Below are 230,686 nucleotides of genomic sequence, written 5' to 3' on the forward strand. Positions count from 1 at the left end.
ATCGGAGGCTGCCTCCCGCGCAGTGGCGGTATGGCGTCGGAGTTCGTCGACAACCGAGGTAGCATCCCCCGGACGGTTTTGGAGGATGCTTTCCTTGAGCTTAGGCACCAGCTGGGTTGAAGCCTCAAGCTCTGTCTTGATAGTGGAGGCTTTTGCATCGAGCCACAGCATCGCAACTCCGGCGATCACAGCGAGGGCGGCAATACATATTCCGGCAGTCAGCAGGCGACGGCGTCGATTGCCTAGGTGGTTTTCCCGGCCGGTTAGGCGCGACTCTGATTCTTGCGGGATGATCTTGGATTGTTGGGTGTGTTTCACGCTTAGGGCCTTCCGAGTCCGCGGTACTGCCAACCGGCGGCACGCCATTTGGCAGCGTCAAGGACGTTTCGTCCGTCCAAGATCCGGAGCCCGGAAACACCGCTGCTTACTTCAAAGGGGTCGAGCTCTTTGTATTGCTGCCATTCGGTGAGCAGGAGTAGTGTGTCCGCTCCGGCCATTGCCGTATCCAGGTCCGCCTCATACCGCAGTTCAGGGAATCGCCTGGCCGCGTTTTCCAAGGCCTTCGGGTCGGTGACTGTCACAACGGCCCCCTGAAGTTGAAGCTGGACGGCGATGCTGAGCGCAGGCGAGTCTCGAACGTCGTCGCTTTCGGGTTTGAATGCGGCACCGAGCACCGTGATGCGGTGTCCCAGCAAGCTTCCCCCGCAAAGTTCGCGGCAGAGCTCCACAACCCGGGTGCGGCGCCGCATATTGATCGAGTCCACTTCCCGCAGGAAAGTCAAGGCTTGATCCGCTCCGAGTTCCCCCGCCCTGGCCATAAATGCCCGGATGTCCTTGGGGAGGCATCCACCGCCAAAACCGATTCCGGCATCGAGGAATTTGCGTCCGATTCTGTCGTCCATTCCGATGGCATCGGCCAGTCGGGTGACGTCTGCACCTGCCGCCTCGCACACCTCGGCCATGGCATTGATGAAGGAGATCTTGGTAGCCAGGAACGAGTTGGCTGCGGCTTTGACCAGTTCGGCAGTCGGATGATCGGTGACCAAACGGGGGGTGCCCGCGGAGAGGGGGGCAGCGTAGACCTCGTCCAAAACCGACACCGCGGTGTGATCCTCCGAACCGTCCGCGACGCCATAGACCAAACGGTCTGGGGAAAGGGTGTCTGTGACGGCGTGGCCTTCGCGCAGGAACTCAGGATTCCATACGAGGTGGGCTTCGGGTTCATGTTGGGCGAGGATTCTGAGCAGACGGGTGGCAGTTCCGACCGGGACGGTGGACTTTCCGACCACTACATCGCCTGGGGCAATGTAGGGAAGGAGCGCATTCATAGCGGCATCCACATGGCTGAGGTCCGCACCATTTTCGCCAACCTTCTGGGGCGTCCCCACGCAAATGAAGTGGACGCTGCTTCCCGCAGACTCGGCCATGTCAAGAGTGAATGACAGTCGGCCTGTTTCTTGGACGTCTTGGAGGAGTTCGTCCAAACCGGGCTCAAAGAACGGGGCACGGGCTGCGGAAAGTGCGATGACCTTCTGCTCGTTCACGTCGATCCCAACCACCTCATGGCCAAGCTTGGCCATGCAGGCAGCATGTACAGCCCCGAGGTAGCCGCAGCCGATTACTGAAATGCGCATTGTGGTGCCTTCCCCCAGAGGGTCGTTCCTGCATCACAGGTGATTAGTAAGCTCCATGGCCGTCGAGGACGGCCCTGGCGGTGCGAAGCAGAATGATGAGATCCCCTGCCAATGACCAATTTTCCACGTAGTAGAGGTCCAAACGGACGGAGTCTTGCCAAGAGAGATTGGATCGTCCGCTGACCTGCCACAGACCGGTCACACCTGGCTTCACCAAAAGCCGCCGCCGTACATCCCGTTCGTAGGCCTCAACCTCCCGGGGCAGGGGAGGCCTCGGGCCTACCAGGCTCATGGAACCAAACAGAACATTGAACAGCTGTGGAAGCTCGTCCAGGCTATACCTGCGAAGGAAACCCCCTGTGCGAGTTACGCGTGGATCGTTCCTGATTTTGAAGAGAACTCCGTTCCCTTCATTCCGGTGAGCAAGCTCAGCGAGCCTTGCCTCTGCGTCAGCCACCATGGTGCGGAATTTGAGCATCTTGAAGGGTGCGCCCTCGAACCCGACGCGTTCTTGCCGGAAGAGGATCGGACCAGGACTGTCGAGCTTCACCATTAGCGCCAGCATTGTCAACAGTGGTGAAGACAGAACAATCAGGCCAGCCGAGACTGCCACATCGAACAACCGTTTCGCGACGCGTTGACCGGCCTCAAGACTAGGCGTGGTGACGTGGATCAGCGGAAGTCCGGCCACCTGTTGTGTGTGGATGCGTGGTCCGGCAACGTCGGTGAGGGCGGGTGCCAGAATGAGCGCGATGTTGCGGTCGGCCAATTCCCAACCAAGCTGGCGTAGTGTTCTCGGATTGAGTTGCATCCCAACTGTGACGGCGACGGCATCAGCCGCGCACCGTTCGATCGCGTTAAGGATCGCGTGGGTCGTGGGCTCATGCCCAAGTACCGGAAGCCCGATGTTGGCAAGCTCTTGAGAGAGGGAGGAGTCGCCTGTGGTGTAAGCGCCGATGGGAGTGTAACCGGCGTGCTTCTCGCGGACCAGGGTCTCAGCGAGGTGGACGACTGCCCCAGGACTGCCCAGTAGCAGAAGTCGCGACATGCGCCGGCCTTTCTGCCTGTGGATGCTGAGGTGCTGCCGAAGTAGCCAACGCGCTAGAAGGAGACCTCCAAGGCCTGCAGGCAGGGCAATCCCGACGTATCCGCGGGCGGTGTCTACCCGGAAGACGTAGGAGAAGATGGCAACGAGACCAAATAGCCAAAGGGAAGCAGCTGCTACCCGCTTGTACTCGTCAGGTCCGGAGCCCAGGATGCGGCTCTGTCTGGTGTTCCAAGCCCCAAGCATGAGCCACCACGTAACGGCCAGGATTATCGACAATGAAACATAATCTTGTCCAGAAATTGAAACGCCCGAGTCCAGTCCGAACCGGATGCTGTAGGCCCCAGCAACAGCCCAGACGATCACCAAGGCGTCAACTATTCGGAGGGTACGCGAAGTCCGCGCCCTCCAGTTTGCCTCTTGACTCAAAGAGTCCCCCATTTCAACTTGAGCGCCGCTTGGACTTCTCAGTTACGGATTTCAGCCAGATTTGACCTGTACCAGTCCACCGTGGCCTTGATTCCATCTTCTAGACCAATGGAAGCAGACCATCCAGCTTTGGAGAGCTTGGAAACGTCCAGTAGTTTTCGTGGCGTGCCGTCAGGCTTTGAAGTGTCCCATTCGATGGCGCCGGAGAAACCGACGGACTTTGCCACAATCTCGGCCAGTTCCTTGATAGTCACGTCGGTCCCGGTTCCGACATTCACCTGTTCAGGGGCGTCGTAATTCTCCAGTAGATGAAGGCAAGCGGCGGCCATGTCGTCAACGTGTAGGAATTCACGCCTTGGCGACCCGGTGCCCCAGTTTGTGACCACGGGGGTATTGAACCTGGCCGCCTCGTCGTAGCGACGAATCAGCGCAGGCAGAACGTGTGAACCTTCAGGCGAGAAATTGTCGCCAGGCCCATAGAGGTTGGTGGGCATAGCTGATATCCATGGGAGTCCATACTGCCGGCGAACCGCCTGCACCTGCATGATGCCTGCGATTTTCGCGATCGCGTAGGCGTCATTGGTCGGTTCAAGGTGGCCCGTGAGTAGGGAATCTTCGCGAATTGGTTGTTCTGCGAATTTCGGATAGATACAGGATGACCCAAGGAAGAGGAGCCGTTCGACGTTGTGCTCGCGGGCCGCGTCCAGAACATTCACCTGGATCCGCAAATTGTCGCTGAGGAAGTCCACCGGATAGGTGTTGTTGGCGAGAATACCGCCCACTTTCGCTGCAGCCAAGATAACGTAGCGGGGCTCGTTCCTCGCAAAGAATTCGAAGACTGCGTCCCGGTCCTTGAGGTCCAGCTCAGCTGACGACTTGCCCACTAGCTGGTTGAAACCTTCGGTTTCCAGCTTGCGCCAAATAGCAGATCCCACCAAGCCGCGATGCCCAGCTACATAGAAGGTCGAGTCACGGTCGAGGTTGCCCGGCGTGAATGAGATGGGCTCGGACATCAGTTCTTCCAACTGTCGAGGTCGACTCCGTCGATCCAATCGTTGCCCGCGTGTTTCAAAGCCTCGATATCGGCGTCCACCATGATTCGAGCCAGTTCTGGGGTGTGGACCTTTGCCTTCCAACCAAGTTTCTCCTGTGCCTTCGAAGCATCACCCACCAGTGCGTCGACTTCGGTTGGGCGCAGATAGCGCTCGTCAAATCGCACGTGGTCTTCCCAATTCAGGCCAACGTGTTCAAATGAGATTTGGAGGAAGTCACGGACGGTGTAGTTACCTCCCGTTGCCAGAACAAAGTCGTCGGGTTCGTCAACTTGGAGCATGCGCCACATTCCCTCCACATACTCGGCTGCGTATCCCCAGTCGCGTACGGCGTCAAGGTTGCCCATGAAGAGGGTATCCTGTTTGCCAGCCTTGATGGCTGCCACAGCCCTGGTGATCTTCCGGGTTACGAAGGTTTCTCCGCGGCGGGGCGATTCGTGGTTGAAAAGAATGCCGTTGACGGCAAACATCCCATAGGCCTCACGGTAGTTCTTTGTCACCCAGTAGCTGTACACTTTTGCCGCGCCGTAAGGGGAACGAGGATAAAACGGAGTCTCTTCGTTCTGCGGAGGGGGCGTGGCGCCGAACATTTCCGAGGAAGACGCCTGGTAGAACTTCGTTTCGATACCAGACATTCGGACCGCCTCGAGCAGGCGAATGGTGCCGATACCGGTCGTGTCTCCAGTGTGTTCAGGCTCGTCGAAGGAGACCCGGACGTGCGACTGCGCAGCGAGGTTATAGACCTCGTCGGGTCGGATTTGGGCAAGCAGGGTCACAAGGCGTGCGCCATCGCTGAGGTCACCATAGTGGAGAAAGAGTTTCGCTTTGGCGTCGTGCGGGTCCACATACAAGTGGTCTATCCGTGCCGTATTGAAGGTTGATGCTCGCCGGATAAGGCCATGTACTTCGTAGCCCTTAGCCAACAAGAGTTCGGCAAGATAAGACCCATCCTGACCTGTTATCCCAGTGATAAGCGCGCGCTTGGTCATAATGCCCCCATGATGTGAAGTTAAGAGTCGTCTGTTGCTGGCTGCCACCGGTGCAGACCGGATTGCGTTGCCAAGCTAGGTTCGACAACATGGTAGCGCTGATATCTATTCGGGGCGGCATTGTTTCACCGTGGGCGTCGTGTCGTCCAGGGGTCTTAGCAGAGGCCTATACTCGGTGGTGCGATTGAGTTGCGGTAGGCCAGTTGTGCTCTGTCAACACGGCATACCTTCGCTGGAGCCGGCCTGAAAGCCGGGGTCCGGTCTTCTTCTCTTTGAATCCACAATCGCGCTTTTGACGGATGGCTCCAAGAGTCAACGAATGGGGATAGTCATGAGTAGGTACAAGCAAGAACACGAAGAGGAACTGAACGGTGAGCGCCGAACTGTCGGCTCCTTGAGCTTCATGGTCATGGGTCCAGCTGAGGCGGCTTTGTTTGTTTCGAAACTTGCGAAATCCGTTCATGGGTTAGGACGCGGATTTCATATCCACTTGGCGAACGCATACACCGTTTCATTAGCGGAAAACGATGCCTACTTCCAGTCCGTTTTGAGTGGAGATGCGATAAATTTTGCTGATGGCAAGCCAATTTCCGTGGTATCCAACGCGTTGGGTCATGACCCTGCCCTTCAACAGGTTCGCGGACCGGATCTATTTGAAAATGTAATGGGCGAGGGGCTGGTATACGGTGTCAAGCATTTTCTACTCGGGTCCACTCCGGCGGTCTTGGAAGCATTGGAAGCTGCCCTAATCGTGCGTTACGGTGGACTCAGCATTGTAGGGAAAGAAAGCCCGCCTTTTCGTGCTTTGTCGCAGGCGGAATATGCGGAGCAGGATCGTCGCGTTCTTGAGTCCGGAGCAGAGATCGTTTGGGTTGGTCTTGGAACTCCCAAGCAGGATTTTGAGGCTAAACGATTAGCTGAGCGAATGCCGGTGGTCGCCGTGGCGATCGGGGCGGCGTTTGATTTCTCGGCGGGAACGCTCGTGGCTGCACCGCAGTGGGTTCGAAAGATGGGGCTGGAATGGCTTCACCGACTCATCAAAGAACCGCGGCGCCTGTGGAAGCGGTATCTTTTTGGTAACGTCAATTTTATCGTTTCCGTAGTACGGAATGCAGTCGGGGGAAAGTCGTGAACAAGATGCCTCGGATCGTTCCCGGCGGGGGTGACCATCTCCTGGTCATTAGTCAGTTACCTCCCCCCGTTCATGGATCTACGGTCATGACCGAGGTTTTCCTGAGGAGCCTTGGCGAACTTGAAATCGAATGGACGCTGGTTGATCGAAGGTTCAGTGCCAGCATAAACGCGGTCGGCAAGTTCACGCCGCGGAAGATCCTTTCGGCATTCGGTTTGGCGAACCGTTTGATAGGAGCCCTGCTTTCTAAGCGCCCCCGAACTGTGGTGTTTTTTTGCACAACGCGATCAATGTCGTTTGTCGTGGACTGGTTCCTTTCTGAAATACTCCGACTCGCGGGCGTCAAGACCGTTAATTACATTCACACCCAGGGCTACAAGGGTCTTGCCGAAAGAAATGTGCTCTTTTCGTGGATGACGCGACGGCTGCTGACCACTGCGTCAAAAACAGTTTGCCTTAGCCAATCTCTATATAATGATATTTCCCCTTGGGTGGCCCAAGATTCGGTGTGGTTTATCGCCAATACGCCAAGAGACGTCCCGGGGTTTCCGATTGTTCGTTCGACAAATCCGCGACATATAACTTTTCTCTCTAACCTTATCTCGGGCAAAGGCATTGACGTTTTCCTTGATATTGCGATAGCTCTGGCATCCAAATACCTTGATGTTGTTTTTGATATCGTGGGAGCTCCATCGGATAATGGTCAAATTCCTCAGTTGGAGAAAATGGTACATGACGCGGGTTTTGCGGATAGATTCAACTTTGCCGGACCAGTTCACGGCCCTGAAAAGTGGAAGTATTTGCAGAACTCGACTCTGCTGATTTTCCCGAGTCAACTTGTCGAGGCCCAGCCGCTGACTATCATTGAGGCCTTCGCCTCCGGGACGCCCGTCGTGGCGTTTGGCATCGGGGGGATTGTTGACTTGATCATAGATGGAAAGACTGGCGCTTTGGTCAAGGTCGGGTCGAATCAGGATATGTTGCGTTCCATTGAGGGACTGTTATCGGCGCCCGAGCTACTCGAAAGTTTGGGTCAGTGTGCACTTGATGAGTTTGATCGGCATTTTTCCGCGGACACCTACACAAAGCGATGGTCTGAGGTTTTGGCATCTTAACACGCTGCAGCTTGTCTGGCGGTCCGCTACGGATCAAGCGGCTGGCCATTGATTGCTTCGATGATAATCTGACCGAAGGATGATCATGATAAATGTGGCATTTGTCCTCAACATGCCAACGCCTTACAAGACCCCAGTATTCCAGCGACTCTCAGAGCGACCGGACATAAATCTCACACTCATCTACTGCAGCCACAGCGAACCTGATCGAGAATGGGTGCAGAGTCCGTCCGGCTTGTCGGAGATCTTCATTGATGAGCGCGTGGTTAATTGGCGTGGGCGGTACATCCATTTTGCGACGGGAGTCTGGAGGGAATTACGTCTCCTCCGACCGGACGTGGTGATCACCGGTGGATACAACCCGACGCACTTATTGGCTTTCCTCTATTGCTTATTGCGTGGCGCGCGACACATTTCCAATACCGACGGCGATTATCAGTCGGAGGCTCGATTGTCTGCTGTACACCGTGCAATACGGTGGGCGGTGAGCGTTCGAACGAAAGCCTACATCGGTCCGAGTGACAGTAGTTTGCGCCTATTCAAATCTTGGGGTGTTGATGGCAATCTGCTATTTAAGGCACCGCTATCGGTCGATAATGATGCTTTTGTCGGCGCCCGCGTGGGAAACCGCGAGTTCGATTTTCTGTTCTGTGGACGGCTTGCTGAAGTGAAGGATCCCCTCTTCGCATTGGCCGTCTCTGCTGGCGTGGCAGAAAAGCTCAATCGGAGAGTGAAAATCTTGGTTCTCGGAAGTGGGCCCCTCGCAGAGGCAGTGGATGCGATGGCTGACGAAACGCCAATGATTGAGGTTACGAGACCAGGCTTTGTTCAAGTGGGCGAGGTCGCACTTTGGTTTCAACGCAGTCGTTTGTTTCTCTTCCCAACGAATTGGGACCCTTGGGGACTCGTCGTGAACGAAGCGTGTGCAGCTGGTCTTCCGGTGCTCGCATCGCCCGAAGCCGGGGCGGCTCGAGAGTTGGTAAAGCATGGCGAAAATGGTTATGTCCTCCCGAAGGATACCCACCTGTGGGTGGAGGCAGCGGCTAGAGTATTGGGCGATGTCCAGCTGTGGAGTGCGATGTCAGAATATAGCAGAGAGATTGTGCGGAACTATACGTACGAGAGCTCCGCAGCTGGATATGAAGCAGCGATACGGTCAGCCATCGGGGTATAATGGCCAGGGCCGTTACCCCGTAAGGTTTCTGGCCCTCTGCAGATGCGCGTGGCTGGCGACCGCTGCGGCGTGGTGCCGCGGGAAAGAAGTCACAGTCTCTTTAATTGGTGGCGTCGATGCAACCAAGCCCAAAGGACGCGCTGAAGTGACGAACTCCATGACATGTTCATACGGTCGGTGGTGTGAGCGCTCAGACGCGCTGCTGAGTGTCGAGGGCATACTCATCCGATCAGTCAGGACGATCAGCGCTCTCTTGTTTTTGCGGGTCGAGCCCGACGGGAGCGCTCTATGCGTATCAGGAGAATAATGGCAGCCCCGAGCGTAGTAATACTCCAAGAATACGTGCCAAGGTATAGAGTTCCGTTCTTCTATCGCCTAATTGAACTGGGCGCCCAAAATGGAGTCGAAATTCGGGTTGCCGCGGGCGGAGCCAACAAAGGGCAGGGCAAGCGGCAGGATGGGGCGCTCGCAAAATTCGTTATCCCTATTTCTCAAAAGGAAATCAGGATTGGAAATTTTAGACTGGTCTTCCGACAAGTGGCTTCGATAATTGACTCGGCTGATCTTGTCATCATGGAACAAGCACGGCGGAACATTGACGCTTACTGGCTTCTTCTTTCGCCATGGCGGCGGCGAAAGATTTGCCTCTGGGGTCACGGCCGAGATTTCGTCACAACCCCATCTTGGTTTAAGAGGCGGGCCATGGCCAGGTTAACCCGCGCCGCAGACTGGTTCTTCGCTTATACGGAAGCCTCCCGAGATTCAGTCGTATCGATCGGCTATCCGCCCGCACGGGTGACCGTAGTCCAGAACTCAATTGATACCACGGACCTCGAGGAGTATGTTGCCCGTGTCTCATCAGCTCAAATCTCGGATTTTCGCGTCGAGAATCAGCTGGGCACCTTGAATGCCATTTTTGTTGGAGGTCTCGACGAGTCCAAAAGACTGCCTTTTCTGTTTGAGGCTTGTCGAAACGCTTATCGAATGAATGACGAGTTTCGTCTCCTCGTCGTGGGCAGCGGCTCCCTAAGCGGGACCGTTGAGAGGCTGGCGGAATCGGAGCCTTGGCTTCGATATTTAGGTCCGCTATTCGGAAAGGAGAAAGCCCTAGCGATGGCGGCTGCAGACGTGATCTACATGCCGGGCCGCGTAGGGCTCGTGGCAGTCGATAGTTTTGCTGCTGGTCGCCCTATTGTCACAACGGCGTGGCCTTGGCACGGCCCAGAGTTTGAATACTTAGAAAATGGCAAGACATGCGTCGTATCCGCTGATGACGCATTATCTTCTGCCGACGCATTGTTGAGCTTGATCACTGACAGGCAACGACTGCAACTGATGCAGGCCGCCTGCAGGTCGGCCAGCGGACGATTTACTACTGAAGAGATGGCGGCACGGTTCTTCAGAGGCATCCAACAGGCGTTGGCTTCCGGGAGTGCAGAGAACGACTCTCGTTGGCCGCATCGGGGAGATATTAGTTAGCGGATGAGGATTACGTGTCTTGATAGCTAAAGGGCTTGTTGCCCTGCCGTGATGGATGATCTCTACGCATTCATCAAGAGTCACCAGCTACGAATCGGGCTTACTTCCCCCGCCCCCATGCTGCCGCCGCTCTCTTCAATCTGCCCGACTACCGTGTCACCCATACCGGCTCTTCGCATTTAGGCATGGTTGGTTTGTTTGATCCGGTAGGGGCGGTGGCCTCCGGCGGCGAGTAGGCATCTGAGTCGGTAGTTGGTGAAGTTGCGGAAGCCGCGGGCGATTCTGCGGGTGGTTTCGATGACGCCGTTGATCGCTTCGGTGGGGCCGTTGGAGGCGCCGTGGGTGTCGAAGTAGGCCAGGATCGCCGTCTTCCATTGTTTGAGTGTCCGGCCCAGTCGTGAGACCTCGGGGATCGGGCAGGACGGGAACGAGGAGATCACCTCGTTGACGAGTTCCCTGCCCCGTTCGGGCCTGGCGTGGTAGATGTTCCGGAGCTTCTGGTAGCACTGCCAGGCCAGGGTGACTTCGTGGTGCGGGTCCCCGAGGGTGAGTTTCGCGTCGAGCCGGGCTGCCTGTTTGTCGGTGAGGTGTTCGGCCCCGATCTGCAGGGTCCGGCGGATCCCGTAGAGCGGGTCGCCCTTGCGGCCGCGGTGCCCGAGGGTTTCCTGCTGCACGCGGCGGCGGACCTCATCGACCATGGCCGATCCCAGTTTCACGACGTGGAACGCGTCCAGGACGGTGATGGCTTCGGGCAGTTCGTCGCGGATCGCGTTCGCGTAGCCGCGGAACGGATCCAGCGCGGCGGTCTTGATGCCGGCGGTGAATTCCTCGCCGCGGGCTTTGAGCCAGTCGGCGTAGGCCTTCCCGGACCGGCCCGGGACGAGGTCCAGCAACCTGGCGTGCACCACACCGTTCGCGTCGCGGGTGTGGTCCACGATTCCCGTGACCATCCCGGATCCGGGCGGGCCGGTATGGGACCAGACATGCTCATCGACTCCGAGCGCGTTCACCCCGGCCAGCCTGCCGGTCGCTGCGATCCGCCGGGCAGCCTCTGCCTTGATGGCGTCCCAGGCCGTGTGCCAGGAGACGCCGAGCTGGTGGGCCAGGGCGGAGACCGAGGTGTCGAAACGCTGCAGGCCGTCGGTCGCCCACGCAACGGCCCTGGCAGTGAGTTTTGCCCGGGGCCCGGCCAACTCATGCTCTTCGGTGAAGGTGGTTCTGGGGCAGTCGGGGTCCGGGCAGCGCCAGACACGTTTGGCCCACAGCAGCCGCACCGGCCGCCCGAAACACGGGGTGTCATGGAGCCGGACCTGCCGGCGGCCGTGCCCGACCGCGACGACACCGCAGTCCGGACAACCGCTAAGAGTTTCGGCTGTCTCTACGTGCAGAACCAGGCCGGTCCCGGCCGCCGTGACAGAGCAGACGTGGATACCGTCGACACCAAGAAGCGCGTCGGCCCGCTCGCACCAGCGACCGCCCGGGCAGGAAGTAGCATTGGGCATATCAGGGTCTCTTTTTTATTTGGAAGCTTGGTCGCTACCAATTCAAAGAGGCCCTGACCTCTCTCCTCCCGCACCACGCCGCAGCGGCATCAGGACACGCTCCTGCCCCCGGCGCCAGACGGCCCCAACCACGCTCATCTGCGAAGGGCCCCCATACCGAGGTCCTCGCGTTCGGACAGCGGCGGGTCCGCGTCGAAGCCACTGCCGAGGTCGGCCGTCTGTCCTGTTGCGTCATCAGCACCCGCGTGCATTCATGCCGGCACCAAAGCGGCTCATCGCATTTGAGGGTGTAATCGCGGTCTGAATCCGCCGGTTTCGAGGAGTGATCGGGCGATGTAGTTGGCAAGGTTCCTGAAGCCGAGGGCGGAGCCGCGGAGGTGTTCGAGCCGGCCGTTGAGTGCTTCCGTGGGGCCGTTGCTGGTGCCGGGCCGGTCGAAGTACGCGAGCACGTCCCCTGCACGGCGTTTCAGCGTGCGGCCCAGCGTAATGACCTCGGTCAGCGCAGCGGGAACGCCGGCGCTGATCGCGCCGATCAGTGCTTGCATGAGCTGTTTGCCTCGGGTGCCGTCAGGGTCGCGGTAGGCGGCGATGACGCGCTGGTAGATGCCCCAGGTCGCTTCGACTTCGGCATGGTTGTCCGCGGCGAACAGGGCCTCCAGCCTGTCCTTCTGCTTGTCGGTGAGCAGATCGTGCCCGGTGTGCAGGGTCCGGCGGGCTGCGTAGAGCGGATCCCCGGACCGTCCGCGGTGACCAATGGTCTGCTGCTGCACGCGCTGGCGGCACCTGTCCAGGGCATCGCCGGCAAGCCGGACGACGTGAAACGGATCCATGACCTCGACCGCGTCCGGGAGCTCCTCGGCGGCTGCGGTCTTGAACCCGGTGAACCCGTCCATCGCGACGACCTCGATCCCGTCCCGCCAAGCCTTGGGCCGCTCGGCGAGCCAGGCCTTGAAGACCTGTTTCGAGCGGCCCTCGACCATGTCCAGCAACCGTGCCGGCCCGGTCCTGTCACGGACCGGGGTGAGGTCGATGATCACGGTGACGTATTTGTCCCCGCGCCGGGTGTGCCGCCAGACATGCTCATCGACGCCGATCACGGCCACCCCGTTGAACCGGGCCGGGTCCTCGATCAACACCCGCTTGCCCTCGGCAAGGATCGCGCTGTTCGCCGTATGCCAGGACACGCCCAGGCCTTCCGCGACGCGGGCGACAGTGAGGTGCTGGCACACGATGCCCTCCAGCGCCCAGCGCAGTCCGCGGCGGGAGATCTTCGCCCTCGGCTGCGCGGCTTTGGAGATGTCCTGCCGCCACACCCGCCCGCACCCGGTGCATTTGTAGCGGCGGACCCGCACCAGCAGCGTCGTCGGCCGCCATCCCAGCGGTTCGTGCGCGAGCGGCCGTGTGACCGTGCCGCGGGCGATGCCCTGGCCCCCACACGAATGGCACCAGTCGTCCGGATCAACGGCACGGCATTCCAACACCGCCCGGCCAGGGGCGAGACACTGCCCGGCGGCTTCGAGCCCAAGCTCATCGAGCCGGCAGAACGTAGTCAGGTCAGGAGGCAGGAAGGTAGCGTGGGACACGTCGAGGTCTTCCGGATGGGCAGTGTAGGAACTTCCATCATCGGAAGACCTCGACCTCTATCCGGCCACCGACGCGCCCACCCCCGCTACACCCTCGAATGCGATGAGCCCGTTAAACACATCAAACGAACAGGCCTGGGATTCACCAACCCGGACAACTACAAACGCGTATCCTGTTGCGCAGTGCCGCTGAAACAGCGACATGAACATGAATCACGGCAGAACAATCACCACGAACCGTCGAGAGCCGATTTGGGACGGATTCTACTCGGATCCGGCGCTGTCCGAAGGACCGAGTTCGGCGCCAATGACCCGGTAGGCGGCAGGTAGAAGATCTTGCGGCAGCATCGGGGCGCGCGGAAGTGGGCCCGATCAAGGCTCGTAGCTCCTGATTCTTGATGAATGCGTAGAGAACATCTGTCACAGAAGAGCTACGAGCCCGTCAGCACTCGCGACACGGAACCCGATTCGCGGACACCCTGTAACCGATAGGTACCCATCTCAGCAGGGGGTCCTAAGGAGACGCGAGCCTGAAAGCGCCGCTTCTTACGCAGCAAGGCCATCGGTTTGTGTGGTGTCCTTCATGTGAAGGGCACCAAGGTGAGAATTGGTGTCCAGGAGGTCAAGGTACTCAACTTGCCCGCAGACCAGCGGAAGTCTTCGCAGCCAATAATCCGATCGAGGATGCGCGATTAGTCCCTATCCCGGAACCGTTGAGGAAAAGTCTGGGGTACTCGCTGCGCTGGATATTCGATGGCATCTTCAAAAAGAATGGTCTCCTGCGAGACTATTGTTTGTGCGTCCCCAATTCGAACGTTACTCTCAACCGTTCCCTTTTTTCGATTTCGGGATGAAGTCGCCACGTCTTCGTTATTCGACGATGCATACCCTTGGTAGGTGTAGGAGTATGCGTCCACGCCCTTCGCGGGCAATCGATTCAAAACCACCCCAAGAATGTTGGCGCCAACCAGCTCGAGGGAGGTCAGGGATTTAAGGAGTATTTGCTGTTTCATCAGCTGGGTGTTGACTACGACCAGCACTCCGCCAACGTGTTGCGACAGCACCGCAGCGTCAGTGACTGGAATTACCGGGGGGGCATCAATAATCACCGTGTCGAAGGCCGATTCGAGTCGAAGAATGAGGTCTTTCATTTCGCCAGATCCCAACAGTTCGCTGGGATTTGGTGGAATTTGCCCAGAGGTCAAGACATAGAGCTGATCTGTACCCCACTGTTGAAGCAGGCTGTTTACATCGGCTTGGCCGATCAATGCCGTCGTCAGCCCGACGCTTCGTTCCAGTCCAAGATATTCGCCAACCATGGGGCGGCGGAGATCTGCATCCACTAGGCAGACTGTTTGCCCTGCTTGGGCCAAGGCGATGGCCAAGTTCGTGGCTGTTGTGGTTTTCCCTTCACCAGGAATCGACGATGTAACAACTACGCTGCTGGCCTTTCCGGAAACGTTGGCGAATTGTAGGTTTGTCCGCAACTGGCGAAATGACTCGGAACGCGGACTTTGCGGGTCAATTTGAGTAAGGAGGGGTTTCTTTGTGACGTCGCCATCAAGGGTGACTCCACCAAGAACGGGCGCGTTCGTTAGGCCACGAAGATCGGCTTCCACTCGAATTCGGTTATCGAGCAATGAGCGCAGAACAGCCGCGCCAATTCCTAAAGCAAGCCCTATGACAAACCCGAGAATGAGGGTTAGGCGGACATTCGGGGCAGACGCCTCCGTTGGCACCTTGGCAGGAGTAATGATCGATAGATTGATCGGGGACGAAGCTCCAGTTTTAGGCTTCTCAAGAGAGTCCACAGCCTTGACGAGGCTATTGGCAATGGCTTGAGCAACAGCCGCGGCCTGTGCCGGAGATTCGTTGGTGACAGAAATGTTAATGAGTACGGTATTTAGGTCTGTTGACGCACGGACTGTTTTTGCCAAATCGTCCACCGACATAGATAGACCTAGGCTATCTATTGCAGGCTGAAGGACAATAGGTGTTGTTACTGTCTTGACATAGGATTGCACCCGCGCCTGGCTAAATGTGTTACCTTGTTGCAGGTCTTGCACGCTTCCAGAGTTCTGCAGGGCTACAAACAACTGCGTGTCCGATGTATACGTCGGCTTGATCAGTATGGTGGCGGTACCTCCCGCCAGCAGTCCGAGAAGCGTCATGGCAGCTATCAGAATCCAACTGCGGCGCAGAATGCGCAAATACTCGTGAATGTCCAAAGCGGGATCCCCCTGGTCGTTTTGATAAATCTCGGCGCAGCGGCAGGCGATCGGAATGGCTGCCTTGGTGCCATCCGGACCATTCTACAGCTGATACGAGTTGAATTAGTCCCAGAAACACGTCCGTGGTGTCAGCACGGGGTGGATCGCATTCTCCTGCCGATCTGGCGCGATTTTGCTGGATCCCTTTTGAGGCTCCGTTCATAAGCCAACCCCCGCAATCCGGCGCCCCGGGGAACGCAGAGACCCCTGCCCTCCTTCGAAGCCAGGGGCGATTCGGTGGCCGTGGCGATTGATTGCCTGCTGATTGCCGGTGGTGTCGCGCCGTAATGTGACCCAAGCGTCCGTCCGCGGATACCCTTCACGTACTGGCACCGAGCTCGTCATTTTCTTCGACAGAGGGTTTTTTGGCTCTTGCCCTCAATGCCGTTCGCAAAGCTGCGAATTGAAAGACTGCCACCGCCACCTCCGAGGAGGTGAGGCCCCAGGCTGCACCAGCGGCACCCCACTGTGATGCCCCCAAAAAGACCGCCGGAACTGCTACAAAAAGTCCGACTATGACGCTTGCCGCAACGGTCTTCGCTCGACCAAGCGCCATAAGCGAAACCAACCCTGAAATCTGGGAAAATATGATTGCAGCTAAGGTGAGGCCGAAAGCCGTTGAGATGGCAAGAGACACGTCAATTTCGCCCGCCGAAAGGAATTTTGCGCCAGCGGGCATCGCAAGAGACAAGACGATGCCTGCGATCAGCGCCCCGACAGCTGACAACTTGGTAGTCAATTTTATGTTCTGGGTGAGGACGGAATTGTCCGGGTTAGGTACCGAGCTCTGGGCCAACTGTGTCATAGGGGACGCGGCCATGACGGCGAACCTCGTGAGTTTGTCTGCCATCGCGTAGACAGAAACGCTGGCCGGGGCCCATCCTGCCAGAACCGTGAGGGGTGCGTTCATGTACATGGATGATGCTGCAGCCGTCAGCACGCCCGGAATTTGCTCCCGGAAACTCATCACCTGTCGTTTTGGTGAAATGGACAGGCGCCAGTCGTGATCTCGGTGCCGCCGAAGGATGTCACTCGCGGCAAGGGATACGGAAATGATTGAACCTGCCAGCTGCGCCGCAGCGAAATAAGTTACCTCTCCTGTCAAACCGAGAAGAAGAGTACCGGCAATGGTACCCCCGCAGCGGGGCACCGTGTCGATGAATAACAGTTTCCAGGCTCTCCCTTCACCAATAAAAAACCAGGAGCCGCCCAAGCCCGCAACCATGAGCGCAAACCCAGCAAGTATATTGGCGGCTTTGTTACCCGGCGCATATACGGCGATAAGATAGACCGCAAGAGGAAGCACGGCAAGAAGCAGCAGCACTCGCAGGACTATGGCGTCCGAATATTGCTGTCCTCGGCTTCCGAACGGCGACGACGCAACCCTCGATGGACCCATGACACCCCATCCGAAAGCAATCAGCACGACAAACATGCTGGCTATCGACTGGGCCACGGCCATGCCGCCCCACGCGACCGGGCCAGCAAAAGCAATGATAAACGGGATCGTGATAAGGCCTACAAGGCCGTTTATCACGGTTGAGCTGCCGAATCCGCCGAGTTTTCCAAGCCCCGACCTCCAAGCTTGCTTCTCCATGGTGCCCTTCCCTAATGCAGATTTCTTCTGCCAAGCAAACGTTGAGAGTCTACTGCTTTACCCATTACGGGTCTTGGACGCTACCTCTATACAAGCGGGCTCCCCCGTGACTGCAAACTGTGACACTGGAGGACCGTTCGAGTCGGTTTGCGAACTGCGCCACGTCCGACGCCGGCCATCTTTCGAATGAACGATAGGCGGACATGCCCGCTGATGTCCTCAGGATAAGTGACCGCACTCCGTTGGCGGCCGTCAGGCCCGGATCGACGCCCGGGAACCGGCCGATAAAGTTTACGGTCTTCGCCACTTCAGTCAAAAGGGGCACTGGCTTTGACCGTAGCCTTGGTGGCGAGGCTCGGCGCCGTATCGTGAGCTGCTGACAACGGTTGGGTGGTTGAGCCCAACTGGCGATACTCTAGCTTCGTCTTCGCCGACCAACCGGAGTTGCGCGAGGTCCCAGCTACCGCGAGGTCTCATTGAAAACCTGCATTATCTATGGGCACGACGGATTTGATGTTGACGTGCTTCGAAATCTCCAAGCGCTATACTCGTCTTTCAACTATCGGATTGCGATTTCGAAACAGCTCATCCCGGCCGATCTCCTCATAATTCAGCGGCCACCCTCAGCCGCTTTGAATCTGACGAGGTATGGCGTGGTTCATCTGTACGACTATGTCGCAAACGATATATCACTGCTCCTGAATTCATGCGGTGATCACCCGGGCCTGCTCATTTTTGCGTCCTCGGCCGCCCGCAGGAACGAGCTCTTAGAACGCTTTCCCGAACTTTCCGAGAAGATTCGTGTTAGTGCTCCGCCCGTATGCTCCCGACTTTGGAAGAGCAACCATTTGGGTGGAAAGCCAAAATACGATCTCGTTCACATCGGCAACTACAAACCTTACTATTCAGAATCGCGGGATGAGTATGCCTCTCGTTTTCTGAAATTAGTGCAACTTGGCCGTGTTCATGTATGGGGCGCGGGATGGGAAGACAGGCTAGACGGAGAATACTGCCACGGGCGGTTGGGGATCAGCAAGGTGTCTGAAATATACGCCAAATCCCGTGTTGCGTTGGGGATGATGTATCCCAACCAGCGAACAGTCTCCCTTTCTGGACGGTTTTGGCATGCACCACTGAACGGATGCCACATCATATCCGAGCCTTCAGTTTTTGCGGACGATCTGCCGGGTGTTCTGTCCAGCGAATACATCGACGCTCCTAATCCTCACGACTTCTCTGAGGCTTCAAGGGTGAGATTGCAAAGCCATGCGGTGAGATATTGGGACGACGCATTCCAAGCACTGAAAACAGTCATTGAAAATCACATGGGAAGCTTCCCCCCGGGGCAAGCTCGACCTACGATTAAATTCTTCGGTGCCTATATTATAACTCTGGCGAAGAAAGTCCGTTGGGCCTTCTCATAATGTGTCTGAGAATATTATTCATGACCGTTGGCCTTCGACCGGCAGGTAGGCAATGATTACAAGCTTCAAAAGTATTCCTAGGATTGCTATTTTTTGTTCCAGCTTAAAGAATCCGTTCATCGAGGCTTGGCTGAAGACTTGGGAAGCGTCGGGCGCCAAGGTTGCCGTCCTTGCAAACGTGCATCCTTCGGATTCATCGGACACTCCGGACTACCTTCATGAGCGCACGGTCTACTTTGATGCCACTGACCCTGGCTCCATGTCGCAGTGGAAGGCCGAGTTGGAATCCAAGGTGGGAGGGCAGCCTAGCGCGATATTCTACTGGTGGGGTCTGGCTTCCTTGTTTGAAAAAGCGCCCGCCAAAGCTTGGCCGAACGCCAAGGTGTCGCTCTGTGTTGACACATACCCAAACGCATCCAGACTCTTGACTGAACTGCGTGAGTTCGCGCGTTCCGCGTTTCCAATTGCAATGGTCGACTCATTTGTTGTTGCCAGCGAGGAAATGGCAGATTTGCTTAAGAGGCGCTTTCCCTGGATTCGGGGAAAGGAAATGTGCACAGTTGTGTCACCCTTCCCCCTTTCGGCACACTCTTCAGCGGTGCGGGATTCCGCCCGGGGTACTCATGCGCGGCCGCGGCTCTGTTTCACGGGGCGAAGTGACTACCTGCACAGTGGAAGTCTGAAGATGGGGAAAGACGATCTTGGGGTGTTCTTTGATAGCCTGATACAGGCTGAAATGGACGTGTTTGTGCAGGCACCAAGAGATAATGAGCATCGACGACTCTTAGCTGGCCTCGGTTATTCCTTTTACAGCGATGTGCCGAGGAGTCATATCATGAATGGTGGTTTCGCTGACATGATTTCCGGATTTGACGGTCATCTTGTCTACTATGAGGTGACAAACTCAACTATTTCCAGGCGAGTTTCGACCAGTCTCTCTACTCGATTTGCAACGGCGATCTGCTCATCGACGCCCCTCATTGTTCCGCCCGAGGCAACTTTCGCCGTAGATTTCTTGTCCAGGAATCCAATCGGGTTTGCGTCAAGGGATCCGCACGTTGTTCGGAGAACCCTCGGGGAGCGGGGGCGGCAGATGCGGGAATATTGGATGAATAACCACCAAGGATGGACTGGGGAGTCGAACGCGTCGGGTCTTCGGCAGCTTTTAGAGTAACGAGACCCAGGTCTCCTTCCTTCGGCTGGATCTCCATGGGGCTGGCAATGCTTGAGGTTCAGGATCTGCTAGAAGCGGGTTGCTACGACCGCGTTGTCACAATGCCGAAGCTCGATCCTCCCGGCCGGCGGTCGGTGTCGACATATTGCAACGGGCAGTCGAAGGATTTTCGGTTGCTATATGGAAGTGGTCTAGTATCATCCCCATGAAGGTCTTGGTAACTGGGGGCGCAGGCTACATCGGATCCCACACAATTCTCTGTCTCCTTGAAGAAGGGCACGAATTGGTTGTCGTTGACAACCTTGCGAATTCGAGTAGCGAATCCCTGTCTCGCGTGCAAGAACTTACCGGCAGGAGCGTCGACTTCCGAGAAGCCGACCTGCTCGACCTCGATGCGATTGCTCATGTTTTCAAGGACGGTGGATTCGATGCAGTCGTTCATTTCGCCGGCCTCAAAGCGGTTGGCGAGTCAGTTGAACAACCACTTCTGTATTATAAGAACAACGTCGTGGGCACCCTCAACTTGCTGGAGGGCATGCAAAAAGCTGGCGTGCGCCGGTTGGTCTTTAGCTCGTCAGCCACGGTCTATGGTGCGTCGGAGGAAGTTCCTCTCATCGAGAAGTCGCCTCTGGATGCCAATAATCCGTACGGCAGGACCAAGGAACAGATCGAGGATATCCTTTCAGACCTAAGCGCCGCGGACCCGCGATGGAGCATTGCCCTGCTTCGCTATTTCAATCCAGTTGGAGCTCATGAGTCCGGGCGCATTGGGGAAGACCCGCGGGGAACGCCGAACAATCTGTTGCCATTCGTGGCCCAGGTTGCGGTTGGTCGCCGCGATAAGGTTAGGGTGTTCGGCAATGACTACCCCACCCAGGATGGGACCGGAGTGCGGGACTACATTCATGTGATGGACCTCGCATCAGGACATCTCGCTGCATTGCATTACTTGGAAAACCGGGTTGGGGCATTCCGTTGGAATTTGGGAACTGGGCGCGGGGCTTCTGTGTTGGATGTCATCAGGGCTTTTGGCGTTGCAGCGGGGACCCCTATTCCGTACGAATTCGCCCCACGACGCCCCGGTGACGCTGCCGTGAGCTATGCAGATCCGTCTGCTGCCTTGGCTGACCTTGGATGGTCTGCTCGCAGGACTCTTCCCCAGATGTGCGAGGATCATTGGCGTTGGCAGAGTGCGAACCCCTTCGGGTACTCGGATCAGGTCTCTTCCTAAGCCGCAAGGTCGGGAACTTCAGTGGCTCATCGCATTCGAGGGTGTAGCGGGGGTGGGCGCGTCGGTGGCCGGATAGAGGTCGAGGTCTTCCGATGATGGAAGTTCCTACACTGCCCATCCGGAAGACCTCGCCGTGTCCCACGCTACCTTCCTGCCTCCTGACCTGACTACGTTCTGCCGGCTCGATGAGCTTGGGCTCGAAGCCGCCGGGCAGTGTCTCGCCCCCGGCCGTGCGGTGCTGGAATGCCGTGCCGTTGATCCGGACGACTGGTGCCATTCGTGTGGGGGCCAGGGCATCGCCCGCGGCACGGTCACACGGCCGCTCGCGCACGAACCGCTGGGATGGCGGCCGACGACGCTGCTGGTGCGGGTCCGCCGCTACAAATGCACCGGGTGCGGGCGGGTGTGGCGGCAGGACATCTCCAAAGCCGCGCAGCCGAGGGCGAAGATCTCCCGCCGCGGACTGCGCTGGGCGCTGGAGGGCATCGTGTGCCAGCACCTCACTGTCGCCCGCGTCGCGGAAGGCCTGGGCGTGTCCTGGCATACGGCGAACAGCGCGATCCTTGCCGAGGGCAAGCGGGTGTTGATCGAGGACCCGGCCCGGTTCAACGGGGTGGCCGTGATCGGCGTCGATGAGCATGTCTGGCGGCACACCCGGCGCGGGGACAAATACGTCACCGTGATCATCGACCTCACCCCGGTCCGTGACAGGACCGGGCCGGCACGGTTGCTGGACATGGTCGAGGGCCGCTCGAAACAGGTCTTCAAGGCCTGGCTCGCCGAGCGGCCCAAGGCTTGGCGGGACGGGATCGAGGTCGTCGCGATGGACGGGTTCACCGGGTTCAAGACCGCAGCCGCCGAGGAGCTCCCGGACGCGGTCGAGGTCATGGATCCGTTTCACGTCGTCCGGCTTGCCGGCGATGCCCTGGACAGGTGCCGCCAGCGCGTGCAGCAGCAGACCATTGGTCACCGCGGACGGTCCGGGGATCCGCTCTACGCAGCCCGCCGGACCCTGCACACCGGGCACGATCTGCTCACCGACAAGCAGAAGGACAGGCTGGAGGCCCTGTTCGCCGCGGACAACCATGCCGAAGTCGAAGCGACCTGGGGCATCTACCAGCGCGTCATCGCCGCCTACCGCGACCCTGACGGCACCCGAGGCAAACAGCTCATGCAAGCACTGATCGGCGCGATCAGCGCCGGCGTTCCCGCTGCGCTGACCGAGGTCATTACGCTGGGCCGCACGCTGAAACGCCGTGCAGGGGACGTGCTCGCGTACTTCGACCGGCCCGGCACCAGCAACGGCCCCACGGAAGCACTCAACGGCCGGCTCGAACACCTCCGCGGCTCCGCCCTCGGCTTCAGGAACCTTGCCAACTACATCGCCCGATCACTCCTCGAAACCGGCGGATTCAGACCGCGATTACACCCTCAAATGCGATGAGCCACTTCAGTCTCGTGGGGGACTTCCCGGTCTTTTCGCGCACTGGTAAGTAGGCGTGGCCGCCAACATAGAGAACGCGGCCAAATCCTCACCGCGTCCTAGCGCGTATCCAGATCCTCAAACACCAGGAACGTCTGCGTATCCTGCACACCTGGCATCGACTGCAACTGGTCGAAAATGACCCTGCGCAGGTGAATATTGTCGGTGGCACGTACCAGCAGGATGACGTCGAAATCGCCACCGACCAGCGCAATGTGCTGCACCTCCGGAATCAGCCGAAGCTCTTCACGGAGCTCGCGCCAGGAATGCTGTTGCACCTTGAGCGTGACGTAGGCCGATGACTTCAAGCCGGCCTTGATGGGGTCCACCAGCGCGGTGAACTTGGTGAGCACGCCTTCGCCCGTCAGCCGTGAAATTCTCGAATACGCGTGCGCCCGGCTGATGTGTACGTTCTCCGCCACCTGGGTCACCGACATCCGGCCGTCCCGCGTCAGCTCGGCAATGATGTCCCTATCCACTTGGTCAAGAGGAACCTCCGCCTGAACCGCTTCGACTTCGGCCATTGCATCTCCAATTCGTCCACAGCGTGGGCCCGTTAGCCAGCTCACATTTGCAATCCGTCTTCCAGAATAAAGGCTTCAGGCAAGCTTTTCCACGATTCCGCCCAGAGCTGGATACGAAACTTCTCCAGGGAACATACTGGTGACAAATAGTGGATACAGAAGGACGGACCAATGACGATCTCCGCGGACCATGAGGCCCAGGGTCTGGCTGACGCTCGGCCGGACGACACCGAAGCAAACGACCAAGCTTCCGAAGTGCGGCGCAAGTTCGGAATCAGCGTCGAAGACTACATGCTGCCTGCCCGCCATCAGATCCAGATGGTCGATCCCTCAGGCGTGCTCAAGCCTGAAGCTGAACAGGGTACGGAGCCCGGCCACGAATATCCCATCCCCGGCGATGCCGAACTCATGGCTGCTTACGAACAACTCGTCGTCGGGCGCCGCGTCAATGACCAGAACTCCGCCCTCGTCCGGCAGGGCCGCATGGCCGTTTACCCGTCCAGCCACGGCCAGGAGGCTTGCCAAGTAGCGGCCGCTCTGTGCCTCCGCGAAGGCGACTGGCTGTTCCCCACCTACCGAGACGCCGTTGCGGTCATGTCCCGTGGCGTCGACCCGGTCGAAACCATGACCATCTTCCGCGGCGACTGGCACGGCGGCTACGACCCCACCAAGCACAAGGTCGGTATCCAGTGCACGCCGCTGACCACCCAGCTTCTCCATGGCGTCGGAGTTGCCCATGCGGCCAAACTCCGCGGCGAAGACACCGTGGTGCTGGCAATGTGCGGCGACGGTGCCACCAGCGAAGGGGACTTCCACGAAGCCCTCAACTTCGCGGCCGTCTTCCACCTGCCAGTCATCTTCTTCGTACAGAACAACAAATACGCCATCTCGGTACCCCTGAGCCAACAATCCGTGGCGCCGTCGCTGGCGCACAAGGCCGTCGGTTACGGCATGGCCGGTGAACGCGTTGACGGTAACGACCTGGTCGCCTTGCTTGCGGTGCTGGACCGCGCCGTGAAACTCGCCCGGGAAGGCTCCGGACCGCTCCTCATCGAGGCCCACACCTACCGCATGCAGGCCCACACCAACGCCGACGACGCCACCCGATACCGCGAGGACAGCGAAGTAGCCGAATGGACCGCCAAGGACCCCATCAGCCGCATGACGTCTTATCTCACGGGCCGTGGACTCCTCGACAACGACGGTTCCACACGAATCGCCGCGAAGGCCGAGGCCGTTGCCTCGCAGCTTCGCGAAGGCCTGGGTGAGGACGTACCGGTAGATCCGCAGAATCTCTTCCGCTACGTCTTCTCCACCCCGACTCCGCAACTGAAGGAGCAGTCCGCCCTGCTCGCCGACGAACTCGCCCGTGAGGCATCCAGCCAGAAGGAGGCAGGCAAATGAGCCCCGCCGTCACCACATCCTCCGAAGCCACCGAGCACGCCGCAACCGGTGACGTCAGCTCCGCCACCGCCAGTGCGGCAGCCAGCGCCGCCGCAGTCGCCGAAGCCTCCGGTCCACAGACCATCACCATGGCCAAAGCGCTCAACACCGCGATGGCGGACGCCATGCAGGCCGACTCTTCCGTTCTGGTATTCGGTGAAGACGTTGGCCGACTGGGTGGCGTTTTCCGGATCACCGATGGCCTCATGGCCACGTTCGGAGAGCAACGATGCTTCGACACCCCGCTTGCTGAATCCGGCATCGTGGGCATGGCCGTGGGTATGGCCATGAATGGAATGCGTCCCGTCATCGAGATGCAGTTCGACGCCTTCGCCTACCCGGCCTTCGAACAGATCGTCAGCCACGTCGCCAAGATGCACAACCGGACCAAGGGTGCAGTGAAGCTTCCGATGGTCATCCGCGTCCCGTATGCCGGCGGGATCGGCGGCGTAGAGCACCACTGCGACTCGTCCGAGTCCTACTACGCCCACACCGCAGGCCTAAAGGTTTTCACCCCGGCGACCGTAGCGGACGGCTACCGCATGCTCCGCGAGGCCATCGATTCCGACGATCCCGTCATGTTCATGGAACCAAAGAAGCTCTACTGGTCCAAAGATCAGGTCGACCTGGGCGCCCTGCGGGCCGAACACGTCACGAACGCTTCGACAGGATCCAGCAGCGAGGGGCGCGCCGCCGTCGCGCGCCCCGGCACTGACGCAACGCTCATCGCGTACGGCCCCTCGGTCCCGACGGCGCTCGCCGCCGCGGCTGCGGCCGCTGAAGAAGGCCGCTCCCTCGAAGTAATCGATGTCCGCTCGATCGTGCCCTTTGACGACGAAACTGTCTGCGCATCGGTGCGCAAGACCGGGCGGGCGGTCGTCATTGCCGAGGCTCACGGATTCGCCTCCGTATCCTCCGAAATCGTGGCCCGGGTGCAGGAACGCTGCTTCCACTACCTGGCCGCGCCCATCCGCCGGGTGACCGGTTTTGATGTTCCGTACCCTGCTCCAAAGCTGGAGCACTACTACTTGCCGAGCGTCGACCGCATCCTCGACGCCGTTGACGACCTTCAATGGGAGAACTGACCATGAGCGCAGAAATGCAGGTGTTCCTGCTTCCGGACCTGGGAGAGGGCCTCACCGAGGCCGAACTCGTCAACTGGCTTGTTGCCGTGGGTGACGAGATCCGCGTGGACCAGCCGATCGCAGAGGTTGAGACCGCCAAGTCCATGGTGGAGGTGCCCTCGCCGTACGCAGGCATTGTCGCAGTGCTGCACGGCGAAGCCGGCCAGACACTCGACGTCGGGAAGCCGCTGATCTCAGTGGCTCCAGTTGGTGCTTCGTTTGCTGCTGAGCCCGAGCCTTTGGAAGAAGGGGCCTCCGAGGCACCCGCGGCCGCCGCTGCCGAGACCTACCGGACCGAAGAGAAAGCCGGATCCGGGAACGTGCTCATTGGCTACGGCACATCCGGGGGTGGCGAGGCTCGCCGCACCCGGCCGCGGAAGGATTCGGCTGGTTCTGCTGTTGCTGTTACCCCGGCCCCCGACTTCTCCGAACTCTCGTTGTCCCGCACGCGGATTCCAGGGAAGCTCTCCGCCGTGATTTCCCCCTTGGTGCGGAAGATGGCGCGGGACCATGGGGTCTCGCTGGATGCAGTGCCTGGTTCGGGGGAGAGCGGGCTCATCCTGCGTCGCGACATTGAGGCCGCCATCGGAGGTGCCATGCGCGAGACCGCGCCCGTTGAGATGCCCGCCGATGTCCAGTCTTCCACCGGGGCCCAGGATGCCCGCACTGGCTTGACGGTGGTTTCGCGAACGACGGTCCGCGGGATACGAAAGGCTGTTGCGGCCAACATGACCCGCAGCCGTTCCGAGATCCCGGAAGCAACTGTCTGGGTGGACGTTGACGCCACCGCGCTCCTTGAGATGCGTGGAGAACTCAAGAAACGCGATCCGCACGGCGCTCCGGGACTGCTCGCGTTCATCGCTCGTTTTGTCACAGCTGGGCTAAAAAAATTCCCCGAGTTGAACACCCGGATCGTCACAGTTGAGGATGTGGCCGGGGGTGAGATGCAGGAGATCATCGCATTCGGCGGCATCAACCTTGGCTTCGCCGCACAGACGGACCGCGGACTCGTGGTTCCCTCAATCCGCAACGCCCACCTGCTGAGTGCCCGCGAACTCGATGCCGAAATCCGCCGGCTGACCGCCGTGGCGCGTGACGGTAAGGCAACACCGACTGAGTTGGCCAGCGGCACCTTTACGCTGAACAACTACGGCGTGTTCGGCGTGGACGGCTCCGCCGCGATCATCAACTACCCCGAGGTCGCAATGCTCGGCGTGGGCCGCATCATCGACAAGCCCTGGGTGGTGGACGGCCAGTTGGCCGTCCGCAAGGTTACCGAGCTGACGCTGGCTTTCGATCACCGGGTTTGCGATGGCGAAACGGCTGCGGGTTTCCTGCGTTACGTTGCTGACGCAATCGAGAATCCGGGGGCGGTGTTGGCGGATTTGTGAGTGCGAGCTAAACCCGCCTTTCAGCAGTCCGGGTGGATCGCAACCTTGACGAAAGCGGCGGTTTGGTAGAGGTACTGGTACGCCCAAGAGGAGGTGGGGCTGCTCAAGGAGACCAGCGGCAAGCTCCGGTGGTGGGCGATCATGTGCAATTCTCCTCCGTAGCAACGGCTGAGGATCACCCGGGCGCGGGTCATATGGAACTGAACTGTGAGGACGTTCGCGCTTTTCCATCCGTAGTGGTCCGACAGGTTTTTCAGTGCGCGTGCTTCGCCTTGTGTGGTGAATGGATCGGGGTTAAAGCAGATAATCTGGTAAGGGCGCTGGGCGGTACATATGCTCGCTTCGAATTTTCCGTCTTTGCCTATTGGGCTTGATACCGCAAGCGTCGGCGAATACCCCTGCTGCATCAGCTGTTCTGCGTACCCGATCCGTTGATCCGGCGGCCCGAGCACGAAGAGCACATCCGCGTGTTGCGGCTCGTCAGCGGGCGGTGCCACGTACAGAAAGATGCCAGCAATGGCCCAGACCATCACTAAGACGCCGATTGCAGCAAAAGACTTGAGGAGCAGTCGCCTCTTCCGCCTGCGTAACGCGGTCCTTGCCTCGGGCTTGCAGATTAAGGTCATACCGTCCTCTAAATAATGCGGGATATGGGCGGCGCCATTGCACTGGCCCAAGACTACCTTCTGGGCCGAGGAGACAGATTAGTGTGTCGTGGATGCACCCCGCTCTTAAGCTTCAGGTGTCTCGGTCAGTGGTCCAGTGCCGCCGCACCTCCGTTGGTGGGCCTGCTTGGCCGTTGCCCGACCTTCGGATGGGTCACGTCGGACTGGTGGCTGCCGTCCTCGCGCCGGTACTTGTCGCTTGCCGCCAGATCACCGACTGGTCCCGTCGCAGTGACACTACGAAACCGACATAGCCGAATAGATCACACCGGCACTGCGGCACTCACTAGTCATGGCTACCGCTCCCTACTCTCACTAATGAGGGGGTCAGTACGAGTGTTTAGCGTGGGAGCGGAAAGGAATTCAAGTGGCACGCACTCGTGTGTTGCGACTGGCGAATTCGTAAACTCAAGGCACCCTGCGCAGAAAAAAACAACTCTTTTATTCATCCCACAGATGGACCTGTCCAGAAGTGAGGGATTGAGAGACTCATCCGTGCTGCGCATTGAGTAAACGGGTCTCACGAGCACCATCTCAGCGGCTGCGTATCACGTCCCGGGTCAGTCGACCCATGCCAAGAACGATGAGCTACCGGGACCTGAGATGTTGTACTCGCAGGAATACCAGCATGGCCGGATAGGCGGAAGCAGCGCCCTATCCCCGAGTGTCACGAAGTCAAGAACCCTCACCAGATACAAGGCATCAATTGTCATGTGGATGCTGGTGGCAGCGGTGATCTTTGCCGCCTTCGTTACGCAGGACTTCACACCAAACGTGTCGCGAGCTGGAATTGGCGCCATGATCGCCCCAAGCGCGGGCTCCACGGCCGCGTTATCGACTCCGGCGAGCCCGATGTCGACCCAGAGCCCTCTTCCGGCCGCGATGCCTACACCCGTCCCAGCCGCTGCCCCTCACCCCGCAGCGGAAGCATCGGCGGCTACGCAAGCACCGTCCGCGGTGGCCGCCCCACCAGCCCCAGCAGCATCTGGGCCGGCGCCGGTGGCAGTTCCACCAGCTCCGGCACCTAACACGAACATCTACACAGTCGTTAGCGGCGACACTGTTGGCTCCATAGCCGCCAGGTTCGGCGTCGACGTCAACGGGATGCTGGCGGCCAATGGGCTCAGCGCCTATTCCGTCATCGTGCCCGGCCAGGTGCTAAAGCTGACAGGGCCGCCGGTTGCCCCGGCCGCTGCACCTGCCCCCGCTCCGGCGCCAGCACCAGCAGCCGCCCCAGCTCCCGCTCCGGCGGTGCGGACCATCTATGTTGCGGGCTCAGGCGGCCAGGCGGCCGTGGACAGTTGCATCGGCCCGATCCATTTCACCCCCACGGACGCCTACTCGCTGTTCATCACCGAACATGATTTCTGCGGCGGGTGGGCGCGTTTCTCTGGCGTCGGCGTCGGCGAGACGGTGAGCATCTCCGGCTACGGCACGTACACGGTGACCGCACGCGGCCAGGTGCCCCAGGGCGGGACCACCAACAACGTCGCAGCGGTGTTCGGCGGCTTCCCGCGCGCGATACTTCAGACCTGCATCCCGGGTACCACCCAGATGCTGGTCATCGCGCTCAATTAGGGACGGACCTATCCGCCAATTCTTCACGGTGCGTTGTTTCGCAAGGCGCCGGCCATCTGATCCCTCAACCTCCCTCGCCTGAACCTGATGAGACCGAAGTTCTTTTCCGGTATTGCCATGGCGAAATACCAGAAAATGCCCATGGGAAGAAGGATAAGGCTGCGTAAGCAGTGTATATAAGGGCGTCAGCAGGAGCCATTTGTTTCGATGCTTCCAGTGAATAGAATAGACCATCACGAAATAAAGAATAGCTCCCACGAGCAGTCACCAACTTGGGTGAATGACGGTCGCCCAGCGCAGAAAGAAGAAAGCGAACAGCACTATCACTGCATAGATCCAGAAGTATGGATGTCAAATGCTGAAGCGAATATTTACAATGTACAGCCGAAATTCAAGGGAAAGCTCGATTCGCTGGACGTCGTCAACGAGCCGTTCGACGTCGACCAAGGGACCAGCTTCCAGCAGAACATCTGGTACCGCGTCTTCGGGCCCGGCTACCCGGCGGTCGTCTCAAAGGCCGTTCACGACGCCGATCCGGACGTCAAGCAGTTCATCAACGAAAACGGTGCCGACGTGCCGGGGCCCCGCCAGGACGCCCTGCTCAAGCTCGCGCTCGACACCAACGCCCTGGGTGGCCACATCTACGGCGTTGGACTCCAGGCCCACGTCTACGACCTCAAGACCGACGCCATTCCGCAGGGGGAACTGTCCAAGACTCTCGCCACGTTCGAGGCGGCCGGTCTCCATGTTCGCATCTCGGAGAACGACGTCACCGACGGCCAGGGGACAGGCGCCCAAGCGGAGCAGTACGCCACGGTGCTGGCGACCTGTCTGCGCTCGCCTGCCTGCGTCTCCTACACGACGTGGGGTGTGGACAACCGCTACGACTGGTTCATCGACAATGACGGCAAGCTGCAGCAGGGCCACGACCTTCTCTTCAACAACGGGCAGCCGACGCCCGCCTACGACGCAATGAGGCGTGCTCTGGGCGGCTGACCACCTAGTTCAGCCGTCCTTCTCATTGTTGTTGAGGAGGTCCGGGATCTGGTTTTGGAGGATGTGGGCCGCGATGCCGAGAGCTATCAGTGATGCGCCGAGTGGGGCAAGCCCGAAGCGTACGACTGAAACGATGAAGCCTGTGAACCACAGGCCGATACCCGCGCCGGCCCCTCCTTGGAGGGAGAAAAGCAGCGAAAGTAGGTTTGTGGCCAACGTTTCGAAGATAACTCCGCCCGCGCAGACAATCACGCCAATAATGAGTAGTCGGTTTCTTACCTGGGCAAAAGTATGTGCTCTTAGCAATTTAAGCTCCTATTCAGATTTAGCCCCGACGGGCTTGAGGGAGCGCCCCACCCAGGGGTGAGACGCCCCCTCCGCGCCATAATTGCGCGTCGTTGATCGAGGGACTAAGAAGGCGGCTCCCGGTAGGCGTGCGCCATCGGATCTGTGCGATCGAGCTCGGCTGCGCGCGCACGTGCAGCCTTCTTCCTCCGGTGAAGAACTACTTCATTGATCACGTAGGAAACCAGGACCACCGATGGCAAGAGGATTCGAAGCCACAGATCCCAATTGGTCATAAAAAGGGGCGCCAGAGAAGCCGTAAAGATCGGCGGGTGCGCGCAACTGTACCATTTCACGATTGCCTTCTCTCAGAGGCCACAGTCTCGGGCCGGCATATCCCGGAGCGGAGCGGACGGTCTAGAAAGATTGATGCCGTAGCACTTTGTGGCAACCAGGCTGGCATTTCTGAACGCGCCACTGATGGTAGCGATGACAGATGCAACTCCGGTAACGCCGCTCAACCCGCAAATCTGGCTCACGACGGTTGCTATCCATCCGCTCAGCTTGTTGAACTTACATCCTGTCCATACTCCGCCCACGAACACCGCGGCCGTGAGGCCGGCCAGTACCTGCAACTCGGCGCCGGTGATAGCGAGGACTGGCCACGGTACCCACTGAACGCTCGGATCGGCCGTTAGGGGAAATGCGTTCGAGGAATTGAAGTCGATGCGCTGAACCAAGGCGCCATCCTCAAACCTGAATGTCGTCGGCACCGGCTTCCCCGCGGCATCGAATGCCCATGGGGCGACAATGGCGCTTGTAACTCTTCCCTCGATGTCTCGAATGAGGACGGAACCGTCAGCTTCCACCTTCGCCGTGGATCCAGCCGAGAGAGCCAGCGGGAATCGGTAATCGCGAGGTGACTTATCCGATTCGACGGTGATCAGCGTCTGCGAGCCGTGCGGAGTGCTGTAGGTGGTCGTTGTCGCGCCGGACAGTGCGGTGGTCAAAAGCGGTGCCCCTTCGCCAATAAAGTGCCCGATCGGGACGCCCTTAAGCTGGGCAGGTCTCGTCTCTGACTTTTTGCCGGGAACGGTAATCCGTACCGCACCCGAGGGGGATTGCGTTTGGACTGCCGCGGTTCCGGGTGCGTTCCCGTCCATCACATTCACGCCGTCGTGCTTCTTGGCGATTTCATGCGGCGGACTGGCACTTGGCCCGGGCGACAACCCCTGATCCCAGGCGACAGGCTGGACTCCGCGACCGGTGTCAGCTCGTATCCGCTGATGTTCCTGTTCCTGGGGTGCCGGGTTCCTTTGAGCAGTACCTGCCTGTGCCGGTGCGGCAATAAGGATGGTCGCAATCAAAGAAAGGCATGCGGTAGCTGAGGCAATAATATTTAGACGCGGCAAGGAAAGCTCCTATTCATATAGGTGCCCCCTGAGACCCACAGCTTGCACGAAATCATACGGCCTTTTTGCCTTTGTTGGAAGGGAATTTCGAGCAAAACTCGTTTTACTTGAGTTCCTAATTTGGCATTTCAAAGGAAGGATTAGCGTAGTTGGCTGTGGTTAGGGTTTCCCGTTCTACGACTCGTTGGTCTCTCGCATTTCCCCGGAGGGACACGGGCTGCGAAGCCTTCCCGGGGCCCGCGCTGGGGACTAGGATGCCGGAATGAAAGTTACCTTGCTCCGTGGGGAGGCCGAGGGCGGCCCTGATTGCCCGCATCAATTCGTTGGTCGCTGCGATGATTGCCGCGACGCCGAACAAAATTCGAGCGGTGAATCCGGTGGGCACGGGCCAGTAGGCCCCAGCGAATAGCCGGCGTGGGGCCTCCGAGCGTTGTCCTTCGTCGATGTTGCCTCGAAATGAATAGGGGGAATCCATGCGGATTACCGTGATTGGACGGGGTCACGTCGGCGGCGCCTTGGCGCGACGCTGGACGGCTGCAGGCCACGACGTGACTGCGCTTGGCCGGGACGGCGGCGATGCCACAGCCGCTGACGTCGTGGTGGTTGCCATTCCGGGAGACTCGATCGCCGTCGGGCTCGCCAATATTGCCGGACTTGACGGGCTCATCGCATTTGAGGGTGTAATCGCGGTCTGAATCCGCCGGTTTCGAGGAGTGATCGGGCGATGTAGTTGGCAAGGTTCCTGAAGCCGAGGGCGGAGCCGCGGAGGTGTTCGAGCCGGCCGTTGAGTGCTTCCGTGGGGCCGTTGCTGGTGCCGGGCCGGTCGAAGTACGCGAGCACGTCCCCTGCACGGCGTTTCAGCGTGCGGCCCAGCGTAATGACCTCGGTCAGCGCAGCGGGAACGCCGGCGCTGATCGCGCCGATCAGTGCTTGCATGAGCTGTTTGCCTCGGGTGCCGTCAGGGTCGCGGTAGGCGGCGATGACGCGCTGGTAGATGCCCCAGGTCGCTTCGACTTCGGCATGGTTGTCCGCGGCGAACAGGGCCTCCAGCCTGTCCTTCTGCTTGTCGGTGAGCAGATCGTGCCCGGTGTGCAGGGTCCGGCGGGCTGCGTAGAGCGGATCCCCGGACCGTCCGCGGTGACCAATGGTCTGCTGCTGCACGCGCTGGCGGCACCTGTCCAGGACATCGCCGGCAAGCCGGACGACGTGAAACGGATCCATGACCTCGACCGCGTCCGGGAGCTCCTCGGCGGCTGCGGTCTTGAACCCGGTGAACCCGTCCATCGCGACGACCTCGATCCCGTCCCGCCAAGCCTTGGGCCGCTCGGCGAGCCAGGCCTTGAAGACCTGTTTCGAGCGGCCCTCGACCATGTCCAGCAACCGTGCCGGCCCGGTCCTGTCACGGACCGGGGTGAGGTCGATGATCACGGTGACGTATTTGTCCCCGCGCCGGGTGTGCCGCCAGACATGCTCATCGACGCCGATCACGGCCACCCCGTTGAACCGGGCCGGGTCCTCGATCAACACCCGCTTGCCCTCGGCAAGGATCGCGCTGTTCGCCGTATGCCAGGACACGCCCAGGCCTTCCGCGACGCGGGCGACAGTGAGGTGCTGGCACACGATGCCCTCCAGCGCCCAGCGCAGTCCGCGGCGGGAGATCTTCGCCCTCGGCTGCGCGGCTTTGGAGATGTCCTGCCGCCACACCCGCCCGCACCCGGTGCATTTGTAGCGGCGGACCCGCACCAGCAGCGTCGTCGGCCGCCATCCCAGCGGTTCGTGCGCGAGCGGCCGTGTGACCGTGCCGCGGGCGATGCCCTGGCCCCCACACGAATGGCACCAGTCGTCCGGATCAACGGCACGGCATTCCAGCACCGCACGGCCGGGGGCGAGACACTGCCCGGCGGCTTCGAGCCCAAGCTCATCGAGCCGGCAGAACGTAGTCAGGTCAGGAGGCAGGAAGGTAGCGTGGGACACGGCGAGGTCTTCCGGATGGGCAGTGTAGGAACTTCCATCATCGGAAGACCTCGACCTCTATCCGGCCACCGACGCGCCCACCCCCGCTACACCCTCGAATGCGATGAGCCACTTGACGGCCAGGTGACAATCGACGCAAGCAATACCTTCGGCGATCGGCCGCCGGGCTACGACTCGATCGCCCAACAGGTCAAAGCGATCATCGGCGGGCCCACCGCAAAGGCGTTCAATACCAACTTCGCTTCGATCTATGACGCCGTCGACGCGGAGCCAATGCCGCCGGGGACCCTTTTCGCGTCCGACGCCGATGCCCGCGAGGCCACCGAGAGCCTCATTCGGGACGCAGGATTCGAGCCGATACACCTGGGCGACCTGGCAAAGGCTCCGCTCCTGGAAAGTCTCATCACTTTGACCTCAACGCTCGACAGGGGAGAACTCGGTCCGTTCTTCTACCGCTTCAACCGCCCCGGCGAGCTGGCGGCGCAGTTAGGCCTTAACCCACGCTGAGCGGTGCGGCGATCACGATTGACCTCCACGGACATCGTCCGGCTTCACGTAGGGTCCGTGCTTGCGTGCCCATGCGAAACAGCCGATGAAAAGGGCCGCTGCAAGGACCGGAATGAGGTACCAGCCGAGTTCGCTCCCCCGGAGCAAAAGTGCAACGTTGAAGGTGATGATGGCGCTGAACACAGGGACCGGTGCCGCCATCGCACTAGACCTGACCGCTTCGCGTTGCCAATGACCGTACAGTGCCGCGGTCGCAAGAAACCCCGCCATGAGGAAACCGCCCAGAACGAGAACGAGCGGAACAGGAGCGAACCCGACCACAATTACCGTCGCGCCGAGCAACGCACTCAAAGTCAACCAGTATCTAGATCGCGCGGTCATTAGTCTCTTGTCCGCCATTTCAACAGCTCATATTGAAGTCGATAATCGCGCCGCCAACTAAAAACGCCGCTGATCGGCGCCGGTCCTTAGCTTCAGAATATGTGCCGGCATCTGCCACTGACTATCCGATGGACGAGAAATGAGTGGCTGAATCCGAAAATTGAGTATTCGAACGGCAAATCTTGTGAGTCTCTACCGGCACACTCAGTAGTCCTCCCCGTTCAATCGCATTGAACGAGGGGAAATATCGAACACTGAACGCCCTACTGCAGTTTGAACAAATTGTGCGTCGCCGGACCCTCCAGCAGCTTTCCCGCGGCCGTGTAGCGGGAGCCGTGCAGCGGGCAGTCCCAGGACTTCTCGGCGTCGTTCCAGTGCAGGATCCCACCCAGGTGTGCGCATTCCGCTGACACCCTGCACACCACGCCATCCACCGTGCAGATGGCCGCGGGTTTCCCGTGGAAAAGCCCCGTGACGCCCGTGCCCTCGGCGGGGTGGGTTTCCTCCGTGATGGCCGGCTTCTCCTTCAGGGCTGCCTTGTCCCGGAAGTTCTGCTGCTGTGTCTCTATGTTCAACGAAATCGTCGACGCTGCCCCGCGAGGACCCGTAACGCGGCGGTGGATGGTGCGGGCCCACTCCAGCTTTTCGCCACGGATATCGGCGGTGATATCAAGCGCCGCCGCAACACCGTTTGTCATGCCCCACTTGTTGTAGCCCGTGCCGAAGAAGATCTTCCCGTGCCCCCGGGGGAACCTGCCGAAGAACGGCATGAGATTGCCGGCCTGGTAGTCCTGGGCGGCCCACGTGTGGGTGACCTCGGCACCCGGATAGTGCTGTTCGGCCCAGCCGAGCAGCTCATTCACGTGAACCTGCGTCGACGGCGCCCGGCCACCTGCATGCCCGAACCCGCCCACCAAAAGCAACGACCCGCCGTCGGGCATTGGGTAGTCCCTCAGCGAGCGGGTGGGCGGCTCCGCCGAAAGGTACATTCCCGGCGGCGGGCTCATGCCTTCCGGCAGCCGCAGCGCGGCGGCGTAGGAGCGATTCGGCCGCAGCTTCGCAAAGTAGAGCCCGCGGTTCAGGATCGGTGTCCCGGTGGCGAGCGCCACGTAACGGGCGCGGACCTCGCCCTTCCTGGTGACCACCGTCAGGGGATCGCCGTTGCTGACGTTCATGACGCGGATACCTTCCACGATGCTGCCGCCGGCAGCCCGAACATCGGCAGCGAGCGCATCCAAGACGTCCATCGGGTTGAACTGCGCCTGCTTCGCAAGCCGCAAGGCGTCGTCGACGTCGAACGGCAGCCCCGTCTCCCGGGTGGACTTGACGTTGAGTCCCGCAGCCCGGGCCACAAAGGCTTCCGCGCGGAGCCGATCCGCGCCGGCCGGGGTGGTGGCGAAGGTGTAGGCATCCCGATACTGGAAAGGCACACCCCGCTCCTCGAGATAGGTGAGCAACCACTTCTGGCCCGCCCTGTTCGCATCAACGTAGGCACGGACCACGTCCACGGGATACTGGTTACGCAGCGCGGACAATGCGGTGCCCTGCAACAGGCTCAACTTGGCCGTGGTGTTGCCGGTGTTGACCGCCCCGATATGCCGGGCCTCGAGGACCAGCACGCTGCTCCCGGTCCGTGCCAGCATGAGCGCCGTCGCCATGCCCGTGATTCCCGCGCCGACCACGACGACGTCGTAACTGTTCCCAGGCGTGAATTCATCGGGGCTCGCGGCTGCGGAAGCCTCGCGCGCGTCTAGCCACAAAGAAGTCATAGCGGTCCCACGTCCCTTCAGCCGGGTGCGGTCCACACCGGAAGTAGCGCGGCGGCGGCCCGGTAGTGTCAGAGAAGCAGAAGGCCATCAGAGAAGCAATAGGGGAGCGCACTGGCACCTTACCCAACGCGGGGTCAGTTACGGCCTATGTTGCTGCCCGACATGGGCCGTAAGTGACCCTGCGTTGGCGCAAAAAGGGCCCGACAGACCGGTCTGTCTTGTAGGGGCGCGAGTAATATTGCTTTCACCATGAGTACGCCAGATGCCTCGGAAGCGCCCGGTTCGTCTTCATTGCCAGCCGGACAAACGACCACCCGTGATGACGCGGTGGATCGGATCTTGGACGCTGGCTACGAACTGTTCTCGCGGCGCGGGATCGGTGCTGTGGGGGTCGATCAGCTCATGGAACGTTCGGGAGTGGCCAAGGCCACCTTTTACCGCCATTTTCCGTCCAAGGACGATCTGGTTCTTGCCTTCCTCGCGCTTCGTGACCAATTCTCGACCGTCGACTTGATCATCTCCGATGCCAAGAGCCGGGGAAACACCGCCGACGAGCAGTTGCTTGCCATGTTCGACGTATTCGGCGACTGGTTTGAGCGCGAGGATTTTGAGGCGTGCTCGTTCATCAACGTCCTGCTTGAAATGGGGCGTGAACATCCGCTAGGGAAAGCGAGCATCGGCTACCTCGCCAGGATCAGGGGACACATCCAGGAGTTGGCTGAAGAAGCCGGGCTGGAGCGCACCGACGAGTTCGCACGCTCCTGGCACATCCTGATGAAGGGCTCCATCATCTCGGCCACGGAGGGAGACGCCCTCGCGTCGAAGCGCGCCCGGCAGATGGCCGCTTGGCTGATAGAACAACATCGAGGCCCGGACCGCCCCGTCACTGCCTGAGGCGCCCGTTCGTCAGCTCCGCGTGGTCCGGCCGCGACTGCCCGGGGAGGCAAGATGCCGTGCACGCCCGCCCCACTTAGCCCATTCGCTGGGCTGGACCGACGGCCGCCCAAGGTGATAGCCCTGTCCGAGGGTTACGCCCAGGCCAGCAAGAGTGGCGAGTTCGTCCGTGGTTTCGATGCGTTGCGCAGTCAAGGCCGCCCCGGTCTCCCGCGCGAACGCCACCTCCGCCTCGACGAGTTCCTGCCGGAGGGAATCCAGCTCGAGGCCTGCAGTCAGATTCCGCTCCAGCTTGATCATCTCCGGCTTCAGCCGAAGAATATGGCTGGCCCCGACGAAGAACGAACCGGTGTTTTCAATGGACAAGCGCACGCCGGCACTGCGCAGCGGGGCCAGCGCCGCATCGAGCGAAGCAGCCTGTTCCTGAGGGAACCTCCCGGAGACTTCAAGGATGACCCGGGCTGGTGCCACCGGACTCTGATCGAAAAGCCCGGGAAGGCGCGGATCCAAGCAGACTTCGTCGGAAAGCTTCAACGCCACGAAAAGGTGGGGCGGCAGCTTCAGCGCGGCCTCGAGCCCGCACTCCAACGCCGCGAATTCAAGATCAGTACGGAGCCCCGAATCCCCGGCTTCCGCGAACCAGTAATCGGCAGGGTCCCCGCTATCGCTGACGAAGCGGGTCAAAGCCTCGGCGCCGACGACAGTGGACGTGGTCAGGTCGAAAACGGGCTGGAAGGCGGTCATCAGCATCCGGTCCCTGAGAACGGCCTCGAGCCGTGGACTGCCAGGGTGCTGGCTGTTTGGGTGCTGGGATTCCGGCTCGCCATGCGGGGCCGGGGCGGGCCGGTCCGGATCGTCCTGCGGGGCCGGCTGTCCCGACCTGAGCGCAGACAAGTGTTCCAGCAAGGCCTCTTCCGGATGCCCGGGGTGGGCGGCAATGTGCTGGCGAAGTTGTTCCCGCACCGCATCCGTTGCCTGCGAAGAGTCCCCCAGGACTTCATCGATGATTTCCAGGACCTGGAGGCGCAGCTCACGCAACTGCTCGATGGGCTGCTCCACAGTCTCCTGACTGGCCTGCATCCCGGCGTCGGTCAATGCAAGTAAAGACCGTTTCCGCGTCGACATGAAATCATTCCTTTGCGTTTAGTTCCGGCTGAGTCCGGGACCTGCAAGCTAAGGGAATACTACAGCCGAACAAACCGGTCGGCCCGGATTGAAATGAAATCTTCATTGGGATGTAACCCGCGGGTGCGCGCCGGATGAAATTACACCCGTTCTTTTTCTGTTTCGGAATCCTTCGCGCCGGACAGAAGTGCGTAATATCCCGGAACCCACTGCGGAAGACCGCTGGAGTTCATCGGGACCACTTCGATGTTAACCGGGCCGTCAGCAATCAACTGCCATTCTGCAGCCGAAAATACGTCGTGCCGTTCCCTGGAGCCGAAATGCCCGGGCCGGGGAAGGTTCTCCAAAGCGCGCCGCAGCTGCAGGGGCATGCTTTGCCGGGTGGCGCCGAGCTCGGTCAGGTAACCGAGGCTATTTCCGCGGAAGTTCGTTTCGGCCAGTAGCACCCGGCCCCTGTCCCCGATGACGGCTCGGAGGTTGGCAGCCATGGCAGCCTGCTTGCCGGGTTTCAAGACGTGGAAGACTCCGCGGACAAAGACATTGGCGGGCCCCAACCGCTCCAACAGGAGCTCCCCAGCACCTGCCCCCGAAGCGTCCAGAACCATGAAGTCGGCATTTTGGACGCCTTCTGCTTCCCTGCTCGCCATCTCTATCGCTCCCTCGGAGACGTCGATTCCGAGAACCCGTGGAAAGAGGCCTGCAAGCCAGCGGGTGTGGGTTCCGTTGCCGCACCCTACGTCAACTACCGGAAGATTAGGATCAAAGTGGGCTGCAATCGCGTCGGTGTACTGCGCGCGCTCGGCCGCGGAGTCCGAGTCCCAAAGCACGTCTCCGGAAGGGCCCGTAGTGCGGATTCCGCGCCAGTATCCTTCCCACGCGGTGTCCGGATTTCTCGGTGCCCGGGAAGCGAGGCGTACGACTGTGGGGACAAGCAACATCTGGTCCCAAAGCTTCGACATGCGCTAACTCTACAGACGCCGTGCGGGCCGGCGGAGCTGATCCGGGATTTCCGCGGCTGGTACCGGATATCCGTAGAAGTAGCCTTGCCCGTAGAGGCAACCCATGGCCTCCAGCTGGGCCGCCTGCTCTGCGGTTTCGATGCCTTCCACGGTCGCGTTGAGCCCCGCAGCGAAAATCAGCTGCAGAATGGCCGCGACGAATTTTTGTTGCCGAGGGTCCGACTCCATGTCCTTAATGAGGGACTGATCGACCTTCACAGTGTCTGCCGGAAGCGACCTGAGGTAGCTGATGGACGAATAGCCGGTACCGAAGTCGTCAATCTGCAGCCCTACACCGAGCTCCCGGAGGCCGCTAAGGACCTGTTCCTGTCCGGTTTCACGCGACATCAATACAGTCTCGGTGATCTCCAGGATCAGACGCCGAGGATCCAGGCAATACCTGGCCAGCGTGTCCCGGATATCGTCAAGCAAGTCGGTTCGAAGCAGTTCGGCGGCAGAGAGATTGATGTGCAGACAATAGTCCGGCAGGTCCGGGTGGGTCTGGCTCCAGCGCCTCATTTGGGCGAGACCTTCATGCAGCACCCAACGTCCCAGCTCAAAGATCAAGCCGGTTTCTTCTGCGATGCCAATGAAGCTGCCCGGCATGATGGTGCCGCGGACAGGGTGATGCCATCGGAGGAGGGCTTCGACGCCGATGACGCGGCTGGAAGCCAATTCGACCACCGGCTGATACACCAGCGCCAGCTCTCCTCCGGCAACAGCGGTACGCAGTTCGGCGGTTATGCGCGACCGTTCCTGAACGGCGTCGAGCATCTCCGGCTGGAAGAGCTGGACATTGTTGCGGCCCCGCGCCTTTGCCTGGTACATGGCAATGTCGGCATCGCGCATCAGCGTTTCAGCCCGGTACCCCGGCGTGCCGATGCAAACGCCGATGCTGGCCATCGCCCAAACCGTCTCCATGCCGATAGACATGCTGTCCTGCAGATACTCCGATGCGCGGTGCGCAATTCGAAGGATCTCCTCTTCGGTAGCGGCGGCAACGAGGATGGCAAACTCATCCCCGCCTAGGCGGGCCACCGTATCCTGTTCCCTGACGGCGGACCGGAGACGTTTGGCAACTTCCACTAGCACGGCGTCACCGGCGCTGTGGCCCAGGATGTCATTGATGGCCTTGAATGAGTCCAGGTCCAGCAGCAACACGGCCGGGGCTTTTCCGCCGTCGGGGCTGGACAGGATCGCTCCCTGGATCCGCTCGGTAAGCAACGTCCTGTTTGCAAGGCCGGTTAGGGCATCTGTCTTGGCCATCTGTTCAAGCTCAACCTGTGTACGCCGCAACATGGCCGTGCGGGCGGCCACCCGCTGTTCCAAATCCGCATGAATGTGGCCCAGTTCTTCTGCGAGGAGGTTGACTCCCGTGATGACGGCATCAATGTCATCCCGATGTTTCGAAGGTTCAATGCGTGCGTCCAGATCGCCGGCAGCCAATCGGACAACCCCGTCAACCAACAGCTGCAGGCGCGGGTCCTCGACGCTCTCCCTCGAGGTCATGTAGTCCCAGTGGGCTGCAGCAGGACGCACCTCCGGGGCTTACGCACCCGCATTAAGCCAGTCCAGCGCATCGCGGCGCGATGTGAAAAAACGGGTCGGGCAAGGCGGGACGTGCACGCCGAGGAAGAAGTTCGCCAGGGCGCGGTCTACAGGCGACGTACCTAACAAAGCGATGCGTGAAGCGCCGCACGGAATGGACCACACACCACGGGCCTCCCGGCTAACGGAAGCGACCGTGGCCATGTCCACAAGCATCGGATGCTGCTCCTGCTGGCAGAGCTCGTCGACTTTCGCCATGGCCGCCCGCGCATCCTCAACCTCAATGGCGACCCCGGGCCGCCAGCGCAGATGGAGAAGACCGTCGACGCCTAAATCGACAGTGGCCTTTTCACCGTCCGCAGTTTCCGGTATCACGATCACTTCCTCCCCAGTCAGGCCGCCGAATAGCAGCAACTAGTTAACAAGTAGCATCGCCAACCCCGATAGCGTAGCTTCCCGCGCATTGCTCCTCAAGCCTTCTTCCTGCGCATTGAGCAATTTCGAACGGCCCGGGTCTCAACTGGGGCTTTTGTCCCGATCCTCCCGGCTCCACGTGGGTAGAATCGAGGCCTGAACACTGCCGGAACGCATCAGACGGAGAAACAATGTCAGCATGGCTCGAAGTCGGCCCTAACAACTACGTGTTGGAGACCGAAGGGTGCCTGCTCAATACGGGCCTCGTAGTAGGCACGGAACGAGCCATGGTGATCGACACCGGTTGCGGCCCCCGCCAAGGCCGGCAGATCCTCGCCGCAGTCCGCGAAAAGACCCAAGTGCCTCTCGTCGTCGTAAATACCCACGCCCACTACGACCACTACTTCGGCAACGCCGTTTTTGCCGACGACGGCGTCACCGAGTTTTGGGGGCACGTTAACTGTGCGGCGACAATCGACGACGACGGCGACCACCAGCGCCGCTTCGTCTCCGCCACCGAACCGGAGATGGCCGCGGGCAAGGGTGACGCCGTCGAACTCGTCATTCCCAACGCGATCGTCAAGGATCAGCCCGTCCTGGTCGACCTCGGCGGCCTCACCGCCACCCTGTTCTACCTGGGCCGCGGCCACACCGACGGCGATCTCCTGGTAGGCACGCCCAGCACCCTTTTCGCCGGTGACCTCGTGGAACAAGGCGCACATCCGTCGTTCGAGGACTCGTACCCGGAAGATTGGGCAGACGTGCTGCGGCACATCTCGGCCCTGCGCCACCGCTACGAGTTCCTCATCCCCGGCCACGGCAAGCCCTGCAGCGACCAGTTCGTGAAGACCATGGCCAACACCATGTCCACAGCGGTAAGGCAAGCGAGGCAGTCGATCCGGGACACGCCGTCGGACGCTACCAAGGCGATCCCGGTGCTTCCCTACGGACCCGAGCAATCACGCTGGTTCATCAAGCGGCTCCAGGAGACGCAAGCACACCACTAAGGGGTGTGCTTGAAGGCGTGGCGGGCCTCCATTGCTGCGTAGTAAATGATGACCACCCCCGCCAGGGGATCGGCCCACCACCACCCGAAAAGGGCATTCAGAACCAGGCCTGCCAGGACCGCGCCGGCCAGGTAGGCGTCCACGAGGGTCACTTTTCCTTCTGCCCGGAGCACCGGATTGCCCAAGGCGCTTCCGGTGCGGATCTTGCCCCACGCGAGGGCGAGCATGACCACGAAGGTCAGGGCCGTCCAGGCGATGCCCGCACCTGAGGTGGCAGGGCGGACTCCGGTGGCAAACACGATGGCCACCTGGATGAGCAGGTAGGAGCCGAGGACGGCGAAGGCTATCCCTATCAGGCGCATTGCGGGGGCTTCGCGTTCCTTGTTGGCACCTTTGAGCTGCCACACCACCACGATCGAAGCGAAGATCTCGATCAGGGAATCCAGGCCGAAACCGGCCAGGGCCGGGGAACCGGCTTGAATGGCGGCGGCTGCCAGAACGCCGAGGCCCACCACGTTCCAGCCCAGGGTTGCGTATTCCAGCCGCAGCCCGCGACGCAACAACCTCCCGGAGTCTGTGGTTGGGGCAGGGGGGGTCATCAATGGGTTCCGGTTTCGTGGATGGCATGGCCGGCGGGTTCGAGCTGGAAGGTGGAGTGTTCGACGTCGAAATGCCCGGTAAGGCAGTTCTGCAGCTGGTCAAGGATGAGCGGGGCATGTCCGTCGTGGAAGCAGCTCTCGTCCAGGACGACGTGCGCGGACAGGGCGGGAAGGTCCGAGGTGACTGTCCAGACGTGCAGGTCATGGACGTCGTGCACGTGCCCGGTTTCGAGGAGGTGTTCCCTGACCTGGTCCAGGTCGACACCTTCCGGTGCGCCTTCCAGGAGGATCCTCCCGGAGTCCCGCAGCAGGCCCCACGCGGCGTGCAGCATCAGGGCCACGACGACGAGCGAAGCTATCGCGTCCGCACGGGTGAAACCGGTGGTCAGGACGACGAGCCCGGCGACCGCCGTCGCAATGAATCCGTAGAGGTCGGTCAGGATGTGCTGGAAGGATCCTTCCACGTTCAGGCTGGACCGGTTTGCTTTGGCCAGCACCCACACGGCCACGAGGTTCACGATGATCCCGAGGATCGCGACCACCAGGACAGGGCCGCCCTCGACAGGTGGCGGATCAAGGAGGCGGTGGATGGCCTCCACGGCCACGAGGGCGCTGATGACCAGCAAGGTGATTCCGTTGGCGGCCGCTGAGAGGATTTCCGCGCGCTTGAATCCGAATGTCCAGATTCCCTGCGCTGGACGGGCCGCGAGGTTGATCGCCCACAGCGACGCGGCGATCGCACCGGCGTCGGTCAGCATGTGCCCGGCGTCGGAGAGCAGCGCCAGCGAGCCGGAAACGACGGCGACAATCACCTCGAGGATCATGAACCCGACAATCAGGGCCAACGCGATAACCAGATAGCGCCGGTCTGCATTCGCTGCTATCGCGTGGCTGTGGCCGTGGGCGTGGTGCTTGGCGGGGTTGCCTGGCGCGGTGCCGGGCGCGTCGTGGTTGTGGGTGCTCATTGGCCTTTGGCCTCCTTGGCCGTGCGCTCGGGGTGGACAGCGACGGTATGTCCCGTGTGGGTCAGACCCAGGTCCAGCAGCATCCGCACGTGCGCATCATCCAGGCGGTAGTACGCCATCCGGCCGCGCCTCGAAACGGAAACCACCCGGTGGGCGCGCAGCAGCCGCAACGCATGGCTGACCGCGCTCTCGCTCATCGCCGTCGTCGCGGCAAGGTCGCAGACGCACAGTTCCCCGCCTTCCAGCAGCGACGTCAACAGCCGCAAGCGCCCAGGATCGCCGAGCAGCGAGAACACGTCCGCCAGCTCGACAATGTCATGATCCGAGGGCAGGGCTGCACGGACGAGTTCGACCCTGTCGGGGTCGACGAGTTTCACGCCGCATTCATCGACAGCTTCACTGGCAACCACGGGACCTCCAACATCTGAACAAGTATTCAGATGTCAGTATAGGGGACACGGTTCTTAGCCAGGGGTTGCCAGCTGGGAACTTCGTAACAGTTATCTTTCTTGTTGCCCGAGCGAAACAATCGCGGCGTACGCTCCCCGTATGGGGAACAAGATGATTGGGCTGTCGGCTCGTGAATCGAAGCGGGAAATTCGAAAGCAGCGCCTTCAGGTGCTTGCATACGTGGGGTTGGCGATCCTCGCTGTGGCGACCGTCGCCGTCGTCGTAATAGCGCTCCGACGCTAAGGGTTTGGGCTGCGGTAGCGGCCTTAGCGCGAACAGGCAGTAAATGCCCTCTGGAAACGATTTTATGGGCATCAGCTGCCAGTTCGCGTCGTTACTCGTTTCCACTACTTGCCCGCTGCGGGCACCCGCCTGCTCAACACTCGAAAACTACTTGATTGAATATTTAACTAATCTTCGAGAAAAGCTTGCGGGAACCTTGCGGCTTCATAAAATTCCTGCCGGAAAGTAGAGGTCATCGGACAGCAAAGTCCCGGTCTCACGGGCTTCAAGAAACGGAAATCATCATGGTTCTCAACCTGAAAACCACCACCGGCAAAGTCGGCGCCAACATCGCCCTGGCAAACCTGACCTCGGTCGCGCCCGGCCACACCGACGACCTCCGCGTCACCCTGACCCTGCCCGCCACCGCGGACAACTCCCTGCAGAACCAGAGCAGCACCATCGCCTTCACCTTCACCGGCACCCAGCGCACCGCCGCCGCCCAGTAACACCCCCAACCCCAGCCAGCCCTCCGCCGTCGAGCCCCCCCTGAAACCGACGGCGGAGGGCCTTCCCCCCATCGCGAACAGGCAGCAGATGCCCGCAAAAAGCAACGGAAAGGGCATCTGCTGCCAATTCGCGCTTAACTTCGCGGGGCGGGTGTGACGGCGGGTGTAACAGGGAGCGGGCGATTTTGCGGGCATCTGCTGCCAGTTCGCGCTTCAGGAAGCCGGCGCGGTGGGGGATGCGGCCAGGATCTGGGCCGTGGTCAATCTTGCCCAGGGGGAGTCAGGGGCGCCTTGGACTGCGGCTTCCGGGCTGTCGCCTTGGGTCCACCACTTGGCCTCGAACGCGGATCCTTCGAACAGAATGCGGTCGCCCTTGTGATAGATGGTCTCCGGAACCCATGCCGGGAAGGTCCCCGCAGGCACCGTTGCCTTGGGGCTTGGCCTGTCTCCGGGCAGCACCGGACCCACGAGTTTCCACGGAGTGGCGCCGCCCTGCAGGACCGGGTTGTCCGGGACGTCAGCGCGGGTCCACCATTTCGCCTCATAGACGCTTCCGTGCCAGACCACCCTGTCCGCAGCCGTATAAGCGGCATAGGTGCTCCATATCGGATAGGGGCTCGTTGCCGGGTCATCGGTGGTGGTGGCGGGTGCGCTACTTGAGGCAGTGACTGTTGGCGATGGAGTAATAGCCGGCGTAGGCAGTGCCACGTCATGGGCGAGCGTGGTCGAGAACAGTTGGGAACCCTGGACCACCCCGCTGCAGCTGTCCGAGACCTTGCTCAAATCCGGGTAGTTGGGGCTGCAGGTCCTGTCCCTGTTCATGGACCACATCGACAACCTGCCGAGGCCCTTGTCCTTGACGAAGCTGTTCATGGTGGCAGCGTCATCGAGGGTGAATATTTCGCCGGCGATATCGTTCTGGCCCACCATGACGGTCAGGCCAAGTTTGCGCCAGATGGTTTCGCTCCCAAAGTCAGTTCCGGCGTTGCTGTAGAGGGCGGCCAGCTGATCGTGGGCGGCATCCGCAGCTGACTCCGAGGCCCGGGACATGCTCCAAGCTGCAGGCTTACTGGCGCCGAAATCCATCGTCATGATGTTTACACCCTCCAGATCGACTCCGCCGGACAGGGTATGCGCCACGATGCCCTGGCCTTGGCTCGTGAGGCCGTCTGGGTCGGCCGCAAGGGTCAGCCAGACGGCGAGGGGCTTGCCACTGGCTTTGCGTTCCTTCTGGAGGGCGGCAATGGCTTGGGCCCGTCGGTCGGCAGCGGCCAGGTCGCCCAGGGCGACGCCTTCGACGTCGAGATCTACCGTCGCGACGTCGTAGCGGTCCACGATCTGCCGGTAGGCGTCGGTCAGGGCCTTCGTGTCTTTGCAGGAAACCGCGAGTTCGTTGTTGTTCAGCCCGCCGAAGGAAACAGCCGTTGCCCCGCCAAGCTGGCGGAGCCGGGCGATTCTCCGGTCCAGATCGAGGTCGGAAGCTGCCTGGTCGGGGCTGTACGCCGCACCCCAGGACGGGGCGCAGTCCTGCTTCGGATCGGCGACGACGAAGGACAGCACCACGGCTTTCGCGCTGGGCACGGCTGGATCTTCGAACGCGAAGCGGGGCGTCGCCGTCACATCCACATAGCCGGAGAACACCGAGGGCATGGATGCGGCGGCACTGACATCCTGGACATTGCGGAGGCCGAGGTAGCCGGCAGTGACCGCCGCAACCACGATGACGCAAAGGATGCCCAAACGCAGGACGGACAGCCGGCGGCCGGGAAAGCGTTTAGACACAGAAATACCCCCAGAGCTTCTGAATAGGACTTCACGGATGTCTGGGAAAGATCTCACTCCCCGGGAAGCGCCGCAGCTTGCGTAGCATTTCCATGAGTTCTGTCGGAACTCCGCGTTGTTCGCCTATCATAGGGGCGCACTGAAGTGCGGTCCGTTACATTACGCCCGCATTGTGCCGTGTGCCCGCTGGGGGTGCACGGACAGCGAATGGGGATTCATGTCGGATCAGATTGTGCTGCTTCGCCCCGATGAACAGGGAACGGCGGACGGGCAGTCTTCAAAGGCCCGAAAGCGTCAGTGGGGAGCGGAAAAGCGCTCCGAACCGCTCTCGATCGTCCACCCGGCACCATCGCGGCGGAAAATTGTCCTCGGCCGCGTCGGCGTCCTCACCACCGTGCTTGCCTGGGTCGGCTATTTGGTCACGACGGTGCTCAAGCAGCTGGTGGACAACCCCGGCGCTGGATTCCGCTTCGGCGCCGAGACCCTCTCCTACTTGGTAGTGGTGTCCTTCCTGACGTTCTCGGCGTTGATGTACCTCACCGCCCGCCAGGGCGCCCTGACCCGCTTTCGGGCCCACCGACGGGTTCCCCGAGGGGAACTGGACCGGCACTTCTTCGACTACTCCGAGGGCATCACCGTGCTGATTCCTTCTTACGCAGAAGAACCGGAAGTAGTGCGCGGCACCATGTGGTCCGCGGTCCTGCAGGAATTCCCGGACCTGAGCGTTGTGCTTCTTCTTGATGACCCACCCTTCCCCAAGGACCCGGACGTGCTCCGGCGCCTGGAAGCCACCCGTGCCCTTGCCGGCCAGATCACCGAAACCCTCGAAGAACCAGCCGCGAGGGTCAACGCCGCCTACGCGAGGTACCGCCGTCGTCGTGATCAAGGACCTGAACCAGACCCCGGCACCGAGGTTGAGCGGCTCATCGCCGAATACCAATACGCTGCCGAATGGCTCGAAGCTATGGCCGAGACCGAGTCCGTCGAGGACCACGTGGATGAGTTCTTCGTCGATCTGGTCCTCATGGGCCTGGCCCGGGAACTACGGCTCGTGATCCTGGCCCTTACGGCCGCCAACGCACAGCGGAAGTCGCCCGGCCCGGAACGCATCGCTGAACTGTATGCGCGGCTGACCTGGATCTTCAACGCACGGGTTTCCACGTTCGAGCGGAAGCGGTTCGCGAGCCTCTCCCACGAGGCCAACAAGGCCATGAACCTGAACGCCTACCTCTCACTCATGGGCGGGACCTGGCACCCGGAACAGACCGCGGACGGGACCGTCTTGCGGCCCGCAGGGGTCGACGACGGCGATGTGCTGTCGGTCCCGGACACCACCTACGTCCTGACTCTGGATGCGGACTCGATGCTGCTGCGCGATTACTGCCTCCGCTTGGTTCATCTCCTCGAATCCCCTGGAAATGAGCAGGTAGCCGTCACCCAGACTCCGTATTCCTCCTTCCGCGGCGCCCCGACCCGGATTGAGCGCATCGCCGGGGCCACCACGGACATCCAGCACATCCAGCACCAGGGCATGACCCAATACGGCGCCACGTTCTGGGTGGGCGCGAACGCCGTGATCCGCAAACGCGCCCTGGAGGACATCGTAGAGATCTCCACCGTGGGCGGCTTCGAGGTCAGAACCTACATCCAGGACCGCACCGTCATTGAAGACACCGAGTCCAGCGTGGACCTCGGTAAGCATGGCTGGACCTTGGCCAACTACCCGGAGCGGCTCAGCTACAGCGCCACCCCGCCGGACTTCGGATCGCTCGTGGTGCAGCGACGGCGCTGGGCCAACGGCGGCCTGCTGATCCTGCCCAAACTCTGGGAACAGATCCGCAAGCGCCGAGGCCAAGCCCGGCCGGTCCTCTTCCGCGAAATCCTGCTGCGCGTCAACTACATGGCCTCCATCACCTGGGCGAGCTTCGGGTTGCTGTTCCTCCTCGCATACCCCTACGACAGCCGTCTCCTCAGCCCCTTGGTCTTCCTTGCGGCCCTGCCCTACTTCCTGGCCATGGGAAGCGACCTGCGGGACTGCGGCCACCGGTTCAGCGACATCTTCCGGATCTACGGATTCAACCTCGTTCTCCTTCCGGTCAATCTCGCAGGCGTCCTGAAATCCCTCCAGCAAGCCCTCACGGGAGACAAGATCCCGTTCGTCCGAACCCCGAAGGTCAAGGACCGTACCGCCGCACCGGCCCTCTACGTCCTCGCTCCGTACTTGATCGTTGCGTTCTCCTTGTTGACCGTCTGGCGCAACTGGGAACTGGGAAACTGGGGCAACGCCGCATTCGCCGCCTTCAACGCCGTCATGGCCGCCGGTGCTATCCGGGCTTACATCGGACTGGCCAACTCCGGAGTGGACATGTACCTTGGCGTGCTGAACTGGCTGTACGTCGAGCCCAAGAAGCCGAAAGCACAGCCGCCGGCCATCATCCCCAAAACCCCGGAACAGGTCGACTGGGAGTCGCTGCTCTACCACGGTGACCGCCGCCTGAACCGCGACCTCCGGGGCAAGAACGACCGCCGGAAACGGGCCGGATCGGCGTAGGGCTACGCTGGCCTTGGGCGCCGGTGTTCCGGCTCCGCAAGGCATCGGAAGGGGCCACAGTGAATCCGCTGGCAGTGGTATTGGGATCCACCGGCTATATCGGGGGACGGCTCGTCCCGCGATTGCTCGACGCCGGCTACGACGTCCGTGTCCTGGTACGCCACACCAACAAGCTCAGCGACGTCCCCTGGGCAGACCGCGTGGACGTGATGATCGGCGACCTCGAGGATGTCGACTCCTTGCGGCAGGCGTTTGCCGGGGCCGGCGTCATTTACTACTTGGTGCACTCGATGGGTCATTCGGGCCACCGGTCTTTTGAAGAGACCGAAAGACTCTGCGCCGGCAACGTAGCGCGTGCGGCGGCCGATGCCGGGGCCGGACGGATCATTTACCTGGGTGGACTGCACCCGGAAGGAACTGAGCTCAGCCGGCACCTCCGGTCCCGCAAGGAAGTGGGCGACATTTTCCTAGCGGAACCGCAGGTGCCTGCGATAGTGCTTCAGGCCGGCGTCGTGATTGGTTCCGGTTCGGCGTCCTTCGAAATGATCCGGCAACTGACCGAGGTGCTGCCCGTCATGGTGGCTCCGCGATGGGTGCGGAACAAAGTCCAGCCGATAGCGATCCGAGACGTGCTGTATTACCTGGTCGCAGCGGCTGGACTCCCTGCTTCGCTCAACCGCACCTTCGACGTCGGCGGCCCGGATGTCCTCCGGTACGACGAGATGATGAACGGCTACGCCGCGGAAGCGGGCCTCCGACGCCGGCCGGTGGTCGCACTGCCCGTCCTGACTCCATGGTTGGCATCCCAGTGGGTCAACCTCGTCACCCCCATACCGCGATCCTTGGCAGTGCCGCTGATCGGATCGCTGCAGCAGAACTGCGTGGTCGGGGAGCGGGACATCCATGAATATGTAGATCCGCCCGAAGCTGGCCTGCTTGGATACCGGGAATCCCTTCGCCTGGCGCTTGCGCGCGAGGCCGCCGGAGAAGTGGAAACCAGTTGGCAGAACTCCTCCGTTCGCGGTGCCCCGAGTGATCCCCTTCCCAGTGACCCGCAATGGGCCGGACACCTGGTGTACCAGGACAACCAGGAGCAGCTCACCACAGCCACCCGGCAACAACTGTGGCAAGTCATAGAAGGCATCGGTGGAGACAACGGCTGGTACTCCTTTCCCTTGGCGTGGTCCGTGCGCGGCTGGATGGACAAGATCGTGGGTGGAGTGGGGCTTCGCCGCGGCCGGCTCAATCCGACCCGGCTGAATACGGGGGACGCGCTGGACTTCTGGCGTGTGGAGCAGATCGACCGCGGCTCCCTGTTGCGCCTCCGCGCGGAAATGAAGGTACCCGGGCGCGCGTGGCTGGAAATGCGGGCGGAGGAAGCCGAAGGCGGGGCGCTCTACCGACAAAGGGCGGTCTTCTTCCCCAAAGGCCTGGGCGGACGGTTGTACTGGCTGGCGGTGTTGCCTTTCCACGGTGTCATCTTCAAGGGAATGGCCAATCGCATCACGGCAGCAGCGGCGTCGATGGCGGACGACGACGATCCGGCGGCCTTGCCTTAGCGGCCTTGCCTTAAATATCGACAAGTGTGAATATTTACATGTGTCTATGTCGCTGGAGTTAACACCCGTCCAGACGGTGGCTTGTTGTTCGCCGCTGTCCAGGGAACCCTTGTCGGAATCCGAAGCGGAAGGGATCGTGCCACTGCTGAAGGCGCTGGGCGATCCGGTGCGGCTGCGGCTGATGTCCCTCGTGGCGTCCCACGAGGGCGGCGAAGCCTGCGTGTGCGACCTCAACGACGCCTTCGAGCTGTCACAGCCGACCATCAGCCACCACCTGAAGGTCCTGCACGAAGCGGGCCTCCTCGAACGCGAAAAGCGCGGCGTCTGGGTTTATTACCGCGCCCGCACCGACGCCCTGTCCGGCCTGGCGGCCCTGATCGGTGGACAGGGCCAGTGAGCGCGCTCAAGCGGCAGGCCGTGGCGGAGTTCGCCGGCACCGCCTTCCTGGTCATGGGCGTGGTGGGCTCAGGGGTCATGGCCTCGCGACTGTCCCCGAACGACGTCGGACTGCAGCTTCTGCAGAACAGCGTCGCCACCGGCGCCGCCCTCGTCGCGTTGATTCTTGCATTGCAGCCGGTTTCGGCATCCTTCAACCCTGTGGTCACTTTGGTGGAACGCGCCCTGGGGATCCTGGATACGCCCACCGCGTTGGCTCTGCTCGCCGCCCAGTTTGCCGGAGGCCTGGCCGGGACAGTCCTCGCGAACCTGATGTTCGGCCTCGACGCCGTGACGCTCTCCACGCATCAACGTGCCGGGGGAGGGCTGTGGCTCGGCGAAGTCGTTGCCACCATCGGGCTTCTCGTGGTCATTTTCGGCACCATCCGCTCCGGCCGGACCGAGCTGGTGGCCTTCGCCGTCGGCGGCTACATCACTGCCGCCTACTGGTTCACCAGCTCCACGAGTTTCGCGAACCCCGCCGTGACCGTGGCCCGGACCATCACAGACACCTTCGCCGGGATCGCCCCCGCATCCGCCCCGGCGTTCATCCTCGCCCAGTTGCTGGGCGGCGCCGCCGGGTTCTTCCTGATCCGCGCCCTGTACCCACGCGTTGCCGCGTTGCCTTTGCCGGCTCCCGCGCCCGGCTCCGAATCCGATCGAAAGGTCCTCTCATGAGCACTGAAACCGCCAAGAAACCCTCCGTCCTCTTCGTCTGCGTACACAACGCGGGCCGTTCCCAGATGGCGGCCGCCTTCCTCACCACCCTGGCCGAAGGCCGGATTGAGGTCCGGTCCGCGGGCTCCCAGCCAGCGGACAAGGTCAACCCGGCCGCAGTCGAAGCCATGGCCGAACTTGGCATTGACATGTCCGCCGAAATCCCCAAGGTCCTCACCACAGAGGCCGTGAAGGAATCGGATGTCGTCATCACCATGGGATGCGGCGACGAATGCCCGTACTTCCCCGGCAAGCGCTACGAGGACTGGGTCCTCGAAGATCCGGCCGGCCAGGGCCTGGACGCCGTCCGCCCCATCCGGGACGAGATCAAAAGCCGCATCGAGGGCCTGATCGAGTCCCTCGCGCCCGCCGCGTGATAGCAGTGTCCGGCACAGCCTGATGCAAGAATCACAGGCATGATGGATCCGGCCCGGGAAGCATGCCTCGCAGGATACAGCCGGGCCCTTCGGGAGTTGATCGGCTGGCTGGACAACGCTCGGAGCTGCAACGCAAGAGCAACGGGACCCGCTGGACCAACGAGGAACTGCTCTTCCACATGGTCTTCGGATACATGATCTTCCGGTCCCTTTTGCCCTTGGTCCGCATCATGAGCCGCCTGCCCCGATCCTGGGGCAGGCGATTTGCCGCCGGATTGAATGCGGCTGCCGGCCCGTTCGACGTCGTGAACTATTGGGGTTCCAGGGTGGCCGCGGCTGTCTCCAACCGGCGCCGAATTCCCCACACGGCTCGTCCTGATGCCTGGGATGCGTGACACATTCTGCTGGATCACCGCCGAGATATCGGCGGAAGATCCGCGGGTTTCCGGCGTATAAGCACCGGGCGAGTCCGGGTGATCCAACAGAATCCGTCGCCCCTGCCACCTCAACCGCCGCCGCCCCAGCCACAAAACCAGGCCCACACGAAGGCCCAAAACCCCTGTCCAAACTGCCCGGCACGGCCCTCATGTCAGGTTTGAGGCCCTCGCCACCTAGACTTGCTGGTTGAAGCAATCTAAACGAGAGCCGCAGCGCAAAACGCTGCGAGTCTTAGGGGACAAGACCATGCCGGATTCTTTGGACAACGAAGCCAGCGCCGCTGCATCGAACGAAGGACAGCCCGACCTTCGTCGACGCCGCGATCGCCGTCGCGCCGAGGGCGACCCCTGGACAGGAACTATGCCGATCATTACGCCGAACGATTCCGACGCACCCGCATCCGCTGCCCCGCTCCAAAGCAGATCCTGGGCCGAAGCTGCAGCCGCCGCCGACGCGTCCGCAGGGACCGTAACGGACCGCGCGGAAACAGACCGCGAAGACTCGACCAGCGGTGACGCGACCCCCGCGGAACCACGCCGTGAGATCCCGACGGCGGCAGCACCGGCGTCGGGCGCTGTTCCCCCGGCTGCCGCACGAGCCGGACGCGCCGCTGCCGCCAACGCTCCAATTTCCGACTTCATCTCGTCGCCGGGTTCCTTCGTGCGGGAGCAGAAGCCGCGCCCCATCGGTGGCTTCCGCGGCATGCTCTACAGGCTGACCGGCGGCGCCTGGAACCTCGGGCCCAGCGCCAAGCAGCGCGAAGAGGACGAGTTGGCGCGGCGCATTTCCCGGCAGCTTCAAGGCAGCTACAACACGGCTGTCCTGAGCCTCAAGGGCGGGATCGGCAAGACCTCCACCACGGTGGGCGTCGGCCTTACCTTGGCGGAATTCCGCGGCGACCCGCCCTGCGCCATCGACGCCAACCCTGATTCCGGCGACCTCGTGGAGCGCGCACTGGGTGAGGGCATCTACCAGAAGGCCACGCCGCGCACCATCACGGACCTGCTCAAAAACGTCGACAACGTCGATTCGCTCACGGCACTCGCCCGGTACATGCACCATGCCGGCCGACTGCACCTGATCGCCGGCGAACAGGACCCGGAAGTTTCGGATTCACTGACCGCCGAGGAATACCTGCGGATCCGCCAGTTGATCTCGGGCTACTACTCCATCGCGCTGACCGACTGCGGGACCGGCGTTACGCACAATGCGATGAGCGGCATCCTGCAATCGGCCGACAACCTCATCATCGCCGCCGGCTATGCCGTGAGCGGCGCCAAGCGTGCCCGCAGCACCCTTCAATGGCTCGCGAGCCACGGCTACGAGGAACTGGCACGCAACGCGATCGTGGTCATCACGGACAAGGACGAGGTGTCCTCCCGCGTGGACAAGGATGCCATCGAGGAACACCTCGCCGGGATCTGCCGCCAGTTGATTGCCGTGCCTCACGACAGGGGAGTGGCCGACGGCGACCTGGTCACCCTTGACGTCCTGCGCCCCGACACCCGCCGTGCGTACAAGGAGATCGCGGCCGCGATCGTGGACGGGTACGTGTAGCGCCTCCGCTTTGGTGGCCCCGCCCAACTAGCTCGCATTAGATGTCGTTTACAAGGCTCATAACGACAACAAGTGCGAGTCAGTTGGGGTGGGGCTACTTAGTTATTGCCTAGCGTGACGCTGTTGACACTCTATTCATTACTTGGTTTTACGCCGGCAAGAGCGGGTTATTACTCGACTACTACGCGGATTGCAAATTGTCGCTTCCGCCGGGATTTCCCTAGAGTTGCACCTGGACGCATTCGCTTTGCGGGGCGACCTCGCCATGACCGGGAACTGGGCCCGGGCATGGTGCACCCAATTCTGTGCCTTTATGACACCCTGCTGCGCCCGTTTCTGAACCCGAGGCCAGCACCCAGGAGCCTCCTTGATTCCCAAAAAACTTGCCTTGATGTTCGCTGCCGTGCTTCTCCTCGGACTGACGGGTGCCACTAGCGCCCGCCCCACCGCCAACACAGCGCCCGACGCCGCTCCCGAACCCATCGCGAACGCCGCACCCGCCGCTGAGGTGGCCCCGCTCGCGACGCCGACTCCAGCACCGCCCGCCGTTCCGCAGCCTGCCGCCGCACCCGCGCCCGCCGTCGTCGTGCCCAAAGCTGCAGTCGTACCCGCCGCCGTACCCCAAGCTGGTCGGGGCGGCTCGGTGAAGGTGCTCGACACCACCGCGGCCATCACCGACCCCAACTGGTTCCGCCACGCCTACGCCGAGGGCTTCGGTCTCTACGTGATGCACTCCACCGCGTGGGGCACGTGCACTCCGTGGCAACAGACCCAAGCCCAATTGAAGATGGCGCTCGACGCCGGCCTCAAGATCGCGGTCTACACGCGTGACGCTTCGTGCTGGGCGAACGGGATCAAAGCCGCAGGCCCGTACATGGCCCAACTGCAGTTCTTCGCCCTGGACATCGAGCCCGGGGGATCCTTGGTAACGCGCGCCATGGTGGATGGTGTGCGGAGCCTGGGCGTGCGGCCCGTGATCTACAGCGGCAGCGGCATGTGGCCAGGCTTGATGGGCAACAGCACCGCATTCTCGGACGTGCCTCTGTGGGATACCGACACGAGCAACCTCAACTACGCCGGCTGGACCGCGGACTACCTGGCACCGGCCCCTGTGCAGTACGGCGGCTGGAACACGGCTGGCACTATGCGCGTGGGGATCCAGCAGAAGCTCGAACACACCCTGAACGGCATCAACGTCGACCTGAACTCGTTCGACGCCGGGTTCCTGAAGTAGGCGCTGCGCTTCTTGCCCTGCGCTGCGCTGAATTCCTGACGCCCCCGGAATTCCGGGGGCGTCAGGAATTCCGGGGGCGTCAGGAAGACACGGGGTCGGAGGGCACGGGACGCGTCGGGATTGTTTCCTTGGAGTTGTCCACATGGGGGAATTCGGTGCTGTCGTGGGCCTCGATCCACGTGGCAGGTTCGTAGGCATGACCCAGTTGCCCCGCCTGATCCTCAGCCGAGATCACCTTTTTCACGGAACGACTCTCAAGGAACTCGCTCGGAGTGCCAAGGCGGGCGCCTTGCATCGCGTCCGCCAAGGAGTGTACGTTGACGGCGCTGCGTGGGACGCACTGAAACCGTGGGAACAATATCGTGTACGGGTCAACGCTGCGGCCGAAACCTCCAGCTCACGAACCATTTTCGCCAGACACTCGGCGGCGTCTGTATGGGGTATCCCCACTATCGGACTGCATCATCCGGTGCAGGCCGTGACCCTGAGGAACGACGGCGGCCGCTCTCGGGCCGGAATATCCCGCCACTACGCGGACCCCGCTAGCCTCAAGGTGTATCGCCGAGAGGGACTTCTGGTGACTGACAGGGTGCGCACGGTGCTGGATCTGGCCGCTTTCACCCCGTTCGTCGAATCCATAGCTCCTTTGGATCACGTCCTCAAAGCCGACCGGAAAAGGAGATTGCCCGCCATCTCGAAAGAGGCACTTCTGGCGGGAGCGGATGGAATTTACACGGCGGCGGCCACCCGGAGAATTCAAGCGGCGATCGATTTCGCAGATCCCCTGTCCGGATCTGCGGGGGAATCCTACAGCCGCGCTTTGATGCATGTCGCCGGATTCGAGGCCCCGGTTCTTCAACGTGAATTCCGCGACGAAGCGGGCCTGGTGGGCTATTCGGACTTCTATTGGAAGGGTGTGCGGTTGGCCGGGGAGTTCGACGGCATCGATAAGTACCTGAAACCGGAATTCCTCAAGGGACGCACCCCCGCTCAAGCCGTCGTCGAGGAGAAGCTGCGCGAGGACCGGATCCGTGCCACGGGGTGCGGCGTCGTCCGTTGGGTGTGGGCAGAACTCATGGCTCCCGGCGTGTTCGAACGGAAGCTGGCAGCGGCAGGGGTGTCCCGGCGTCGTCCGCGTGGATCCCGATGAGGCGCGGAGTGCCTGGCGCTACGCTGAATGCTTGGCGCTACGCTGAATGCCTGGCGCCGCGCTGAATGCCTGACGCTACGCTGACTGCCTGACGCAGCCGGAATTCCCTGTGCGACAGGTATTTGGCGCGTCGCAAAGGAGTGGCGTCCTAGGATGAAGGGGATGACCACCACCAGCACCCTTCAGCCTTTCAATCTCCGCAGCATCGCGTTGCCCGCATTTGGGCCCGCCCTGCTGTTCTGTATCGGCGAAGGCGCGGTCCTTCCGGTGGTGGCGTTGTCCGCCCGCGACCTTGGTGCTTCCGTGGCCGTTTCCGCGTTGGTGGTTACCCTGATCGGACTGGGATCGTGGTTCTTCAACCTGCCCGCTTCGATCATCACCATCAAGTTCGGCGAACGATGGGCCATCGTCGCCGCGGGCGCCGCCGGAGCCTTGGCCTTGTTGGCGGCAGGATTCGCGCCGCTCCTTGCGCACAACGGCATCTGGCTGCTCGCCGCGGCGATGACCGTGGTCGGGATGTCCACGAGCGTCTTCAACCTAGCGCGACAGAAGTACCTCACGGAAGCCGTCCCGGTCATCTACCGGGCACGCGCCCTCTCGACGCTGGGCGGCGTCACCCGGATCGGCGTGTTCATCGGCCCGTTCGTCGGCGCGGCCGTGATGCAGTTCGCCGGCATCAGCGGCGCATATTGGGTTGGCGTGGCGGGCATGGCGGCAGCCGCGGTGCTTTCCCTCACCATTCCGGACCTTGTGTTGCCGGACGACGGCGACGGCGGGCGGAAGGGTCCCGAGCCCACCCTCCGTGGCGTGGCGGTTTCGCACGCGGGGGTGTTCCTGACTGTCGGGACCGGGATCCTGCTGCTCAGCGCGCTGCGGGCCTCACGTCAGGTGGTCATCCCTTTGTGGGCGGACCACTTGGGATTGGACGCCACACACGCGTCTCTGATTTACGGCTTGTCCGGCGCGATCGACATGCTGGTGTTCTATCCGGCCGGCAAGCTCATGGACCGCAAGGGGCGCATGTGGGTAGCTGTACCGTCCACCCTCATCATGGGCGCGGCGTTGTTCCTGATGCCGTCGTCCGCCGAGTTTGTGGGGCTGTTGCTGGCCTCGCTCCTGATCGGCTTCGGCAACGGCATCAGCTCAGGACTCATCATGACTCTCGGCGCCGACTTTTCCCCGGAGAAGGGTCGCGGGCAATTCCTCGGCTTGTGGAGGTTCATTTCCGACGCCGGTGCCACAGGCGGGCCCGTGCTGCTCTCGGCCCTGACGGCTGCAATATCGCTCGCTGCGGGCGTCTGGGCCACCGGCTTCCTTGGCCTGGCCGCCGCGGCGGTGTTCGCCGTCGCGCTCCCGAAACTCAAGCACCGCAGGAACTACTGAGGCCCAACACCTCCCTCGCCGGTGGGTACCCAACTGGCTCGCAATAGATGTCGTTTTGAGGGCTCAGAACGACATTAACTGCGAGTCAGTTGGGAATGCAGCTCCCAGACTCCGGTCAGGTGCATCCGGTATGGTGAATTGGATGTTCTCAGTCATCGCGCCTCCGCATCGTGCCCCCACCGCGAATCCGACCGCTGGGAAACCCGTCACGGACAACCCACCGCCGCTTGGTTCCGGGGCGGATAATCGCCTGCCGAAGAGCGTGGCAAAGCAGTCCCGGCCTGATCTCGCGACGCTGACCGCGCTGCGTTTTTTTGCCGCTCTGTGGGTGGTGTTCTTCCATCTTCAGGCCATGCAGCACACCTTCCTCGCCCCGGTCTATGAGCTGTTCCGGCCCGTCATTGCCAACGGCGACCTGGGCGTGGACGTGTTCTTTGTGCTCAGCGGCTTCATCATCACCTACACGTACCTGGACCGGCTTGGCCCACGTTTCCGCTGGCGAGCTGCAGCGGACTTTGTCTGGGCGCGGTTCGCCCGCATGTGGCCCGCGTTCGCCCTGGTGGTGGGCGTGTTGGGCCTGTGGTTCGTATATGGGACCGCGCAGGAATCCGTGCGGGAATGGTCCCTCCAGACCCAGGCTCCGGACCTGTCGCCGTGGGGGCTGGCCAAGCAGCTGCTGATGATGCATCTCTGGTTCCAACCGGGTACCGACGGCGCCAGCTGGTTCGGCCCGGGATGGACGGTCAGTGCCGAGTGGCTGGCCTACTTGGCGTTTCCGCTGCTCGCGCTGGTCCTGTTCCGGCTGCGCCGGCTGCATCCGCTCGCGGCGCTGGCCGCCTCCGTGCTCGTCCTCCTGCCGACAGCCATCTGGGGTCCGGACCTGCCAATCGCCACGGATGAGGACCAGCCGTACCAATGGCTGCTGCAGATCGCGTGCTGCTTCATTGCGGGGGCTTTCGCTTGCATCGCAGCTCGGAACGCGGACCGTATGAAGTTCAATCCTGCCCTGGCCGGTCCCGGCGCCCTGCTGACCGGAACCGCCGTCGTGATCTTCCTGGCCACGGCCGGAAAACCCGGCCCGGGACGGCTGGCCGTGCTTGCCTTCCCGCTGCTCATTGCGCTCCTTAGCCTGACCCGCGGCTGGCTCCGCTCGGCGTTGTCGGCGCGGTGGCTGCAATATGGCGGCCACAGCTCCTACAGCCTGTACTTGGTCCACATGTTCTTCATCTACCTCTTCTACTGGCTCATCAAGGACTGGCCGCATGGGGCCAGTCCGGTGGCGGAGAACTTGCTCGGGGCGGCGTGCCTGCTCGCGATTGCCTTGGCCACCCATCTGTTGTTCAAGTACGTCGAGGAACCGGCCCGGCTCCGGCTGCGCGCACTGGTCCCGAAGGCGGGGGCCGCGAGGGCGGGTGTGTGATGCCGTCCCAGAACCTCAGTCGAGTGAATTGAGGAACGCGATGGCATCCGCTGCCACTTCGTCCGGGCACTCCCACAAGACCAGGTGCCCTACCCCGGGATAAACCTTCAACGCGGCGCCGGGTATTCGAGCCGCCAAGGCTTCCTGGTGCCTTCGAGGCAGCACGCCATCATGTGCGCCCCACAAGATCAGGGTGGGCGCCAGAATGGTTCCGGACTCCGTGGGCGGAGTCGCCGCACGCAAGCCATCGAGGATGAGCTTCCACGCATGCGCAGGCATCCTGACTCCGTCGCGCACCCGGTCCTCGATATACCAAGCAGGAATCGCATGCAGTAGTGGGAACCATGCAAGGGAATTCCGTACCCAGCTCTCGTCGACGGGGTCCTGAAGAGCGGGCGACTTCGTTGGCGAAAGCAGTCCGACCCCGCAGGCTTAGGGGAGAGCCCACCAGCACGAGCGCTGCCACACGATCGGGGTACCCGATGGCTAGCTGCTGGGCCACATAGCCGCCGCTGGAGGAACCAAGGATGAACGCCCTCTGGACACCGAGCGCATCCAGGATGGCTGCGGCGTCCTCGGCCTGATCAGCCAACGAATAGCCGAGCCCCGGCTTCTCCGCGTCTCCCTGGCCGCGGAGGTCGGGCGCGTAGACCCTGAAGTCCTTCAGCAGAGGTACAAGGCGGTCAAAGCTACGACGGGATTCACCCCAGGCGTGCAACAGCAACAACGGCTTCGCATCGGCGTCGCCCTGGACGAGGCACGGAACCCGTACGCCCGTCGTGAGCCTGAGATCCAGGACTTCGGCGCCCATAGCATCAGGGTACGCCTCGTCGCGCGGCACTAAGGAGAGTCCCGCCGGGCGATCCCGGAATCGTTGACACCTACGAGGCATTGGCGTTCGATGATCGCAGGGGGAACTGTCTCGGCGGGGAGGGAACAGTTCATGCGGGCAATCTGGAATGCGAAACCTGTATCCATCGTGGCGGGCAGCACCCTGGTGCTTGAGGGCTGTGTCGGAATGTGGCTGGCCGCCAGAGCGCCCGCCGGACCGGAGAATGGCAAGATTGTTCTGCTTTCTTTCTTCTATGGCGCCGTCGCCCTGATCTGGGGTGTCGTCATCCTGTCCTGGCGCTTCTGGTCCAAGCTGATGGTCCTGATGCGAAGGCAAGTAGCGGATGTTCTTCCGGCCATCCTGCCTCTGGCCGTGGTTTCGTCGCCCTTGCTGTCGGCGCCTGGATTCTCCGATCCGGCCAACCCGTCCTTGTGGATGGGTGGCCTGCTGCTGGCATCGGCTGCCATTTCAGTAGTGCCTGCGGAGAAGGCGCCGCTTTTGGAGATCCCGCCACTACGCCCGGGACACTTCCTTGATTGGCTTAGATGGCAGAATTTCGGTGCCGGCTCGCTGTGCGCCTTTCCAGCCTGCAGATCAACTGGCTACGGGTCATCCACGTCAGCCGCGGACACGAGGCAGCCGTGAAGGAGCTCCGCACGATGTACCCCAAAATCGGCCCAACGCAGGCCGACATCATCATCGAAAACCTCTATCGGGCAGAAGCGCTCAGCGCACCGGGCCTCTAGACCAGACCGTGCAGGAAGCCGCGCGCGGCACTAAGGTGACTGCCGCCGTCGGGCATTCAGACCGAAAAGCCAGGTGGCAGCGACCGTTGCCAGATAACCGGTGATGACAATCAGGGAGACGCCGGCCCAGAAATAGTTGGTGGTGCTTTCCTGCCCGAAACCGCTCGCGATTCCAATCAGCGAGTACACCGCAACGGCCGCGGCGACGACGCCCGCCAGAGTCGACAGCGAAAGCCACACACGCGACGACGCCCAGTGCTCACCGCGGCCGTCCTGGACATTCCAGCGCTTTCCCGTTCGCAGCACCAACCAGCCAGCCGGCAGCATGACCGCTCCCACCACGAGGAACGCGGCGACGACGTCGGCGGGCCGGTGCCACTGGTTGATCAGCGTGGAAACCCCGGCCGCCACCGCGAAAGTGCCGCCGAGGAACCCCGCCAGGGGCCGCCACCGCGGCGATACCACCAAGAAGACCGCCGCAGCCGCTGAGGCCGCGAGCGTGGTGTGACCGGAGGGCAGCGAGTTCAGTTCAATGGTCTGGACGCCGCGGAACGGCCTGTTCGGGAACCAGTCCTTGAGGAGCTGGGTGGCCAGGTTCGCCGCGACACAAGCGGCCACCGCGATCCCGGCAGACTTCCAGCGGCGGCGCATGATCGTGACGAAAAGAACGACGACGGCGGCGATCGCCACCGAGATGACCGGCAACCAATCGAGGAACTGGGTGGTTGCCCGCTCGGTGGGACCGTTGATGGTCGCGGCTTCCACCAGGGCGGATTCGTCGATGTACTGTCCCGTGGTGGTGCGGACGAAAAAATAGTAGGTGGCAACGAATGCGGCCATGCATGCCAGGGTGGAGAGCACAAAAAGGAAGCCCATCCCAGCGCCGGCCCAGCGCCTGCTGGCAATACCACGTGTGGCCGGCATCCGGCTCGTCTTAGGAAAACTCATTACTTTCAGGGTGTCATATTTGGCTGGGAGGATCACTTTTGCTCGGAGAGGAGTTCCTCATAGAGCGCCAAATGTTCGGCAACCATCCTCTCGGCGCTGAAGTAGTTTTCCGCGGCGCGGCGGCACTCACCGCGGTCCAGCGTCGCGGCGGCAATGACGGCTTCGGCCAGTTCAGGGGGACTGGAACGGAGATAGCCCGTGACGCCATCGGACACGATTTCCGGGGCTGATCCCCGGAAAGTTGCCACCACCGGCGTCCCTGTGGCGAGGGACTCGATCATCGCCATCCCGAAGGGTTCATCCCACTGAAGCGGATTCAAGAGGGCCACGGAGCCGCCCAGGAGGACGAACTTGTCCGCCGCGTTCAGCTCGCCGAGGTATTCGACGTCGGGCCCGAGCAGCGGTGCGATGACCTCGGCGTAGTACTCATGTTCTTCCGCGCTGTACATCTTGGCCGCAATTCGCAGCGGAACCTGGGCCAGCCGGGCGGTCTCAATTGCTTCCGGCAGGCCCTTGCCGGGGTGCATCCGGCCGAGGAAGCAGGCGTAGCCGCCGTCGCCGGCTCCGAGCGGGACGGACTGCGTGTCTATCCCGTGGTGAATGACCTTCCGTATCTTGATGGCGGGGGCAGTGTCCGCTTGATGGTGCGAGATGGCAATGATCGCCGTGTCCGTGGCCATGGCCTGGTAGATGTCATGGTTTTCTGCCGAAAACGGGAGGTGCGCCGTTGCGACGATGGGTGTTCCCTTCGGCCGATGCCTGTACAGCGGTCCCGCCAGGGTGTTGTCGTGGATGAGGTCGACGTCGTCCATGGCCGCGAATGCGTACACGCTGTGGCGGAGTTCGTCCGTCCCGTTCCCTATCCTCGAGCCGTCCGCAAGCGGCGGGCCGGGGACTTTGTCCACTGGACATGTGCTTCCGGACGCGGCCGCCAAAAGCACATCGTGGCCCGCGGCAGACAAGCCTCGGGCCAGGATATCGATGATCGACTCCGTGCCGCCGTATGCAGGCGGCGGTACTGGAATCCAGGGCGGGGCAACCAGTCCGATGCGCACCTAGTGCCCCCGCCGCGGTCCGGCGGTGGCGTGGTGTACATCCAAGAGATCGGACAACGGTTTGCGGGCTTCGAGGTGGAGCGCGACATTCTCGGGCAGGTCCGTGACCCGTGTTTCTCCGTTGACCACCTCCACGGAGATCCGGGAGCCGGCGAGCGGGACGTTCCGCATTTTGATGTCGCCGAAGCCTTTGGGAACCACCGGCGCCAGCCAGAGGCCGCCGTGGGTGAGGCACGGATCGAAGCGGAGAAGGACGCGGAGCAGATGGACCGGTGTGGCAGCTGCCCAGGCCTGTGGCGAGCATGACGAAGGGTAGGGGACGGGCGTCCCGTAGGTCTTCCTGTCCAGTCCGCAGAACAACTCGGGGAGCCGTCCACCGAACGCCTCGGCCGCATCGAGGAGACCCGTGACGAGGCGCTGGGACTCCTCGACGAAGCCGTAGCGCATCAATCCGCCTGCAATGAGGGCATTGTCATGCGGCCATACCGAGCCGTTGTGGTAGCTCGCCGGGTTGTATGCCGCCATGTCCGAGGCCAATGTCCGGACGCCCCAGCCCGAGAACATGGCGTCCGACATCAGCCGCTCCGCGACTAACGGAGCCTTGTCGTCGTCGACGATTCCGCTCCACAGGCAATGGCCCATATTGGACGCACAGGCGTCTACCGGCCGCTTGTCCCGATCGAGGGCGATTGCGTAATAGCCGAGTTCAGGAAGCCAGAATTGCTCGTTGAATTTTCGCTTGAGCTCGGCTGCCCGTGCGCCCCACACCGCGGCCAGCTTCAGGTCTCCGTCTTCTTGGGCCATCAGGGCCCTGCTGAGATAGGCGGTGTAGACATAGCCCTGGACTTCGCACAAGGCGATCGGCGGCTCCGCCAACGTGCCGTCGGCGAAGTTGATGCCGTCCCCTGAGTCCTTCCAGCCTTGATTGAGGAGGCCATGGTCTGTGGCCCGCGAGTACTCAACGAAGCCGTCGCCGTCGGCGTCTCCATAGTCGCGGATCCAGTCCAGGGCGCGGTCCACCGCCGGCAGAAGGGATTCCGAGACATCGGAATGGAACCCCCAGCGGGTGAGCTCCCCGGCGAGCGTGACGAACAACGGGGTGGCGTCCACTGAACCGTAATAGGCACTCCCGCCGCCAAGCGCGAGGCCTGTGGTGGCGCCGAGACGCACCTCGTGCAGGATCCGGCCCGGCTCCTCTTCGCTGAGCGGATTGACGGTACGGCCCTGGTGATCGGCGAGGGTTTTGAGTGTTCCCAGCGCGAGCGAGGGATCCAGTGGAAGGGTCATGAAGGAGGTCAGGAGCGAGTCCCGGCCGAAAAGGGCCATGAACCAAGGCGATCCCGCAGCCACCACCGTGCGTCCGGGATGGTCGGGGTCGAAGATCCTGAGGGAGCCGAGGTCTGCCCTGCTTTGGGCTAACGCTTTATCGAAGGCCTTGTTGGCAAGTTCCGTCGTAGGAACCTTGCCATGCCACTCCTGAAGCCTTTCTTCAGGGACATCGTAGGGGCGTTGGTTCCCCCAAACCTGGGCGTCCGCCTCGGGCCCGACACCGTCGATGCGGGGCGTGGCCGTCACTCCCGTGGACCAATGGCCTTGGGGTTCAAGAGTGATGTGGTAACTGATGACATCCCCGTCAACCAGGCCATGCGGAGCGTCAACGGCGACCAGGACATGCCGGCCCTGCCGCTGGGACTCAAGGACCAACGAACCGTCGCTACCACGCGTCAAATGCACACTCTCGTGGCGTGCCCGGCCCTCCTTCACTTCGAAGATGTCGGCAAAGTCCGCATTGACCGTGAGTGAAACCGTGGCCTGGGTGGGCTTGCTGGAAAAATTCCTGACCGTAATCTCTTCGCGCACTCCGCCGAACAGGCTCCGCCGGCGTTCAATCAGCAGATGGCTGTCCGCCAAGCCATCGGTGCGAGACGCGCGGCCGACGAAATCGGCGCGATAGGGCTCCGGGACAGGAGAACCCAAGGCCTCGATAGGGTGGCCGTTCACCTCCAACGCCCAGTTTGAAACGAACCGCGTGTCACGGAAGAACATCCCGTGCGGGCGCAGTTGGTCCATATCGCCGTTCGCCGCAGAGACGCAAAACGATGTTCCTGCCAACAGTGTTACGGCACCTGCGCCGGCCGAACCTGCGAGGTTCTCGGCATTCCAACCTGTCATCAATGGGCTCCAAAGCTAGGGACGGGGGAATGGGGCAGCTTGTTTCAGCGTATTCGCCACGTCTTCGGAAGTGAACCCTCCTGCAGATATGTGGGCCTTTGGGTGGACGCTCGCTCGGATATGTGGGGTTTTGGGTGGACGCTCGCTCGGATATGTGGGGTTTTGGGTGGACGCTCGCTCGGATATGTGGGGTGGATCCGGGAGTTTGGGGCACATATGTGAGCGAGCGTTCGGAATTTGGGGCACGTATGTGAGCGGGGGTCGGGAGGGGTGAGGGGCGCGTAACACGAATGTGACGCTTGACACGTGTTAGGTGATGGATTTACGCTACCTAACACGTGTTAGGAAGGAATTGGACATGGCAGGAAGCAATGGGAAGCTGCGTGAGATCTCACGCAGGACAGCCCTTGGTGCCTTGGGTGCGGGAATTGTCGGAGCAACGGTGGCGTCGTGGCCGCGGTTGACCGGCATGGACCTCCCGGGCCGCGGCGACAACAGCCTCAGCATCGCCATCTTGGGAACCGCAGCGGACGCAGCCGCCCGCCAGCGGGTCATTGATGCGTTCGCGAAGGTGCACCCGGAAATCAAGGTGAAAGTCCAGGCCATCCAGGCCGCGGACTGGAAGGACTTCTTCACCAAGATCCTCACCATGGTGGCAGCAGGAACGCCACCGGATGTGGTCTATGTGGCAACCGAAGGCGCCCAGCTCTTCGCCGAGAAGCTCGCGCACCCCTTGGACGAGTACCTTCGCCGCGACGCCGCGGACATGAAGGAGTACTTCGCAGACGTCCACCCGAGCCTCGTGGAAGCGTTTATGTACAAGGGCAGCCTGTTCCAGCTTCCCATCGACTGGAACGCCGCCAATATGTACTACAACACCTCGGCCCTGCAGCAAGCCGGACTTGAACGTCCCGCGGACGACTGGACCCAGGTCGATTTTCGCAACACCTTGGCTGCCATGCGGAAAGCAAGGCCGCAGGACTTCACTCCGTACTACTGGACCAACAGGCTCTTCGGCGGCGTGGTGCCCTGGCTCTATGCCAACGACACCAGCTTCCTCAAGGAATCGAAGTCCACTGGCGGCGAGTGGCTCTGGGACAGCTTCTATGCCCAGGATCCTTCCCGCGGACTGCGCTCCGGCGGCTACCAGTGGCTTGAACCCAATGCCGATGACCCGCGCGTGTACGAGTCGTTCGACTACCTCCGGGGCCTCGTCAAAGATGGCTTGGGCGTTCGTCCCGAGGAAGGCGGCGGAAATTCACTCGTGGGGCTGTTCGCTTCCAACAGGATCGGCATGACCCCGGCCGGCGGCTACTGGGTGGAAGGCCTCCACGAAGCAGGAATGAAGGAAGACGGCTTCGACGTCCAGTTCTTCCCGCGCTGGCGCACCCAGCGGCACCAGTTCGGTACCGCCGGCTACGCCATCATGAAGACCGCCAAGGACAAGGACGCGGCCTGGGAGTGGCTCAAGTTCGCTTCCAGCCTGGAAGCCATGCGCTTGGTCTTCCCGACGCCGAACACCACCCCCGCGCGCCGCTCCATGGTCAACGAGCAGCTGTATGCGGGACGCGGACCCAAACACTGGAAAGTCTTCGACGACACCCTCGACAAATTCCCCACCACAGGTCCCATTCCGGCGCCGCCCCAGCAGGCCGCCGTCGAGACCGCATTGATGAAAAACGTATCCCTGGCCGTCAGCGGTGACGAGAACCAGCTCAAGCAGGCCCTCGCCTCCATGCAGCGCGACCTTGAGATCGCCTTGAGGAGGCAGGCATGAGCACGGCAACAACGGGCATGTCCACCAAACGCCGAAACGGCGCGGGGCCCAAACGCCGAAACGGCGCCGCGAAGAGCGAGGCAAGCGGAAGACAGCGTCAGCGCTGGCTGCCGTGGGCGTTCCTGGCCCCGACCATCCTGGGCATGGGCTTGTTCACGCTCGTGCCGATCGTCGCTTCCGTGGTCCTCGCGTTCTTCCGCTGGGACATCATTTCAGCGCCAAGCTTCGTCGGGTTCGACAACTTCGCCGAAGTGGTCCAGGACCCCACGGTGCGCGTCTCGTTCCTGAACACGATCCTGTTCGTGGTGGTCGCCGTCGCGCTTCAGCTCGGCCTCGCGTTAGCACTGGCGATCATGGTGCAGGAGAAGCTCCCGGCCTGGCTCCGCGTCTTCTTCCGCAGCGCTTTCTTCTTCCCGCTGATCCTGTCCGCGGCGTCGGTGTCCATCTTCATGCGCTACCTGTTCAACGAACAATTCGGCGTGGTCAATTGGCTCTTGTCCTTCGTAGGCATCCCCGCTGTCCCGTGGCTGACGACGCCAGCCGGCTCTGCCGCCGTCGTGATCCTCGTGTACGTGTGGCAGAACTTCGGGTTCTCGTTCCTGCTGTTCATCGGCGGGCTGGCGTCCATCCCCACCGAAACGTACGAGGCAGCGTCAATCGACGGCGCCACGGGCTGGCGCAAACACCTCCACGTGACGCTGCCCCTCCTGAGCCCCACCACGCTAGTGGCCTCCGTCATGGCGATCATCAACGCCCTGCAAGTGTTCGACCAGCCCTACGTCCTGACCCGCGGCGGCCCCGGCGACTCCACGCGCACTGCCGTGATGGTGATCTTCGAGTCCGCGTTCCAGCGCCTCGAATTCGGCCAGGCATCGGCGATCGGCGTCATCCTCACGCTGATCATCATGGCCATCACAGCCGCCCAGTTCCGGCTCAGCAAACGATTCGTCTTCTACCAGTAAGGCCCGCCATGACTACAACCTCAACCCAGCGCGCCGTCGTCGATCGCTTGGCTCCCCAGCGGCCCGCGCCCCGCAAGAAGCGGAACTGGAGCATGGCGGGACGAATCGTGCTGCTCCTGATCGCGTCCGTCTTCATCCTCGGTCCGGTGCTGTGGACCCTGTCCACCTCGCTGCGGCCCCCGGCGGAGTCGTTCCAGCTGCCGCCGTCGTTCCTTCCGCTCAACCCCGATTTCTCGTCGTATGACCAGGTCTTCAAGCAGCTCAACATCATGCTTCTGGTCCTCAACAGTGCCCTCGTGACGGGACTGATCGCCGTCGGGCAGATGTTCACGGCGGCGCTCGCCGGCTACGCGTTCGCGAACCTCAAGTTCCGGGGCCGCGGGGCGTTGTTCTCGATTGTGCTGGCCACCATGATGGTCCCGGCGCAGGTGACGATCGTTCCGGTCTTCATGCTGATCCGCGGCATCGGTCTGTCCGACACGCTCCTCGCGCTCATCCTTCCGGCGATCCCGACGGCGTTCGGCACCTTCCTGATGCGCCAGTACTTCCTGGGGCTGCCAAGTGATTTGGGCGAGGCCGCCGCGATCGACGGAGCCTCGCCGTGGCGCACGTTCCGCTCGGTGTATGCGCCGCTGGCGATGCCGGGTATGGCGATCGTGGGCATCCTGGCTTTCAACTACCACTGGAACGAGTTCTTCCGCCCGCTCATCCTCACCATCTCCGAGCAGAACTTCACGCTCCCGCTGGGCCTGGTGTCGCTGCAAGGCAACCTCGGTACGGGCAGCATCTCCGTGGTGCTGGCCGGCGTGATCCTCTCCATGATTCCCGCCCTGGTGGTGTTCATGTTCGGCCAGCGCGCCTTGCGTGACGGACTCACCGCCGGCACCGGCAAATAGCACTCCTACTCTTTCTTGAAAGGACCTCGATGACGGACGTCATATCTTCCGCCCCTGCTCTAGTCGCGGCGGCCGCCCACCCGGACCCGGCTTTCCCGCGCTTCCACCCCCGGCCGGCGCAAGGCTGGATCAACGACCCTAACGGCGTCAGTTTCATCAACGGCCGATACCACGTGTTCTTCCAGTTCAACCCGGAATCGGCCCGGCACCACCGGATCCAGTGGGGCCACGTCAGCTCCCCGGACCTGGTTCATTGGGATGAGCACCCTGTCGCGCTGCGCCCGCAGGACGGCGGGCCGGATGAGTTCGGCTGCTGGACCGGTGTGGTGACCGACGACGGCGGTGTCCCCACCGCCGCGTACTCGGGCGTGCGGGGCGACGGCGGACACTCGCAAGTGGTGATTTCCCGGGGTTCCGCCGACCTGGTTTCTTGGGAACAGGACGGCCACATTGCAGCTTCCATGCCGGACGACGGCCTGGTCACGGCCGTGCGCGACCCCTTCATCTTCCACTTCAACGGGAAGCGCTACGCCATGCAGGGCGCCGGGCTGGCCAATGGACATGCTGCTTTGCTGCTGTACACGGTGGAGGACATGTCCGACTGGAACTACCAAGGCATTTGGCTGACCACCGAAAACCCCGTGGCAGCTATGCACACCCCGGCCGAGATCTGGGAGTGCCCGCAACTGGTTCAGGTGCCTTCCGACGGGGCGCAAACCTGGGTCATGATGTTCTCCCTCTGGCTCTCCGGCGATGATCACGAGCACGCCAACGGGGTGGGCCACCTGATCGGCTCGCTCGCTGAGGAGCCGTCTACGGGGCTGCCCGTGTTCGTCCCGCGTTCCGGCGGCAGGTCCGACCTTGGCCGGGACTTCTATGCCCCGCAGATTGCTCAGCTGGGTTCTGCGTCGGGGCCGGAGCCGCGTGCCCTTCTGTGGGGATGGGCCAACGAAGGCCCCGGCCGTGATGGCCGGCGTGGCCGTTCGCAAGACGAGATCGACGCCGCAGGCTGGGCCGGCGTATTAACCCACCCGCGCTTCCTCTCGGTAGAGGACGGTGCATTGGTGGTTGCTCCTGCGCCGGAGGTCGAGGCGTACCGGGGTGCTGTGCTTGCGAGCGGAGCTTCCGGAACGGTCCCCCTGCCGCCGTTCGCCGAGGCGGCTGTGAAGACCGGGGCTGGCGGTGGAGCCGGTGAGGTTCGGCTGGTCCTGGCCTCGGGCGCGGAACGGCAAGTCGTGTTTGCGGGGCCGCTGTCCGCCAGCGAGGAACTCCGCATCTTCGTGGATGCTTCCTTGGTAGAGGTGTATCGGAAGGGCTCCGTTGCCACAACCCTCCGCGCCTATCCTGCCTTGGGTGAGGAATGGATCCTTGAGCTTCCCGAAGGTGGGGAAGCGGACGTCTGGGAACTGAAGCTGCCGGAATAGGCGGCAGGCCGCCGTCGTAGTTTCCCCACTTTTGACCACATTTGGCCGGCGTCGCAGTCCGGGATCCCCGCATTTCCGGGGATTTCCGGGCGGCGGCCCGGCCAAAAGCGGGGAGATTCAGCGGGCGGGAACAGGCCCAGTGGACTCACGGACCACCAGGCGGCAGGGAACCATGGTTTCCAAGCCGGCCTTGGCCTCCAAACCGGTGCCGTCGCCCGACGTCGGCCGCTGGGCCGGATGCTCAATCTGCCCCAGCAACATGCTCATCGCGGCCGCGCCCATTTCCCGCAGGGGGAGCGCCATGGTGGTGAGCGCGGGGACCATTGTGGAGGCAATGCGTGACTCGTCGTCGTAACCCATGATCGACAGGTCGCGCGGTACCGCCAGGCCGAGCCGCGCCGCAGCCAGGGCGACGCCGATGGCGAGGCGATCATTCGCGCACACGATCGCCGTCGGGCGTTCAGTGGCGGACAGCAGTCCCATGGCGCCATTGAAACCGTCGTTGATGTCCCAACCGGCCATGAACACGCGGTCTTCGCGAACGGGGATGGCGGCCTTGGCCATTGCTTCACGATGCCCCCTGATGCGCAAGGGCACAGCCGGTGAGGTGGCGGCGCCGGCGAGGAACGCGATATCGCGATGGCCCAGCTGAAGCAAGTGCTCAGTGGCTTCGCGACCCCCGGAAACTTCGTCCGGGATCACGTGGTGCAGCCGTGGTGCGGGACTGTTGTCCAAGCAATTGGCGAGCACGGACGGGACACGCAACATGCCCTGGGGCACGTCGAGCGGCTTCAAACCGACCGTGACGTACATCAGCCCGTCCACTTGCCGGTCCAACAGGGTCTCGACGGCGCTCTCGTCACGGGAGGCGTCGCGCTCGGTGTCCATGACCACGGTGACAAAGCCGTGGGCCCGCGCGACGTCGTCGGCGCCCCCGATGATGTTGCCGTCGAACGGGCTCACCACCACCTCGTCCGACACGATGCCGATCACGCGTGTTCGTTGGTTCCGCAGGCTCAGGGCGATGGGGTTGGGGGAGTAGTTGAGGTCCGCGGCGGCCTGCCGGATACGGTCCTGGCTTTCCTTGGCCACGTTGCCGTCTCCACGGCCGTTGAGCACCAGCGACACCGCACTCCGAGAGACGCCCGCGCGTTTGGCGACGTCGAGTGCTGTGGCCTTGCGCTGCATGCGTGCTCCTCCGGCTGTGGTTCCGTTTCTTGCTGCATTCTACCTAACGCGTGTGAGGTGGGGGGGGGTCGGTGTGTCAGCCCGACCCTCGCTCAGATATATGGCCAAAACCGGGATCGCTCGCTCACATCAGGTGAGCGAGCGTTTGCCGAAAACAACCCAAAGGTGAGCGAGCGTTTGCCGAAAACCCCCCCCCAAAGGTGAGCGGGCGTTTGCCGGCCCTGTGTGGCAGCCGAACGCTAAAGCAAAAGACAGGAACGCTCGCTCAGATATACGCCGTTCGAGCCGAACGCTCGCTCAGATATACGCCCTTCGAGCCGAACGCTCGCTCAGATATACGCCCTTCGAGCCGAACCCTCGCTCAGATATACGCCCTTCGAGCCGAACGCCAAGCGGTATCGTTGGGCGTGCCGGGCAGAACCGGTGTTTCAGATCTATGGGGGTGGGTCCGATTTTTTCCTTGCGCCAAATGGCTACGATCGTGCTGGCAGCTGCGGTGGCAGTGAGTCTCAACGCCTGCGTGTTCGATGTAACTACGGCCGGACCCTTGGCCCCAGCCGGGACGTCCCCCGCCCCTCCGAGCTCCAAGCCATCCGCGGCACCAACTGCAAGCAGTGGCACCCAAACGCGGGTCCAATCGTCGAAAGAGCTGCAGGCGTTGCTCGGCAACCTCCGCGCTCCCGACGGCGTGATGTCGCGGCTTATTGATGAGGCAGCAATTCAGGACATGCAGGATTCGATGGCAGTCGGGCCCGCCGATATGACCACAGATCCCGCCAATTGCCGGGACCTCCTGAAAGCAGGAGAGTTGCTCGACTACAGGATCCCGACGGCGGCCGCGGTGCTTGGCCCCCAGTCGAATATGTCCGTCATCATGGCCTCCTCCGACGAATCCGGCTATTTCTGGCAGGGCATGTACAGCATCGGTAAAGTCCTCGGATATTGCACTGAGGTGACTATTAGCTCGGGGAATCAATCCGTGCACTCGTCCCTGACGCGGTTGAATATGGATCTTCATGGCTCGAAGTCGTTCGCCTACGTCACCACCATCACGGGTTCCGGGTCGCCGATCCATGTGCTGCGCATGGTCGCCATGAGCGGAAACCTGTTCGTCACCGGCGTGCACCCGCTGCCGGGTGCTCAGCCCACTGATGCGGTCATCCGGGAGCTCAGCAGCTACGTCAATGCGATCGTCGACCATGCCGGCGATCAACTGCCCACTATTCCTGCCACGAAACAGCCCACCCCGCCGCAAACAGGCAACTCGGCGTAGCACCGCCCCACGTTACAGTGAAACCATGCCTCCATTCCCCACCCTCGACGAGCTCCTTGCCACAGCCAAAGTGGTCAGCCTGCCGATGCGGGTCAGGTTCCGGGGCATCACCGAGCGCGAGATCCTCCTGTTCCGCGGCCCGGCCGGATGGGGCGAGTTTTGTCCGTTCCCCGAGTACGGCGACGCCGAGGCTTCCCGCTGGCTTAGCGCCGCCGTCGAAGCCGCATGGCAAGGTTTTCCGCCGCAGCTAAGGGACATCATCCCCGTCAACGCCACCGTCCCCGCCGTACCTGCCGCCGGAGTGCCAGAGGTCCTGGAGCGCTTTGGCCGCGTGGACGCCGTCAAAGTCAAGGTTGCCGAGCACGGGCAGGAACTGGCCGACGACGTCGCGCGCGTCACCGCAGTCCGGGACGCCCTGCCGGACGCCGCGATCCGCGTGGACGCGAACGCGGGGTGGGACGTGCCGCAGGCGGTCGAGGCACTCGGGCGGCTCTCCGCCGTCGGGCTCGAATACGCAGAGCAGCCCGTGCCGCACATTGAGGGCCTCGCCGAAGTCCGCCGGCGGCTCGCGCAGCAGGGCACGCCCGTACTTATCGCAGCCGACGAATCCGTGCGCAAGGAAGACGATCCCCTCAAGGTGGCCCGCGCGGGAGCCGCTGACCTGATCGTGGTCAAGGTGGCGCCGCTTGGGGGAGTGTGGCGCGCATTGGACATCGTGGCACAAGCCGGGCTGCCCGCCGTCGTAAGCTCGGCGCTGGACACCTCGGTGGGGATCCGCGCGGGGCTCGCGCTCGCCGCCGCGCTGCCGGAGCTGCCGTACGCCTGCGGGCTGGGGACCGTGCGGCTGTTCGGCTCGGACATTACCCAGGATCCGTTAGTGCCCGACGACGGCGCCATCCGCGTTCGCGAAGCCGTCGCCGACGAGGGGCTGCTGGAGCAGTATGCGGCCACCGCTGAACGTCGCGACTGGTGGCTGGACCGGCTCCGGCGCGTGCACGCACTCCTTAAAGCATAGATTGCTGGGAAAAGTCTGGGAATTCACCGGAACTTTACCGGGGTTTCCTCTCGGATTCCGCTGACGCTGTAAGGGTTGGGAAATCACTCAATCCCCGGAGGTATTTCCCATGTCTGAATCAACCAAGCGCAAGTTCGACTTGCTCCCCATGCTCGGCCATACCAAGGGCAAGCGCAGCCCCGTGACGTGCGCCCTGAAGTGCGACAACGCCTGCTCGGGCGAGGTATGCAACACGAGTTCCAACGCCTACTTCCGCGACATCGCTTCCGCGGCTGTGTCCCGCCGCGCTGCCCTGGGCTTCGGCGCCGTCGGCGCGCTCGCCGTCGTGCTGGGCGGAAGCCTGCCTGGCAACGTTCCCGAAGGTGCCGGCCTGTCCGCGGCGGCAAAAACGGGCTTCGACAAGGCCAAGCTCAAGTTCACGCCGATCAAGCCCGTTGACTACACCGTTGACGCCTTCACCGTGCCGGATGGTTTCGCGTGGCAGCCGATCATCCGTTGGGGCGATCCGCTCTTTGCCGACTCCCCGGCCTTCGAGCTGAACGGCCAGACCGCGGCAGCTCAGGCCCGACAGTTCGGTTACAACAATGACTACACGGACATCCTGCCTATCCCGGACTCCAAGGACCGCCGTGCCGTACTCTTCACCAACCACGAGTACACCAACGAGAACATCATGTTCCCGGCCACTTTGGCGGCTGCGGAGGCGCGGGCGATCGGGCGTGCCGCGCACGGTCTCACGGTTGTTGAACTTGAGCGCAAGAACAAGAACAAGCCCTGGAACTACGTGAAGGGCGCTGATCTGAACCGCCGGTTCCTGACCGACTCGACGTATGAGCTCACCGGTCCCGCCGCGGGCACGGACCTCGTCAAGACCATCGACGACCCGACCGGCCGGGCCATCAAGGGCACCTTGGGTAACTGCTCCGGCGGCACGACTCCCTGGGGGACCATCCTCTCCGGCGAGGAGAACTTCAACGGCTACTTCGTAGCTCCCGGCACCTCGGCGGGCGACAAGCGCTACGGCCTCTCGAACAAGCCAACGGCCCGCAAGTGGGAGCTGGATGAACCGCGTTTCAACACCAACAACGCCGGCTACGCCAACGAGGCCAACCGCTTCGGATGGATCGTCGAGGTCGACCCGTTCGACCCCTCCTCCACACCCAAGAAGCACTCCGCGATGGGCCGCTTCAAGCACGAAGGCGCCAACGTGATCCTTGCCGCCTCCGGCCGTGTGGTGGCTTACATGGGCGACGACGAGCGCTTCGACTACCTCTACAAGTTCGTCTCCAAGGGCAATTACATGGCCGGCGACTCGGCCGCAGCCCGCCGGAACAACATGAACCTTCTCTCGGAAGGCGATCTCTACGTCGCCAAGTTCACGGGTGACTCTCCCGCGTCTGAAATCACCGGCAACGGTGCGCTGCCCTCCGATGGCGCGTTCGACGGTTCGGGCGAGTGGCTTCCCTTGGTGGTCGACGGCGTCTCCGCAGTTCCGGGCATGTCCGTCCCCGAGGTGCTGGTCTACACCCGCCTCGCCGCGGACAAGGTTGGCCCCACGAAGATGGACCGTTGTGAAGACGTCGAGCCGAACCTGGCGACGGGCAAGGTCTACGTGGTCTGCACGAACAACTCGGACCGCGGCAAGCCCGGCAAGGAAGGCGCCACCGAGGTCAACCCGCGCACGCTCAACCGGGACGGCCATATCGTCGAAATCACCGAAACCGGCGACCAGACCTCCACGCGCTTCAACTGGACCCTCCTGATGGTTTGTGGAGATCCGGCCAAGAACTCCTCCACATACTTCTCCGGCTTCCCGGCCGACAAGGTCTCGCCCATCTCCTGCCCGGACAACGTCGCTTTCGACTCGGCAGGCCACATGTGGATCGCAACTGACGGCGCGCCGTCGTCGATCGGTTATGCGGACGGCCTCTTCAAGGTCACGCTGGATGGCAGCGAACGGGGCAAGGTTGAGCAGTTCCTCGCCGTCCCGCGTGACGCCGAGACGTGCGGACCGATTGTGCACGACGACGAGCGGACAGTATTCGTCGCCGTGCAGCACCCGGGCGAGGAAGGGACGTTCGACGCCCCGCACTCCTTCTTCCCGGATTACGTGGGCGCCGGAGCTGCCCCGGCCGCCGGCCAGGTCCGCGCCCCGCGTCCGTCGATCGTGCAGGTGTTCCGCAAGGACGGCTAAGGCTCTTCGCCGCCTCCCGACGCTCGCTCACCTATGTCTGCATAGGTGAGCGAGCGTTTCGGTTTTGGGGCCCATAGCTGAGCGAGCGTCGGGAGGGAGGCGCCGCTAATAGACTGGTGCGGTGACTTCGCAAGGCTCCCTGAGCTCCCTCGCCGCTGCCCGGATCGCCGTTAAGGCGTTGCTCGACGGCGGTGTGCGGCACGTGGTGGTCTCTCCCGGTTCGCGCTCGGCACCCATGGCGTACGCACTCGCCGAGGCCGAAGCGGCCGGGAACGTCCGGCTCCTGGTGAGGATCGATGAACGCTCGGCCGGTTTCACGGCCCTGGGCTTGGCCTTGTCGACAGGCGCTCCGGCGGCCGTCCTGACCACCTCGGGCACCGCCGTCGGGAATCTCTTGCCCGCGGTCATGGAGGCCAACCACGCCGCCGTGCCCCTCGTGGTCCTTTCGGCCGATCGCCCCGCCGAGCTCCACGGAACCGGCGCCAACCAAACCACCATCCAACTGGACCTCTTCGGCGAACACGTTCGCTTCGCCGTCGACATCGCCGCGGGCAGCAACCCGCAGAGGGCCGTCGAGACCGCCCTTTACGCGGCAACCGGCGCCCTCGAGGACACCCCTCCAGGCCCGGTTCAGCTCAACCTGGCCTTCCGTGAGCCGCTGGTTCCGGAACCAGGCGAGGCGCTGCCCGCCACCAAGGGCCACGGAGTTTTCCACTACGACTCCGGTCCCCAAACACTGAGCATGACCCCCGCTCCGGCCGAACTAACGGAGCGGCGGACCGTGGTTTTGGCAGGGCACGACGCCGGTCCGGTCGCCGAGGCGTTCGCCCGCGCCCACGGCCTTCCCCTGCTGGCCGAGCCCTCATCCAACGCGCGCTTCGGTCCCAACGCGGTGGGGCCGTATCGCCTCATGTTGGACAACTTCGGGCGTGGCTCTGCACTGCCGATAGAGCGGGTGGTGGTCTTCGGACGGCCGACCCTGTCCCGGCCCGTTGCCTCCTTGCTAGCCCGCGGCGACCTTCGCGCGGCCATTTACGAGCCCGTTCCGGTGGCCTGGTACGAGCACGGCCGGCGCAGCGAGGAACGCTTTGATTCCCTGGCGGAACTGGCCGGTTTCGCGGGCCGCGGTTCGACTGAGTGGCTCGACGCCTGGCTCCTGGCCGGGGCTGCGGCCCAACACGCGCTCGACGGCGTTCTCGAGGCGGAGCCTGCAGCTAACGGGCCCGCCGTGGGAGCCACAGTCTGGAAACACGCCCGCGGGCAGCTGGTTCTGGGCTCGTCCAACGGCATCCGCGACGTCGACCTCGCCGGGCAGCCCAGCCCCGAGCCCCTCGCCACGGTGTTCGCGAACCGCGGCCTCGCTGGCATCGACGGAACCATCTCCACGGCGACGGGAATCGCCCTCGGCGCGGGCCGCGAAACCACCCTCCTCCTGGGCGATGTCACCTTCCTGCACGACGCCGGCGGCCTGTTCCTCGGAGCCGGCGAACCCGGACCGGACTTGCGCATCGTGGTCCTCAACGACGCCGGCGGGGGCATTTTCGGCCTCCTCGAGCACGGCAAGGTGGAGGACGACGGAGGCTACGGCACCGCCGTCGAGCGCCTCTTCGGCACCCCGCACCGTGTGGACATTTCAGCGCTCGCCGCGGCATACGGCGTCGGGCACACTTTGGTGCGCACGACGGCGGAGCTCGCCGCCGTGCTTGCCTCGCCTTTGAAGGGGCGCAGCATCGTGGAAGTACGCACGGACCGGTCCGAGCTGCGTCCGTTGCACGCCCGCATCAAGGCCGCCGTTGCCGCGGCAGTGTCGCAGGTGCTGCTCGGGGCGTAGGCGCTCGGCACTGGCGACACCGGACCTGGCTGGCGACACGGAAATGCCCTGACGACCATGGATTTCCAGGCTCGTCAGGGCATTTGCGCGTCGTAGGCGCAACAGCGGCAGCAGGAACTACAGCACGCGGCTGAGGAATTCCTTGGTGCGGGCATGCTGGGGGTTGGCGATGATTTCGCGGGGGTCACCGGATTCCACCACCACACCTCCGTCCATGAAGGTCAGGCGGTCGCCGACCTCGCGGGCAAAGCCGATCTCGTGGGTCACCACGATCATGGTCATGCCGGACTTGGCCAGGTCCTTCATCACGTTGAGCACATCGCCCACGAGCTCGGGGTCAAGCGCGGACGTCGGCTCATCGAAGAGCATCAGCTCCGGTTCCATGGCCAGGGCCCGGGCGATCGCGACGCGCTGCTGCTGGCCACCGGAGAGCTGTGCCGGGTAGTGGTTGGCTCGGTCGGCCAGGCCCACCCGATCCAACAATTCGAGGGCGGCCTTCTTCGCGACGCCCTTGGATTTGCCTTTGACCTGCACGGGCGCTTCCATGACGTTGTATAGGGCGGTCTTGTGCGGGAACAGGTTGAACCGCTGGAAGACCATGCCGATTTCCCGGCGCTGTGCGGCGATTTCCTTGACCTTCAGGTCGTGGAGGCGCCCGTTGACTTCGCGGTAACCGATGAGCTGGTCGCCGACGGAAATGCGGCCGGCGCTGATGGTTTCCAGTAGGTTCACGCAGCGGAGCATTGTGGACTTGCCGGAACCGGACGGGCCGATGACAACGGACACTTCGCCTTGGTTGACCGTCAGGTCGATGCCGCGGAGCACGTGGTGGGGGCCGAAGTACTTGTGGAGGCCTTCGATCCGCACCAGCGGTTTCTGGGTGGTGATCGTCATTTTGCCTCATCCTCCGGGAAGTCCATCTTCAGGGACGGCTCTGCTTCGGCACTAGGTGCCACTGCTGCGGCAGCCTTGGCGGCTGCGGGGTTGATGACGGCCGGCGCGAGGTTGGTGTCAACGCCCTTGCCGTAGTAGGCCTCGATGTAGTGCTGGCCAACCATGAGCAGGCTGGTGATGACGAGGTACCAGATGGCTGCCACGATCAGCAGCGGCACCGGAAGGTAGATCCGGTTGGCCAGGGCGTTGGTCGCGAAGGTCAGGTCCAAGGTGAACGGGACGGCCAGGACCAAGGAGGTGGTCTTGAGCATGCCGATGGTTTCGTTGCCGGTCGGCGGGACGATGATGCGCATTGCCTGGGGCAGGATGATCCGCCACATGATCTTGCCTTTGCCCATGCCCAGGGCTTCGGCGGCTTCGGTCTGTCCCTTGTCCACGGACTTCAGGCCGGCCCGGAAGATCTCCGCGAGATAGGCCGATTCGTTAAGGCCAAGCCCCAGAATCGCCGCAACAAGAGCCGTAATGACTGTGCTCGTGTCCACGCTGAACAGCTCGGGGCCGAACGGCACCCCTGCGCTGATCTTGGGGTAGAGGACGGCGATCAGGCCCCAGAAGACCAACTGGGTGTAGACCGGGGTGCCGCGGAAGAACCAGACCCATACCCAGGAGGTATAGCGAAGAACCGGGTTATCTGACTGGCGCATTACGGCCAGCAGGATGGCCAGGACAATCGCAATGACCATCGAAGCTACGGTCAGGAGCAATGTCCAGCCGACACCCTGGACGACCTTCACGTCCAGGATGTAGGTGCCCACCACGTCCCAACGGAAGTTGTGGTTCGTGATCACGCTCTGCACCATCAGTGCTAGTACGCCAACAATGATGATGGCGCTGATCCAACGGCCAGGATGCCTGACCGGCACCGCATCGTTCAGCACCGGCGCGGCGTGGCCTGGTTGATGATGATCCATCTGTGCACCTGATTTGTTGTCGGTGGCGGGAATACTCAAGACTTGACCGCCGGGTTGACCTCGGACTTGGTGATGGCGCCTTCGGCGTTGCCCCAGCCAGTGAGGATCTTCTTGTAGGAACCGTCAGACATGAGCTTGGTCAGCGTCTTCTGGATGACATCGGCGAGGGCGGTGTCCGACTTGGCAACAGCGATGCCCTGGGGAGCGGCGTCGTACACATCGCCGAGCTTCTCGAGCTGTCCGTTGGTCTGCGTCAGCGCGTAACCGATGATGGGGGAGTCGGCTGCCATGGCGTCGATGCTGCCGTTGACGAGCCGGGTGGTGACGTCGGTCTGGTTCTTGAGAGTCACGATGTTGATCGGCTGCTTGCCGTCGGCTGCGCACTTCTTGTTGCGGCCCGAGAGGTCCGGGTCTTCCTGGACGGTACCGGTCTGCACGCCGATGGACTTGCCGCATACGTCGTCGAGGGAGAACTTCTTCGGGTTGCCCTTCTGCACGGCCCAAGCGGTGCCGGCGTTGAAGTAGCTGACCATGTTGACGGCGCCGAGACGCTCAGGGTTGATCGTGAAGGACGAGATGCCCAGATCGTACTTGGGGCCGAGGGCGGGGAGGATGCCCGTGAATTCGGCGGTCTGCACCTGGACCTTCAGGCCAAGGGTGGCGCCGATCGCCTTGGCGATGTCGACGTCGTAACCCACCGGGGTCTGGCCGTCGGTTCCGAGGAATTCCGCAGGAGCGTAGGTCGTGTCCGAGCCGACGGTCAGCGTGCCCTTGGACTTGATGGCCGCGGGGACCATTGCCGCCAGGGTGTCGTCCTTGGTGATGGTGCTGGGGTCAAAGCTTGCATTGGCACTGCCGGAAGGCGAAGCGGCGCTCGACGGGCCCGCCTCTGAGGCGTTGGTGCAGGCCGTCAGGGCCAAGGCGCCGATTGCGATGATGGTTGCAGCCTTGAGCGTCGAACTGACCGGGAGCGAACGGAATTTCTGCATTTTCTTACCTTTTTTTGCAGTGGATGCGAAACTAATCGGTTCATAGTGTAGCGCCGAACATGAGATGTGCGTCACAGAAAACTAAGTTTTACTATTGGATAACCTACCAAGCAAAAAATCAAGCCCCCCAACGTGGCTATTGTCTCGCACCCCAGACAGTTGGGAGGGTAGGTTTCGAACGGAATCCTCGGGTTTGGGGGCTTAGTTGCTAATCCCCAGCGACTCGAGCATCGGCCGGAACTTGGCCCAGGTCTCGGCCAGCTCGGCGTCGGGAACCGAGCCTTCAACGATCCCGCAGCCCGCATAGAGGCGCACGGTGGTGGGACTTTCGATGATCGCGCCGCGCAGTGCGATGCCCCACTCGCCGTTGCCTGCGGCGTCGAGCCACCCGACCGGTCCGGCGTAGGGCCCCCGATCCATGTGCTCAAGCTCCCGGATCAGTTCCCCGGCAATCAAAGTAGGCGTGCCGCACACGGCGGCGGTGGGGTGGAGCGCGTTGATCAGGGCCAGGCATGTAGGGACATGTCCCTCAATATCGGCGAGCTCGGCCTTCACGTCCGATGCCAGGTGCCACACATTGGGCAGTTCCAGGATGAACGGTTCGCTGTGGGCGTTCATGGCTTCGGAGAAGGGTGCGAGCTGCGTGGTGAGCGATTGGATGGCGATCTCGTGCTCGTGCCGCTGTTTTTCGGAACCGGCCAGCACGCGTTCGGCGTATTCCATGGGGGAGCCGCCCATTCCTTCGGCGTCGCGACGGTCCAGCGTGCCGGCCAGGACCCGCGCTTGTGCAGTGCGGCCCTCCACCTGGATGAGCATTTCCGGCGTCGCTCCCACCAAGCCGTCGACGCCGTATGTCCAGCATTCGCGGTAACGGCTGGCCAGCTGCCGCAGGACGTTGGCGGCGTTGACGCCGTCGGGCAGTGTCGCCACGACGTCGCGCGCCAGGACCAGCTTCTCCAGCTTTCCGGTCCGGATTTCCGCGACGCCGTCGGCCACGGCCTGCTTCCAGGCGGTTTCGCTCAGCGAGCCGCTCTCGAGTGTCACCTTCCCGTCACCCAACTGGCTCGCATTTGTTGTCGTTTTGGGGCTTCTAAACGACAACAACTGCGAGTTAGTTGGGTGCCCGACGCCGGAGCCTGCCGCCGCCGTGAGCTCACCGGCCGCTGACTCGCGTTCCTCCGACTCGCCGCCGAGCCAGCCCGCCAGGGCGGCCAGGGCGCCCGCCTCGGTGAGTTCGACGTCGTCGAGCGTCAACTGGGTGAGCCATGACTGCCCATCCCGGATCCCGACAACAATTTCCGGAAGGATCAAGCGGGACTCGAAGTCGGACGTCTTGGAGAAAGCAAAGGAGCCAAAGGCGACAGGGCCAGTGCCGGGGAGCTCAAGGGGATCCGTGACGTCGGCCTCGATGACGAGGTGGCGCCACCAGATGTCGCCCTCGAGAAAGCGATCGGGCCCGGAAGCGGTGAATCGCGCGAGTTCGCCAAAGCCCACCAGTCCGTTCTCGCGGCGGGACCAGCACAGGACGTCGTCCCGGACCAGAAATGACGGCAGTCCCCCGGAGGATGAATCAACATCGAGGGGGACTGTCAAGGTGCGGAGCGTACTGGTCATGATGGAACAACATTACTCCCGCGGGCAACGGTAGCCGTGCTGGCCGGAGCGGGAACCCGGGCCGGACCGGCGCCGGACCAGAGCGCCCCGAAAGTTCTTCCCATATTTGTCTGAGACAATTGCAGGGTGAACCGAGCATCCTTGGAAAAGCGTCCGGACGAAGTTGCGACGATGTTTGACGATGTCGCCCCCAAATACGATGTCGTCAACGATGTCCTGTCCATGGGGCAGACCCGGCGTTGGCGCCGCGTCGTCGTGGATGCGATGGATGTTCGGGTAGGCCAAAAGGTCCTGGATCTCGCTGCCGGTACCGGCACATCCAGCGAACCGTACGCCGACGCCGGAGTGGACGTTGTGGCCTGCGACTTCTCGCTCGGGATGCTGAAGGTCGGCAAGCGCCGCCGCCCCGACATCAATTTCGTTGCCGGGGACGCCACCAAGCTGCCCTTCGCGGACAACTCCTTCGACGCGTGCACCATTTCCTTTGGCCTGCGCAACGTCAACGAACCACACAAGGCCCTCGCGGAGATGTTCCGCGTCACCAAGCCGGGCGGACGCCTGGTTATCGCCGAATTCTCGGCCCCCGTGGTCCCCCTCTGGCGGACCATGTACACCGAATACCTCATGCGTGCACTGCCCGCCATCGCCACCAAGGTCTCCTCCAACCCGGACGCCTACGTGTACCTCGCCGAGTCCATCCGCGCCTGGCCGGACCAGGACCACCTGGCCGCGTGGCTGCAGGAAGCCGGTTGGACCGACGTCAACTACCGCAACCTGAGCGGCGGCATCGTCGCGGTGCACCGCGCCCAGAAGCCCGGAGCCGAACACCGGGAAAGCGTTCCCCTGGCCAAGCTGCGCCGCCAGATCAAGCCGCGGCGCCAAGCCGGCGATCAGTCCCGCTAACCGGCCCATTAACAAGGACGCTGTGAACGTACTGATAGTCGGCGCAGGGCCAGCCGGGTCCACCGCCGCGTACTACCTTGCCCAGGCGGGCATTTCCGTGACGGTTCTGGAAAAGACCGCTTTCCCGCGTGAGAAGGTCTGCGGCGACGGCCTCACTCCCCGCGCGGTCCGCGAAATCCAGAAGCTCGGCCTCCCGCACGCCGAGGACGAGGGGTGGCGCCGGAACAAAGGGCTCAGGCTCATCGCCGGCGGCCGCACCATTGAATTGCCGTGGCCCGAGGTCGCCGATTTTCCCACGTACGGACTCATCCGTACGCGCCTCGGGTTCGACGAGGAGCTGGCCAGGCACGCCCAGTCGGCGGGCGCCGTCGTGCTTGAACGCCACAGCGTCACCGAAGCGCTCCGTGACGACGCCGGGCGGGTGATCGGCGCCCGCGCCGCCCTGCTCGACGACTCCGGACGCAAGACGGGCGAAACGCGCGACTTCCATGCCGACGTCGTGCTCGCCGCAGACGGCAACTCCACCCGCACCGCCGTTTCGCTTGGCATGCACAAGCGCGACGACCGCCCGCTCGGCGTCGCCGTCCGCACCTACTTCACCTCGCCGCGCCACGACGACGATTGGATGGAAGGCTGGCTCGAGCTCCCTGGCAAGTCCGGCAAGCCGCTGCCCGGCTACGGTTGGGTTTTCGGCGTCGGCGACGGCACGTCCAACGTTGGCCTCGGGATCCTGAACTCCTCCAAGGAATTCGGCAAGCTCGACTACAAACAGGTCCTGCGCGAATGGACCGCCGGCATGCCGTCCGAGTGGGGCTTCACACCCGAAAACCAAGTTGGCGAGATCCGCGGGGCCGCCCTGCCCATGGGCTTCAACCGTACCCCGCACTACTCGCCGGGGCTCATGCTCCTGGGCGACGCCGGCGGCATGGTTTCCCCGTTCAACGGCGAGGGCATTTCCTACGCCATGGAGTCCGCCCGCTTTGCCGCCGAGTTCATTATCGACGCCAGCTCGCGTTCGCGTTCAGCGGGATGGGGATCCGGGACGGAGGCTTCCAGAGCCGCCGACGCGCACCTTTCGCGGTACGCGGACTACGTGCGGGACCAATGGGGTTCACACTTCACCCTGGGCAGGGTCTTTGCCGCCCTCATCGGTAAGCCCGCCGTCATGAAACTCGCGCTACGGACGGGCATGCCCATTCCGGTGCTGATGCGCTTCGTGGTGCGGATGCTCGCCAACCTCACCGATGCGTCCGCCAAGGGTTTCGAGGACCGCGCCATCCGCGTCCTCGAGATGCTGGTTCCGGCCACGTCCAACACCACATCCACCGCCGCTTCCACCCGCGTCGGCACCGAATCAACGCTTTCCTCCGCGAAAAGTTAGGGTTAACCCGTGACTCACTCTGCCGAACACAGTTGGACGCATGCCGGGCACGGCTTGCCGGACGCTGTCGAACCCGCTCCCACCACTACGGCGATCGCCACTGGCCTGCAGCTTCCTGCCGGTTTTGCGGCTATCGCCAAGGACGTGGAGTTGGGTCCTGCCATCACTACGAACCTTGCCCGCGTGGAAAAGAAGCTCCGCGAAGCAATTGCCAACTCGGATCCCTTGGCTGACGCAACGTCGCGTCACTTGGTGGAAGCCGGCGGCAAGCGCATCCGCCCGTTGTTGACCCTCCTGTGCGCCCACCTCGGCGACGCGTCCCGTCCGGAAGTGGTCCAGGCCGCCGTCGTTGTTGAACTGACCCACCTGGCCACCCTCTATCACGACGACGTGATGGACTCGGCGCCCTACCGCCGCGGAGCCCCCACGGCCCACGAAGTCTGGGGCAACTCGGTGGCCATCCTCACGGGCGACCTGATCTTTGCCCGCGCCTCGATCCTGGTGTCCGAACTCGGGTCGCGTGCCTTGGGAATCCAGGCCCGCACCTTCGAACGTTTGTGCCTCGGGCAGCTGCACGAAACCGTGGGCCCGCGTGAAGGCGAGGACGCCGTGGAGCACTACCTCTCCGTCATCGCCGACAAGACCGGCTCCTTGGTTGCGGCCTCGGGCCAGCTCGGTGCCATCTTCGCCGGTGCTGACGAAGCCTTCGAAGACGTGCTGGTGGAGTACGGCGAGAAGGTTGGCGTGGCCTTCCAACTGGCCGACGACGTCATCGACGTCACGGGCGTCAAGGTCAAGTCCGGCAAGTCCCCGGGGACAGACCTCCGCGAAGGCGTTCCCACTCTGCCGGTACTCCTGCTCCGCAAGGCTGCAGACAACGGCGACCACTCCGCCGTCGAACTCTTGAAGCTGGTCGATGGCGATTTGACCTCGGATGAAGCCCTGGCCCTCGCCGTCGCCGGGCTGCGCGAGCACCCCGTCACTGCCGAATCCTGGGTGATTGCCCGTCAGTGGTCCGCTGAAGCCATCGAAGCCTTGAAGCCGTTGCCCGAAGGCGTGGTCAAGGAGTCGCTCACGAACTTCGCCCACGCCGTTGTGGAGCGCGCCAGCTAGTTTGGTTGCCCCGTAGACCCAACTAGCTCGCAGTTGTTGTCGTTTTGAGCGCTCATAACGACAACAATTGCGAGCTAGTTGGGTGGGGCCGGGCTTAAATGCAATGGCCCCGGTTCCTTGCAACGCTACGAGTCACGCGCTGCAACGAACCGGGACCATAATCTCCGTTCGCATCAGACCCACCGGAGGCATTTAGTGAATCCGGTTACAGCTTATGACAACTTTGTCATGGGTGCAACTTTCCCGGTCAAAGGGTTTTCTGGAGTTTGTTGGGAATTTGGCGTCGTAATCTCCCCACCTTTGCTGGCTTCTCCGACCGTGCCATCCGAACAGCGGTTGCTGGAGGCGAGATCGTGCGGCGACGCTGGGGCGTGCTGGCCTTGCCCGTCGCCCGGGAGGACATCGTCGCAGCCCTCAGCGCAAACGGCCTGCTCGCCTGCGCATCCGGGGCCCGGCACCATGGCATCTGGGTTTTGCATGAGCCCCGGACCAACCTTGATTACCTCCGGGAGAGGGTACCGGGCAAGCGGAACGGGGCGGCCCGAAAGGTGCTCCCACTTGTCGACGATTCGGCAGACTCTCCGATCGAGGTCGTGGCGCGGATACTTTTCCGGCAGGCAGGAATCCACACCGAGACGCAGGTCGAATTGCCCGGAATCGGCATTGTGGACTTCTTGGAGAAAGCTCCGGCTCCCCCCAAAAACCCTCAGTCTTCTTCGTCGCTGAAAGCCCAGTCGAACATGTCGAACACGAACTCGGAGAAGGTGCCTTCTTCGGATTTCCACTGGCCGCGGGCGTTGTTGCGGCGCCACACGATCGGATCGGGGACGCCGAGGTCGCCTACCCGGAAGCCCCAGGTGAACTGCTCTTCTTCGTCCTCGAGGAACATGAGGAAGCCTTCGTCGTCCACTTCGAGCTCTTCGGGGTCCCAGAAGTAGTGGTAGGCCTCCATGAGGTCCTCGCAGCCACCGAGGGCGAGGTAGAACTCGCGCAGCACCATGGGAATGGTGAACGTGTGGGCGGACAGGGCCTCGTCCAGCTCAGCGGCGGACAGCCCATCTTCTTCCTGCCATTCGTCCTCGAGATACTTCGGTACAAGCGCGCGGAACTTCTCGAGGAACATGTCAGTCATGCTCCCATCCTAGCTAATCGCGGCCACGTGATTCGGCGCCCGGGGAGACCCCGGCGCGGTGCCATCCCCGGACCGCCAAAGGCACCCGCCAACCCCAACGCCAAGCCACCACCCGGAAGGCGAAAACCCAGGCGGCAATGACCCCGGCCGTCACACCGTTGAAGGCTCCGATGTTCCAGAGGAGTGCGGTCAGGGCGGCTCCCGTGAAGGCCGGCAGGGCGTACAGGTCCCGGGCATTGAAGAGGGTGGGAATTTCGTTGGCCGTGATGTCGCGAAGCAAGCCGCCGCCCACGGCAGTGGTGACGCCCAGGAGGATTGCAGCCACCGGATTCATCCCGGCGGCCAGTGCTTTGAGTGTCCCGGTGATGCAGAACAAAGCCAGCCCGCCGGCGTCGAACAGGGTCAAGAGGGACGTGAAGCGCTGGATGCTCGAAAACAGGAAGTACACCAACACTGCGGCCAACAGGGGCGGCACGAGATAGACCGGATTGGTGAACGCGGCGGGTGGGCCGGTGTTGATGACGATGTCGCGGATGACACCGCCGCCCAGGGAAACCAGCGAAGCCAATAGCAGCGAGCCGATGATGTCGAACTGTTTCTTGGCCGCGAGTAAGGATCCGGACACGGCGAAAAAGAAGACGCCGGCCAGATCCAGCCATACCAGCGCAAGGTCAAAAGTGAACAAATGCAGCTCCATTCTTCGTTCACAGACGGGCGATCATGCTCGCCCAACGTTACGCTTGCACGCATGAACAGCCCCGTCTTGATCGCGTGCGCCCACGGAACCCGGAACGTCGAAGGGCAAGCCGCTATCCGCCAGGTCATGGCCGAGATTGAGGCGCTCCGGCCCGGCCTGACCGTTGTCGAGGCCTACGTGGACGTCCAGGAGCCCGAGTTGGGCGGCGTGGTGGCCGCACTCCCGGAAGGCACGCCCGCCGTCGTCGTTCCTTTGCTGCTCAGTACCGGCTACCACGTCAAGGTGGACATCCCCAAGGCGATCAAGTCCCGCCCGGAGGTGTCCGCGGCGCCGCCGCTGGGGCCGGATCCGCGGCTCGCAGAGTTGCTTGCCGCACGGTTGCGCGACTCGGGCCTGGGCGACGACGACGGCGTCCTGCTCGCCGCCGCGGGCTCATCGCTACCGGACGGTTCCGTCGATTCGGAAGAGCAGGCGCGCCAGCTCGCCGAGATGCTTCCCAACAAGGTGCGCGTCGCCTATGGCGCCAGTGCCGAACCGAACGTGCCCGACGGCGTCGCGGCCTTGCGCGCCGAAGTCACCGAAGACGGTGGCCGGGTGGTGGTGTCCTCGTATCTGCTGGCCACGGGCTACTTCCACGACCAGCTGTCCAAGGCCGGGGCCGACGTCGTGACGGCACCGCTGCTGCCTTCTCCGGTGCTCGCGAAGATCGCCCTGGAACGCTACGACGCAGTGGTTGCCGCGAGCGCTTAAGCGGGATTTTCGAATGCACAGCGCGGCCAGGTGAACAAGGCCCGACGGCGGTTCGTGACGAAATATTTCCCGAGGTGACTCTTCGTTTCTGCGTCGTTGTTGGAGAAATCTGGCCAGCCCTACAGTCGATGCATGACTGATACAGCTCTAGCCGGAGCGTCTGCGGACGAGGCTGCCTCCAAGCGCCCGGCCCGCACCGCCCGTCCTGCCGCGAAACCCCACGGCCAGTGGAAAGTCGACGGCACCGCGCCGCTCAACGCCAACGAAACCTGGAAGCAGGAAGACAACGGGCTCAACGTCCGCGAGCGTATCGAGTCTGTCTACTCCAAGCACGGCTTCGACTCGATCGACGGCACGGACCTGCACGGTCGCTTCCGCTGGTGGGGCCTGTACACCCAGCGCAAGCCCGGCATCGACGGCGGCAAGACCGCCACCCTTGAGCCGCACGAGCTTGAGGACAAGTACTTCATGCTCCGCGTGAGGATCGACGGCGGTGCGCTCACCACCGAGCAGCTGCGCGTCATCGGCCAGATCTCCGTAGACTTCGCCCGCGGCAGCGCCGACCTGACCGACCGCCAGAACATCCAGCTGCACTGGATCCGCGTGGAGGACGTGCCGGAAATCTGGCGCCGCCTCGAATCCGTGGGCCTGTCCACCACCGAGGCTTGCGGCGACGTCCCGCGTGTCATCCTTGGCTCCCCGGTCGCCGGCATCGCCAAGGACGAGATCATCGACCCCACGCCGCTGATCCACGAACTCGCAGAGCGCTTCATCGGCGACCCCGAGCTCGCCAACCTGCCGCGCAAATACAAGACCGCCATCACCGGCCACCCCTCGCAGGACGTTGTCCACGAGATCAACGACTTCGGCCTGGTCGGCATGGTCCACCCCGAACTCGGCGTCGGCTATGACCTCTGGGTGGGCGGCGCGCTTTCCACCAACCCGATGCTCGCCAAGCGGCTCGGTGCGTTCGTGAAGCCCGAGGAAGCCGCCGAAGTATGGCTCGGCGTCACCAGCATCTTCCGCGACTACGGATACCGCCGCATGCGGACCAAGGCACGCCTGAAGTTCCTCCTTGCGGACTGGGGTCCCGAGAAGTTCCGCCAGATCCTCGAGGACGAATACCTCGGTTTCAAGCTTGCCGACGGCCCCGCAGCGCCCAAGCCTTCAACTCCGGGCGATCACGTCGGCATCCACGAGCAGAAGGACGGCAAGTTCTTCATCGGTGCCACGCCCTTGGCTGGTCGCCTCTCGGGCAGCCAGCTCGTGAAGCTCGCGGACACCCTCGAGGCACGTGGCTCGTTCCGCCTGCGCACCACTCCGCACCAGAAGATTGTTGTGCTCGACGTCGCCAAAGAGCAAGTGGAACCGCTCGTCGCCGATCTGGACACCCTGGGCCTCTCCGCCCGCCCGTCCGTGTTCCGCCGCGGCACCATCGCCTGCACCGGCATCGAATTCTGCAAACTCGCCATCGTGGAAACCAAGGTCACGGCAGCCACCGCCGTCGCTGAACTGGAACGCCGCATGGCCGACCTCGCGGACAGCGGTCAGTTGCCGCAGGCACTGTCCCTGCACATCAACGGCTGCCCCAACTCCTGCGCCCGCATCCAGACTGCGGACATCGGGCTCAAGGGCATGATGCTGCCAACGCCCGACGGCGACCCCACCCCGGGTTTCCAGGTCCACTTGGGCGGCGGGCTGGCTTCGTCCGACCGCGAAGAAGCAGGCCTCGGACGCACCGTGCGCGGCCTCAAGGTTTACGTCGAGGACCTGCCCGATTACGTAGAGCGGGTAGTCCGGAAGTTCGTGGCCGACCGCGCCGAAGGCCAGACCTTCGCCGAATGGGCACACTCCGCAGATGAAGGAGATCTCCAGTGACCGCCACAACCGAGCTCCGCTCCCACGACGAACTCAAAGCGCTCGCCGAAGCCGGTGCCGCAGAGCTCGGCTGGAACGCGCCCGCCCGCGACGTCATCGCCTGGGTGGCCCGCAACTTCGAACTGCCCGCCGTCGCCGTCGCCTGCTCCATGGCCGACGCCGTGCTGCCGGCCCTCGTCGCGGACCAGTTTCCCGGCGTCGACGTCCTCTTCCTGGAGACCGGCTACCACTTCCCGGAAACCCACGCCACGCGGGACGAGGTCGCCGCGAACCTGCGCGTGAACATCGTGGACGTGCTCCCGGAAAACACTGTGGAGCAGCAGGACCGGCTTCTCGGCAAGGATCTGTTTGCCCGCGACGCCGCCCAGTGCTGCGCGCTCCGAAAGGTCCAGCCGCTGCGCCGGACCCTCGCCGGCTACGAAGTCTGGTTCACCGGAGTCCGCCGCGACGAGGCCCCCACCCGGACCAACACCCCGCTGATCACGTGGGACGAGACCAATGGCCTGGTCAAGGTCAACCCGATGGCCGACTGGAGCTTTGACCAGCTGGTCCAGTACTCCGAAGACAACATCCTTCCCGTCAACCCCCTCCTGAGCCAGGGCTACCCGTCCATCGGATGCCAGCCCTGCACCCGCAAAGTGGCCCCGGGAGCGGACCCCCGCTCCGGCCGCTGGGCAGGAACCGACAAGACAGAATGCGGACTACACGTATGAGCATCTACACAACCAACGAGGACCTGGAGTTGTCTGTGCTGGAAACCGACGCTGCTGAGACGCCGACTAGCTTCGAACCCCGCGCACGCTTGTCCAGCCTGGATACGTTGGAGTCCGAGGCAATCCACATCATCCGCGAGGTTGTTGCCGAGTTCGAGAAGCCTGCGCTGCTGTTCTCCGGCGGCAAGGACTCCGTGGTGATGCTGCACCTGGCCACGAAGGCGTTCTGGCCGGGCAAGGTGCCGTTCCCGGTGCTGCACGTGGACACCGGCCACAACTTCCCCGAGGTCATCGATTTCCGTGACCGCACGGTGGAGCGTCTGGGCCTCAAGCTCGTGGTTGGCTCCGTCCAGGAGTTCATCGACCGTGGCGAACTTGCCGAGCGTGCCGACGGTACCCGCAACCCGCTGCAGACCGTGCCGCTGCTGGATGCCATCCAGCGCAACAAGTTCGACGCCGTTTTCGGGGGCGGCCGCCGCGACGAGGACAAGGCCCGTGCCAAAGAACGCATCCTAAGCCTGCGCGACGAATTCGGCCAGTGGGATCCCCGCAACCAGCGCCCCGAATTGTGGAACCTGTACAACGGCCGCCACACAGTGGGCCAGCACGTCCGCGCGTTCCCCATCAGCAACTGGACCGAGCTGGACGTGTGGCGTTACATCGAACGCGAAGGCATTGAGCTGCCCGGCCTGTACTACGCCCACGAGCGCGAGGTTTACGAACGCGACGGCATGTGGCGCGCGGTCGGCGAGGTTTCCATGCCGAAACCGCACGAGGAAGTCATCACGAAGCTCGTCCGCTACCGCACTGTGGGCGACATGTCCTGCACCGGCGCCGTCCTTTCCGACGCCCGCACGGTTGCCGACGTCGTCGTCGAAGTTGCCGCATCCACACTCACCGAACGTGGCGCCACCCGTGCAGATGACCGCATCTCCGAGGCAGCCATGGAAGACCGCAAGAAGGACGGCTACTTCTAATGAGCACGATTTCCACAAGCTCAATCACCGAGTCCAACGCGGGCCCACACCGGCAGGGTTCCCTGGCCGAGCGCAGCGAGGTTAGGGTGCCGGTGGGGACGCTGTTCCGCTTCGCCACGGCTGGATCTGTCGACGACGGCAAGTCCACCCTGGTGGGCCGCCTGCTGCACGATTCCAAGGCGATCCTTGCCGACCAGCTCGACGCCGTCGCCCGCACCTCAGCGGACCGTGGCTTTGGCGGAGCCGGCGCAACAGGCAGCCAAGCGATCGACCTCGCCCTCCTGACCGACGGTCTTCGTGCCGAGCGGGAACAGGGCATCACGATCGATGTCGCCTACCGCTACTTCGCCACCGACCGCCGCAGCTTCATCCTCGCGGACTGCCCCGGCCACGTGCAGTACACCAAGAACACGGTGACGGGCGCGTCCACTGCGGACGCCGTCGTCGTACTCATTGACGCCCGTAAGGGAGTCCTCGAGCAGACCCGCCGCCACCTGTCAGTGCTGCAGTTGCTTCGCGTGGCGCACGTGATCGTCGCTGTGAACAAGATCGACCTCGTGGACTTCAGCGAGTCCGTCTTCCGCGAGATCGAGACGGACGTGCAGAAGGTTGCCCGCGAGCTTGGCTTGGGCAGCGACGGCATTGCCGACGTCGCAGTCATCCCAGTGTCGGCGCTCGACGGCGACAACGTCGTGGACCGCTCGGACCGCACACCTTGGTACAGCGGCCCGGCCCTGCTCGAGGTCCTGGAAACCCTTCCGGCCGCCGACGAGCTTGAAAGCCACCTGGAGAGCTTCCGCTTCCCGGTCCAGCTGGTCATCCGCCCGCAGGGCGCGCTGGCTCCCGACGCCGTCGCCGCAGGGCTCGACGTCGGAGCGTACCGCGACTACCGCGCCTACGCCGGCCAGATCACGGAAGGAACCGTGAAGCTTGGCGACAAGGTAACCGTCCTGAGCCCGGGCCACGAGCCCCGCATCACCACCGTGACGGGGATCGACTTCGCCGGCAGCGAGCTGGCTGAGGCTACTGCTCCGCAGTCGGTGGCGATCCGCCTGGCCGATGAAATCGACATCGCCCGCGGAGACACCATTGCCGCAGCAGGGACGGTGCGCGAGAGCTCGGCCGACCTGTACGCGGCGCTGTGCTGGCTTTCGCCCAAGCCGCTGCGCGAAGGTGCCAAGGTGCTCGTGAAGCACGGGACCCGGACCGTCCAGGCACTCGTCCGCAATGTAACGGGCAAGCTCGACTTGGCCACGTTCAACGTTGAGGCCGCCTCGAGCCTTGAGCTGAACGACATCGGCAACGCCCAGCTTCGACTGGCCGCGCCCTTGCCCTTGGAGAACTATCTGCACCACCGCCGCACGGGCGCGTTCCTGGTGATCGACCCCGTGGACGGCAACACCCTGGCCGCCGGCCTGGTGAAGGACCACCCGGGCGACCACGAGGACGAACGTTACGTCATCTGACGTTCTCGGTGACTGGAACCGCAGCTTGTTTCCCAAACCCCGACTTCAAGGTCCGGGACGGGAAACAAGCTGCGGTTTTTTGCGTTGGGGCCGGCCGAATTATGACGCCGCATGAACGTGCGTGACCCCGGGTTTCCGGGTCATTGAACGGCAAATATGACAGTCCCTATGGTGAATCCATGACCTCTTCGGATTGGTCCTTGCCTGCCCTCCCGGGGCGATGTCGCAGGGCCTGACAAACGCCCAGCCCCTTCACGCACTCCAAGGATCAACATGTCAAACACCCCAGAACCCACGCCGCCCGCCTCGAACCCGGGAACCACGCGCATCGTCGCCGGCGAGAGCAACAAGTCCAAGCGCCGCCGCGCGCTCGAGATCGGCATCGCCGTCGGACTCGTCCTGCTGATCGGTGCCGGCGCCGCCGTCGCATCGGTTGTGGCCAAGAACAACGAAACCCAGCCGGCCGCGGCAACGACGCCCGCCGCCGAACTCCGGCTCGGCTACTTCGGCAACGTCACCCACGCCCCCGCGCTGGTGGGCGTCAGCAAGGGCATCATCGCCAGCAAGCTGGGCAGCACCAAGCTCACCACCCAGATCTTCAACGCCGGGCCGGCCGCGGTCGAGGCCCTGAACGCCGGAGCGATCGACGCCGCATACCTTGGCCCCAACCCGGCCATCAACTCCTTCGTCCAGAGCAAGGGCGCATCCATCAGCATCATCGCCGGCGCGGCTTCCGGCGGAGCCCAGCTGGTGGTCAGGCCCGGCATCAACTCCGCCGCGGACCTCAAGGGCAAGACCCTCGCCTCCCCGCAGCTGGGCGGCACCCAGGACGTGGCGCTGCGCGCCTGGCTGGGCAAGCAGGGCCTGAAGACCAACCCGAACGGCGGGGGCGACGTCGCCATCAACCCGACCGACAACGCCCAGACCCTCAAGCTCTTCCAGGACGGAAAGCTCGACGGCGCGTGGCTGCCCGAGCCTTGGGCCTCACGTCTGGTGGTCCAGGCCGGAGGCAAGGTCCTGGTGGACGAGAAGGACCTCTGGGATAAAGGCGCGTTCCCCACCACGATCCTGATCGTGAGCAAGAAGTTCGCCGCTGAACACCCGCAGACCGTGACCGCCCTGATCCAAGGCCACGAAGCCTCGGTCAACTGGCTCAACACCGCTTCGGCCGCCGACAAGGCCACGGCCATCAACGCCGCCCTGAAGGCGACCGCGGGCAGCACGCTCCCGGCCGACGTCATCGACCGCTCCCTGAAGAACATCACTTTCACCGTGGACCCGCTCGCTGGAACCTACAAGAAGCTGCTCCAGGACGGGGTCGACGCCGGCATCACCAAACCCGCCGACATCAACGGCATCTTCGACCTCCGCGCCCTCAACAGCGTGACCGGGCAGAAGACCTCGGCCGCAGGACTGGGCCAAGACTGAACCGCCAAGGCCCAACTGACTCGCAGTTGTTGTCGTTTTGAAGGCTCATAACGACAACAACTGCCAGTCAGTTGGGAATTCAACAACGAAGCAACGAACGAAGGACGGGACCATGCCAGTCGTACTGGAACACCTGGGTAAACGCTTCGGCGACGGCGCCCCGGTGCTGGACGACGTCAACGCCACCATCGAGCAAGGCGAGTTCGTCGCCCTGCTCGGTGCGTCCGGCTGCGGCAAATCCACCCTGCTGAACATCCTCGCGGGGCTGGACCAGCCGACGTCGGGCGCCCTGGAGGTGCCCAGCGACGGTGCCGCCTTCATGTTCCAGGATTCAGCGCTGTTCCCGTGGCTCACTGCCCGTGGCAACATCGAACTCGCGCTGAAACTCGCCGACAAGTCCGGCAGCCTGAGCAAAGCGTCGCGTGCTGCCCGTGCGGGCGAGCTGTTGGACCTCGTCCATTTGGGTGGCGCGGGGGACAAGCGCCCCCACGAGCTCTCCGGCGGCATGCGGCAACGCGTCGCCCTGGCCCGCGCTTTGGCCCAGGACCGGCAGCTGTTGCTCATGGACGAACCGTTCGCTGCCCTCGACGCCATCACCCGTGACCTTCTGCACGACGAGCTAGAGAGGATCTGGAAAGAAACGGGCCGCACCATCGTGTTCGTGACGCACAACGTGCGCGAAGCCGTCAGGCTCGGCCAGCGGGTCCTCCTGCTGTCCTCCCGTCCGGGACGGGTCGTGGCCGAGTGGAACGTCACCGAGGAACACCGGACCGACGCCGGCCGTGCCGGGGAGCTGACCGGAACCATTACCCGCCGCCTGCGCGAGGAGATCCGCCGCCATGCCAATTGAACAAGAGACCCGGCTTGCCGAAGGGGAAACTGCAGAGCAAGCTCCGCAGTCCCGCCACATCACCTCGCCGTCCCTAAAGGGAAACCCGGACGAACTCCGGGATCTCGAGGCCGGCCTGGACAAGCTGCAGTCGGACGCCCACCGCAAGGCGCACATCGACTGGACCCGGGTCATCCTCCCTATTGCGGCGCTCCTGGTCCTCATCCTGGCATGGCAGTTCTACGTCTCCCTCGGTTTCAAGCGCCGCGACCAGGTTCCCGGGCCGCTTGATGTCCTAGGACAGTTCGGTGCCCTCTGGGCCGAAGGCAAAGCCCAGGAAGCCATCTGGACCTCACTTCAGCGCGGCGTCATCGGCTTCCTCATCAGCGTTGCCGTGGCTACTCCGGTTGGCCTGCTCCTGGCACAGGTGCAGCCGTTGCGCCGTGCCTTCGGCCCGCTCATCTCCGGGCTCCAGGTGCTGCCGTCGGTTGCCTGGGTTCCCGCGGCGATCATCTGGTTCGGGCTCTCGGACGGCACTGTTTACTTCGTCGTCCTCATGGGTGCCATCCCGTCCATCATCAACGGGCTGATTTCCGGCGTGGACCAGATTCCGCCGCAATACCGGAGCGTCGGCAAGGTCCTCGGGGCCTCGCGACTGCAGATGGCCTTGCAGATCGTCCTGCCGGCGGCCCTCCCCGGATACCTGGGCGGCCTCAAGCAGGGCTGGGCGTTCTCTTGGCGTTCGCTCATGGCCGCCGAAATCATCGCAGTGGGCGGCACCATCGGCTTCGGGCTCGGTTCGCTCCTGGACCAGGGCCGCACCTTGTCCGACATGGCCACGGTCATGTCCGCGATCCTCGCGATCCTGTTTGTGGGCATCCTGATCGAACTCGTGGTCTTCGCCCCGATTGAGCGCCGCCTCCTGTTGCGCCGTGGCCTGCTGGCGGGGAGCACGCGCTAAGGAATTCCCGGGCCCACCCCGTGGTTGATGCGGGCATGAAACGAATCGGTTTTCTTTCCTTCGGCCATTGGGGACCCGTCCAAGGCTCGCGCACTCCTTCGGCCGGCGACGCCTTGCTCCAAGGGATCGACCTTGCGGTTGCGGCCGAGGAACTCGGCATCAACGGAGCCTTCTTCCGCGTTCACCACTTTGCGCGCCAGCAGGCCTCGCCGTTCCCCTTGTTGGCGGCCATCGCGGCCCGGACCAACCGGATCGAAATGGGCACGGGCGTGATCGACATGCGTTAGCACATGTCGGGGTTATGACACTTGTCAGAGCCCTGATTTCCTGGATTCGGTCGGGACTGCTGAAGTTTTAGTTGAAGTGTCAATTAAACCTTCAGCCCTCCCGGCAATTGCCCTCTTTCCTAAGAACTGAGGCGGTACAAGCGCGCCGCGTCTTATGGCTACTGGGCTGGCTGTGCTGATATTGTTCATGAGCTCAGGGCGTGGTTGAACGACTGAGGACACGCAAAGATTTGGGGAAAAGCCTTGACGGTGATGGTTGAACATGAAGCTGATTTTGATGTCCAAAAGCCGAAGCGCACTGCCAGCCGTTGGCTTGCAGTCCTTGCAGGGCTTGCAGCAGTCACAGCGCCCGGTGTGTTCATAAAGCTTGGAATGGTACCCGTTGCCGAAGGTGTGCTGATACTGGCTCCGGCGCTGTTTTATACAAGCCTGCTCGCTTCAGCTAGCACAGGGACGACTTGTGCGCGGTGGTGGTACCGAGCTGTCGGCTTCATCATGTGGGTCCCCTACTACTTCTTGTTTGCAAAGGCAATGCCGGATCAGTTTGTATCCATAGTGCTGAGCTTGGTGGGTCTCGCCTATTGCCTCTTGGTGGACGCCTTCACGCCTTCCTGCACCGGCGAGCCGGTAAGTTGGAAGAAAATTCTTAAAGAACCCGATTTCACGTTGATTAAGATGACCGGAACAGTCCCGACGGGTCTGACCGTGAATCAGAAGCCCGGCCATTTGTCGGGCATACCAGCCACTGCAGGGTCTTTCACTCTCAGTATTTGGGACGCGAAAGCAGAGTGCATTCGAGACGTAACTTATAACGTGACCGTGGCCGGCCCCTAGCCCAAGGCGACTACCTCTGCGCAGACGGCTGATTCAGCGAAGTCCGGCAGCAAGTACCTAATCATCAAAGGCTAAATTCGCTTTTGTTGAGAGTAATCGATCCGAGGCTCCCCCAAGGGCTTATTTGCCCTTTTGCGGCCGTGGATGCGGCGTGGGCTTGGTGCCGCTGCCGCTCTTCGAGATGCTGGTTAGCGTGGACGGCAGCTGGATCTTAGGCCGGGGGTCCGGAGGTGGCTTCGGCATGTGAGTCCTCCTAGATCTTCTTGAACTCGTGAAGCGTTGAAATAATCATACTGGCGGTGAGGGCCACGACGAGGAACGAGTAGCCCCACGTGATGGTCCTGCCGAGGAACCTCAGGTGGTCGGCGTCGTCGTCGAGCGACTTGGCGGAGTCCATCACGATGCTGTACCGCACGCTGTAGGCGTCAGCTACCAATCGCTCATTGATGAATTTGGATGCCATGGCGTCCTTGCCCCGCTTGGGCACGAGCGAGAACAGCCCGATGACGGCCGAGGTGGCGCCAAGTAGCACACTGATGTATTGCCATGGGGTTGCCGGCTGACTGGCTTGGACGACGCTCACTACGCCGGAAGCCGTCACCAGGAGGGATCCCCTAGTGTGCATGCTGGCGATGCGCTGGAGCAGCAGTGGCCGCTCGCGGGCGATTTCTTCCTGGATGAGGGTCAGCTGCTCGGTTGGCTCCGCTGGTTCCTCTTTTGCGAACGGGAGTCGCAGTCTGAACGCCATGCCCCGAGACTATCGCGGGGAGGGTGCCGATAGCTGGACCAACGCTGCGCGATCCGCAGCGCAGCAAGGCAGAGCTGAAACATGAGAAGCGACGTAAGGGAGAGTCCAACTCGTTCCAGACCCACTCGAATGATGACACCCAATTTACGTCAGCCAGTACGGCGTTCAATACTGAAGGAACAGTTGGAAGCGGATGGATCGATGCTCTGCCGTGCCACGTCGGAAGGCTATTCCAGCGTCGGAAGCTCCATCCGGGCCAGCCTCGTCACCGCTTCGGGCGTCGGCCGGTCTCGCTGCTCGTCGAGGGCGACCCTCAATTGCGCGGCCCGGATCCCACGGCGCAAATACAGAGCCATCTCACGCCGGGCCTCCGGATCTCTCCGGAGCTTCCCATCCGGCGTTCTCAAGGTATCGAATGGGGACAGCAGTTTCGGCGGTGTACGCTGCGACAGCCGCACGACCGCTTCCGGCGTCTGACGTCCCTGGAGTTCGTCCAAGGTGACCCGAAGTTGGGCCATTCGGATTCCCCTCCGTATCCGCAGGATGGTTTCTTCCCTTGATTCTTGGGCTTCCTCATGAGTAGCAGACATTGGCGCGCCCCTCTCTGCAGGTTGCGTCCATCATTTCAGAGAGGTCCACCACAGCCAAGGCACCAAAGCTCGACGATGGGGCCGCCGCGCCCAGCACGTTTCTACGCTGGCCGGCCAAGGCAACTCCGCACGGACTGCGTGGAGCAAACCGCGGCGCTTTCCGGCCGCCAACGGATGGTCTATCGTCACATAGCAAGGCACATTTTGGCGTGACGGGGAACAGACAATGGCCGCACCTGCAGGACCTTCCGAACAGCACGAGCACGGCGACACAGCGCGCCCGGTCTGCAGGACGATCGCAGCATTGTTCCTCGCCTTGGAGAGCGTGGAGGGCGACGTCTCGCCGCAACTAGCCCGGTCTTTTCTTCGAAGTTGTCGACGCGGACATAGTCACCTTCGAAGATATCGACCGCTTCGAGAACGCGCATATCTTCGCGACGTTGCGGGCACTTAACGCCATCCTGAACGCTCGGAGGAGTCGGTCCCTCCCAGGACTGATCAAGAACCTCCGAGATGCCTTCATCCCAGTCTTGGAGCAGTTGAGGGAGCTTCATGTCGTGCCCGCAAGGTCACGGGCCAACAGAGAGCCGATGGGCCGACGCTATCGTCGTGGTCGAGCTACCGCACCCAGAGGGGGATCGTCGTCTACCGGATACGGGCCAATAGTTGCGGCACGTCGGACCGATGTGAAGCAGCCGGGACTAATCCGCCGCCACCGCCCAGAACCGCTCGATTGCTCCGGCACTTTTCCGGAGACCCGGAGCAATCGAGCGGAAGGGAGCGGATGACTCCCCCGGAAAGACGGGTTTTTCATCGGGGTCATCAGCCCCCGGGCGACCCCTCGATCTCCGGCGCTTATGACCCCGTGGCTGGAGCAGCGCATCGAGACGGCGAAAGATGCCCCAATCTGTATGGGTCGATGCGTCCTTGAAGCGAACGAAGGATGCTAGGAAGTCACCAGCGACCCTGGCAAGATGAGCGTCTCGAAGAAGTCGAGACGGTCGAGCCCGGTGGATAGTGTCAATACAGGCCTCTTCACTATCGCGTCGCGGCAACTGACTGACGTGCTTCGACGACCAGCGTTCCGGCCATTCTGTCGTGCCAGCCCTGACGCCGACCGCTGGAATCAAAGGTGGGCGACAGGAGCACGAGCGCAGCCCCGAGTTGTCCAAGGAAAGGAATGAGGGCGCCGAGACCCGGTGCCAGCCAACGCAGGAACGCATTGCCGAAGTTTGGTTTCATCCCGTCCTCTGCACGGATGATCCGCGCGCCGACGATCATCTTGCCCACCGTACGGCCCCAGAAGGTAACCATGAGTATTTCGTACAGGTAGCCGAGGACCGCAATGAAGGTGAGCGACGCCAACGGACTGAGACCGCTTAGTGAGTAGAATGCCCCCGACCCGCCAGTGGCCACAGCCACCATGATGGATATGTACGCCACGACCGCAATCACCACGAGAACAATATCCAGCACCCGGGCAAGAGCCCGTTGCCCGATCGACGCCAGCTTGACCACGCCAAGGCTGGCGACTTCAACGTATTCGGTCGTCTGGCGCGCTACGGCGGCAACCGGCACGAATCCTCCGTTAGACGTCTTGTCGTACATCGAGTCGGCAGACGCACCAGCAGGGGGGGTTGTGACCCGGTGATGACGGCCCGGGAACCGTGCCGGGCGTCGATGTGGCGACTGATCCATTGGCCAACGTCGCACCGCAGGATGAGCAGAATCTGCCCAGCCCGGCTTCAGCACCGCACTCTGCACAGAATTTTTGGCGTGGCTCCGCCGGTGAAGCCCCAGTCTCGGGCGAGGTAAAACTCATGACACTCTTCTCCGTAGTTGAAACCTGAGTCGGGGAAGCAGCATGCCGGTGGCTAGCCCCGTTACCTTTCTCGTAGCCCGATCCTGTTGCAGGATGAGGGTGTGCTGGCCTGCCGGCCCCGGCATGATTGCCGCCCCCAGTCGTAAATGATCCGGGGGGTGTTGTCACCGGGGTCCGGTAGGTGCCGGAGAGACCGCTAATAGAGGCAGGACAGGTTGGGATCGTCGTGCGTAACGTGGATGCCGGGCTCTGACACCGCGGACAGTCCAGCACAGGTATCAGCCGCTGCGACTGGGAGGTATAGGTGATCGGAAACCACGAAAGCATCGATGTCTTTATCGGCCTGGACGTCGGCAAGGGCGAACACCACGCCGTTGCCTTGGACCGGGCAGGTAAGAAGCTCTTCGACAAGGCCTTGCCCAACGACGAGGTCAGGCTGCGCGAAATCCTCGATTCTTTGAACAAGCACGGCAGCATCCTGCTCGTGGTTGACCAGCCAGCGACGATCGGTGCGTTGCCGGTCGCAGTTGCCCAGGCCGCCGGTGTCACCGTCGGATACCTGCCCGGACTGGCGATGCGCCGGATCGCGGACCTACACCCTGGCGAGGCTAAAACCGACGCCCGGGACGCGTTCATCATCGCCGAAGCGGCCCGGACCATGCCCCACACCCTGCGCTCCATCCAGATCGCCGACGAACAGCTAGCGGAACTGACCATGCTCTGCGGCTTCGACGACGACCTTTCCAAACAGGCCACCGCGACGTCGAACAGGATCCGCGGCCTGATCACCCAGATCCACCCGGCCCTGGAGCGTGTCCTTGGCCCGCGCCTGGACCACCCGGCCGTGCTGGATCTGCTGCGAACCTGGCCGACCCCCGAAGCCCTCCGCCATGCCGGCCGCCGCCGGATCGGTAACAGGCTCAAGAAGCTCGCACCCCGGATGGGCGAACGCCTCGCCGGCGAGATCATCGCCGCCCTGGACCAGCAAACGGTCACAGTCATCGGGACGAACGCGGCCACCATCGTCCTGCCCCAGCTTGCCCGGATGCTCGCCGACATCCGCGAATCACGGGACACCGTCTTCACGCAGGTCGAAGCCCTCGTGGAGGCCCACCCTCTTCACCCGGTCCTGACGTCACTCCCGGCGGTCGGCGTCAGGACCGCAGCACGCATCCTCACCGAGATCGTCGGCAAAGATTTCGCCACCGCAGGGCACATGGCCTCCTACGCAGGCCTCGCTCCGGTGACCTGGAGATCCGGGACATCCATCCGTGGCGACCACCCATCCCGAAAAGGAAACAAGATCCTCAAAAGAGCCCTGTTCCTGTCGGCCTTCGCAGCCTTGAAGGACCCGCCGTCGAGGGCCTACTACGACAGGAAACGCGCCGAAGGCAAACGCCACAACCAGGCCCTCATCGCCCTCGCCCGCCGCCGCTGCGACACGCTCTTCGCCATGCTCAGAGACGGCACGTTCTACGAACCACGAACGCCCTCAGCAACTTGACGAAAACCATAGAGGCACCCCCGACTCAGGAAAACCACCGCTAGAAGCGTCTTTTTCTAATGACCTGAGGGAAACTTAGCAGGAATCAGCAGACATCCTGAGCAAGGAGAGATGATGCAGGAGCGAATTTCGCCCGGACGGCTCTACCCGGCGATCATCTCCATGTGTCGGGCACGAGTGGGATCCGCCATGCCTGCACAAATGGGAACGGGTAGTTCGCATACTGCAGTCACGGCCTCGGAAGCGGGCGGAGTCATTTCGTCCAGGAGAGGGAAGGCCTTAGCATCGGATTCGCGACCCGCGCGGCGCGCGTGAGCTTTGGATGCTTCTATATTCGTCAAGCCCTTCCAACGCGTTGGATGATCGAGGGGTAGTACGTCATTTTCTCCGGGGATAGTAGTAGGGTCGCTTCGTGTGACCGACTCCCAGATTGAAATCACCGCGGACTTGGTCCGTACTCTCCTGCAGGAGCAGCATCCGGACCTCGCTGGCCTGAGCATTCTTGAAGTAGCGGGTGGGTGGGATAACCAGCAGTGGCGTCTTGGGGACGAGTTCGCTGTGCGAATGCCGCGTACAGAACGTGCCCCGGAGCTTCAGCGCAAGGAGTGTCGGTGGCTGCCCGTGCTAGCCCCGCTACTGCCGCTTCCGGTTCCGAACCCGGTACGGATCGGTGAACCGTCTGCGCTCTTCCCTAAGCCCTGGACCATCATGTCGTGGGTTCCCGGCGAGGCACTGGACTGCACCTCGATTAGCCGCGGAGACCACGCGGCGGACGCTTTGGCGGACTTCCTCAGAGCGCTCCATGTGGAGGCACCAATAGAGGCGCCGATCAGTTCTGACCGCGGCGCTCATCCTGTGAGGTACACGGCTGGCTTCGAGCACTTTCTTCAAGCCGTTGACCCCAACGGCGTTGCCGACGATGTCAGGGCGCTCTGGGCTGATGCCGTTGCGGCACCTGAGTGGAAAGGTCCGCCCGTGTGGGTGCACGGAGACCTTCATCCCGCAAATGTTGTCGTTTCGGGCGGGACGCTCTCGGGCGTTATTGACTTCGGTGACCTGTGTGCCGGTGATCCGGCATGGGACCTCGCGGCCGCCTGGGTGGTCCTTCCCGCGGGCGTCGACTCAAGGTTCTTCGACGTTTACGGGCATGCGGACGAAGCAACAATCCGGCGCGCCCGCGGGCTGGCTGTCTTGAAAAGCCTGTTCCTCATGCTGATGGGACAGAACGGTGACCGGGGCCTTCCAGGCGGCAAACCCACATGGGGACCAGCAGGCCGGGCAGCGCTCGATCGCGTCCTTAGTAGTGCCTGAAAGTAGCTACTGAACTCGTTGACCGGGAAGCGCTTTGCAGCGCTATTGCGATTGGCGGGAAGGTCTAGCTATGGTTCCACCTCCAAGGAAATGGAACCGGAAACTGTGCAGCGTTTAGGGCACCTTCACCGGGCAGTTTTGCGGGCGGGTCTTACGGGTATGAGCCAGCCCCTCTCCACCATGGTTCCGGAGTCAGTGCGCACTGGCATCCGGGTGGCCGGTACGGGACCGGCTAACGGGACGATTTTGGGGGCGTCTACCCCGGACCGGAACTCGATTTGGTCAGTACCCTTTTGGTTATAGCTGAGCGGCAATGTGCTGTGGCCATGTCACGAGGTGATGCCGGCAAAAGACTAGAGCCGAAGATGACTCGCGGCCGATACACCTGTCCCCGGGCGTCTCGAAGCACACGGGCGGAGCGCCCAACCGAGGTCGGCTGCGGCATGTCCCCCGCGAGGACCGAGTACTGTGCCTTCGTATGATTGACTCCGAGATTGAGATCACCCCGGACCTGGTTCATGGCCTGCTGCAGGAGCAGCATCCAGACCTTGCAGGGCTGGCCATACGTGAGGTACCGGGCGGGTGGGATAACCAGCAGTGGCGACTGGGGGATGAGCTCGCTGTGCGCATGCCGCGTTCAGAGCGTGCCCCGGACCTCCAGCGTAAGGAGTGCCGATGGCTGCCTGTCCTTGCCCCGCGACTGCCGCTTCCGGTCCCGAATCCTGTCCGGATCGGCGTGCCGTCCGCGCTCTTCCCGAAGCGGTGGTCCGTTATGACGTGGGTTCCTGGTGAGCCACTGGACTATACCCAGATCAGCCGTGCAGACCACTCCGCGGAAACTCTCGCTGGATTCCTTAGAGCGCTCCATGTGGAGGCGCCTGCCGAAGCGCCGGACAGCACCGACCGTGGCGGGCACCCTAAAAGGTGCACGGAGGTGTTCGGCCACTTCTTTGAGGCTGTCGTCCCGTTAGACATTGCCGATGATGTCCGGGCCGTCTGGGCTGACGCCGTTACGGCTCCGGAATGGGAGGGGCCGCGGGTTTGGGTTCACGGTGACCTCCATCCAGCGAACGTCGTAGTTTCGAACGGGACGCTCTCTGGCGTGATCGACTTCGGTGATTTGTTCGCCGGTGATCCGGCATGGGACCTCGCGGCCGCATGGGTAATCCTTCCTGCGGGCGCCGCTTCCCGGTTCTTCGATGTGTACGCCCACGCGGATGAGGCAACAGTCCGGCGCGCGCGTGGGTTGGCCGCCTTGAAGAGCCTGTTCTCATGCAGATGGGACAAAACGGCGATCGCGGCCTTCCGGGAGGAAAACCGGCGTGGGGACCGACCGGACGAGCAGCACTCGATCATGTTCTGGAACACGGACTCTAAACAGAAGTCCTGCTCACGGAGTCGCCGCACCGGCCCCGGCTCCCCCTTCTAGGCGTTCGGTAAAGGATCCCTTAACTGGACGGTGCCGATGTTACCAAGCACGGTTATCCAAGGATTTGGTCAAGGATCTTGCACCGTCCCGTATCCCGGTTTAGGGTCAGGGCAACACAACCTGGGTGCATGATCGGGGCCTTTGAAGCATTTGCCAAGGGCTGGGCCGCTGAAAAGAGCTAGGCGAGATGTGCCCCCCAGTGGTTTCTAGGGACGGGAGCCCCGATGGCTGTTGAAAAGCTTGAGCCGGCGCCTCGCACCTGGATGGAGAAGACCTACGACTTGGCTGGGATCTTCGTGAGTCTGTTGATCGTTGTCATAGTGACACTCCCGTGGCAGGCATTGCGGACGTCTGCGCTGTATCTGTCGGCTCTAGCCCCGGCCACATTCGTGGTCTATCTTCTGATGGGTTTGCTGGTCAGCCCGCTGAAGAAACGGAGAGTCGCCCAAAATGTTGATAAGGGCATCGTTGAATGCAGCCTTCGGCCAGGCCCCAGGTCGCTGCCCTCGGGCTATACCCCACCGGGTCCTGCTGATAAGCGTGGGTGGATTACTGGATGCGCAACGGTGCAGGGCGGCACCCTCATCTTTCAACCTGTGGCAGCCTTCACCGGTTCGCCAGTAGACGAGACCCTGATTCTCCCGAATATCGAACCCTTAACGGGAGGACTGAGGACACCAGCAACGGGACGCTGGTATCTGGGTCAAGGCCGTCGGGACCACACCGTGGTGTACGTCAAGACCGGCACGGGCGTGCTTGAAGTCGCCGGTTCTGCAACAGGACTGAAGGCAGTCGGGATCTATCCAACGGAAGAAACGCAGCGAACCTGACTAGAGGCGCGGCTTGGAAACCCCGGCCGTAACGACAGATGGCCTGCTAGGGTGCGGCGTCCCGTAAAGGATCCCTGAGCGAACGCTCCCGTTCTAGCCGGGTCGTCTTTCCCAGTGGGGCTTCACGTAGAGACTCCGGTGTGAGTCACTATTGCAATGGACTGGGATAAAGCAGGCACTGTAGCGGACCGGAAACTATGGAGAGCAATGTTTTGGGTCGGCGTCATACTGCTTATCGGTGCAGCAGTGAATATTGCTTTCATCCTTTCCGATCCACCGCGACATTGGTGGCTCTACTTGTCACCGGCTTTCAACGTTTTGGTAGGCGTTGCCATGATCATCTATTGCCGTCGCAGGTTTCGGTCCTGATCCAGAACGGGGATCATGCTTCAATGGCGCCCGGTGAAGGATCCTTTACCGAGCACCGCGGTCACTCGGCGCTATGCGTGGAGGTGTCAACAAGACCCGGGGGCGGTCCGCTGGGACGTGTGCCGGTAGGAGACCGTGGCAAACGTGATGCCCACCACAACTCCGGTGATGCCTCCGACTGCCCAGGGATTCTCAGAGAACGGGAAAACGCTGAAGAGTGCAAAAGCCAATGCGCTCGAGCTCATCAGTGCCGCGACTCCTGTGGCAACGGCACGTGTCTTGCGGGTCGCTGACTCGGTCACTAGGAATCTGACCGATAAGACCGCGCCGGCAACCATGATTCCCAGGATGGCCATCACAATCACCTCGAGGACCAGGAAAAACAGACCCCAGACGAGAGCATAAGCATTGACTTGGCGGCCCCATGCATGACTGAGAGATAAGGCCAATGCTCCGGCGGTGCCCAAGACGGCTCCAAGGCAGAGCAGTCTGATCGATACGTTTCCGGTACGCCACCACCCCAAGCCAACGCTGCAGATCTCATTCACTATCGATCAACTCCCCCCGAATCGGGCCGCGACGCGGCACTCCGACTGATCATATGCGCGTCCGATGATTCGAAGGCGTTGAAATAGCCGGTGAGCCGGCCGAGTTGCTGGCCGATGCGCAGACCTGTATCCGAACGAATACCGGCCGCGGCCTTCCGGTTGAGGATCCCTCTGCGGGCGCGCTCGGGCTGCCACCCCGAGGTTCGCCGGCAGGCCCGTTGCGGATCTCAGCCTGTGAACTGGCGTACGCGGCGCCAAGCCGGGTCAGGGGCAGACTCGATGGAAAGATGTCGAGCTCGAACCCAATCGGACAGCCCGGCTGCTACGTTCTGGTCTTCGCCGTCGGTGTAGACGTGGAAGGTGCGACGTCCGGAGGCGGTCTCGTGGCCAATGACCAGACCACGAGGACCAAGCAGCAATTCCAGCTCATCCTCAAGGCTTCGGAGTGAGTCGAGCGCGGCCCCGTCGGCTGGAAGTCCATTGTCCTGGGATGCAAACGAAGCATGGACACCATGGTGAACGTCAAGAGTCGGGTGGTCGATCCAGCGCAGAGATCTTCTAAAGCTCGCGAACGCGGGAGTGCCATTGGCGTCTTCCCATCGGGATAGTGTCCACTTATCAGGGTCGTGGTGTTCGGCGATCGACTCGACAGCGCGGAGGATGCCGTCGCCGTTGGTGGAGTCCACCGAAGGCGCTGTAAGTGCCTCAATCTGGCCCAGCCAGCGCTCGACGTCATCCTCGCCGAGAAGCCAGTCAAGAACGAGGAATGACACTTGCAGTCTCGTGGACTCCGGAAGGTCCCGGAACACCGGGTGGTACACCCCGATATGGACCCTGAGCTCCTCCTCGGCGGTTTCGACGCGGAACTCGGTTTTCGACAGATCGAGCTTACTGCCGGCGATCTCCAACACGGTACCCAGAGCGTTCGGGTCTGCTTCTTGGCTCGAGCGGAACTCCCAGGTCGGATCTGCAGGCGGGGCAGCACGGAGCCATCGCTGGGCCGAGGGCCGCACCTCCGCTGTTCCGTTAGCCGACACAGTGAGCCGGTGTTCGGACTCGCTTCCGGCGCCGAAGTGCCATGTCAGGTCCGGATGGATCGCTGCAACCCTCTGACTCAGCTGTTCAATAGCAGGCGATTGGTTCCGGGGATCGAGCATGTGGCCCTCCCTTACCCACCACTCCCAAAAGGCAGAGATAGGGTGCAGGGGAGCAGACGGTTCTTTCCTACGGAAAAGGCGCATGGCGTAAAGAATTCCACGAAGGCTAATCCCTTACAACCTGCGGTTTTGTAGCTTCATGGGTTTTGCGGTGGGGTGGAGCGACTAACTGGCAGGTATTCCTGCTTTTATAGGCGAAGATTCTTGGTGTGAATGATTTGATCCTTTCTGCCCAGATCCAGCTAACCGCCAGGTTCGGGGCTGTCCCAGCACCACCCTCGTACGGAGTGAAGCTAGGAGTCGCCGAAAACGTGCGATCACGTGATGTTCTCCCACTCAATGGCCTGAGGCATCCCGCCGCTACCGGGACCAGTGGCTGGTTCATCTGGCGCGGCGAAGAGATAGGAACCGTGCACGACTTCTTTGTTCCGTTGCACATCGAGCATCTGGATAGCTTGTGCCCGGAAGTCATTCCCTATCTCGCTTTGCCGCCGGGGTGGCGCTTCCTCTTGGCGCCTGGCTACGAAGACGTCTGGTATGACGATTCATTGCTGGACGTCTGATCAGAGGGCGATGACGCGGGCTCAGGCTCCACCCGCGTTCACCGCCCGGTTGAGGATCCCTGACTGGGACGTTTTCAGTCTGGAAGCGCATGAAGTTAAGCGAGTAGGCCTGCGGCGGACTATCTGTGGCAATGTGAGTGGAATTTGGGCGGCGGTTTACTCGAATTGAGATGTGGCGGGCATGCCGGGCTTCCAGTTCCGGGCCGGCCTCCAACCTACCGACGGTATGTCGAGGGCAACCCCCTGCTTCAAGTTCCGGCGATCGTGAGCCCTTGAACGAAGTAGTGCCGACAGCCGAATGACGGCGATCGTGAGATAGATGACGAGTGTCAGACCCAGGACGCTCATAGGAATGTAGAAGAACGGGCTTGATCCTTTAGGCCGGGTCGATAGTACGGTAGCGCCGATGGCGAGGGCTTCCAGGACGAAAATGGCCTTGAACAGCAAGAAGAAGTTCCCAAACCTGTTCCAGTAATACAGGGAGTCTCTGCCGTATTTCCCCGAAGCTATCAGGCGATCGAAATATGTCAGTGCGGCGGGGTCGACGGATGGTTTTGACGGTTCCAGAGGGACCTCGGCTTGGTTGGGAATGACATTGTTCGGTTGACCGTCACGATACCAAATACTATGAACTACGACTTGGCCAATCGAGCAAGACGATGTCCCAGCGAAGCATTCGGCGCGAGAGAGACCGGAAGCATGATCGGGTGCGGCGTCCCACAGGCCGTCTACATCTTCACGCTCGCCGTGAGGTTGGTCCGATAGGGGATCCCCTTATGTGCTGAAGGATGACAAATAGCGCTGCGAAAAAACCGCCATTTATCGCTGCGAGTCACACAGAGAATCCGGTGCAGTCCCGAAATTTGTAGCGAAACCCAGTACCGTTTTCTATGTACCGGTTCTTCCCCTGGTTGACGGAAGTTGGGCAGCGTGAACAGCAGTGTCGGGCGCATCGCCCTCATCACCATCGGTGTGATCGCTGTGATCATCGGTGGAGTATTCGCCGGGCAGGGAATGAACCTGATCCCGGGAAGTTTCATGACCGGTAACCGAATGTGGCTCTCCATCGGGCTGATCGTCGTGGTCGTCGGCATCATCCTGGTGGTGCTCGGCCTACGTCGACCAAGGACCGGCCGCCCGAGCAAATGAGGCTCCGCTGGGCCGTGCGTCTAGGTTTGCCCCGGCTCTGGTTTCCGGGCAGAAGCCCCGAGGAGAACGGGTCTCATCGGGGCGTTTCAAAAGCGTAGTTTCGATGTCCAGCATGATGTTCTTCGACTCGAGAGGGCGCCCCGTAGCGGAACCTTCTCCGGGACACCTCGCGGTGCCCGGTAGCGGATCCTCCATCGCACGCAGGAAGGCCCTTTAGACCACCGGCTTACGGGCGGCGATAAGGGCGCGTCTGCCTTCGTTTGCAAAACGACGATTCCGTCCTTGCTTCGGCGGGTCCAGGGCTGCTTTAGAGCCGAAGTCGTAGAGTCTTCACATGACTGAGCGTCCGAGCAAATCCAGAGCGCCCGCCCTCCGACTCGTCCTCCTGGCGGCGATGGCGGTGCTGTTCACCGCCCGCTTTTTCATCGGTGCCCGCTCGAGGGGCGCCGAAACCCTGTGGGACCTGCTTCTCGCGTTGGCAATTTTCGGTGTCCTGATGTTCTTCCTGCTGACCGTTCCGGCCAGTAGGGCCAGGAAAGCTGCCGCGGCCCTCCGTGTCGCACGCCCCGATGCGGTGATTGTCGAAACCTACTGGGGCGTCGGATTCACGGACTTCTTTCTTCGTCCCGGCCCGCTCATGAGGCATGCCCGAGGCCGCGGCGGGCGCATCCTCCTCATCGCCGACGGGCGAGGAATCGAGCTGGTCCGGCCTCGGGGGAAGTTTTCCTTCGGGCTAATCCCTTGGAATCTTGTGAAAGAGATTCGGCTGGAGGAGCTCAAATCCCCTCTGGCCTCCCGGCCCAAGCTCGTCTTCGAGATCCATGGAAGCGCCACACCGTTCCAGGACCACTTCGAACTTCTCCCGACAGGCAAGGAGGAACAGGCCCGTGCGGCCCAATCCCTGAATGCGATCCTTGCCAAGCACCCCGCAACGCACCCATAGGGAGCCTGCGAGCCTCAGTTGGCAGTTCGCAGGTTCAAGCTCAGACCCCGCACGATAAAGGATCCCTGCTGGTCCGCCGGGCCGGAAACGTTCTCGATCCGCCAAATTAGTTTTCGCCGGTACAGAGTTTTTCGAAATTCTCGTTACAGTTTGTTGGCTGCCGGACATTAACAGGGCATGAGCTTGCAAACAATGGGGGAACGTGTGGATCTGGAGAGGGAAAAACGGTTCTTAGCCGCTCACGCGGCGGCCCATGACCGTATCTATCGCTATTTTCGGCGCCGGACGGACGGCGCCGCCACCGCGGAGGACCTGTGCGCTGAGGTCTTCAGGATTGTCTGGGAGAAGTCCGGACACGGCGATGACCTCTCGGCAATCGTCCTTTTCGGCGTAGCCAAGAACGTACTCCGAAACCATGACAGGTCCGTATCCCGGTCTGCCGGACTCATCGGCGTTTTACGGTTGGAGCGCGTCTATGGAACACCTACGGAGGGATCCGCCGTCCTGGATGGCATCGACCATTTGGACCCGAAGGAACGGGAGGTGTTACTGCTGACGTACTGGGACGGACTGACCGCCGTCGAAGTGTCCCAGCTCCTCAACACCACGGCGACTGCGGTGCGAATGCGCCTGCACCGGGCCCGCAAGGAACTAGGCCGAATACTTCAGAAACAGACAGTGTCAGAAGGAGCAACAGAATGAGTAAGGACCACTCTGCCGCCGACCTGCTGTCAGCCACCGACCCTGCACTCACGATCACCGAGGACGAACTGGACCGCAGCCGCCAGCGGTCTCTGTCATTCGTAAATTCCGAGGTCACCCACATCGCCGTCGGCGGATCCGTCCACGACTTTCACCGCGCGCCCGGCAAACGTCATCGGGGCCGTTTCGTCACCGCAGGGCTTGCGGCCGCGGCGGTCGCGGCATGCGTACTCGTCGCCTCGAACCTAGTAGAGCGTCCGGACAACACAGCGGCTCCAACCGTTGCAGGGCCCACCGCGATGGCGAAACCATCCAACCAGGGGACGTCTTCCCTGGCCGGGCAGACGGTTGCCGATTCGTTTGGGAACGTGGATTACTACACCACCGTCTCCGGTGACACGTCAGCGGAAGTGGCTGCAACCTTCCACATCACCGAGGAGAAACTCGCTGAATTCAATGGGCTTCAGCCCGGGAGCGCGTTGGCGCCCAACACGAAGCTTCGACTGATCCCGGCTCCAGGTCCGATCACGGGCGCGAAGGGGACGGCTACCGTCAACGAAAACGGCATCCCCACGAGTTACACCATTGAATCCGGTGACACTCTTGGCGGGATCACCTACCGGTTTGGAATCACCGGCGAACAGCTGGCCGAAGCGAACAAAGTCCCGTACGTGTACGAGAAGGGCAACACCTACTTTGTCCGTGCCGGGAACCACATCCAGCTGCAGAAGAATCCCGTCGACAGCCGATCCGGTCGAGGAAGAACCGTCAACAATTCATCCGGCCAAACCATCTTCTACACTACCGTCGACGGCGACTCGTTCGACAGCATCGGCTACAAATTCCGGTGCACCACCGAGCAGTTGCTGCAGTACAACCCGTCCCTGACCGTGGACCGTCCCATCCCCGCGGGGAGCAAGGTGAGCCTCATACCCGGAGAGCTGAAGATCGACGGCGCCCAAGGCACTTTCACCGCCGACGCCGACGGGATCCCCCAGACCTACACCACCGCACCAGGGGACACCGAACGCCAGATCTCCTTCCGTTTCGGAATGCCCGATCTGGAATGGGCGAACCGCCCGCTCACCGGCACTGGCCGCGTCTGGTACACCTTCACCGACCTGCCCTCCGGGGAGTTGGCCCCAGGCCAGACCATCAGCCTCAACCTGACTAAACCCCTCCACCAATGACCCCCGCGAAACCACCGACCGTACCATCGGGAGCCGCCCGGCCGGTGGCACGCGGACTGCCGGCACCATGGAGGTGCAGTGCCCCGCTCGGCCGTCGAATCCGCCCCCGTGAGTCTTTCCAGACTTGCTGTTCGCGGATGACTTCCTCGAAAAATGCAGTTGCGTGCGCGCCACTAATTGTCATTGCAGCATCGTCTCAGACTCTCCTAACCCCATCCTTCACCGTGCGCCGCCAGATCGTGTATCAAGCGATATTGCCTGAGTGGACCTGGCCGGGACTCTTTTCGAGCGCTCGACCATGTGGTGGAACGGGTGGCGATCCGTGCTTATCTCAACGGCGTCCGCGTCTCCCGTGCAGCAACAAATGACTGAGTCTCTCCATTCGTGCTGGACAGGCGGAGACTCGACGGCTCCAGCATCGTAGGAGGGGTCCTCAGCTATCTATATGGCACCCTTGACCGGGCGACAAGAGTGAGCCCGAGCCACGATCATCGCAACCAGGAAATGGCGGAAGCACATGCCACTAGAGTTCATGGACATGCTGGCGAAGCCCACTCTGGGTTTCAGCCAGGCGCTGCTCTCAACGGTGCAGATTTCCGCTGCCTCGGGGCCCAGCAGACCCTTTGCAATCGGCGTGCTGGCTTTTACCTGCGCCGCCTTGGGTCTGCTGCTTGTCATGGCATTTGCCCTCCCACGTAAACCCGGTCGTGAGCGGCGTGAGCGACAAAGGAAGAGGGCGAGACGGTCTCTGCCTTTCGTTACAGCGCTTCTCGTGCTTCAGATCATCCGGGTTATTACCGGCTTGCCGTGAAGTGAATCGAACGGGGATCGACTTCCGGGCAGGATCGAAGGAGCGGTTCGGCTCGCCCAGTACGCTGTGTCCGTGCAGATTCGTGAATCCACCCCGGATGACCTGGGACAAGTGATCTCGGTCTGTGAGGCCAGCGAACGAACACGTTGGACCAGCGAGATGATAGCCCCCAGGAGCGACCGAGTCGTATTGGTGGCTGTCACACAAGGCGAGGTCGTCGGCGTGGCCAAGATGCATCTCCACCTGGGTCCCGATGGCGCCGCACCCGCCGGCCACTATCTCGGGGGCGTGGTTGTCGCTCCGGGGTTCCGCCGGCAAGGAGTCGGTTTTGCCCTCACCCAGGCGAGACTGGAATGGATCTGGTCTCGGGCTTCGATCGCGTGCTACTTCACGAACGAACACAACACGGCATCCATCCGGATGCACGAGACTCTCAACTTCCGGCCGGTCGCCCGATTCATGGAGATTCGCGGCGTGACCGGGGACGACGATCGGTCCGAGCTCATCCTCTTCGAGGCGTCCCGGTGAGGGATCCTCTACCGGACGATTCGCGCAGAGGAACTCGGAGGGGATGACCTTTGCGGCATTCCGGTAGAGAGAATCAGCTCGGCGGGGGAAGGTTTGGGAAACCGGACCAGAACGTGCGCTTCACCCCCATCATGGATTCCGCGATCCCCTGGAGCGGCGCGTATGGCCAGACGTCATCGTCTCGGTGGGCCATGCATGGCGGGCGCTTCACCGGTAAGAACCTACACGTCAACGGTCACGACCTGGGGCTCGACCACCCATTCGAGGCTCGACGAGTTCCGTCACGTTGACTGGCGATGCGGGGTGCGCTGCTTTGTGAATCTGTGAGCATGTCCTCTCGACGGCGTGCGCGAGCTTCGCAGCGACGGGCCGGCAGCGACGTCGGTTCTGCTGGTCGCCTGAAGGGTTTTTTCAAGGGCGTGTCAGGATTCGGCGTCGGCCGGAAATAAAGCCAGTGACATGGGAAGGTAATCCTGAGCAGAGGGGTGATGCGGATGAGTGCCATGAAGACGGCACTGTCCGTGGTGGACGGGGAGGTATCGGTTCCGGAGACGGAGTTCGCTGACTTCTACCGACGCCATTACTGGTTGGTCCTAGCGTTCGCCCAGCGGCGCCTGCGGGACGAGGAGACGGCGCGCGAGGTTGCGGCGGACACGTTCCGCATCGCGTGGTCGAAGATGCACCAGCGCGGAGCCCACGAGCTCGCCTGGCTCTACACGATCGCCCGGAATCTCCTCGGCAACGAGTACCGGCGCCAGTACAGGGAACAGGCCCTGTTGCGCCGTGTCGGAGACGAACTGGCAGCCGGCCCCGTCCGGGCGGAAGGGGACCTGGTGCGGGAGGCACTGCTCGAGCTGGGAGACAAGGACCGGGAAATTCTCTACCTCACATACTGGGAAGAGCTCAGTGCCGCTCGTCTCTCGGCGGTGCTTGGATGTTCCGAAGCCACTGCCTGGAAGCGCCTCAGCCGGGCCCGGAAAGCACTTCAACACATCCTGCAGCGGAAAGGACACACCCATGGAAACTCTTGAAGACCTCATCGGCCGCGCCAACCCCGCACTGGCCGACGCGCATCGGGCGCTCGACGAACGCGCCGAACACGATCTGGCGGCCATTCTTGGACGCACGGCCACCCTCGGAACTCGGGTACCCCGAAGCTTCCGCCGCCGGACTCTCCTCCTCGCCGCTGGCACCGCCGCCGCTGCCGCCGGCGTCGTCCTTGCCACCAGGCCAGCTGGCCCCGGCACGCCGAACGTGCAGAGCACACCGATTCCGGAACCGGTCCTCGCCCCAGCACCAGCAATGCTCGACCCAAAACCCATCGCGAAGGACGCCGGCACAGTGCTTGAGGAGGCCCGCCAGAAGCTCCGCACTCCCGACGGGCCAGGTTACAGTCCTGGCTATTTCACGATCCACCATTGGGAGGCCGGGATCATGCAAAATCCCGACAACTCCCCGGCCATGGACGTCTCCCTCCCGGTCACCGTCGAGACCCGACGGGAGACCGACGGCTCTGGAACTCGGACCTTGACGGTGGGCCAGCCCTTCTCGCCAACCCGCTCGGACGTCAAGTTCCGGGCTCTCGGCTGGCCGATGGACGTCCAACCAGGGCAGACTAAGCGCGAGAGCTACGGGCCAGGGCAGATCCCTGCCCCGGCGCTGCCACAACCGGTCCCAACCGACGACGCAGGCATGGCCGCATACATCGGCGCATTCCAGGCCCGTTCCTCGGCGATGGTCAACGAAGGCCCCCAGGGCGTGTTTCAGACTATTGGGTTCTTCGTTGGGTACTGGGACCTTTCCAACGCCCAAGAACGCGCCGTGCTGGGCGCCGTCGCCAAACTTCCCGGCCTGAGGGTCCTTGGCGAGGTCACCGACCGGCTCGGCCGTCACGGCATCGCACTCAGCGTCGAGACCCGCGACGAACGCTACGGGACCTCAAGCAATATCCTCGTCATCGACCCCGCCACAGGGCGCATTCTCGCCACCGAAGAAGACTACGTGCAGGGCCCCGCTGACGGAAGGAAACCCGATCGGCCCGTCCCAACTGTCATGCGCTACATCGCCATCGAAAACCCCGCCACCAAATAGTGTGGTGAGCGCTATCGGGTGCATTCTGTCGAGGCTTGATGCCTCGTCGTGCCCGTCGAAGGATCCCCGAACGGGGAGTGCTGACAGTATGCTGCGTGTCTGAGGTTTTCTTCAATATAGATCGATTTGGGGTAGGGGTATGCGGTTCTCCGGGGTTCTAGGGGTGGCCGCTGTAGGCGGCATTCTGTTGATTGGGGCTGGTCCTGCGATCGCATCGGGGGACGTCGTGGACGTCGGGGGAACTCCGCTGTGCGTCGTCGTGGACGCTGACGGCACCGCCTATATCGGCGACTATTCCTCCGGAGGAGGGGTAAGCATTCTTCCTGCTGGAGCGAGCAAGCCGTCCCGTACTCTGACGACCGGCTATGGAGCTGCGGGAATGGCTCTTTCAGCCGATGGCACTTTGTACGTCGAGGGATGGGACTTCGCCAAGCGGCAGGAGCAGCTCGGCGTGATCCCGAAGGGCTCTCCGGGCGTCACGCGAACAATTGCCCTCACCCCGGGTGCCCACCTCATCGCTGCGGCCCCGGACGGCACGGTGTTCGTTCCCAACCCCGACCTCGGTACGGTCTCGGTCATCGAACCAGGGGCTGACGCGCCGGATCGCGAGATCGTCGTCGGAGGGAATCCCCGGGAAGTGGCCGTCGCCAAGGACGGTACCGCCTACGTGACCAATCAGAATGACGGGACGGTTTCGGAGATCCCGGCCGGCGCGAGCAGGGTCTCGCGCACCATCGATGTCAGCTCCACGCCCGGGCGGACGAGCGACCCGCACGGGATTGCGGTCGGCCCGGAAGGTACCGTGTACGTCACGAATATCACGGCAAACGACGTCGCCGTGATCAAACCCGGAGGCGCAGCGGTCGCCTACCGGGTGGCGGTGCCCGGGGGGCCGAAGGAAGTCGCGGTCGGTTCAGACGGAGCTGTCTACGTTCTCTACATGGCCAACGGCCTATCCGTCATCCGACCTGGCGGAACGAGCGTTTCGCTCGGCCTGCCCGCAGGCCAGGATCCAGGGCATCTCGCCCTCGAACCCGATGGGTCCCTCCTCATCACCAACACAACTGCCAAATCCGTGACTATCTTCTCGTCGCAGGTACTCCACGCCTTCCAGCCACCCCGGTCCACAGCTCAGGCGGTCCAGCCGCAGGGCGAGAACCCGGGTCCGAAGGCACAGGCACCGTCCGACAACGCGGGGGCCGGTTTCTGGTCCAGCATTCCAGCAGTCCTTGGCGCTGTCGTCGCGGCGGTGCTGATAGGCGCTACCGTACTCCTCCTGACAGCCAGACGAAGCGATCGTTTGAGAGCCCGAGAGGTTCTGGCATCGTCACTGGCACGTGCAGAGAGGCCGGAAGAACTCCGCGTCCTCTCGGATCAAGAACAGAGCTGAGGGCTGTCCCAGCGAACGACGGGATGTCGCGTTGAGGGATCCTCTACTGGGCGCCGAGGAGATCCCCACGGGCAGGGCTAGACGATGGCTCCGTCGTTGAGCTGTAGGCGCCGGGAGCGGCGTGGGAGCCCGTGGGCCCAGAATGCGATCATGAGCCCGGCCGTCGCGGCACCTCCAGCGGCAATCCAGGACGACGACCAAGATCCTTCCGGGGTGGGAACCGCGAAGGCAAGCACGACCACCGCGAGTCCGAGCAGAACCTCCACGGCGGCCTGCAACGGACGGGCGCGGTACTCGGGGTAGGCCAGCCGGACCAGGGGGATGATCGGCAGCAGGAAGAGTCCAGAGGTGAAGATCACGAAGACCATATTGAATGTGAAGATGAGGAGGCCTAGAACCAGCAGGCCCAAGAACTTCAGGACCTGCAGCACGCGGGGCGCGTTTCTCGGCGTCCAACGGCTCAGCAGCAGCCCCCAGGCCGGCAGTCCAAGCAGCCAGCCGCCGACCCAAAACCCCAGGTTCAGCAGCGCCAGGACCACGAGCAGGGCACCGGGCAGCAGGAACGCCGCCGCCTGTTGCAGCGACGGAAGCCTCCCCGGCGGGACGAAGATGCACGCCCCAATCAGGAGATGTGCGACCCCATACCAGGGCAGGAGCTGGATCACCGGCACCTGGGACAATCCAAACACCAGCAGCGTTAGCGAGGCGACCATCACGCACACCGCAGCGAACGACCACGGCCGGCGAGCTAGGTTTGGTACGGCATCCCCCAATATCAGGCCCCGCACTTTACGGGCTTGAACTCCGCCCGGAGGCCTTGCCTCACATGACAACTGGGTTGCATGGACACCCAGCCCGGTAAAGGATCCTTCAATGGTCACGTGGCGACGGGTACTCACCTGCTGGGCTGCAGGGCTACTCCGACCGTGCGGTACATCAGCCCGGAATTCTCGCTGGCACGGCCGAAACCGAGTCGCTGCAAGGCCTGTACCTGTACGTCTGTGGTCGTGAACACTATGGCCGCCCAGCCGGGGCTGAATTCCTGTACGAGGGTACCCATCGCGGCTTAGAGATCGTCGACGGTGGCCTCCGGGCCGTGAACCAGGGCGCTGCTGATCCACAGATGCCTGACTCCATGGCTCCTTTTCCACCTCCGCGCATTCAGCCTGAGACCCCGCGAGCGGTGGAACCTCAGAGACGGCATGATTGCCGCCATCGAGCCGATGATCATCAACTCGAGGGCCACCATCACTCCGAAACTGCTCGAGGCGGGAACGGTCGTGGACACGAGGGTTCCGAGTGCGATGCCGATGGCTACCGCGAGCAGAGCCCTGAACACGGCCAACCCGCGGTACTCGCGCTCCGTGCCTGCTGCTGCAGTGACGGAGCCACGGCTGACAACCATGCCGGCGAGGGAAGCAAGCGTCAGGGAGACGGTGGCGGAAACGACGGTGCTGGCCCTCTGCGCACGGCTCCGGCCTCCCAATGCCGCATAGCGTCGCGCGGCGTTCCACGCCTGCGTCGGGCCGAGCTCGCCCCATTCGGTGGCTGTTGAATTCCCGCCCACGCCCGCCCCCTGTCAGCGCCTACATTTTGTGATCATTCTCCAAAGACTCGATGAGCCCCCTGAAGTGTATATCTCACCCTTGGGTCCCATAGATCTCGGCGCGCGGCTGCTCGAAAGGCCTGCTCTTCCCATGGCTGTAAACCCCAACCGATGGGGGATCCAACTGCGGACGCTGCGAGAGCATGCGGCTATGGGTTCCTCTCGAACCATTCATCCGGCTGCAGAATCCGAGCTTGCGGTAGCCCGACGCGCTCCATCACCGGAGCCCAGGTCTTGTCCGGCACATCCTCAGCGAACCATGTGAACGCCTGCAACGCTGGATGGTCCCTGATCGAATCAGGATCCGCGGGGGCTAGCGTGACGTCCCTTACCAGCACCAATTCTGTGAGTGCTGGAGCTTCGAGAGCGGGAGCGAGGGCGGAAAGTCCCTTCATCGACCCAACTTCGAGACGCCGCAGACGGACCAGAGGCGCAAACGAGGGCAGCTGCCGCACTTTTGGCAGCCCATGAAGACTGAGCAGTCGAAGTGATTTCAGGCTGTTTAGGACGGTCAAATCGCTGAGACCACGAACTTGGTTCACCTGAAGATATGACAGCTTGGTGCACTCGGAGATGTAGTCAATGGAGCTTTCCGAACCTCCCCGAATGTCGAGCCATTCGAGCTGTGGCAAAGAAGCTAGCAGGCCAGCGGGAACATCGACTGCCCAGAGCGTGAGAGATCGAGCGTCGGAGAGCCATTCTGCGTCTGATGTGTCCAAGGCGGCATGGTCAATCCAAACCGATTCTGGCGAGGGCCATCGGGCGGAAGCCCTTGCGCTGCGGCGTCGAGTAACCATTTGGCCATTATCTCGGGGAAATCGTTCGAATCGAGTGCCCGCAAGCCGGTCGATCACCGTGCCGCGAAAGTCCGCTGGCACGTCCCGCGCGGTTGCTGACCCAAGCCGTGTACGTATGACCCGCACGATCAAATGCGCGGTGACGGGGGGACTACTGCAACCATGTTCCTTCTGACTGGAACTCCGTAAGCCGGGTTGCTCGTGCGCCGCGCCACCCTTAACTCCAAGGCCACAACATAACGGTCATTATGTTGCTGATTTATTTTGCATTCTGACCCGGCTTGGGCCGAGCAACCTGGTCGATCCTTGCGGATCCACGCACAACGGCAAAAGCACCATCGCTGCGAGCTCAACCTTGGAAAGATCCAGTTCTTGGACGAGCCTGTACCCGGCTGGCAGGCTGGGCGAACAAGGGGCCGCCCAACCGGGCACCAAGCCTGACCGATAACCGTCGACGTTCCCATACCGGGTCCAGACATAACAGTTGACCGGGCAGCCCCTGGGGAACTCACCCAGCCCTTCCTACTGGCGAAAGGGGATCTCGCTGTACGAGACCTTGACGTCATGTAAGCCGTGGAAGTTAAGCAGCTGCTTCAAGCTGCCGGCGGCCTCGGAACTATACGGAGTCGGACCTATGCGAATTTCCCGTATCGGGAGGCGCCCCGCTTCAATAGCGAAGGGTTCCTCATGCAGGTCTTCGTCGACTCCGCCCCACGAAGTGAGCTTCACATAGGGCACCAGCCCGAAGGCTCCGGGACGGTGGAAGACGAACTTCCAGTCGGGGTTGGGCCATACGATGATCCGCTCTTCCCGTTCGTCGCGAAAGCCTTGGTTTTTGATGAGGTCCAGAGACTCATTCATGTAGTAGGGATACAGCCACCAGTGACGATTACGTCCGACAGTCAATTGCTCTTCGACACCCTTACGGAGGTTTTCGAAGATCTCGGTGATGATCTCCGACTGTTGTGCCGGATCGTAGACCACAGGTTTCCAGTCACCGCCCTCGATAATTACCCAATCTGGATCAAAAATAACCACGGGGCTTCCGTCAGGATTCGTGGCGATCTGCCCATCCTCGTCCTTGTCATAAATGTCGTCGATGTACCCTGCCGGTGGGTTCGGGTGGTTATCATCCGTCAGGCGTGCCAAGGGAACCAAGGGCTGGTTTCGGTCAAGCCCTATTGCAAAGCTGACTTGATCGCGGCCGTAGTAGCGCCACATGGTCAGGCTGTCGCCATCTGAGGAGGCGGAGAGTACAAAGGAGTGCCGTGACCTTTCCCTGACTTCAGGAATGTATTCCTCGAGCCCTTTGATAACGTCCTCCGGCAGTGCTCGCCGCTGATCTTCGAAGTGTTTTCGAAGCTGGATACTGCCGCTCAGCAGTTCATTCGTGTCGTTCATGAATGCCGCCGAACCGGCCCACAACTCGTTCTTCGCAAGAATTTTCATCAAAGCTGCACCATCGGTGTAATGCCAGATTAGATCCGCCTCATTTTCCGTCATGAATTGAGCCTATTCCGTGTCATCGGCGTCGGATGCTCACGCTTCGCGGGAGGCGTCAGCCAACACGAGCCAGCGGGTACAGCTCGGCGTGCGGCTCACCACCTGGTTGGGTCCCTACTATCTTGAAGAAGGTCTCTGCTTGGGCTGCAGTCAGATACTGGAAGCTCTGCGGGGGACGGAGGGAGGCGCCGAGTTCAGTCAGGGGGACGGGCTCAGGGAACCGGGCTGCCGTGTCGACTAGGATCCCCGTTCCGTGCTCCCGCTGGTCGAAGTACTCGAAAAACCTGCTCTTTGAAATACCACCGACGGCACGAAACGCGGACCAGAGCCTCCTTGGCGACATGGTCTGCTGTTCTCGGACGGTAAACCACCCAACGAGTGAGCCAACAGGCATCGTGGCATAAATCAGAACATGGCTGACATCATCCGCGACCGGCCGCTTGCGAAACTCAACAACCTTCCCACCGGAAAGTATCGCGTCCGCAAATTCCGGCCGGATAGACATCAGTGCTACCCGTGCTGGAGCGTTCTTGCCCACTGAAGTCCTTCTTCTGATTTGATTTGTGCGATTGATTGCGGGGACTCTTCCATGACTCCCAGCATTTTGAGGTTTTCGCGGGACACTGGCGCCTCCAGTACTTGGTCTAGCCTGAATTTAATTGCTAGCACTTCCTTTGCGCACATCTTCTGGAGTTCCTCGGCACGGTAGACGGTGCGTGCTCCTGCGAAAGTCAGCACGTCGGCCAGAACGCTGGTGCGCCGTGTTTCCTCAACGACGCCGACAGCGTGCACAGCCCGCCTTTCGTGCGTCCGGAGGAAGAACAGAGTGTCGCCCGGCTCCAACGCCTTGATACCCGAGTGACAGATGTACACCTTACGGATGGCATTTCCATAGGTCGAATCAAAGAAGGATTGCTGTGGTTCGGACGCCGGGAAAAGCATGCTGTGGAATACGGGAATGATAGGAACGAGGAACGCCCTGTTCACGCGTCGTCTTCCAGGGCCATAGCGCCTGTTGTATTCGAGAGGGTCCGCAGGCGGTTCCTGGTCGACGCCAGGCTCCAGGACCTTGCCTAGAACTATCTGACCCGGCGCCCCTGGTTTGGGGCCCAAATCGAAGAAGCCGAATTCCCTCAGCATCGCGAGCAAGGGCTCTTTGTCCAAGGAGGCCTCGATGAAGCACGTGTCGGCCCGCATCGACCGGATCCGGGCTATGACCGCTTCGAGCAGTGTCTCTCCCAGTTTCTTACCCTGGTTGGCTTCAGCAATCTTGAATGTACAGATCTTCACGCTGTTCCCGGTCAATCCTGACACTTCGGGTTTTTGACGATCCAGGACCGCCAGGCCACGGACTTCCTTGCCGCCCCCTATGACCAGACACGTCCGTCTTTGGGCAACGACTTTGTCCCACCAGTTGGAAAAGTCGCCATAATCAGATCGAAGCGAATCAAAGAACGGCTGGACCGGGTCTATGGTGTGAGGCTGAACGTCATCGACGGAATAATGAACCGGCAACTGCCCCGATAGTGCCGTCAGCACCCCTTGGGCATCATCGAGCATCAGCACGCGTTCTTGCAGTCCGGCATCACGAGCATGCGCGTGGAGCTTCCGGTCCTCGGTTATCAACCAGGTGGCGGCGTTACGTTGCAGTGTAAGAAGCAGCGCGGCGTCCACGCCATCATTGCTGCGGGCTCTCAGATCCGGTGCGTAGCGTGCTTCATTCAGGAATTCTGTAGTGAGTTCTACACGTCCCAACCGCGGATATTTCTCCAGCTGGCGGCGCCGGCGGTCCCTTAGCTGGCGATCGTGAATCCGCGAGATGTCGTCAAATTGGTTCTCCACGATGGAGATCTGCCCGCCGGAGTCTAGAACAAGACGACAAACCGTCGATGCAGACTTGTGGTTAACGTGGTCTGCACCTTCGTCGCCCTCGATGGCCAGGACAATGTTTGTGTCCAGGAGGACTCGGAGGTCCCTCATGTGCTCCGTGAAGCTTTCCATTTTGTCCCCCAATTCGAATGCGGCAGACCGTCCGCGTTGCTCCTGCTGGCTACGCTACTGACTTGAGCTCACGCCAGCCCTTTGCCACGGCGGCGGTGCGAAAAATGACTGTAGAAGTCGCCGACAGCACCTGAGCCGCGCCAGCCCCCAAGACAAGACCTATGAACTGACCGAACCGGCCCTCAAGGCATAATCCCCAAGGCTCTGAAGGCAATCGCGTTTCGCGCTGCCTAGCCGCCGGAGGCCGAGTACTACGATGTCTCGTACACCCAGGAGGCAGAGATGGCAGTGTCAACAAGCGAGGCCCCCGGAAGCTTGGCCGTCTCATTGACCGGGTCAACCTCGACCGCACCGAGATCGAGATCGTGTCCAAATGTGGATCCGCGGTCTTGATGGCAAAGGACGAGTTCGACGCACTGGTAGAGACAAGCTACCTGCTAAGCTCCCCCGCCAACGCCAGCCGACTGGTGTCGGCGCTGCAATCGGCCCGTAGGGGCGACAACTTTACGCACGGGCTCTAGCCCTTGGCAGTGGGCTAAGGGCAACTTCGTGACAGCCGCCGATTACTTCCTGCGCTGTTCGTCTTTGCCGGAATTTCGTTATCGCTAAACCCTTTAGCCGCCCGCACCCCGCCGATGGGGGCCGCTACAGCGTAGACGCCACTTAGGCAACCTTGGAACGAGGCCCGCCGATGCGGGTCTTGCGTTTTTACGAGGATGCTCTGGGAGTGGGGGCTTCCGGTCCCTGATCAAGCCGGGTGGGCAAGCCGCTGTCTCGGTCGATCAGTGCGGCGAGGTACTCGCTCAAAGAAAGACCGTGTCGTGCCGCCTGTGTCGTGGCACGGGCGTGCTGGGCGGGGAGGACGCGGCCCCGTAAAGCCACGCGGCGGCCGTCTAGCTTCGGAGATGCGTACGACGGACCTTCGTCCTGCTGCCTCGTGCCGGCAACCCGCCCGGAGAATCTCGCGGCGTCGATCCTCCTCTGCACAGCCTGGTCGAGGATCGTCGTTATTGCCCTGAGCCCTTCAGGATCGAGTCTGCCCAGGGCCTTGGTGGCGAAATCGCGTACCTCATAGAGCCTCTTGATCCGCACCTGCGGAAGCATCACTTCCACTTGCGGGGGAAGCTTTGCGTCCTCTCGCAGCAAGTACTCAGGGTCCACGCCGAGCACTGTGGCGATGGCACAGAGGCACGCGTCAGGGACTACCTGAAGCTGGCCGTTCTTCAGCATCGACCAGCGGGTGCGGGATATGAAGTAGCCGGTCTTTTCAGCGGCGGCCTCGATCGCCGGGTAGTCGTAGGGCCGCCCCCCTTGATCAACGATGGCGTCCAAAAGCAGATTGATCTTCCGGGCAAGTATTTGAGCCCGCCGGAGTTTCTCTCCCTCAGTGAGCTTTCGTTTCACAGCGTGCCGGAGGTTGATGTCGTGCTGTTCTTCATCATGGCTGCCGGACCCCGTCGTGGCGGGTTGCGGAGCTGATCGAGGTCGATGGCGTCGAGGTGCGCTTCTATGATCGGCGTGAGATACGCAATGCCGTTCATGTCAACGAGTTTCAGAATCTGGACGAGCTTTACTGCCCGATCCATATCGAGCTTCACGGTGAATGTATGGCGCTTGCCCTTCGAGGGCCGGCCGGTGCGTGGGTGAATTAGAGATGCCATGAGGCGAGTATGCCGGTGGGAGTTTCACGAAATTGGCCACACCTGCAAGGCGCTAACAAGGCAGACTCGTAAACCAACATAAATTGCTCTAGTAACATTTCGACATCTTCGACGCTACCCAACTCTCTGACACGGCAGGGTGAGGTGCGGCGGCTGCCGGTACCTGATGAAGCTTGCATCAGGTACCGGTCGCCTGCCTTCGTATTCGTTTTTGCTGTCAGCTGTTGTTGGTGCTCCCCATGGAGACTGGGCGTATCACCTCTCGGGACCTTCGTGCTGGCGATGCATGTCGGCAACTTGGCCGGAGAACTTCGCCGCGTCGATCTTCCTCTGCATCTCCATATTCCGGACCTTCCACTGCTCATAGCTGGGGCCGCTGTACCGGCCCAAAGCGTCGCTATCGCGGCGCTGGTGCGCAGCGAACTCCTTGCGTGCGTAACCCTCGGCCCTGTCCATGAGAGTTGTGCCGTCCTTGAGCTTCGTAGTCTTGAGGAACTTCACGAACACGTGTGACTGGGCTCCGAGGATGTCGCGGCGCATGCCGTCGTAACTCGGTGGAGCCGGGTTGTCGTCGAGCTGCTGCTGGATTTGCTTGCGCAGGGCCAGCAGGTCCCGAACAGCGATCCTATGAGCCTGTTCGGCCGCAGTCGCCCGCCGTTCCCGCTCCTGAGCCGCGAGCAGGACATCTGTGACCTCCTGGCGGGCATCTGTCCTCGCCTCGGCCATCGCATCCCGTTTTGCCTTGCCTCTCAGGCGAGGCAGTTCTTCCAGTTCCGCATCGAGATCTTCCCTGTCGGATTGGATGGACTTGGCAATCTCGCTCTGCCGGGCCTTCTCGCCACGGACCTGCTGGCGCTCCTTCCAGAGCTTCTCGGTGTCACGCTTGGCGACAGCGAGAGCGGCTCTTGTCTTGTCCGCCGTGCGGGCGTAATCCGCACTGGAGGTCCGCACGGTCGACCTTGCGGTCGGCGTGCGTTGAGGCTCGTACCCGGCCTTTTCGAGCACGTCGCAGAGCTCCTTGCGTTGCTTCCTGAAATGCGAGGGCCCTTTGAAGAAGTCCTTCTGTGAGAGCCTGCCATCGTCTGTAACCGGCACGATCGCCAGCTGCAGGTGCGGGCTGGTTTCATCCAGGTCGAGGGACCCACCGACGATGTTGCGCTGGCCGAATTCGGCGCAGGCCCATTGGAGCTGGGCGTAAATGAATCGCTGTGCCTCATCGCTGAGCCCGGTAGCACGCCAATCAGGACAGTGCGCGTCGAAATACCTCGGGTCGAGCTGGAGCATGACGCCGCGCATCACGACCGCATCTTTGCGCAGCGGCTTCCTCACCTGCGCGAGTCTGGTTTCTCGGTAGTCGGCAAACTCGGCGCTGGGAGGCCTGTTTCTACCCATCGGGTCCTTTGTAACAACCGGTACGCGGAAGCCGCCGCCGCCGTCGTTGACGAACGAGACGTTCATCGCCGACCGGGCCAGATCGATGTTGGGATTCCGGTGCCCGAAGGCGAAGCCAGCCGCAAGATCCGGACCCCTACCGAGGTGGCGGTCGCGGCCCACCGCGTGGGAGCCGGCGGCCTTGACCTTCGCCTCCGGGGAAGCATCGTAGGTGACAGTCCAGGTCAAAGTGACCACCTCCGCGTAGCTCCGGTGAAGCCTCCGGCGGCGTTCCCGCGGGGATGCCGTTTCTGGAGTCCGTTGCCCCTCCGTTCATGGGACCCTGCACCCATGAACGGAGCCTCTGCACCGCACTTCAGAAACGGCAGAGCCGGAAGTGTAGCCCCATACACCTTTCCGCTGCGCTCCAAGGGTTCCGGGGCCCTCCGGGGGCCGCTGCGCGGGGCATCCTCGGCGCTAGGCGCCTCGATCCACCAATCTGTCAGGGCTCCACTGGAGCCCTGACAGATTGGCCGGTGCTGGCCGTCGAAGGCGCTCATGCCGCAGCCCCTGCGAGCAGTGCCAGCGGCACATCCCGGCTGTGCTCAGCGAGCCCGCCCAGCAACGCGTCGACGGCATCATCCGCGGCATGCTCCACAGAGGATTCCGGCCCGTAGGTCAGCGCTGCGTACGGCGCCTGCCGGTGATAAATGTTCCCCGGGACGCCGCCGTTATGTTGGCCGGCCTCCAGCGTGCATTTATGCCACTCGTACGGCTCGACCTTCCCGATGTGCTGCACGAGGTAGCGCAGGATGTCGTCCTCGCGGAATACCTTCACGACCGACGCCAGGCGGCGGATGAATTGGTCCAAAGCCTCGTCAACGCTGCCCTTTTGGCGGGCGTAGAAGAAGAACTCCACCGGCTCGATGGTCGCGGTGATCACGATCAGCCTCGGGGCAACTTCCCCCTTGTTCTTGTAGCGCGCCTTCGCCGGGGATGCGTTGTACGGATCGAGAAGGAGCAACCAGTCGTTCGCGTCCATGGCCGAGGCCCGCAGATCGTCCAGCAGCAGGACCTCTTCTCCGCGCCAATCATCCAGAGGGTTCGAGGTCGCCGCCCGATAGATCTGCCACCTCTCCCCATGCGCCTCGGCAGCCGTAATCGCAGCCGAGATGAACTCGCTGGCGAACCGGGTCTTGCCAACTCCGGCCACGCCGTAAACGAACACGACCTGCGTCGAGAACTCGCCCGCGCGCAACTTCGCCGCCGCTCGGTATGCGCGGCGCTGGCCATAGGCCGACAGCGCGTCGTCGATCTCCCGTGTGTGCCGAGAGTAGATATCAAAGAGACCATCCGTGAGCATGATCTGATCGCGGGTGATCTCGCCCTGGAGCACCCGCTCGCGCATGTCTTCAAAGTCCTCGGCCACGCGCTTCTTCTTCACGTGAGCGCGCCCCTTCAGCCACGCCCCGCGCCGCTCTGCGTCGACGCCCAAGTAGTCGGGACCGCGCACCGTCACGACCTCCGTGGGGGCGTACTGGTACTTTTCGGGGTACTTCGCGTGCGTCAGGTACGAGAGCATGTTGTCGTAGGCGTACCGCCCAGGGCCCGGCTTCTCGACGTACTGCGGTTCGATGCCGATGACGTCGGCGAGCCGAGGTATCGGCGCACTCTTAGCGCGACTGACGAACTTGATCACTCCGTGGATATGGGTAGGCTTCAGCTCGACGACGAGCGCCTTCTGTACGTCACTCCACACTTCGCGCAAGTCCTTGTCATGGATGATCCCGCAGGCTTCCTCCACCTCGCGGCCGTCTGCCTCGAGGCGCTGCACGACGTACGCGAGGATCGCCTTAGCGCCCCGCTGGAGCAGCGCGGCACCGTTCGCATCGTTTACAGCCCACGACCAGTACGCCGGATCGAGGAATTGCGTTATGGCGATGCTGGTGGGGTTGTTCTCCTCCCTAGCCACGGCTACCACCACCTAGAGCCTGGGCGGTGGTGCCGTCAATAGGAAAGGTGCCGCTAAATGACCCCCTATTGAACCCCAAATGAGCCCCTAAAGGACCCCGCGGATTCACGCGGGGCACCGAAACCAGAAAGCCTGAGATACCAGGCATTTCGTTGCATGGTGCGGCAATCGACAAGCCCTTGCCGCACCCGTAGGGACCAAATAGAAGCAAAAATCCTACGAGACCCTTTCGGGCGGATACATTAGCGGGCAGTTCGCTGCGCTCGTGCCAGGCCAGACCCTCCTGAGCGGGGGGCGGAGTGGTGGAAGCGATGCTGCCGGTGCTGGGCGTCGTGCTCATCGGTGACCACCACCCTTGCCGTAGCGCTTGATGACAGCCTGGTGCGTGACGCCGAGGGCGTCGTCGATCTTGACCCAGGTCACGCCGTCGGCGCGGGCATCGGCGACGGCCATCTCGACAACCTCATTGAGCACGGACCGGAGTACGCCGAGGTCGTAGAGACGGGCCTCGGTGTCGGCAAGGGAGGGATCGCCCTGACGCCAGCGGAAGCCTTCGACGTGGCGGAATGCGGCGGCGTTGGCGCTCATCGAGCACCCCCCATCACGGAAGCCACCACGGCGCGTTGGCGCGGAGTCAGGGGCGTGCGAGCGAGTCGCTCACCGGCCAGGCGACCAGCGGCGCGCGCAGCGGCGATGACGGGATCCAGGCCGTCAACCTTCTGAATGGAGACCGAGCCTTGGTCCTGACCAAGGCGGTCCGGCGCGGATGCACGGGGAGCGTCGATAACGACAGACATCACGAGAGTCCTTACGGGAGGAGCTTTCCGCTCCACTCCCGACAACGAGGGCGGACCGATCCCCGTTGCGTTGGACTACTTTCAGTTCGACCGGTGGTTGCGGTCTCCCTGTACCTCGGTCTGTCGCCACCCGAGATGCCATGAGCGAGGTGGAAACCCGGTGGCGAACCGGGCTGACGCCGACCTCTAGCGATGTCTGCAACGATTCTCTCACAACCGGACTTACCACGACAAAGTCCGGTCGAGTCTTGAGTCAGTTGCGACGCGTCTCTATCCGAATGAGGTCCGGGTCGAATTTCACGTGCCCGGGCCGGATCGGCTCAATGGTCACCGAAACCAGCTCGTCCACGAGCAACCGACGACGGTCCATGTCCAACGCCTCCCACTTCCGCGTGACTGTCTGAAGGCGCTCAGCGGTGCCGACCGGATCGTCGATGCCGACCAGGAGGTCCGCGGACGGCGACAGCGTGCTGTCCAGCAGCTCAGTGTCGATCTCGGTGATGCGCGCCTGGGCCAACCCGAGCCCCTCAGTGATGTTCTTGACCGGCTGACGCACGTCAGCGAGCAGCGGGGTCAGCTCCTCGATGCGCTCAACGAGGGCCTTGCGCTCCGACAGCAGCGCCTCGCGGTCGATGGCCTCGTCTTCCTGTGGTGCGATTAGATCATGAACATCCATCGCCGAGAGCCGCGTGAGCACGGCTTCAACGACCATCGCATCTACGGCATCGCGCTGTCGCGATAGGTGGAAGTGCTCGCCGCACTTATATGTGCCGACCCCACGGCTGTTGTTCCCGGAGACGAGCGTCGCCCCGCACTTCCCGCACAGGCCGACAGACGACAGCAGGTATTTCGGGGCATTGCCTTGCCTCGCTGCCCGCCGTTCATTGTCCTCCAGCTTCGCCACCGCTGACCTCCACATCGCCTCGCTGACGATGGGCGGGAACGCCTCTCCCTGGACCGGGAACAGCTCACCGGTCGAGTACTTCTTGATGAAGCCAGCGTAGAGCGGGTTCGCCAGCAGGTAGCGCACCGCGTCGATGGAGAACTCAGAGCCGCGGGCCGTGCGGTGCCCGGCAGCATTAAGATCTTCCCGAATGCGGCGGATGGACAGCGACGGCATCCCGAGGAAGGCGTCGAAGGCTCCCCGGACCGCCGCCGCCTGCTCGGGGATGATCTCGCCGTCCTTCGTCCAGCCGAATGCGGTCCAAGCCGAGCCAGGAATCCCTTCAGCGCGTCGCCGGGCATTCGACCGCAGCTGACGCTCGGACTTTCTGCGAGTCTCGAATCGGGCCATGATTGTCAGGAACCCTGCGCGCATCTCGCCGTCCGCCGTCGAGAGATCGATCTCTCCGTCCACCGTGGCCACGTTGACGCCTGTGTCCATCAGCGTGTTCATGTCGCGTGTCGAGCGTAGTAGCCGGTCGATGTCCACGGCGACGACCAGTTCGAACCGTCCCGACTCGGCGTCGTGAAGCATCCGTGCCCAATCCGATTTGGGCCCACGAGGCTTCGAAGCCGAAACATCATTATCTTCGTACCACTCCACGATCTTCCAGTCACGGGCGCTGGACAACTCCGCGATCTTGCGGCGCTGAGTCTCGACGCCCCACCGTTCACCCGTGGCGTCCATCGAGATGCGTACGTACGCCGCTACAGTCTTCATGCACCCAACGTTACAACCCCGACATGCGCTACGAAAACCCGCTGTACATGGCCGAGGAAGCCGCGGCCACTGACCTCATCAGCCAAGGCAGGCTCCAGTTGGGCATCAGTCGTGGTTCACCCGAGCCGGCCCTGCACGGCGCCCGGTACTTCGGCTACGCCCCGGCCGAGGGTGAGGACGACGCCGCGATGGCCCGCCGCCACACGGCCGTATTCCGGCACGCCATCGCAGGCCATGGAGTGGCCGAAGCCGATCCTTCCTTCATGGGCGGCGGGCGTGGCCTCCTGCCGATCCAGCCGACGTCGCCCGGGCTGCCGCAGCGCATCTGGTGGGGCGCCGGCACCCGCAAGACCGCGGTCTGGGCTGCGGAACACGGCATGAACCTGATGAGCTCCACCCTGCTCACCGAGGACACGGGGGTTCCCTTCGATCAACTCCAGGCCGAACAGATCAGCATGTTCCGCGAGGCTTGGGCAGCCGCAGGACACGGTTTTGAGCCGCGCGTTTCGGTCAGCCGCAGCATCATTCCCGTGGTTGACGCCGAGGACGAACACTATTTCGGGCTCCGTGCGCAGGTGGATAACCGCGACCAAGTGGGCATGCTCGACGGTGCCTTGTCGCGGTTCGGCAAGAGCTACGTCGGCCCACCCGATGCTTTGGCCGAGGAACTCGCGCAGGACGCCGCGGTACAGGCTGCGGACACGGTGCTGGTCACCGTGCCCAACCAACTAGGGGTGGAATACAACATCAAGCTGCTGGGTAACATCGCCAAATACGTGGCTCCGGCGATCGGCTGGGAGGCGCCCAGCGCTTAGGCGTAATGTGACGCCGGGTTACCTAGCGTGAACTGGTGTTTCCGGACCTTTGAAGCATGTTACGGCCCGGCCCTACAGTTTTTTCATGGCAATACAGGACATCTACCCCACAGCCCTGCGGCTGCTTGGCCGCCCGGTGCTGGTGGTGGGCGGCGGACCCGTGGCCGCGCGACGCGCCAAGGGACTGCTCGACGCCGGCGCCCGGGTGACCGTGGTGGCCCCCGTTGCCTCTGACGCGCTCCGCGAACTCGCCGCCTCCGGCCTGCTCACCTGGGAGCCGCGCACTTACCTTTCCTCCGACGTCGACGGCGTGTGGTTCGTCCAGACGGCCACCGGCGTTGCAGCCGTGGACGCCCAGGTAGCCGCCGACGCCGAGGCGCAGCGCATCTGGTGCGTCAACGCCTCGGACCACGAATCCTCGGCAGCCTGGACCCCCGCCGTCGCCGTTGTGGACGACGTGAAGATCGCCATCAACGCCGGGGGAGACCCCCGCCGAGCCATGGCGTTGCGCGACGCAGTTGCCACCGCGCTTGAGACGGGAGACCTGCCCCTCCGCCGTCGTCGTGCCTCGACCGGAAGCGTCGCCCTCGTGGGTGGCGGCCCCGGTGACTCTGGCCTCATCACCGTTCGCGGCCGCCGCCTGCTGGGCCAGGCCGACGTCGTCGTCGCGGACCGCCTCGGACCGCGCGACTTGCTGCAGGAACACGCTCCGGACGTCCGCGTGATCGAAGTCGGGAAGACTCCCGGCCACCACCCCGTGCCGCAACTGGAGATCAACCGGATCCTGGTGGAGGAAGCCCTGGCCGGCCACCGTGTGGTCCGACTCAAAGGCGGCGACCCCTACGTCCTGGGCCGCGGCGGCGAGGAAGCAGAATTCTGCCGGCAGAACGGCGTCGAGGTTGAAGTGGTTCCCGGTGTCACGTCGGCGATCTCCGTACCGGCGGCAGCCGGCATTCCCGTGACGCACCGCGGACTTGCGAAGGGCTTCAGCGTGGTGACCGGCCACGAGGAACTGTCCGAAGTCCCGGCGCGGCCTGACCACACCGTGATCCTGCTCATGGGCGTCGCCAAACTCCGCGAATCCGCCGCTGCCCTCGCGGAATCCGGAATGCCCTTGGACACGCCAGTAGGTATCGTAGAGAACGGCTACATGCCCGAACAGCGCGTCACGATCGGCACTTTGGCAACCATTGCAGACCAAGCCGAGGCAACCGGCGTCGCAAATCCCGCAGTGATTGTGATCGGCGATGTCGTCCGTGTCAGCCCGTTTGCCCCCGAACATTTCAAGACCGCTGACTACAGCACCCTGACCCCCAACAAGCCCCGCGTCGTTACCCCTTAGCCCCTCACCCAACTAGCTCGCAGTTGTTGTCGTTATGAGCCCTCAAAACGACAACAAATGCGAGCTAGTTGGGAAGCACACTGAAAAGGAACACAGCCGTGTCATCAAGCACCACCGTAGGAACCGCCGCACGTCCGCTGCGCGTCGCCGTCGTCGGCTCCGGCCCGGCCGGCGTCTACGCAGCTGACATCCTGACCAAGAGCGAGGCCGTCAAGAGCGGCGAGCTGACGGTCAGCATCGACCTCTTCGACCGCTACCCGGCCCCCTACGGCCTGATCCGCTACGGCGTTGCCCCGGACCACCCTCGCATCAAGGGCATCGTGAACGCCCTGCACAAGGTCCTGGACCGCGGCGACATCCGGTTCTTCGGCAACGTCGACTACGGCACGGACATCTCCATCGAAGACCTGCGCACCCACTACGACGCCGTGATCTTCGCCACCGGCGCCATCAAGGACGCGGACCTGAACATCCCCGGCATCGAGCTGGAAGGCTCCTTCGGCGGCGCCGACTTCGTCTCCTGGTACGACGGACACCCCGACGTTTCCCGCGAATGGCCGCTCGACGCCACCTCCGTGGCCGTGCTCGGTAACGGCAACGTGGCGCTCGACGTCGCCCGAGTCCTCTCCAAGCACGCCGACGACCTGCTGGTCACCGAAATCCCGGACAACGTCTACGCCGGACTCAAGGCTTCCCCGGTCACGGACGTGCACGTCTTCGGCCGTCGCGGTCCCGCGCAGGTGAAGTTCACCCCGCTGGAGCTCCGCGAACTGTCCCACTCCAAGGACGTGGACATCATCCTCTACGCCGAGGACTTCGAGTTCGACGAAGAGTCGGACCGCCAGATCCAGACGAACAACCAGACCAAGACCATGGTGGGCACCCTCACCAACTGGATCGCCGAGCAGCCCGAGGACCTCTCCGAGCTCAAAGCCTCCCGCCGGCTGCACCTGCACTTCCTGCACAGCCCGGTGGAGATCGTGGACTCCGCAGAGACCCCCGGCAAGGTTGCCGCGATCAAGTTCGAGCGCACCGAACTGGACGGAACCGGCAACGCGCGCGGTACCGGCGAGGTCGTGGACTACCCGGTCCAGGCCGTGTACCGTGCGATCGGCTACTTCGGTTCCGCACTGCCGGACGTAGAGTTCGACCACCGGCGCGGGGTCGTCGCGAACGACGGCGGCCGCGTGCTTGACGCTTCCGGCGAGCACGTTCCTGGCTTGTACGCCACGGGTTGGATCAAACGCGGCCCTGTCGGCCTGATCGGCCACACCAAGGGTGACGCCCTGGAGACGGTCACGTACCTCCTCGAAGACCGCGAAAACCTGCCGGTCGCCGCAGTTCCCGAGGCGGACGCCGTCGTCGAGCTCCTGGACGCCCGCGGCGTGAAGTTCACCAGCTGGGAGGGCTGGCTGGCACTGGACGCCCACGAGCTTGCCCTTGGCGCCGCCGCTTCCGAGGCCGGCACCTCGCACGGCGTCGAGGTCAAGCGCGAACGCATCAAGGTTGTACCGCGTGAAGACATGGTGGACATTTCCCGCGACGGCGTGGCGGCACAGGTCTAGCTCCTACAACGCGAGGTCACTTAGCGCCCATCCGGAGCATCGGAATGGGCGCTAAGTGACCCCGCGTTGCTCTCTATCGGGGTTAGACTCTCCGCATGGACGTCGTCGTCGTCGAAACGACCCAATTGGGGGACCGCAGCTACCTCGTTCACGACGGCACGGTGGCGCTCGTGATCGACCCCCAGCGTGATACCGACCGCGTCGAAATGGCAGCCCGAAACGCCGGCGTGACCATCACGCATGTCGCTGAGACCCACCTTCACAACGACTACCTCACGGGTGGCCTGACCCTTGCCCGGGAACACAACGCCCGCTACCTGGTGAATGCGGCGGACAACGTGGCGTTTGCGCGTGAGCCCGTTGTCCCGGAGGAGACCTTCAAAGTAGGCAGACTTTCCGTCAAAGCCATAGCGACCCCTGGGCACACGCACACCCACCTGGCCTATGTCGTTTCGGACCCTCACGCCGGTGCGGGCGTCCGGCAAGCCGTGTTCTCTGGTGGCAGCCTGCTCTACGGTTCTGTGGGCCGAACTGATTTGATTACCGCGGAGGACACCGCCGGGCTGGCCCATGATCAGTATGCCTCAGTCCGGCGGCTCGTGGCTGAGGCAGCACCGGACGCGATCCTGTACCCCACCCATGGCTTCGGTTCGTTCTGCTCCATCGGTCCCGCGAGCAGGATTCCCGCATCGACGATCGGGGAGCAAGCCGCCACCAACCATGCGCTCACCGACCCGGACGAAGACCACTTTGTCAGGCACCTCCTGGCGAATATCACGGCCTATCCGAGCTACTACGCGCACATGAGTCCACTCAACGCCCTGGGCCCGGGCCCAGCGATGCTCGACGTGCCGGAATCTCTGGAATCCGCGGAACTGGAGCGCAGGCTCGAGGCAGGGGAGTGGGTGGTGGACCTGCGCAACCGGGTCGCCTTCGCGGCGAGCCACCTGCGCGGCAGCGTGGCCTTTGAATACGGGACGGGATCGAGCTTCACAAGCTACCTCGGTTGGGTCCTGCCCTGGAATCAGCCGCTGACCCTGCTGGGCGACCGTGACGACGTCGAAAAGGCCATCCGCGATCTCGCAAGGATCGGATTCGACTCCCCGGATGCCGCCGTCGGCGGGGATATTGGGGCTCTGGCGCCAGGCGCGTCTTTGGTGCAGTACCCGGTCACCGACTGGTTCGGGCTGGTGCGCGACCGAACCCCCGGTGAGACGGTGCTGGACGTGCGCCGAACCGAGGAATTTTCCGCGTCCCACGTCCAAGGCGCGGCGAGCGTTCCACTGCACGAGCTTTTGCTCCGGCTGGACGAACTGCCGGACTCCAGGATCTGGGTGCATTGCACCTCCGGCTACCGGGCCAGCGTCGCCGCAAGCCTGCTGCATCGTGCCGGCCGCGACGTGGTGCTCATCGACGCACTCTTCCGCGAGGCAGCCGATGCCGGCGTTGAGTTGACGCGCGCCGCTCCGGCCTAAGTGAGCGAGGGTCCGGGAAAAGCAGGTCATAAGTGAGCGGGCGTTGCTCAAAACCCGGTCATATGTGAGCGGGCCCCTCATCGTCAAGCTGGTTGTGAGTCATTCATTACCTTTTGATTGAAGGAGCCGGCGATGGCCGTTGATAACAAGGGTTTTACGCGTGAAGAGATCCGTGAGTTCATGCATGAGTACTATTTGCAGCCGCACGGGTCGAGGAAGGAATGGATGGCCTCGACGTCCGTTTCGGAATGGACGTTCCGCCGGTGGCGCAAGATGATGGTCCAGGGCGATATCGACCGTGGCCTGATTCCGCGGGAGCATGGAGGCATGGTCCCGACGAATCGTGAACTCTCCGCGTTTGAAAAAGCACGCGCGAAGGAAATGGCTGCCCACCGTGCCGAAGTCGAAAAACTCCAGAAGCGGGTGCAGGAGCTGGAGGACACGAATTCCGCGCTGGGAAAAGCTATCGGGCTCTTGCACGAGTTGAGCGTGCCAGAGCCCGATACAACCCCGACGAGCGCTCACAACGATTCATAGCGGCCGAGAACACTCTGGTCCTGGAACTGCATGTGATCATCGGCTCCCAGCGGACAGCGCTCAAGCTGGCGGGCCTCTCGCGCGGGACCTGGCATTACCGGTCCAATCCCCGTCCGGCGGTGCAGCACCCGATCCACCAGAGCGACCGGGCCTACGAATCCCGGATCAGCTCCGCGCATCAGGACCGGATCCTGGGGCTCATCCTGGCCAGCTGGGAGAAGGGCAACTCCGTTGACCATGCCTTCGCCACAGCCTGGGACAACGGCGAGCTGCTCGCCTCCAACCGCTCGTGGTGGCGGATCGCGGCAGACTACGAGGACCAGCAGGCCCGCCCAACCATCCCGCGCAAGCGTTGGGGCACGCGTGGTTCCTCTGAAAAGCCGGTGGTCAAGGCCACCGGACCCTGCCAGGTCTGGTCCTGGGACATCACCGACATCTATGCCAAGTGGCAGGGCAAGGTTTTCAAGGTGTACTCCATCATGGACATCTTCTCCCGGGAAATCGTCGGCTGGCGGGTGGAGGAACGCGAGTCCGACCACCTCGCCGCGCAGATGTTCAAGACAGCCATCGCCCGGCACGGCGCCCCGCGCATCGTGCATGCCGATTCAGGCCCGGCCATGAGATCAACCCTGCTCCGTGACACCCTCACCGCCCACGGCGTGGAACTCAGCCATAACCGCCCGTACGTCTCCAACGACAATCCCTTCTCGGAGTCAGGCTTTCGCACGATGAAATACCGGCCCGGCTACCCCCGGATCTTTAACGATCTCGAGGCCGCCAGGGAGTACCTCACCTGCTACGTGCACTGGTACAGCACCGATCACAAACACTCCGGCATCGCACTGTTCTCACCATCACAGGTCCACGACGGGTCGTGGAAAGAACTCTGGACCAAGCGAGACAAAGTCCACCAGGACTACTACGAACGACACCCGGGAAGATTCCGCCGCCGACCCACCACACCGGCCCCCGCCACATACGCCGGGATCAACCTCCCCCAGACCAAAACACCCCAAAAACTAGCCCAGTGACTCCACACAGCTTGACAACTTTCGGGCGTCGCTCAAAACCCGGTCATAGGTGAGCCGGCGTCAGCTGTTGATCCATTCCGCGGAGAAGTCCAGGTTGCGGTAGACGCTCGCGACGGCGGCGGCCTGGTCGCGTGCTTCGATGGCGTCGGCGAGCTCGTCGTGACCTTCGTGCGGGATGCCGTTGAAGCCGGCCTTGCGTTGCTGGCGCAGGAGATCGTCGTGGAAGACCCCGCCGAAGGACACATACAACTGGTGCAGCAACGGGTTGCCCGAAGCCAGCGCCACCCGTTCGTGGAAGTCCCAATCGGCCCGGGCCCAGGCTGGGTAGTCGGCGGCGAGCCACGCGTCGTGGCGTAGTTGGAGAAGGGCCCGCATGGCGGCGATGTCCTCGGCCGTGGCATGCTTCGTGGCCAGCCGGGCGGCCTGGGTGTCGAGCCCCACCCGGACCTCGACTACGTGCTCCTGCGTATGTTCCTTGTACATGCGTTGGGCTGCGCCGGAGATCTCGCTCGTGGCCCTGACATAAGTGCCGTCACCGCGGCGGACCTCCAACATGCCGCTGTGCGCCAAGGCTTTGATGGCTTCGCGGAGTGTTCCGCGCGAGACTCCGAGCGAGGCCATGAGTTCCGGCTCGGCCGGAATCTTCTCCTGCAGCGGCCACTCTCCGGACTGGATCATGCCGCGCAGTTGCCTGGTGACTTCCTCGGCCAAGGCGGGCCGGTGCGAAGGTGTCAGGCTCATGCCACGGGCCTTGGTCCGGCCTTGATCGGCGTGCGTTTGCTGGTCAGCTGGTGGCAGGTGACCATGAGGGCCAGGGCCGCCACGGCAAGGAGCGAGAGGGGGAGGGTCCAAGCTCCGGTGGCACTATGGAGCAGGCCCATGCCGAACGGTCCCAACGCCGCGATCAAGTACCCCACGGACTGTGCGACGGTGGACATGGCGGTGGTCTCCGCCGTCGTACGCCCGCTGCGGCTGATGATCACCAGGACCAACGGGAAGATGCCCAGACCGAAACCGAACATTACGGCGGGAACCGAGGCGAACGACGTCGGGAGCAACAGCATCGCGGGGATCGCCAGAAGGGTGGTCCCACTACCTAGGTACAGAGCCGGCCGCATCATGCCGGGTCGAGAGCCAATGGCCAGGAGGATCATGCCGGCGGCCACCGAAACCAGCTGCATGAGTCCGAACTGCAGGCCGCTCTCGGAGGCGCTCAGTCCTTGGGTTGTCAGGATGTATGCAAACCAACTCATCACGGCATACGCCAGGAGGGCCTGCAACGTGAAGATGGATGTGATGAGGAATCCCAACCGGGTGCGCAGGAGGGGCCACATGGATACGCGCTCCTGGTTGGCCTTCCGTGTAGTGCTATGGGTGTGGAGGACCATCGGGAGGAAACCAAGAAGTGCGGCGACGCCAAGGAGGCCCCACGCCGCCAGTCCCATCGACGGCGAGCCCAGTTGCTGCGCCAAGGGGACGCTGACCGCTGCAGCGAAGGTGGCACCGCCGGACATCGTGAACGTGTAAAGGCCGGTCATCAGGGAGGTCTTGCTTGCATAGTGCTCGCGGATGTAAGAGGGCATGGCCACGTTGCACACCGCCAGGCCGGACATCGCCAGCACTGTTCCGGCGAGGAGGGCGCCGGTCGCGGGGACGCTGCGGACCAGGAGCCCGGCCGCCAGCATTGCCAGCGCCACGAAGATCGACTTCTCAACGCCGATCCGCCGTGAAAGCCACGAAGTGCCCAGTCCTGCAACGGCGAAGCACAGCAAGGGGATGGACGGAAGAATCGACGCGACAAGCGCCCCGTAGCCGAGGAAAGCCTGCAGATCGTGGAACAGCGCCGCCGCGCTCGTAATGCCTGCGCGCAGGTTAAGGCCGATCAAGATGACGGCGATGATCCCGACGACGGCGACCACCCGGGATTTCGGCGCCACCGTACCGCCGCTGGTGGGCACAGTTGTTGCTTCCGTTGCGTGGGGAGTCGGGTGAGTTGAGGCCATGCTTAAAGGTTAGACGTTTGATGTTTGGCGCGGGAAGTTTTGTGGTGGAAATCTCCCGGTTGAAGTCCGGGCGCTGGTAGTCTCGCAACTGTTGCTGGCCAGGAACACGGTTCTGGGCAGGTTATGAACATTTTTTGGGGGAAGAATGCAGAACTGGCCCTTTACTGTCGTGCTCGCTGCCGTCGGAATTTTTACTCTTGGCGCTTGCGGCGCGCCGTCGTCAGCACCACCTCCGAGCGCCGCCGCACCACCTTCCGCGCCCGCGACGACTCCTTCGCAGCCGTCGCCCGCGCCGAGCGTATCCGCGCCGGATTCTCTCGTCACTGATGCGCTGAAGAATGTGCAATGTGCGGCCGACGCTCACGGCATCTGGTCTTTCTCCGGGACGCTGCACAACACCGGAACGGCATCCGCGAAGTACACGATCGCGATCGCCGTGGGAACGACAAGCAGCGTGGCCGGGCACGCGATGATCGAGAAGGAAGTCGCTGCCGGCGCCAGCACGGAAGTCCGCGCAGCAGAAGTCGCCCAGGCGGCACCTGCCGGCTCCACGTGTGATGCGGTGGTCTCAAAGTGACGGGAAACAGCGCCACCGGGGCTATCCGTGTCTTAGCAACGTTTGTCCTGACCGCAGTTGTCGCGGCCGGGCTCGCGCCCACGGCGGCAACCGCCGTCGCTCTCCCAGCAGTGGAGTCTCCGACGCGTTCTCCCGCCGTTTCAACGTCTCCCGCACCTTCCGAGACCGTTGCCCCTCAGCCGAGCAACGGCACGGCCCCGGCTCAGGAACCGACGGGGACGCCGGCGACGACAACTCCGCCTGCGACGGCTCCAACGGCGCCCTCCTCGGTGCCCGCGCCCGCTCCGACCCGGGACGCAGCGCCCGCAGCCCCGCCGAACATCGCTCCGACCGCCGTCGACATCGTTCCTACAGGAGCGATCGCGGCCAAATGGCAGCTATTGGGCGGTGCGGCGGGACCTTTGGGGGCCGCTACAGCGGACGAATCGTGCGACCAGGATCTCCTTTGCGTTCAGTTGTTTGCCGGCGGACGAATCTATTACACGGCGCTCACTGGTGCTCACGCTGTGCTGCTCACGGCAGGAAAGACGGGGCCCCAGTGGCACGCAAGCGGACAGCTTTCCGCGTTCGGCTATCCCCTCGGCGAGGAAAAATGCGATAGCAATGGCTGCTATCAGAAGTTCTCCAGTGGTTTGGATATCACGTGGAGCCCTGCCGGGGGTCCTCAGACTGTCTGGACCAAGGGTGGCATCGGCGACTCCCTGTTCCGCTTGTATGGTGGCTACGCCGAGGCGGGGTACCCCACGAGCCCGGAACTATGCGATCTGGTGAACGCCGGGTGCCAGCAGAGCTTCGGGAATCTGAGAGTTCTGTGGAGCTCGGCGTCGGGAGCGGCCGGAGTGTGGACACCAGGGGCTATTGGCGCAACGTATGCTGCGGCCGGAGCTGAATCTGGCTGGCTGGGGTATCCGACAACCCGCGAGACCTGCGGACTCAAGGCCAGCGGCTGTTACCAGATGTATCAGCACGGAGCCATCATCTGGTCACCGGCCAGCGGGGCGCGGACAAGCCACGGCGGCATTCGCTCTGCATGGGCCAGTGCGGGCTTCGAAAACGGACGGTTTGGCTATCCTGTTTCCGACGAAATCTGCGGCCAGCCAGCATCCGGTTGCCTTCAGCAGTTCCAAAGCGGCGTCATCTACTGGTCGCCGCAGACCGGGGCGAATGGCGTCAACGGCGGCATCCGTTCCCAGTACGACAACATGGGCGGACTGACAGGCGGCTATCTTGGCTATCCCTTGGGGGGCGAGGTGTGCGGCCAGCGCGACGGCGGGTGCTACGAGTGGTTTCAAGGCGGCCTCATCTTCTGGTCGCCGGCCACAGGGGCACAGCCTGTTCGGGGAGCCATCAAAGCCAAGTACGAACAAATGGGCTGGCATCTGAGTTACCTCGGCTATCCGGCGACGCCGGAGACGTGCGTCAACGGTGAATGTGTCCAAGCTTTCCAGGGCGGGTTCCTGACGTGGACGCCGGCCGCTACCCGCGACTACAGGCAAAGTGAGTGCACGGGGTTGAACGACGGCCGAGTGAAATACTCCTCTGGAAACGCCAACCACGTGACCTTGGTATATACCGCCGCCTACGGGCAATCGTTCGCCGGAGTTGCGTACTGCAAGCGGGTGGCAGGAACGTACGTGGCCGAGTGGACCACGAGCGGTTTCGTGGGCGCCAGCGGGTTCAAGCCACCCGGAGTTCCCTCGGGTCCTACCCGCTACAACTACTCGCCCACCGGCTCGTTCTCTGTCACGGAGGCGTTCGGCCTGGGTAATCCGGGGACGGCCCTTCCGTACCGCACGCTGAACCCCGGTTCGCGCTGGGGTGGAAATCCATGGACCGGGAACTACAACACGTACTTCGAATCCAGCTCGTGGGTGGGTTATGACGAGAACATGTGGTATTTCGCTACGCGCCCGCAGCATGATTACCGGCAAGGGGCCGTCATCAACTACAACCGTCCCCCTGATTCTCCAATCGTCCAAGACGCCGGATTTGCCATCTTCCTGCACGAAAACAAAGTGCCTACCGCCGGGTGCATCTCGCTGGACGATTGGGCGGTTGTGGACTTCCTGCAAAAGTCGACCCCTGGGGACAGGATCATCATGGGTGTTGCCGCCGACATCTTCCGCTAGGCCCCGTCGCGGTGGGAGCCCAACTGACTCGCAGTAAATGTCGTTTTCAGCCCTCAAAACGACAACAAATGCGAGTTAGTTGGGCCGGCCGGCCGCGAAGAACCCTCAGCGCGGGTTGCGCGCTCCCAGCCGTTGCACCGCCAGGGCAAGCCACAACTGCACCCGGTCCGGCGTCTGGGCAGGGTCATAGCCGGTGAGGTCCGTGATTTGCGCCAAGCGGTAGCGGACCGTATTGCGGTGCAGGGTCAGGGCTTCTGCGACGGCGGCCACTGAACCATTGTGGTTGAGGTAGCTTTCCAGGGTCGAAACGAGCTCCGAGCCGTGCGCGGCGTCGAACTTGCGCAGGGGAGTGAGGGCTTCGCTGGCCATATCGGCCAACGGCACATCCTCGCTCGCGAGCAACAGCGAGGTCAGGCTGAGCCGCTCCGGTTCGTTGACGGGCAGGCCGTGGGCCACGGCGTCGCGCGCTTCGAAGTAACTCCAGCGCACGCCGTTCGGCTTGGTGTACGCGCCGCCGATCCCGATCACCGCATGGATCCCCGCCTCCAGAAGGTGATCACTGAGGTCCTTCGCGAGCGCGCTCGCGGAACTGCCGTCGTCGGGCACTACCGTCACCAGGTCCTTCCCGACGACGGCGGTCACCCCGCGGTCGAGCGACTGCGGCAGCGAGGTGCTGCCGAGCTGTTTGTGGTGCGCTGCGGAGACCACCAGCAGCACCACGTTCTTGCGTGTGCTGTTGATTCCGACGCCGGCCAGGCGGCGGGCGCCCTCTACCGTGTCCAGCGTTCCGTGGATGACGTCGTCCAGCACCTGGCCCGCCAAGGCCCGCTGGCTCTGGCGCTGCTTGACCATGTTGTTGAGTTCCACGCTGATCAGGTTTTGCGCATAACTGACAATCCCGGTGTCGCCGAAGGGCTGCTTGATCCATAGGGTGCAGGCGTCGCGGCGGCCTGTCGGGATGGGGAAGGACGCCCAGTCGTCAGCCGTCGGTGCGGGGTTGCCGGCCACACTGTTGTAGAGCTGGGCGCTGAACTGCGTGAGGGCGATGTCGGTCCGGAGCATGCTGCCCAACTGCTTGAGCAGCTCGCCGAGTCCGCCACCGGTCAGCAAGGCCCGGGCCAGGATCTGGTGGCCCGCGATGAGTCGCTCCAGCTTCGAGTAGTGGTCAGCGGATTGGGAATCGGCCACGAGTTTGCCGATGGCGATGAAAGGGGTCTCGTACGGGACTTCGACGAGGGGCAGGCCCCAGCGGTTCGCTTCCGCAATGAGGGCAGGGGGCATGGCCTCGTGGGTCAGCCCGGTGCCGAAGCCGATGCCGACGGCTCCCGCGCGCTGGACCTGGCGCACGAAGCGGCGCTGTTCCGCGGCCCCGTTGAGCCTGAGGCCGGTGGTCAGGATCAGCTCGCCGCCGTTGAGGAAGCGTTGGGGATCCTCCTGCTCGGTCACGGCCACCCAACGGATATCTTCGTTCCAGGTGGTTTCCGCGAGGCCGGCTTTACGGAGCCGAAGAGAGGGGACGGCGACGAGCGCGGCGAGTGACATTGCCATGCCAAAAAGGATATCCCGGCACTGGTCATTCGCACTAAGTCGGGGTGGTCGGGGTGTGCACCTGACTATTCCGCGCTGCGGGGTGCTGGCATAGGCTCGGAGCAGCTGCAACCAATGCCTAGACACCGAAAGAGGTTGTACACCGTGGTCCAAACCTTGCAGAACTTCATCAACGGCGAGTTCGTCACGCCGGCAGGCACCGAACTGCTCGACATCGTGAACCCCACCAACGGGGAGATTGTCGCCCAGGCGCCTATTTCCACGGCGGCCGACGTCGATGCGGCCATGAACGCGGCGAAGGAAGCCTTCAAGTCCTGGAAGCACGTCACGCCCGGCCAGCGCCAGCTCATGCTGCTCAAGCTCGCTGATGCCATCGAGGCCAACAGCGACGAGCTCGTTGAGGCACAGCACCGCAACACCGGCCAGGTCCGCGCCCTCATTGCATCCGAGGAAGTTGCCGCTGGCGCAGACCAGCTCCGCTTCTTCGCCGGGGCTGCGCGCATCATGGAAGGCAAGTCCGCAGGCGAGTACTTCGAGGGGCACACCTCGTACGTCCGCCGCGAACCGATTGGCGTCGTGGCCCAGGTTGCACCGTGGAACTACCCGTTCCTCATGGGCATCTGGAAGATCGGCCCCGCCCTCGCAGCAGGCAACACCGTTGTTCTCAAGCCCTCCGATACCACTCCGGAATCCACCTTGGTCCTGGCCCGCCTGGCGGGGGAGATCTTCCCGGCCGGTGTTCTCAACGTGGTCCTCGGCAACGCGGCCACCGGCTCGATGATGGTCGAGCACAAGGTCCCTGGCCTGGTCTCGATCACCGGTTCCGTACGTGCCGGTATTGCCGTCGCGAGCGGGGCGGCCAAGGGACTCAAGCGCGCCCACCTGGAGCTCGGCGGCAAAGCCCCGGCCATCGTCTTCAAGGATGCCGACATCAAGAAGAGCGCAGCGGCCATCGCCGAATTCGCCTTCTTCAACGCCGGCCAGGACTGCACGGCCATCACCCGCGTGCTGATCGAGGACTCCATCCACGACGACATGGTTGCCGCCATGGTGGAGCACACCAAGACGCTGCACACCGGTTCGCAGAACGACGAGGAAAACTACTTCGGCCCGCTCAACAACGTGAACCATTTCAACGCCGTGAACTCGGTAGTGGAGCACCTTCCGGCCAACTGCAAGATCGAAACCGGCGGCCACCGCGCAGGTGACAAGGGCTTCTTCTTCGAGCCCACCATCATCACCGGCGCCAAGCAGACTGACGACGTCGTCCAGAAGGAAACCTTCGGCCCCGTCATCACCGTCCAGAAGTTCACCACCGAAGCCGAGGCACTCGAGCTGGCCAACGACGTCGAATACGCCCTGGCATCCAGCGTCTGGACCACGGACCACGGCACCGCCATGCGGATGAGCCGCGACCTGGACTTCGGTGCGGTCTGGATCAACACCCACATCCTGCTGACCGCTGAGATGCCCCACGGCGGCTTCAAGCAGTCCGGTTACGGCAAGGACCTGTCCATGTACGGCGTCGAGGACTACACGCGCATCAAGCACGTCATGTCCGCCCTTGATGCCTAACTCAGGCATATAACGCCCGACGCCCACACACGGTAAGCATAAGAAAGAAAGAACCATCATGACCGCAACAGCACATGAAATCACCTACCGCCTGGACCAGAGGCGCAGCATCAACGGCGCCTTCCCCGGCCCCAAGTCGCAGGCCCTGAACGAGCGCCGCGCGGCCGTCGTCGCGGCTGGTGTGTCCTCGGGCGTGCCCGTTTACGTTGAGGACGCCGACGGCGGCATCATCCGCGACGTCGACGGCAACTCCTTCATCGACCTCGGCTCAGGCATCGCTGTCACCAGCGTGGGCGCCTCGGATCCCGCCGTCGTCGCCGCCGTCCAGGACGCTGCAGCGCACTTCACCCACACCTGTTTCATGGTCACACCGTACGAGGGCTATGTTGCCGTCGCCGAGCAGCTGAACCGCCTCACCCCGGGCGACCACGAGAAGCGCACCGTGCTGTTCAACTCCGGCGCTGAAGCAGTGGAGAACGCCGTCAAGGTGGCACGCCTGGCAACCGGCCGTGACGCCGTCGTCGCCTTCGACCACGCTTACCACGGCCGCACCAACCTGACCATGGCGCTCACCGCCAAGGCCATGCCGTACAAGACCAACTTCGGCCCGTTCGCGCCCGAGGTCTACCGCATGCCGATGAGCTACCCGTTCCGCGAGGAAAACCCGGAGATCACCGGTGCCGAGGCCGCCAAGCGTGCCATCACCATGATCGAGAAGCAGATCGGCGGCGACCAGGTTGCCGCGATCATCATCGAGCCGATCCAGGGCGAGGGCGGCTTCATTGTTCCCGCTGAGGGCTTCCTGCCGGCACTGTCCGCATGGGCCAAGGACAAGGGCATCGTCTTCATTGCCGACGAGGTCCAGTCCGGTTTCTGCCGCACGGGTGAATGGTTCGCCGTCAACCACGAGGGCGTTGTCCCGGACATCATCACCATGGCCAAGGGCATTGCCGGCGGCCTCCCGCTGTCCGCGATCACCGGCCGCGCAGACCTGCTCGACGCCGTCCACCCGGGCGGCCTCGGCGGCACCTACGGTGGCAACCCGGTTGCTTGTGCTGCAGCTCTTGCGGCGATCGGCACCATGGAACAGCACGACCTCAACGCCCGCGCCCGCCACATCGAGGAAGTCGCACTCGGCCGCTTGCGTGAGCTCGCTGCTGATCCTTCTGCAGGTGGTGTCATTGGCGACGTCCGTGGGCGCGGTGCGATGCTGGCGATCGAACTGGTCCAGGCCGGCTCCAAGGAACCGAACGCGGAACTGACCAAGGCTGTTGCCGCCGCGTGCCTCCAGGAAGGCGTCATCATCCTGACCTGCGGTACCTACGGCAACGTGATCCGTCTGCTGCCGCCGCTGGTCATCAGCGACGAACTGCTCCTGGACGGCCTCGAGGTCCTGGCAGCGGCCATCAAGGCCAACGCTTAGCACTTCGGGGAAAGCTTGGCGTCGCCCTGACCACGACGGAAGAGCCGCGGACTGACCGTCCGCGGCTCTTCCGTCGTCTGGCCATCTTTGAAGAGTCCGTTGACGGCCAAGAGTAGACCACGGGATAATTCGCACGATGATGGAGTCCACGATGATGGAGTCATTGATGCACAGGATCGCCCGATGACCGCCCCGTCAGCTGCGGGAGCCGCTGAACCTCCAGACATGGGAGCTTCGGATTCAGCCACCGCTGAAAGGCCCGCACTTTTTCGGGACCGATATTTCGACTTTCTGCGTGCCATCGCGTTGATCCGGATCGTTACGCTTCACACTTTTGATACGGCGGTCTGGCTTACCGTTGCATTCCCCTCAATGGGAGTGATGTTTGCGCTCGCCGGCTCCTTAATCGCCCGATCGCTCGAGCGCCCTGCTGCATCAGTATTAAAGAGTCGGGCACGGCGTCTCCTGTTCCCGCTATGGGCTTACAGCTTGACGGTCGTGGCTGCTTTGCTCCTTGAAGGATGGCGGCCTGAACCAGGAGATTCCGGCTGGTGGCTTCGCTTGCTACTGTGGGTGTTTCCGATCATCGATCCACCGTTCCCTGGTAGCGCTGTAACGGACGCCGGCTTTGCCGTCTCGGCGTGGCCCTTGGCAGCGGACATCCTGTGGTATGTCCGCGCCTACCTCCTCTTTGTCCTCTTCTCTCCTATGATCCTGGCGGCGTTTAGACGCTGGCCCTTGGGAACCCTTTTCGCGCCGCTCTGCCTAGCGTTCGTATTTGGCACCGGGTTAGTGGAAGTTCAGGGGTTGGCCGCCCCTGCAGTGACCGACTTCGTCGTCTTCGGATCCTGCTGGATCCTTGGGTTCGCGCACTACGGTGGCCTCCTTCGAAAGCTTTCTCCCCGGCTGAAGCTTTCCGGCGGGCTCCTGCTCATGATCGTGGGCCTGCTGTGGGCCGCAACCCACCTTGGCGACGGTGGGTGGGACCTTGGTACGATTCCGTTCGCCCAGGCCACGTGGTCATTCGGTTCCTGCGTCCTTCTGATGGGCTTTTCTCCGTCTTGGAATACCCTCCCAAAACGACTACATAAGTTGGATAGACCACTAATCCTGATCAACAACCGCGCGGTCACCATTTACCTGTGGCACAGTCTGGCACTGATGGCAGCGGTGTATGTGAGCAACCTGCTATGGGACATTCCATTCTTGAGCAATTCAGCAGGTTGGCTTTTGGATAGCCAGATTTCTGAATACCTCGCGGTGTGGATGGTTCTGCTGCTGCTGATACCCCTGGTCGGTTGGATCGAGGATATCGCTGCCAAACGGCGCCCCCGCCTTTGGCCTTCGGGAATAAAAAAAGCGGGTAGATACGCGTGAAAAGCGAGTAAGTGCCCGCGTGCGAACCAAGTGTTCGAGCTGCTTTTCGAGTGGAGGCAGCATAAAACAGGTAGTCCGACTTGCAAGAGCAGCCCTCCAAGGCCTAGTTACGGGTGAGGAGCACTCGCGTCACCACTGACAGCGCCGCCGTAAGTTTGACAACGAGTCTCCCCAAAAGTCGAAGGAGGTCCGTCATGGTCCCGAACATCCTCGCGACCGGAGTCCCGACCGGGATCGCTTCCAGGGGCAATCCATGACGACGCGCTCGACTGTCCCGCAAATACTGCCTCTTGGCTCGGTCAGCTCCGAGCTCGCGGCACCTACCGGACATTTGAAAGTTGCCGAACACAACGGTCTGTTGTCTATTTCGGCCGGGGTAGTCGGCCTGCTGAGCTACGGTTGCAACCTCTTGATGGCGAATGCCCTGGATTCCGGGAGGTACAGCCAATTCGCTGCAGGGCAGATGATGCTTGGCATCGTTGGGATCGTCGCTTCGGCCCTGGTGCCCTTGCCGTTGTCTCATGCAGTCGCGATGCATTCGACCGGATCAGAGCCTCGACGTGACGGCATTGCATTCGCAGCGCAAGTCTCCCTGCTGGCCGGAATTCTTGCCGCCTTGGTTGCAGGTGGGGTGACGCTTGCCTTTGCTCCTCCCACGATGGCCGCGGCAGTGGCTGTCGCAGCCCTGGCGCTGTTCCTGGTCGCGGCGCCGTCCGGATGGCTGCAAGGTGAGCTCCGGTTCATGCGCTACGCCTTAACGTCTATTGGCGAAGTCGTCCTACGCCTCTTGTTCAGCATCCTCGCCATTATTCTGATCTGGGGGCCTGACGGCGCGATTCTAGGCTTCGTCATCGGTGCGCTTGCGCTGCTTGCAGTTCCTTTCTCCTTCTACCGGGACCTGACTTGGCGTCCCCATGTTCTGCGGCAAAAGTGGCGCTGGGTCGAAACCGGCGATATCGCGCTGACGTTGTGCGTTGTTTCGGTGCTCGTGGGAGCAGACGTAGTTGTGATCGCGTTTCTGGACGGAGGTTCCGACGCCTCTTCGGGTTTCCAGGCGCTGGCCACTATCGCCAAGGGGCCCGTATATGTTGCTGCCGGCACCGTATTGGTAGCATTCCCTTTGTTGCGTACCCCGGGGGCCCAACTCAATAATGTTTTGAGCGCTTCATTGCGTTCATTCGGTCAACTCGCCCTCGTGGCGTTTGCCGTGATCGCGACGGTGCCAAGGGGGCTGGCGTCACTGATCTTGCCTGAGCGCTACCATGTGGCGCTTTCGCTATTGCCGTGGCTGGCGGTCTCAGGCCTCAGCTATGCGACACTGACGGTGCTTGCTACGGTTCTGCTTGCTTTGCGTGCCTACCGGCGCTGCCAGCTGGGTCTAGGCGTCGCCTGCATCCTGGTGCCCGGAGGGCTTTTCGCAGGATGGCAACTCAACGGAGTAGACGGCTTGGCAATTGGCTGTGCTCTGGGATCCATGCTGGCCGCAGCCGTGCTGGCGGCAATCTCTTATCCCCTGTTGCCGCCTGGCACCGCGACCGACACGGTTCGAGGAATTGCGGCGGCCGTAGCGCTCATTGTCCTGTTGTCATTGGTCAGTCTTCAACCCGCTCTCTGGCTGCTAGTTGTACTCGGAATTGGCCTAGCTGTCCTGGCTCGCCAGCGAGGGAGGAGGCCCGTCAACTCAAAGTGGATCAGGCGCTTCCGTCGCTTGATGGTGCTTCGTGCATCAGGGTCGGCAGACGTGAAAGCGATGCTACGTAAATTCTGGTTTTCGGGGTCTCGGGATGATACGCAAATACAGCCGGATCCCACCGCCGTCGCGACTGAAAAATCGTCCAAACATCGCGTGAGCGGACGGGTACTTCCCATTACGGCCCATTCAGCGAGGACTCTGGCGGCCTTTGTCTTGATCTCGGGCATGGCGTTAGGTATCCGCTGCGTCGGATTGCTACAGGGGTTCGAGCTTTGGGTTGACGAAATGCTCTATGCCAAACTGGGCCAATCTGTCAGCGCAGGGCAGCTTCCCAATCTTCCGGACGGCCCTTTCTTCCTCCATCCTCCAGGGTTCTTCCTTGTAGAGGGCGGCATCATCAACTTGTTCGGGATTTCAGGTGGCATCGTCGATGTCGTTCTTGACCTCCGGTGGCTTAATGCCGTGATCGGGTCGACATCAGTAGGACTGGCATTCCTCGTGGTCCGAAGGGTCGCAAACAAGCCGGCTGCCTGGGTAGCCGCAGTAGTGCTGTCGTTTGAGCCCTTCGTGTTACGCAATAACAGCCACGTCTTTCTTGAAACTCTCGGGATGGCCGCAGTCCTCGGCGGCCTGATGCTGCTGGTGGCCCAATTGAAGCGGCGGGCGAATAAGCTTGCCGTCCCGCAGCTGGTACTCGCCGGGTTGCTTCTGGGCTATAGCGTGCTCACCAAGGACGTTTTTGCGCTCTGCACGATCGTACCCACGATCGTAGGTACTTTCTGGCGACGTACTCTTCGTATTCGGGACGCGGTCATCGTTGTGGCCGCCACGGCCGCGCCATACATTCTGTACTTGACAGTCATTGCAATCCAAGGACAGTTCCCGGAATGGGTGTGGGCCAAAACCAACGGAGTGCAACGCCTGATCGGCGTCGAGAAATCTACGGGATTCACTGCGGCGGGTTCCCCTGATTTTCTAACCCGGTTGGTCGACCAAGCAGGTCATTTTGGCTCGAGCTATCTTTTGCTGGCGCTTTGTCCGATTGCCGCTTGCCTGGTGTGCTTTAGCCACCGCGCCGATCGACGCATGATCGGGCTTGTCAGCCTGGCATGGGGTGCGTTCGGCTTGTACAGTGCCGTATTTGGGACGTTCGAGGAGCAGTATGGATACGGCGTTGTTCTCGCGGGCGTCTTGAGCGGAACCGTCCTTGCCGCGGAAATCGTGGAAAGACGTCCGCGATTCCGTTGGACAATCATTTCCGGCGCCATTGTCCTGATCGGACTGGCTATGGTGCTCGGAATTCGAACTGAATTCACCGCGGACAACGGATATGTCCAAGTGCGGAATTGGATTCAGGGAAACTTGCCGGCCGATGCACGAGTCAGCGTTACGAACAGTACTGGGCAATTCATGTTCGCGGAGGATCCGCGTTTCGGCGTCTGGCCTTCTGCGCCGTTGATGGAACAGAGCGGAGCCACTTACATCCTCACCCAATCCCTCCCCACAAGTCAGGGATACGGCTATGCGCAGCCGGCGATGATCTCGTGGCTGTCTGCGAAGGGGGTGCCCTTGATCATCGTCCAGGGGCCGACAAACGGATCAACAACGCTGTGGCGTGTCAGTGAGGCGGACCTGGCGGAGGCGGCCGCCGCTGGCGTTGGAACACCAACCCGAACCTACGCCACCGAGCGGTAGCTGCCAGACGGGTGATTCTTCCGATAGTATATTCGGGGTCGGAGGCTTGCTAACCACTGAGCGGCGGCCATTGGCAGGAACCGCGCCTGACAAAACTGACCCTCGCTCAGGACAGTTGTAACCCCGTTATCCAAAAAGGCTGCTCGGCTAGCAGGTGTTTTTCGTGTCGCTTACGTCGTTGCCTTCCCCGGACGTCACTTTGACATCTCCGCTCCGGCAGATTGCGCTGCCCGTGACATGAATGTTCGTCAACTGACCGGTGAAATAAACCGACGGACCCGCGTTGTCCGTGAAGGTATTACCTGAGATCACTATGTCGTGGATGGCCGCACTCCCACCGTAGTAGCCGGTACGGATGCCGTTCGGAGATCCCCAGAAGCGGTTATTGGCCACGGTGATGTTAAACGCTTCGTTGTTTCCCACGGCAATCTGCATCCCGGAACCGTGGGATCCGCCTCGAACGTCGTTGTTTCGATACAGGACGTCGTAAACCGGCGCACCGATTGTCTGGGCCACGAGTCCGTCGTCTCCGTCCGCCCCTTTGCCCTGATCCACGTGGTTGCCCTCAACGACGCCCGAATGTGAATCCGTAATGTGGATGCCATCCAACTGGTTGTATCTTCCGTTCGTTGTCACAGCCGTGGTGTTATTTCTGACGCAAAAGTTACTGCTGTCGACAACTGCTATTGAGTAGGTGAAAGGGTTTGTCGTTGAAACGCCTTCGACAAGCGCATTTGAGGAATGCCGGACATCAACAAGATACTCGTTCAATCGTCCAGCCGTGTCCCCGTTCAGGACGTCGCCGCTCTGGTCGGCAGTCAATTGCGAGATTGTGACGTTAGTCGCTCCGTCTGTGGTGATGAGCGGATGGCCTCCATGGGGGCCCTCGGAATCCAGGAAGTTCGAAGTGGCCTTTAGGACTGTCGATGGTCCGGCGCCCTTCAATTCAACGTTGCTTTTCAATACGAGTGAACGATCGAGATCGAAACGGCCGGCAGGTAACTGCACAACCGCTCCTCCGGCGCGTGCCGCAGCGTCTATCGCCTGCTGGATCGGAAGGGAGTCATCCACTGAATCATCCGGATTGGCTCCGTCTGCATGCCGGATTTGTGTCGCGCTACTGCCATTGGCGCTGCACGATGAGGCGGTTCCGCGGGACGCCTGGACGATACTCCCGCCCAGGACGATTGCTACGGCGACTGCAGAAAGAACAGCTGCCTTCCCCGCTGTAGTTCTCATCCGGTCAGCATATCTCCGTGCCCGGAGGGCCTCAACCGTTTGTTGAAAGTGTCCTGAGCTGTTGCGATCGCAGACCCACTTCAAGGTAGTTGGACCGAAGTGCGTCGACGATCTCAGTACGGCGGCGACGGAGTAGTACGTGTGTCGGCAACCGTTGTGGCGCGGGCGATCCGGCGCGTAGTTAACCCTTGGCAGGAGTAGGGCACAACCGGGGGCAAGTAGGGTCACTCGCCACAAAAGGTAGGAACGGCTTGCTCTTTCGAGTGTTTCGCACTCGTGTCACCCTAACAGGGCTCCCCTAGGGTTTGTGATCAAACCCCCAAGCTAGTAGGAGGCCTGAACGTGATTTCCTTTAGTGAAGTCGTTCCGCAAAACGGGACCTTGGCCCAAAGCCCCACCAGTCTCGCCAATGAGGGATTGCGGCGTTCACCGGTCGAGCTGGAGGTCGTCATTCCGGCTTATAACGAAGCGGACCTGATCGCTCGCACGCTTCGGCAAACTGTCGCATTCCTGGAGTCCCAACGTTGGAGTTCGCGAGTCGTGGTCGTGGACAACGGCAGCGTCGACGACACGGGGCTCCTTGTCCGGCAAGTCGCGCGGGAGTGCGGCGGTGCAGTTCCGGTAGTTCTGTTAGGTTGCTCCTGTCAAGGCAAGGGGGCCGCGGTCCGACGAGGGATGCTCAGCGGTACGTCAAAGTTCACGGGCTTCTTTGACGCAGATCTTGCCACGCCGGTTGAAACGTTAACGGCCGCCATGGAACACCTGGAAGCAGGGGTCGGAGCCGTCATTGCGACACGTCATGCCCCGGGCTCGACTTTCGTCCGTTCACAGCCGCTGGGCCGACGGGTTGGCGGTGGGGCATTCCGCATTCTCACCAAATCCATGGTCCAGGGCATCAGCGACACACAATGCGGATTCAAGTTTTTCGAGCGGGATGTTTTGACTCGGGCAATGGTGCGGTGCCGCACTTCGGGCTTCGCCTTCGACGTCGAACTCCTACAGCGGATCCAGCGCGACGGCGACCGAATCGTAGAGATTCCGGTGGCCTGGACTGATGGACCCGGGTCTACATTCCACCCACTCCGCGACGGCATTTCTAGTTTCGCCGCGGTCCTGCAGATGAATCGGTTGTTGCCATGACATTTTCCAGCGTGAACTCCCTCTTGCACCTCTCCGGCAGGCATTTGCTGGTTTTGAACTGGCGGGACATTCGCCACTCCCAGGCGGGCGGAGCCGAACAATATATGCACGAGATTTCGAGACGTTGGGTCGACGCCGGAGTTAAGGTCACCTGGTTTACGGGGCGGGACGGAGCCCAGACTGAAAAGGACACCATCGACGGTGTCAACATCATCCGGGGAGGGGGCACGCTCGCACTGTATCCCCGGGCAGCGCTCAGGCTCTTAAGCCAACGCGGCGCCTACGACGCCGTAGTTGACTGCCAGAACGGAATTCCTTTTTTCTCCCCTTTGTTCGTACAAAGAGGCGTTCCGGTGGTCCAAGTGGTTCACCACGTCCACCAAGAGCAGTTCCGGACGAGGTTTTCACCCCCCATGGCCGCGCTAGGACGGTATTTGGAAGGCACAGTGGCGAAGGCAGTCTACGGGCCCCGGGCCATCGCCGCGGTTTCGCCATCTACTCGGTTGGAGCTGCGTCGTCTCGGGTTTCAAGGGCCTATTCATGTGGTTCCCAATGGAACTATTGAGGTCCCGGACACCGTTGGCCCTCGTGATCCGGATCCGACCATAACCATTGTGAGTCGTCTAGTGCCGCACAAACGAATTGATACGCTTCTCGGCCAGGTTGCTATAGCCGCAACCGCCGTTCCGCGTCTCCGGCTGGAGATAGTAGGTGATGGTCCGGAGAGGACACGACTGGAGAGTCTCGCCAGGGACCTGGGCCTTGATTCCACCGTTACTTTTCATGGATACGTGCCTGACCATGTGCGAAACACTTTGCTCAACCGCGCTTGGCTCACGATGTGCACCTCTGCCGCCGAGGGGTGGGGGTGTTCCGTTATTGAGGCCGCAGCCTGGGGCGTGCCCTGCCTGGCTCTGCGGGTACCGGGAATTCGCGACTCGGTGGTTGACGGCAGCACCGGTTGGCTCGTTGATTCTCCAAAGGAACTTGGGGCGGCCCTCATCGGCGGGTTGGATGCTTTGTCCGACGCAGGGGCGAGAAGTAGAATTTCCGCTGCCTGCCAGGAGTGGGCGCGCTGTTTCACGTGGGACCGGAGCGCGGCCCTCCTCGCAGGCGTACTCTTTGATGAGGTTGGACGCACGCAGCGTGGGCATAGCGACGCCCGGCGGGCCGTCAATCGCTCCGACATGTCGACACTAGCGAGCTTCGAGCTCCCGGCGGGCACTGACCTGGCCGCCGTTTTGCGGGCGACGGATGAGATTGCTGAACGCGACGGGGTTGTTTCCGCAGTGCTCAAAGGTTGCGATGAGTTTGAGGCGTCGGCGGTCATGAGAAGGCTGGGTGCAACCCATGCGGAGTTGCGTTCAGCCAGCGGCTCTGACCTGCTTGCAGGCCCATCCCGTTTCCGGGCGGTGGATCCAGCCGATGTCCGGTGGTAGCACCCCAAGGGTAGGTCCACAGGAACCGGGGACTTTGCACGTACTCCATCTGGGGTTTGAAGACCCGATGATGCCTGGGGCCGGCGGCGGGTCGGTCCGCACGCACGAGATGAACCGCAGAATGGCGTTCCAAGGTCACGATGTCACCGTCCTCACGACTCGTTATCCCGGTTGGGCGGATCGTATCCAGGATGGAGTCCACTATGTGCCAATCGGCTTCGGACAAGGGAAGTCCCGGCTGACCAGGCTGCTCGGGTACATAGCCCGGCTTCCGTTTGAGGCGCGGAAACGTGGTCAAGCCGCAGATTTGGTGGTCGAGGATTTCTTTGCCCCATTCTCAACGATGGCGGCACCATTGTGGACGAAGCGACCGACGATCGGGCTCGTGCAATGGTTGCATGCACAGGAAAAGTCACGGGAGTATAGGTTGCCGCTCCATCTGATTGAACGGGTAGGTGTGCGCCAACACCGACGGCTGATCGCCGTATCGCAAGACACAGCCGACCGCCTGACCGAGATCAACCCTGATGTGCACGTGGATGTGATTGGCAATGGGGCTGACGCCGAAGCGTTCGAGGTCCGTCCGCAACTTGGCCGCGACATCGTATGCATCGGACGGCTGGAGCTTTTCGGAAAGGGCATCGATCTTCTCCTTGCGGCTTGGGCCGAGGCGTCCCCGCACGTCGACGGTGACCTTGTCATAGCGGGATCGGGCCCGGACGAGGACAAGATACGCCGAGAGATTGACACCCTGGACCTGGCCGGGCGCGTGCATCTTGTGGGCTGGGTCACGGGTCGGGAAAAGTTTCAGTTGCTGAGCTCGGCGAGATTGGCAGTGATGCCGTCGAGGGCGGAGACCTTCGGACTCGTTGCGATAGAGGCCATGGCCGCTGGCACGCCAGTTATCGCTTTTGACATACCTGGTCTGAGGGAAGTGGTGCCAGCAGGGTGCGGCTGGCTCATCCCTCCCTTTGATGTAGCGGCCCTAGCCCGCGAGCTCGTCCAGCGGTACAGTGCCGCCTCCGAGCTGGCCAAAGCCGGTCCGGCAGGCCGGATCTTCGCGTCAACGTTTGACTGGGATCTGCTGGCCGGCCGCCAGATAGATGCATATCGCGCCGCGCTTTCGACCCTGGGGACGCCGTGCCCGCTTCCTCGGTGACAACTGAGGAGCGGGATGAAGACTGAACCCGGCCCTGCGACCCTAGAACAGGAAGCAAGATCATGTCCGTTGCATCGCTGTCCCGCGTCGAGGGCTCTTTGACGACCAATAATCCGTGGCTCTTTCTTTCCCCGCACTTGGACGATGCCGTCCTGTCCTGCGGCGCCCTCATGGAATCTGCGGCGAACAACCGGAAAGTTGTGGTGGCGACGCTCTTCACCGAAGCCGGGCCCGCCCCCTATACACGGGCTGCACGATCTTTCCTGCGGCAGTGTTCAGCTCATGACGCCGGCGATCTCTTTGAAGCCCGCCGAAGGGAAGATGCCGCGGTCTTCAACGACTTGGGAGTTCAGCCCATTCATCTCGGAGCCACGGATGCCTTGTTCCGGAAGCGGGAGGAAAAGATGGTGCGCAGCGGGGTCCTGGGACGCGCGTTGCCGGAACTCGTGCATCGCTACCCCACTTATCGGTTCGACATCGCCCTTGGACGGATTTCGCGTGGTGATGCGTCGCTTATCTCACGGCTCCGTGACAGCGTTGCGGGCTTGATCCAGCAGCACAGTGCTGACTTGGTGTTCTGCCCAGTCGGAGTCGGAAGGCATGTCGACCACCTCATTACCCGGATGGTCGGAGAAGCTTTCACCAACCATGTCGTCTATTACTCCGACTTCCCCTATGACCAGACCTTCCAACCAGATGAGGCCTTTCTCGATCGAAAGGGCCTCGGATCGTGGCTCTGGGAGGACCGGATTCCCGCCAAGCATCGGCTCGTCCGCAAATATGCCACCCAGGCGGACGCACTGTTTCCCGATGGCCGAATACCGGTTGCTCCTGAGACCTACTACGTTCCCGTTTTGAGGACTTGAAGGCCTGCCCCCGGGGGCTAGGCCGCGCTGAGCCGTGCGCTTTTCCTGATGACCGAGTTCTTGCGTGCCGTACGCAGCATGTCGAGGGTCAGGAGCAGCAGCGCCAGCCACACGATTCCGAAGCCCACCCAGCGGTCCGGTGTCATGGTCTCGTGGAGGACCGCCAAAGCCACGACGAACTGGAGGACAGGCGCGAAGTATTGCAGGAGGCCGATGGTGGTCATGGGCAAGCGGCGCGCGGAGGCACCGAAGAACAGGAGCGGCACGGCGGTGATGATGCCCGAAGCCGCCAGCAGCCAGAAGTGGCCCGGGCCGTTGCTGCCCAGAGTCCCGGCACCCGTGAGGCCGAGGACAATCATGGTGGCGCCGGCGATCGGAGCGAGGACCACGGTTTCCACAGTAAGGCTCGTGATGGCGTTGACCTTTGGCCCTACGCGTTTCTTCACGAAGCCGTAGAGTCCAAAGCTGAACGCCAGGACCAAAGCGATCCACGGCAGCTTGCCATAGGAAACCGTCAAAACGCCGACGGCGATGAAGCCGATCACGACGGCGGCCCACTGGAGCGGGCGAAGCGTTTCCTTCAGGACGAACACCCCGAGGAGTACAGACACGAGCGGGTTGATGAAGTAGCCGAGCGAAGCTTCGACCGCGTGCCCGGTGGTGACACCGAAGGTGTAGGTCAGCCAGTTGATGGCGATCAGCCCGGCGGCTATCGCGAGCGGTCCAAGGACGGCCCGGTTCCTGAAGGCATTGCCGAGGAGGCGCCATGTCCGGGTGATGGTGATGAGCAGGGCGCAGAAAATGAGCGACCACACCACTCGGTTGGCGACGATTTCCACGGCTCCGGCGGGTTGCAACACCACGAAGTAGAGCGGGAGCAGCCCCCACAGACCGTACGCCCCGATGCCGAACACGACACCCGCCGTCGTCTCTTTCTTTGCCATAGCAGCGGCGGCGGAAGCTGCAGCCGAAGCATTCGGCGCGGTGTTGGCGGACTGGGCAGGCACGGTTTGCTCGGGCGTAGACACAAAGTCAACAACATCACATTTTGCGAGGGTATTCCTGACCGTACGGCCGGAAAGTTAGTGTGAGCTTCCTCGCCCGGTTGTGTCACCTCCCGCCACGTACTGACACTCCGGCCACAAGTGAGAACTAGAATTGGAAACTGCGCGCCCCACCACGCGGGGCGGATTCCTGTCTCAGAAGGGTTCACGGTGTCCAACTCGGCCGAAACCACCTCCAAACGTCCACTGCGCGTCGCTATTGTCGGCGCAGGACCGGCCGGCGTGTACGCCGCGGATATCCTGACCAAATCGAACGAGGTCAAGGACGGCGACGTCGAGGTCAGCATTGACCTTTTCGAGGCATACCCCGCGCCGTACGGCCTGATCCGCTATGGCGTGGCGCCGGACCACCCCCGCATCAAGGGCATTGTCAACGCGCTCCACAAGGTACTGGACCGCGGAGACATCCGCTTCCTCGGCAACGTGACGTACGGCCGCGACCTCACGCTGCATGACTTCCGCTCCTTCTACGACGCGGTGATCTTCTCTACCGGCGCCATCAAGGACGCGGACCTGAACATCCCAGGCATCGAGCTGGAGGGCTCCTTCGGCGGAGCCGACTTCGTCTCCTGGTACGACGGACACCCCGACGTTCCCCGTGAATGGCCGCTGGATGCCAAGGAAGTAGCGGTCATCGGCAACGGCAACGTCGCGCTCGACGTGGCCCGCATGCTCTCCAAGCACGCAGATGACCTCCTGGTGACCGAAATCCCGGACAACGTCTATGCCGCCCTCAAGGCCTCTCCGGTCACCGACGTCCACGTCTTCGGACGCCGCGGCCCCGCCCAGATCAAGTTCACTCCGCTCGAACTGCGCGAGCTCTCGCACTCCAACGACGTGGACATTGTGCTGTACCCGGAAGACTTCGAGTTTGACGAAGCCTCAGATGAGGCCATCCGCAGCAACAACCAGATCAAGACCATGGTCAACACGCTGACCAACTGGCTCGTCGAGGAACATGCCGAAGCCGAGCAGCCCTCGTCCCGCCGCCTGCACCTGCATTTCCTGCACAGCCCGGTGGAGATCGTTTCCGAGGACGGCTCCGGGAAAGTCTCCAGCATCAAGTTCGAGCGCATGCAGCTGGACGGCACGGGCAACGTCAAGGGCACCGGCGAGTTCGTGGACTATCCGATCCAGGCCGTCTACCGCGCCATCGGTTACCACGGTTCCCCGCTGGACGAACTTGAGTACGACGCCCGCCGCGGCGTCATTCCGAACGACGGCGGACGGGTGCTGGGCGCCGACGGCAAACCGGTACCCGGTATCTACGCCACGGGCTGGATCAAGCGCGGACCTGTCGGCCTGATCGGGCACACCAAGGGCGACGCGCTGGAGACCATCGGCTGCCTCCTGGAGGACCGCCTCACGCTGCCCCCGGCCGAAAACCCGGACCCGCAGGCCATCATTAACCTCCTGGAGGAGCGGGGCATCGAGTACACCACGTGGGAAGGCTGGAACAAGCTCGATGCGCACGAAGTAGCCCTCGGCGCCGAATGGACCGCCGAAAACCCGGACGCCGGCGTCGTACGCGAACGCATCAAGGTGGTTCCGCGCGAGGACATGATCGAGATCTCGCGCGGCTAACGGCTGATGGCTGATGGCTCGGGACAGTGCGCCTAGCGGCTTGTGACCTCCGGTCCTAAAATGAGCCATGGACGAGGGGCTCCGCTGGACTGACGCGGTCGGGCAGGCAGAACTGGTGCGGAGCGGCGCGATTTCGCCGGGCGAACTGCTCGACGCCGGCCGCGACCGTATCCGGGAAATCGATCCGGTCCTCCATTGCATCGTCGCGCACTTGGAACCTGGAGCCGAAGACCCGACCCCCGACGCGCAGTTTCCCGGGGTCCCCTTCCTGGTGAAGGACCTGTCCCTGGAGATCGCCGGAGCGCCCTTCACCGAAGGCTCCCGCTGGTTGAAGGACAACGTCTCAAGCCAGGACCAGGAGCTTGTGAGGCGGTACCGCCGAGCCGGACTTTCCATCCTCGGGAAGACAAACACCCCGGAATTCGGGCTCAGCCCGCATTGCGAGCCGGCCTTGCATGGTGCCACGCGAAACCCTTGGAACCTGGGGCTGTCCACGAGCGGCTCGAGCGGCGGGTCCGCCGCCGCCGTCGCCTCCGGAATGGTCCCCATGGCGCACGGGAACGACCTTGGCGGATCCCTGCGCTACCCGGCTGCATGGTGCGGGGTTTTCGGGTTCAAGCCGACCCGCGGTCGGGTTCCCGTGGGGCCAGAGTATGGCGACGTGGCCGGGGGCTTCGCCGTGGAACACGCGCTGACGCGGAGCGTGCGCGATTCGGCGGCACTCCTCGACGCGACGGCAGGTCCGTCGCCCGGTGATCCATACTGGGCGCCGCCCCAAGCCCGGCCCTTTTTGCTTGAAGCCGGCACTGCTCCTGGAAAGCTCCGCATCGCCGCAACCGCGACTCCCAACTCGGGACAACAGGTGCATCCGGACTACATGAGGGTCTTCGAGGAAACCGTGGAATTGCTCGCCGGGCTGGGCCACACTGTCACAGAAGCGCACCCCGAGAGCCTCGGGCGGGCCGGGCACCGGGCAGTCAGGGCTGTCTACGGAGGCGCGATCGCGTGGATAGAGGCGTACTGGACGCAGCGGATGGGCAGGCCGCCGGAACCCGGTGAGATCGAGCCGTTCACCGCAGCCGATTTCGAGCGCTCGCGGGCCGTGACAGGCGGGCAATACCTGCTTGGCATGGAGGAATTGCAGCGCTTCAGCCGCCGTCTGGCTGGATTCTTCGAGGGATTCGACGTCTGGATGACACCCACCGTCGGCTGGCCACCGTTGCCTCTGGAAACGCTGCAAGGAACCGAGGAAGAACCATTGCGCGGGGAACGCGAAGCCGGCCGCTTCCTCATGTTCGACGGCGAGTACGCGAACATCTCGGGCAATCCGGCCATGTCGGTTCCACTCGGAGTCGACTCGACCGGCCTGCCGGTGGGCATGTCCTTCCTTGGACGCTTCGGGGACGAGGCCACGCTCTTTCGCTTGGCGGGCCAGCTTGAGAAGGCCGCGCCCTGGGCGGACCGCAAACCTGAAGCACTCGCGCGGGCACTGGCGGCACCGCACTGAAGCTGAAGCAAGACAGGAGAGAAGCAATGTTCATGGGCGTCTACCATTTCGACGGGGATCCCGCTCAACTGCTGGAAGGTCACAAGCGCATGGTGGGCCTCCTGCCACCCGGGGCCCTGAAGATCCATGTATGCCTATCCACTGAAGGTGGCATCTCGGTCTACGACACCTGTCCGGACAGGGCGACATTTGACCGCTTCAGCCGTGGCCACAGTTTCGCGGAACTCGTCGCGGAAGTCGGCCTGCCTGAACCCCGGATCGAAGCGTTGGGCGAGGTAGAGTCCTACGAATTCCACCCGGAGTGAGCGGGTACACAAAGCATCGCGTCGCAACTAGACTGGCCTGTACTGTGCTGCGTCCGGTTTTGGGAGTTCGATGAAGAATCCGATCCATCCGGCAGCTTCGGTCAATGATGTCGCCGAGCTGTTGCAGCGCCATGCCCGCGCTGGACATGAGCAAATTGATACGTTGCGCTTTGGGCTTCCCGAGGCCACGGAGCTTCCCGGTTTGCGCCGCCTGATCAAGGAATCCTGGCAGCGATCCGCGCAGCTCAAGGCGAACCCGGACCAGCCCGAGGCTCCCGTGGCCATGGATCTCGACGAGCTTGAGGAATACCGCCGGCAACACCCGCTGGCGACGATCATGCCCGTCATCCAGAAGCTCCTCATCCAGCCCAGCTACGAGAGCGGGCTGTTGGTCGCCGTGGGGGACGAGCTCGGCCGACTGCTGTGGGTGGACGGAAATCCCGCGATGCGGCGTCGCGCGGAAGGCATGATGTTCGTCGCCGGTGCAGACTGGTCCGAAGCCGCGGTCGGTACGAGTGCGCCCGGCACGGCGCTCGCCTTGGGCCGCGGCATCCAGATTTCCGGGGCCGAGCACTACAAACGCTCCGTCCACCCGTGGAGCTGCACGGCGGTGCCCTTCCACGACCCTGACTCCGGTGCCCTCCTTGGGGTCGTCGACATCACCGGCACGGAAGCCGCCGTCGCGCCCCACACGCTTTCCCTCGTGGAAGCAACCGTGGCGGCAGCGCAGGCCCAATTGCGCGTGGAAAGGCTACAGCTCGCGGCGACCAAGCGCTCAACACCAGCCCGACGCCGAAACTCGTCTTCTGCTGGTGGCTCGCCGCAGGGCACGGGCCTGTACCGGAACAGCCTCCAGCTATTGGGCAGAGACCAGGCGCTCTTGAGCATAGGAGGGCGCAGTATTCCGCTTTCCGCAAGACACAGCGAGATCCTGGCGTTGCTGGGTACTCGTCCCGAGGGGCTCAGTGCCGAGGAGCTCGCCTTGGCCCTGTATCCGGGCGATGGATTCACTGTCACCCTTCGGGCCGAAATGGTGCGTCTGCGCAAGGTACTCCACGAGATCGATCCCGCTGCGGTCCCGGAATCCCGCCCCTACCGGCTCCCGATCGACCTCGGCCAGGATGCTGCTCAGGTTCTCTCCTGCCTGCAACGGGGCGCCCACCGCATCGCGCTGGAGATCTACAAAGGCGCCGTCCTTCCGCATTCGGAAGCGCCCGGCATTGTGGAGCTCCGCGAGAAGGTCTCGGCGCTCTTGCGCGAGGCGGTCCTCAACGACGGCAGTGCCGAGGCGCTGCTCAAGTATGCGGGCCTGCCCGAGGCGAAGAACGACGTCGACGTCCGGCTTGCAGCCCTCAAGCTCCTGCCGCCGCGCTCGCCCAAGCGGGCCGCCGTCGTCGCCGAGCTTGAACGCCTGGAAAGCGAACTGTCGGCCTGACGCGGTCCCCTCGTGTGGCACTCGGGAAATACGGAGTTTCGGCCCGTATCGTAGAACCGAGCCAAACGAAAGAAGCTTCCTCCGTGTTGAACAAACGCCTCGCTGTTGCCCTGACCATTTCCGGACTCCTTGCAGGAGCCACAGCCTGCGGGGCACCTGCCCAGACAGCGCCCGCATCGGCAACGCCTTCAGCTTCGGCCGCGACGGCTGCCGCCGCCGGTTGGGAACTTGATCCAGCCGCTGGGGCACAGAGAATCAAGGCCGCAGGCCTGGATATCCTGACCGCCGAAGGCACAGCCGAGCACTATCACGCCCATGTGGACGTCCTTGTTGATGGCAAAGCCGTCACGGTCCCGGCTGAGATCGGCTTCAGTTTCGGGGCGGACGGGCAGCCCAACGGAATCTCGGCGCTTCACACCCACGACACGTCCGGCGTCATCCACATCGAAGCGCCCACGGCCGGCCTGAAGTACACGCTGGGCCAGGTGCTCAGCGAATGGGGAGTTCTCGACGGCAAGGACGCCAGCGGAGCACCGCACGGCGGGACCGGTGGATGGACCGTGTACGTGAACGGAGCAAAGCAGAGTGCGCCGGTGTCTGACGTAGTTCTCAAGGCCCACGACGAGGTAGTGCTCTCCTACGGTGCCGCACCCTCACCGGTTCCCGGTTCCTACGATTTCCCTGCGGGTCTCTAGCTTCCCCTCTACGACAGGTGAGTACCGCCCCGAAGTGATCTGAACCACAGGGTTGCAACCTGCTTGCAACCTCCCCGCTCCTACGCTGATGGCACAGCTAAGCCACCATCATGCGCAGCAAAGGAGCTACAGATGACTGTTTATGCACAGCCGGGTGCCGAGGGTTCGAAGGTCACGTTCAAGGACCGTTATGAGAACTGGATCGGCGGCGAATGGGTTGCCCCCGTCAAGGGGCAGTACTTCGAGAACATCACCCCGGTGACCGGGAAGGCATTCTGCGAAGTGGCCCGGGGCACAGCCGAGGACGTCGAGCTGGCCCTGGACGCAGCACACAAGGTGGCACCGTCGTGGGGCAAGACCTCGGCGACCGAACGCGCCGCGATCCTGAACAAGATCGCCGACCGGATCGACGAGAATACCGAGCTGCTGGCCGTCGCCGAGAGCTGGGACAACGGCAAACCGATCCGGGAAACCCTGAACGCAGACATTCCGTTGGCGGCGGACCATTTCCGCTACTTCGCCTCCGCGATCCGCGCCCAGGAAGGCCACTTGTCGCAGCTCGACGAGGACACCACGGCGTACCATTTCCGCGAGCCGCTCGGCGTCGTGGGCCAAATCATCCCGTGGAACTTCCCGATCCTCATGGCCGTGTGGAAGCTCGCCCCGGCACTGGCCGCGGGCAACGCCGTCGTGCTCAAGCCCGCGGAACAGACCCCGTCCTCGATCCTGGTCCTGATGGAACTGATCTCCGATCTGCTGCCCGCCGGCGTCGTGAACGTCGTCAACGGCTTCGGCGTCGAGGCCGGCAAGCCGCTGGCGTCCAGCCCGCGGATCCGCAAGATCGCCTTCACCGGCGAGACCACCACGGGCCGGCTGATCAGCCAGTACGCGTCCCAGAACCTGATCCCGGTGACCCTGGAGCTGGGCGGCAAGAGCCCGAATATCTTCTTCGACGACGTCGCCGCGCAGAACGATGCGTTCTATGACAAGGCCCAGGAAGGCTTCACGCTCTTCGCCTTCAACCAGGGCGAAGTCTGCACCTGCCCCTCCCGCGCCCTGGTCCAGGAAGGCATCTACGACTCCTTCATGGCCGACGCCGTGGTCCGGACCAACAAGATCATCCAAGGCAACCCGCTGGACACCGACACCCAGCTCGGTGCCCAGGCCTCCAACGACCAGCTGGAGAAGATCCTCTCCTATATCGACATCGGAAAGCAGGAAGGCGCCAAGATCCTCACCGGCGGCGCCCGCGCACAGCTCGACGGCGACCTCGCCGGCGGCTACTACGTCCAGCCGACCATCTTCGAAGGCCACAACCGGATGCGGATCTTCCAGGAGGAGATCTTCGGCCCCGTGGTGTCCGTGACGAAGTTCAGCGACTACGACGACGCCATCGGCATCGCCAACGACACCCTCTACGGACTCGGCGCCGGCGTCTGGTCCCGCAACGGCAACGTCGCTTACCGGGCAGGCCGGGAAATCCAAGCCGGCCGTGTCTGGGTCAACAACTACCACGCCTACCCGGCCGGCGCCGCGTTCGGCGGCTACAAGTCCTCCGGCATCGGACGCGAGAACCACGCCATGATGCTGGACCACTACCAGCAGACCAAGAACCTCCTGGTCAGCTACAACGAGAACAAGCTCGGCTTCTTCTAAGCCGCACTTGATCCGGCAGGGAGTGTTCAGCACAGATCACTCCCTGCCGAACCACACTGGCCACCCCTCAGGAAAGAAGTACCCGCACCGCACATCTAGTTTTAACGACGCAAGGATTTCGCCAATGACGACGACAATGCAAGCAGCCGTAGTAACAGAATTCGGAAAAGACCTCCAGATCCAATCCCTTCCCCTTCCCTCGCCTGGTCGAGGAGAAGCGTTGGTTAAGGTCATCACCAGCGGCGTGTGCCACACGGACCTGCACGCCGCCGAGGGGGACTGGCCGGTCAAGCCCTCGCCGCCGTTCGTGCCCGGCCACGAAGGCGTGGGTGAAGTGGTTGCCCTCGGCGAGGGCGTCACCGACCTCGCCGTCGGAGACCTCGTGGGCAACGCCTGGCTTTGGTCCGCCTGTGGCGACTGCCAGTTCTGCCGGACCGGCTGGGAAACGCTGTGCGAAGCCCAGAAGAACGCCGGTTACAGCGTCGACGGCTCCTTCGGGGAGTACATGCTGGTGGACAGCCGGTTCGCCGCGAGGATTCCGGCAGGTTCGGACCCTGTGGAAGTTGCCCCGGTGCTGTGCGCGGGAGTCACGGTCTACAAGGGATTGAAAATGACGGAGGCCAAGCCCGGCCAGTGGGTCACCATTTCCGGCATCGGCGGCCTGGGCCACATCGCCGTCCAGTACGCGGTGGCCATGGGCCTGCGGGTTGCCGCAGTGGACATCGCCGACGACAAGCTCGCCCTCGCCAAGAAGCACGGCGCCGAGCTCACGGTCAACGCGCTGCACGAAGATCCGGCGGAAGTCATCCAGCGGGAAACCGGAGGCTGCCACGGCGTCCTGGTCACGGCGGTGCACCCTTCAGCGTTCGGGCAGGCGATCGGCATGGCTCGCCGTGGCGGGACCATCGTCTTCAACGGACTCCCGCCGGGAGACTTCCCCGCGCCGATCTTCGAGATTGTGCTCAAGGGCCTGACCGTTCGTGGCTCGATCGTGGGAACGCGCCAGGACCTGGAGGAAGCGCTGGACTTTTACGCGCAGGGCAAGATCCACCCGACCGTGTCCACGAGGGAGCTGTCCGAGGTGAACGCGGTCCTTGACGAAATGAAGCACGCCAAGATCGACGGCCGCGTGGTGCTGAGGTTCTAATGCCCCACAACAGGCTTGACGCCGCAGTGACGCTGCCCGGGGAAGACTTTTCCCGGGTGGCGCTCACCGCCGTTTCCATCGAACTGCTCCGAAAGTTGTGGGAGCAGCACGGTCCGCTCATGTTCCACCAGTCAGGTGGTTGCTGCGACGGTTCCTCACCCATGTGTTACCCCGCCGGCGAATTCATCACCGGCGATTCGGACGTTCTCCTCGGACTTTTCGACATCGGCGAGCCCGAAAGGCCGCAGCCCTTGGAGTTCTGGATGTCCCGGGAGCAGTTCAATTACTGGTCCCACACCCATCTGACGGTGGACGTAGTGGACGGCCGCGGGAGTGGCTTCTCGGTGGAATCGCCCGAGGGGAAACGCTTCCTGATCCGTTCCACGTTGATGGATTGGAACGTCCCCAAGCTCTGAAGATAGGCGGAGCTTGCGTCTCACGATTTGGGACAAATGTGGGGGTCCATTGGCTGGACACTACTCTTGATGAGTCTGTTTCTACCGCCTCATCAAGATTGTGGACTCTTCTATGAACCTCTTCCGGACCAAATCGATCGAGCAGTCCATTGCGGACGCCGATGAGCCCGGACGCAAGCTCAAGCGTTCCCTCAGCACCTGGGATCTGATGATCATGGGCGTTGCCGTTGCAGTCGGCGCCGGGATCTTCTCAGTCGGGGCCAAGGCGGCTGCGAACTTTGCCGGCCCCGCCGTGACGATCTCCTTCGCCGTCGCGGCCGTCACGTGTGCCTTGGCCATCATGTGCTACGCCGAATTCGCTACTGCGATCCCGGTCGCTGGGTCCGCCTACGTCTTCACCTACGCCACCATGGGTGAAGTCCTCGCCTGGATCATTGGTTGGAACCTCATCCTTGAACTGTTTACCGCTGCTGCCGTGATCGCCAAGTACTGGGGCATCTACTTGAGCAAAGTGTTTGCGCTCATGGGCGTGGATATGCCGCCGGCCTTGAACATCGCCGGTGTGGATCTCTATTGGGGCGCTTTCCTGATTGTCGCGATCTTCACGGTGCTCCTGGTGCTCGGCACCAAGCTGTCCGCCCGCGTGGGCAACGTCTTCACGCTGATCAAGATCGCCGTGGTGCTGTTCGTGATTGTTGTCGGCTTCACTTACGTGAAGTTCTCCAACTACACTCCCTTCGTCCCGGCATCGCAGCCCACCGGAGGCGCCGACGGGGCGGATGTCATGAAACAGTCCCTCTTCGGCTTCCTCACTGGTGCGGTCCCGGCGCAATACGGAACGCTGGGCATCTTTGCCGGCGCAGCCTTGGTGTTCTTTGCCTTCATCGGCTTCGACGTTGTCGCCACTTCCGCGGAAGAGGTCAAGAACCCGCAGAAAACCCTGCCCCGGGGAATCTTCGGCGGCCTGGCGGTCGTGACGTTGCTCTACATCCTGGTCTCCCTCGCCCTGACCGGCATGGTGTCCTATACACAGCTGGCGCAAGCGAAGAACCCCACCCTGACCACGGCCTTCGAAGCGGTCGGAAACACCGACGCGGCCAAGGTCATTGCCTTTGGCTCCCTGATCGGTTTGACCACTGTCATCATGGTGCTGCTCATGGGCTTGGCCCGCGTGGTCCTCGCAATGAGCCGCGATGGTCTGCTTCCCCGCGCGCTGTCCAAGACGAGCGACAAGCGTTCGACGCCGGTCCGCCTCCAGATCATCTGCGGCGCGGCCGTGGCAATCGTCGCCGGTCTGACCAACGTGGATCTTCTCGAAGAAATGATCAACATCGGTACCCTCTCGGCCTTCGTCATGGTGAGCCTGGGCATCCTGGTATTGCGCAAGAAGCGCCCGGATCTGAAGCCTGCTTTCCGGGTTCCGTTCGGCAAGGTGCTTCCCGTGGTCTCGGCAGTGCTGTGCGTCTACCTGATGACAAACCTGGCCGTGGAGACCTGGATCTTCTTCGCCATCTGGCTGGTAATCGGACTTGCCATCTACTTTGCCTACGGGCAGCGCCACTCCCGACTGAACGAGAAGTTCGCTTCCGCTAAGGCTGCGGTGTCCGGGAAGGCCGCTGTTTCCGACAAGAGCGGCGACGACGAAGACAGCCTCAGCAGGGTCTAAGCAGCGGTGGATTCACTGCTCCCGACGGACCCAAGGCAACATCCCCAACGATTACGGTGCCGCGTGCTCGTTGACCCACTCCACGAGCGGGCGCAATACCTCCCAACGCTTGGCGATTTCTTCCTTGGCTGAGGGCTGGGACATCCATTCCGGTTCGCCGAGGGTCATCCCGGCAGACAGCGACTTGTGCTTCAGGAGCTCGGCCCGGGGATGGTCTTTGTCGAAACCACGAGGCACGGTCTTGAGCTTCTCGCCTTCCACCGCGAAACCTGCTGCGGCGATGGAATCGACGATTTTCTGCAGTTCCTCCCCGCTGGCCGGCGAATCCGTGGCGGCGCGGAACCGGGCGATCTGCTCTGGGGTGCGCGAATGGCATCCGCCGCCGAGCAACAGGCCGTCTGCACTGAGCTGGAGGTAGAACCCCACACCCTCCTTGTCCGCCGCAAACGCTCCCTGTGCCGTCTTGTAGGGGGACTTGTCCTGGGAGAAGCGGATATCCCGGTTCGGACGGAAAACCTTGCCCGGCCCGAATCGCGGCTCAAGCTCCTCCAGCAACAGCGTCAATGGCTCCTTCACGGCGGAGTCGTAGATGTCTTTGTGCGCCAACCACCATTCGCGGTTGTTGTTCTCTTCAAGTTCGGCATAGAAGGCAATGGCCTCTGCGGGGATCCCGGTGAATGTGCTCATGTAAGGATCCTATGGATCACAATGCCGAGCTAGCCAGAGACATTCTCGGCTATGTGGAAAACCCGCCGCGTAACGGTAATCAGGCCCGCCATCCATGGGCATAAAAAGCAACCCCGCCGCGGAGATTCCGCAGCGGGGTTGCTTCGTTTGTTGACTTTGTTACAGCTTGTTGGCTGCCTCTGAAGCCGACTCGCCTTCGCCTGCGCCGAGGTTGGCGCGCAACTTGGCACCGAGTTCAGCATCGACGTTGGTCCAGTACTGGATGGCGCGTTCCTTGATGCCGGGGCTCTTGACGCCGCCCACAGCGCCCGTGATGGTCTCCAGCAGGCGGGCCTTGGCGCCGTCGTCGTAGACCTCGCGGTACAGGGCGCCAGCCTGGACGAAGTCGCCGTCCTCAGCGTGCAGGGAGTGCGCGGAGAGCGTCAGCTCGCCGTCGTTCTCCCAGCCGCCGGCCGGGTTCTGCGGCTCAACGGCAGCCGGGCCACCCACGGAGTTCGGTGCGTAGACCGGAACCGAAGGAGCGTTGAACAGGTAACGTCCCACGCCGTCCTGGCTGTAGTTGTTGACCTGGTTCTTCGGCTGGTTCACCGGGATCTGGGCGTGGTTGGTGCCCACACGGTAACGGTGTGCGTCAGCGTAGGAGAAGATGCGGGCCTGCAGCATCTTGTCCGGGGAGGCAGCGATACCCGGAACGAAGTTCGACGGCGCGAAGGTGGCCTGCTCGATCTGCGCGAAATAGTTCTCCGGGTTCTTGTTGAGCTCCATGGTGCCGACGTGGATCAGCGGGTAGTCCGAGTGCGGCCACACCTTGGTGAGGTCGAACGGGTTGAAACGGTAGGTCTTGGCGTCCTCGTAAGGCATGACCTGGACGTGCAGTTCCCAGGACGGGAAGTTGCCGGCGGCAATGTTCTCCTGGAGGTCGCGGATGTAGAAGTCCGCGTCCGAACCGGCCAGTTCTTCAGCCTGGTCGCCCGTGATGGTCTTGACGCCCTGGTTGGACTTGAAGTGGTACTTGACCCAGAAGCGCTCGCCTTCGGCGTTGATCCACTGGTACGTGTGCGAGCCGTAGCCCTGCATTTCGCGCCAGGAAGCCGGCAGGCCGCGGTCGCCCATGAGCCAGGTGACCTGGTGTGCGGACTCGGGGGAGAGGGTCCAGAAGTCCCACTGCATGTCGGCGTCGCGCAGGTGGGTGCCCGGAAGGCGCTTCTGGGAGTGGATGAAGTCGGGGAACTTGATGCCGTCGCGGATGAAGAACACCGGGGTGTTGTTGCCGACGAGGTCGTAGTTGCCCTCGGAAGTGTAGAACTTGACGGCGAAGCCGCGGGGGTCGCGCCACGTGTCAGGGGAGCCGTTCTCGCCTGCAACGGAGGAGAAACGGATGAGCATGTCCGTCTCGACACCGTGCTGGAACAGGGCAGCCTTGGTGTACTTGGAAACGTCCGAGGACGTCTTGAAGGTACCGAAAGCGCCGCCACCCTTGGCGTGGACAACACGCTCCGGGACGCGCTCGCGGTTGAACTGGGCGAGCTTTTCCACCAAGTAGTGGTCGGTCAGGATGATGGCACCATCGGCACCAACGGACTGGGAATGCGCGTCCGAGGTGACGGGGGCGCCCGACTGGGTGGTCGAGATGTTCGCGGTCATCGTTCTCCTATTTCGTGGTTACTTGCGTTTGAGTAGGAAGCTGTTGTTTGGCCTGGCAGTCCTGGCAGATGCCTTGGTACAGGACGTCTGCGATCTGGATGGTCATGGGTTTGGAGTGCTCATCCCAGTGCGGGGTGAGGCAGGGGGCATGGCCTACCGCGCAGTCGACATCCTCCACCCGCCCGCAACTGATGCAGACGGCGTGGTGGTGGTTGTCTCCCACCCGCGTCTCGTACAGCGCGGGAGAGTGGGGCGGTTCGAAGCGTCGCAGCATCTTCAGGTCCGTAAGGTCGCTCAGCACCACATAAACAGACTGCGCTGTCAGTTCGGGAAGATCCTTGCGCGCGGCAGCCAGGATGCCTTCGGCCGGGGAATGTGGATTGTGCTGAACAGCCGCGAGGACCGCCAAGCGCTGTTTGGTCACGCGGCGTCCGTGGGAATGCAGGGCGGAAGCCCACGCTTCCTGGTCTGCCGTGTGATCTGCCATACGCCCATTGAAGCACTTATTATGATTACTTCACAATAAGGTGAGGCTAACTTCGGATGAACCCGCCGACGGCGGCCGGGACTCGGGCGCGGGACAGAGCCACGCGGCCCGACGGCGGCCCACACCGCAGCGGCGAACCCCGCCCCACGCAGCGCTCCGGGAGGGCGGACGCGTTGGTGGGTAGGGTTGGACGGTGGCAAAACTCCTGGCTGACATGACCCCGCTTCGCGAAAGCCCCGCATTCCGCCGCCTGTGGCTGGGGTCTTCGGTATCGATGGTCGGATCCCAGCTGACCCTGGTTGCCGTGAGCCTCGAGGTCTACAGCATCACCCAACAGAGCCTCTTCGTGGGCCTGCTCAGCATCTTTGCCCTGGTTCCGCTGGTGATCGCCGGTTTGTTTGGCGGGGCCCTTTCCGATGCCTATGACCGGCGGAAAGTCGCCATTGTTGCGTCCCTCGTTTTATGGGCCTGCAGCGTGGCCTTGGCACTCCAGGCGTGGTTCCAGCTGAACAATGTCTGGATACTGTTCCTCCTCGTCGCGATCCAGAGCGGCGCGCAAGGGATCAACGCGCCGGCACGCAGCGCCATCATTCCCTTGCTGGTCCGCAAGGAACTGCTGCCCGCCGCCAACGCGTTGAGCATGCTCAACATGGGTATTTCGATGACGGCGGGCCCCCTGCTGGCCGGCGTTCTGGTCGCTTCGAGCGGTTTTGGCTGGACCTACACGATCGATGCCCTGAGCTTCGCCTTCGCGCTGTGGAGCCTTTTCAAGCTCCCGGCCCTTCCCGCGGCAGCGAACGCGTCGGCACCCGGCCTGCGCTCCGTCGTCGAGGGCTTCCGTTTCCTGGGCACCCGGCCGAACCTCCGCATGACCTTCATCATCGACCTCATAGCGATGATCTGCGCCCAGCCGCGTGCCCTCATGCCCGCCATCGGAGCCACGATGATCGGAGGCGGCGACACTACTGTTGGGGTGCTGCTCGCCTCGGTGGCTGTCGGCGCGTTCCTGGCGGGGTTGTTCTCCGGACCGTTGGGGAGGGTACGGCGCCAAGGGAGTGCGGTGGTCTGGTCCGTGGCCGGATGGGGCTTTTCGATCGCGGCTTTCGGCCTGGTGGTTGTCCTTGCCGGGGACGTCGGGCGCGACGGGGTCACGCTGTGGATCATCCCGGCGGCGATGTGTTGTGCCCTTGCCGGAATCTCGGACTCGGTCAGCGCGGTCTTCCGCACCACCATCCTGCAATCGGCCACTCCGGACCACATGCGGGGACGGTTGCAAGGTGTGTTCATTGTGGTGGTTTCAGGTGGTCCCCGAGTGGGGGACATGCTCGCCGGTGGCGTCACCAAGGTTCTCAGCGAGGGCTGGGTGCTGCTCCTTGGCGGCGTGCTGTGCGCAGTGCTGGCGTGGCTCGTGGCGCGCGGGCAGCGCGGATTCCTCCAGTACGATTCGCTCCACCCGGTGCCCTAGCCCAGTGTCAGCCCCGCGCCCAAGTAGCTGACAGTTGTTGTCGTTATCACGGCCCAGAACGACAACAAATGCGAGCTAGTTGGGCGGAACGTCTGGGCCGCCGTCGGCGTTAATCGGATCAGAACCAAAAGCCGTACTGCAAGAAAGTAGTGAAGTGCATAATCATCACAATGGCCTGAAGACCACAGCGCTATTCGGTGTGCTCTGGGCGGTGCTGCTGGGACTCGGTGCCTTGATCGGGGCGAGCACGCGCAGCGCCGGACCCATCTGGATCATGGCCCTGATCGGCGTCGCCACAACGGCCTACGGATATTGGAACAGCGACAAGATCGCCATCCGCTCCATGGCCGCGTACCCGGTTTCGGAAGAGCAGGCTCCGCAGCTGTACCAGATCGTCCGGGAACTCTCCGTGCGCGCGAACCAACCCATGCCGCGGATCTACATTTCTCCGACCATGACCCCCAATGCCTTCGCCACGGGACGCAATCCGAAGAACGCCGCCGTGTGCTGCACCGCGGGCATCCTGAACTTGCTCGACGCGCGCGAACTCCGCGGCGTCCTCGGGCATGAACTCATGCACGTCTACAACCGCGACATCCTCACCTCGTCCATCGCGGCCGCCGTCGCCGGCGTCATAACTTCGGTGGGCCAGATGCTGCTGTTCTTCGGCGGCGGGGACCGGCGGAACGCCAACCCGTTTGCCATGATCGCCATGGCGCTACTTGCACCGTTTGCCGCTTCCTTGATCCAGCTCGCCATTTCCCGCACGAGGGAGTACGACGCCGACCACGACGGCGCGGAACTCACCGGCGATCCGCTGGCGCTCGCCTCAGCCCTCCGCAGGATCGAAGCGGGCGTGAAGCAAGTGCCGCTGCCACAGGATCAGCGCCTCGTGAATACTTCGCACCTCATGATTGCCAACCCGTTCCGAGGCGGTGCCATGACCAAGCTGTTCGCCACCCACCCGCCCATGCGTGAGCGCATCGAGCGGCTCGAACGGATGGCCGGACGGCCGCTTTCCTAGCCAGCGGTCCCGTAAGTCACCGAGTGCCGGTGCCGCGTCCGACGACGGGCGGCTTCATGCGAACAAGCCCTCACCAATGAAGCCGCCCGCCTTTATGCCCGGAGGCACTGCGAACAGGCCCGAGCCCGTGTGCTTGAGGTACTCCAGGGCCAGCTTGTCGCTCTTCGCCATGGCCATCTGCATGGGCACGTAATGCGTCCGCGGGTCCCTGACGAAGGCGATGAAGAACAGGCCCGCGTCGAGGTGGCCGAGTCCGTCCGAACCATCGGTGTAGTTGTATCCGCGGCGAAGCATCTTCACACCGTTGTTCTGGTCCGCGTGCGCCAGACGGACGTGGGAATCGATCGGAATCAACGGCTCCCCGTCGCGGCCCTTGATCCCGAAGTCCGGCGCCGTGAATTCCTCTCCTCCGGACAATGGCGCTCCGGCACCCTTCGTGCGGCCGATCAGCCCTTCCTGTTCGCGGAGCGAGGTCCGGTCCCAGATCTCGATATGCATCCGAATCCGCCGGGCCACAAGGTAGCTGCCTCCCGCCATCCACGCTTCACCCGGGTGGGTTCCGGCGGTGGCCCAGACATGCTCGTTGAGGAGTGCAGGTTCTTCGGCCTTCAGGTTGGCTGTGCCGTCCTTGAACCCGAAAAGGTTGCGGGTTGTCGTCTGGGCCCTGGACGTGGAGGAGGTCCGGCCGAAGCCCAGCTGGGACCAACGGACGCGCACCTTGCCGAAGCCGATACGCGCGAGGTTCCGGATCGCATGTACGGCGACCTGGGGATCGTCCGCGCACGCCTGGACCACAATGTCCCCGCCCGTGCGTTCGGGCTGCAAGGCGTCGCCAGGGAAATGCGGCAGGTCGATCAGGGCATCGGGTCTGCGGCCCTCCAGTCCGAAGCGGGGCTTGCCGTCCGTTTCGAAGAGGCCCGGTCCGAAGCCGAACGTCAACGTCAGCTTGCCGGCCGCCAGATCGAGGGCTTCCCCGGTGTCTTCCGGCGGCGCATCGTAGGGGCCGTCGACGGCGCCGGTCGCGCCGGTCGTGCGGCCGGCGGTCATGGCTTCGGCCGCAGCGGTCCAGGCTTTCAGGAGCTGGATTAATGCCGCGCGGTCCTCGATGGTGACGTCGAAGGCGGCCATGTGGAGGCGGTCCTGGGCGGGAGTGATGATGCCGGCTTGGCGTTCGCCATAGAAAGGAACCACGCTGCTCCCGGTACCTGCCGGGGCGGCCACTGCGGCCACGGCGTCATGGCTGAGGTATCCGGCGGCAAGGCCTGCCGCGGCACCGACGCCGCCTACGCCCGCGAGGGAGAACAGTCCCCGACGGGACAGGCCGCGCTGCGGAGGACCGGCAAGCGCACCGGCCCTCCCGCCGTCGGACGCTCGGGTGCCAGAAGCGGTTGCCGGCCCGACGGCGGCAGCCTCCGTCCCGTCGTCGGGCACCTCAATGGGCTCGTGGTTGAAAGGGCAGCCGCTCACAGGACCACGGCTGAGGTGAGCTTGGACAACGGCTCTCCGAGGGCGTCGACCAGCGCGGCGAGCTGCTGGACCTCGGCCGGGCTGAGTTCGTTGTAGTACGCGAAGCCGTCACCCTTGGCGTGCTTCTTGAGCTCGGTCTGCAGGGCAGCGAACTTCTCGTCGAGGCTCGTGGCGAGGGCAGCGTCCTTCTGCGCAAGCGCGGACTTGAGGTTTTCGAACGCGATCCGGGCGCCGTCGACGTTGGCCTGGAAGTCCCAGAGGTCGGTGTGGGACCAGATCTCTTCCTCGCCGGTGACCTTGCCGCGCGCGACCTCGTCCAGGAGTTCCTTGGCCCCGTTGCCGAGCTTGTCCGCGGAGAGCACCACAGTGCGCGTGCGCTTGCCGAGCTCCTCGGTATCGGCGACGAGCTGCGTGGCGATCCTGGCTCGCTCGGCGGCCGTCAGTGCCGTGTAGCCTGCCGGCGGGAACAGGTCCTTCTCCGCGCGATGCCATCCGGTCCATTCCTGGCCGGGCTCAAGGTCGGCTTCGCGGGCATCGAGCTTGGGATCGAGGTCGCCGAAGGATTCCGCGACGGGCTCGATCCGCTCCCAGTGCATGCGGGTCGCGGCGTACAGTTCGCGGGCCTTTGCTGCGTCGCCTGCAGCGTAGGCATCGGCGAAGGCCTTGGTGCCGGTCACGAGCTGCTCGGTCTGGTCCTTGACGTAGGCCGTGTATTGCTGGACGCCGGTGTCCACGAGCTTCTGGAAATCGGCATCGACTCCGGTCTTGCTTCCGGAATCCGTGACTTCGAAGGTCGCACGGATACCGTCGCCCTGCATGCCAGGCTTGCACGCGGTGGTGTACTTGCCGGCAGGGGCTGTGATCACCAGGTTGCGGGTCAGGCCGGGACCGATGTTTTCCACTTCGCCGACGATCCGCAAGCCGTCCTCCGCGAGGAGGTAGAACTCGGTGATTTCCGTGCCTTCGTTTTTGACCGCGAAGCTCAGGTTGCCGCTGGGGACGCTCCCGGTAGAAACCTTGCACTCGGTCTTGGTACTGGTCACCTGTATCGGTCCGGCGGAAGCGCTGGGGCCGGGCGTCTTGGTGTTGTCCGTGCAGCCGGTGAGTACCAGCGGAACAGCGGCGGCCGCGGCGACGATGGAAAAAGCTGTCCGACGGCGGGAGGTCATCTTAGGCAGCGTTATTTTGGGCAGGGGAGTGCCAGGCATGGGGTTTTCCTTCTGTTGTGGAGTGCGAGAAGCGTCTAGGCTGCTTTGGCGGCCTGGGAAGCGGCGGCGTTGCCGGAAGATTTCGCGGGAGTGGAACCGTTGGCGCGGATGTAGAAGTAGAGCACCGGGATCACGTAGAGCAACCAGGCCCCGGCTTCGAGCCAAGTGGTGGCCGGGGACAGGTTGAGGGTGCCCTTCAGCAGGGTGCCGTACCAGGACGACGGCGGGATGGCCGCGGAGACGTCGAACGCGAGGGTGTGGAGCCCTGGCAGGATTCCGGCTTCCTGGAGGTCATGGATGCCATAGGCGAGCACGCCGCCCGCGATCACGATGAGGCCGACTCCGGTCCAGGTGAAGAACCGCGAGAGGTTGACCTTGAGGACGCCGCGATGCAGCAGGTATCCGAGCCCGCCAGCGACGGCCAGGCCGAGCAGCGCGCCTAGCAGCGGCTGCGACGATTCCCCGGCGGCCTGGGCAGCAGCCCAAAGGAACAGCGCGGTCTCGAGTCCTTCGCGGCCCACCGCGAGTGCCGCCACCACCACGAGGCCCCACGCGGCGCCGTCGGCCATCTTGTCCACTTGCGACTTCAGCTCGCCGCCGAGGCTGCGGGCGGTGCGCGCCATCCAGAAGACCATCCAGGTGACGAGCCCGACGGCGGCAACGGACAATCCGCCCCCGATCGCCTCTTGCGCGGCGAAGGTCAGTCCCTGCGGACCGAAGGTGAGCAAGGCGCCGAAGCCGATGGATACGGCCACGGCGATGCCGACGCCGGCCCACAGCCGGGGGAGCAGCGAGCGGCGTCCGGTCTTGACCAGGTAGGCCATGAGCAGGACCACAACGAGGGTGGCTTCAAGGCCCTCGCGCAGGCCGATCAGGAAGTTCGCGGTCATGTGGAATCTTTCGTTAGGGGAGCCACACTTAGGCTCGCCTAAGGAAGTACAGTACCCGCTGGAAGGGATTACGCAAAAGAAGGGTGTCGTAATTATTTTGACTGCTTGTCAGGCGTTGCAGTCTTTTGATTCGCGCGGATCGGTGCCGCCGCGGAATCCCGGCATCTTCGCCGGACCTCGACTCCAAAAAGTTGCGTTGCGTGACGCGCCTGTCTCCGTTAAAGACGACGACGGCGCGTTGCCCGCTCAGGGGGCAACGCGCCGTCGTCGTACTTCCGGATGGCGGCCTGGGCCGCAGCGAAGTCTTAGCTGCGGAAGTTCACGAACTGGAGATCGACCTCTTCGAACTTCTTCAGGATGTTCATGGTCTCCTGGAGGTCATCGCGGGACTTCGAGGTGACGCGGAGTTCGTCGCCCTGGATCTGGGACTTGACGGACTTCGGGGCTTCATCGCGGATGATCTTGTTGATCTTCTTCGCGATGTCCTGGGCAATGCCCTCCTTGATGGAGCATTCCAGGCGGAATTCCTTGCCGGAGGGGTAGGGCTCGCCCTGGTCGAGGGACTTGAGGGAGATGCCGCGCTTGATGAGCTTGGACTGGAAGACGTCCAGGACAGCGAGGATGCGGTCCTCGGAGTTGGCCTTCATGAGGATCTTTTCGCCGCTGAAGTCGATCTCCGCGCCGACGCCCTTGAAGTCGTATCGCTGTGAGATTTCCTTCTGGGACTGGTGGAGCGCGTTGGCGACTTCCTGCTTGTCTACCTTGCTGACGACGTCGAATGTGGATTCGCCTGCCATGACTCTCCTTTGGTTGATGCGTTGCGGCCCGGAAACGGGCGGCTTTGTCTGCCAACCAGCCTAATACGGAAGCGCCCGGCGTGTGCCGGGCGTTCACAGTTCGCTCACAGCACACACATGGCAGGAACTGAGACTGCCCGGACAGAGTTGTAACAGTTTGAAGATCCCATCCTGAAAGGGAGCACCATGAGCAACCAGGCCGTCCGTTACGTCACCAAGTCAGCCGCTGCCGCCGCCGGTTCAATCGGAGCCGCCGCCGCCACCGCCGCAACCGCGGTTGCAGCCGCGGCGCTCGCAGCGTCCGTGGTCCTGAGTCCGGTTCCTGATGCGGCATCGCGGATGGATGGTGTCCACTCGGACTTGTTGCGGGCCGTGCAGCTCAACCAGATCACGCTGGAGCAAGCAGCCAGTTTCGAGGCCAAGTTGGCTGGCCGGATATTTGGTGGGGCCTGAGATTTTCGCCTGTTTTGAGGCTTCGGCGCCTCGATTCGATTCTTCGGCAGAAGTTCTGTAAGGTTGTCTTGCTCGCGCTTACCGGATCGGAAACGAAACGATGATCGGGAGTGACTTCTTTTGAAGTTCGGCAGATTACCCGAGCGGCCAAAGGGGGCTGACTGTAAATCAGCTGGCAACGCCTACGGGGGTTCGAATCCCTCATCTGCCACAAAATTAAATCCCCGGAACCACATGGTTCCGGGGATTTTTTTGTTTGTCCGTGTTTTCTTGGCGGGGCCGTTCGACGCGCGCGGGCCGTTCGACGCGGAAAATTCTCTGCGCGGCGCGGATGGACTCTCGACGCCCGAATTCCGGTGTCGCCAGGGATTTGGCGCGTCGACAGCGGAAGAAGCCCGGTTTAGCTCGCGCTGCCCGGCTCCAGCCAGTATCCGTCCTGATGGTGGACGAGTTGCCGGCCCAGGCCTCCGGACAACTGGATCCAGAGCGTGCTGCGATCCTCGGTCATGCCGTCCAAGGTGCCCACGATCCTGTTGCCGCGGGTGTCCTGCAGCACCAGTTCCTGGTGGAGCGGCAGTTCCGGCCACACCTCTGCGTGTGCCCTGATGGTTTGGGTGGTGCTCACGGGATCTCCTTGGTGCCTTCTGCAATTTGTTTTCAGACATTCTTCCCGTGGCACGTGAACCGGCGGTAAACGACATGCCATGTAGCGACACACAAAACGAAGCTGTCCCGAAATGTTACTGCGGAGTAACATGGCGGTTATGCATTTGCTTCTGCGAACCCTCTTGATCCTGTTCACCTCGTCCAGGCGGAGCAGGCTCAGCGTTTGGGGTACGTCCTCGTTGCCCATGCGCGTACTGCCCACGGACATCGACATTGCAATGCACGTAAACAACGGCATGTACTTCTCGCTGATGGATCTTGGACGCTTCGACCTTATGGTGCGTGCAGGGATCTGGCAGAAGATGCGCCGCCGGGGCTGGAGCCCTGTGGCTGCAGGGGAGACCATCGCATTCCGGAAGTCGTTGCAGCTTTGGCAGCAATACACCATCGAGTCCAAGATCATCGGGCTTGATTCCAAAGCGATCTACTTCGAACAACGCATGGTGGTGGACGGCGAGATCTACGCCCGCGCGCACATCGCCACCCGGCTTGTCGCCAAGGGCCGGCCCGTGAGCCAGGAGGAAATCCTGGCCGAGTTCGGCGAGCCGCCCGCAGACCTCGAGCTTCCCGAATGGATCCACGAGTGGCGCGAGAACAACGCGCTCCCCGGCTCCCGCAAGGCCGCCCCGCACCTCTGGCACTAGCCGAAGGTGCCGGACTGAGCCAACTTGGCCACCCGCCGTCGTGCTTTATTCCCGGTTTGCCGGGTAGCGAACAGAGGCGACTTAGGCGGCGCGGTCGCGTACCGTGGAAGCATGGCTACAGTTGACATCACCGGGGAGCAGTTCGCATCGACCATCGAGGGCAACGACATTGTCCTGGTGGATTTCTGGGCTGCGTGGTGCGGCCCTTGCAGGCAGTTTGCCCCCACATACCAGGCCGCTTCCGAGAAGCACGACGATGTCTTCTTCGCCAAAGTGGACACCGAGGCCGAGCAGCAGCTCGCCGCCGAAGCCGGGATCTCCTCGATCCCCACGCTCATGGCGTTCCGCGAAAAGGTCCTCGTGTTCTCCCAGCCGGGCGCGCTGAACGGACCCCAGCTGGAGCAGGTCATCGAGGCCGTCAAGGGGCTCGATATGGATGAGGTCCACGCGCACATCGCAAAGCAGCGCGCAGAAAACTCCTAGAGGAAACTCCTAGAGGCGCTCGAGCATCACAGGCTCCGCCAGCAGTGCGCTGAGGGATTCGTTGAGGTCCTGGACAGCGATGCCCTTGGAGTGGATGTCGAGGTGTTCCTCGGAGGCCCACTGCTCGGTCAGGACCAGCTTGTCCTCGTTGGCTTCGGTGAGCTCGTAGCGGATGCAGCCGGGCTCGTTCACCACTTCGTCGATCGCGATTTCCAGCGCGAGCTTGACGCGGAAGAATTCGCCGTCGTTGGGAATGAACGTGGCCTGTAGGTCAATGGGTGCACTCATGGGATTCACATTACCGGCTGGCCCGGCAAGGCCCTGAAATATTTTGTAGGACTTCCAAGCAAAAGTCTTCTCTTGGCCCCGCGGAGTTGGTAGCGTGCGTTCATGCTTTCCTACACAGCCGGGGACACTGACGTCCCGCTGCTTGAAGAGACCATCGGCGCCAACTTTGAACGCGTCGCGGCGCGGTTTCCGTTGCGGGATGCGCTCATCGAAGCCGCCGTGGTGCCCGGCGATGAGGCCCGTCGCTGGAGCTACGAAAAACTGAACGACGACGTCGACCGGCTCGCGCGTGCGCTGCTCGCCATGGGCGTCGCCAAGGGCGACAGGGTGGGCATCTGGAGCCCGAACTGCGCCGAATGGACCATCCTGCAATATGCCACAGCGAAGGCCGGCGCGATCCTGGTCAACGTCAATCCGGCGTACCGCAGCCACGAACTCGAATTCGTGGTCCGCCAGAACGGCATGCGGATGCTGGTGGCCGCTCCATCGGACAAGAACAGCGACTATGTGGGCATGGCCCGGGCGGCCTTGGCCAGCTGTCCCGAGCTTCGGGAGCTGGTCTTCCTTCCCGATCTGGGACTGGACATGCTCAACGCGGGCGAACCGCAAACAGACGCTGAGCTGACGTACGCCGAACTGCTCAAGCGGGCGGACGACGTCGCCCCTTCAGCGCTCAAGGCTCGCATGGCGGAACTGGACCCGCACGATCCCATCAATCTGCAATACACCTCGGGGACCACCGGCTTCCCGAAGGGTGCCACGCTGACCCACCACAATATCCTCAACAACGGCAACCAGATTGGCAGGCTGCTCGGATATACGGAACGCGACCGGGTGGTCCTTCCGGTGCCGTTCTACCACTGCTTCGGCATGGTCATCGGGAACCTGAATGCCCTGAGCTACGGTGCGGCCGCCATCATCCCGGGGCGCGGATTCACCCCCGCCGCCGCCTTGGAAGCCGTGCAGGATTTTGGCGGGACCTCCCTGTACGGGGTTCCCACGATGTTCATCGCCGAGTTGGCTTTGCCCGATTTCGCCTCCTACGATCTCTCCACGCTGCGTACCGGCGTCATGGCAGGCTCCCTGTGCCCTATTGAGGTCATGGAGCGTGTCATCTCCGAGATGAACATGCGGGACGTAGCCATTTGCTACGGGATGACCGAGACTTCGCCCGTGTCTACCATGACCCTCGCGGCGGACACCCTGGAGCAGAGGACCACGACGGTAGGGCGCACGATGCCCCGGCTCGAGTCCAAGATCGTGGATCCAGGCACTGGCGAAACCCTGGAACGCGGCGGGATCGGCGAGTTGTGCACGCGGGGTTACGCCGTGATGGCAGGGTACTGGGGCCAGCCCGAGAAGACGGCTGAGGCTATCGACGACGACGGCTGGATGCACACCGGCGACCTCGCCCGGATGGACTCGGACGGCTTCATCGTGATCGAAGGCCGCATGAAGGACATGGTCATCCGCGGCGGCGAGAACGTCTATCCCCGCGAAATCGAGGAGTTCCTGTACAGGCATCCCGCCGTCCAGGATGTCCAGGTCATCGGGGTTCCGGATGCCAAATACGGCGAAGAGCTGATGGCCTGCATCATCCTCAAGCCGGGAGCAGCTTTGGACTTGGCCGGGGTGCAGGAGTTCTGCCGCGGCAAACTGGCCCACTACAAGATCCCGCGCTACGTGGACATCCGGGAGAGCTTCCCCATGACGGTGTCCGGCAAGGTGCGCAAGATCGACATGCGCGAAGAAGCGATCGCCCGCCTCGGACTCTAATGCCAACGCGGGGTCATTTACGGCCCATGTTGCTGCTCGACATGGGCCGTAAGTGACCCCGCGTTGGGGTGGTTGGAAGTCTGCCTGTGGATAACTCCTTGTCGGGGTCGAATTGCGGTCAAACTGGATCCCATGGTCCGCATCATTCCGCTGCCGAAGGAACTCAGTGACCGTCCTTTCACGGTCTATGAATCCCGCGTGCTTGGCGTCGCTCCGAAGCGGCTCCGGGCGAGGGACGTGTCCGACGGCGGCCGCCTGATCTACTTGCCTTCGGGTCGCGAGTTTGAGTTTTCCGAAAGGGCCAGGATCCTTGCCGCGGCAACACCGGGCGCCTGGGTGTCCCATGAGAGTGCCGCGATATTGACCCGCCTCGGCCTTCCTCCGTGGCTCGGCGGCGGCGAGACGGTCCACCTCAGCAAGCCCCATGCTCTTCCCAGGGTCCGACGAACCGGAGTAACGGGGCACCGAGTCCGTGTCCTCCCGGACGAAGTCACGGAAATTGACGGAATTCCTGTGTCCTCTCCATCCCGGACGTGGCTTGACCTGGCGCAGCAGTTGCCGCTGCGGTACGTGATCGCCATGGGAGACCAGTTGATCCGCATGCCCCGGCCGGGCCTCGAAGGAAGAACGGCGCCCTACGCGAACAAGGACGGGTTGCGGCTCCTGATTCGGCAGCATCCGAACATGAAAGGCGTCGAGAAGGCCCGGCTTGCCCTTGAAGACATGCGGGTCGGAGCAGATTCGTTCCCGGAGACATTCCTGCGGCTGGCCATGGTGGATGCGCGGTTGCCTGAACCGGAATTGCAGCTCCGCGTCGATCCGGACGATCCGTGGTCGCCTTCCGCGGACCTGGGGTACCGGCGGTTCCGGATCGCCGTGCAGTATGACGGCGCCCCGCATCTCACGCGGGAACGGCAGACAAGGGACAACCGGAGGGACGAAGCGTTCACCAGTGCCGGGCAGCAACATGGGCCGTAAGTGACCCCGCGTTGCTAGTGTCCTCGGTGGTCCTGAATGGTCATCCGCGGCCCGAACGTCGGTTTGCGGAAGCCGCTGAGCCCCAGCATCCGGACTACCCGCTGCCGGTGACCGCGCCAGGGTTCCAGGAGGGCGATCATTCCGGCGTCGTCCGTTTTCCTGCCCGTGAGCGCGTAACCGATGTACGAGGCCAAATGGTAGTCGCCCACCGCGATCGAATCCGGGCAGCCATGGGTTCGTTGGACGACCTCGGCAGCCGTCCAGATGCCGATGCCAGGAATCGTCTGCATCTTGGCCCCGGCCTCCGCCGCGCTGAGTGAGGCGAGCCGTTCGAGCGCGACGGCGGATCGCAGCGCCCGCATGACTGTTGCAGAACGCTGGGGACCCACACCGGCCTTGTGCCATTCCCAGGAAGGAATGGCCAACCATTGGGCGGCGGTCGGCGCGACGAGCAGGCCCGACGGCAGGCTCGACGTCGAAAGGCGGCCCCCGCTTGGCGCTGCGGTACCGTAACGGTACATCAAGTAGCGATAGCCCCTCCGGGCCTCGATAGTGGTGACCTTTTGCTCAAGAATCGTGGGCACGAGGGAGTCCACCACACGGCCGGTGGTAGGTAAACGGACGGCGAGGTTCCGGCGTCGGGCTTCCCTGACCATCCGCGGAAGAGTCGCATGGAACGCAGCCTCGTCAAAGCCGGACCAGTCGTCCCCGCTCCCCAACAGCGCAGGCACAGAGGCGATTGCCGAATCGGCGCCGGTGCCCCAAGCCTGGGCATCGACATGCGTGTCTTGGCCGGTTCCCGCGGCGGTGAGGCGCAAGGTGACCGGACCGTCCGGCGTAGTGAACGCCATCCACACGCCGTCCTGCCGCGCAGCGAACGACGGATCGCCGTTGCCGCGCATGAGGATACCGAGGGTCTGCAGAAGGTCGAAAGGGCCGCCGGAGTGCCATCGCACCGACGCGTCGGCCGCAGCCGCTGCGGCGGGTGGGGCATCGACGATGGTCATTCATTCATGGTCGCATGCTCGTCCGACAACACTCCAAAAGTGCGGCGTTCAAGCCCCTTACGCCGCGAAACCCACACGACTAGACTCCACGTGTGGCGCGGGGCGTCTGCGCCTTCCATGACAATTTCAGGAGAACGCAATGGCCGGTGTTGTGCATTTTGAAATCCCCGCGGACGACAAGGAGCGGGCCAACACTTTCTACCAGGGTGCCTTCGGCTGGATGCTCAACCCCATGCAGGAGATGGACTACACGATCGCAATCACCACGCCGTCAGACCCGCAGACGGGCATGCCGAGCTCGCCGGGGGCCATCAATGGCGCACTTTTCCCGCGCTCGGAAGAGCTGAAGACTCCCATCATCACGGTCGACGTCGAAGATATCGAGGCATCGCTCGGCCAAATCGAGAGTGCGGGCGGTTCAGTGGTCAAGGGCAAGGATGCTGTTCCGGGAATGGGCTACTACGCCTATTTCAAGGACACTGAAGGCAACATCCTGGGCCTCTGGCAGACCGACTCTTCGGCAGGAGGCACTGCACCGGCTGAGTGAGTCGGTTGCCTATTCTCCGAAGCGCCCGCGGGCCTCCGCCGGAATCAATGGCTTCCCGGCGCGGACCTTGAGTTCCTGCACCGCCCAGGTGTTTCCGTCCGGATCGCTGAAGCCGAAGAACGTGCCGCCGTCGCGCTCGTCGAAGACGGTGATTTCGCTGGCCTCGACTCCGCGGCTGAGTATTTCCTCGCGTGCAGCGCGCGCATCCGCCACCACAAGTTGAAGGCCCCGCATGGAACCCGGCGCCATCTCGCTCTGCGCGGGCAGGTCTCCGACGACGATCGAGCATCCGGAGCCTGGCGGGGTCAGCTGCGCCACGTGCATGTGCTCGTTGGTGGTGTTGTGGTCGAGGTTGAAGCCCACCTTGTCGCGGTAGAACTCGATGGCACGGTCAATGTCACTCACGGGGAGCACAACCACTTCGAGGGTCCAATCCATGGTCCATGTCCTTTCCTTGGAGGGTGTCCCCGCTAGCTTGCCCCGCGAGGCCGTCCTTTGGCTAGACGCGAAGCGGACGCGGACCCGCCACCATCCCGACCCTCCGCTGCACAGGAGCAGTCCCGACCAGGCGGTAACTTGGTACCTATGAAGTACGCCCAGTCCGTCCTGGACCTCATTGGCAATACACCGCTCATCAAGCTCAACCACGTGACCGGGGACATCAAAGCCACCATTCTGGTGAAGCTCGAATATGTGAACCCCGGCGGCTCGATCAAAGACCGCATCGCGGTGAAGATGATCGAGGAGGCAGAGCGGGAAGGGAAGCTCAAGCCGGGCGGAACCATCGTGGAACCCACCTCGGGCAACACCGGCGTGGGACTCGCCCTCGTGGCCCAGCAAAAGGGCTACAGGTGCATCTTCGTTGTCCCGGACAAGGTCGGCGAGGACAAGCGTGCCGTGCTCCAGGCGTACGGCGCCGAAGTTGTGGTCACTCCCACTTCTGTGGCCCCGGACAGCCCGCAAAGCTACTACAGCGTCTCCGACCGGCTCGTGTCGGAAATCCCCGGAGCCTACAAGCCAGACCAGTTCTCCAACCCCGCCGCCCCCGGCAGCCACTACGAAACCACCGGGCCAGAGATCTGGCGTGACACCGACGGGAAGATCACCCATGTGGTGATCGGCGCGGGCACAGGCGGCACCATCACCGGTACCGGACGGTACCTCAAGGATGTGTCCGCCAACCGGCCGGATTCCGACGGCGGCCGCGTCAAGGTCATCGGCGCAGACCCGGCAGGCTCGGTCTACTCGGGCGGCACCGGGCGGCCCTACTTCGTGGAAGGCGTCGGCGAGGACATGTGGCCGGCCAACTACGACAAGACCGTGCCGGACGATGTCATTGCCGTCAGCGACGCCGACTCCTTCGAGATGACCCGGCGACTGGCCCGCGAGGAAGGCCTCCTGGTCGGCGGGTCATCCGGCATGGCAGTGGTTGCCGCGTTGCAGGTGGCCAAAGACCTTGGCGAGGAAGCCGTCGTCGTCGTGATCCTGCCGGACTCCGGGCGCGGCTACCTGGCGAAGATCTTCAACGACAAGTGGATGCGCTCCTACGGTTTCCTCTCCGGCGGGGAGGAAGCCTCGGTTGGCGAGGTTTTGAAGTCCAAGACGGGCGAGATGCCGGACCTTGTCCATATACATCCCAACGAGACCGTGCGCGATGTCATCAACATCATGAACGAATTCGGGGTTTCGCACATCCCGGTCCTCTCGCAGGAACCGCCGGTGGTCATGGGCGAGGTGCTCGGCGCCGTCGATGAGCGCACGCTGACCTCCAAGCTGTTCCGTGGCGAGGCGAAATTGACCGACAAGATCTCCGAGCACATGGGGGAGCGCTTGCCGGTCATCGGCTTCTTGGAAACCATCTCCGCCGCACGCGAGCTGCTTTCCGACGTCGACACCGTCATGGTGACGTTCGTCGGAGCTCCCGTGGGCATCCTGACCCGCCACGACCTTCTCGCCTACCTGAGCAACTGACACTAGGAGTTCATATGTCTGCAAACGAAGCAGGATTCAACACGCGTGCCGTCCACGCCGGCCAGGCCTTCGAACCGCGCACCGGCGCAGTGGTCCCGCCGCTGCACTTCAGCTCGACGTATGCCCAGGACGGCATAGGCGGTTTGCGGGACGGCTACGAATACGGCCGCGGCACCAACCCCACCCGCGATGCCCTGCAGGAACAGCTCGCCGCGCTCGAGGGCGGAACCCGCGCCTACAGCTTCAGCTCGGGCCTCGCCGCCGAGGACTCCTTGATCCGTGCCGTTGCCCGGCCCGGCGACCACATCGTTCTTGGCAACGACGCATACGGCGGAACGTACCGGCTCATCAACCGGGTGCTCGGTGAGTGGGGCATCGGCAACACACCAGTGGACATGTCCAACCTTGACGCCGTTGCGGCGGCCGTCGCGGCGAACAAGACCCGCATCGTCTGGGTGGAGACTCCCTCCAACCCGATGATGAAGATCACCGATATCGAGGCGCTCGCCAAAGTAGCGCACGACGCCGGTGCCCTCCTTGTCGTCGACAACACCTTCGCTTCGCCCTACTTGCAGACCCCGCTCGCCCTGGGTGCCGACGTCGTGGTCCACTCGACCACGAAGTACATCGGCGGCCACTCGGACGTCGTGGGCGGAGCGATCGTGGTCAAGGACGCCGAACTGGCCGAAAAGATCGGTTTTGTGCAGTTCGCTGTCGGCGCCGTGTCCGGACCCATGGATGCGTTCCTGACCACCCGGGGCCTCAAGACACTCGGTGTGCGCATGGACCGCCACAGCGAGAACGCCCAGGCCGTGGCTGAATGGTTGCTTGAGCGCCCCGAGGTTGAAGCCGTGCTGTACCCGGGCCTGCCTTCCCACCCGGGCCACGAGCTCGCGGCCAAGCAGATGAAGAAATTCGGCGGCATGATTTCCGTGCAGTTCAAGGGCGGCGAAGCTGCGGCCCGCAAGGTGGCCGAGTCCACCCAGGTCTTCACGCTGGCAGAATCCCTGGGCGGCATCGAATCCCTCATGAACTACCCCTCGGAGATGACGCACGCTTCGGTCAAGGGCACCGAGCTGGCCGTTCCGGTCAACCTGATCCGGCTTTCCTGCGGCATCGAGGACGTCGAGGACCTGATCGCGGACCTCGAGCAGGCAATCGGCAACATCACTGACTGATAGCCCCTCAACTTCTGACCTTTTTTGATGACCGGATTGGCCGGGACGCGCCATCACAGCGGCGTGTCCCGGCCGATTTGCCGTCAAACATGGTCAGGTTTGGTGTGCCCCTCGCAAAAGTCTGGCTTTCTTTAGAAAAGCCAGCTAATCTCAAACCATGCCCTTACGATCCGATTGGTCCGAGCGGACGTGCAGCCTGGCCCGCGGCCTCGATATCCTGGGCGACCCGTGGGGAAGCCTGGTGCTGCGGGAGGTCTTCTTCGGCAACGGCCGTTTCGATGCCATCAAGACCCGCCTCCACATCGCAGACAACGTCCTCAGCAAAAGACTGGGTTGGCTGGTTGAAGCGGGCCTCCTTGCCCAACGGCCGTATCTGGATGGCGCTCGGACGCGCCAGGAGTACGTCCTCACCCCCAAGGGCGAAGATGCCTTGCCTGTCTTGAACGCCATCATCCTCTGGTCCGAAAAACATCTCGACGCCCCGGCGGACAACGCCCATATGCGCGTGATCCACAATGGTTGCGGACTGCCGACGGCGTCGGCTGATACCTGCTCCCACTGCGGGTCCCGGCTGACCGCCGCCAACACCAGCTGGCATAGCCTGACGCGGTCTGAACACCCGTTGGCTTTGGCCACTGCCCCCGCCAGACGCGACCTCCCGAACGAATCGGAGCCCTCCGCATGACCGCACCCAGTCCCACCAAACTTTCCGCCGGCAAGACACCACGGAAGCGGCGCCTCCACCCCGCTTGGATGGTGGCCGCCGTCGCGTTCCTGGCACTTGTGGGCGCTGCCGGGTTCCGCGCAGCGCCCGGCGTGCTCATGGTGCCGCTCCAGCAGGAATTCGGCTGGTCAACAACCGTCCTGTCGCTCGCCGTCAGCATCAACCTGGTGTTGTTCGGCCTCACGGCGCCCTTCGCTGCCGCGCTCATGGAACGCTTCGGCATCCGCACCGTCACCTCGATTGCCCTCTGCCTGATCGGCCTCGGCTCCGCGCTGACGGTGTTCGTCAGCCAGTCCTGGCAGATCCTGCTGACCTGGGGTGTGCTGATCGGGCTCGGCACCGGATCCATGGCCCTGGTTTTCGCGGCCACCATCGCCAACACGTGGTTCTCCAAGAACCGTGGACTCGTGATCGGCATCCTGACGGCGGGCAGCGCCGCCGGGCAGCTTGTGTTCCTGCCCTTTATCGCCATGCTCGCGCAGAGCCCGGGCTGGCGTGGCGCCTCGCTGCTCATCGCAGCCGGTGCGCTTGCCGTAGTGCCGCTCGTGCTGCGCTGGCTCAAGAACTCGCCCGCGGACGTCGGGGTCCGGCCTTACGGTGCCGAAGAAGAGCAGCCGACGACGGCGGAAGCCGCCCCTGCCGGGGACGCCACCCAAGCTGAAGGCGCCAAGACGCCTAACGCGGCTGTGCGGGCCCTGCAGGTCCTCAAACGCGCCAGCAAGGTGCGCACCTTTTGGGCACTGGTTGCCGGTTTCGCCATCTGCGGCGCTACCACCAACGGACTGATCGGCACCCACTTCATTCCCTCTGCGCACGACCACGGGATGCCGGAAACCACTGCGGCGGGCTTGCTGGCCGTCGTCGGGATCTTCGACATCGTGGGCACCATCGCTTCAGGTTGGTTGACGGACCGTTTCAATCCCAAGGTGCTCCTCGCTGTGTACTACCAGTTCCGCGGAGTCGGGCTGTTGGTGCTGCCCGTGCTTTTGGGCTCGACGGTGCAACCCAGCATGATCCTGTTCGTTGTGGTCTACGGCCTGGACTGGGTAGCCACTGTGCCCCCGACGGCGGCCATCTGCCGGAAGGTGTTCGGGGCGGACGGGTCTGTGGTGTTCGGATGGGTCTTTGCCGCTCACCAGCTCGGGGCCGCGGCTGCCGCGTTGCTCGCGGGCTACATCCGTGACGCCACCGGCCATTACACCTACGCATGGATCGGCGCGGCAGCGATGTGCACGGTGGCCGCGGTCATCAGCGCCACAATCCGGAAGGATGCGGGGAAGAAGGAGCCGGTTGCCGTCGGAGCCTGATCCTCGCACCGGAAGCTAGCGGAAAGCCGGAACCCCCGTGATGTATTGGCCCAGGATCAGCGTGTGTACCTCGTCCGTCCCTTCGTAGGTCCGCACTGATTCCAGGTTGTTGGCATGGCGTAACGGCGGGTAATCCAGCGTGATGCCGTTGCCACCCAGAATGGTGCGGGCTTCACGGGCGATCTTGATTGCCTCGCGCACATTGTTGAGCTTGCCCACCGAGATCTGTTCGGCTCGCAGTTTGCCCGCATCCTTGAGCCGTCCAAGATGTAGCGCGAGCATGGTGCCCTTTTGGATTTCCAGGACCATGTTCACGAGCTTCTCCTGGGTCAACTGGTAGCTGGCCAAGGGTTTGCCGAATTGCATGCGGCTTCCGGCATATTCGAGCGCGGCTTCGTAGGAGTCACGGGCCGCGCCCATGGCACCCCAAGCAATGCCGTATCGCGCCTCGTTGAGGCAGGAAAACGGGCCGCGGAGGCCAACGGCACCCGGGAGGAGGGCTTCCGGACCGAGCCGGACGGCGTCGAACACCACATCGCACTGGATCGAGGCGCGCATGGAAAGCTTCGCGTCGATGGGAGTCGCGGTGACTCCCGGAGTTCCGGCGGGAACCAGGAAGCCCCGGATGCCGTCGTCAGTATTTGCCCACACGATCATGACGTCGGCGATCGATGCCATCCCGATCCAGCGCTTCGAGCCATTCAGCACCCAGCCGGCGTCGTCGCCCGTCCCGTCGCGGCGCGCAAAGCTGGCCATCGACGACGGATCCGAACCCGCCGTCGGCTCTGTCAAGGCAAAACAGCCGATCAGTTCGCCGGCTGCCATGCGCGGGAGCCATTGCTCCTTCTGCTCTTCGCTGCCCCACTTGTGGATCGCCGTCATGGCCAGGGAGCCCTGGACCGATACGAAGGTCCGGATGCCGGAATCGCCGGCCTCGAGTTCCATCGCGGCGAGGCCGTATTCGACGGCGGTGCGGCCCGGGCAGCCGTAGCCCTCCAGGTGCATGCCAAGGACACCGAGTTCGCCGAGTTCCGCCGGCAGTTCCCGCGGGAACACCGCGTCCTCGTACCAGCGGGCGATGTTCGGCCGGATCCGCTGGTCGGTGAAATCGCGTACCTTCTCGCGAAGCTCCAGTTCCTCGGAGCTCAAGAGGGAATCAAGGGCAAGGACATCGGAGGTATTCGTCGTTGAATGGCTCATGCCAGCATCCTAAGGCCGGACATGTTCCCCGCAGCGTCCTGTAGAGACCGTCGACGCGGGCGCGGCACCCGCGTCGTGCCAGAATTGAGCCATGGCCGCCGCGGACGTGAACGCAATAGGGCTGCAGCTTCGGGCAGCCAAGGGGATCGGGCGACGCCGCATCCTGGCGGGACTGGTCTTGGCCCTGCTGCTACCCTCCGCCATCGAAGTCATGGTATCCGTGCTGGAATACCGGAACTTCGCCATGATCATGCTCTTCCAGCTGGCCGTGTCCGCCGCCGTTGCCGCAATCGGGGGATTATGGCCGGCCGTGGTATCCGCCGTCCTCGGCAGTATGCTCTTGAACTACTTCTCGGCCGAACCGGTGGGCTCCCTGTCGATTGCGGATCCCGCCACGCTTCTCACTCTGGTCATCTTCCTTGCTGTGGCGTGCGGAGTGGCGCTCGCCGTCGGTTTGGCGACCCGACGGGCCCAAGAGGCCGCGCACTCCGGCGCCGAAGCAAAAGCCCTCAGCGAATTGGCCCTTCGTATCCTGAGCTCGGACGGCAGCCTCGAGTCTTTCCTGGACAAGATCCGCGTCAACCTCGGCATGGAGTCGATGACGCTGCTCTCCACGTTTGACTCGCCGGATGCCCCCGGGCCGAACTGGCAGGTCCTTGCAAGCTCAGGGCTTCAGCCGCCGGTGACCCATGCGGCAGCCGACCATGCCGCCATCGTCGATCGCAACTACACGCTCCTGCTCCGGGGCGGGCCGCTTTCCGAACAGCATCGGCGCATGCTCGCGGCGTTCGGCGCCTTCGTGGTCGCGTTGCGGGAGCGCCAGCAGCTTGTCAAGAGCAGGCAGGACAACGTGCGCCTGGCCGAAGGCAACAAAATGCGTACCTCCATCCTGCGCGCCGTCTCCCATGATCTCCGTACTCCTCTGGCGGGCATCAAGCTTGCTGTCAGCAGCCTGCGACAGGAAGACGTGACCTTTGCCCCCGAAGACGAGCGCGAACTGTTGGCCACCATCGAGGACTACGCGGACCGCTTGGATCACTTGGTGGACAACTTGCTGGACATGTCCCGGATCACCGCGGATGCCGTGAACCCTTTGCTGCGCGGACTGGGCTGGCACCAGATCATGCCGCAGGCTTTGCGAGGCGTGCCGGGGGAGCGCATCCGCAACGAGCTTCCTGCCAACCTTCCGTACGTTGAGGCCGACGCCGGGATACTGGAACGCGTCGTGGCGAACCTTGTGGAAAACGCAGTGAAATACGCACCTGACTCCGATGTTGTGCTTGTCGCCAGGACCGGAGCGGGCATCACGGTGGACGGACGGCCGGCCAGCGAACTGCGGGTGATGGACCATGGTTTGGGGATCGCGCCCGCTGCAGTCCTGGAGCTCTTCCAGCCTTTCCAGCGACTCGATGACTCTCCATCCAGCCGGGACGGCCGCAGCGGAATCGGCTTGGGACTCGCTGTGGCCAAGGGATTCACGGAGGCCATGGGCGGTACGCTCATGGCTGAGGCGACGCCGGGAGGCGGGCTGACCATGGTGGTCACACTCCCTCTGTGGACAGGAGGGCGGCCTTGAACCTCGTGCTGATCGTGGAAGATGAGGCGCAGATCGCCCGCGCGATGCAAATCAATCTCCATGCCCACGGCTACCACGCCATCAGCGTGGGCAACGGCGCGGATGCGCTTAAGGCGGCGGCCCAGCAGCCCGTGGACATCGTGGTGCTCGACCTTGGGCTTCCGGACATGGATGGCGTGGATGTGATCAAAGGAATCCGCGGCTGGAGCAGCATGCCCATCATCGTGTTGTCCGCCCGGCACGGTTCGGAAGACAAAGTAGAGGCCCTCGACGCCGGAGCCGACGACTACGTGACCAAGCCTTTCGGCCTGGACGAACTGCTGGCCAGGCTCCGTGCCGCCTCGCGGCGGGCAGCGCCCCGGCACGAAGTGCCGACGCTCCAGACCGCCGACTTCCTGGTTGACCTGGCCGGAAAGAAGATCACCAAAGACGGCGCAGAAGTGCGGCTGACACCCACGGAGTGGAACATCCTGGAATTGCTGGTGCGCAACGCCGGCCGGCTGGTCAGCCAGCAGCAGATCCTCACCCAGGTCTGGGGACAGGCCTACGCGAAGGAGACCCAGTACCTGCGTGTCTACATTGCCCAGCTCCGGCGCAAGCTCGAACGCGACCCTGCACAGCCCCGCCATCTCCACACCGAGGCCGGCATGGGATATCGCTTCGATCCGTAGCTGCGTACGTAGACTGTAGTTATGGATACCGCATCGTTGCTTGCTGTTTGCCGGGTATACGAACTCCTGCCCGATCCCGAAGGGTCGGTCGGAGTGACGGCCATTGACAAGCGCCCCGTTGACGGGCCTGTGAAGGTCCACAAGCTGGGAATCCACGGAGACATCCAGGCGAGCCGGATCCACCACGGGGGCGAGGACCAAGCGCTCTATGCGTACTCCCAGGCGGATGCCGATTACTGGGCGGGTGAACTCCAGAGGGACATGCCCGCCGGGATCTTCGGGGAGAACCTCCGCGTTGCCGGGATCGAGACGAGCGGTGCCGTGATCGGCGAACGGTGGAAGATCGGCCTGGACGTCGAAGTCGAGGTCACCTCCCCGCGCGTGCCGTGCGCAACGTTCCAACGCCGCATGAATGAACCGCAGTGGGTCAAGCGGTTCACGGAAGCTGGACGCGTTGGAACCTATATGCGCGTGGTGAAGACGGGTTCCATTTCGGCCGGGGACTACATCCACAAACTGTTTGTGCCGAAACACGGCATCACGGTGGGGCAGTGGTTCAGCAACCCCAACCTCGATGACATGCAGTTGCTCCTCGACGCAGAGGCCGACGGCGAAGTCCTGCTGCAGTCCGACTACCACGACATCTTCGAAAAGCTCATGCGCCGCAACGGGGTGGACGCCTGATCCGGCTTCGAACGGACGTCCTCGAACGGGCGTCCTGAGGGGCTGCCTTGAGGGCACTCGGGGCGGGTTTGTGCGCAAGCTCACCGCCGCCGTCGACAGTTTTGTCGCCAAGGGACCAATCTGTGCCCTACACTTGAAATATCCCCCACTCCGGAAATCCCTTTTTCCTGCCCAATTCTTGAGGCAGGACTGGTAAGTGTTGGGGCCCGCAAAATGTGTGTGGGCAGTTTCATAGGGAGAGCCGGGCGAAGAAAACGCTGTACAGACTGCTGAGATAGCAGCCAAGAGATGCAGCGGGAAGTCCTGCCTTGGGATTGCGACAGCGCCGGACTTCTTGCGAGCAACAGAGCCTTCGGGTTCTTCTGTTCGCAACGTGTACTGCGGCCAAGCCCAACCGGGCCGCGCCGACTGGCCCCCTATGGATGAGGAAACTTTCCCCTATGCCCGAAAACCTGAACGACCCGTTCGTCGCCGAGTCTGCTGAAGAAGCAGAGACCGCCGTCGAGATCGCCGAAACCGCACCCGCCGCTGAATTCATCGAGGCTGCTGCGCCGGTTGAGGCTCCTGCCTTCACTGAGGCACCCGCTGAAGCTGAGGCACCCGCAAAGGCTTCGGCCCCGGCTGAGGCCCCGGCCGAATCACCCGTCGAAGAAGAGGAAGAGGGCGTCCGCTTCGTCGACCTCGGAATCGACCCCCGCGTCCTGGCGGCCCTGCAGGACGTCGGCTACGAGAAGCCGTCTCCGATCCAGGCAGCAACCATTCCGCTGCTGCTCGAAGGCCGCGACGTCGTCGGCCTCGCCCAGACCGGCACCGGTAAGACTGCAGCATTCGCAGTACCGGCACTGTCCCGCCTGGCCGAACTCCACGACCTCAACGGCCCGTCCCGCAAGACCCAGGCCCTGGTTCTCGCCCCGACCCGCGAGCTTGCGCTCCAGGTTGCCGAGGCCTTCACCTCGTACGCCAAGCACATCGATGACTTCACGGTTCTCCCTGTCTATGGTGGCTCCGCCTATGGCCCGCAGCTTGCTGGCCTGCGCCGCGGTGCACAGGTTGTTGTCGGTACCCCGGGCCGCGTCATCGACCACATCTCCAAGGGTTCACTGGACCTTTCCGAGCTGCAGTACCTCGTACTGGACGAAGCCGACGAGATGCTCCGCATGGGCTTCGCCGAGGACGTTGAGCAGATCTTCCAGCAGACCCCGGAAGACCGTCAGGTTGCGCTGTTCTCCGCCACCATGCCGAGCCAGATCCGCCGGATGTCCAAGCAGTACCTGAACAACCCTGCCGAGATCTCGGTCAAGTCCAAGACCACCACCGGCGCCAACACCCGCCAGCGGTACCTGCAGGTCATGGGCCCGCACAAGCTCGACGCACTGACCCGCATCCTCGAGGTGGAAGAGTTCGACGGCGTTATCGCCTTCGTGCGCACCAAGATGGCAACCGAGGACCTGGCTGACAAGCTGAAGTCCCGCGGCTTCCAGGCCGCCGCGATCAACGGTGACATTCCGCAGCAGCAGCGCGAACGAACTGTCGACGCGCTGAAGGAAGGCCGCATTGACATCCTGGTCGCCACCGACGTCGCGGCCCGCGGCCTTGACGTTGAGCGCATCAGCCACGTGGTCAACTACGACATCCCGCACGACACCGAGTCTTACGTCCACCGCATCGGCCGTACCGGCCGTGCAGGCCGTAGCGGCGACGCCATCCTGTTCATGACGCCTCGGGAGAAGTACCTGCTGCGTTCGATCGAGAAGGCCACCCGCCAGCCGGTTGAGCAGATGCACCTGCCCACCGCCGAGACGGTCAACACCTTGCGTCTGGGTAAGTTCGCGGACAAGATCACGGAGACCCTCGAATCCGAGGACGTCGCCGCGTTCCGCGACCTGATCTCCTCCTACGAAGAAGAGCACAACGTTCCGGCTTCGGAAATCGCCGCTGCACTGGCCGTCATGGCACAGGGCGGACAGCCGCTCCTGGTCAAGGAACTGCCGGCCGCGCCGGAATTCCAGAAGCGCGAGCGCTCCAAGGACGGCTTCGGTTCCCGTGGCCCGACCCGCACCCTGACCGAGGGCAACGCCACCTACCGGATCGCCGTCGGACGCCGCCAGCGCGTCATGCCGGGTTCGATCGTTGGCGCCATTGCCAACGAAGGCGGCATCTCCTCGGCACAGATCGGCGGCATCGACATCCGCTCGGACCACTCCTTGGTGGAGCTTCCGGCGGACCTGAGCCCCGAGCAGCTGCGCGCACTGTCCCGCACCCGGATCGGCGGCGAGCTGATTCACCTCGAGCTGGACAACGGTCGCAAGCCGGCCTCTGACCGTGGCGGCGAGCGTGGCGGTTACTCCGGTGGCAGCCGCGGCGGCGACCGTGGTGGCTACTCCGGTGGAGACCGTGGCGGAAACTTCAAGGGCAACGGTGGCTTCAAAAAGGAGTTCCGTAAGACCGAAGGCGACCGTGGTGGTTACTCCGGTGGCGAGCGTTCCTCCGCTGACCGTGGCGGTTACACCGGTGGCGAGCGTTCCTCCGCTGACCGCGGCGGCCGTTCCTACAGCGAGCGCAGCGGCGCCAGCGCCGGCGCCGGAACGGGCAGCTACGCCGACCGGGGCGCACGCAAGCCGCGCACTGGCGGCGACGCAGGCAACCGCGATTTCAACCGCAAGGGTAAGTGGTAAACAGGACTAGTTCCTGGGTTTTTGGCGGAGGCCGGCTTTCGAGCCGGCCTCTGGCTGTTTAACGACGGCCCGCCTTTAACGACGGCCCAGGTCCCGCGCACGCCTGACTGTACCGTTTTCCCCATTTGACGGCCCTGAGTATCAAGAATGACCGACCCGCCGTGTCGTAAACGCTGTCCCAAACCAAACATGGGGAAGACGCGCGGCCCGTGGGTGTGGAAAGGTTGGTTCATGGGTTTCCTTGATGGGTTGAAGAAGAACCTCGGCTTCGACAAGGCCGAACACAAGCCGACTGGACGGGCCTCGGAGGCCCCGCATGAGGCCGCTGAAGCCTCAATGGGGGAGACAGTCCAAAGTGCCGGGCCCGAGCCGTCAGCGGGAGCTCTCGTGGTTCCTGGCACCGCAGTGCCCGACGCCGGCGCTCCCGCCGCCAGCGAGGGGCAGGTCACCGAAGTCGTAGTGGAAGCAGACGATACCCTGAGCGGCATAGCCATGCAGTTCGGCGTTGACTTGGATGCCCTGATCGCAGCGAACGCGGATACCGTGCCCAACCCGGACCACATCTACCCGGGCCAAGTACTCCGCCTGCCCTGATTCGGACGCTTTCCGGCTCAAGAATCCGGTGCGGATGCAAATTGTGTCGGCGCCGTTTTTCCTTGTCCCGCAGCCGATTTGTGGCCTGAGAAATCGTCCGGTAGAGTATTTACTCGTTGCCCCCCTAGCTCAGTGGTAGAGCGCGTTCTTGGTAAGAACGAGGTCACCGGATCGATTCCGGTGGGGGGCTCTGAATGAGGGCCTGTGTCAAGGCGGTTTTTGACCGGCTTGACGCAGGTTTTTCTCATTCGTGGCGGTGTAGCTCAGTTGGTTAGAGCGCACGACTCATAATCGTGAGGTCGGGAGATCGAGCCTCCCCACCGCTACCAAGACAGACCCCCGGAATCCGCGAGATTCCGGGGGTTTCTTCATTTCCGGGACTAGCCGATGAGTGCCAGGGTGTAGCTACTCCTGTAGCTACCCGCTACACGTAGCCACCGAACGACTGGCAGGAACGCCGAGCGTCTGGCGCCCGGGCTGGATTGTGCAGTCCGGGGAGGACTTGCTGTAAGGATTTCGTAAAGATCGTGCCGGAAGGCTGAGGGCGAGCGCGACCTGCCGATAGCTTCAGAGAAGCGCCGCCATCTGAGGTTCCCCCCGATTCTGAGGTGGCGGCGCCTTTCGAAGATTGGCCCAGCCTTAGACTGTTGCGGTGGAAATTACCTGCACCATTAAAGCGCCTGACGGTAGCTTCAGCCATGTCACCGAGACGGCCGCTACCTATGCGGAAGCACCTGCCGCAACACGGGCCAAGGTGCCAGAGGGCAGTCGCATGATTGCGATCCGCACCGACCGCTAGAGGCTCCCCGCACGAAGCGCGGAGCTCCCATTGCTCCTTAGTCGTGAGACAGAGCTTCCTTTCGGGCTTTCAACGTCTTACGCCACTTCCAGGCTCCGGCGGCCACGGGCAAGACGGCGATTAACCAGATGATGTAACCGTGCGGTGCCCCGTGATCAGTCTGGGAAGCTTGGTCGGCACTGATTGGTTTGGCAGGTGCTGAGCTGTCCGGGGCGCCGGCTGTACTGGATGTGGCTATCGAAGGTGTCGGACCTGCGGTCGCCGCAGATGTGCTCGGTGTGGGTGGGGCAGTCGTGGCCGTTACGGGCGCTTCTGACTGGACTGCCGAGCCGCCGCACCGGGGACGGCGTCGGCTGGGACCTCCGCCGTTCCGGCAACCGCGCCTGAGTTTGCGGCCGTGTGACCACTGGCCGGTGCTTGGACGCCGTTAGCCGGACCCGGCGCAGGTTGGCGGTCGGCTTGGGCTGGCGCCGGTGCAGGCGCAGGGACATTTACGGGTGCATTGGGGGCGGGTGGCTGATACCCAGCTGGAGGTCCCGGGACGTAGACCGGCGCTGCAGGCGCATTGACCACCGGGGCGGGAGGTACTGCCCCATATGGCCCTCCGCCACCTCCTCCCAGATCGACACTCGAGTTTCCGCCGGTGCCTCCGCCGCTTGGGTTCGGCGAGCAGAAGCCAGCCCCGCCACCGAGATCGTTCCAATGGAACCCAGTAGGGCGGGTGCCGGCTTGGGCGGCTCCTGCGGCGCTGATGGCAATCAGCGCCGCGAGCGGCAATGCCGCTAGTAGGGCCGTACTTCGAAGCGTGGTCCTAAGTGTTCCCATGATTCCACCATAAAACTGTGGCCGCGCAGAATCGGCGGTGCCCCAAATCCTACTGGATATGAAAGAAACCGCAGGTCAGGAGCCTATTCCGCTTCGATCGTTTGTCTATGGTGCGCGACTGATTGTGGCGGAAGAGTTTTGGAAGCCGGCGAGGCCTTGGGAGCCATTACCGGTACGGCGCCCCAAAGGCAAGGATGACAATTCCCAGCGAGTCAGAGTCTCGTGAAATGTCATTCTGACTGCACCAACCGTCTGCGACATGATGAAGTCATGTGCGGACGCTACGTAGTTTCCAAATCGATTTCCGACCTGATGCACGCATTCGATGTCCACGAGTCTTATGTCGATGAGCTGCCGCCTTCCTACAATGTCGCCCCGACAGACACGGTGCCATTGATCCTGGATCGGAGTTCCGGAGAGGGTGAGCCGGTGACGCGGAAGCTGGTCACTGCGCGCTGGGGCCTCGTGCCGTCGTGGGCGAAGGACACCAAGGGTGGCGCGCGACTGATCAACGCGAGGATGGAAACGGTCACTGAGAAGCCATCCTTCCGGAAGGCCGCCTCGGCGAGGCGCGGATTGCTCGCCGGTGACGGCTACTACGAGTGGGAGAAGAAACCCGGCGGCGGGAAGATCCCCACCTATCTGCATGATGCCGATGACCAGATCTTGGCGTTCGCCGCATTGTTCGAGAACTGGCCGGATCCTGCGTTGCCGGACGGTCACCCCGAAAAGTGGTTGCGGACGGCCACGATCATCACAACGGCTGCCTCAGACGCGCTCGGGCACATCCATGACCGCACGCCGCTAATCGTGCCCACTGACATGTTCTCGGACTGGCTCGACCCTGAGACGACCTCCGAGACCGACGTCCGGGCGCTGCTGGATTCCATGCCTGAACCCCACCTCATGCCTCGCGTGGTCAGCGACAAGGTCAACTACGTGCGGAACAACGGCCCCGAACTCATCCAGCCGGCCGCCTGATCCGCCGTCCACTGTGCCGCCCGGCTGATTTCGGCGTACCGTCAGCGATATTCGCAACCCGCTGGGGATCGATCTGCGCCTGTCTTCCGCGTCCAAACATCACAACAACAGTCACGAGTGGCGCTCCTATGAACACCGCCAGGACCCAGATCCACTGTTGCCCGTCCACGCTTCCCCCAATCTGAGCTCAGCCCTGGCAAAAGCCAGCTTGAGGCTCTCGGTTTGGATTCTGCGCGAAACCCTAGATTGACGCGTAGCCACGGTCGCGAGTAGCCGCTACTCGTCTTCGGAGTCTCTGGCACGTCAAATTCTGCCCGATAGCGGATGCCGTTGTTAACTAAACGGTGTCGGCCCGCGGTGGCAGACACTGGCTGTGGAGGAAAAGAAGTTCTGGCGGCCGCCGCTTTCGTTTCCAGGGCAAGGCTGGGGGGGCGGTCTCAAACGGTGGAGCGCGGCTAAGGCCGACTGGGGATTGACGGCGGCGTGTAGTCAGCGGGGAACCCTGACGAAACGGTCAGAGTGACTACAGTGCCGGTTGTGATCAGCGTCCCAGATGCGGGCGCAAAGGATCTCCAGTCAACCTACAGCCGATGATGACGGCCGTGGCCTGCGCATCTTGGCATTTGTCACCGGCGTCCAAAGGCTATAACAACGGCTACCACGGCCGCGACGACTAGCACCGCCGCAACCCAGATCCACTGCTGTCCGTCCAAGTTCCCAATGTCCAGTTCTCTCTATTGCGGTCCTAGCACATGCTGAGCTGCAATTGCTCCGGTCACGATAAGTTCGCGGCCTTTGGTGGAGAACTCCTCTCTGACGTCCTCCGGCATCGCGTCCAGTGCGTCGAGAAGAGCTTGGGCTTGGCTTGATGTGGTGGCTACATCTACCGTCGTGAGCAGTGCTCTGGTGTCACCGGGAGTCTTGCGGCTTCCGACCAGCAAAGCGATCGCGTCGTCCAAGTGCCTAGGGTGGTTTTCCATGCGTCCTCCATATTTGCCCTGATGATTCGCTCGCGACTGTACCCCAGGCCAAGGAGTCTCGGTAAGGGGTCTGTTAGTTGAGCGGCGTTAGGTTTCGCTACCCTGACGGGCTATCGGGCCTTCAGGTTTGGAGATTCTGATGGCCCGCCGCCTGGTGTCCTCGTTGAGCGTCCGGGAGTGCGGAGCCTTTCGCCTCGTTGAATGACCGCCTTCCCTGTGGTCTGACCTCGTTCATTCATCTCAGGGGGCCATGGTGCAGTTCGAACGTTCAGCCGGAATCTTCAAGGCCGGAATCTTCAAAGCCGGGGTATTCATGGCAATCAGCGGCCCAATTGTAAGTGCCCTGGGAGCCGTTGTGGCGGCCCCGAACTTGGCTGCGCTTTCGACTGGCAATCCGAACCGGGGTGCATTGGTTATCGGCGCGCTCATCGCCATCCTCGGCGCCCTTATGGCGGTTGCTAGCTACATTATGATTCTCGTGGCGGTGTACCGTGCCTTGGTCAAAATCGATGCCCTGCCTGTGCGCCAGCCGTCCCGGTCCGCCGCGACACAATCGACGCCCGTAGCCCGCTATGAGTACTGACCACGCTATCTCCGAACTTGACTGAGTGAACTCAGCGAGTGTCACCTGACGCGAAGTTGGACGGCCCGCGAAGAAGGTCCCATCACTTTTCGGCAAACGCAGGAATAGAAAGTTGGTCGCCCCTAAAATGGACAAAAAATCCGACAACATACCGGAATCCGCCACGGCGGGCGGTTTTCCGCCGGACCAAGCGCTAGCCGCACTTTATGGTGCCTTGAATGATCGTGTTGGGGACCGAGACCAGATGATGTGGCAGGCCCCGGCCATGGCAATGACAGCGCAGGCGTTCCTCCTCGCCATCGCGCTCGGCCACGACACAAGTTGGCTTGCCCAATTTCTCGCCGCGCTACTCGGAGTCGCGGTCACGGTCATGTCTATTCAGCTGATGCTGAAGCATCGGTTCTTCATGGCGACTGATGAGCTACTGATGATCGCACTCGAGCGCAGAATGGGCATGGTATCCAGCGCCGTCGATTGGGACACCAAGGTAGGCACCATCTATCAGTACAACTGGACCGAGGGCCGGACCTGCCGCGTTCCGCGTCGCGAGGGGATGGTGAATTGGAAGAGCGTTACCGTTTGGGTTGCGGGACTTGCCCTGTTCGCGTTAGTCAATATCTTGGTCCTGGTCCTGGCTGGCCAGGCCTTTTGGCTGTTGCCTGTCCGGAGGTGAAAGGCGTCGAACGGGAAGCCTCACTGGTTGCTTGTCTTGTGACGAAATAGCTTAGGGAAAGGCTCGTGGGTCACAATCTGCGGGACGGCCCCCGGGGCGTCCTCGGCGGGTTCCTGGATAGCACGCCGCCCGGTGGGGGTTACCCTTCCGCGAGGCCATGGTAATGGCCAGAGAAGGGCCCCGGTTGTCTGCCCTCGGTGACAGACTCGGGCTGTGGAGGAAAAGAAGTTCTGGCAGCCGCCGCGCGCGCATAGGCCCATGCCTGTTGTGCCGGCGGTCGACCCTGCGGCCGTGGAAGGCTTGACGAGGCCCAAGGAGCCCCTCCCTGTGTTTGTGATGCTCGATTACAACAACGGGCAAAGCCATGAGGTGCCAGCGTTCGCCTACTGGTGGACTCGGGTGAATGTGCTGGTGTCCGTACCCTGGCCAATGGATTACTACGAGGGCCGCAAAGAAGTCTGGGTGGAAGAGCCAAGGGTGCGACGCCGGATAATCGACCCGAGAGTGCGTTGAACGCAAAAACGGCCGCTGACGGGGCGGTGAAGGCCTTTCGCCGCCGGGTTAGGCGACCTGAAAAGGAGGGCGGGCACCTGTACTGAATGGTCCGTTGCCCTATGATTGCGGAGGGGTTGCGTCGAACCGGCGGCTCCAAAGGACGCTGCCTGGGGGCGGGTTTGAAAGATACAGGTGAACGCGGGGCCGCCGCTGTCCTGATCGCACTACTCATGGTGGTGCTGCTGGGTTTCGGAGCCATCGCCATTGACGTCGGCAACCTGTACGCCACGAAGGCGAAACTCCAGAACGGAGCCGATGCCGGCGCCTTGGCAATCGCCCAGGACTGCGCGACTCGCGGCATAAGCCTGTGTACCCCTGCCGCCCCGGGGAAGGCGCTGCAGCTGGCCAGGGCAAACGCCGACGGCGGCCTCGCCAACGCGGCCGCCCCGACCTTTCCCAGCCCCGGCACCGTCGTGGTCGATGTCTCGGCCCAGGACGCAGGCGGGAGCGGAGTCTCCCTGGGCCTGGCAAGGATCTTCGGCGTCAACCGCGCCGACGTCAAAGCCGAGTCCAGAGCGAAATGGGGGTCCCCCTCCGGCGGGACGGTCAACCTGCCGGTCACCTTCTCCGAGTGCCAGTTCGATCTGTCCGGAACGATCCAGGTCCTGCCGATCCACGGAACCACGACGTGCGTCAGTTCCAGCCCATCGGGACACATCATCCCCGGAGGGTTCGGCTGGCTGCAGTCGGACCCGGGAAAGTGCGGGGCAACGATTTCACTGGCCAACCCTCTGGTTCCGTCCAAGCAGGGTGTCAGCGAACCCGGGCAGTGCTCGGCCGTGTTCGATTCCTTGGAAAACCAGGTCATCATCCTGCCCGTCTTCGACGACATCGACAGCACTACGGGCGACTACCACATCAAAGGCTTCGCCGCGTTCCAGGTCCTTGGCTTCAATTTCCCCGGGCACAGCTGGAACAACAACGGCTCACCCAGCTGCAAGGGCAGCTGCAAAGGCCTGATCGGTAAATTCGTGCAGTTCACCAGCCTGAGCAACTTCACCTTGGGCGGCCCCGACCTCGGCACCAAAGTGGTCCGGCTCAGCGGCTAAGAAAGTCATCTGACCGCACCCTCTAACTTGCAGTTCCCGGAGCCTCGCCGAGACACGAAAACAGCCCCTCACCGTTGGGACGGTGAGGGGCTGCGCGCGTGTAGTCGTGGGCTCGGGTACACGGCCCGCTCGGTTGCCGGCTTCCCCAATCCCACAGGGCACCCATCCCGGCACGGCTCCGGGGGGTGGGCCGGAGTGCCACCACCATAAGCGATGGGTGTCGGCAAGATCAAGGATGGTATCGCGCGAAATATCAGGTTGCATTCAGCTAGATTTCAGAATTGAGGCGTAAACGTTTCGCAAAAAACGCATCGATTCGGGAAACAGCCGGGCTACGTTTGGCTACGAATCCCCGCGCAAAACCATCTTCCGGACTGGGGTAGTGATCTGCCCAAGCCTAACGATGAAGGCCTCCACATGTTCACGAAGTTGCCACGGCTATTCAAGCGCGAGAAAACCCGCGTGTTCTGCGGTGGGCCTGTGCCACCCGAAGTAGGGTCAGAATTCTGCTCAGCTGAGTGCAGGGAGAACTGGGAGTATTTTCGGGTCTACTGACGGCACATAACCGGTCTTATCTGACCCCTAAGATTAGGAATCATGGGGGATCAACACATGCGGACAGAGTTGTTCAAAATTTTCCTGGGCGAGATACACCATCAGAGCCTCTTGGTCATAATGGCCACTCAGGATCTCGACTATCACCTAGGCGCTCACTTCGATGACCCGGACCGTCGCACTCCACTCAGCCCGGACCGGGTTTGGTACTCGCTTTCGAGCGCTCTCAATGGAATGATATCTATCGCCAACATCTGCTGGCCAACCAAAGACACCACCTCAAAGGACGGCAAAAAACCTGATTCCCGCCGAATCGCTGCTGAGATTCGGGCCAGCGAGATCCGCCGCACGCTCGTGCTGCCGGAGCACGGCCTCAAAGCCGTTCGGGAAGTACGCAATGCATTGGTGCACTTCGACGAGAAGCTCGATAAATTCGCCAGAGAAGGACCCGCGGCCTTTATCGGCAACCTGCTTGGTCCTGCATGGCTTATCGGGGGCGACAATTTCGTCATCGCACGGCACTACGATCCACAAACAAGTCAGCTCTCAGTATTCGGGAAGGAACTGCACCTTCACGAAGCCTTGTCGCAGACTATCGACCTGCAACGCCGCGTCCTGGATTACCGTGACGAATACGGCAATCCCGTCGTTGGGCGATGAATGCTCTCTGCGCCAGTGATTTATCCGACCCATTTCATCACGCGACTTATGGACCGCTTACACTTGGGCCATAGGGAAACTGACTGCAACGCTCGCCCGCTGGAACACCGACCGAAAGCTGGCCCGTGGCCGCTGCCCAAGCCCCGGCCGAGCACCCGGTGGTCTTGCTCCCGCTTACAGACAGCACGCCAGGCAGGAACCACAAGTTCCCGTTTGGTTCAGGCGCGAAGCGTTCAAGATGACACTTATTCCCACTCCTGTTCCCCAGCCCGGGATGATTCCAGGAATTCCGGATCTGGTGCTAGTACCGCTGATCACCGTGCAGGGGGTTCTGGCCGGCGCGGTCGTTGCTGTGGCGGGACACTTGCTGTTAGCGTATGCCGCGCGCCAGAACCGATCGTGGAAGGCAGTCTGGCCAAAAAACGGAAGCGTACGAAAAGCTGCTGAGTTGGAGTCACAATTCAGTCAAGTTATCACCAGACGAAGTGTGGGGGAGTGCTTTGAATCCAATTTGATCGAAGCCGACAATGTCTTCAACGTGACCATTGTCGGAGGTGCGGAACACTGCCCTACTTGCGGAGGCCCAGCTCAAACCATGCAAGGGACTTTCGATATGGAAAACGGGGCCATCGAGATGCTTTCCGGGCCGGACTGGACGCGCGCGATGCTGGCTAGCATCCGGGACTCCGTAGCTGAAGCTAAGGCGGCCGTCCAGCGAGCCGGGGCCGACACTGTCGGTGACCGTGAGGGGCTGCACGTGTGTAGTCGTGGGCGCGAGTACACGGCCCGCTCGGTTGCCGGTTACCCCAATCCCACAGGGCCGCTTACCGGCGCGGATCCGGAGGGTGGGCCGGAAAAGCCACCATAAGCGATGGGTGTCGGCAACATCAAGGGACGGTATCGACGACTCGCTCCCCGCGCGCGGCCTCGGATTCCGCGGGCCACCCTGACGCGAAATATCAGGCTGCTTTCAGCTAAATATGGAATTGGGGCGTAAAGGTTTCGTAAAAATCGCGTCGATCTGGGGAACAACCGGGCTAGGTTGGCTTCGAATCCCCGCGCAAGACGATCTCCGGCCTGGGGTAGTGATGTTCCCACGCCAAACGATGAAGGCCTTCATGTTCACGAAGTTGCGACGGCTATTCAAGGGCGAGAAAACGTGCCGTTTTTGTGGGAAGTCTATGCCCACCAATGTGACATCAGATTTCTGTTCGGCTGAGTGTCTGGACCGTTGGGACTACATGCAGGTTTACTGACCCCGGGTCAACTCTTGGCTTCACTCGCAGGGCCACGCCCCGGCACAGACCAGCCGTGAGCTCGGATGGTCAAGCGCATTCGGGCCGGGCGCAGATGACAAGTCGGCGTGATTGTCGCTAGCTTCCTTGGGGCTGCCGCGAGTCTCTTCGCGGGACAGCCCACATGGATGGTGCCTGCATTTTGGGCCGTCGGCTTTTGCGTCCTTTGGCTGATAATCGACGGACTATTTATTCGGGGGTACCTCTTGGGCAAGGCACGTAGACTCAAAATGCGGTCGGCAGCGGCGGCAGCGACTCCCTCCCGCTCCATGCTTTCTGAAGCAATCGGGTTGGACGACGTGACAAATGCGACAATCCGCATTGGGAAGTTCAATAGCGCCGGCGGTGTCACCCTCGTTCAGAATTCAGGGGATGTGGATCTTCAATTAGACCAAGTCAACAGACCGGAAAATTACGAGATCCTGGGGGACTGAAGCACCCAGTCCAATGTAAGCCTGAGGCGGATTTCTTCCTGCGATGGGCGGCCGACTGGCCACTCTCGTATGAGGCCTTGGGGGAAGGAAAGTGGTCATGACGTGGCATCGCATGGTGGGCGCGGGCTGGTTGGTAGACTACAGCCTGTGATTCAGCTGGGGGACCATAATCCGGTCGGTAAACGTTATTATCCGCACGAGTGGGCGCTCGCAGTGCTCGGCTTTGTCATGCCGCTGGGAGCGGCAACGCAGCCGGCATTCCTTGCCTCGCCCACGTTCCGCACCTGGGCAGCAGTTTTGGCGGCGTTCCTGCTCTGTTTGTCACTTTTAAAGCTGACAAAAGACCACGCGTTGAGCAGCTCGGCGCGCTATGCCATTCCTCCACTGATTGTCTACATGATCGTTGTGGGCATTGCTACGGCCCGAGGCGACTTGCCGTCGGTGCGGTATCAACTGTTTGCCCTGTTCCCACTTGCTGTTTTCGGCTTCTATGTGTCGGAAAGATTCCGCCCGGGAAGCTGGTTGCGCATCGTCTATGCGGCCAGCGTTGGCCACCTGATAATGGCTGTTGCTACCGGATCCACACGGATGGCATTCGGCGGCGTGTCTAGGCTTGAGGCCGGGACCAGCGCCGTCCTCTTAGGTTTCGAAGCATCCCTGATTGTCGTGCTTTCGCTATGGTTCATCTCACGGCGCCGGTATGTGTTCGTGAACGTTTGCGTCTTCGTTCTCGCCGGGTACTGCCTGTTCGCTGCGTTCAGCAGGGCCGCGTTCGTTTCACTGTTGATCGGAAGCGGGCTGGTGTTTGTGTTCTGGGGGCGGGGGAAGGTCCTGCGGTTCCTTATCGCAGGCATTGCCGGGACGCTGTCATACTCCGTGATCCTGCCAAAACTGATCGACTTTCTTGGTGCCAACGACCTTGAAAGCCTGTACGGAGCCAGCGGCAGATACCGTATTTGGGGCAGCGCCCTGACGTACTTCAACCAGTGGTTCCGTGGTTACGGTTTCACTGCCCTCTATGACAACACCGGTCCGGACGCCGGGCTGAAGCTTGCCACGTTCGACTTGCCGTTGGAGAACTCCCTGCTTGAGGCCCTGTTCATGGCGGGGATCGTTGGCGCAGCCCTGTGGCTCTGGCTGTTCTGGCGGAGCATCCGGGTGCTGTGGCGTGTGAGAGAAGCCAGCGGCGGGCTTAGCCTTGCCATGCTCGCGTGCCTCTCTGTGAGCGCCTTCTACAGTGTGGGGCTAAGCGGCGTTTCCTACGACTGGTGGTGGCTGTTGGCCGCTTTCAGCTTCGCCGGACTGGTACAGGAGACCCCACCCCGGCAGCCCATGTCCGCGGCCGCACCGGTAGCTAGATTCTCACCCGAGTACCGCCTCTTGGCCGCACAGCTCCAGGCGTCCAAGCCGCAACGAGGACCCGCCGGCTTAGTGGCGGCGCGCGAGGATCCGTACGCCGCCACAAAGATTAGCGAGCGAATCTAGGCGGCATCCTCGATCGTCATGGTCATGGCCTCCGCGGCCTGACCCAGCGGGCGCAGTACAGGGTTCCAGCTGCCGTGAGGGCCCATGTGGTCGCCCTAGAACGACAGTGCCTTTTGTGCGGCCCCTTGCCGCACGTGCCCACCTGCACATACGCTGTGACCGATCCAACCAGCGCCGGATCCGTGCCCGGATGCAGACTCCCGTCTAACATGGGTAGCCAGCACACGTTCAGCCCCCCGATGTTCTGTTCTAAATGTGTGCAGACTATGAGGCAACTTCTGCGCATTGCTTTCTACCCGGCAGGGTTGTGCGGCGGAAGTCCACTGAGTCCGGTGCGGTGAGGGAACCTTTCTTGCTTGAGCCTGTCGCGAAGGCGGTCCTTCGCCGGTGTTCCACGAGGATAGGAATGGAGTCGCGAATCGGGTCAGCCAGGGTTTCGTGCTCCTCACGCTCAGCATCTTAAACATGTTTCGGTGACATGGCGGGGGTACCGTGCGCGAGTCGATCAACAACTATTTCGATAGCTAAGCTCGCCTTCCATAGTCATTTCACCAGTCTGGGCGCCCAAGGCTGCATGGACAACTAACCGGAGCCCGGGCAAATATCCGGGACAGGAGAACAGCCCCTCGCTGTCAGAGACAGTGAGGGGCTGCACGCGTGTAGTCGTGGGCACGGGTCACGGCCCGCTCGGTTGCCGGTTACCCGTTACCTTTCTTATAGCCCCTGAACGAGCAAGAATCGGGGTTGCTGGCCTGTCGGCCCCGGCATGATTTAGTCCCCCAGTCGACCATGATCCGGGGGGTGTTGTCACCGGGGTGCGATAGGCGCCAGGGGATCGCTGATGGGGACCAGACCAGCTGCAGACTTTATCGCGGGAGGCCGGCCGTAACGTGGATGCCGAGCTCTGGGGCCGCAGGACATGCCAGCTGTCAGATCGGACGGAATGCTGGAGGTTATGCGTGATCAAGGACCACGAATGCGTTGATGTCTTCATCGGCGTCGACGTCGGCAAAACCAACCACCACGCGGTGGCCTTGGACAGGAACGGCAAGAAACTGCTCGACAAGACCCTGCCCCAGGACGAGGCGAAACTGCGGGCGATCATCGACAGCCTCGCAAAGCACGGGACCCTGCTGCTGGTCGTGGACCAGCCCGCCACCATCGGCGCCCTGCCGGTCGCCGTGGCGCAAGGTGCCGGCATTCTGGTCGGTTACCTGCCGGGCCTGGCGATGCGCCGCATCGCGGACCTGCACCCGGGCGAGGCCAAGACTGATGCCCGAGACGCCTACATAATCGCTGAGGCCGCCCGGACCATGCCGCACACCCTGCGCTCGATCGCCGTCACCGACGAGCAGGCCGCCGAACTGTCGATGCTCTGCGGCTTCGACGATGACCTGGCCAAGCAGGCCACGGCCGCCTCGAACCGGATCCGCGGGCTCCTCACCCAGATCCATCCCGCACTGGAACGGGCCATCGGCCCGCATCTGGACCACCCTGTGATGGCCGAGCTGCTGCAAAAATACCCCACGCCTGAGGCGTTGCGCAGGGCCGGCCGGAGCCGGGTCGCCGCGTTCATGGCCAGGTCCGCTCCGCGGGCCGGTAAAGGCTGGGCCGCGGGGGTCTTCACCGCCCTGTCCGAGCAGACCGTGGTCGGGGTCGGCACCGGTGCCGCCGGCGTCGTGCTGCCCCAGCTGGCGGCGCAGCTTGCCCAGCTGCGCGCCTCCCGGGCAGAGGTCCTGGCACAGGTTGAAAAACTCGTGGAGGCCCACCCTCTTCACCAGCTCCTGACGTCCCTACCGGCGGTCGGCGTCAGGACGGCAGCCCGGGTCATCACCGAGGTTGTCGGCAAGGAATTCAAGACCGCCGGGCACCTGGGCTCCTACTCCGGGCTCGCGCCGGTGACGTGGCGCTCCGGAACCTCAATCCGCGGAGACCACTCCTCCAAGAAGGGCAACAAGATCCTCAAACGGGCGTTCTTCCTCTCCGGCGTTCGCGTCCTTGAAAGACCCGGTCTCCCGGGAGTACTACGACCGCAAACACGCAGAGGGTAAACGGCACAACCAGGCCCTGATCGCCCTGGCACGACGCCGCTGCGACGTCCTCTTCGCGATGCTCCGCGACGGCACGTTCTACGAGGCGCCAAGCCCGAAAACCGCCTAAACACGGAGGGATACCAGCTCGCGGACACGCGCCGCAAGCCGCTTATCCCTGCCCGAAAACGGTCACATCATTTTTCGAAAAAACCTGACCCAGCGCTTGACAAAAAACATAGGGACACCCCCCAATCCCACAGGGCCGCTACCGGCGCGGTACCGGAGGGTCGGCCGGAAATGCCACCATGAGCGATGGGTGCCGGAACATCAAGGGTGGCGTGGATGGCCCGCCGGTCTCGCCGCTTTCGGTTCCAACCCGCAACTACCCGATGCGAAGCGTCAGGTTACTTTCAGCTAAATTTCAGAATTGGGGCGTAAAGGTTTCGTAAAAATCGCGTCCATCCGTGGAACAATCAGGCTACGTTTGGCTTCGAATCCCCGCGCAAGACCATCTCCGACCTGGGGTAGTGATCTGCCCACGCCGAACGATGAAGGCCTCCACATGTTCACGAAGTTGCTCAAGCTATTCACGCGCGAGAAAACCTGCGTGTTCTGCGGGGGGCCCGTGCCACCCGGAGTAAAACCAGAATTCTGCTCAGCTGAGTGCAGGGAGAACTGGGAGTATTTTCGGGCCTACTGACTACATTTAACCGGTCTTGTGAAGCCCTGGCGGATTGTTGCGTTTCTTCACGCATCTCCGCCGCTGCCGGGCCCCCGCCCCGGTCTCCTTACGTTCGGCTATGGCAATCCAACGCTTCAGCGTGGTGACCGAGATTCCGAAATCCTTTGCAATCCGCGCCAGTGGCGCGCGTCGCCCCTGCGGGCCACATCAATAACATCCTGACGGAACTCCGCCCCATAAGCCGCGGGCATGGTCAACATCCTTCCACGAGCACCAGCTCGCTAGGTCAAGAAATCAACGAAACCGGGGCAGTCCCCCCACTGTCAGGGACGGTGACGGGCTGACGGTGTGTAATCGTGGGCGCGGGCACGCGGCCCGCCAGGTTGCCAGCTTCCCCAATGCCACAAGGCCGGCATCCCGGCCGTCGGCCGTCAATGCTAAGGGGCGCTCAACCTGTCGCTCTCGAACCAAGTGGGCAGTCCTTGCGAATCGAGTAGGTGTGAGTGGGGGACCGGGTGTCGCCCCTGAGTCTGGTGTGGCAAAACCAGTGATGATCACTCGTGTTGCCTATAAGTGAAATCCCTAGGCTCAGAATCACACTAACCGGGCTTATAGGCAGGTCTGATCATGAAGCGTTTCGAAGGTGCTTTGCCCGCACTCAAGGGGAATCTCAACCGACGAAGTTTGTTCCGGGTAGGTGCTGTTGCTGCGGCCGGCTCTATCGCTACGGTTACTCTGGCAAGCCAGCCGGCTGCGGCGGCCTGCGCCTGCGGAGTCGTTCATGCGGCCGTCGAAACCATAGCACCGGGCCATACCGCGGCTTCGATGGCCATAAGTCGGGCATCCGTGGTTACCGCAGCGGCACCCCCGAGTATTGATGTGACCCTCGCGCACGCTCCGCGCGGCACACTTGTGAAAATCCCGACCTATGAAGGATCGGGTGTTGCAGTCCATCCGTCTGTCTACTTCAAGGCTGACGGTTGGAATGGGCACAGTTATTGGATGGTATTCACGCCATATCCAAACTCAAATAACCAGCTCGAGAACCCGTCTATTGTCTACTCGGATGATGGGAACACCTGGACGGTTCCTGCCGGATTGACGAACCCCGTCATTCCTGTAGTGAACGACCCAGCTGGCGGCTATAATTCTGACCCGAATCTATTTATTGACCCCTCAGGGCTTATGTATCTGTTCTGGCGCCTCAACACCTACGACGGCTGGGAGTACCACTATGTGGTGACAAGCAAGGACGGCGTTAATTGGGGCGCGAGGACGCTCGTCAGGAAGGACGCGCAGTCCGTTCGCCGCCTTCTCGCACCGTCGTACACGCAGCTCGCCGACGGGAGTTGGGTGGTGTACGCGGTGGACGCAGCCAAGGCCCCCCGCACCTTCGTCACGGCCACCGCGCCAGCCGTGGCCGGACCCTGGACTACACCGCAGATCTGCACCATCACCGGCAACTCTGCAATTCCCTGGCATGTCGACCTGCACCGTGTCGGCGCTGAATGGCAGGCGCTCGTCATGTCTGACGTGTCAGACGGCAGCGCTGGTGATCTTTGGGCGATGGTCTCGCAGGATGGCCTGAACTTCACGGCCGGCCCACCACTAATCGACAAGGGAACGCCCAGCGTCGACTGGGATGCGTCCTATTACAAGTCCGCGTTTGTTCCGGCCGTGCGAAACGGCGTGGCTGGCTGGGATACGTGGTTGGGTGGGGGAAGTTTCCCGGCGTCGGGGCAGATTATCGGGCGGACCTTCGTGTCGTTCAACGCGCCGATTGTTACGCAGTCTGCGCCGACGGGCTCGACCAAGACCGTCGAGGTTCTCGCCGCGAAGAGTGGGTTGCCACCCTGGATCGGGTGCGATTCGTTTGCCCGCGCAAATGCTGCGACTCTTGGCACTTCGGAGGGCGGCCAGGTCTGGGTTTCCTCTGCTGGAGCGTTCACGGTTGCGGGGAAGGGGGCGGTACCGTCGGCGAACGCAAATTCGCGTGCGCACGTGAATGTGGGAGTGGCGGATGTGAAGGCGACAGTGCAGATAACCGGGTCAAACACGGTGGAGCATTGGCTGGTGGCACGCTTTGTTGATGCGGCAAATTATTACCGTCTCGGGATCTCGTGGGATGGGCGGTTGTCCCTTGAGAAGGTGGCAGCTGGTGCTGTCACGACACTGGCTACCGTTCTTCCGTCTGCGCCAGCGACCGGTACGGAAATCTCATTGCAGTTCACTGGACCGACCATTCAGGCTTTTGTTGACGGGGTTCCGACTGTGACGGTCACTGATTCGACGCACACAGGAACGTCATTCGGCATTCAGGCAGCATCCACGTCAGCCAAATTCCGAAACTTCAGGGTCTGCACGAATTGACCCTCCCGGTTGGTAGACCCTGCAAGTGATTCAACTGGGAAAGGCTCATCCGTCCGATAAGTGAGTGGTTCTTTCGAACCTGGGGCGACAGGGGGTGCTCGTTCGCAACTCGGTCCTCTCGCAGCGCCCGGGTTTCAGCGAGTGGCGACCCGACGTGAAACATCAGGTTGCTTTCAGCCAAATATCGGCATACAGGCGTAAAGAATTCGTAAAGATCGGGTCGATTTGGGAAACAGGCAATGTACGTTCAGTGGGACTCACCATGCCGTTTCATGGCATGGGTGCGATTCGCCCAAGCCAAACGATAAAGGTCCCTACATGTTCATGAAGTTGCATTGGCTATTTGGGCGCGGGAACACCTGTCAGTTCTGCGAAGGGCTAGTTGCCGCCGAGATGAAGTCCGATTTCTGTTCAGCCGAGTGCAGGGATGACTGGGAACACATGCAGGTCTACTGACGCGGATTCATCTCTTGGCGTCACTCATGGGGCAACAGCGCGCCGATCTCACCAGATGCCCGGCCGTATGGAATGTTGACCGCGTCAGGGCGGCGTGCCGGGCCAGTGTCTCGTGCCCTCGGTCGTTAGCCGACCCAGCGTCCATGACGAGGGTTTCCGATACCCCGGCTATTCTGTCGGCGCGGAGCGCCGACGCGTCGAGCTTCGGCCTGGTGAGAGTGCAGTTGTCAGCGCGGCACGTGTCGCTCATTTGTTGTCAAGGAATGCAATAACTGCATATCTCGTATCGGGTGCATTGTTCCACGCCGTTGGCGAGATCAAGGCCGTAGGTGACCCACGCCCGCACTTTTGTCGGCGTTAGCCCACATCCGGACCTGAACCGCTCAGACCGTCGGAGTGAAGTCCCTTTCACGTGAAGGCAACCTTTGAGGTTGACGTCGGTGCGCTGCTTAAATCGATGCCGGAACCTCAATGAGTCCCGCGCGTGGTGAGCGACAAAAGCAACCACGTGCGGAACAACGGACCCGAATTCATCCAGCCGGCCGCCTGACCTCCACCTTAGGTGGCGCGGCCCGGGTGGTTCCGGGCTTCCGCTTGCGACGTTGGCCAACCGACTTGCGATCATTTCGCGCCGGTCCGCGCCGTCCCGAGACGAAGACAACAGCTACAAGTGCTGCGCCAACTATCACGGCTATGACCCAGATCCATTGTTGTCCGTCCACGTTCTCCACCAATCTCAGGCTGTCGGCTGTTGGGGCTCGGTCATGGGCGATCCGGCGTTTCCGCCTTGGTGTGGACGCTGTGGGAAACATTATGGCAGAGAGCGACTGTTGTTGCGAGTGGTCTGGTCTCTACTAGTTCTCAAGGCTTCAGCGCGAGAACTTTGCCAGATACAGGGATAACCAATGGTCCGGTATTGAACGACGCGTTAGGCGGTCCACCCCGACTAACGAAAGAGAAATTTTGTATGCCCACGGTGGCGATTTTAGGCCGCAGAGGAAACCAGCTTCTGGAAGCTTCGCTTTCGCTTGCTCCCATGCCTGTGTGGCCCCGGTAGATCCAGAGCCTGGGCGTGGAAGCATGTGTTCGTACCGGCGCCATAGTCGATGGATTACTACGACCCCCCGCCGTCCTGAGATAACGACGGCTGAACGTGCGGGAGCGCGGGTGCGCGGCCCGCCAAGTCGCGGGCTTCCCGGCCAAGACCGCAGGTGACTACATAAGGGATGGTGTCCGCAAAATCAAAAATTGGATCGGCCACACGATATTCTCGCCGGGTATCGGATTCGCCGAGTAGCGACATGGCGTAAAACATCAGGTTGCATTCAGCTAAGTGTCAGAATTGACGCGTAAAGATTTCGTAAAGACGGCGTCGATCTCGGGGACGGGCGAGCTACGTTTACTGTGATTCCGCATGGCGCGCTTCTCATGGTCTGGGGTAACTAATTGCCCACCGATGAGAGGCCCGATATGCTCACGAAGTTGTTGTGGCTATTCAAGCGCGAGAAAACTTGCCGCTACTGCGGGGAGCCCGTACCCCGCAGAGCGAAGTCAGAATTCTGTTCGACTGAGTGCAAGGATGATTGCGACTACCTGCAGATCTACTGACACCGATTTATCCCGTGGCGTAACTCATCAGCATTCTTGATTGAGTGCCACCTTGACGAATGCTGCGGTCTGGTATGCGTACATGTACGCCCATGATGGCGTGGATTTTTTGGTCGATAGCAACGGTAGATCCTTCTGATATGAAACCATGTTGAGTTCCCCTTGGAAACAGCGTTGCACGATGACCCGTGCTCGCGTGACGTGGTATTGGGCGGTGAGCACGTTGGCGCTCTTCCACCCGTTTTCTTGAGCGAGAGTGCGCAGCTCTCTCGCTTCGCCTTGGGTGGTTCCGGGGTCCGGTTTGAAGCAAATGATCCGATAAGGGCGCTGTTCGTCACAGAGAGTAAGGCGAGGGTAGCCGGCCACGCCTTGTGGAACCGATATTACGAGCGTGTGCGCATAGCCTTGGTCCATAAGCTTCTCAGCGTAGTCCACGCGGTCATCAGCGGGCCCGAGTACGAAGAGCACGTCAGCGTGTTTCGGGGCATCAGCTGGGGGCTCTACGTATAGAAACAGGCCCGCGGTTGCCCATAGGAGGACGGGGGAGACGCACAAGACGATGATGCTGATGATGTGCTTGCGTCGTTTCCGGCGTGGCGCTGTTCTTTTCTCCGGGATCATGGTGCTGGTCATGCCGTCCTCTGTCGCTTGGGGATGGAAAGGCACCTTTGCCCGCACAAATGGATTGTATCTGCCATGTCTGCTCCATCCCTCTGGCGCTATTGAAACAAGTAGCGCACACTCTAGCCGGGCTCAGCCCGGCACCGTACGGTTGCTTTCGTCTAGCCAACCACTACGGTCCCGCGACGCTCGCCCCATCCGACCCGGGAGGTGAGACACTGTCGCAGCAGTCCTTGTGAACCGTGCCTGACGTTGACTTGCCGAACGGTCTCCCCATACCAGCAGGGCCGCCCGGCGGTCCTGCTGGTATCGGTGAAGCAAAGTCGTGCCCCGACTGCCGAATGGATACCAAGCGATGAAGACCACAAACCCACTGCGCACGGCCAGCCCCGCGACGCGCCCCACGATCTCAGCACCCCTCCGGTTCCGCACGACCGCGGCGGGCAGCGTCATGCTGCTGGCCGTGGGCATGCTCTGCGGCATCGTTGCAGCGACACCCGCGCATGCCGCGGCCGCCACCATTGTGTCGCTGACGTTCGACGACAATAACGCGGACCAGCTCCCCGCTGAACAGACGATGAAATCCCTAGGACTCACCGGCACCTTTTACACCGTGTCTGGATGGGTCGACCAGCCGGGCTACCTCACCCAAGCCAACCTGGAACAGATAGCAGCCGACGGCAACGAGATCGGCGGCCACACAGTCAGTCACCCCGACCTGGTCAACCTCCCTGCCGACGAAGCGACAAGGCAGATCTGCAACGGCCGGGTAGCCCTGACGAACATGGGCTTCAAAATCACCAGCTTCGCCTATCCATTCGCATCCCAGGATCCCAACACCCAGGCCATCGTGCAGGACTGTGGATTCAACAGCGCCCGCGGGCTCGGTGACCTGCAGAGCAAGGACCCGGCCTCAGCCGGATTCCCCACAGGCGAAAGCATTCCCCCGGCAAATCCTTACGACACCGCGGCCCCCTCCGAAGTGGACAGCACCTGGACCCTGCAGGACCTGCAAAACACCATCACCAACGCTCAAGCCAACGGCGGCGGCTGGGTGCAGCTGACCTTCCACCACATCGCAACCGACACCGACCCCACCCTGACGATCAGCCCCGACCTGTTTAGCCAGTTTGCCCAGTGGTTGGCCGACCAGAAGGCCGGCGGCACCATCGATGTCCAGACCGTGGACCAGGTCATAGGCGGAGCAGTTCAACCCGTCCTGTCCGGACCCGACGTACCCGCACCGGTCCCCGGGGCCAACATGATCCAGAACCCAGGCTTGGAGAACCTTTCAAACGGCATCCCGCAGTGCTGGGCCGCGGGCGGCTACGGCACGAACACGCCCGCGTTCACCGTCATCAACCCGGGCCACAGCGGCACCAATGCCGAACAGCTCACCATCACTAACTACGTAGACGGTGATGCGAAACTCCTGCCGGCCCTGGACCTGGGGGGATGCTCCCCGACAGGGACCGTCGGCCACGCTTACCAGCTCAAGGCCTGGTATACCTCGACTGCCCCCACCCAGTTCGAGCTCTACTACCGCACCGGCACCGGATACTGGCAGTACTGGACCGCGAGCCCTCTGTTCACCGCTTCCACCGATTGGACCCAGTTGACTTGGACCACTCCTGCCCTGCCAGCCGGCGCCTCCGGCATCAGCTGGGGACTGAACATCCAAACCAACGGCACCATCACCACCGACGACTACGAAATGTACGACACTGGTTACAACACGCCATCTCCAACCCCATAATTTCCGCACATCTTAAATACGATGCATCAATTGGATTGGTAAAAGAGATTCTACTTTCTTGCTGCTGGTGATTTGGGTCGAGAGATAGGAAATTCATTCCAGACGAGTGCGCCGTCTACATTATTTCTCTTCGGTGGACGCGCATAAGCTTCTCTGGCCGCGAGAGCCCGCGCATTGCCGCTGCTCCCTCGCTCAGCTGGCTGACTGGTCCATCGCTGAGCGATCCGTACCCGTCATATTTATCCGGAGAATTGACGAATTCGGCAATGTGCTCTGCAAATGCGCGGAGACCGTTTTTCGTGAATTTATCCACCGTGTCCGGGAGGGCTTGACCACGCGCTTGACCGCGCTCTTGACCACTGGGACAGAATGGGTCCATGAGTCGAATCGCAATCATCGGCGGCCACGGCAAGGTGGCCTTGCAACTGTCCCGCATCCTGAGCAACGAAGGTCACTCGGTCACTTCCTTCATCCGCAATCCGGAACACGCGCCCGACGTCGAAGTGACGGGTGCCGCCCCGGTAGTACTCGACGTCGAGAATTCGACGACGGCGGAGATCGCCTCTGCACTTGACGGCCACGACGCGGTGGTGTGGTCCGCCGGGGCAGGCGGGGGCAATCCGCAACGTACGTATGCAGTGGACAGGGACGCCGCCATCCGCTCGATGGATGCAGCGGCGCAAACGGGCGTGGCCCGCTATGTGATGGTGTCCTACTTCGGCGCAGGACCCGGCCATGGGGTTCCCGAGGACAACAGCTTCTTCGCCTACGCGGATGCCAAGGCTGCGGCGGACGAGTACCTGCGTGCGACTGGCCTCGACTGGACGATCCTTGGCCCGGGCGCACTGACCAGCAAGCCTGGGTCTGCGCTCATTGAGGTAAGCCCCGCCGATCCGAGCACCGGGACCGAAACTTCGCGGGCCAATGTTGCCCTGGTGGCTGCCGCCGTCCTGGAACTGCCCGAGACTGTCCGCCGCACCATCGAGTTCAGGGACGGCTCGGTGCCTGTGGTGGAGGCCCTCACCGCGTCCTAGCCACACGCTGCCGGGCCCGGAGCCGGGCCGGGACCGCACGTCGCCGGGATATGTTTGTAGGGCTGGTCCCGAGGCAATGCCCGGGACGCTGCCACTACGACGTCTGGGGAAATCGGGAACATGGACCAGTTGGCACTCATTGTTGGATTGCTGCTTGCAACGGTCGTTGCCGTTGGCTTGGGGGACCGCTTGCGGCTCCCGTACCCGGTGCTGATGCTGTTGCTGGCTGCGGCGATGACCTTCATTCCGGGCTTCCCGGACTTTGAGCTTGCGCCTGAACTGATCCTCCCGATCTTCCTCCCTCCGCTGCTCTTCGCGACCGCCCAGAAAAGTTCCTGGGCGGTCTTCCGGGTCCGTTGGCGGACGCTTCTGCTCATGGCGGTGGCACTCGTGGTCGTTTCGACGGCGGTTATTGCCGGAGCCTCGTGGCTCATGATTCCAGGGATCGGCATTCCTGCGGCGATCGCACTGGGCGCCATGGTGGCTCCGCCGGACCCCGTCGCGGTTGAATCCGTTGCCGGCCGCGTCCACATGCCGCGCAGGCTCATCACCGTGCTGCAGAGCGAAGGTCTGTTCAACGACGCCGCCGCGATCGTGATCTTCCAGGCTGCGGTGGCGGCGACGGTTTCAGGCACCAAGCTGGGGGTCGGCGTCGTGCTCCAATTCGTCATCGGTGCCGCCGTTGCCGTCATTGTCGGCATTGCGATGGGCTGGTTGACGAGGCTGATCACCAAGCTGGTCACCTCCATGGTGGCCCGAAGTGCCGTGACCCTGGTGATTCCCTTCGCTGCATACATCCTGGCTGAAGAGCTGCACGCCTCGGGGGTGATCGCCGTCGTCGTCACGGCCCTCGAGACACAGCGGCACGCGCGGTCGCAGGACGCAGCCGAGCGTGTCACCCGCACCGCCTTCTGGGATGTGGTGGAACTCCTTGCCACGGGCCTGGCATTCGGCCTTGTGGGTTTGGAGATCCGGCATGTGATCCGGGACGAGGGCGCAGCGATTTACGGCATGATTGGCCCGGCCGTGGCGGTCTGCGTGCTCGTGTTCGTTGTCCGTTTCGCCTGGCTCGGGCTTTTGGCAATCTCGGCCCGCAAGCGGAAGAACCTGCTGCAGCCCGCTTCCCCCAAGGAGGTCCTGATCCTGACCTGGTGCGGCATGCGGGGGCTGGCGACGCTCGCGCTCGCCTTGGCCCTTCCGCTGACTATTGCGGACGGCAGTGACTTCCCTGCCCGGCACGAGATCCTGGTCATCGCCTGCGCCGTACTGCTGGCCACCCTGGTGCTGCCGGGGCTGACCCTTCCGTGGCTCATGCGCGTGCTCAAGGCGTCCGAAGACGGTTCACACGAAAAGGATGCCGCGCGGCTCTTGGCCAAACGCGCCCAGACTGCTGCCATCTCTGCGCTCAAGGAACACGATCTGATGAAGGAGCTGCCGGCGGACAAGGTGGCCCTCGTCAAGGAAAAAATGACCCGCCTGCATGCCGAGCTGCTCGACGGGACATTGAAGAATGAGTCGGACGCTGAGAAGCGCCAACGCGGCAGGGAACTGGCGATCGCGGTCCAGACCATCGCCCTCGACGCCGCGCGCCAGGAAGTGGTCGCGGCGCGGAGTGAGCCCGGGATGGATCCCGAGGTTGCGGACCGGGTGCTGCGCCAGCTGGACCTCCGCACTATGGCGATGCCGGATTAGCCGCCGAAGGCCCTACGCGCGCCGCAACACCAGATCCAAAGAGTTCTTCTCCACGTGGTCCAGTGCGTGGCGCACCGCGCCGATGCCCACGATCGCGTCGCCCAAGGGGGACGCTGCCAGCCGTGGGGGAGTGGCGGTGTAGCTAGCCAGCTTCCGGGCGGCCGGCTCTAGGAGGACCGACGCCGAATCTGCCACCGCGCCGCCGATCACCACGAGCTCCGGGTTGAGCAAAATGGCTACTGTGGAGACTACGCGGGCCAGCCGGTCCGAGAGCCGGTCCAGGATGTCCAGCGCAACTTTGTCACCCTGGGCAGCTGCGGCGAAGACGTGTTGGGCGGTCACCTCGCGATCCGGCGGGGCTGCCGTCCGCAGCGTCGTTTTCGACTTTCCCGCCACGGCTTCCGCCGCCCACAGCCTGGCGAGTGCAGCGAGGCCGTCCGCCGATCCGACACCCTCCACCATGTCCAAATAGGCCATTTCACCCGCGCCCCCGGCAGTACCGTGAAGCAGCCTGCCGGATTCCACCAGGCCCGCACCGAAACGCTCACCGGCCAGGAGCACGGCCAGGTCCTGGACGCCGCTGCCGGCGCCGCGCCAACATTCGCCCAATGCGGCCAAGTTGGCATCGTTCTCCAGCATTACCGCCCATCCGTGCAGCTCGTGCAGGGCCTTCTTCAGGCCGACGTCGAACAGGCTCCAGAACGGCTGGCTGACGAGGATATTTCCGTCGCGGCCCACCGGGGCGGCTAGCCCGACCGTCACGGCAAGGACCTTGTCCGGTGCCACTCCGGCGGACTCGAGGGCGAGCAGCGCGGTTTCGCTGATGACCCGGATCCGTTCCTCCGCTTCGATCTCCCTGGCGCGGAATGGCCCACTGGCCCGTCCGACGGTCCTGCCGCGCAGATCGGCCACTACCACTGTGGTCTTGAGGACGCCGACGTCGATACCCAGGACGCAGCCAGCAGTTTCGTCGAGTTCGAAGCGCCGCGCGGGGCGACCCTTCTGGTAGGCGCCGAAATCGCGCTGGTTTTCCAGCTCGCGGATCCAGCCCCGGGCCATAAGGTCTTCGCACACGGAAAGGGCAGTGGCACGGGTCAGGCCGGTGGCGTCCATCAGTTCAGAAACGGTCACGGCGTTGGAAGAACGGATGACTCCGAGCACGGTGGCCGCGTTGAACCGCCGGAGCATCTGCGGAGTGGCAGTCGCGATTTCAGCCATGGCTGTTGACCTCCTGTAGGTATACGTCACATAATACTTGAGGTACTAAATTTAGATTCTAAATAAAAGTCCTATCCATCGAAGCGTCGACACAGAACAGGATTTCCTTTGTCCTCCACCGTCACCATGGCAACCCACTTCGACTCCGAGCGCTCCGAGCGCATGGCCGATCCGAACTGGTGGCGCCAAGCGGCTGTCTACCAGATCTACCCGCGCAGCTTCTCCGATGCGAACGGCGACGGCCTGGGCGACATCAAGGGCATTACCGCCAAGGTTCCGTACCTGAAGTCCCTTGGCATTGACGCCGTCTGGTTGAGCCCGTTCTACCCCTCGGCCCTTGCCGACGGCGGCTACGACGTCGACGACTACCGCAACGTGGACCCCAAGCTGGGCACCCTGGCCGACTTCGATGAGATGGCGGCCGCCCTGCACGCCGCGGGCATCAAGTTGATCGCGGACATCGTCCCGAACCACTCCTCGGACCGGCACGAATGGTTCAAGGAGGCGCTGGCGTCCCCGAAGGGCTCGGCAGCCCGTGAACGCTACATCTTCCGCGACGGCCTGGGCGAAAACGGCGAACTGCCCCCGGCCGACTGGGACTCGATCTTCGGCGGCCCGGCCTGGGAGCGCATCACCGAACCGGATGGCACCCCCGGACAGTGGTACATGCACATCTTCACCAAGGAGCAGCCGGACTTCAACTGGGACAACCCCGAGGTCCGCGAGGACTTCTTGAAGACCCTGCGCTTCTGGTCCGACCGTGGCGTGGACGGCTTCCGCATCGACGTCGCCCACGCCCTCACGAAGGACCTGCCGGAGGTTCTGCCCTCCAAGAACGAACTGCCCAAGGAAGGCGAAAACGCCTTGGGCGAGCACCCGTTCTGGGACCGCGACGAGGTACACGAAATCTACGCCGAGTGGCGCAAGGTCTTCAACGAGTACAACCCTCCCCGCACGGCCGTCGCGGAAGCGTGGGTCCATGCAGACCGCCGCGCCCGCTACGCCAGCCCCGAAGGACTGGGTCAGGCTTTCAACTTCGATCTCCTCCAGGCCGATTTTGACGCCGAACAGTTCCGCACGATCATCACGAAGAACCTCGGTGAGGCCGCGGCATCCGGTGCTTCCTCGACCTGGGTCTTCTCCAACCACGACGTCGTCCGGCACGCCACGCGCTACGGTTTGCCTGCGGGTGGCGGCCGTGACGGCTTGGGCCAGGACGGCAAGCAATGGCTGCTCGACGGCGGTTCGGCCGCCGACGTCGACGCCGAGCTTGGCTTGCGCCGGGCCCGCGCCGCGTCGCTGCTGATGTTCGCCCTGCCGGGTTCCGCGTACCTGTACCAGGGCGAGGAACTTGGGCTGCAGGAAGTCGGCGACATCGTGGCCGGCCAGCGCCAGGACCCGGCGTTCTTCCGCAACCCGGGAGTCGACGTCGGCCGCGACGGCTGCCGTGTCCCGCTGCCGTGGACCGGCAAAGGTTCGTCGTTCGGCTTCGGCGATGGACATGCCCACTTGCCGCAGCCTGAATGGTTTGCCGGCTACGCGGTGGACGCGCAGGAGAACGTTCCCGGCTCCACCCTTGAGCTGTACCGCAAGGCACTTGAACTGCGTTCGGAACTGCGGGCGGCCGAGGACCTTGAATGGATCCCCTCGGGCAATGAGTCCGTGCTGCACTTCGCGCGGCCCAACGGCTGGCAGTCGGTGACCAACTTCGGCACCGAACCCGTGGCACTTCCGGAAGGCACCGTCGTCGTGAGCAGCGCACCGCTCGACGGCGGCAAGCTCCCGGCAAACACCACGGCCTGGATCGTCTAACCTCTGGGCGCTAACCCTCACCCCTTACCCAACTGGCCCGCAGTTAATGTCGTTTTGAAGGCTGTAAACGACAACAACTGCGGGCTAGTTGGGTGTGAAAGAGTTGGAAAATGACTGCAAAGAGTGAAACAGCCGCGGGCCGGCTCATCTATGGCTGCATGGGTCTCGGAGGTCCTTGGGAGGGCAGCGAATACGGGGCTGCCGACGTTGATCAGGCCGCGGCCGCGATCGAAGCCGCCATGGGCATCGGGATCACCCTGTTCGACCACGCCGACATCTACGGCAGCGGCAAGTCCGAGGCAGTTTTCGGCGAGGTCCTGGCCAGGACGCCAGGGTTGCGGGAGAAGATCCAGCTCCAGACCAAGTGCGGAATCCGGCTCGGCCAACCCGGCGTCGACGGACATTACGACCTCAGCAAGGACGCGATCCTGGAACGGGTCAATGGAAGCCTGGAACGGTTGCGGACCGACTACGTCGACGTGCTTCTGCTTCACCGCCCCGACCCCTTGATGGAACCCGCAGAGGTGGCCTCCGCCGTCGGGCAGCTCATAGCGGAAGGCAAAGTGCGGCAATTGGGCGTGTCCAACATGTCCGGCGCGCAGATCGCCTTCCTGCAGGACCAGCTGGAGGTGCCGATCGTGGCCAACCAGCTGGAAATGAGCCTGAACCGGCGAGCCTGGCTTGAGAGCACGGTCCTGGTCAACCACGACGACGCCCTCGGCTACAGTTTCCCGCACGGCACCTTGGAATACTGCGTCGGCCAGGGGATTGAGTTGCAGGCCTACGGTTCCCTCGCCCAGGGCCGGTACACGGGCTCGACGCCGGATGCCCCGACTGCCGCGGACGCTGCGACTGCCGCTCTTGTCGCCGAGCTTGCGGAAGCAAAGGGTGTCACTCCCGAGGCCGTGTTGTTGGGGTGGCTCATGAAGCATCCGGCACGCATTTCCCCGGTGCTCGGCAGTTCCAACCCGGCGCGGATCGCTGCCTGCGCGGACGCTGCCGCCGTCGCCGCAGCCATGACGCGGACCGAGTGGTACGGCCTGTGGGTGGCCGCGCGGGGCAGCAAGCTCCCCTAAGCCCGTTAAGCCCAACTGACTCGCGTTAGATGTCGTTATGAGCCCTGAAAACGACAATAAATGCGAGTCAGTTGGGTTACGACAGCTACAGCGACACATGCGTGCTACTACAGCGGCGCGACGACAGAATACGTTGACGAGTCACCCTGGATCGACTGGCTCGGATTGCCGTCCACGCCCACCGGGATGTCGCCGGCAATCGTCACGCGGTTGAGCTTGCGCGGCTGGCCGTCGTAGTTGTCTGGGGCGTAGTGCTGGGTGATGCGGTTGTCGAAGAGCACCAACTGGTTCGGTTCCCAGTTCACGCGCACCACGTTCTCCGGTCTGGTGACGTAGGCCTGCAACAAGCGGATGATGTCCTTCGACTCCGTATTCGAAAGCCCGACGATCCGAAGGCGCTGCGCGAAGCCCCCAATGAACAATCCGCGCTCGCCGGTCAGGGGATGGACACGCACCACGGGGTGGGCGGTTTCGAATTTGATGCGGGTGAACTCCTTGCGGCGCTCATCGGCGTTCTCATGTTCCAGGTTTTTCGGCACCGAGTAGTCGTAGTCGTTGGAGTGGATCGCCCAGAGCGTGTCCGCGAATTTCCGGAGCTCGTCCGGCAGGTCCGCGTACGCTCCCGCCGAAGAGGCAATCAGGGTTTCGCCTCCATACGTCGGAAGGTCGATACTACGCAGGGTCGAAGCCTGCGGCGGGTTGACCACGAACGTGACGTCAGTGTGCCAGTTGTTCGCGGAACCGTTCTCGCTGTCCACTGGCAGTACATTCTCTTCGCCCTCCACGGAGGCCACGGTCGGATGTGCGGTGGTGAGCGGGCCGAAATGGCTGGCGAATTTCACCTGAGCCTCATCGCTGAGAATGTTGGCTTCCCGGAAAACGAGGGCCTTGTGTTCGTTGAGCGCGGCCCGGATTTGCGCCACGGTTTCCGGGGCGAGATCGCCGCTCAGGTCGAAGCCGCGGATTTCGGCGCCGATGCGGGATCCGAGCTTGGCAAATTCGAGTTTGGTTTCGGTAATGATGGACATTATTTGTTCCTTTTCTGTTGTGACTTGGTTGCGACTAAATGGGTGGATTGACGGTCAGGACCCGGACCCGACGGCGGTCCGCCAGCGGGAGAAATGCCGCTCCAGGGCCACAAGGAGGAAATTCACGGCCAAGCCCAAAAGGGACACCGTGAGGATTCCGGCGTACATGTCCGGGATGAGGAAACTGCTCTGGGCATTCACAATCAGGTAACCGAGCCCGGCCTTCGCCCCCACCATTTCCGCGGCGATCAACACCAGGATCGACGCCGTGCCGGCCATGCGGATTCCCGTGAAAATAGTGGGCACCGCGGAAGGCAGGATCACTTTGCGGAAAGGTGAAAGGCTTGAGAGGCCGAGCGATTTCGCCGCCCGGATGAGCAGCGGGTCCACCGTCTTCACCCCGGCGATCGTGTTCAAGAGGACCGGAAAGAACGCCGCGTAGGCCACGATGCTGATCTTGGACTCCTCGCCGATCCCCAGCAGCAGCGTGAACACAGGCAGCAGGGCAAGCGCGGCTGTGTTCCGGAACAGTTCCAGGAGCGGGTTCAGCACCGAATTGAGCCGTCCGTACCAGGCGATCAGCAAACCGAGGGTAACGCCAGCCACGAGGGCTGCGCCGAATCCCGAGAACGAACGGGTGAGGCTCGCGGCCAAATGCGCCTGGATGGTGCCGGATTCGAACAGCTTCCCCCATGCTGCCAGGACCACGTGCAAGGGCGGCGGGAATACCCGGGTCGAGGGGCTGGCCAGATATGTCGGCCCGAGTTCCCACAGCGCGAGGAATGCGATGATCCCTGCGGACTTCCACAGGCCGGAACCGGCGCGGGCGGCGGCGGTCCGCACAAAGTCGGGTATCGCCGTCGTGCGCCGACGCCCCGCCTCAGCAGGACCGGAGTGCCCGACGGCGGGAGGTTGCTTGGGTGCGGCGCTCGCCGCGGGCTGTTGCGCGAGTGTTGTGGTCATCAGGCTGCGCTCCTTTCGAGAGTTGTTCCCGGGACTTCATCCGGGGCCGTGCCGTCCGGCAGGATCTTGCGATGGCCGGCGTGCTGGGCCAAGCGGACTTCGTCGTGCAACAAGGTCCAGACCTTGTGCCGTTGTTCGACGAAGGCGGGGTGCGAGCGGATGTCGTCCTCGCCGTCGCGGTCCGGGATGTCCACGTCCACGATTTCCTTGAGCCGTCCAGGCCGTGCGCTGAGGACGGCGACGCGCTGCCCCAGGTACACGGCCTCGTCGATGCCGTGGGTGATGAACACGATCGTCTTGCCCGTGGCCCGCCAGATCCGCAGGAGTTCGTCTTGGAGTTGTTCACGCGTCTGGGCGTCCAGAGCGGCGAAGGGTTCGTCCATGAGGAGCACATCAGGCTCATAGGCGAGGCTCCGGGCAATGGCCACCCGCTGCTTCATGCCACCGGACAGCTCATGCGGGAAACGGTCCTCGAAGCCGGCCAGGCCAACCAGTTTGAGGTATTCGCTTGCCTTGGTGGCACGTTCGCGGCGATTGAGCTTGCGCCCGTCCGTGCCCTTGCCTTCAAGCCCGATCGACGTCCACCAATACCTCGCCGGAGGTGGGCGTGGACAGGCCAGCCAGGAGGTCCAGCAAGGTGGCCTTGCCGGAACCGCTGGGCCCCACCAAGGTGAGGAACTCGCCGTCGCGCACGTCGAGGCTCAAAGAGTCGAGGGCGGTGAGCGTAGTGGGCTCTTTCACGCCGATCTTGATGCCGTTGCCGGGCGGGGAGGTCTTGGAGCCCTTGCCGGGGCGGACGGCGAATTGCTTGGTGACATTGCGGAGGCTGATTTTGGCGGTCATCACTATCCCTTCGCGGTACTTGGGGTTGTGGTGCTTGTTGCGAGATCGTTGAATTTGTTGGTGTAGTACTTCGACGGTGCGAGATCGTTCTTGACAATCCCCGAGCTCTTCAGCCATGCAGACCAGCGGCTGAAATCCCCATCCCTGATCACACCGTTGTCGGGTACTCCGGGGCTCTTCCAGTACTGCAGGTTCGCGGTGCTCTCATTGCGTCCGCGGGCGTCGATGATCTTCTTGAAGCGCGCGATCACTTGGTCGCGCGGCGTCTCGGTCTCCCATTTGATGGCCTTGGCCACGCCCGTTGCAAAGGTCCGGGCCGTGTTGGGGTTCTTCTCGATGAAGTCGTTGCGGAGCACGTACTGTCCGCTGGCGAAGGTGCCGAAGAGTTCATAGTCGTTGAAGAGCGAGCGCAGTCCACCGGCGGCAACGGCATGGTCTTGCAAGACCCCGCCCAGGCTTCCGACGTCCACTTGGCCGCGGCGCACGGCTTCTTCAGTGTCGTTGGGCGCGACTACTACCAGTTGTACTTGCTTGATTTCGTCCTGGCTGAGCCCGTTCTTGCTGAGGTAGGCGTTGATGACGGCTTCGGAATGCGCGCCGAGGGTGTTGACTGCGATCTTCTTGCCGATGAGGTCCCTGGCGGTTTTGATGGGGCTGTCCGCCTTGACGTAGAAGCCGTTGAAGGTCTTGGCGTCTTCGCCGTAGTAGTTCACGACGGCGGTCACCGGAGCCCCTGCCTCAATCAGCTTCACGACGGCCCCGGCGAACGCTCCGCCGAAGTCGGTCTGGTTGGTGGCAGCCGATTGGATGTCCTGGGGGCCGCTGATGGTGTTGCCCACCCAATTGAGCTTGATGTCGCCCAGGTAACCGAGGTCAGCAGCCAGTTCCGGGAGCCCGACGTTGTTGGCCGAGCCTTGGTAGCGGAGTACTCTGATTTCCGGTTGACCGGCTGTCTGGCCGGCCGATTGGTCTCCCGCTTGAGCATTGCCGCCGCAGCCGGTCACCGTCAGCGCAAGTACGACGGCGGCCGCGACGCTTAGCAGGGTCTGGTGCAGTTTCATGGGAGCTACTTTCTGGGCGGTGGAATTCGTGGTCCGGGCGTGGTCTGGAGCAGACCGAACTGCCGGTGGGAACGATGTAAGCGCATGTCCACTGCTCAGTGGAAGCCCGCCAGTAACGCCCGGAAACGCCGGGAAACCGGGCGAAATCCGGCGACATGCCCGCGCAACTCCGGGCAATGCAAGGACACAATTCGCTTCGCGTCGCGGGGTTGAGCCGCGTTGAGCTGCGGGCTCCCCACAGCGCGCCAAACCCAACTGACTCGCAGTTGTTGTCGTTTTGACGGCGCATAACGACAACAACTGCGAGCCAGTTGGGGTGGGGGCGGCCTGTCACAATCGTTTTGTTCGTATTGATGCTCACACCGGTGCCAGATTCTTAGCGTTCCTGGCGGCTGGCCGGATACGGTAGATACATGACCTCAAGCACCGCCGCCGAGTCCATTCGGTCAACCCGCAGAATTCCCGCAGACATTGCACGCTCCTGGCTCCTCGTGAACGCCATGAAGACGGAGCTTTTCGACCAGTCGGCCTCATCGCGCGCGGACGCCATCATCCTTGACATCGAAGACGCCGTGGACCCGTCCCAAAAGGACATCGCCCGCGACAACGTCATCAACTGGCTGACCGCCGGCGGCCAGGCCTGGGTCCGCATCAACGACGCCACGAGCCCGTTCTGGGCCGATGACCTCGCCGGACTCCGCGGCACGCCCGGCCTGTTGGGCGTCATGCTGGCCAAGACCGAGTCAGCGGACCAGGTCACCGAGTCCTTCCACCGCATGGACGGCAAGACGCCTGTGGTCGCCCTCGTGGAATCGGCCCTCGGCATCGAGGAAGCCAACCACATCGCCCGCGCCCAGGGCGCCTTCCGCCTGGCCTTCGGTTCGGGCGACTTCCGCCGGGACACCGGCATGGCCGCCACGCCTGAAGCAATGGCCTACCCGCGTGCCAAGCTCGTCGTCGCGAGCCGCGTTGGCAACCTGCCGGGACCGATCGACGGCCCCACCGTCGGCACCAACCACCCGATCCTGCGCGAGCAGACCGGCATCACGGTGACCATGGGCATGACCGGCAAGCTCTGCCTGGCCATCGACCAGACCACGGTCATCAACGAGGTCATCAGCCCGACGCCGTCCGACGTCGCCTGGGCCACCGACTTCATGAACGACTTCGAAGCCAACGGCAGGGTCATCCGCGACGGTTCCGACCTGCCGCGCCTGGGCCGCGCCGAAAAGATCATGAAGCTCGCGGTGGCCTTCGGAGTCCAGCCCTCGCTCTAAGGGCACCCACCGACGCTCGCTCACTTATGTCCGGCTTTTTCACGACGCTCGCTCACTTATGGCGGCAATTCCTGAAACCCTCCTGCAGATGACCTGCGCGAGCGTTCGCCCACAACGGTTGATATGTGAGCGAGGGTTCGCCCACAACCGTTGATATGTGAGCGAGCGTTCGTCGGGTTTCCAGGTCCCCAGGACCCGCTGCTCTGGCAAGTGCCC

197 protein-coding genes, 3 tRNA genes and 8 pseudogenes (1 of these 208 only partly in view) are annotated in these 230,686 nt (G+C 62.7%); 127 read left to right on the forward strand and 81 right to left on the reverse strand.

Features of this window, described 5'->3' with window-relative positions; translation table 11 throughout:
- The 5 genes in view from ACSVHC_RS15075 to gmd are tightly spaced (at most 43 nt apart) and all read right to left on the reverse strand, a layout consistent with a single transcriptional unit that may run on beyond the window.
- On the reverse strand, nt 1–318 hold the start of the coding sequence (locus tag ACSVHC_RS15075; RefSeq protein ID WP_437771239.1) for a DUF4012 domain-containing protein. 1,569 nt of this gene lie to the left of the window's left edge; only the first 318 of its 1,887 coding nucleotides appear in the window; its start codon is at nt 316–318; its stop codon lies beyond the left edge, outside the window.
- Nucleotides 319–320: 2 nt separating this feature from the next.
- A complete protein-coding gene (locus ACSVHC_RS15080) occupies nt 321–1,634 on the reverse strand; it encodes a UDP-glucose dehydrogenase family protein (RefSeq protein WP_437771238.1) in 1,314 nt (437 codons plus the stop codon).
- A gap of 43 nt (nt 1,635–1,677) precedes the next feature.
- Nucleotides 1,678–3,108 (reverse strand): sugar transferase, encoded by a 1,431-nt coding sequence (locus ACSVHC_RS15085; RefSeq protein ID WP_439181068.1) that lies wholly within the window; start codon nt 3,106–3,108, stop codon nt 1,678–1,680.
- A 38-nt stretch (nt 3,109–3,146) separates the two neighbouring features.
- The gene (locus tag ACSVHC_RS15090) at nt 3,147–4,121 is read right to left on the reverse strand and encodes a GDP-L-fucose synthase family protein (RefSeq protein ID WP_437771236.1); all 975 of its coding nucleotides are present in this window, start codon (nt 4,119–4,121) and stop codon (nt 3,147–3,149) included.
- The gene (gmd, locus tag ACSVHC_RS15095; protein ID WP_437771235.1) at nt 4,121–5,149 is read right to left on the reverse strand and encodes a GDP-mannose 4,6-dehydratase; all 1,029 of its coding nucleotides are present in this window, start codon (nt 5,147–5,149) and stop codon (nt 4,121–4,123) included. The genes ACSVHC_RS15090 and gmd overlap by 1 nt, the downstream gene beginning before the upstream one ends.
- 331 nt (nt 5,150–5,480) lie before the next feature.
- Here gmd and ACSVHC_RS15100 point away from each other — a divergent pair, with 331 nt between their 5' ends.
- From ACSVHC_RS15100 to ACSVHC_RS15115, 4 genes are all read left to right on the forward strand, one after another.
- Nucleotides 5,481–6,281: a WecB/TagA/CpsF family glycosyltransferase gene (locus tag ACSVHC_RS15100; protein WP_437771234.1), complete on the forward strand. Its 801-nt coding sequence runs from the start codon at nt 5,481–5,483 to the stop codon at nt 6,279–6,281.
- An 86-nt stretch (nt 6,282–6,367) separates the two neighbouring features.
- Nucleotides 6,368–7,396 carry a glycosyltransferase family 4 protein gene (locus ACSVHC_RS15105; protein WP_437771233.1) on the forward strand — a complete coding sequence of 343 codons (1,029 nt, stop codon included), beginning with the start codon at nt 6,368–6,370 and terminating at the stop codon, nt 7,394–7,396.
- Between the two features lie 85 nt (nt 7,397–7,481).
- Nucleotides 7,482–8,570 carry a glycosyltransferase family 4 protein gene (locus ACSVHC_RS15110; protein ID WP_437771232.1) on the forward strand — a complete coding sequence of 363 codons (1,089 nt, stop codon included), beginning with the start codon at nt 7,482–7,484 and terminating at the stop codon, nt 8,568–8,570.
- A gap of 306 nt (nt 8,571–8,876) precedes the next feature.
- Nucleotides 8,877–10,049, forward strand: a complete 1,173-nt coding sequence (locus ACSVHC_RS15115; RefSeq protein ID WP_437771231.1) for a glycosyltransferase family 4 protein — start codon at nt 8,877–8,879, stop codon at nt 10,047–10,049.
- A 179-nt stretch (nt 10,050–10,228) separates the two neighbouring features.
- On the opposite strand, the gene ACSVHC_RS15120 is transcribed toward ACSVHC_RS15115, so the two are convergent.
- The 4 genes from ACSVHC_RS15120 to ACSVHC_RS15135 form a co-directional block, all read right to left on the reverse strand.
- Nucleotides 10,229–11,551 carry an ISL3 family transposase gene (locus tag ACSVHC_RS15120; RefSeq protein ID WP_439180634.1) on the reverse strand — a complete coding sequence of 441 codons (1,323 nt, stop codon included), beginning with the start codon at nt 11,549–11,551 and terminating at the stop codon, nt 10,229–10,231.
- Nucleotides 11,552–11,823: 272 nt separating this feature from the next.
- Nucleotides 11,824–13,134 carry an ISL3 family transposase gene (locus ACSVHC_RS15125; RefSeq protein ID WP_439180925.1) on the reverse strand — a complete coding sequence of 437 codons (1,311 nt, stop codon included), beginning with the start codon at nt 13,132–13,134 and terminating at the stop codon, nt 11,824–11,826.
- A 692-nt stretch (nt 13,135–13,826) separates the two neighbouring features.
- Nucleotides 13,827–15,362 carry a tyrosine-protein kinase domain-containing protein gene (locus ACSVHC_RS15130; RefSeq protein WP_437771228.1) on the reverse strand — a complete coding sequence of 512 codons (1,536 nt, stop codon included), beginning with the start codon at nt 15,360–15,362 and terminating at the stop codon, nt 13,827–13,829.
- Nucleotides 15,363–15,723: 361 nt separating this feature from the next.
- Nucleotides 15,724–17,001, reverse strand: a complete 1,278-nt coding sequence (locus ACSVHC_RS15135) for an MATE family efflux transporter (RefSeq protein WP_437771227.1) — start codon at nt 16,999–17,001, stop codon at nt 15,724–15,726.
- A gap of 653 nt (nt 17,002–17,654) precedes the next feature.
- On the opposite strand from ACSVHC_RS15135, the gene ACSVHC_RS15140 reads away from it, so the two are divergent.
- The 4 genes from ACSVHC_RS15140 to ACSVHC_RS15155 all read left to right on the forward strand — a co-directional run bounded on the left by ACSVHC_RS15140 (nt 17,655) and on the right by ACSVHC_RS15155 (nt 22,274).
- Entirely contained in the window at nt 17,655–18,425 is a 771-nt protein-coding gene (locus ACSVHC_RS15140) for a glycosyltransferase family protein (RefSeq protein WP_437771226.1), read from the forward strand.
- Nucleotides 18,426–18,477: 52 nt separating this feature from the next.
- A complete protein-coding gene (locus tag ACSVHC_RS15145) occupies nt 18,478–19,599 on the forward strand; it encodes a hypothetical protein (protein ID WP_437771225.1) in 1,122 nt (373 codons plus the stop codon).
- Nucleotides 19,600–19,804: 205 nt separating this feature from the next.
- Nucleotides 19,805–20,830: a UDP-glucose 4-epimerase GalE gene (gene galE / locus ACSVHC_RS15150; protein WP_437771224.1), complete on the forward strand. Its 1,026-nt coding sequence runs from the start codon at nt 19,805–19,807 to the stop codon at nt 20,828–20,830.
- Nucleotides 20,831–20,963: 133 nt separating this feature from the next.
- Nucleotides 20,964–22,274, forward strand: coding sequence for an ISL3 family transposase (locus ACSVHC_RS15155; RefSeq protein WP_439180925.1), 1,311 nt, complete (start codon nt 20,964–20,966; stop codon nt 22,272–22,274).
- Between the two features lie 98 nt (nt 22,275–22,372).
- On the opposite strand, the gene ACSVHC_RS15160 is transcribed toward ACSVHC_RS15155, so the two are convergent.
- Nucleotides 22,373–22,837: an Lrp/AsnC family transcriptional regulator gene (locus ACSVHC_RS15160; protein WP_437771222.1), complete on the reverse strand. Its 465-nt coding sequence runs from the start codon at nt 22,835–22,837 to the stop codon at nt 22,373–22,375.
- A 171-nt stretch (nt 22,838–23,008) separates the two neighbouring features.
- On the opposite strand from ACSVHC_RS15160, the gene ACSVHC_RS15165 reads away from it, so the two are divergent.
- The 3 genes from ACSVHC_RS15165 to ACSVHC_RS15175 are packed head-to-tail and all read left to right on the forward strand — an operon-like array spanning nt 23,009 to nt 26,795.
- Complete coding sequence (locus ACSVHC_RS15165; protein WP_437771221.1) at nt 23,009–24,241, forward strand: thiamine pyrophosphate-dependent dehydrogenase E1 component subunit alpha; 1,233 nt, start codon at nt 23,009–23,011, stop codon at nt 24,239–24,241.
- Nucleotides 24,238–25,365 (forward strand): alpha-ketoacid dehydrogenase subunit beta, encoded by a 1,128-nt coding sequence (locus ACSVHC_RS15170; protein WP_439181069.1) that lies wholly within the window; start codon nt 24,238–24,240, stop codon nt 25,363–25,365. The genes ACSVHC_RS15165 and ACSVHC_RS15170 overlap by 4 nt, the downstream gene beginning before the upstream one ends.
- A 2-nt stretch (nt 25,366–25,367) precedes the next feature.
- Nucleotides 25,368–26,795, forward strand: coding sequence for a dihydrolipoamide acetyltransferase family protein (locus tag ACSVHC_RS15175; RefSeq protein ID WP_437771219.1), 1,428 nt, complete (start codon nt 25,368–25,370; stop codon nt 26,793–26,795).
- 20 nt (nt 26,796–26,815) lie between these two features.
- Here the strand turns inward: ACSVHC_RS15175 and ACSVHC_RS15180 are convergent, their stop codons facing one another.
- Nucleotides 26,816–27,472 carry a YdcF family protein gene (locus ACSVHC_RS15180; protein WP_437771218.1) on the reverse strand — a complete coding sequence of 219 codons (657 nt, stop codon included), beginning with the start codon at nt 27,470–27,472 and terminating at the stop codon, nt 26,816–26,818.
- A gap of 705 nt (nt 27,473–28,177) precedes the next feature.
- Here ACSVHC_RS15180 and ACSVHC_RS15185 point away from each other — a divergent pair.
- Both ACSVHC_RS15185 and ACSVHC_RS15190 read left to right on the forward strand, forming a co-directional pair.
- On the forward strand, nt 28,178–29,038 hold the full coding sequence (locus tag ACSVHC_RS15185) for a LysM peptidoglycan-binding domain-containing protein (protein ID WP_437774084.1): 861 nt from the start codon (nt 28,178–28,180) through the stop codon (nt 29,036–29,038).
- Nucleotides 29,039–29,245: 207 nt separating this feature from the next.
- Nucleotides 29,246–30,034, forward strand: a complete 789-nt coding sequence (locus tag ACSVHC_RS15190) for an endo-1,4-beta-xylanase (RefSeq protein ID WP_437771217.1) — start codon at nt 29,246–29,248, stop codon at nt 30,032–30,034.
- A 9-nt stretch (nt 30,035–30,043) separates the two neighbouring features.
- Here the strand turns inward: ACSVHC_RS15190 and ACSVHC_RS15195 are convergent, their stop codons facing one another.
- Together ACSVHC_RS15195 and ACSVHC_RS15200 are read right to left on the reverse strand one after the other, a co-directional pair.
- The gene (locus ACSVHC_RS15195) at nt 30,044–30,250 is read right to left on the reverse strand and encodes a hypothetical protein (protein ID WP_437771216.1); all 207 of its coding nucleotides are present in this window, start codon (nt 30,248–30,250) and stop codon (nt 30,044–30,046) included.
- A gap of 437 nt (nt 30,251–30,687) precedes the next feature.
- The gene (locus ACSVHC_RS15200; RefSeq protein WP_390278310.1) at nt 30,688–31,329 is read right to left on the reverse strand and encodes a hypothetical protein; all 642 of its coding nucleotides are present in this window, start codon (nt 31,327–31,329) and stop codon (nt 30,688–30,690) included.
- Nucleotides 31,330–32,204: 875 nt separating this feature from the next.
- Between ACSVHC_RS15200 and ACSVHC_RS15205 the strand changes: the two genes are divergently transcribed.
- Entirely contained in the window at nt 32,205–32,426 is a 222-nt protein-coding gene (locus ACSVHC_RS15205; RefSeq protein WP_437771215.1) for an NAD(P)-binding domain-containing protein, read from the forward strand.
- On the opposite strand, the gene ACSVHC_RS15210 is transcribed toward ACSVHC_RS15205, so the two are convergent.
- Nucleotides 32,395–33,705 carry an ISL3 family transposase gene (locus tag ACSVHC_RS15210; protein ID WP_437771229.1) on the reverse strand — a complete coding sequence of 437 codons (1,311 nt, stop codon included), beginning with the start codon at nt 33,703–33,705 and terminating at the stop codon, nt 32,395–32,397. The two genes, ACSVHC_RS15205 and ACSVHC_RS15210, sit on opposite strands and share 32 nt — an antisense overlap.
- On the opposite strand from ACSVHC_RS15210, the gene ACSVHC_RS15215 reads away from it, so the two are divergent.
- A complete protein-coding gene (locus ACSVHC_RS15215; RefSeq protein ID WP_439181070.1) occupies nt 33,697–34,212 on the forward strand; it encodes a hypothetical protein in 516 nt (171 codons plus the stop codon). The genes ACSVHC_RS15210 and ACSVHC_RS15215 overlap by 9 nt on opposite strands.
- A 12-nt stretch (nt 34,213–34,224) precedes the next feature.
- Here ACSVHC_RS15215 and ACSVHC_RS15220 read toward each other — a convergent pair whose 3' ends face one another.
- The gene (locus tag ACSVHC_RS15220) at nt 34,225–34,593 is read right to left on the reverse strand and encodes a hypothetical protein (RefSeq protein WP_437771212.1); all 369 of its coding nucleotides are present in this window, start codon (nt 34,591–34,593) and stop codon (nt 34,225–34,227) included.
- A 263-nt stretch (nt 34,594–34,856) separates the two neighbouring features.
- On the reverse strand, nt 34,857–36,362 hold the full coding sequence (locus ACSVHC_RS15225; RefSeq protein ID WP_439181071.1) for an FAD-dependent oxidoreductase: 1,506 nt from the start codon (nt 36,360–36,362) through the stop codon (nt 34,857–34,859).
- 249 nt (nt 36,363–36,611) lie between these two features.
- Here ACSVHC_RS15225 and ACSVHC_RS15230 point away from each other — a divergent pair, with 249 nt between their 5' ends.
- The gene (locus ACSVHC_RS15230) at nt 36,612–37,256 is read left to right on the forward strand and encodes a TetR/AcrR family transcriptional regulator (protein WP_437771210.1); all 645 of its coding nucleotides are present in this window, start codon (nt 36,612–36,614) and stop codon (nt 37,254–37,256) included.
- 12 nt (nt 37,257–37,268) lie between these two features.
- Here the strand turns inward: ACSVHC_RS15230 and ACSVHC_RS15235 are convergent, their stop codons facing one another.
- The 4 genes from ACSVHC_RS15235 to ACSVHC_RS15250 form a co-directional block, all read right to left on the reverse strand.
- Nucleotides 37,269–38,381, reverse strand: coding sequence for an EAL domain-containing protein (locus ACSVHC_RS15235; protein ID WP_437771209.1), 1,113 nt, complete (start codon nt 38,379–38,381; stop codon nt 37,269–37,271).
- Nucleotides 38,382–38,521: 140 nt separating this feature from the next.
- Entirely contained in the window at nt 38,522–39,340 is an 819-nt protein-coding gene (locus ACSVHC_RS15240) for a class I SAM-dependent methyltransferase (protein ID WP_437771208.1), read from the reverse strand.
- 9 nt (nt 39,341–39,349) lie between these two features.
- Nucleotides 39,350–40,918, reverse strand: coding sequence for a putative bifunctional diguanylate cyclase/phosphodiesterase (locus ACSVHC_RS15245; RefSeq protein ID WP_437771207.1), 1,569 nt, complete (start codon nt 40,916–40,918; stop codon nt 39,350–39,352).
- Nucleotides 40,919–40,927: 9 nt separating this feature from the next.
- A complete protein-coding gene (locus tag ACSVHC_RS15250; protein ID WP_439181072.1) occupies nt 40,928–41,302 on the reverse strand; it encodes a DUF7793 family protein in 375 nt (124 codons plus the stop codon).
- 230 nt (nt 41,303–41,532) lie between these two features.
- Here ACSVHC_RS15250 and ACSVHC_RS15255 point away from each other — a divergent pair, with 230 nt between their 5' ends.
- On the forward strand, nt 41,533–42,348 hold the full coding sequence (locus ACSVHC_RS15255) for an MBL fold metallo-hydrolase (RefSeq protein ID WP_437771205.1): 816 nt from the start codon (nt 41,533–41,535) through the stop codon (nt 42,346–42,348).
- On the opposite strand, the gene ACSVHC_RS15260 is transcribed toward ACSVHC_RS15255, so the two are convergent.
- The 3 genes from ACSVHC_RS15260 to ACSVHC_RS15270 are packed head-to-tail and all read right to left on the reverse strand — an operon-like array spanning nt 42,345 to nt 44,322.
- Nucleotides 42,345–42,947, reverse strand: coding sequence for a cation transporter (locus ACSVHC_RS15260; RefSeq protein ID WP_439181073.1), 603 nt, complete (start codon nt 42,945–42,947; stop codon nt 42,345–42,347). The genes ACSVHC_RS15255 and ACSVHC_RS15260 overlap by 4 nt on opposite strands.
- Nucleotides 42,947–43,912 carry a cation diffusion facilitator family transporter gene (locus ACSVHC_RS15265; protein WP_437771203.1) on the reverse strand — a complete coding sequence of 322 codons (966 nt, stop codon included), beginning with the start codon at nt 43,910–43,912 and terminating at the stop codon, nt 42,947–42,949. The genes ACSVHC_RS15260 and ACSVHC_RS15265 overlap by 1 nt, the downstream gene beginning before the upstream one ends.
- Complete coding sequence (locus ACSVHC_RS15270) at nt 43,909–44,322, reverse strand: ArsR/SmtB family transcription factor (protein WP_437771202.1); 414 nt, start codon at nt 44,320–44,322, stop codon at nt 43,909–43,911. The genes ACSVHC_RS15265 and ACSVHC_RS15270 overlap by 4 nt, the downstream gene beginning before the upstream one ends.
- A 567-nt stretch (nt 44,323–44,889) precedes the next feature.
- On the opposite strand from ACSVHC_RS15270, the gene ACSVHC_RS15275 reads away from it, so the two are divergent.
- On the forward strand, nt 44,890–45,093 hold the full coding sequence (locus ACSVHC_RS15275; protein WP_437771201.1) for a hypothetical protein: 204 nt from the start codon (nt 44,890–44,892) through the stop codon (nt 45,091–45,093).
- A gap of 213 nt (nt 45,094–45,306) precedes the next feature.
- Here the strand turns inward: ACSVHC_RS15275 and ACSVHC_RS15280 are convergent, their stop codons facing one another.
- Entirely contained in the window at nt 45,307–46,875 is a 1,569-nt protein-coding gene (locus tag ACSVHC_RS15280; protein WP_437771200.1) for a chitinase, read from the reverse strand.
- Between the two features lie 217 nt (nt 46,876–47,092).
- On the opposite strand from ACSVHC_RS15280, the gene ACSVHC_RS15285 reads away from it, so the two are divergent.
- From ACSVHC_RS15285 to ACSVHC_RS15320, 8 genes are all read left to right on the forward strand, one after another.
- Complete coding sequence (locus ACSVHC_RS15285) at nt 47,093–49,426, forward strand: glycosyltransferase family 2 protein (RefSeq protein WP_437771199.1); 2,334 nt, start codon at nt 47,093–47,095, stop codon at nt 49,424–49,426.
- Nucleotides 49,427–49,485: 59 nt separating this feature from the next.
- Nucleotides 49,486–50,985: an SDR family oxidoreductase gene (locus ACSVHC_RS15290; RefSeq protein ID WP_437771198.1), complete on the forward strand. Its 1,500-nt coding sequence runs from the start codon at nt 49,486–49,488 to the stop codon at nt 50,983–50,985.
- Nucleotides 50,986–51,031: 46 nt separating this feature from the next.
- Complete coding sequence (locus tag ACSVHC_RS15295; protein WP_437771197.1) at nt 51,032–51,382, forward strand: ArsR/SmtB family transcription factor; 351 nt, start codon at nt 51,032–51,034, stop codon at nt 51,380–51,382.
- Nucleotides 51,379–52,098 (forward strand): aquaporin, encoded by a 720-nt coding sequence (locus tag ACSVHC_RS15300; protein ID WP_437771196.1) that lies wholly within the window; start codon nt 51,379–51,381, stop codon nt 52,096–52,098. Before ACSVHC_RS15295 ends, ACSVHC_RS15300 begins: the two co-directional genes overlap by 4 nt.
- Nucleotides 52,095–52,514: an arsenate reductase ArsC gene (locus tag ACSVHC_RS15305; RefSeq protein ID WP_437771195.1), complete on the forward strand. Its 420-nt coding sequence runs from the start codon at nt 52,095–52,097 to the stop codon at nt 52,512–52,514. The genes ACSVHC_RS15300 and ACSVHC_RS15305 overlap by 4 nt, the downstream gene beginning before the upstream one ends.
- 62 nt (nt 52,515–52,576) lie before the next feature.
- On the forward strand, nt 52,577–52,909 hold the full coding sequence (locus tag ACSVHC_RS15310) for a hypothetical protein (RefSeq protein WP_437771194.1): 333 nt from the start codon (nt 52,577–52,579) through the stop codon (nt 52,907–52,909).
- 289 nt (nt 52,910–53,198) lie between these two features.
- A complete protein-coding gene (locus tag ACSVHC_RS15315; RefSeq protein ID WP_437771193.1) occupies nt 53,199–54,509 on the forward strand; it encodes a MinD/ParA family ATP-binding protein in 1,311 nt (436 codons plus the stop codon).
- A gap of 367 nt (nt 54,510–54,876) precedes the next feature.
- On the forward strand, nt 54,877–55,743 hold the full coding sequence (locus ACSVHC_RS15320; protein WP_437771192.1) for a glycoside hydrolase family 25 domain-containing protein: 867 nt from the start codon (nt 54,877–54,879) through the stop codon (nt 55,741–55,743).
- Between the two features lie 79 nt (nt 55,744–55,822).
- On the opposite strand, the gene ACSVHC_RS15325 is transcribed toward ACSVHC_RS15320, so the two are convergent.
- On the reverse strand, nt 55,823–55,987 hold the full coding sequence (locus ACSVHC_RS15325) for a hypothetical protein (RefSeq protein ID WP_437771191.1): 165 nt from the start codon (nt 55,985–55,987) through the stop codon (nt 55,823–55,825).
- Nucleotides 55,988–56,320: 333 nt separating this feature from the next.
- On the opposite strand from ACSVHC_RS15325, the gene ACSVHC_RS15330 reads away from it, so the two are divergent.
- The 3 genes from ACSVHC_RS15330 to ACSVHC_RS15340 all read left to right on the forward strand — a co-directional run bounded on the left by ACSVHC_RS15330 (nt 56,321) and on the right by ACSVHC_RS15340 (nt 59,696).
- Entirely contained in the window at nt 56,321–56,893 is a 573-nt protein-coding gene (locus tag ACSVHC_RS15330) for a hypothetical protein (protein ID WP_437771190.1), read from the forward strand.
- 162 nt (nt 56,894–57,055) lie between these two features.
- Nucleotides 57,056–58,276, forward strand: coding sequence for an MFS transporter (locus ACSVHC_RS15335; protein WP_437771189.1), 1,221 nt, complete (start codon nt 57,056–57,058; stop codon nt 58,274–58,276).
- Nucleotides 58,277–58,418: 142 nt separating this feature from the next.
- Nucleotides 58,419–59,696: an acyltransferase family protein gene (locus ACSVHC_RS15340; protein ID WP_439181074.1), complete on the forward strand. Its 1,278-nt coding sequence runs from the start codon at nt 58,419–58,421 to the stop codon at nt 59,694–59,696.
- Nucleotides 59,697–59,711: 15 nt separating this feature from the next.
- Here ACSVHC_RS15340 and ACSVHC_RS15345 read toward each other — a convergent pair whose 3' ends face one another.
- Nucleotides 59,712–59,975: an alpha/beta fold hydrolase gene (locus tag ACSVHC_RS15345; RefSeq protein WP_439181075.1), complete on the reverse strand. Its 264-nt coding sequence runs from the start codon at nt 59,973–59,975 to the stop codon at nt 59,712–59,714.
- Complete coding sequence (locus tag ACSVHC_RS15350; protein WP_439181393.1) at nt 59,866–60,423, reverse strand: alpha/beta fold hydrolase; 558 nt, start codon at nt 60,421–60,423, stop codon at nt 59,866–59,868. The genes ACSVHC_RS15345 and ACSVHC_RS15350 overlap by 110 nt, the downstream gene beginning before the upstream one ends.
- Between ACSVHC_RS15350 and ACSVHC_RS15355 the strand changes: the two genes are divergently transcribed.
- Together ACSVHC_RS15355 and ACSVHC_RS15360 are read left to right on the forward strand one after the other, a co-directional pair.
- A complete protein-coding gene (locus ACSVHC_RS15355; RefSeq protein WP_439181415.1) occupies nt 60,409–60,540 on the forward strand; it encodes a hypothetical protein in 132 nt (43 codons plus the stop codon). The genes ACSVHC_RS15350 and ACSVHC_RS15355 overlap by 15 nt on opposite strands.
- A gap of 99 nt (nt 60,541–60,639) precedes the next feature.
- Nucleotides 60,640–61,173, forward strand: coding sequence for a hypothetical protein (locus ACSVHC_RS15360; RefSeq protein ID WP_437771186.1), 534 nt, complete (start codon nt 60,640–60,642; stop codon nt 61,171–61,173).
- 131 nt (nt 61,174–61,304) lie between these two features.
- On the opposite strand, the gene ACSVHC_RS15365 is transcribed toward ACSVHC_RS15360, so the two are convergent.
- Genes ACSVHC_RS15365 through ACSVHC_RS15375 form a run of 3 tightly spaced genes read right to left on the reverse strand, consistent with a single transcriptional unit; the run spans nt 61,305 to nt 65,449 of the window.
- On the reverse strand, nt 61,305–62,222 hold the full coding sequence (locus tag ACSVHC_RS15365; RefSeq protein WP_437771185.1) for a phosphatase PAP2 family protein: 918 nt from the start codon (nt 62,220–62,222) through the stop codon (nt 61,305–61,307).
- A gap of 32 nt (nt 62,223–62,254) precedes the next feature.
- Nucleotides 62,255–63,277, reverse strand: coding sequence for a glycosyltransferase family 4 protein (locus ACSVHC_RS15370; protein WP_437771184.1), 1,023 nt, complete (start codon nt 63,275–63,277; stop codon nt 62,255–62,257).
- A complete protein-coding gene (locus tag ACSVHC_RS15375; protein WP_437771183.1) occupies nt 63,278–65,449 on the reverse strand; it encodes an amylo-alpha-1,6-glucosidase in 2,172 nt (723 codons plus the stop codon). It abuts the gene before it with no gap.
- Nucleotides 65,450–65,807: 358 nt separating this feature from the next.
- Here ACSVHC_RS15375 and ACSVHC_RS15380 point away from each other — a divergent pair, with 358 nt between their 5' ends.
- The 4 genes from ACSVHC_RS15380 to ACSVHC_RS15395 are packed head-to-tail and all read left to right on the forward strand — an operon-like array spanning nt 65,808 to nt 70,508.
- A complete protein-coding gene (locus ACSVHC_RS15380) occupies nt 65,808–67,226 on the forward strand; it encodes an extracellular solute-binding protein (RefSeq protein ID WP_439181076.1) in 1,419 nt (472 codons plus the stop codon).
- The gene (locus ACSVHC_RS15385) at nt 67,223–68,188 is read left to right on the forward strand and encodes a carbohydrate ABC transporter permease (RefSeq protein ID WP_437771180.1); all 966 of its coding nucleotides are present in this window, start codon (nt 67,223–67,225) and stop codon (nt 68,186–68,188) included. Before ACSVHC_RS15380 ends, ACSVHC_RS15385 begins: the two co-directional genes overlap by 4 nt.
- Before the next feature lie 8 nt (nt 68,189–68,196).
- Entirely contained in the window at nt 68,197–69,084 is an 888-nt protein-coding gene (locus tag ACSVHC_RS15390; RefSeq protein ID WP_437771179.1) for a carbohydrate ABC transporter permease, read from the forward strand.
- A gap of 29 nt (nt 69,085–69,113) precedes the next feature.
- On the forward strand, nt 69,114–70,508 hold the full coding sequence (locus tag ACSVHC_RS15395; RefSeq protein WP_439181077.1) for a glycoside hydrolase family 32 protein: 1,395 nt from the start codon (nt 69,114–69,116) through the stop codon (nt 70,506–70,508).
- A 117-nt stretch (nt 70,509–70,625) separates the two neighbouring features.
- Here the strand turns inward: ACSVHC_RS15395 and ACSVHC_RS15400 are convergent, their stop codons facing one another.
- Nucleotides 70,626–71,696, reverse strand: a complete 1,071-nt coding sequence (locus ACSVHC_RS15400; RefSeq protein ID WP_439181078.1) for a LacI family DNA-binding transcriptional regulator — start codon at nt 71,694–71,696, stop codon at nt 70,626–70,628.
- Nucleotides 71,697–72,165: 469 nt separating this feature from the next.
- Here ACSVHC_RS15400 and ACSVHC_RS15405 point away from each other — a divergent pair, with 469 nt between their 5' ends.
- The 4 genes from ACSVHC_RS15405 to menD all read left to right on the forward strand — a co-directional run bounded on the left by ACSVHC_RS15405 (nt 72,166) and on the right by menD (nt 78,009).
- Nucleotides 72,166–72,969 carry a hypothetical protein gene (locus ACSVHC_RS15405; RefSeq protein WP_437771176.1) on the forward strand — a complete coding sequence of 268 codons (804 nt, stop codon included), beginning with the start codon at nt 72,166–72,168 and terminating at the stop codon, nt 72,967–72,969.
- 25 nt (nt 72,970–72,994) lie between these two features.
- The gene (locus ACSVHC_RS15410) at nt 72,995–73,984 is read left to right on the forward strand and encodes an o-succinylbenzoate synthase (protein ID WP_437771175.1); all 990 of its coding nucleotides are present in this window, start codon (nt 72,995–72,997) and stop codon (nt 73,982–73,984) included.
- A gap of 109 nt (nt 73,985–74,093) precedes the next feature.
- Nucleotides 74,094–76,178: a PhoX family protein gene (locus ACSVHC_RS15415; RefSeq protein WP_437771174.1), complete on the forward strand. Its 2,085-nt coding sequence runs from the start codon at nt 74,094–74,096 to the stop codon at nt 76,176–76,178.
- 121 nt (nt 76,179–76,299) lie between these two features.
- A complete protein-coding gene (menD, locus tag ACSVHC_RS15420) occupies nt 76,300–78,009 on the forward strand; it encodes a 2-succinyl-5-enolpyruvyl-6-hydroxy-3-cyclohexene-1-carboxylic-acid synthase (protein ID WP_437771173.1) in 1,710 nt (569 codons plus the stop codon).
- 117 nt (nt 78,010–78,126) lie between these two features.
- Here the strand turns inward: menD and ACSVHC_RS15425 are convergent, their stop codons facing one another.
- The 4 genes from ACSVHC_RS15425 to ACSVHC_RS15440 all read right to left on the reverse strand — a co-directional run bounded on the left by ACSVHC_RS15425 (nt 78,127) and on the right by ACSVHC_RS15440 (nt 82,477).
- Nucleotides 78,127–78,903, reverse strand: coding sequence for an amino acid ABC transporter ATP-binding protein (locus ACSVHC_RS15425; protein ID WP_437771172.1), 777 nt, complete (start codon nt 78,901–78,903; stop codon nt 78,127–78,129).
- Nucleotides 78,900–79,874, reverse strand: coding sequence for an amino acid ABC transporter permease (locus tag ACSVHC_RS15430; RefSeq protein ID WP_234748933.1), 975 nt, complete (start codon nt 79,872–79,874; stop codon nt 78,900–78,902). Before ACSVHC_RS15430 ends, ACSVHC_RS15425 begins: the two co-directional genes overlap by 4 nt.
- Before the next feature lie 35 nt (nt 79,875–79,909).
- Nucleotides 79,910–80,863 (reverse strand): ABC transporter substrate-binding protein, encoded by a 954-nt coding sequence (locus ACSVHC_RS15435; RefSeq protein WP_437771171.1) that lies wholly within the window; start codon nt 80,861–80,863, stop codon nt 79,910–79,912.
- Nucleotides 80,864–81,064: 201 nt separating this feature from the next.
- Nucleotides 81,065–82,477: an isochorismate synthase gene (locus ACSVHC_RS15440; RefSeq protein WP_437771170.1), complete on the reverse strand. Its 1,413-nt coding sequence runs from the start codon at nt 82,475–82,477 to the stop codon at nt 81,065–81,067.
- 126 nt (nt 82,478–82,603) lie between these two features.
- Between ACSVHC_RS15440 and ACSVHC_RS15445 the strand changes: the two genes are divergently transcribed.
- Genes ACSVHC_RS15445 through ACSVHC_RS15455 form a run of 3 tightly spaced genes read left to right on the forward strand, consistent with a single transcriptional unit; the run spans nt 82,604 to nt 85,874 of the window.
- Nucleotides 82,604–83,380: a demethylmenaquinone methyltransferase gene (locus tag ACSVHC_RS15445; protein ID WP_437771169.1), complete on the forward strand. Its 777-nt coding sequence runs from the start codon at nt 82,604–82,606 to the stop codon at nt 83,378–83,380.
- Between the two features lie 22 nt (nt 83,381–83,402).
- Nucleotides 83,403–84,761: a geranylgeranyl reductase family protein gene (locus ACSVHC_RS15450; RefSeq protein ID WP_437771168.1), complete on the forward strand. Its 1,359-nt coding sequence runs from the start codon at nt 83,403–83,405 to the stop codon at nt 84,759–84,761.
- Between the two features lie 9 nt (nt 84,762–84,770).
- Nucleotides 84,771–85,874 (forward strand): polyprenyl synthetase family protein, encoded by a 1,104-nt coding sequence (locus ACSVHC_RS15455; RefSeq protein ID WP_439181079.1) that lies wholly within the window; start codon nt 84,771–84,773, stop codon nt 85,872–85,874.
- Between the two features lie 706 nt (nt 85,875–86,580).
- Here the strand turns inward: ACSVHC_RS15455 and ACSVHC_RS15460 are convergent.
- Complete coding sequence (locus tag ACSVHC_RS15460) at nt 86,581–87,006, reverse strand: hypothetical protein (protein ID WP_234748940.1); 426 nt, start codon at nt 87,004–87,006, stop codon at nt 86,581–86,583.
- Between the two features lie 13 nt (nt 87,007–87,019).
- Complete coding sequence (locus ACSVHC_RS15465) at nt 87,020–87,691, reverse strand: trimeric intracellular cation channel family protein (RefSeq protein ID WP_437771166.1); 672 nt, start codon at nt 87,689–87,691, stop codon at nt 87,020–87,022.
- A 63-nt stretch (nt 87,692–87,754) separates the two neighbouring features.
- Here ACSVHC_RS15465 and ACSVHC_RS15470 point away from each other — a divergent pair, with 63 nt between their 5' ends.
- The 10 genes and pseudogenes from ACSVHC_RS15470 (at nt 87,755) to ACSVHC_RS15515 (ending at nt 97,826) form a co-directional block, all read left to right on the forward strand.
- Nucleotides 87,755–88,453 carry a sirohydrochlorin chelatase gene (locus ACSVHC_RS15470; protein ID WP_437771165.1) on the forward strand — a complete coding sequence of 233 codons (699 nt, stop codon included), beginning with the start codon at nt 87,755–87,757 and terminating at the stop codon, nt 88,451–88,453.
- Nucleotides 88,454–88,585: 132 nt separating this feature from the next.
- Complete coding sequence (locus ACSVHC_RS15475; protein ID WP_437771164.1) at nt 88,586–90,331, forward strand: nitrite/sulfite reductase; 1,746 nt, start codon at nt 88,586–88,588, stop codon at nt 90,329–90,331.
- A complete protein-coding gene (locus ACSVHC_RS15480) occupies nt 90,328–91,044 on the forward strand; it encodes a phosphoadenylyl-sulfate reductase (protein ID WP_437771163.1) in 717 nt (238 codons plus the stop codon). Before ACSVHC_RS15475 ends, ACSVHC_RS15480 begins: the two co-directional genes overlap by 4 nt.
- Nucleotides 91,041–92,021: a sulfate adenylyltransferase subunit CysD gene (gene cysD, locus ACSVHC_RS15485; protein ID WP_437771162.1), complete on the forward strand. Its 981-nt coding sequence runs from the start codon at nt 91,041–91,043 to the stop codon at nt 92,019–92,021. Before ACSVHC_RS15480 ends, cysD begins: the two co-directional genes overlap by 4 nt.
- Nucleotides 92,021–93,487, forward strand: coding sequence for a sulfate adenylyltransferase subunit 1 (locus ACSVHC_RS15490; protein WP_437771161.1), 1,467 nt, complete (start codon nt 92,021–92,023; stop codon nt 93,485–93,487). The genes cysD and ACSVHC_RS15490 overlap by 1 nt, the downstream gene beginning before the upstream one ends.
- Before the next feature lie 273 nt (nt 93,488–93,760).
- The gene (locus ACSVHC_RS15495) at nt 93,761–94,915 is read left to right on the forward strand and encodes an ABC transporter substrate-binding protein (protein WP_439181080.1); all 1,155 of its coding nucleotides are present in this window, start codon (nt 93,761–93,763) and stop codon (nt 94,913–94,915) included.
- Between the two features lie 112 nt (nt 94,916–95,027).
- Nucleotides 95,028–95,765, forward strand: a complete 738-nt coding sequence (locus ACSVHC_RS15500) for an ABC transporter ATP-binding protein (protein WP_437771159.1) — start codon at nt 95,028–95,030, stop codon at nt 95,763–95,765.
- The gene (locus ACSVHC_RS15505; protein ID WP_437771158.1) at nt 95,755–96,705 is read left to right on the forward strand and encodes an ABC transporter permease; all 951 of its coding nucleotides are present in this window, start codon (nt 95,755–95,757) and stop codon (nt 96,703–96,705) included. Before ACSVHC_RS15500 ends, ACSVHC_RS15505 begins: the two co-directional genes overlap by 11 nt.
- Nucleotides 96,706–96,740: 35 nt before the next feature.
- A pseudogene (locus ACSVHC_RS15510) lies at nt 96,741–96,989 on the forward strand (LLM class flavin-dependent oxidoreductase); the annotation flags it as partial.
- Nucleotides 96,990–97,244: 255 nt separating this feature from the next.
- Nucleotides 97,245–97,826, forward strand: a complete 582-nt coding sequence (locus ACSVHC_RS15515; protein ID WP_439181081.1) for a hypothetical protein — start codon at nt 97,245–97,247, stop codon at nt 97,824–97,826.
- Nucleotides 97,827–98,079: 253 nt separating this feature from the next.
- Here ACSVHC_RS15515 and ACSVHC_RS15520 read toward each other — a convergent pair whose 3' ends face one another.
- Nucleotides 98,080–98,574 carry a hypothetical protein gene (locus tag ACSVHC_RS15520; protein WP_439181082.1) on the reverse strand — a complete coding sequence of 165 codons (495 nt, stop codon included), beginning with the start codon at nt 98,572–98,574 and terminating at the stop codon, nt 98,080–98,082.
- A 227-nt stretch (nt 98,575–98,801) separates the two neighbouring features.
- Nucleotides 98,802–99,092 carry a hypothetical protein gene (locus ACSVHC_RS15525; RefSeq protein ID WP_439181083.1) on the reverse strand — a complete coding sequence of 97 codons (291 nt, stop codon included), beginning with the start codon at nt 99,090–99,092 and terminating at the stop codon, nt 98,802–98,804.
- A gap of 434 nt (nt 99,093–99,526) precedes the next feature.
- Between ACSVHC_RS15525 and ACSVHC_RS15530 the strand changes: the two are divergent.
- Nucleotides 99,527–99,634 (forward strand): annotated as a pseudogene (locus ACSVHC_RS15530) (YobI family P-loop NTPase); the annotation flags it as partial.
- 568 nt (nt 99,635–100,202) lie between these two features.
- On the opposite strand, the gene ACSVHC_RS15535 reads toward ACSVHC_RS15530, so the two are convergent.
- On the reverse strand, nt 100,203–100,742 hold the full coding sequence (locus ACSVHC_RS15535) for an RDD family protein (RefSeq protein ID WP_439181084.1): 540 nt from the start codon (nt 100,740–100,742) through the stop codon (nt 100,203–100,205).
- Nucleotides 100,743–101,225: 483 nt separating this feature from the next.
- Between ACSVHC_RS15535 and ACSVHC_RS15540 the strand changes: the two are divergent.
- The 4 genes and pseudogenes from ACSVHC_RS15540 to ACSVHC_RS15555 all read left to right on the forward strand — a co-directional run bounded on the left by ACSVHC_RS15540 (nt 101,226) and on the right by ACSVHC_RS15555 (nt 106,060).
- A pseudogene (locus ACSVHC_RS15540) lies at nt 101,226–102,490 on the forward strand (IS110 family RNA-guided transposase).
- 414 nt (nt 102,491–102,904) lie between these two features.
- Nucleotides 102,905–103,801 (forward strand): aminoglycoside phosphotransferase family protein, encoded by an 897-nt coding sequence (locus ACSVHC_RS15545; RefSeq protein WP_439181085.1) that lies wholly within the window; start codon nt 102,905–102,907, stop codon nt 103,799–103,801.
- Nucleotides 103,802–104,279: 478 nt separating this feature from the next.
- Nucleotides 104,280–105,230, forward strand: a complete 951-nt coding sequence (locus ACSVHC_RS15550; protein WP_439181086.1) for an aminoglycoside phosphotransferase family protein — start codon at nt 104,280–104,282, stop codon at nt 105,228–105,230.
- A gap of 224 nt (nt 105,231–105,454) precedes the next feature.
- Complete coding sequence (locus ACSVHC_RS15555; RefSeq protein WP_439181087.1) at nt 105,455–106,060, forward strand: hypothetical protein; 606 nt, start codon at nt 105,455–105,457, stop codon at nt 106,058–106,060.
- A gap of 455 nt (nt 106,061–106,515) precedes the next feature.
- Here the strand turns inward: ACSVHC_RS15555 and ACSVHC_RS15560 are convergent, their stop codons facing one another.
- Both ACSVHC_RS15560 and ACSVHC_RS15565 read right to left on the reverse strand, forming a co-directional pair.
- Complete coding sequence (locus tag ACSVHC_RS15560; protein ID WP_439181088.1) at nt 106,516–106,896, reverse strand: hypothetical protein; 381 nt, start codon at nt 106,894–106,896, stop codon at nt 106,516–106,518.
- A gap of 308 nt (nt 106,897–107,204) precedes the next feature.
- Nucleotides 107,205–108,134, reverse strand: a complete 930-nt coding sequence (locus ACSVHC_RS15565) for a hypothetical protein (protein WP_439181089.1) — start codon at nt 108,132–108,134, stop codon at nt 107,205–107,207.
- Between the two features lie 209 nt (nt 108,135–108,343).
- On the opposite strand from ACSVHC_RS15565, the gene ACSVHC_RS15570 reads away from it, so the two are divergent.
- The 9 genes from ACSVHC_RS15570 (at nt 108,344) to ACSVHC_RS15610 (ending at nt 117,501) form a co-directional block, all read left to right on the forward strand.
- On the forward strand, nt 108,344–108,697 hold the full coding sequence (locus ACSVHC_RS15570) for an immunity protein Imm33 domain-containing protein (RefSeq protein ID WP_439181090.1): 354 nt from the start codon (nt 108,344–108,346) through the stop codon (nt 108,695–108,697).
- A gap of 930 nt (nt 108,698–109,627) precedes the next feature.
- Nucleotides 109,628–109,846, forward strand: coding sequence for a hypothetical protein (locus ACSVHC_RS15575; protein WP_439181091.1), 219 nt, complete (start codon nt 109,628–109,630; stop codon nt 109,844–109,846).
- Nucleotides 109,847–110,180: 334 nt separating this feature from the next.
- Nucleotides 110,181–110,789, forward strand: coding sequence for a hypothetical protein (locus tag ACSVHC_RS15580; RefSeq protein ID WP_439181092.1), 609 nt, complete (start codon nt 110,181–110,183; stop codon nt 110,787–110,789).
- A gap of 177 nt (nt 110,790–110,966) precedes the next feature.
- Nucleotides 110,967–111,491: an RNA polymerase sigma factor gene (locus tag ACSVHC_RS15585; RefSeq protein ID WP_439181093.1), complete on the forward strand. Its 525-nt coding sequence runs from the start codon at nt 110,967–110,969 to the stop codon at nt 111,489–111,491.
- Nucleotides 111,488–112,681, forward strand: coding sequence for a LysM peptidoglycan-binding domain-containing protein (locus ACSVHC_RS15590; protein WP_439181094.1), 1,194 nt, complete (start codon nt 111,488–111,490; stop codon nt 112,679–112,681). Before ACSVHC_RS15585 ends, ACSVHC_RS15590 begins: the two co-directional genes overlap by 4 nt.
- A gap of 970 nt (nt 112,682–113,651) precedes the next feature.
- Nucleotides 113,652–114,020: a GNAT family N-acetyltransferase gene (locus ACSVHC_RS15595; RefSeq protein ID WP_439181394.1), complete on the forward strand. Its 369-nt coding sequence runs from the start codon at nt 113,652–113,654 to the stop codon at nt 114,018–114,020.
- A gap of 494 nt (nt 114,021–114,514) precedes the next feature.
- Entirely contained in the window at nt 114,515–115,051 is a 537-nt protein-coding gene (locus tag ACSVHC_RS15600; protein ID WP_439181095.1) for an RNA polymerase sigma factor, read from the forward strand.
- On the forward strand, nt 115,038–116,111 hold the full coding sequence (locus tag ACSVHC_RS15605) for a CU044_5270 family protein (protein ID WP_439181096.1): 1,074 nt from the start codon (nt 115,038–115,040) through the stop codon (nt 116,109–116,111). Before ACSVHC_RS15600 ends, ACSVHC_RS15605 begins: the two co-directional genes overlap by 14 nt.
- 139 nt (nt 116,112–116,250) lie before the next feature.
- The gene (locus tag ACSVHC_RS15610) at nt 116,251–117,501 is read left to right on the forward strand and encodes a virginiamycin B lyase family protein (RefSeq protein ID WP_439181097.1); all 1,251 of its coding nucleotides are present in this window, start codon (nt 116,251–116,253) and stop codon (nt 117,499–117,501) included.
- 77 nt (nt 117,502–117,578) lie between these two features.
- Here the strand turns inward: ACSVHC_RS15610 and ACSVHC_RS15615 are convergent, their stop codons facing one another.
- From ACSVHC_RS15615 to ACSVHC_RS15645, 7 genes are all read right to left on the reverse strand, one after another.
- Nucleotides 117,579–118,214, reverse strand: coding sequence for a hypothetical protein (locus ACSVHC_RS15615; RefSeq protein WP_439181098.1), 636 nt, complete (start codon nt 118,212–118,214; stop codon nt 117,579–117,581).
- Nucleotides 118,215–118,396: 182 nt separating this feature from the next.
- Entirely contained in the window at nt 118,397–118,561 is a 165-nt protein-coding gene (locus ACSVHC_RS15620; RefSeq protein ID WP_439181099.1) for a hypothetical protein, read from the reverse strand.
- Nucleotides 118,562–118,567: 6 nt separating this feature from the next.
- The gene (locus tag ACSVHC_RS15625; protein WP_439181100.1) at nt 118,568–119,068 is read right to left on the reverse strand and encodes a hypothetical protein; all 501 of its coding nucleotides are present in this window, start codon (nt 119,066–119,068) and stop codon (nt 118,568–118,570) included.
- A 188-nt stretch (nt 119,069–119,256) separates the two neighbouring features.
- Nucleotides 119,257–119,826 carry a hypothetical protein gene (locus ACSVHC_RS15630; RefSeq protein ID WP_439181101.1) on the reverse strand — a complete coding sequence of 190 codons (570 nt, stop codon included), beginning with the start codon at nt 119,824–119,826 and terminating at the stop codon, nt 119,257–119,259.
- A 600-nt stretch (nt 119,827–120,426) separates the two neighbouring features.
- Nucleotides 120,427–121,407, reverse strand: a complete 981-nt coding sequence (locus tag ACSVHC_RS15635; protein WP_439181102.1) for a DUF2971 domain-containing protein — start codon at nt 121,405–121,407, stop codon at nt 120,427–120,429.
- 55 nt (nt 121,408–121,462) lie between these two features.
- The gene (locus ACSVHC_RS15640) at nt 121,463–121,945 is read right to left on the reverse strand and encodes an ASCH domain-containing protein (RefSeq protein WP_439181103.1); all 483 of its coding nucleotides are present in this window, start codon (nt 121,943–121,945) and stop codon (nt 121,463–121,465) included.
- Nucleotides 121,918–123,408: a GNAT family N-acetyltransferase gene (locus ACSVHC_RS15645; RefSeq protein WP_439181104.1), complete on the reverse strand. Its 1,491-nt coding sequence runs from the start codon at nt 123,406–123,408 to the stop codon at nt 121,918–121,920. Before ACSVHC_RS15645 ends, ACSVHC_RS15640 begins: the two co-directional genes overlap by 28 nt.
- A gap of 320 nt (nt 123,409–123,728) precedes the next feature.
- Here ACSVHC_RS15645 and ACSVHC_RS15650 point away from each other — a divergent pair.
- Nucleotides 123,729–123,929 (forward strand): annotated as a pseudogene (locus ACSVHC_RS15650) (type II toxin-antitoxin system Phd/YefM family antitoxin); the annotation flags it as partial.
- A gap of 187 nt (nt 123,930–124,116) precedes the next feature.
- Here the strand turns inward: ACSVHC_RS15650 and ACSVHC_RS15655 are convergent.
- From ACSVHC_RS15655 to ACSVHC_RS15685, 7 genes are all read right to left on the reverse strand, one after another.
- Nucleotides 124,117–124,812: a hypothetical protein gene (locus tag ACSVHC_RS15655; RefSeq protein ID WP_439181105.1), complete on the reverse strand. Its 696-nt coding sequence runs from the start codon at nt 124,810–124,812 to the stop codon at nt 124,117–124,119.
- Nucleotides 124,809–125,069, reverse strand: coding sequence for a hypothetical protein (locus ACSVHC_RS15660; protein ID WP_439181106.1), 261 nt, complete (start codon nt 125,067–125,069; stop codon nt 124,809–124,811). The genes ACSVHC_RS15655 and ACSVHC_RS15660 overlap by 4 nt, the downstream gene beginning before the upstream one ends.
- 255 nt (nt 125,070–125,324) lie before the next feature.
- A complete protein-coding gene (locus tag ACSVHC_RS15665; RefSeq protein ID WP_439181107.1) occupies nt 125,325–126,689 on the reverse strand; it encodes a plasmid recombination protein in 1,365 nt (454 codons plus the stop codon).
- Nucleotides 126,690–126,996: 307 nt separating this feature from the next.
- Nucleotides 126,997–128,421: a Rep family protein gene (locus ACSVHC_RS15670; protein WP_439181395.1), complete on the reverse strand. Its 1,425-nt coding sequence runs from the start codon at nt 128,419–128,421 to the stop codon at nt 126,997–126,999.
- Between the two features lie 327 nt (nt 128,422–128,748).
- Nucleotides 128,749–129,000 (reverse strand): hypothetical protein, encoded by a 252-nt coding sequence (locus ACSVHC_RS15675; protein WP_439181108.1) that lies wholly within the window; start codon nt 128,998–129,000, stop codon nt 128,749–128,751.
- The gene (locus tag ACSVHC_RS15680; protein ID WP_439181109.1) at nt 128,997–129,209 is read right to left on the reverse strand and encodes a hypothetical protein; all 213 of its coding nucleotides are present in this window, start codon (nt 129,207–129,209) and stop codon (nt 128,997–128,999) included. The genes ACSVHC_RS15675 and ACSVHC_RS15680 overlap by 4 nt, the downstream gene beginning before the upstream one ends.
- 253 nt (nt 129,210–129,462) lie before the next feature.
- Nucleotides 129,463–130,872, reverse strand: coding sequence for a recombinase family protein (locus tag ACSVHC_RS15685; protein WP_439181110.1), 1,410 nt, complete (start codon nt 130,870–130,872; stop codon nt 129,463–129,465).
- A 20-nt stretch (nt 130,873–130,892) separates the two neighbouring features.
- On the opposite strand from ACSVHC_RS15685, the pseudogene ACSVHC_RS15690 reads away from it, so the two are divergent.
- From ACSVHC_RS15690 to ACSVHC_RS15715, 6 genes and pseudogenes are all read left to right on the forward strand, one after another.
- Nucleotides 130,893–131,687: pseudogene (locus ACSVHC_RS15690) on the forward strand (LLM class flavin-dependent oxidoreductase); the annotation flags it as partial.
- Nucleotides 131,688–131,772: 85 nt separating this feature from the next.
- Nucleotides 131,773–133,029: a uroporphyrinogen-III C-methyltransferase gene (cobA, locus tag ACSVHC_RS15695; RefSeq protein ID WP_439181111.1), complete on the forward strand. Its 1,257-nt coding sequence runs from the start codon at nt 131,773–131,775 to the stop codon at nt 133,027–133,029.
- Between the two features lie 98 nt (nt 133,030–133,127).
- On the forward strand, nt 133,128–134,594 hold the full coding sequence (locus ACSVHC_RS15700; RefSeq protein ID WP_437771155.1) for an FAD-dependent oxidoreductase: 1,467 nt from the start codon (nt 133,128–133,130) through the stop codon (nt 134,592–134,594).
- Nucleotides 134,595–134,689: 95 nt separating this feature from the next.
- Nucleotides 134,690–136,069: an MBL fold metallo-hydrolase gene (locus ACSVHC_RS15705; protein ID WP_437771154.1), complete on the forward strand. Its 1,380-nt coding sequence runs from the start codon at nt 134,690–134,692 to the stop codon at nt 136,067–136,069.
- A gap of 132 nt (nt 136,070–136,201) precedes the next feature.
- The gene (locus ACSVHC_RS15710) at nt 136,202–136,606 is read left to right on the forward strand and encodes a hypothetical protein (protein ID WP_437771023.1); all 405 of its coding nucleotides are present in this window, start codon (nt 136,202–136,204) and stop codon (nt 136,604–136,606) included.
- 32 nt (nt 136,607–136,638) lie between these two features.
- The gene (locus tag ACSVHC_RS15715) at nt 136,639–137,637 is read left to right on the forward strand and encodes a transposase (protein ID WP_437771022.1); all 999 of its coding nucleotides are present in this window, start codon (nt 136,639–136,641) and stop codon (nt 137,635–137,637) included.
- A gap of 60 nt (nt 137,638–137,697) precedes the next feature.
- Here the strand turns inward: ACSVHC_RS15715 and ACSVHC_RS15720 are convergent, their stop codons facing one another.
- Both ACSVHC_RS15720 and ACSVHC_RS15725 read right to left on the reverse strand, forming a co-directional pair.
- Entirely contained in the window at nt 137,698–138,378 is a 681-nt protein-coding gene (locus tag ACSVHC_RS15720) for a FadR/GntR family transcriptional regulator (RefSeq protein WP_437771153.1), read from the reverse strand.
- The gene (locus tag ACSVHC_RS15725) at nt 138,375–139,640 is read right to left on the reverse strand and encodes an MFS transporter (protein ID WP_437771152.1); all 1,266 of its coding nucleotides are present in this window, start codon (nt 139,638–139,640) and stop codon (nt 138,375–138,377) included. The genes ACSVHC_RS15720 and ACSVHC_RS15725 overlap by 4 nt, the downstream gene beginning before the upstream one ends.
- Before the next feature lie 145 nt (nt 139,641–139,785).
- Between ACSVHC_RS15725 and ACSVHC_RS15730 the strand changes: the two genes are divergently transcribed.
- Together ACSVHC_RS15730 and ACSVHC_RS15735 are read left to right on the forward strand one after the other, a co-directional pair.
- The gene (locus ACSVHC_RS15730; protein ID WP_437771151.1) at nt 139,786–140,217 is read left to right on the forward strand and encodes a hypothetical protein; all 432 of its coding nucleotides are present in this window, start codon (nt 139,786–139,788) and stop codon (nt 140,215–140,217) included.
- Entirely contained in the window at nt 140,214–142,346 is a 2,133-nt protein-coding gene (locus ACSVHC_RS15735; RefSeq protein ID WP_437771150.1) for a hypothetical protein, read from the forward strand. Before ACSVHC_RS15730 ends, ACSVHC_RS15735 begins: the two co-directional genes overlap by 4 nt.
- Nucleotides 142,347–142,451: 105 nt before the next feature.
- Here ACSVHC_RS15735 and ACSVHC_RS15740 read toward each other — a convergent pair whose 3' ends face one another.
- Entirely contained in the window at nt 142,452–143,894 is a 1,443-nt protein-coding gene (locus ACSVHC_RS15740) for a PucR family transcriptional regulator (RefSeq protein WP_437771149.1), read from the reverse strand.
- A gap of 144 nt (nt 143,895–144,038) precedes the next feature.
- Between ACSVHC_RS15740 and ACSVHC_RS15745 the strand changes: the two genes are divergently transcribed.
- From ACSVHC_RS15745 to ACSVHC_RS15760, 4 genes are all read left to right on the forward strand, one after another.
- A complete protein-coding gene (locus ACSVHC_RS15745; protein ID WP_437771148.1) occupies nt 144,039–145,469 on the forward strand; it encodes a gamma-aminobutyraldehyde dehydrogenase in 1,431 nt (476 codons plus the stop codon).
- A 58-nt stretch (nt 145,470–145,527) separates the two neighbouring features.
- Entirely contained in the window at nt 145,528–146,892 is a 1,365-nt protein-coding gene (gabT, locus tag ACSVHC_RS15750; protein ID WP_437771147.1) for a 4-aminobutyrate--2-oxoglutarate transaminase, read from the forward strand.
- A gap of 183 nt (nt 146,893–147,075) precedes the next feature.
- On the forward strand, nt 147,076–148,269 hold the full coding sequence (locus ACSVHC_RS15755; protein ID WP_439181113.1) for an acyltransferase family protein: 1,194 nt from the start codon (nt 147,076–147,078) through the stop codon (nt 148,267–148,269).
- 253 nt (nt 148,270–148,522) lie between these two features.
- Nucleotides 148,523–151,657 (forward strand): hypothetical protein, encoded by a 3,135-nt coding sequence (locus ACSVHC_RS15760; protein WP_437771145.1) that lies wholly within the window; start codon nt 148,523–148,525, stop codon nt 151,655–151,657.
- Nucleotides 151,658–151,804: 147 nt separating this feature from the next.
- Here the strand turns inward: ACSVHC_RS15760 and ACSVHC_RS15765 are convergent, their stop codons facing one another.
- Nucleotides 151,805–152,896 carry a glycosyl hydrolase family 28-related protein gene (locus ACSVHC_RS15765; protein ID WP_439181114.1) on the reverse strand — a complete coding sequence of 364 codons (1,092 nt, stop codon included), beginning with the start codon at nt 152,894–152,896 and terminating at the stop codon, nt 151,805–151,807.
- Nucleotides 152,897–153,277: 381 nt separating this feature from the next.
- Here ACSVHC_RS15765 and ACSVHC_RS15770 point away from each other — a divergent pair, with 381 nt between their 5' ends.
- From ACSVHC_RS15770 to ACSVHC_RS15785, 4 genes are all read left to right on the forward strand, one after another.
- Nucleotides 153,278–154,036, forward strand: coding sequence for a glycosyltransferase (locus ACSVHC_RS15770; RefSeq protein WP_439181115.1), 759 nt, complete (start codon nt 153,278–153,280; stop codon nt 154,034–154,036).
- Complete coding sequence (locus ACSVHC_RS15775) at nt 154,033–155,475, forward strand: glycosyltransferase family 4 protein (RefSeq protein WP_437771142.1); 1,443 nt, start codon at nt 154,033–154,035, stop codon at nt 155,473–155,475. The genes ACSVHC_RS15770 and ACSVHC_RS15775 overlap by 4 nt, the downstream gene beginning before the upstream one ends.
- Before the next feature lie 70 nt (nt 155,476–155,545).
- Nucleotides 155,546–156,634: a glycosyltransferase family 4 protein gene (locus ACSVHC_RS15780; protein ID WP_439181396.1), complete on the forward strand. Its 1,089-nt coding sequence runs from the start codon at nt 155,546–155,548 to the stop codon at nt 156,632–156,634.
- 62 nt (nt 156,635–156,696) lie between these two features.
- Nucleotides 156,697–157,500, forward strand: a complete 804-nt coding sequence (locus ACSVHC_RS15785) for a PIG-L deacetylase family protein (protein WP_437771140.1) — start codon at nt 156,697–156,699, stop codon at nt 157,498–157,500.
- A 17-nt stretch (nt 157,501–157,517) separates the two neighbouring features.
- Here the strand turns inward: ACSVHC_RS15785 and rarD are convergent, their stop codons facing one another.
- Nucleotides 157,518–158,444 carry an EamA family transporter RarD gene (gene rarD, locus ACSVHC_RS15790; protein WP_437774083.1) on the reverse strand — a complete coding sequence of 309 codons (927 nt, stop codon included), beginning with the start codon at nt 158,442–158,444 and terminating at the stop codon, nt 157,518–157,520.
- Nucleotides 158,445–158,714: 270 nt separating this feature from the next.
- Here rarD and ACSVHC_RS15795 point away from each other — a divergent pair, with 270 nt between their 5' ends.
- From ACSVHC_RS15795 to ACSVHC_RS15835, 9 genes are all read left to right on the forward strand, one after another.
- Entirely contained in the window at nt 158,715–160,148 is a 1,434-nt protein-coding gene (locus ACSVHC_RS15795; RefSeq protein ID WP_437771139.1) for an FAD-dependent oxidoreductase, read from the forward strand.
- A 67-nt stretch (nt 160,149–160,215) separates the two neighbouring features.
- Nucleotides 160,216–161,655 carry an amidase gene (locus ACSVHC_RS15800; protein ID WP_439181116.1) on the forward strand — a complete coding sequence of 480 codons (1,440 nt, stop codon included), beginning with the start codon at nt 160,216–160,218 and terminating at the stop codon, nt 161,653–161,655.
- Nucleotides 161,656–161,681: 26 nt separating this feature from the next.
- The gene (locus ACSVHC_RS15805; protein WP_366176300.1) at nt 161,682–161,960 is read left to right on the forward strand and encodes a hypothetical protein; all 279 of its coding nucleotides are present in this window, start codon (nt 161,682–161,684) and stop codon (nt 161,958–161,960) included.
- Between the two features lie 70 nt (nt 161,961–162,030).
- Nucleotides 162,031–163,395: a GAF domain-containing protein gene (locus tag ACSVHC_RS15810; RefSeq protein WP_437771137.1), complete on the forward strand. Its 1,365-nt coding sequence runs from the start codon at nt 162,031–162,033 to the stop codon at nt 163,393–163,395.
- 83 nt (nt 163,396–163,478) lie between these two features.
- A complete protein-coding gene (locus tag ACSVHC_RS15815; RefSeq protein ID WP_437771136.1) occupies nt 163,479–164,090 on the forward strand; it encodes a hypothetical protein in 612 nt (203 codons plus the stop codon).
- A 132-nt stretch (nt 164,091–164,222) separates the two neighbouring features.
- Nucleotides 164,223–165,746, forward strand: coding sequence for an acetaldehyde dehydrogenase ExaC (exaC, locus tag ACSVHC_RS15820; RefSeq protein ID WP_437771135.1), 1,524 nt, complete (start codon nt 164,223–164,225; stop codon nt 165,744–165,746).
- Between the two features lie 124 nt (nt 165,747–165,870).
- Nucleotides 165,871–166,893 (forward strand): alcohol dehydrogenase AdhP, encoded by a 1,023-nt coding sequence (gene adhP, locus ACSVHC_RS15825; RefSeq protein WP_437771134.1) that lies wholly within the window; start codon nt 165,871–165,873, stop codon nt 166,891–166,893.
- The gene (locus ACSVHC_RS15830) at nt 166,893–167,309 is read left to right on the forward strand and encodes a DUF779 domain-containing protein (RefSeq protein WP_437771133.1); all 417 of its coding nucleotides are present in this window, start codon (nt 166,893–166,895) and stop codon (nt 167,307–167,309) included. Before adhP ends, ACSVHC_RS15830 begins: the two co-directional genes overlap by 1 nt.
- A gap of 112 nt (nt 167,310–167,421) precedes the next feature.
- Nucleotides 167,422–168,975 (forward strand): amino acid permease, encoded by a 1,554-nt coding sequence (locus ACSVHC_RS15835; RefSeq protein ID WP_437771132.1) that lies wholly within the window; start codon nt 167,422–167,424, stop codon nt 168,973–168,975.
- Nucleotides 168,976–169,026: 51 nt separating this feature from the next.
- Here ACSVHC_RS15835 and ACSVHC_RS15840 read toward each other — a convergent pair whose 3' ends face one another.
- The 3 genes from ACSVHC_RS15840 to ACSVHC_RS15850 all read right to left on the reverse strand — a co-directional run bounded on the left by ACSVHC_RS15840 (nt 169,027) and on the right by ACSVHC_RS15850 (nt 171,793).
- Nucleotides 169,027–169,662 carry a DUF2461 domain-containing protein gene (locus ACSVHC_RS15840; protein WP_437771131.1) on the reverse strand — a complete coding sequence of 212 codons (636 nt, stop codon included), beginning with the start codon at nt 169,660–169,662 and terminating at the stop codon, nt 169,027–169,029.
- A 159-nt stretch (nt 169,663–169,821) separates the two neighbouring features.
- Nucleotides 169,822–171,306 carry a catalase gene (locus ACSVHC_RS15845; RefSeq protein WP_437771130.1) on the reverse strand — a complete coding sequence of 495 codons (1,485 nt, stop codon included), beginning with the start codon at nt 171,304–171,306 and terminating at the stop codon, nt 169,822–169,824.
- Nucleotides 171,307–171,313: 7 nt separating this feature from the next.
- On the reverse strand, nt 171,314–171,793 hold the full coding sequence (locus ACSVHC_RS15850) for a Fur family transcriptional regulator (protein WP_437771129.1): 480 nt from the start codon (nt 171,791–171,793) through the stop codon (nt 171,314–171,316).
- A gap of 193 nt (nt 171,794–171,986) precedes the next feature.
- Between ACSVHC_RS15850 and ACSVHC_RS15855 the strand changes: the two genes are divergently transcribed.
- Together ACSVHC_RS15855 and htpX are read left to right on the forward strand one after the other, a co-directional pair.
- A complete protein-coding gene (locus ACSVHC_RS15855) occupies nt 171,987–173,258 on the forward strand; it encodes an MFS transporter (RefSeq protein ID WP_437771128.1) in 1,272 nt (423 codons plus the stop codon).
- 154 nt (nt 173,259–173,412) lie between these two features.
- Nucleotides 173,413–174,282 (forward strand): zinc metalloprotease HtpX, encoded by an 870-nt coding sequence (gene htpX, locus ACSVHC_RS15860; RefSeq protein ID WP_437771127.1) that lies wholly within the window; start codon nt 173,413–173,415, stop codon nt 174,280–174,282.
- A 54-nt stretch (nt 174,283–174,336) separates the two neighbouring features.
- Here the strand turns inward: htpX and efeB are convergent, their stop codons facing one another.
- The 4 genes from efeB to ACSVHC_RS15880 all read right to left on the reverse strand — a co-directional run bounded on the left by efeB (nt 174,337) and on the right by ACSVHC_RS15880 (nt 178,644).
- The gene (gene efeB / locus ACSVHC_RS15865) at nt 174,337–175,749 is read right to left on the reverse strand and encodes an iron uptake transporter deferrochelatase/peroxidase subunit (protein ID WP_439181118.1); all 1,413 of its coding nucleotides are present in this window, start codon (nt 175,747–175,749) and stop codon (nt 174,337–174,339) included.
- The gene (gene efeO / locus ACSVHC_RS15870) at nt 175,746–176,957 is read right to left on the reverse strand and encodes an iron uptake system protein EfeO (RefSeq protein WP_437771125.1); all 1,212 of its coding nucleotides are present in this window, start codon (nt 176,955–176,957) and stop codon (nt 175,746–175,748) included. Before efeO ends, efeB begins: the two co-directional genes overlap by 4 nt.
- 35 nt (nt 176,958–176,992) lie before the next feature.
- The gene (efeU, locus tag ACSVHC_RS15875) at nt 176,993–177,847 is read right to left on the reverse strand and encodes an iron uptake transporter permease EfeU (RefSeq protein WP_437771124.1); all 855 of its coding nucleotides are present in this window, start codon (nt 177,845–177,847) and stop codon (nt 176,993–176,995) included.
- A 305-nt stretch (nt 177,848–178,152) separates the two neighbouring features.
- The gene (locus ACSVHC_RS15880) at nt 178,153–178,644 is read right to left on the reverse strand and encodes a YajQ family cyclic di-GMP-binding protein (RefSeq protein ID WP_234748976.1); all 492 of its coding nucleotides are present in this window, start codon (nt 178,642–178,644) and stop codon (nt 178,153–178,155) included.
- A 186-nt stretch (nt 178,645–178,830) separates the two neighbouring features.
- Here ACSVHC_RS15880 and ACSVHC_RS15885 point away from each other — a divergent pair, with 186 nt between their 5' ends.
- Nucleotides 178,831–179,097, forward strand: coding sequence for a hypothetical protein (locus ACSVHC_RS15885; RefSeq protein ID WP_437771123.1), 267 nt, complete (start codon nt 178,831–178,833; stop codon nt 179,095–179,097).
- 129 nt (nt 179,098–179,226) lie between these two features.
- A tRNA-Tyr gene (locus ACSVHC_RS15890) sits at nt 179,227–179,308 on the forward strand.
- A 189-nt stretch (nt 179,309–179,497) separates the two neighbouring features.
- Here ACSVHC_RS15890 and ACSVHC_RS15895 read toward each other — a convergent pair.
- Nucleotides 179,498–179,722 carry a hypothetical protein gene (locus tag ACSVHC_RS15895; protein WP_332602775.1) on the reverse strand — a complete coding sequence of 75 codons (225 nt, stop codon included), beginning with the start codon at nt 179,720–179,722 and terminating at the stop codon, nt 179,498–179,500.
- A 139-nt stretch (nt 179,723–179,861) separates the two neighbouring features.
- On the opposite strand from ACSVHC_RS15895, the gene ACSVHC_RS15900 reads away from it, so the two are divergent.
- Nucleotides 179,862–180,407 carry an acyl-CoA thioesterase gene (locus ACSVHC_RS15900; protein WP_437771121.1) on the forward strand — a complete coding sequence of 182 codons (546 nt, stop codon included), beginning with the start codon at nt 179,862–179,864 and terminating at the stop codon, nt 180,405–180,407.
- 111 nt (nt 180,408–180,518) lie between these two features.
- Nucleotides 180,519–180,890 carry a thioredoxin family protein gene (locus ACSVHC_RS15905; RefSeq protein ID WP_059387274.1) on the forward strand — a complete coding sequence of 124 codons (372 nt, stop codon included), beginning with the start codon at nt 180,519–180,521 and terminating at the stop codon, nt 180,888–180,890.
- A gap of 9 nt (nt 180,891–180,899) precedes the next feature.
- Here ACSVHC_RS15905 and ACSVHC_RS15910 read toward each other — a convergent pair whose 3' ends face one another.
- A complete protein-coding gene (locus ACSVHC_RS15910; protein ID WP_437771120.1) occupies nt 180,900–181,178 on the reverse strand; it encodes a putative quinol monooxygenase in 279 nt (92 codons plus the stop codon).
- A 102-nt stretch (nt 181,179–181,280) separates the two neighbouring features.
- On the opposite strand from ACSVHC_RS15910, the gene ACSVHC_RS15915 reads away from it, so the two are divergent.
- Both ACSVHC_RS15915 and ACSVHC_RS15920 read left to right on the forward strand, forming a co-directional pair.
- Nucleotides 181,281–182,954 carry an AMP-binding protein gene (locus ACSVHC_RS15915; protein WP_437771119.1) on the forward strand — a complete coding sequence of 558 codons (1,674 nt, stop codon included), beginning with the start codon at nt 181,281–181,283 and terminating at the stop codon, nt 182,952–182,954.
- Nucleotides 182,955–183,086: 132 nt separating this feature from the next.
- Nucleotides 183,087–183,932: a hypothetical protein gene (locus ACSVHC_RS15920; protein WP_437771118.1), complete on the forward strand. Its 846-nt coding sequence runs from the start codon at nt 183,087–183,089 to the stop codon at nt 183,930–183,932.
- A 14-nt stretch (nt 183,933–183,946) separates the two neighbouring features.
- Here ACSVHC_RS15920 and ACSVHC_RS15925 read toward each other — a convergent pair whose 3' ends face one another.
- Nucleotides 183,947–184,939 carry a DNA-3-methyladenine glycosylase family protein gene (locus tag ACSVHC_RS15925; RefSeq protein WP_439181119.1) on the reverse strand — a complete coding sequence of 331 codons (993 nt, stop codon included), beginning with the start codon at nt 184,937–184,939 and terminating at the stop codon, nt 183,947–183,949.
- A 139-nt stretch (nt 184,940–185,078) separates the two neighbouring features.
- On the opposite strand from ACSVHC_RS15925, the gene ACSVHC_RS15930 reads away from it, so the two are divergent.
- Nucleotides 185,079–185,486 (forward strand): VOC family protein, encoded by a 408-nt coding sequence (locus ACSVHC_RS15930; protein ID WP_236812371.1) that lies wholly within the window; start codon nt 185,079–185,081, stop codon nt 185,484–185,486.
- 9 nt (nt 185,487–185,495) lie between these two features.
- Here the strand turns inward: ACSVHC_RS15930 and ACSVHC_RS15935 are convergent, their stop codons facing one another.
- Nucleotides 185,496–185,924 carry a VOC family protein gene (locus tag ACSVHC_RS15935; protein WP_437771116.1) on the reverse strand — a complete coding sequence of 143 codons (429 nt, stop codon included), beginning with the start codon at nt 185,922–185,924 and terminating at the stop codon, nt 185,496–185,498.
- Nucleotides 185,925–186,071: 147 nt separating this feature from the next.
- Between ACSVHC_RS15935 and ACSVHC_RS15940 the strand changes: the two genes are divergently transcribed.
- From ACSVHC_RS15940 to ACSVHC_RS15955, 4 genes are all read left to right on the forward strand, one after another.
- Nucleotides 186,072–187,457: a cystathionine beta-synthase gene (locus ACSVHC_RS15940; protein ID WP_437771115.1), complete on the forward strand. Its 1,386-nt coding sequence runs from the start codon at nt 186,072–186,074 to the stop codon at nt 187,455–187,457.
- Nucleotides 187,458–187,471: 14 nt separating this feature from the next.
- Nucleotides 187,472–188,635: a cystathionine gamma-synthase gene (locus ACSVHC_RS15945; protein WP_437771114.1), complete on the forward strand. Its 1,164-nt coding sequence runs from the start codon at nt 187,472–187,474 to the stop codon at nt 188,633–188,635.
- 157 nt (nt 188,636–188,792) lie between these two features.
- Nucleotides 188,793–189,320 (forward strand): winged helix-turn-helix transcriptional regulator, encoded by a 528-nt coding sequence (locus tag ACSVHC_RS15950; RefSeq protein WP_345448684.1) that lies wholly within the window; start codon nt 188,793–188,795, stop codon nt 189,318–189,320.
- A complete protein-coding gene (locus ACSVHC_RS15955; protein ID WP_437771113.1) occupies nt 189,317–190,666 on the forward strand; it encodes an MFS transporter in 1,350 nt (449 codons plus the stop codon). Before ACSVHC_RS15950 ends, ACSVHC_RS15955 begins: the two co-directional genes overlap by 4 nt.
- A gap of 15 nt (nt 190,667–190,681) precedes the next feature.
- On the opposite strand, the gene ACSVHC_RS15960 is transcribed toward ACSVHC_RS15955, so the two are convergent.
- A complete protein-coding gene (locus ACSVHC_RS15960) occupies nt 190,682–191,866 on the reverse strand; it encodes an acyl-CoA dehydrogenase family protein (protein ID WP_437771112.1) in 1,185 nt (394 codons plus the stop codon).
- 91 nt (nt 191,867–191,957) lie between these two features.
- Here ACSVHC_RS15960 and ACSVHC_RS15965 point away from each other — a divergent pair, with 91 nt between their 5' ends.
- The 8 genes from ACSVHC_RS15965 (at nt 191,958) to ACSVHC_RS16000 (ending at nt 200,671) form a co-directional block, all read left to right on the forward strand.
- Nucleotides 191,958–193,442, forward strand: coding sequence for a sensor histidine kinase (locus ACSVHC_RS15965; protein ID WP_439181120.1), 1,485 nt, complete (start codon nt 191,958–191,960; stop codon nt 193,440–193,442).
- Complete coding sequence (locus ACSVHC_RS15970) at nt 193,439–194,113, forward strand: response regulator (protein WP_236812356.1); 675 nt, start codon at nt 193,439–193,441, stop codon at nt 194,111–194,113. The genes ACSVHC_RS15965 and ACSVHC_RS15970 overlap by 4 nt, the downstream gene beginning before the upstream one ends.
- A gap of 21 nt (nt 194,114–194,134) precedes the next feature.
- Nucleotides 194,135–194,797 (forward strand): MOSC domain-containing protein, encoded by a 663-nt coding sequence (locus ACSVHC_RS15975; protein ID WP_437771110.1) that lies wholly within the window; start codon nt 194,135–194,137, stop codon nt 194,795–194,797.
- A gap of 440 nt (nt 194,798–195,237) precedes the next feature.
- Nucleotides 195,238–197,472: a DEAD/DEAH box helicase gene (locus tag ACSVHC_RS15980; RefSeq protein WP_437771109.1), complete on the forward strand. Its 2,235-nt coding sequence runs from the start codon at nt 195,238–195,240 to the stop codon at nt 197,470–197,472.
- Nucleotides 197,473–197,703: 231 nt separating this feature from the next.
- Nucleotides 197,704–198,066 (forward strand): LysM peptidoglycan-binding domain-containing protein, encoded by a 363-nt coding sequence (locus tag ACSVHC_RS15985; protein WP_437771108.1) that lies wholly within the window; start codon nt 197,704–197,706, stop codon nt 198,064–198,066.
- 118 nt (nt 198,067–198,184) lie between these two features.
- A tRNA-Thr gene (locus ACSVHC_RS15990) sits at nt 198,185–198,256 on the forward strand.
- Nucleotides 198,257–198,318: 62 nt separating this feature from the next.
- A tRNA-Met gene (locus tag ACSVHC_RS15995) sits at nt 198,319–198,395 on the forward strand.
- 1,565 nt (nt 198,396–199,960) lie between these two features.
- Entirely contained in the window at nt 199,961–200,671 is a 711-nt protein-coding gene (locus tag ACSVHC_RS16000) for an SOS response-associated peptidase (protein WP_437771107.1), read from the forward strand.
- A 734-nt stretch (nt 200,672–201,405) separates the two neighbouring features.
- Here the strand turns inward: ACSVHC_RS16000 and ACSVHC_RS16005 are convergent.
- Nucleotides 201,406–201,651, reverse strand: coding sequence for a hypothetical protein (locus tag ACSVHC_RS16005; RefSeq protein ID WP_437771106.1), 246 nt, complete (start codon nt 201,649–201,651; stop codon nt 201,406–201,408).
- A gap of 250 nt (nt 201,652–201,901) precedes the next feature.
- Between ACSVHC_RS16005 and ACSVHC_RS16010 the strand changes: the two genes are divergently transcribed.
- From ACSVHC_RS16010 to ACSVHC_RS16040, 7 genes and pseudogenes are all read left to right on the forward strand, one after another.
- A complete protein-coding gene (locus tag ACSVHC_RS16010; protein ID WP_437771105.1) occupies nt 201,902–202,234 on the forward strand; it encodes a hypothetical protein in 333 nt (110 codons plus the stop codon).
- Between the two features lie 112 nt (nt 202,235–202,346).
- A complete protein-coding gene (locus tag ACSVHC_RS16015) occupies nt 202,347–202,907 on the forward strand; it encodes a hypothetical protein (protein WP_439181121.1) in 561 nt (186 codons plus the stop codon).
- 674 nt (nt 202,908–203,581) lie between these two features.
- Nucleotides 203,582–204,511 (forward strand): TadE/TadG family type IV pilus assembly protein, encoded by a 930-nt coding sequence (locus ACSVHC_RS16020; protein ID WP_439181122.1) that lies wholly within the window; start codon nt 203,582–203,584, stop codon nt 204,509–204,511.
- A 597-nt stretch (nt 204,512–205,108) separates the two neighbouring features.
- The gene (locus ACSVHC_RS16025) at nt 205,109–205,726 is read left to right on the forward strand and encodes a hypothetical protein (RefSeq protein ID WP_437771101.1); all 618 of its coding nucleotides are present in this window, start codon (nt 205,109–205,111) and stop codon (nt 205,724–205,726) included.
- 238 nt (nt 205,727–205,964) lie between these two features.
- Entirely contained in the window at nt 205,965–206,594 is a 630-nt protein-coding gene (locus ACSVHC_RS16030) for a hypothetical protein (RefSeq protein WP_437771100.1), read from the forward strand.
- Nucleotides 206,595–207,602: 1,008 nt separating this feature from the next.
- The gene (locus ACSVHC_RS16035) at nt 207,603–208,940 is read left to right on the forward strand and encodes an O-antigen ligase family protein (protein WP_437771099.1); all 1,338 of its coding nucleotides are present in this window, start codon (nt 207,603–207,605) and stop codon (nt 208,938–208,940) included.
- A 962-nt stretch (nt 208,941–209,902) separates the two neighbouring features.
- Nucleotides 209,903–211,100: pseudogene (locus ACSVHC_RS16040) on the forward strand (IS110 family RNA-guided transposase).
- A gap of 609 nt (nt 211,101–211,709) precedes the next feature.
- Here the strand turns inward: ACSVHC_RS16040 and ACSVHC_RS16045 are convergent.
- A pseudogene (locus ACSVHC_RS16045) lies at nt 211,710–211,906 on the reverse strand (transposase); the annotation flags it as partial.
- Between the two features lie 376 nt (nt 211,907–212,282).
- On the opposite strand from ACSVHC_RS16045, the gene ACSVHC_RS16050 reads away from it, so the two are divergent.
- Nucleotides 212,283–214,025, forward strand: a complete 1,743-nt coding sequence (locus ACSVHC_RS16050) for a glycoside hydrolase family protein (RefSeq protein WP_437771098.1) — start codon at nt 212,283–212,285, stop codon at nt 214,023–214,025.
- Between the two features lie 2,091 nt (nt 214,026–216,116).
- Here ACSVHC_RS16050 and ACSVHC_RS16055 read toward each other — a convergent pair.
- Nucleotides 216,117–216,722: a YdcF family protein gene (locus tag ACSVHC_RS16055; RefSeq protein WP_437771097.1), complete on the reverse strand. Its 606-nt coding sequence runs from the start codon at nt 216,720–216,722 to the stop codon at nt 216,117–216,119.
- Between the two features lie 343 nt (nt 216,723–217,065).
- Here ACSVHC_RS16055 and ACSVHC_RS16060 point away from each other — a divergent pair, with 343 nt between their 5' ends.
- The 3 genes from ACSVHC_RS16060 to ACSVHC_RS16070 all read left to right on the forward strand — a co-directional run bounded on the left by ACSVHC_RS16060 (nt 217,066) and on the right by ACSVHC_RS16070 (nt 221,192).
- Complete coding sequence (locus ACSVHC_RS16060; RefSeq protein WP_439181123.1) at nt 217,066–218,466, forward strand: polysaccharide deacetylase family protein; 1,401 nt, start codon at nt 217,066–217,068, stop codon at nt 218,464–218,466.
- A 377-nt stretch (nt 218,467–218,843) separates the two neighbouring features.
- Entirely contained in the window at nt 218,844–219,500 is a 657-nt protein-coding gene (locus ACSVHC_RS16065) for an NAD(P)H-binding protein (protein ID WP_439181124.1), read from the forward strand.
- Between the two features lie 120 nt (nt 219,501–219,620).
- Nucleotides 219,621–221,192 carry a Na+/H+ antiporter gene (locus ACSVHC_RS16070; RefSeq protein WP_437771094.1) on the forward strand — a complete coding sequence of 524 codons (1,572 nt, stop codon included), beginning with the start codon at nt 219,621–219,623 and terminating at the stop codon, nt 221,190–221,192.
- Nucleotides 221,193–221,204: 12 nt separating this feature from the next.
- Here ACSVHC_RS16070 and ACSVHC_RS16075 read toward each other — a convergent pair whose 3' ends face one another.
- Nucleotides 221,205–222,410 (reverse strand): ROK family transcriptional regulator, encoded by a 1,206-nt coding sequence (locus ACSVHC_RS16075; RefSeq protein WP_437771093.1) that lies wholly within the window; start codon nt 222,408–222,410, stop codon nt 221,205–221,207.
- 108 nt (nt 222,411–222,518) lie between these two features.
- Between ACSVHC_RS16075 and ACSVHC_RS16080 the strand changes: the two genes are divergently transcribed.
- Together ACSVHC_RS16080 and ACSVHC_RS16085 are read left to right on the forward strand one after the other, a co-directional pair.
- Entirely contained in the window at nt 222,519–224,222 is a 1,704-nt protein-coding gene (locus ACSVHC_RS16080; RefSeq protein WP_437771092.1) for a glycoside hydrolase family 13 protein, read from the forward strand.
- A gap of 110 nt (nt 224,223–224,332) precedes the next feature.
- Complete coding sequence (locus tag ACSVHC_RS16085; RefSeq protein WP_439181125.1) at nt 224,333–225,298, forward strand: aldo/keto reductase; 966 nt, start codon at nt 224,333–224,335, stop codon at nt 225,296–225,298.
- Nucleotides 225,299–225,405: 107 nt separating this feature from the next.
- Here the strand turns inward: ACSVHC_RS16085 and ACSVHC_RS16090 are convergent, their stop codons facing one another.
- The 4 genes and pseudogenes from ACSVHC_RS16090 to ACSVHC_RS16105 all read right to left on the reverse strand — a co-directional run bounded on the left by ACSVHC_RS16090 (nt 225,406) and on the right by ACSVHC_RS16105 (nt 229,193).
- Complete coding sequence (locus ACSVHC_RS16090) at nt 225,406–226,326, reverse strand: TauD/TfdA dioxygenase family protein (protein WP_437771090.1); 921 nt, start codon at nt 226,324–226,326, stop codon at nt 225,406–225,408.
- A 54-nt stretch (nt 226,327–226,380) separates the two neighbouring features.
- Nucleotides 226,381–227,289 (reverse strand): ABC transporter permease, encoded by a 909-nt coding sequence (locus tag ACSVHC_RS16095; RefSeq protein ID WP_437771089.1) that lies wholly within the window; start codon nt 227,287–227,289, stop codon nt 226,381–226,383.
- Nucleotides 227,289–228,132, reverse strand: a pseudogene (locus tag ACSVHC_RS16100) (ABC transporter ATP-binding protein). The gene ACSVHC_RS16095 and the pseudogene ACSVHC_RS16100 overlap by 1 nt, the downstream one beginning before the upstream one ends.
- 2 nt (nt 228,133–228,134) lie before the next feature.
- Nucleotides 228,135–229,193 carry an ABC transporter substrate-binding protein gene (locus tag ACSVHC_RS16105; protein ID WP_437771088.1) on the reverse strand — a complete coding sequence of 353 codons (1,059 nt, stop codon included), beginning with the start codon at nt 229,191–229,193 and terminating at the stop codon, nt 228,135–228,137.
- 413 nt (nt 229,194–229,606) lie between these two features.
- Here ACSVHC_RS16105 and ACSVHC_RS16110 point away from each other — a divergent pair, with 413 nt between their 5' ends.
- Nucleotides 229,607–230,470 (forward strand): HpcH/HpaI aldolase/citrate lyase family protein, encoded by an 864-nt coding sequence (locus ACSVHC_RS16110; protein WP_269996021.1) that lies wholly within the window; start codon nt 229,607–229,609, stop codon nt 230,468–230,470.
- The last annotated feature ends 216 nt before the right edge of the window (nt 230,471–230,686 follow it).

Source organism: Arthrobacter sp. KNU-44 (assembly GCF_051843155.1).
Taxonomy (GTDB): Bacteria; Actinomycetota; Actinomycetes; order Actinomycetales; family Micrococcaceae; genus Arthrobacter.

Coding starts and splice junctions, on each gene's coding strand:
- ACSVHC_RS15165 (WP_437771221.1), top strand. CDS start 23,009: ATGACGATCTCCGCGGACCATGAGGCCCAGGGTCTGGCTGACGCTCGG.
- ACSVHC_RS16105 (WP_437771088.1), bottom strand. CDS start 229,193: ATGAAACTGCACCAGACCCTGCTAAGCGTCGCGGCCGCCGTCGTACTT.
- ACSVHC_RS15900 (WP_437771121.1), top strand. CDS start 179,862: ATGCATTTGCTTCTGCGAACCCTCTTGATCCTGTTCACCTCGTCCAGG.
- ACSVHC_RS15220 (WP_437771212.1), bottom strand. CDS start 34,593: ATGACCGCGCGATCTAGATACTGGTTGACTTTGAGTGCGTTGCTCGGC.
- ACSVHC_RS15415 (WP_437771174.1), top strand. CDS start 74,094: ATGTCTGAATCAACCAAGCGCAAGTTCGACTTGCTCCCCATGCTCGGC.
- ACSVHC_RS15225 (WP_439181071.1), bottom strand. CDS start 36,362: ATGACTTCTTTGTGGCTAGACGCGCGCGAGGCTTCCGCAGCCGCGAGC.
- ACSVHC_RS15400 (WP_439181078.1), bottom strand. CDS start 71,696: ATGCAGCGCAAGGCCACAGCACTCGACGTCGCCAAACGCGCGGGCGTC.
- ACSVHC_RS15580 (WP_439181092.1), top strand. CDS start 110,181: ATGACTGAGCGTCCGAGCAAATCCAGAGCGCCCGCCCTCCGACTCGTC.
- ACSVHC_RS16050 (WP_437771098.1), top strand. CDS start 212,283: ATGAAGCGTTTCGAAGGTGCTTTGCCCGCACTCAAGGGGAATCTCAAC.
- ACSVHC_RS15945 (WP_437771114.1), top strand. CDS start 187,472: ATGTCTGCAAACGAAGCAGGATTCAACACGCGTGCCGTCCACGCCGGC.
- ACSVHC_RS16090 (WP_437771090.1), bottom strand. CDS start 226,326: ATGTCCATCATTACCGAAACCAAACTCGAATTTGCCAAGCTCGGATCC.
- ACSVHC_RS15410 (WP_437771175.1), top strand. CDS start 72,995: ATGCCTCCATTCCCCACCCTCGACGAGCTCCTTGCCACAGCCAAAGTG.
- ACSVHC_RS15660 (WP_439181106.1), bottom strand. CDS start 125,069: ATGGCATCTCTAATTCACCCACGCACCGGCCGGCCCTCGAAGGGCAAG.
- ACSVHC_RS15805 (WP_366176300.1), top strand. CDS start 161,682: ATGTTCATGGGCGTCTACCATTTCGACGGGGATCCCGCTCAACTGCTG.
- ACSVHC_RS15090 (WP_437771236.1), bottom strand. CDS start 4,121: ATGTCCGAGCCCATCTCATTCACGCCGGGCAACCTCGACCGTGACTCG.
- gabT (WP_437771147.1), top strand. CDS start 145,528: ATGACCGCAACAGCACATGAAATCACCTACCGCCTGGACCAGAGGCGC.
- ACSVHC_RS15160 (WP_437771222.1), bottom strand. CDS start 22,837: ATGGCCGAAGTCGAAGCGGTTCAGGCGGAGGTTCCTCTTGACCAAGTG.
- ACSVHC_RS15515 (WP_439181081.1), top strand. CDS start 97,245: ATGGTTGAACATGAAGCTGATTTTGATGTCCAAAAGCCGAAGCGCACT.
- ACSVHC_RS15135 (WP_437771227.1), bottom strand. CDS start 17,001: ATGGAGAAGCAAGCTTGGAGGTCGGGGCTTGGAAAACTCGGCGGATTC.
- ACSVHC_RS15615 (WP_439181098.1), bottom strand. CDS start 118,214: ATGGTCGCCTCGCTAACGCTGCTGGTGTTTGGATTGTCCCAGGTGCCG.
- ACSVHC_RS15525 (WP_439181083.1), bottom strand. CDS start 99,092: ATGGCCCAACTTCGGGTCACCTTGGACGAACTCCAGGGACGTCAGACG.
- ACSVHC_RS15675 (WP_439181108.1), bottom strand. CDS start 129,000: ATGAGCGCCAACGCCGCCGCATTCCGCCACGTCGAAGGCTTCCGCTGG.
- ACSVHC_RS15550 (WP_439181086.1), top strand. CDS start 104,280: ATGATTGACTCCGAGATTGAGATCACCCCGGACCTGGTTCATGGCCTG.
- ACSVHC_RS15710 (WP_437771023.1), top strand. CDS start 136,202: ATGGCCGTTGATAACAAGGGTTTTACGCGTGAAGAGATCCGTGAGTTC.
- ACSVHC_RS15645 (WP_439181104.1), bottom strand. CDS start 123,408: ATGGAAAGCTTCACGGAGCACATGAGGGACCTCCGAGTCCTCCTGGAC.
- ACSVHC_RS15635 (WP_439181102.1), bottom strand. CDS start 121,407: ATGACGGAAAATGAGGCGGATCTAATCTGGCATTACACCGATGGTGCA.
- gmd (WP_437771235.1), bottom strand. CDS start 5,149: ATGACCAAGCGCGCGCTTATCACTGGGATAACAGGTCAGGATGGGTCT.
- cysD (WP_437771162.1), top strand. CDS start 91,041: ATGAGCATCTACACAACCAACGAGGACCTGGAGTTGTCTGTGCTGGAA.
- cobA (WP_439181111.1), top strand. CDS start 131,773: ATGGCAATACAGGACATCTACCCCACAGCCCTGCGGCTGCTTGGCCGC.
- ACSVHC_RS15425 (WP_437771172.1), bottom strand. CDS start 78,903: ATGACGATCACCACCCAGAAACCGCTGGTGCGGATCGAAGGCCTCCAC.
- ACSVHC_RS15725 (WP_437771152.1), bottom strand. CDS start 139,640: ATGGCCTCAACTCACCCGACTCCCCACGCAACGGAAGCAACAACTGTG.
- ACSVHC_RS15760 (WP_437771145.1), top strand. CDS start 148,523: ATGACGACGCGCTCGACTGTCCCGCAAATACTGCCTCTTGGCTCGGTC.
- ACSVHC_RS15395 (WP_439181077.1), top strand. CDS start 69,114: ATGACGGACGTCATATCTTCCGCCCCTGCTCTAGTCGCGGCGGCCGCC.
- ACSVHC_RS15720 (WP_437771153.1), bottom strand. CDS start 138,378: ATGAGCCTGACACCTTCGCACCGGCCCGCCTTGGCCGAGGAAGTCACC.
- exaC (WP_437771135.1), top strand. CDS start 164,223: ATGACTGTTTATGCACAGCCGGGTGCCGAGGGTTCGAAGGTCACGTTC.
- ACSVHC_RS15170 (WP_439181069.1), top strand. CDS start 24,238: ATGAGCCCCGCCGTCACCACATCCTCCGAAGCCACCGAGCACGCCGCA.
- ACSVHC_RS15905 (WP_059387274.1), top strand. CDS start 180,519: ATGGCTACAGTTGACATCACCGGGGAGCAGTTCGCATCGACCATCGAG.
- ACSVHC_RS15495 (WP_439181080.1), top strand. CDS start 93,761: ATGTCAAACACCCCAGAACCCACGCCGCCCGCCTCGAACCCGGGAACC.
- ACSVHC_RS15620 (WP_439181099.1), bottom strand. CDS start 118,561: ATGGGTACCCTCGTACAGGAATTCAGCCCCGGCTGGGCGGCCATAGTG.
- ACSVHC_RS16065 (WP_439181124.1), top strand. CDS start 218,844: ATGAGTCGAATCGCAATCATCGGCGGCCACGGCAAGGTGGCCTTGCAA.
- ACSVHC_RS16110 (WP_269996021.1), top strand. CDS start 229,607: ATGACCTCAAGCACCGCCGCCGAGTCCATTCGGTCAACCCGCAGAATT.
- ACSVHC_RS15935 (WP_437771116.1), bottom strand. CDS start 185,924: ATGGATTGGACCCTCGAAGTGGTTGTGCTCCCCGTGAGTGACATTGAC.
- ACSVHC_RS15190 (WP_437771217.1), top strand. CDS start 29,246: ATGCTTCCAGTGAATAGAATAGACCATCACGAAATAAAGAATAGCTCC.
- ACSVHC_RS15365 (WP_437771185.1), bottom strand. CDS start 62,222: ATGAGTTTTCCTAAGACGAGCCGGATGCCGGCCACACGTGGTATTGCC.
- ACSVHC_RS15975 (WP_437771110.1), top strand. CDS start 194,135: ATGGATACCGCATCGTTGCTTGCTGTTTGCCGGGTATACGAACTCCTG.
- ACSVHC_RS15830 (WP_437771133.1), top strand. CDS start 166,893: ATGCCCCACAACAGGCTTGACGCCGCAGTGACGCTGCCCGGGGAAGAC.
- ACSVHC_RS15405 (WP_437771176.1), top strand. CDS start 72,166: ATGGCTACGATCGTGCTGGCAGCTGCGGTGGCAGTGAGTCTCAACGCC.
- ACSVHC_RS15965 (WP_439181120.1), top strand. CDS start 191,958: ATGGCCGCCGCGGACGTGAACGCAATAGGGCTGCAGCTTCGGGCAGCC.
- ACSVHC_RS15755 (WP_439181113.1), top strand. CDS start 147,076: ATGACCGCCCCGTCAGCTGCGGGAGCCGCTGAACCTCCAGACATGGGA.
- ACSVHC_RS15610 (WP_439181097.1), top strand. CDS start 116,251: ATGCGGTTCTCCGGGGTTCTAGGGGTGGCCGCTGTAGGCGGCATTCTG.
- ACSVHC_RS15785 (WP_437771140.1), top strand. CDS start 156,697: ATGTCCGTTGCATCGCTGTCCCGCGTCGAGGGCTCTTTGACGACCAAT.
- ACSVHC_RS15430 (WP_234748933.1), bottom strand. CDS start 79,874: ATGGATCATCATCAACCAGGCCACGCCGCGCCGGTGCTGAACGATGCG.
- ACSVHC_RS15555 (WP_439181087.1), top strand. CDS start 105,455: ATGGCTGTTGAAAAGCTTGAGCCGGCGCCTCGCACCTGGATGGAGAAG.
- ACSVHC_RS15600 (WP_439181095.1), top strand. CDS start 114,515: ATGAGTGCCATGAAGACGGCACTGTCCGTGGTGGACGGGGAGGTATCG.
- ACSVHC_RS15110 (WP_437771232.1), top strand. CDS start 7,482: ATGATAAATGTGGCATTTGTCCTCAACATGCCAACGCCTTACAAGACC.
- ACSVHC_RS15730 (WP_437771151.1), top strand. CDS start 139,786: ATGCAGAACTGGCCCTTTACTGTCGTGCTCGCTGCCGTCGGAATTTTT.
- ACSVHC_RS15500 (WP_437771159.1), top strand. CDS start 95,028: ATGCCAGTCGTACTGGAACACCTGGGTAAACGCTTCGGCGACGGCGCC.
- ACSVHC_RS15475 (WP_437771164.1), top strand. CDS start 88,586: ATGACTGATACAGCTCTAGCCGGAGCGTCTGCGGACGAGGCTGCCTCC.
- adhP (WP_437771134.1), top strand. CDS start 165,871: ATGACGACGACAATGCAAGCAGCCGTAGTAACAGAATTCGGAAAAGAC.
- ACSVHC_RS15960 (WP_437771112.1), bottom strand. CDS start 191,866: ATGAGCCATTCAACGACGAATACCTCCGATGTCCTTGCCCTTGATTCC.
- ACSVHC_RS15105 (WP_437771233.1), top strand. CDS start 6,368: ATGACCGAGGTTTTCCTGAGGAGCCTTGGCGAACTTGAAATCGAATGG.
- ACSVHC_RS15360 (WP_437771186.1), top strand. CDS start 60,640: ATGCGGGCAATCTGGAATGCGAAACCTGTATCCATCGTGGCGGGCAGC.
- ACSVHC_RS15460 (WP_234748940.1), bottom strand. CDS start 87,006: ATGACTGACATGTTCCTCGAGAAGTTCCGCGCGCTTGTACCGAAGTAT.
- ACSVHC_RS15380 (WP_439181076.1), top strand. CDS start 65,808: ATGGCAGGAAGCAATGGGAAGCTGCGTGAGATCTCACGCAGGACAGCC.
- ACSVHC_RS15305 (WP_437771195.1), top strand. CDS start 52,095: ATGAGCACTGAAACCGCCAAGAAACCCTCCGTCCTCTTCGTCTGCGTA.
- galE (WP_437771224.1), top strand. CDS start 19,805: ATGAAGGTCTTGGTAACTGGGGGCGCAGGCTACATCGGATCCCACACA.
- ACSVHC_RS16025 (WP_437771101.1), top strand. CDS start 205,109: ATGGGGGATCAACACATGCGGACAGAGTTGTTCAAAATTTTCCTGGGC.
- ACSVHC_RS15310 (WP_437771194.1), top strand. CDS start 52,577: ATGCCTCGCAGGATACAGCCGGGCCCTTCGGGAGTTGATCGGCTGGCT.
- ACSVHC_RS15680 (WP_439181109.1), bottom strand. CDS start 129,209: ATGTCTGTCGTTATCGACGCTCCCCGTGCATCCGCGCCGGACCGCCTT.
- ACSVHC_RS15980 (WP_437771109.1), top strand. CDS start 195,238: ATGCCCGAAAACCTGAACGACCCGTTCGTCGCCGAGTCTGCTGAAGAA.
- ACSVHC_RS15345 (WP_439181075.1), bottom strand. CDS start 59,975: ATGCCTGCGCATGCGTGGAAGCTCATCCTCGATGGCTTGCGTGCGGCG.
- ACSVHC_RS15685 (WP_439181110.1), bottom strand. CDS start 130,872: ATGAAGACTGTAGCGGCGTACGTACGCATCTCGATGGACGCCACGGGT.
- ACSVHC_RS15950 (WP_345448684.1), top strand. CDS start 188,793: ATGCCCTTACGATCCGATTGGTCCGAGCGGACGTGCAGCCTGGCCCGC.
- ACSVHC_RS15490 (WP_437771161.1), top strand. CDS start 92,021: ATGAGCACGATTTCCACAAGCTCAATCACCGAGTCCAACGCGGGCCCA.
- ACSVHC_RS15185 (WP_437774084.1), top strand. CDS start 28,178: ATGCTGGTGGCAGCGGTGATCTTTGCCGCCTTCGTTACGCAGGACTTC.
- ACSVHC_RS15385 (WP_437771180.1), top strand. CDS start 67,223: ATGAGCACGGCAACAACGGGCATGTCCACCAAACGCCGAAACGGCGCG.
- ACSVHC_RS15955 (WP_437771113.1), top strand. CDS start 189,317: ATGACCGCACCCAGTCCCACCAAACTTTCCGCCGGCAAGACACCACGG.
- ACSVHC_RS15845 (WP_437771130.1), bottom strand. CDS start 171,306: ATGACCGCGAACATCTCGACCACCCAGTCGGGCGCCCCCGTCACCTCG.
- ACSVHC_RS15775 (WP_437771142.1), top strand. CDS start 154,033: ATGACATTTTCCAGCGTGAACTCCCTCTTGCACCTCTCCGGCAGGCAT.
- efeO (WP_437771125.1), bottom strand. CDS start 176,957: ATGCCTGGCACTCCCCTGCCCAAAATAACGCTGCCTAAGATGACCTCC.
- ACSVHC_RS15390 (WP_437771179.1), top strand. CDS start 68,197: ATGACTACAACCTCAACCCAGCGCGCCGTCGTCGATCGCTTGGCTCCC.
- ACSVHC_RS15240 (WP_437771208.1), bottom strand. CDS start 39,340: ATGTCGAAGCTTTGGGACCAGATGTTGCTTGTCCCCACAGTCGTACGC.
- ACSVHC_RS16010 (WP_437771105.1), top strand. CDS start 201,902: ATGGTGCAGTTCGAACGTTCAGCCGGAATCTTCAAGGCCGGAATCTTC.
- ACSVHC_RS15470 (WP_437771165.1), top strand. CDS start 87,755: ATGAACAGCCCCGTCTTGATCGCGTGCGCCCACGGAACCCGGAACGTC.
- ACSVHC_RS15295 (WP_437771197.1), top strand. CDS start 51,032: ATGTCGCTGGAGTTAACACCCGTCCAGACGGTGGCTTGTTGTTCGCCG.
- ACSVHC_RS15285 (WP_437771199.1), top strand. CDS start 47,093: ATGTCGGATCAGATTGTGCTGCTTCGCCCCGATGAACAGGGAACGGCG.
- ACSVHC_RS15880 (WP_234748976.1), bottom strand. CDS start 178,644: ATGGCAGGCGAATCCACATTCGACGTCGTCAGCAAGGTAGACAAGCAG.
- ACSVHC_RS16075 (WP_437771093.1), bottom strand. CDS start 222,410: ATGGCTGAAATCGCGACTGCCACTCCGCAGATGCTCCGGCGGTTCAAC.
- ACSVHC_RS16005 (WP_437771106.1), bottom strand. CDS start 201,651: ATGGAAAACCACCCTAGGCACTTGGACGACGCGATCGCTTTGCTGGTC.
- ACSVHC_RS15175 (WP_437771219.1), top strand. CDS start 25,368: ATGAGCGCAGAAATGCAGGTGTTCCTGCTTCCGGACCTGGGAGAGGGC.
- ACSVHC_RS15120 (WP_439180634.1), bottom strand. CDS start 11,551: ATGCCCAATGCTACTTCCTGCCCGGGCGGTCGCTGGTGCGAGCGGGCC.
- ACSVHC_RS15260 (WP_439181073.1), bottom strand. CDS start 42,947: ATGACCCCCCCTGCCCCAACCACAGACTCCGGGAGGTTGTTGCGTCGC.
- ACSVHC_RS15255 (WP_437771205.1), top strand. CDS start 41,533: ATGTCAGCATGGCTCGAAGTCGGCCCTAACAACTACGTGTTGGAGACC.
- ACSVHC_RS16055 (WP_437771097.1), bottom strand. CDS start 216,722: ATGACCAGCACCATGATCCCGGAGAAAAGAACAGCGCCACGCCGGAAA.
- ACSVHC_RS15910 (WP_437771120.1), bottom strand. CDS start 181,178: ATGAGTGCACCCATTGACCTACAGGCCACGTTCATTCCCAACGACGGC.
- ACSVHC_RS15565 (WP_439181089.1), bottom strand. CDS start 108,134: ATGCTCGATCCCCGGAACCAATCGCCTGCTATTGAACAGCTGAGTCAG.
- ACSVHC_RS15375 (WP_437771183.1), bottom strand. CDS start 65,449: ATGACAGGTTGGAATGCCGAGAACCTCGCAGGTTCGGCCGGCGCAGGT.
- ACSVHC_RS15520 (WP_439181082.1), bottom strand. CDS start 98,574: ATGGCGTTCAGACTGCGACTCCCGTTCGCAAAAGAGGAACCAGCGGAG.
- ACSVHC_RS15780 (WP_439181396.1), top strand. CDS start 155,546: ATGCCTGGGGCCGGCGGCGGGTCGGTCCGCACGCACGAGATGAACCGC.
- ACSVHC_RS15440 (WP_437771170.1), bottom strand. CDS start 82,477: ATGACCAGTACGCTCCGCACCTTGACAGTCCCCCTCGATGTTGATTCA.
- ACSVHC_RS16030 (WP_437771100.1), top strand. CDS start 205,965: ATGACACTTATTCCCACTCCTGTTCCCCAGCCCGGGATGATTCCAGGA.
- efeU (WP_437771124.1), bottom strand. CDS start 177,847: ATGACCGCGAACTTCCTGATCGGCCTGCGCGAGGGCCTTGAAGCCACC.
- ACSVHC_RS15590 (WP_439181094.1), top strand. CDS start 111,488: ATGAGTAAGGACCACTCTGCCGCCGACCTGCTGTCAGCCACCGACCCT.
- ACSVHC_RS15850 (WP_437771129.1), bottom strand. CDS start 171,793: ATGGCAGATCACACGGCAGACCAGGAAGCGTGGGCTTCCGCCCTGCAT.
- ACSVHC_RS15080 (WP_437771238.1), bottom strand. CDS start 1,634: ATGCGCATTTCAGTAATCGGCTGCGGCTACCTCGGGGCTGTACATGCT.
- rarD (WP_437774083.1), bottom strand. CDS start 158,444: ATGGCAAAGAAAGAGACGACGGCGGGTGTCGTGTTCGGCATCGGGGCG.
- ACSVHC_RS15235 (WP_437771209.1), bottom strand. CDS start 38,381: ATGTCGACGCGGAAACGGTCTTTACTTGCATTGACCGACGCCGGGATG.
- ACSVHC_RS15740 (WP_437771149.1), bottom strand. CDS start 143,894: ATGGCAATGTCACTCGCCGCGCTCGTCGCCGTCCCCTCTCTTCGGCTC.
- ACSVHC_RS15230 (WP_437771210.1), top strand. CDS start 36,612: ATGAGTACGCCAGATGCCTCGGAAGCGCCCGGTTCGTCTTCATTGCCA.
- ACSVHC_RS15585 (WP_439181093.1), top strand. CDS start 110,967: ATGAGCTTGCAAACAATGGGGGAACGTGTGGATCTGGAGAGGGAAAAA.
- ACSVHC_RS15840 (WP_437771131.1), bottom strand. CDS start 169,662: ATGAGCACATTCACCGGGATCCCCGCAGAGGCCATTGCCTTCTATGCC.
- ACSVHC_RS15315 (WP_437771193.1), top strand. CDS start 53,199: ATGCCGGATTCTTTGGACAACGAAGCCAGCGCCGCTGCATCGAACGAA.
- ACSVHC_RS15435 (WP_437771171.1), bottom strand. CDS start 80,863: ATGCAGAAATTCCGTTCGCTCCCGGTCAGTTCGACGCTCAAGGCTGCA.
- ACSVHC_RS15705 (WP_437771154.1), top strand. CDS start 134,690: ATGGACGTCGTCGTCGTCGAAACGACCCAATTGGGGGACCGCAGCTAC.
- ACSVHC_RS15115 (WP_437771231.1), top strand. CDS start 8,877: ATGGCAGCCCCGAGCGTAGTAATACTCCAAGAATACGTGCCAAGGTAT.
- ACSVHC_RS15925 (WP_439181119.1), bottom strand. CDS start 184,939: ATGACCATCGTCGATGCCCCACCCGCCGCAGCGGCTGCGGCCGACGCG.
- ACSVHC_RS15265 (WP_437771203.1), bottom strand. CDS start 43,912: ATGAGCACCCACAACCACGACGCGCCCGGCACCGCGCCAGGCAACCCC.
- ACSVHC_RS15595 (WP_439181394.1), top strand. CDS start 113,652: ATGATAGCCCCCAGGAGCGACCGAGTCGTATTGGTGGCTGTCACACAA.
- ACSVHC_RS15810 (WP_437771137.1), top strand. CDS start 162,031: ATGAAGAATCCGATCCATCCGGCAGCTTCGGTCAATGATGTCGCCGAG.
- ACSVHC_RS15605 (WP_439181096.1), top strand. CDS start 115,038: ATGGAAACTCTTGAAGACCTCATCGGCCGCGCCAACCCCGCACTGGCC.
- ACSVHC_RS15145 (WP_437771225.1), top strand. CDS start 18,478: ATGATTACAAGCTTCAAAAGTATTCCTAGGATTGCTATTTTTTGTTCC.
- ACSVHC_RS15930 (WP_236812371.1), top strand. CDS start 185,079: ATGGCCGGTGTTGTGCATTTTGAAATCCCCGCGGACGACAAGGAGCGG.
- ACSVHC_RS16060 (WP_439181123.1), top strand. CDS start 217,066: ATGAAGACCACAAACCCACTGCGCACGGCCAGCCCCGCGACGCGCCCC.
- ACSVHC_RS15920 (WP_437771118.1), top strand. CDS start 183,087: ATGGTCCGCATCATTCCGCTGCCGAAGGAACTCAGTGACCGTCCTTTC.
- ACSVHC_RS15340 (WP_439181074.1), top strand. CDS start 58,419: ATGTTCTCAGTCATCGCGCCTCCGCATCGTGCCCCCACCGCGAATCCG.
- ACSVHC_RS16085 (WP_439181125.1), top strand. CDS start 224,333: ATGACTGCAAAGAGTGAAACAGCCGCGGGCCGGCTCATCTATGGCTGC.
- ACSVHC_RS15505 (WP_437771158.1), top strand. CDS start 95,755: ATGCCAATTGAACAAGAGACCCGGCTTGCCGAAGGGGAAACTGCAGAG.
- ACSVHC_RS15800 (WP_439181116.1), top strand. CDS start 160,216: ATGGACGAGGGGCTCCGCTGGACTGACGCGGTCGGGCAGGCAGAACTG.
- ACSVHC_RS15885 (WP_437771123.1), top strand. CDS start 178,831: ATGAGCAACCAGGCCGTCCGTTACGTCACCAAGTCAGCCGCTGCCGCC.
- ACSVHC_RS15205 (WP_437771215.1), top strand. CDS start 32,205: ATGCGGATTACCGTGATTGGACGGGGTCACGTCGGCGGCGCCTTGGCG.
- ACSVHC_RS15835 (WP_437771132.1), top strand. CDS start 167,422: ATGAACCTCTTCCGGACCAAATCGATCGAGCAGTCCATTGCGGACGCC.
- ACSVHC_RS16000 (WP_437771107.1), top strand. CDS start 199,961: ATGTGCGGACGCTACGTAGTTTCCAAATCGATTTCCGACCTGATGCAC.
- ACSVHC_RS15335 (WP_437771189.1), top strand. CDS start 57,056: ATGACCACCACCAGCACCCTTCAGCCTTTCAATCTCCGCAGCATCGCG.
- ACSVHC_RS15915 (WP_437771119.1), top strand. CDS start 181,281: ATGCTTTCCTACACAGCCGGGGACACTGACGTCCCGCTGCTTGAAGAG.
- ACSVHC_RS15985 (WP_437771108.1), top strand. CDS start 197,704: ATGGGTTTCCTTGATGGGTTGAAGAAGAACCTCGGCTTCGACAAGGCC.
- ACSVHC_RS15275 (WP_437771201.1), top strand. CDS start 44,890: ATGGTTCTCAACCTGAAAACCACCACCGGCAAAGTCGGCGCCAACATC.
- ACSVHC_RS15765 (WP_439181114.1), bottom strand. CDS start 152,896: ATGAGAACTACAGCGGGGAAGGCAGCTGTTCTTTCTGCAGTCGCCGTA.
- ACSVHC_RS15940 (WP_437771115.1), top strand. CDS start 186,072: ATGAAGTACGCCCAGTCCGTCCTGGACCTCATTGGCAATACACCGCTC.
- ACSVHC_RS16095 (WP_437771089.1), bottom strand. CDS start 227,289: ATGACCACAACACTCGCGCAACAGCCCGCGGCGAGCGCCGCACCCAAG.
- ACSVHC_RS16070 (WP_437771094.1), top strand. CDS start 219,621: ATGGACCAGTTGGCACTCATTGTTGGATTGCTGCTTGCAACGGTCGTT.
- ACSVHC_RS15100 (WP_437771234.1), top strand. CDS start 5,481: ATGAGTAGGTACAAGCAAGAACACGAAGAGGAACTGAACGGTGAGCGC.